This is a genomic window from Prosthecobacter sp. (genome assembly GCF_044222565.1).
Taxonomy (GTDB): domain Bacteria; phylum Verrucomicrobiota; class Verrucomicrobiia; order Verrucomicrobiales; family Verrucomicrobiaceae; genus Prosthecobacter.
On the sequence record NZ_JBGANA010000003.1, the window covers coordinates 113,073 to 343,758 of the forward strand.

Below are 230,686 nucleotides of genomic sequence, written 5' to 3' on the forward strand. Positions count from 1 at the left end.
GGCTTCAGTATTTCGGAGGCAGAGGCGGGGGCAATGGCGGAGGTGAGGCAGGGCCGCTGGGTGCTGAAGTGCTCCTGCCTGAGATAAGCAGCATGACAAAGCCCACAAGCACGCCTCCTCCCAGCATGGCCAGGCTGCCCAGCAGGGTGGGGGCCTCGCCCTCGTTCAATATGACGAAGTCCTTGGCCAGATTCAGGTCCATCTTTTCCAGTTTGAATCGCGTCTTGGAGTCGGCATCCAGGCCAAAGCGAATCAGGCCTGAGATGTCTTTTTGCACGAATACCTTGTCCGCATTCCGGGATACGGCGTTGAGCGCATCCTTCATCGAGGTGTCGGACCTGTTCAGATCTTCCAGCGCTGCAACGATGGCGTCATCCTTGGTTGAAAGCAGAATGTGGACCTTGGCCCCCTTCGCTTCTCCTTTGGGACGGACGGGAATGAATATCTCGGTGATTTTCCCCCGCTTCTCTCGATGAACGGCTTCGAGAAGGTTGAGTTGTGCATCCTTCAGCGTGACCCACTCACCGCTCGGTTTTTTCTCAATGTAATCGGCCACGGCAATCTCCAGCGGGTGTCGATTTTTCAGAGCGGTATAGATGCCTTGGCAGCCCCCCAGCATGAGACCGAGGGCAATGATGTAGCCGAGGCATCCCAGCCTGATGAAGCCGGATGTACGATTCAGTGAGGGGATTTTCATGCGTCCTCCTGCTTACCAAAATATTCTTAGCCGGTGCAAGACGGATTCTTGCCATCCATGAAAAAACCTGCTTCAAGCAAAGCAATTCATTTCTCATGAGCACGCCACCACCCTTGCCCTCCTCCGCAAATACCTATGCTCCTCCGAATACGTATGCACCCCCGAGTGCGGGTGCTCCTCCGAATGTATACGCTCCCCCGACTGCCTATGCCGCTCCTCAAGATAATGTTTTCGTCTTTCCGGACCGACCGCTTCCGGATCAGAGCCTCCCCTTGGCCGGGACGGAAGGCATGTCCATCCAGCAGATCGAAGAGGATGTGCTGCGCGGCGGCCGCTTCAGGATCTTCCGCTACAATTTTTCGGTCATCGTCTTGAGCTTTCAGCGCAGCTCAGAAGTTCGCTACTTTCGCGCGGGGCAGGGGTATGGCGCTCATGCCTGGCCGTGGACGCTCCTCTCCATGGTGGTGGGCTGGTGGGGCTTTCCCTGGGGCATCGTTTTCACCATCCAGACGCTCTTCACCAACTGCATGGGCGGCAAGGATGTGACGCCCGAGTTGCTGGCCGCCGTGCTGGGACAGCAGCGTGCCGCAGCCACCATGGCGCGCGCGGCCAGGCCAAAGGCCGACATTTGGCTCTGGTGCCTGCGTATTTTCATCCTGCTGATTCCGTTGAGCATCTTTGCAGCAATTGCGAGCGTTGAGCACACAACGCGTTAAGATGACCGGACCCAATCTCCCCCATGCCCGCCGAAACCCTCGAACGTGAAGACCTCTTTGACGCCTCCTTTCTGGACCGGCTGCGGGTGCTGGCGTTGCGGCTGCGCAAGCGGCGGCAGCTGATGCGCCGTGGGTCGCAATCCACCTCGGCCACCGGTTTCACGCGTGAGTTCAAAGACTACCGTCATTACACGCCGCGCGAGGACTACCGCGCCATCGACTGGCGTCTCTATGCGCGTCTCGATAAACTCTTTGTGCGTCTCTATGAGGAAACTCAGGAGCTGAATCTGCACATCATGCTGGACACCAGCACCTCCATGGCCCAGCCGTTTCCGGAGAAGCGGCGGCAGGCCCTGCGCTTTGCCGTGGCGCTCGCCTACCTGGCGCTGAGTGCGCAGCAGCGCGTGAGCCTGTACTCCATGAGCAGTGGCGTGCATCAGGAACTGCCGCCCTTGCGTGGGCAGGGGAACATTGAGAAGGTCATCCAGGCGGTGATGAAGCTGAAGTTTGAAGGCCTCACCGACATGAAGCGCTGCTTTGAGGAGTTCCGCCCCAGCAAGCAGCGCTACGGCATCATCTTCATCATCAGCGACTTCTTTGGCCGTGAAATCGGCAGCGCCACCGAGGCCGTGGCCCGCGTCTCCGCCTGGCCGGGAGAGAACCACTTCCTGCAAATTGTGCACCCGGAGGAGCGCCAGCCGGAGATCGAAGGCGAGCTCGAGCTCACCGAAGTCGAAACCGGCGAGCGCCGCCGCTTCTGGCTCACCAAGCGCGATGTGCAGCGCTACGTGGAGACCTTTGACTCCTTCGTCACCAGCCTCGCCAGCGAGTGCGCCAGCCACAGCGTGGACTTCATGCAGGTGACGAGCGACGAAGCCTTTGAAGAGCGCTTCCTGGATCTCCTCGTGCGTGGCTCCGCGCTGGCTGGAGGGGTGTGATTGGAGGATAGGCCTCCGGCCTGTCGATGGATCGAGACGTCCCTCCTTTTTTTCAGATCAGACTGAGGCGACACGCCCCAGGCCCTAGTCAGGCCGGAGGCCTAACCTCCAGTGCTTGGCATCCGCCATTCCTATGCTCTCATGCACCCATGAACTGGCCTGTGATCAAAGCGGTGGGACTCCTGGTGGGGTCGAATATTTTCATGACTTTCGCCTGGTATGCACACCTGAAAGACTTGAAGGCCAAGCCATGGTTCATCGCCGCCCTCATCAGCTGGGGCATCGCGTTTTTTGAATACATGCTGCAGGTGCCGGCCAACCGCATTGGCAGCACCGCACTGACCCTGCCGCAGCTCAAGATCATCCAGGAGGTCATCACACTCACAGTCTTTGTGCCCTTTGTGGTGTTTTACATGAAGGAGTCTTTCAAATGGGACTACGTGTGGGCGGCTCTGTGCATGTGCGGCGCGGTGTACTTCATTTTCCGCAAATAAAGTAGCCCGGTTGCGCCGCAACTGGAGTTCGGAGTCTTGGCTGCGGCGCAACCGAGAAACTTGGCGTGGCCGGCCGCGCTCTCGTGGGCAAAAAACAGCCCTATGGCGGGTCTAAATCAGTGTAACCAGTGTTAAAAAGTTGTGATAATTGCACACATTATTATTCACATATTCACATTTAAATTGTGAAGATCTTTAACAAACGTTAAATAACTCATTATTCCCATGTCCACCGCGAACGTGCGCAGACATCTCCATGAGACCCGCAACCGTCCCGCCGGAATAAGAAACCGGCAGGACGCAAAGCGGGATCGTTTTCTCCTGCGGATGAAGCGCTGGATCGGTGGCGCTGTGCTGGCTCCGGCCTGCCTGGTTACGGCCATCACCCTCAGCATGATGCTCTGGCGCGCGGTGTCCCGGATGGATTTCCTGAAGTCCGAGGAGTTCGTTTTTTTCACCTTCGGCGGCATGGTGTGGGCGCTGGCTTATCTGGCGGGCGTGCGGCCGGTCACGGCCTACGTCTTTGGCCATGAGTTCAGCCACCTCGTCACCGCCCGGTTGTTTGGCGGACGCATCTTTGACTGGAAGGTCAGCGCCGAGGGCGGCTACGTGGAGACGGACAAGTCGAACACCTGGATCACCCTGGCACCGTATCTGGTCCCGTTTTACACGCTGATCATCATGCTGGTCTTTGGCCTCGTGGGCCTGGCGCTGGACATGCAGCAGGCTCATGCGGTGCATCTTTGGAAGTGGACGCTTTATCTGAAGCCCATGCGCTTTCTCTACGCGCTGGTCGGGCTGACGTGGTGCTTCCACGCCACCTACACGGTCAAAACGGTGATCGCAGAGCAGGGAGACCTCAAGCGCAACGGAGAGTTCTTCTCCATGATGCTGATCTTCCTCATCAATGCATTCCTACTCATCGCGCTGTTTCTGGCCTCCTCTCCCGCGCCGGGGTTGGGAGTCATGGAGGTGGCGCGCTGCTGGTGGTCCGTGGCTACCGGAATGATCAGCTGGCTGTGGCACCTCGTGTTCTGAGCTGACCTGAGCTGTGGCTGGACTTTGCCCGCTTTTTCGGTCAAAGAACCGCTGACCATGCCTGAAGATCCAGACGTCCTTTCCGTGACCCAGCTCACGCGCGAAATCCGCGACGTGCTGGAGGGCCACATCGGCAGCGTGTGGGTGGAGGGGGAGATCAGCAACCACCGCCTGCAATCCTCCGGCCACCAGTACTTCACCCTCAAGGACGCCGGGGCCCAGCTCAGCTGCGTTATGTTTCGCGGAGCCGCCGCGCGCAGCAGCGTGCGCATCCAGGACGGCGCGCTCATGCAGGTGCATGGAGAGATCAGTGTGTATGAGCCGCGCGGGCAGTACCAGATGGTCGTCAAACAGGTTCAGGCAAAAGGGAAAGGCTCGCTGCAGGAGCGCTTTGAGGCATTGAAGCGCCGCCTGCATGCCGAAGGTCTCTTCGATGGTGACCGAAAGCGCGCCATCCCGCGCTTTCCGCGCATCGTCGCCCTCGTCACCTCGCCCACCGGTGCCGCCATTCAGGACATGCTCAATATCCTCACGCGTCGCGCGCCCTGGGTGCGCGTCCTCGTCTTTCCCGTGCGCGTGCAGGGGCAGGGGGCCGAGCTCGAAATCGTGCGTGCGCTGCGAGTTCTTGGAGATGCGGAGAGCTTCGGCCTGCCCGTGCCGGACACCATCGTCGTAGGCCGTGGTGGTGGCAGTTTGGAAGATCTGTGGTGCTTCAATGAGGAGGCGCTCGCCCGTGCCATCGCCGCCTGTCCCATTCCCGTCATCTCCGCCGTGGGGCATGAAATCGACTTCACCATCGCCGACTTCGTGGCGGACCTTCGCGCTCCCACACCCAGCGCGGCGGCGGAACTCCTCGCGCCAGACAGCACCGAACTGCAGCGGCATTTTGACAGCATCGCCCGTACGCTGAAAACCCGCGTGGGCACCCTGCTGGACCACCACCAGCACGTCATCGAACTCACCGCCAAAGGCCCGCTGCTCCATGCGCCCGACCGTTTGCTGCAGCAGGCCGAGCAAAACATCGACGATCACGAATCCCGCCTGCGCGACACCCTGCGCGAGCGCCTGCAATCCTGGACCGACGACCTCACGCAAAAACAACACGTCCTCGCCGCGCATCATCCGCGCGTGCAGCTCACTGAGGCCGTGCATCGCGCGGAGACCGGCGCGCGCCGCCTTCAGCAAGGCCTTCAGCATCGCCTCGACCGCCTCGCCGACCGCCTTCAATCCCGCGCCGAACTCCTCAAGCACATCGGCCCCCAGGCGGTGCTGGCGCGCGGCTTCTCCTTCACCACCAATGCAGAGGGGAAGGTGCTCAAGGACGCCGCCGAGGTGAAGGCCGGGGATGAGCTGGTGACTCGGCTGGCGCAGGGGACGCTGCGAAGTGTGGTGAAAGATTAACGAGCCAAAAACTTACACCGCAGAGATCAGAAAAACGCAGAGAAATTCTGGTATCAGATCTTTGCGTTTTTCAAATCTCTGCGGTGTGGAATTCTGGGCCGCTACCAGGGAAGATTTGGCCCCATAGCTGCGTAGGTAAAGGCATGCTCTCACGCCGCTCCATTTTGAACCGCTCCGCCTACGGCATCGGCGGCATCGCTTTGGCTTCATTGCTAAAAGAGCAGAACCTTCTCGCCAGTCCGGAGCAGATCGGGCCGAAGCATTTTGACCTCAAGCCGAAGGTGCCCCATGGATTTGGCCAGGCCAAGGCTATGATTTCCATGTTCATGCAGGGCGGGCCCAGCCACATGGATCTGTTTGATCCGAAGCCCGAGCTCACCAAGTACGACGGCAAGGATTTCCCTGGCGAGGTGAAGTACGACGACGCCGCAGGCGCGAGTCGCGAGTGCATGGGCAGCCCGTGGAAGTTCAAACAGTACGGTCAGTGCGGCATGGATGTCAGCGAGCTGCTGCCGCATTTCTCCAACATCGTCGATGATGTGACGCTCATCCGCTCCATGCACACGGGTGTGAACAATCACGGCCAGTCCATCTATGCCCTGCTCAATGGCCAGGTCACCGGCGGCCGCCCCACGCTGGGCAGCTGGCTCACCTACGGCCTCGGTTCCGAAAATCAGGACCTGCCCGCCTACGTGGCCCTGACCGATCCCCGCGGCCTGCCCGTGCTCGGTGTGGACAACTGGAGCAACGGCTGGCTTCCCTCGCTGTATCAGGGCACCGTCATTCGCCCCAAGGAGCCGCGCATCCCAAATCTCGACGCCCCCCTCAGCCTCAAGGGCGATGCCCAGGCCCGTTACCTCAATTTCGTGCAGCGCCTGAACAAGGAGCACCTCGAAGCCCGCCCCGGGGAGGCCGATCTCGAAGCACGCATTCAGAGCTTCGAACTCGCCGCCCGCATGCAGACCGCCGCCAAGGAAGCGCTCGACATCGACCAGGAAAGCGCCGCCACCAAGAAGCTCTACGGCCTCGACAATCCCGCCGCCGCCGAGTTCGGCACCCGCTGCCTCATCGCCCGCCGCCTCGTCGAGCGTGGCGTCCGCTGCGTCTCCCTCTTCACCGGGAATCAGACCTGGGACAACCATCAAAACATCCGCACCGCACTGCCCGCCGCTTGCACCTATGTCGATCAAGGCGCCGCCGCTCTCGTCATCGACCTCAAGCAGCGCGGTCTGCTGGACACCACAATCGTCCACTGGGGCGGTGAGATGGGCCGCCTGCCCGTCATTCAAAACCGCTCAGGTTCCAAGGATCGCAGCACCGTCGGACGCGACCACAACACCTACGGCTTCAGCATGTGGGTCGCCGGCGGCGGATTCAAGGCCGGCCACATCCATGGTGCCACCGACGACTTCGGCCACCACGCCGTGAAGGACATCGTGAATCACTTCGACTACCACGCCACGCTGCTGCACCTCTTCGGCCTTGATGCCAAAGGCCTCAGCTACCGCCGCAATGGTACCGAGCAGGTGCTCGTGGAGAATCCGCAGGCGCGGGTTGTCACCGAGATTCTGGCATGAGGCGGTACGCCTGGCAGTTGAATCAAGGAAGGTAAGCTGGGGCTCCTCATCTCCCGATCTGTTTCAGCAGAGGCAGCTTTTGCTTCAGTGTCAGCACTGGCGCGAAGAGGTCGCCGAGTTTTTTGACACGGGCCAGTACTTCTCCTGCTTCAAAGCTGAGCTTCTTTTTTCGCCTCACAGCCGCGGCCACTTCGTCCCAGGTCAGAGGGGTTGAGACGGTGGGATGGTCTTTGGCGCGGAGGGAGTAGGCGCATACCGTGGTCTTGTGATCATCATTCTGGCTCCAGTCCACCAGCACCTTCCCTTTGCGGAGCCTTTTGAGCATGTTGGAAACTACCAGGTCCGGGTATTGATTTTCCAGGGCTTGCGCCACCGCGCGGGCAAATGCCTTTGTGCGCTCATAGGTCACCGCGGTGTTCAGCGGCACATACACCTGCAAGCCCTTCGAGCCGGATGTCTTCGGAAAGGACTGCAGGCCGAGTGAATCAAAGCATTCCTTCAGCAGCAGCCCGACCTTGCAGCAGGTGAGGATGTCCGCCGGCTCTCCGGGATCCAGGTCAAAGGCCAGTGCGGCAGGGCGTTTGATGGCTGTCTTGCGGTGGAGAAACGTGTGAAATTCCAGATTGGCCAGATTCGCAGCCCATACAAGCGAGGGCAGATCACCGATGACGCAGTAGTTGATGTGCCCCTCGGACTTGGCCACCTGGGTGGTTTTCACCCATTTCGGCCGGTGCTCCGGACATTCCTTCTCATAGAAGAAAAAGCCCTTCACTCCATCCGGGTAGCGCTTCAAGGTAAGCGCACGGGCCTGAAGATGCGGCAGCAGGCACTCGGCAATGTGGATGTAGTACTGAATGACGTCGCTCTTGGTGAACTTTGCCTCCGGATACATCATTTTGTCCAGATTGCTCACCGGCACCTGCACTCCATTGACTTCGAGCTGGGATTGTTTCTGGCTCATGACTCTTTGAGGCGTTCGCGCACCACCTCACGCGCGGGCTTGTCCTCACGCATGCCCAGAAACACTGGCTGCCGCAGCCGCCCGTCCTGAGTCCATTCGGTAAATTTGACCTGGCAGACCAGACGCGGCTTCAGCCAGGTGCAGTGCTTCATTTCAGACTTCGTGATCCCCTGGCCCCAGCGTCCGCTGCTGTCGGCGGGCAGATTGGCAAAGGGGCATTTCTCCTGGATCAGCGGCTGGAATGTCTCATGCAGGCTGCGGAGCATCTTCGCATCGAATCCCGTACCCACCTTGCCAGTAGACACCAGCTTCCCGTCCGCATGAACTCCGACGATAAGCGCTCCGATGTGCTTGCGGCTGCCTGTCGGCCGGGTGTAGCCGCCGATGACGACCTCCTGCTCATGGTGCAGCTTGAGCTTGATCCAATTTCCACTACGCCCGCCGGCTTCATAAGTGGAGTCCGGCCGTTTGCCGATGATTCCCTCCAGCCCAAGCTTTTGCACATGCTTGAGCAGTTCCTGCACATCTCCTTTGAGTGAGTCGGAGAAGCGGATGACATTCGATTTTTTGATGAGCTTCCGCAGAGCTTCTTTTCGCTTCAGCAAAGGCAGTTCGGTGAGATCACGATTTTTCAATCGCAGCATGTCAAAAACGTAGTAGCACAGCGGCGGTTTTTCACGGCCGAGGTCGTAGGCTTGCAAACGCTGGAAGGATGAGCGGCCTTTTTCGTCGAGCGCGACGATTTCACCATCCAGAATGCAGTCTGGCAGAGAGAGCGCATCCAGAGCCTCCGTGATGGCGGGGAACTTATGCGTCATGTCCTTCTCCGTGCGCGAGATGAGAGACGTGCGTCCTCCTTCGTGGATGGTGAGGGCGCGAAAACCGTCAAACTTCACTTCATAGATCCAGCCATCTTCTTCAGGCGCTGTGGACACCGCCTTGGCCTTCATCGGCTCGACGAACAATGCGGAAGCAGAAGGCGTTGGTTTGGAGCTCCTGGCTGGTTTGGTCTCCCGCCTGGCTTTGGGAAGGGACTTTGGTTCAGACACCGCTTTTTTTCGCGAGCTTGTCCATGGCTTTGCATTGGCCAGCTGCTTCATGTTGCGGCCGGACAATGCAGATGTGTCATCCATGCGCTTGGTCGGAGACTTCATGTCCTCTCCGCCGCGGATGAGCAGCCATTGGTTCTCGTGCCGAAGCCTCACCAGATACCATTCCCCCTTCAGCTTTGTGCCGTTGAGGGTGAAGTGAAGCTTCCCGCCTGCCAGTTCCTTCAAGGGGGCCTTGGATGCGGGGTCATAGGTGCCCGTGTCCCAGACCATCACGGTGCCTCCGCCATACTGCCCCTGGGGAATCGGGCCTTCAAAATGAATGTAGGACAGCGGGTGGTCCTCCACCGCCACCGCCAGCCGCTTTTCACCTTTTGCAAATGGCATGCCCTTGGGGACCGCCCAGGACTTCAGCTGACCGTCCAGCTCAAGCCGGAAATCATAGTGCAGATGGGAGGCGGCATGCTTTTGCACCACAAACCGCCTCATGCCCTGGCGCTTTTCTTTTTTGCCCGGGGGTTCGGCGGTCTTTTTAAAGTCCCGCTTTTTCTGGTATTCGCGGAGGGACATGGAGGTGAATCATGCCGCCTTTTTACGGTTTTTGGAATGCTTTGCCGATGCCGTTTTATGGGCGGATTTGGTGCTGTGCGCGTGACTGCGTTTGGATTTGGTGGCTGCCAGGCTCTCCTGAAGCACCGAAACGAGGTCGATCACATTGGCAGGCTTTTTCGCCTTCGCAGCCTTGGCCGGTTTGCTGTCACCGTGCGCGACTTTGTCCTCGATCATGGCCTCCACGGCTTCGCGGTATTCGTCTTTGTACTCGTCCGGCTTCCATGGTGTGGTCATGCTCTCAATGAGCTTCTCCGCCATGTTGATCTCCGCCTTGCCTGGGGCCTTGCCTTCGGGTGCCTTGAGTTCGGACCTGTCCCGCAGTTCATCCGGGAAATGCATCAGCTCCAGCATGAGGTTTTTGTCCTGGGGCCTGATGGCGGCCAGATGCTGGCGCGTTTTGATGACGACATGGGCAATCGCGATCTTTCCACTGCGATTCAGCGCATCCCGCAGCAGCATGTAGGCCTTGCCACCACCTTTCCCCACTTCCAGGTGATAAGGTTTGTAAAACAGCAGAGGATCGACGTCCGATTCGGAGACGAAGTTCATGATCTCCACGGTCTGCGTGGCCTCCACGTCCACGCGGCGGAAATCTTCTTCCTTGATGACCACAAACTTGCCCTTCTCGTATTCGTAGCCTTTGACGATCTTGTCCCAGGGGACTTCTTTTCCGTCTTTTTCCGCCACGCGTTTGTAGTTCACGGGACTGTGATCCGAGCTTCGCAGGAGACGGAACTGCAGCTCCTCGCGACGAATGGCGGGATAGAGCGAGACGGGGATGGAAACGAGTCCAAAACTGATGGTGCCTTTCCAGATTGCTCTCATAGGATTACCCCAGGTATCGCGGCTCGGAGATGGCACGCGCCGGTTTTTTTTCAGCATGGATACGCGCAGTGGCGCAGTTGAAGGCGAAGAAAGGATGCCATGAAAATCCATCCTGTTTTCGAAGCATTGTCACTGGCTGCCATGCTGGTGGTGTCGTCCTGCATTTCGTTTGATGATCATGATGACAAGCCGACCACCACCACGGTCACGAGAGAGACGGTGGTGCCTGATCCTCTGAGCAGCACCACGGTGACGCAAACCACGGAAACGACCACCACCCGCACACGCTAGCAGGGTGGTGCAAGGTTTTGCAACTTGTGGCAGTGCCACGCATGCAGGTCCTCGGGGGTGTCGAGATCAAGAGCTCCCGCAGGGAACTCCAATGCGGCGACGCGGTCAGGCTTGCTGTGAATGACCGACTTTGCGCCGCGGTCATCGGAAAGGCTTTTCAATTCATCGAAGCAGGGTTGGGCGAACAACGCGGGAATTCCGAGCGTTTGAGCGTAATGGGAGGCAACGACGGGAAGTCCGGTACGCTGGTGATGCTCTATGAGGCTGCGGATGACGGTGGCATCCACCGCGGGCTGGTCGCAGGCGAGGAGGATGACGGCGGAGACAGGAGGGAGGGCGGCGAGGCCCACACGAATCGAACTGCCCATGCCGCGCTGCCATGCTTCGTTATGCACGAATAGGGGATGAAACGTGGCTGCGGCGCTCTCCACGGCAGCGCGCGCATGACCGGTGACGACGCAGACGACATCGCAGCCTCCGGTTTGGGCGGCCTGCACTGCAGCGCAGATCATGGGGATGCCACTTGGCGCAAGGATCTGCTTGGGCGTTCCCATCCGCGTGGAACCGCCGGCGGCGAGGATTATGCCGCCGATGCGGTGCATGGGGCGAGGGCGACGGGGACGGCCTGATGGATGGGAGAGCTGCGGTGGCGCAGATGCTGCGCTGTACCGCCACCAAAGACACTCTGGATCTCGGAAATGATGGACAATGCGATTTCAGCGGGGGTTTCTGCGCCCAAATGCAGGCCGGCGGGGGCAAAGAGGCCGTCGTGCACGGTTATTCCATTGTGGAGGACGTCGAAGAGGATGTCGTCGCGGCGGCGGCGGGAGCCGACGAGGCCGAGGTAAGGTGGGGAAAATGGGAGCAAATCGCGCAAAGCGGTGCAATCGCGGCCAAAATTGTGCGTGGCGATGACGACGGCGGTGCGGTCGTCGAGGAGATCTGAGGGGAAGGGGGTGGAGGGGCTCTGCACCACGTTCCAGCCGAGGAGGGCGGCCTGGGCGCTGAGGGCGGCGGTGTCGGGGCTGTCGCCGACCAGGATGAGGCGCAAAACGGGCTGGATGGTGTGGCGGAAAGTACCGACTTGTGTGTCGGATTCGGCAATACGGGTGCCGCGGGAGGGGCCGTGGATAATGGTTTCGAGATGGCAGGGCTGGCGGTTGGTGAAACATTCGCGGAGGCCGTGCATGACATGGGCGGGGGCGACTTCGACGAGGATCTGGATGGTGCCGGCGCAGCCGAAGCGGAGGCGGGTGTCAAAGGTGAGGAGCTGGGGTTCGCCGTCGCGGAGGACTTTGCGGGAGGAGGCGATGACTTCCTCCTCGATGCAGCCGGCGCTGACGCCGCCGGCGTAGTGGCCGGAGGAGTTGATGAGCATGCGGGCGCCGGGGCGGCGGTAGCTGGAGCCTTGGGCGGAGACGAGGGTGGCGAGGGCGAGGGGCTGGCCCTTCCGGGTGTCCCAGAAGCGGATGAGGTCGCGGATTTCCTTCATGATACGGCGGGGAGGTGGTCGATGAGCTTGTCGAGGGTGATGGGGTAGTCGCGGACGCGGATGCCGGTAGCGTTGTGGATGGCGTTGGCGACGGCGGCGGCGACGCCGCAGATGCCGAGCTCGCCGACGCCTTTGGCTTTCATGGGGGAGGAGCAGGGATCGGTTTCATCGAGGAAGATGACTTCCTGATGGGGGATGTCTGCATGGACGGGGACTTCGTATCCGGCGAGGTCGTGGTTGACGAAGAAGCCCTGGGTGGTGTCTACGACGAGGTCTTCCATGAGGGCGGCGCCGACGCCCATGGTCATGGCGCCGATGACCTGGCTGCGGGCGGTCTTGGGATTGAGGATGCGGCCGCTGGCGCAGACGGCGAGCATTCGGCGGACGCGGGTGACGCCGGTGTAGATATCGACGCCGACTTCGACGAAGTGGGCGCCGAAGGTGGACTGCTGGAACTTTTTGGCGAGGTCGCCATATTCGATGTGGTCTTCGGCGGAGAGGCCTTCGTCTCCGGCGAGTTCGGCAAGGGACCAGCTATTGGCTCCGGCGGTGACGCGGCCGTCTTCGAAGTCGAGGTCTTCGGGTTTGACCTTGGCCTTGGTGGCGATCATCTCGCGGAGCTTGGTGCAGGCGGCGTAAACGCCGGAGGTGGAATTGTTGCCGCCCCACTGGCCGCCGGAGCCGCAGGAGGCGGGGAAGGAGGAGTCGCCGAGGCGGACGATGACGGACTCGGGGAGGACGCCGAGCATTTCGGCGGCGGTCTGGGCGATGATGGTGTAGCTGCCGGTGCCGATGTCGGTCATGTCGGTTTCGACGGTGACGATGCCGCGTTTGTCGATTTTGACGCGGGCGGCGGATTTGGTGAGGAGGTTGTTGCGGAAGGCGGCGGCGACGCCCATGCCGATGAGCCAGCGGCCGTCGTACACTTTGGCGGGGGCGGCTTTGCGCTGGTCCCAGCCGAAGCGTTTGGCGCCGGTGCGGAGGCATTCGGTGAGGTGGCGCTGGGAGAAGGGGCGCTCGGGTTTTTCGGGGTCCACCTGGGTGTCGTTGAGGATGCGGAACTCGATGGGATCGAGGCCGAGTTTTTCGGCCATCTCGTCCATGGCGATTTCGAGGGCCATCATGCCGGTGGCTTCGCCGGGGGCGCGCATGGCGTTGCTTTCGGGGAGATCGAGTGTGGCGAGGCGCATGGCGGTCATGCGATTGGCTCCGGCGTAGAGGAGGCGGGTCTGACCGACGGCGGTGTCGGGCTCGCCTTCGGGGAGATCGCCGGACCAGCTTTCGTGGGCGATGGCGGTGAGTTTGCCGTCTTTGCCTGCGCCGAGGCGGATGCGCTGAATGGTGGCGGGGCGGTGGGTGGTGTTGTTGATCATGAGCGCCCGCTGCAGTGCGATTTTGACAGGGCGTTTGGCGGCGCGGGCGCCGAGGGCGGCGAGGAGGACTTCGGCGCGGAGGAAGAGCTTGCCGCCGAAGCCGCCGCCGATGTAGGGGGTGGAGACGTGGACGTTTTCCTTGGGGATGCCGAGGGTCTGGGCCATGTCTGCGACGGCCCAGCCGACCATCTGATTGGAGGTCCAGAGATTGAGCTTGTCGCCGTCCCAGGCGGCGATGGAGGCGTGGGGCTCCATCATGGCGTGGGAGTGATCGGGCGTGGTGTAGGTCTCGTCGAGCTTGACGGGGGCGGCGGTGAAGGCGCTGTCGAAGTCGCCGACGGCGGTGTCGGGCGGGCCGATGAGGCCGGGCTTGGGTTTGGCGGCGGTGTCCTTGGCCGCGGCGAGGTCGAAGGCGCCTTTGGCGGACTCGTATTTGACTTTGATCAGCTGAGCGGCGGCGCGGGCTTGCTCGAAGGTTTCGGCGATGACGACGGCGATGGCCTGGTGGTAGTGCTCGATCTCGGGACCGCCGAGGAGTTTGGCGGTGTTGTGCTCGCCTTTGGCGAGTTTGCCGGCGTTGTCGGCGGTGACGATGGTGAGGACGCCGGGGGCGGCCTTGGCGGCGGCGAGGTCGATGGAGAGGATGCGGCCTTTGGCGATGCCTGCGCCGAGGATGTGGCCGTAGGCCTGGGTCTGATTGGGGACGACGTCGTGGCGCTCGTAGGCGTAGGGGGCGGTGCCGGTGGTTTTGCGGGGGCCATCGATGCGGTCAACGGGCTTGCCGATGACGGTGAGCTGGTCGATCGGGTTGGTGGTGGCAGGGGTGTCGAACTTCATGGCGAAGCGCGGTGAGGGCGCTTCTCTAATTCGGAGCGGGGGGCGGGAGTGGATGGGGCCGCGATTTATGATTTACGATTTATGATTTATGATTTGGCGGAGAGGTGGCCTGTGGGAGCAGGCGGACAATCGGACAATGAGACATTCGGACAATGAGATGGGGAGCGAGGGAGATGCCGGAGGTGGACCACGGATGGCACGGATTGACACGGATGCCGGAATCGGAGGAGGAGGAGGGTCGGACGTTGAAGGGACGCTTGGTTTTGCCGTAGAGGGAGGAGGGATTTATGATTTACGATTTATGATTTATGATTTGGCGGAGGCTGCCATTTTCGAGGTGGTGAGAGTGGAGACGCTACCATGCTGTTCGGACGTTGAAGGGACGTTCGGTTTTGCCGCAGAGGAGCGGAGGGGCAGAGGGGGCGGAGAAGGGTAGAATGATATGGGGTAAAATGATTTTCTGGAGGGTTGAGATAGGGGTTTTGGCGGTCGATTTAGCGGGGGTGAGGTGGAAGAAGTGGGGCGATGATTTTGCGGGGCTGAAATTGGGGAGAGGCAGAGATGGTTTTGGGTAGTGATGGCTGGGGGATGGCTGGCGGAGAGAGGGTAAAAAGATTCAGGGTAAAAAGATTTTTCCGGAGGGTTGAGGAGTGGGTGCTGGGGGAGGCCGGAGGGGGACCACGGATGGCACGGATTGACACGGATGCCGGAATCGGAGGAGGAGGAGGATGGTCGGACGTTGAAGGGACGCTTGGTTTTGCCGCAGAGGGAGGAGGGATTTATGATTTACGATTGATGATTTATGATTTGGCGGAGGCTGCCATTTTCGAGGTAGTGAGAGTGGAGACGCTACCATGCTGTTCGGACGTTGAAGGGACGTTCGGTTTTGCCGCAGAGGGGGCGGAGAAGGGTCGAATGATATGGGGTAAAATGATTTTCTGGAGGGTTGAGATAGGGGTTTTGGTGGTCGATTTAGCGGGGGTGAGGTGGAAGAAGTGGGGCGATGATTTTGCGGGGCTGAAATTGGGGAGAGGCAGAGATGGTTTTGGGTAGGGATGGCTGGGGGATGGCCGGCGGAGAGAGGGTAAAAAGATTTGGGGTAAAAAGATTTTTCCGGAGGGTTGAGGAGTCGGTGCTGGGGGAGGCCGGAGGGGGACCACGGATGGCACGGATTGACACGGATGTCGGAATCGGAGGAGGATGATGGTCGGACGTTGAAGGGACGTTCGGTTTTGCCGCAGAGGGAGGAGGGATTTATGATTTACGATTTATGATTTATGATTTGGCGGAGAGGTGGCGTGTGGGGGCAGGCGGACAATTGGACAATGAGACAATCTGACAATGAGATGGGGAGCGAGGGAGATGCCGGAGGTGGACCACGGATGGCACGGATTGACACGGATGCCGGATGCCGGATGCTGGATGCTGGATGCTGGATGCTGGATGGCCGATCTGGGGATTGCTGATTTGCACCGCAAGAGATTGGAAAGACGCAGAGATGGTTTTGAGATGAGGGATCTGTGATTTTCTCAACTTCGGAGTGTGTCGAGAGGTTCAGCGTTGCCTTGACGTCCGGTGCCTTATATCCCTCGGCGCAGAGGGGACGTGGGAGAGGACTGGGTTGATGGATGGCGTTGGCATCATCACTGGCAACGAAATAAGTGCGTCCTCGCCGCCGGGGAGATAAGTGTTCTCACCGCCCAAAGTCTTCGTTTACTGATTCATCGTTTCTCAGCTACGTTGTATGGATAAAAAACGTGTCAGTTTCACGAGTTGACTCGGCTGTCGGCTCTTTCTTCCAATGATCCTTGAACCATCTTCGGGATTCCTCGGTGTGAATGGCTAGGACGCGATTTCTTTCGCGAAGAATTGTTTTAAGCCAGCTATTCCGGACGATGAGGCGCATGCCAGCTGAAAGCAAATCACGAGAGTCAGGATTTTCCTCGTAACCCTCCTGCCACTCCTCAAGCCGGGCAATGGAAATCCCATTCATCACCAGCTCCCTGCCATCGAACACTAATTCGTAAGCTTTTAGCCAAGTTGGGTGAAGAAATGCAATCGACCTAAAGCCCAGAAACACTGTGCCGTTGTAATGTGAGCTAACCAACGGAAGTAACTCGTCATTAAAGTCGACAGGTAACGCCTTCTTTAGAAGCCGACGCTGGCTTTCGGCAAGAGTGAGTCGTTCTTCCTCATGTAGTGTTGGAATTTTGTCAGACCAATGTTCGAACGACGGGAGCGAATCAGGCTGAGATGCGAGCGCAGGCGATATGAGGGCGGATCGGACACGCAAGATTGAGACGAACACGGGATGATGGCCGTCGGATTGCGATTGCAGACGTTCCTCATGAACAGTCGTCCATTCTTCGGCGGACATCTCCTCAATTCGCTTTCGGGAAGACGAGTGGGCTTCCTCTACCCACGATGCTCCATTGGTGACATCCAAGGCAGGAATGTCATGCGGCTTAGCGCTAGGTAGCGCACAAATGAACGCCGGATCTCCCGCTCGGAGAACATTCTCCAAAGCTGTGATTGTGTCCACGTTGTAGCGTCCGTTCTCAACAGCTTGATGCACGAACTCCTGTAGTAACTCTGCAACTCTGGTGTGAAAGCGAGGAGCAATCCACACAACTCGGCCGTCCCTCGCATGATACCGCCAATCGTCCTTCAGGCGTTCTGTTTCCTCTTCTTGGCTCCACTGTAATTCATAAAGTTTACGCTCAAAGTAAGCCAGGACGAATCCAGGTGATAGATTGAGCAACTCGCAAGTAGCGATTAGCTGACTGCGAAGGTCGAAAAGCACAGCTCTCTTAAAAAAGAGGACAAACTCAGAAGATGGATTTGAATGAATGAATCTGCGACTCGGATACGCGATCAGCGGCGAATAGGACCGCTTTGCTGCTTCAGCCGCCGCGCTCGCCGCTGCTGTCGCTTGGCCAGCTGCGACGATGACCGATACAATCCGAACCAAGCTCAAAATCAGGCGGAAGTTTTGTTCCTTGAAGAGAGGGATTAGAATATCGAAATGCAATGCGAGTGCCGTTGGGCACATTTCTGCTAAACTCTCAATCAAGACTTCTAATCGCTCGCGAAGCAAAGGTCCGCCTTTCGCCATTCGTTCGCAGGTGATGCGGCATACGAGTTCAGGGAAGAACTTTGCAAGATACGACAAAACTCGTACCAGCCTTTTTGCTTGCTCGATCTCTGGCTCAGCGACTAGGTCTATTAGAAATCCGACTATTTCTGCTTCTTCAACTCGTCCATCCTCACGATAGTCGTGCAGCCACGCATACAGGTCAGCTTTTGGCAAATGAGCAAATAATTCGTCGCAATGCTTCAAATAGTCCTCAAAGACCGTCCGCAGGCGGTGCGTATCTCCCACGGCGGAATAATACCGTGCGATCATGCGCGGCAAATCGAATCCCCCGTATTCAGCGTCAAGCGCTCTTACGCAGCGCTCAGCAAAGAAGGCTTCGACCTTTTCACGATCCCGCTGGCAAAGTTCAACTAGATACTCTTTGCCTTGATACGTGCCGTGGTTGTATTCGCTGATGCGTTGGTAGGCAAGAAGGAGGCACTTAAAACCCTGGTCCGATTCACCGAAATCAAACAGCCTTTGTGCGATAGCGTGCAATGACTTTGCTCCCACGTCATCACCTGTAGCCTGGGCAGCCTCCCAAACACTAAGGATTGATTCTGGTGTCGTGGCTTTAGCTGACTGCGACTCCAAGGCGGTGGCGATCATATCGCGATCGTGAAAATAGGAATTCTCCGCTCGCAATTTTTCGAGCGTTCGGCTGAACGTTTCGAGAGAATGAGAGAGAAGCTCTTCGACTTTCGCTCGACCTGTCGGTGCCCCGTCAATCGTGAACTCCTTTTCGGGTGACAACCGTGTAGGTGAATAAGGATCGCGAGTTTGTGGACGCGTGCGCGATTCTGATGTATTCACATCTTTCCAAATGTCGTCGGGCCACCAGGCGGGGTCGAGGAATGAGCGAATGAAGACACTGTAATTATCTCTCCATGCTTGGGCCTCACCCGGGTTTTGCAGTTGACCAAGATCCCTCAGGGACTTCGCGACGCGCGTAACCTGCTTACTGTGTCGCCCGCTCTCATAAAAGTGTGGAGTAAATGCATCTTTTAGTGTCCACAAAGCCTGAGGATCGCATTTATTTACGGCCAAGCAGTACTGCTCCAAACAGTCAAGTAGCTTCCATCGTCCGGTGTGATGCAGGAAAAAGCGCACCAACTGAAACGCTGCTTCTCGGCTAGTCTGAAGAACGATTCTGAAAACAGACTGTTCAAAATCCTTTGTTCCTCTGTTGTCGGTGGCCGCCTGCATCCACTTTATCATCTCGAGTATCGCTGCCGACCTGGTCAATCCATGTTCCGGTTCATGCACATTCAACATTTCCAATACGTCGACGAGGTGGTCTATTGTTGTATCTTTGTGAGATCCGTATGTGAGAGAACACGCGGCACCTTTCTCCCGCCATCGTTCGGCATCTGTGCGCCAACCACAGTTTCCGGCAATCGCCGCAAGCCGCAGGAAGTGTTCACTTCGCGAGCCCGATTTAAGCGCAGTCGCTTCCTCATATGTCTTTGCGCAGGAGCGCAAGATCGGTAGGAGACGCGAGCGCATCCCCGGAACCACCATTACCCGCTCCCAAATATTTAGTTCGAAAATATAGTCTTCTCTAGTTTCGCTAATACCCCATTGCGAAGTCCACATTTCGCATTCCCGCAACGCCAGCAATCTATCGCACCAAGAGTCAAGTTTATCCGGTTGATGGGTAGCCACATATCTGGTGAGACGAAAGAACTGCTCCGGCAGCATAGGACGACAGGCTCGCAACGTCTCCATCTCGTCTGATTGGTCCTCGTTCCCAGCTTTGACGAGTTCGTCCAAAGCACCGATGGCAGCCAAATATCCCTCGTCCAGTGGAAATGTCCCAGATGCCGCCCGTCCAATGCAGATGCCGGCTTGAAGAAGGAAGCGCAAGAATCCGGCATACATCGTTTCCGCTTTACCAAGGTGGTTAACCACATTCCTAATTTGCATCGGGTCGTTCTCGTACCCCAGCACGAGAGCCGTCCATTCAAAGCGATCAAAATGCCCTTCGATTTCTTCGGTTGGCTGGTCGCGAGGATGTTCCCGAGGTGGGAGGATGACTGTCCCTGCCAACTCACGGACGCGCGTTACCGGAAGTCCGACGAGAGCTGCATAGCCAGCAATTTCCAAATTTGTACCGACTGGCGTATTCGAGAGGAAGTCGTCCACCTCCAGCGCCAATTCGTTATTTGGACGATATTTCGCTACGAGTCGTAGCAAAATGTGACGCACTAGGTTGTTTGGAAATAGTCGGCGGATTCGCTTGAAACGCTTCCAATCGTCGGGTGGGCCATATCGGAACCGACTTGAAAGAAAATCCTTAAGTGGTGGGGAATAACCGGGAAGAAACCTGTCAATCCGCTCCAGCATCTCCCGTGTGGGATTAAGCTCCGATAACCAATGGAGGACCCGCCCAGGTCTCGCAGCATAGATCCCCAATACTTCTGCAGACGGCGCGTTCTCTTGTGTATCTGCAAAAACTCTATAAAGCTGCTCTCCCAATTCTCTGTGATTAGTCTCAGCGCACCAGACCATGACCTGCTCCGCAACACGAGGCTCGACAAGCCAGCGCTGATCCTGTGGACGGCAGCAAAAACCAAGAACATCTCCGACTCGACCTAGTGTCAATTGCACCTTCGCCAACGAATCATAATTAAACTGTGAGAGTCGCTCGTGCGTCCGGAAATGCAGCGAGCCTAGCCGCGCCAATGCAACAAGATCTCGGCGATGCGCAGCAGTTTTGATGGCGGCGTCGATAGCAGTCATGATCTCTACTGCTGGTCGACAGTGTTGGAGCGCATAGTCGACAAACGGGCGGTTTACTTCAGCAAGCAGATAATCCTCATCGGAGGCTTCAAGGGCGTATCTGAATGCATACGCAAACCATCGCGGACTCCCACGCTCAATTTTGAGTCTTTTGAGAATATCGGCAGCAATTGTCTTCCGAGTGGTCGATTCCAACTTTCCATTCACGAAGACGCGAAAGCTATCGTGGAAAATTGACAACTGCCCATTCTCATCGCGAAGGAGGTGGGTAATTGAACGAAGTGCGGCATCTAGTTCAACCTGAGAAATAGCGCTTTGAAATTGCTCCAATTCCTCAGATCTTACCGGAAACCTTATAGCCGCCATTACGCCACATAGATAGCGTCCATACATCATTCCATCTCGTTCGAAATTTGCCCAAAGTCGCTCGTAGTAGTTGCGGATGTCCCCATCTCCCGCCTCGGGCATGGTTTCGAGCGTCTCGGGTTCGCTTTGATGTTCGCGCAGCCATGACGCTACATAACGCAGATATAGAGGCAATCCCCGGCTCTTTCGATGTATCAGATCTATCCGGATTTCTTCAAGGTGCAGACCGTGTTTTTCGACAAGATAGGTTCGGATCTCGCCGACTGTGAATGGCGGGATGGGAACATGCCGTTGTTGGCGCCCGTCGCGCAATGCGAATGGCTGCCAGTGTTTGAGTTCCTGTGTACCAACAACAATAATGACCCCTGCCGGTAAATTTGTCGGCAACGCGCAAAGCGTGGTGTCCCTCACTTGCGCATCTCTTTCTGCGTGATCCAATCCATCGAGCAGAATAATTAGCTTTTTCCCTTGGTCACTGATGACTTTACCGATTGCGGCGAGCGCCTCCACAAAATGGTGCTCGCTGAAATCAAACTTCCGATTGATAAGGGAGTCGAACTCGCGATAAAGTTCTGATAGCAGGTTCACACGCAATGCTTCAGCTTGGATTCGGAGTCGGCTATTGTCGTCATCTGGGGCAACGAAACAGAAATAGCGACAAACCGCAAAACGATTGTCCTTTACTAATCCGTCAAAAAACTCAGACAATGAGGTGGATTTACCGCTGCCGGGCAGCCCGGTTACGACAATATAGCCACCGCTTGAGTTCTCAATTTCCCGGCGAAGTGCATCTTCGAAGGTTTCCACCTTGACAAAGTGGTCGGAATCGACGGGAAATATTTGTGGCAGGAGAAAACGACGTTGCGCCTTTTTGAACACCTCATCCAAGTGTGATCGATTAATGGGCTCGTGTAAGTCTATCGCATGGCGCTCTACCAACTCCTTGAGTTCAAGGAAGACCGTTCTGTCAGATATGCCCAATTTGTGATCTAATACTTCACCTTGCAGGTATCCGCGCAAATCGTCCAATCTTCGCTGACCAAGTCTGAACTGAAAGACTTGAAGAAAATCCTGGAAATGCTTGTCGGCATCAGGGCCCACAAACGCACAAGCTTTCTCAAGTTTATCTCGAAATTCTTTTGGCTTCTTTCGTAGCGTTCCAGCAATAAAACCGGGTGTGAATTTGCCATCTGCTCCGATCACTTTTTCGAGTTCTGAATCTCGACTTCGATTCGATAACAATTCGACCGTAATCTCAAAACCAAGATGATCTACTTTTGCCTGACGCCATCCTTTTGCATACTTTCCGAAATAAGTGGCACTATTTTCGTCAACAAAATCTTCAGGGACGTATACTGCTAACGGATCGATGGCATACTTTGCTTGAACAGCTCTTATGCGATTCCCCGAAAATATGACGATATCGTCGATTGCTTCTGTTTTCTCATACTCGAGGTAAACCTGATACTCTTCGCCACCTGCGTAGAGTTCAAGGACGACAAGAAGTGCAGAGAAATCCTGGAACTCGTCACCTTTGCGACGTGAGCTTCCACGCTTGTTCCGAGAGAGCGATGTGGTGGTTGTATGCATCAGACCGTGAAGCCGATGGTGGCGGATGATTGCGAAGTGCCGGAGCCGGGCTTGCTGATTGCTTTTCGTGCCATGTGGGGATTTTCCTATAAAAGCCGGGGATGATTCGGATGGCAAGGAATGAAGGGAGGCGGTGGGGGGAGAATTTATGATTTATGATTTTGGAGGCGGGACGGAGGGCGTTTGCGGTGGGCTGGGCGTGAAAGAGGTCTTGGGGACGTTCGGCGGCGGCTTGGGGATAAGCCGCCCTATCGGGCGATGGGGTGTTATGGCACGACGATGGCAAATGATTGGGGGAACACGCTGCAGCTGCTGGCTTTCCACGGTTTTAGGACGGCGGACCTTTTTTTGGCGCCTGAGATGATGCAGACCCGGAATTTGGGACCCGACGCAGCGGTTCGGTTCCCTACCGGGCCTGCGGCATGGGTTTCGCGGTGTGATCGGTGGAAAGAGGGCTGTATCGCTGACGCTGCGTTTGGGACGTTCGAGGCGGCGGCTTGGGGGTAAGCGGGCCTAGCGGGGGCTGGGTGCTTTGGGGGGAGCCAGTTGCGGCGCAACTGGACTACTTTGGACTACGGGCGGGGGCCTTTGACGTCTTCGAGGATGGAGGCGAGGGCGCGCTCTACGAGCCGAATTTTGAAGGCGTTTTCGGGGGTGGGTTTGGCGCCGGCGAGGAGGCGGGCGGTGAAGGCTTTGGCGCCCTGGGGGAGGTCGGCTTCGGCGGATTCGACACGCCAGGGCTTGTGGGCGATGCCGCCGATGGCGACGCGGCCGGAGCCGTTTGGCTGGATGATGGCGGCGATGGAGATGAGGGCGAAGGCGTAGGAGGCGCGGTCGCGGATTTTCAAGTATACGTGGCGGCCGCCGATGGGGGGCGGGAGGGTGACGGAGGTGATGAATTCGCCGGGGGCGAGGATGGTATCGAGATGGGGCTCGGTGCCGGGGAGGCGATGGAGGTCGGCGAGGGGGATGTCGCGGGTGCCGCCGTCGGGCTTGATGGTGTGGACGGTGGCGTCGAGGACGCGCATGGCGACGGCCATGTCGCTGGGGTGGGTGGCGATGCAGGAGTCGCTGACGCCGATGATGGCGTGCTGGCGGCTGTAGCCGTGGAGGGCGCCGCAGCCGGTGCCGGGGGTGCGTTTGTTGCAGGGCTGGTCGGAGTCGTAGAAATAGGGGCAGCGGGTGCGCTGGAGGAGATTGCCGGCGGTGGTGGCCATGTTGCGGAGCTGGCCGCTGGCGCCGGCGAGGAGGGCGCGGGTGAGGACGGGGTAGTCGCGGCGGATGGTTTCGTGGGCGGCGAGGTCGGTGTTGCGGACGAGGGCGCCGATGCGGAGGCCGCCGGTGGGGGTGGCTTCGATTTTGTGGAGGTCGAGGTCGTTGACGTCGATGAGGTGGGCGGGGGTCTCGATCTGGAGCTTCATGAGATCGAGGAGATTGGTGCCGCCGGCGATGAATTTGGCGCCGGGGGTGGTGGCGGCTGCGGCGGCGGCCTCTGCGGGGGTGGTGGCGCGCTGGTAGGTGAAGGCTTTCACAGGACGCCCTCCTTTTCGACTTCGGTGATGGCTTCGGCGATGTTTGAGTAGGCGCCGCAGCGGCAGAGATTGCCACTCATGCGCTCGCGGAGTTCGGTGGGGGAGAACTGGGGGAGGGTGGTGAGGTCTGTGGTGACGTGGCTGGGGATGCCGGCTCTGATTTCGCGGAGCATGGCGACGGCGGAGCAGATCTGGCCGGGGGTGCAGTAGCCGCACTGGAAGCCGTCGTGCCTGACGAAGGCGGTCTGCATGGGGTGCATTTTTTCGGGGGTGCCGAGGCCTTCGATGGTGGTGATGTCGCGGTCCTGCTGCATGATGGCGAGGCTGAGGCAGGAGAGGACGCGGCGGCCGCCGACGAGGACGGTGCAGGCGCCGCACTGGCCCTGATCGCAGCCTTTTTTGCTGCCGGTGAGGTGCAGGTGCTCGCGAAGGGCATCGAGCAGGGTGGTGCGGGTGTCGACTTCGAGTGCGTGGGTCTGGCCGTTCACTTTGAGGGACATCTTCATGGTGGCGCCGGGGCCGGTGAAGGGTGGTGGCGGGGGCTGCTGGGCGAGGAGGGAGGGAGAGAGGAACTGGGAGCCCCATATGGAGGCGGCGCAGCCGCTCATGTGGGTGACGAATTCGCGGCGGGTGGGGCCTTCGCTGGCGGCGGGGGCGGTGGTGCCGGGGGCTGGAGGGTGCGGCGTGACTTCTTTTTGCGGCCCACCACTGGGGGATGAGGGGGTATCGGGCGTGTTCATGAGGAGCGACCGTGAGAGGGGTACTCCTCGATTTCGATGCTGGGGATGGGGGCGGATGGGGGGGATTTGAATTATGAAGGATGAATTATGAATTATGAAGGGGGATGGGCGTGAGGGGGGGATGCTTGAAGATATTGGGATGTGGTATGGGAGGCGGCCGGGGTTGAGGGCTGGTGCAGGTGTGAGCCTGGAGATGGGGGTGGCGTGGGGCGGGGGCTTCGTGGGCGAAGTGGGCGGATTTGCGGGCTGAGGTTTGAGGGGGCAGCGGGACCTCGGGGTGGGGCGAGGGCAAAAAAGTGGGCGTGCAGTCTTTTTGCAGACCCACGCCCTTGGATCAGGACGCCGCGCTTTTCGGTGGGGATTTGCGCGAGGTGCTGAACGATAAGGAGATCGGATGAGAGGGGTGGGCCGGATGCCTTGCGTGAGGATTTATTTACGGTATGGTCACGAGGCGCGGGGTTGAGTCGGCGATTGAACAGCTGGGATCTGGCGTTATGATTATAACGACAAACGAAAGGACAGTCATGAATATGAGTGGAGCGAGCATCCCGACGCTGACAGCGCGGTTTCCGACGGTTGCGGAGTGGAAGGTGATCGTGGCGAAGTTTCAACAGCCGTCGCTCTGGCGGGCGGTGGTGCAGCTGGTGAACACACTGGTGCCGTATGTGCTGCTATGGGCGGGCATTTACTGGGCGCTGCAGGTTTCGTGGTGGCTGGTGGTGCCGCTGGCGATGATGGCGGGCGCGCTGGTGGTGCGGGTGTTCATCATTTTTCACGACTGCGGGCATGGGTCGTTTTTTAAATCGAAGCGTGCGAATGACATCGTGGGCTTCATCACGGGGATGCTGACGTTTACGCCGTACTACCAGTGGCGGTGGGAGCATTCGCTGCACCATGCGACGACGGGGAACCTGGACAAGCGGGGGATCGGTGATGTGTGGACGATGACGGTGCAGGAGTACATCGAGTCTTCACGATGGAAGCGGTTTGCGTACAAGCTGGCGCGGAACCCGATCGTGCTGCTGGTGATCGCGCCGTTTGTGCTGTTTGTGATTTTGCAGCGGATTCCAGCCAAGGGCGGGGATGCGCGTGAGAAGAACTCGGTGTGGTATATGAATCTGGCGCTGCTGGCGCTGGCGGTGGTGATGTCGTCGATCTATGGGCTGATGAATTATTTGATCGTGCAGGGGATCATCACGGGTGTTTCAGGTGCGTGCGGGGTGTGGCTGTTTTACATTCAGCACCAGTTTGAGGATGCGTACTGGGAGTCGCATGAGGAGTGGGACTACACGGAGGCGGCGCTGCAGGGCTCGTCGTACTACAAGCTGCCGCGGGTGCTGCAGTGGCTGAGCGGGAACATTGGGTTTCACCACATCCATCATCTGAGCTCGCGCATTCCGAACTATTACCTGGAGCGCTGCCACTATTCGCACCCGGTGTTTCAGCAGGTGAAGCCGATCACCATTCGCGTGAGTTTGAAGTCACTGTGGTTCCGGCTGTGGGATGAGCAGCAGAAGAAGCTGGTGGGATGGCGCAGAATGAGAGAGATCAGGAAGCAAAAGATGAAGGATGAATTATGAATTATGAATGATGAAATCCGGAGGTCATTATTCGGAGTCTTTGCTGTCTTTTCCTTTTTTTGCGTTCTTGGAGATGGTGGTGAGGATGGCTAGGAGCTGCTGGGCTTCGTCGTGGAGTGGGGCGAGCTTGGAGGAGGGGACGATGTCTCCTTCCATGAGGAGTTCGAGCCAGTAGGATGTTTCATCGAGTTCCTTGAGGCAGTCGCCGACTTTGGCGATGAACTCGGCTTTGGAACGTGCGCGGTGAGCTTCGCGGAAATTGGCCCCCACGGAAGTGCCGGCGCGCAGGGCCTGCTTTCCCATGACACGTGCCTCATCTGTCTTTGGCAGGGCGACGAACATCCGCACGACTCTCAATGCGAAGGCTTTGGTGCGCTCTCGTAGATCGAAGGGAGGAGGCATGGAGGGAAAAGATGAAGGATGAATTATGAATGATGAAGTGCATCCTTCGTCATTGTTCTAGAGCGGCTTGGGGGAGGTGCCTTTGGGGCTGAAGGTGATGATGTAGTGTTCGGGGACGACTTCGAAGCCGTAGTCGAGGCCGGCTTCGAGGATGAGTTCTTTGAGGGAGCGGAAGGTGTCGTAGGAGTCTGGGTAGACATTGAGGCTGACGTAGCCGCCCCAGCGCTGGAAGCTGGCGAGGAGGCGCTTGACGGTGGCGGTGTCTGTGAGGGAGATGCCTTCGTTTTTTTGGGGGATGGCCTCGAAGGCTTCGTCGGCTTTTTCGACGCGGGTGATGCCGGAGAATTTTTCGCCGGAGGCGTCCACGAGGGGGTAGATGGCGCCGTATTTGAGGAGGACGTTGATGGGGGTTTTGGTGATCTCGCGCTCTTTGGGGAAGCGGACGTGCTCGGTCTGCTTCGCGTTGTTGTCGGTGATCTTGCTGCGGATGCTCTGGATTTTGGCGGCGAGATCGCGGCCTTTTTCTTTGGCGGCTTCTTTGCGGGCCTTGGCATCGGCGGAGCGCATGTCGAGGGCTTTGACTTCGGCGCGGAGTTCTGTGATTTCGCCGACGGGGTCCTTGGTGGATTCGTCGTTGGAGTTCATCTGGGAGGCCTGCGACTGGCGGAGGCGCTCCTGGGTGGCGCGGAGTTCATCGCGCTCCTGGAGAAGGGCCTGGAGCTTGTCCTGGCCGGTGTCCTTCATTTTCTGGCTGAGGAGCTTGATGCCGGCGAGTTCTCGGTTGGCGGCGTCGAGACGTTCGGCGAGGAGGCGGCCCTGGGTGCCGGTGGTTTCGGTGGGATCTCCCGGGTTGGGCGGGGTGTTATGGGTGAGGAGTGCGAGGAGGCAGGAGATGAGGATGATGCCGCCGAACATGTTGCAGAGGGTGTCTAGCAGGAGGTCGAGGCTTTCACTGGAACTGGGGCGGAGTTTTCTCATGGCGGGTCACTCCTTTGCGGGGGTGGTTTCGAGCTGGATCTCCTCGGGGATGAGGTCGTAGCCGATTTCATAGCCTGCGCCGCGGATGCGCTTGTTGATGTCGTCAAACTGGAGGGAGCCGGAGGGCTTGAAGTAGATGACGGTGTAGTGGGAGGCGGGGGGGAAGGCTGTGAGAGCCTGCATGAGGTCGTCCTGCGAGGAGACCTGGCGTTCTTTGGAGCCGTCGAAAAGGAGGATGCGGTAGTTTGATTTTTCGACGACGACGAGGACGGGGTCCTTGTTGGTGGAGCTTTTCTGGGGGATGAGGCGGAGGACGTTTTTCTGGTCGTAGCTTTTGATGAGGCGGCTTTCGGCTTCCTTGAGCTCGCTTTCGAGGGCGACGAGTTTTGACTCGGCTTCGGCGGCCTCCTTGGTGTTGTCCGGGAGGAGCTTTTTGAGGGATTCGATGGTGGTGAGGAGCTTCTGCTTTTCGATGCGGACCTCGATGTCGAGCTGGGACTGCTCGGTGCGTTCGGTGGGCTTTGGAGAGGAGGCGGAGATGAGGCGCTCGATGGAGAGCTTGAGCTCGGCGATCATGCGCGTGAGGGTTTCGGGAGTCTCGTTGGAGGGAAGCTCTGTGAGGGGGGCGGCACGCTTGGCCTGGGCGATTTCTTCGAGTGTTTTCTTCAGGGCGGAGGCGAGCTCGGCATGGGGGTCCGGGGTGCTGCTGGTGCTGAGGACTTCATCGAGATTGAGGGCGAGGAAGATGGTGATGATGACGAGAAAGCCGGTGGTGCCAGTGATGACGTCCTGGAAGGCGAAAAAGCTTACGGCGCTGCCGTCTGATTTGTTGAACCGGCCTCTCATGCTGGGTGGGGATCAGTTGGACTGCAGGCGGAGCTTGCCGGAGACGTGCTTGCTGCAGACGTCATTGCAGTCGTCGAGGAACTGGGACTCGAGGGCCTGCATGAAGCTGACGAGGAGCTGCAAAATGAAAGCGCAGACGAGGGCGACGAGGGTGGTCTCAAAGGCGGTGGAGAGGCCGCCGGTGACGGTCTTGAGGGAGGCGCGGATGGCGGCGAGATCGCCACCGGCGGTGAGGGTGTCTGTGAAGGCGCCGATGGCCTGGCTGAGACCGAGGACGGTGCCGATGAAGCCGAGGACGGGAATGCCCCACATGAAGCCCTGAACGATGCCGTAGCTGGAGGCGACCTGGGCTTCGTCATTTTCAGCCTGCACTTTCAGGATGGCGGCGACGTCCGCGGTGTGGCCGATGTTGTGGAGATTGGCGAGGGCGAGATCGATGCGATTGAAGAGCACGAAGTGGTGGGGATTGTCCACCATCATGCACATGCGGTCGCGGACTTCGCGGGCGGTTTCTGGAGTGAGAACGAACTCGGGCTCCTGGGGCATGATGTGGAGGCCGAGGGCGCGGCGCTGGAGGATGAATTTGCGCCACTTGATCCAGAGGAGGGCGAGCGCCCAGAAGAAGAGAAGCATGGTGGGGTAGGGGCAGGGGCCGCGCTCGAGAAACATGGCGGCGAACCAGTGGGTGTGAGGCCAGCGCTGCTGGACGATGACGATGGCGGCGTAGAAGGCGGCGGTGAGGAGCACGCCGAGGATCATGGACATGAGCCTGCCGGGATTGGTGAAGCGGCCGCCGTGGAAGCCCCACTTGCGCTCGATGTCTGAGCGGGACCAGTCGAGGGTCTTTTTCGGGTCCTGGTAAGGGCTGCCGGAGATGGGGGCGTGGGTGGAGGGCGGGACCTGGGGAATGCTCATGGAACGAATGATAGGAAAGGAGAGTGAATGGAGGGCTCAGACGTCATTTGTCCCCGGTGTAGGGAATGGGGTCGATGCCGTTCTGGCGTTCATCTTCGATGGAAATGAGCCGGTATTTGGGCGTGCCCTGGCCTTCGAGATTGCGAGCGCAGGCCTGGATCCTGCTGCTTCCGATCTCCATCGCGGTGACGAAGGTCTTGGCGGAGGCCATGTTTTCCTTGGACTGCTGCTCGGAGGAGAGGAACTCCATCTTTTTGACATCGGTGATGTCGTCATGGCCGAGCATGGTGGTTTCCAGGCCAGTGGGCAGGGCGGCGCTGTCCGGTATCTCGTCGAAGGCGAGGAAGCAATGATTGGGGACGAGAACGAGGTAGGATTGAATGCCAATTTTATGGAGCACCGAGGCCATGAGGACGGTGCCGTCCACGCAGTTTGCCTGGTGGTTGTCTATCGACTCCTGCAGGAAGCGGACGCTCTGACTGACAACCCTGTCGCCTGGGCGGGTGGTGACGACGTTGCTGTATTTGATGCCGCGGCGCTGCAGGGCGTTCCAGATGGAAAACACCTGAAGCCTGACCTGCTTGGCGATCTTTGCCGGATCATCGCCCTGATAGCCGTTAAATTTTTTCACCAGACCGGACTCAAGGGCCTCTTTGAGGATTTGCTGAACCTGGGGGTGGTCCTCATTGACGTAGGCGGCAAAGAGGAACGAGAGGTTGGTGCCGCCATCGCCTTCCTTGTTCAAGAGCAGCAGGGGGCAGTCATTGATGGACCGCATGGTGTAGGTTTCGGTGACCTGCCGAAGCTCCTTGCCGTTTACGGAAGCAGAGAAGATGACATTGATGGGACGCTGCTGCCGGACTCTGGTGAGGGACTCGAAGTTCCAGACGATCTTGGGCATGATCATGGCAGTTCCGTCCCCGCCCAGGTTGTTGACGACCACCTCTTCCTTGGAGGGTTGCATGAAGCCTTCGGCAGAAATTTGAATGCTGACCTTGTCGCCTTTTTTGAGACCTGAGAAGTCCATGCCCAGCCAGCTGTTTTCGTCGCCGTAGAGCGGACGTTCGTTCTTGCGCAGAAGGGGATCGTCCTCGGTCTTCTTGTCCTCGGCCGCCTGTGCATCGCCATTCCAGTCCACCTTTGCGGTTGAAACGAGGGCGCTGGGGTAGAACTCCTTTCCGGTGAGGGAGTAGGGCTGGAACTTGACCTGCGCCGGCGTGGAATCCGGCTTTTCCTTCGGGGTTCCGGAGGTGCTGGCACTGGCGGTGCCACTGCCACTGCTGCCAAACTTATGCGTGGCGAAGAAATAGACAGCCACGATGCCGAGAAGGATGAACAGGGTGGCGGAGCCGATGATGAGGGGCCACAGCCAGGCGGGCTTGTGCGCTGCAGGTTTGGCCGCATGCGGACTGTGGGGCATTGGCACCGCCTGTTTGCCCTTCACCAAAGGCGGCGGTGGCGCGGCGGCATAGGCCTGCTGCGGTGGATAGTGGGTTGGTGCGCCCGGGTGAGGATAGTGCTGCTGATACTGTGGCTGGTAAGGAGCGGTCTGCGGCGGGTAGTGGGCCTGCGGAGCATAGGCGGCCTGCTGCCTCTGCTGCGCCTCCGCCGCGGCTGCTGCCGCTGACGCGCTGCGCTTTTCAGCCTCGGCGGCGGCGCGGTGCTGCTCCAGGAAGTCGCGGAGGACGATCCATCTGCCGTCCACCTGGATTTTGTAGAGGGAGTGGATGTCACCGGCGGAGAGGCCGGCTTCGATGGCGCTGTAGGTGAAGCCAGATTTCTTGGTTCCACGCCATTCCAGGGTGTAGGTGGTGTCACTCATATCAGGGAACTGTTAGGAAGACGGATTCGTTGAGCACGGGCTTGGACTCGACTCCGGGAGAGGAGAGAGCGTCCTGGTACTGCTTTGCGAGGGCTTTGCGATCCGCGCTGACGACAAACACGGGACTGAGGGGAAGGGATGCGGAGGCGATGATGGGTGTGGTGGAGCCGGAGGCGGCGGCACCCGCGTGGGGATTGGTGACGAGGAGGGGCTTGCCACCGTCCTTGCCGACGACCCAGAGCTCTGCGGAGGAACGGCCCTGGGTATTGAGGACGAGGGACAGGTCTGTCTCGACGTATCCGGCAAATTTGAGGCCGGCATTGGCGACGGCGCGCAGGTAGGTGCGGCGGGCGGAGGCCTCCGTCATGTAGGAGTGGTCTTTGCAGGATTTGAAAAAGGAGGCGAGAGGGGCGTTCCACTTTTCACGCATGGATGGAATGAGCCAGTCCTCGCTACGCAAAGAGGTGGAGGCGAGAATGCGGCGGAGCTCGCGGATATCCTGCTGGAGGGAAGGGCAGAGGTGGTCTCCCCAGGCATAGGGGCGGAGCTTCACGATGTCGTAAAGCTTGAGCATGACGTAGGCTTTTGCGACGGGGCTGCCGTTGGTGTCCCGGAGCAGCTTGTCGAAGGCTTCCAGAAGGGGGCGCTGGACGCGCTCTCCTTTTTCATCGGTGATGCGGCCGAAGTCCATGAAGTTCATGAACTGGCTGGTCTGGCTGAGGCGGGTGGACTGCACGGCGTCTCCCTGGTAGCTGCCTGCGGTGCCAGCGCGGGTGAAGCTCTGCTGGACAAACATGACGGTATTGACGGCGGGGTCCGGCATGTAGAACTTGGTGCTCCAGCGGGTGGAGCCGCCGATGACGGTCTCCTCGGGCTTGCTGGTGGACCAGATGGTGGAGGAGGGCTTGTTGCTGGAGTAGTGGAGGAGCGTGCTTTCGAAGATGTTGTTCAGGCGCTCGTCATGAAGGAGGCTGAGGATGCCCTTCAGATCGGCCTCCAGCAGGGTGTCCGGGTACATCTGGCGGCCGGACTTGTCATCGAGAATGGCTTGCAGCATGTCCTGGTCCCCGCTGGTATAAAGTGCTGCCTGGAAGGCTTTCTCCGACGGCATGGTGTCGAGCATTTTGGTGGCGGGGGCGGCCTCGGCGAACTTGACGGCCTGCCATTTGGCGACGGCCTTGCGATACTCCTCCAGGGTTTTGGCGGCGGAGGTCTCGGTGCGGAGCGTGGCAAAGGACTGGATGTCATCCTTGTAGGCATTGAGGCGCTGGCGCTGGGCCTTGATGCGGGTTTCGAGATCCGCAGGAAGCGCGAGGGCGGGAACCTCCGGCTTGAGCAGGGCTTCGAGAGGCTGGAGCTGCTGGTCGAGGGCATCCCGGCTGGTGCGGACACTGGCGACGAGTTTTTCGTGTGAGAGCTCTTCGGTGCTGGTTTTTTCAATCTGGCCCAGGGTGGTGGCGGTGCGGGCGGAGAGGTCCTTGAGGACGGTGGCGAGGTGGAGGTCTGCCTTGGTCTTGAGGGCGGTGAGGCGGTTTTTCTGCTTGGAGGCGAGATCGCCCGCGAGCTGCTTTACCAGGGTCTCGGCGTCGGCAAGCTGCCTGACGAGCTGGGAAGGAGGGAGCTTGGTGCTGTCTCCGTCGAAGGCTTTCTCCAAAGCGAGGAGGGCTTCCTGGGCCTGCTGATCGGTGCTCTTGGCCTTGGAAGCCCAGGCGCTGACTTCCTCGATCTTGGCCTGAAGGTAAGGCCAGCGGAGGAGGAGGTCCTCCTCGGTGCGCAGTTTTTTGATGAGGTCCTGCGCGGCGGTGGTGCTCTCCTTTTTCTGATAGGAGGCGAGCTCCTGGGTGAGGGACCAGGCTTTCCAGGCGTGGAGGCAGACAGCGGAGATGCAGCAGAGAAGCACCAAGGCGGCGGCAGCCATGGACATGGTGCGGATGCGCCTGGCGCGCTGCATGCGCTCCAGGCGGGCGCGGAGCTCCTGACCGGCGGTGCGGAGGCGCTGCAGGGCATCGTTGGCGACGGGCAGTGAGTAGGCCTCGAGCTCCTTCCAGCGTTTGACGAAAGTTTCGTCTTTCTCGGCGACTTCGGCAAAGGTGACGCCGGAGCCGGTGAGGAGACGTGTCTCCACCTCCTCCACGAAGACGATGAAGCTTTTGAGGGCGCGGTCAAAGCTGCGCTGCTTTTCGTCGGCGGCCTTTTCCTTCTGGAAATAGCGCGTGAGGTCCGTCATGGCGGACTGCTGCTCGTCATCGGCAGGGACCAGGCCGTGCTCTGCGATCAAGGCGTCCAATGTTTCGAGGAGTTTGCCGACCTGGTGCCACTGGCCTTCGGCTTTGAGGGTGTGCATGGTGGCGAGCATGCCGGGGACGCGGGCCTGGGCCTGCCTGCGGCGGAGGGCCTGGCGGATGTCCTCGCCCTGATGGAAAACGTCCAGGCGCTCGAGCTTGGCCGGAGGGGCGACGGCCTTGATGCCTTCGGTGAGAGAGGCGATGCGCTCTTCGTCGTCGGTCTTGAGAGCGTCGCGGAGGAGGTCGATCTTTTCCTGGAGGCCTTTGTTTTCGAGGCGCTGGAGCTCCTTGCGGGCGTTGTCGTCCTGTGGATTGAGCTTGAGGATGGTGCGGACGATGCGGAGCGATTTCTCGTCATCGCGCGAGAGGACGGCGGAGCGGAAGTCCTTGTAGAGCGGATGATTGGCGGAGATGCCCTTGGCATAGAGATTCTCCAAGTCCTGAATGATACGCGCATTGAGGCGGACGGCGGTCTTGAGGCCGTGGGATTCGCAGTAGGCGTACCAGTTTTTTTCTTCGCCAAAGCTGAGGATGGCTGCGAGGTCGAGGAGCGGTGGTTCTTCCTCGGCGACCTGGAGGGCCTGGTAGTCGCTGCCTTTCTGGAGCATGGCGGAGACGCGGTCCAGGCGGCGCTCCGCATCTGCGCAGGCCTGCGCATAGGTTATGGCAGCGTCCTCGACGGAGGAAGGGGGAGACTCCTCTTTGAGGACGGCGCGGATAACCTCGATGGCATGGAGCAGGGGTTTCACGGGGCGGTAGGCTTGGTGGTAGTGGTGGTGATCTTGGGGGAGGCGGAGACGTTCAGCTTGCAGAGCTCGATCTTGCTTCCTGCGTGCTCGATCAGCAGCGTGTAACGGCCTGGCAGCAGATCAAAATGCACGGCAGGCTGGGCCGCGAGGGCTTTGAGCTGGTCGCGCAGGGCCTGCAGTCGCTCCTGTTTTTCAGTGATGCCCAGGGTGAGGGCCAGTTTCTTTTGCTCCCGCACGAGTGCCAGCATCCTCGGGTCAATATTGGCCAGTTCAGCAGCGTCTTTTTGAATGCCCGCCTCGAGTTCGGCAATCTGGAGCCCGAGTGTCTGAATGCTCTGGCTGTGGGCCGAGTAGCTCGCGGGCGCGATCACCTCAAACGAAGAATCGACGGTGTGTTTGAGCTCGTAGATCTTCTGCTCGGAAGCCGTGCCATCGAGCCGCAAGGCATAGGCAGGACGGGTCAAGCTCAGCAGGTGAAGGCGTGGGATGAAGCCTGCGGGCAGGCGCAGCGTGGCCGTGGCAAAATTGTCCGCAGCAGCGGGGAGTTCCGTCGTGAACAGAGGTCTGGCAACCACGCTGTGGAGAGGGAGCACCCGAAGATCGAACAGCACCTGCATGCCGTCTTTGCTGCGTGCCACGAGCCGGAGGCCATGGGCAGGGCTTCGCAGTTGCTTCGGCAGCGCCACCAGAGCGCCGCTATTGGAAATGCGGACCATCTCATTCAGCGGCGCGAGCCTGGAGGGGCCGAAGTTGATCTCATTGCTGCTTTCGATGCTGACCGAGTGCCAAGGCTTCAATTCACCATCTCTGGGTTCGGCCTTGCCATCTGGGCTGGGGTGCGCATCCCAGGCTTCACCGACATAGAGCTGCATGTCCGCCGCCACTTTCAGTTCGGTGACCATGGCTGAGGGATCTTCGCCGGGCTTGAGCAGAAGCACATGAATGTCATGACTGAGAGGAAGGGCGTCTGCGTCCTCCGCCATCACTTTCGGTTTTGAATTTTCGGTGGGCTGGTTTGCGCTGTCCTTCTTGTTTTTGTCGGCCACCTGGCTGGCGGCGGCCATGTCCTTGTCATGCTGCTTCTGCGCCTTTTCGTGCAGCCACTCGGGCAGCGAGGCATCGGCGAAGTTCATTTCCGCTGCGGCGCTTGGGGAGGGGCCGTCGAGGTCTTCCCACAGTTTCAGCCAGCGCTGAAACTCGGCATCCATGGGGCAATTTTGACGCTCCAGCAGTTCAGCCAAGTCCGCCCATTGCGACCGGCTGTAGTGGTCAGGCTCCGCGCGGCTGAGCAACTCCTTGGCCCGGGAGTTCAGGGGTTGCAGCAGTGCGATGGAAGGCGCGGGCGGGGCGCTCAGTTTGACGTACGCAGCCAGCTTCTTCCACAGGGCATTGCGTGCCAGCTCCCATCTGCGGAAGGCGGTGTAAAGGCTCGCTGCGGTGGCGGTGCCTTTCTCGACTTTGGCCCAGGGACTGGCGTGCAGAGCGGCCCACTCATCCAGCCGTACCTTGAACTCACCCATGTCATTCTGGTTGCCGTCAGGCATGGACAGCGCTGCCTGCGCCTCCGGTTTTTCCAGCACCTGCTTCATGCTGCGGAAAAAGGCTTCGTGTGATTTCAGCAGCTTCTTTCCTTCAGCCAGGTCCGGCTGCTCTTCGAGAAACCTCCGCGAGTCTTCGAGGATGATTCCGTTCTGTTTCCAAAGCTTCTCGATGGCTCCGGCATACGCATCGCGTTCCTTGATCTCTTGCTGCTGTTGCTGGAACTTCCAGAGCAATCCTCCGCCCACCGTGAAGATCAGCAGTGCCGAGATGGCGAGAGAGATGCCGATGTAACTCCTCGTGCCTTCTGGCTGCGCCACGGCATCCTGGCTGCCCACGGAACCACCACCCACATCTTCCCTGGAAGAAGCAGGCACCTCCTTTCGGAGAGCGGGTTGGAAAGCCGCGGTGTCTTGGAGCAAGGGGTTCAAGGGGCAGGAGGCTTTTTGGATTGCGGCAAAATCTGCACTCTGCAGATGTCCAAGACGACACTGGAATCAGTCAGTGCAATGAGGGTGTATTCTCCCGCGACGGGCGCCTTGGGTTTCGGAAGCTCCCTGGGCCTTTCCAGTTCAGCAAGTTTGCTTTCTGCTGCTGCCAATTCGTCCCGTTTGACTGCAATGGCGGTTTCGTACTGCTTGAGCTTCGTCTCGTAATCTGAAAGGCTGCTCTTGAGATTTGCCTTGAGCGATTCCTGGCTTTTGATCCCATCCTTGATGGCTTGAATAAGCTGTTTCTGACTCGCTATAGCCAGGTTGTCTGTCGTGGCGGCCATTTGCGGGACACTGAGCGTGCATTTTTCGCCCTGAAGGCTGATGTCCCAAAGCTCCCCTATGTTCCCCGGGGGGCGCAGCTTGTATTGAGTTTTGACATTGATGAAACGAAGGCGGGCAATCAGCTGACCGAGTTCAGCCGATTCCAAATTCTCGGAAGAATGAGTCAGGGCGGTGCTGACGGCATATGACAGCAAAGGCTGCGAAGTTGCTTTTGCAGGAAGGATTCGCAGATCGAACAGAACGCTGATCCCATCTTTGCTGCGGCCCACGAGACGGAGGCCGTTGGCGGCGTTGCGATGAATCTCCGCCATGGCCGTCAGGTTGCCGTCATGGGACAAGCTTATCGTGTCAGAGAGATTTGGCCCGAACGTTGTGCCATTTGGATTATCCAAGGGAATTACCCTCCACAGCTTCAGTTCGCCATCTTTGGCTTCTGTTTTGTCATTGGGGGTGGGATGCTTGTCCAAGGCGCCGCCAACATAGAGCTGCATGTCTTTGGCCACATTGAGCCCTGAGACTTTGCCTACGGGATCTTCACCAGATTTGAGCAGGAGAACATGGATCTGATGCTTCCCTGGAAAGGCGTCCGCGTCTTCAAACAACACCTTGGGCTTTTGAGTTTCATTGGTCTGGTCGGGCTTCTCCTGCTTGCCTTTGTCGGCCATCTGGCTGGTGCCGGCCTTGTCCAGCTTTTCCTTCACGGCCTTGGCCTTGGCAAGCAGCCAGGGGGGGAGGGTGGTGTCGTCGAGCACCTTCTCCACTGCGGCGCCGGCGCTGGAGTGAGGGCCATCCAGTTCCTTGCACAGTTTCAGCCATTGGCTCTCGGCTGTCATGGGACTCTTTAGACGATCCAACGAGGCAAACAGATCCTCCCAGGTCTGGTAGTTTTCTCGTGTGGGTTCCACACGGGTCAGCACCTCTTTGGCAATGGTCTTTAAAGGCTCCAGGAATGCGGCGGACGGTGTGGGGAGATCGTTCAGGTCGATGTACTTGGTGAGCTCTTTCTTCCAAAGGGTCTTGCGCGACTGTTCCCACTTGCTCAAGGCTCCTGCGACACTCACGACTGTTCCGGTGTCCTTGTCTCCGCGCAGTTTTTCCCAGGGACTGGCGTGCAGGGCGGCCCACTCCTCCAGCCGCGTCTTGAGTTCTCCCACGTCATCCTGGTTGTTGTCAGGGAGGCCGAGATCATTGGCTTTCTCAGGCTGGTGAAGCATCTGCTTGACCCTGCCGAAAAAAGACTCATGTGATTTCAGCAGCTTGTTTCCTTCGGCTATGTCCGTCTGCCCTTCGAGGTACTTCCGAGTGTCGTCGAGCAGGAGATGGTTTTCCTTCCAGGCCTTATCGATGGCGGCCTCGTAGGCGTTGCGCTCCTGTGTTTGCTTCTGCTGTTTATTGAACTGCCACATCAGTCCGCCGCCGACGCCGCCGATCAAGAGGACGGCGAGGACGAGGGAGATGGCGATGTAGCTGCGGGCTTTTTTGGGGGCCTTCTGGCGTGTGTCCGGAGACCAGCCGCCCATGGTGGAGATGGGGGCGGAGCCTGCGCTGGGGAGCGGTGTGCTGGCAGCTGACATGCCCTGGAACTGAGGCTTGGGCAGCGCCGGCACCTGCGGGGTGGCTGGGGCTTCGGTGGTAGAGGGTTCGCCCAGTTCCGGCAGCGGTGGAAGGGAGGCGGGGTGGGTGAGGTCCAGGACGAGGCGGCTGGAGTTTTCCACCTGGGACCGCATGGGGGAGTTGGAGGCCAGGGCGACCCAGCGGAAGTCCGAGAGGTCGTCATTCGGCTCCAGGCAGGTGGTGAAGCGGGTCTGCCATGCCTCCGCCGGAGAGGCGTGGAGGGATTCACGGAAGAGATCCAGGACAGGGGCGCCGGGAGGGGTGATGAGGTAGCAGCCTTTGAGGGCTTCGCGTGACCAGAGGAGGCTGGCGGAGGCTGCATTTCCGGTGATGGCGGCCCATGCGTGAGAGGGGCGGGAGGCGAAGGATGCGAGATCGATTTCCTCCGCGGAGTCGAGGAAGCGGGGGCCTTCGCTCCAACTGGTGCGCCATGACATGCCGAGGAGCACGTCCGCCGGGGTGATGCCAGCGGCGGCGAGGGCGCGGACCTCACGCGGCTCGGCGATGAGATGGTGCGCGATGTGATTGGTACGGCCAGTGTAGTCTGAGCCGGCGTCCTGCAGGCAACTGAGGACGTGATAGGTGCTGGAGCCAACGGTGAGGACGCGGGAGGTGTGGACGATGCGGCGGGGATCGTGTCCGGGAAGGCGGGCGAACTGGCTGAAGCGCTCCACTGCGGAGGCGAGCATGCCGGTGACGGCGCGATGGCGGGCGACGGTGCCGAAGCCGGTGCGGCCCGCCTCAAGGAGGCGGGGGGCGCTAGTGTAGATGAGCTGCCAGGCCATGAGATCAGTGCGCGGAGGTTGAAGATGGGATCATATCTGGAGTGGCCTGGGCGAGAACCCAGAGCGTGGGAGCCTCCACGTGGCGGGGATTGAGCTGCTTGGGGTCAGGCCCGATGCGGGGCGTGCCTTCGCGATCGAGGAACTCGACAGGGGAGCAGCCGAGAGGGCTGACGGCGAAGTAGCAGACATTGGAGGAGATGGCCTCGGCATTGGCGACGATGGAGGGGCAGGTGCGGACCATGAGGGCACGCACGCGTGCGGAGTTTGCCTTGATGTTGTCGAGACGGACCACGCCATCCTGAATGGCGGGAAGCAGGGGAGCCTCTCCGAGCAGGGTGGACCAGGTGTCATATTTGCCGACCATGACGGCGAAGGGAGTGGCGACGCGCTGGCGGGAGTCGAGTCCGAGGAGGCTCTTGATGCGGACTTCGGTCTCCGCGAGAATGACGTCCTGCTGATCGGTGCGGTGCTGCTTGATCTGGGGATCGGTGACGCCGCGCATCATGGAGCGGAACTCGGTATTGTGCAGGGGATCGAAGAGGAAGAAGATGCCTGAGGCGACGGCGATGTGCTGGGCACCGGGGGAGTCGGCGCTGTTGCGGGTGGGTTCGAAATGCTCGCCCGCATTGTCATAAAAGACCACGGAGAAGCCGTTCTCTGGAGTGTCGGGGTGGGAGAGCTTGAAGATGAAGGGCTTGGGAAGGCGGACTTTGCGACCCTGGCGCGGGAGGGTTTCGTAGAGCGCGCCTTCGAGGTCGGTCTTGGCGAGAAAGGCATCCTCCGGAGACGAGGAGGAGAAGAGCTGGGTCTTCATCTGCGTCAGGATGACGTTTTCAGAAGGGTCGGCATCGCGGAAGGTGATGCCGAAATTTTGAAAGAGGGTGGACTGGAGCAGCTTGACCAGGACGCTGAGGTAGTAGGACTTTCCGGAGGAAGGCGCGCCGACGACGGAGAAGATGTGGTGGGGGAGATCGAGGAAGCCCGGGGGGAGCTTTCTGCGGCAGTGGGGGCAGGCAAGCTCGGAGGTGGCGAGGCCCATGGCATCCAGGGCCTGGCCGCGGTCATTGAAGCGGGTGGCGTGGAAGCGCTGCATGGCTTCATCGCCGAGCATGGGATCGCCGCGGAGGCTGTTGTGAACGGCGATGTTCATGACATCCCCGCGGTCAAATTTGAACCAGCAGATGGGACAGGTGAACTCGCCGTATTCGCTGTTGAGCTCCATGCCGACGGGGGCTGGCTCGGGCACGGGTGCGTCAGCGCTTTGGCGGTCCATCCATCCTTGTTTTTCTTCTGGCGGCGGGATCATGAGGATGTCTTTGGCGTCATCGACAAAGAACCCCATTTGCTCCAAACCGTTCGGGACTAAAATCATCTGCTTGCGGGAGGAGGCCGAAAATGGCACGAGCCAGGAGCGCAGGTATTCGAGGCCAAAGGGGCCGCTCCAGTCGTGGGTCTCGCTGCTGTACACGAACCAGGACTGGTCCCTGCCGAGGGCCATCCAGGGATTCGGGCTGGTGTATTTGAAAGCCAGCAGGTGGCCGCCGCCGACCACGGTGTGCTCGTCTCCTGGCATGGATCTGAGGAATGCAGCGAGGGTGCCATTGATGAGCACGGGGGTGCTGAAATGCAGCTCCATGGCATCGCCACGTCTGTCGATTTTGCAGAAGACCTGCGGGCACTTGGGGGAGCTGAGATGGAGGTGGGAGTTAGGCGCTCCACCGATCACAAAGCTGGCATCGCCAACCGCAGCGCGATCTCCATTGTTACAGTTTAAAATGCAAAGTGAACCGTGATTGCTGTGCATTCTTGCCTGCTGGGTCATGTGGAGAGTTGAAGTAAACGTGAAGCCTGAGGTAAGTTTTTTGCCTAAAAGGCACTGGTCTATCTTCGGCGATTAGACCACTGACGATTCGCTGCTGCAATCAGATTCCCAAGGAAGCTTACGGATATCGATGCATCCGCTCCGCTGAGTGATGAAGAGGCGGGGTGTCCCAGCTTTGACAGACGATTGATGACAAATGAGCGCAAGAAGTGGGACGGGGGCGTATTTATGACTTTCACGAACCTCCCCCCTCACGCACGCCATGCTCCGCACCTTTCTTGTTTTTGCTGCCTTCAGCCTGCTGCCACTGGCGGCCTCCGCGCACTCGCTATGGATTGAGGAACTGCCGGAACATGCGGGACTCGGGGTGCGTTTCGCGCAGTGGGGGGATGAGTATGAGGTGTCCCCGGGGCATCTTGATTCTTTCTGGCAGGTGGCTGGCTGGACGGTGGATGGCAAAGGGGAGCCGCAGGTGCTGGACGTGGTGAAGAAGAAGGATCATTTCTTTCTGGGCAAAACGGATGGCACGAAGCCGGTGTTCGCTCAGGCGCAGTTCACGGTGCGCAAGCTGCATGAAGACAAGCCGGCGCGTGCGCCGATTTTTTACTGCCGCTGGCAGCCGGAGGGTGGTGGAGCGGGAACCCCGATGATGACGATGGATGTGGTGCCCACCGGCAAGCCCGGCGAAGCGCGGGTGTATTTCCGAGGCAAGCCGCTGCCGAATGTGGAGCTGCTGTTTTTCTCGCCAAAAGTGACGGACCAAAAACTGCAGGCGGATTCGGAGGGCTATGTGCGTGCGCCAGACATTTCCAAGCCGGGGCAGTATCTGCTGGCGGTGGCGCGGTATAGCGAAGACCTGGCGGGGTATTTCCAAGGGGTGCCGTATGGCATCACGAGCCACAGCGCGTCGCTGTACTGGACGGTGAAGTGAGGCCGCGGGAGGAGATCAGGAGCGTTTTTCCTCAGGCAGCGGGGCGGAGCCGGGAGCGGGAAGGGGAATGACTTCCGGGGGAGCTTTGCCTCCCTCGCGACTTTCGCCGCCGATGGCGACGAGTGTGCCTGAGCTGCCAACGAGGAGGCGGTGGAAGTAGCGGGGATGGGCGAGTTTGGCGACGGGCACCCATTTACCCTCGCGGAGTTCGAGGAGCCGGCCGGTCAAACCGCTGGAGAAGAGGCGGCCTTCGTGGGCGACAGCGGCAAAGCCAAAGCCGCCGATCTTGTCCGAGGGAAGAGAGGGGCCTTCGCTCCACTGGCCGGTGGTGGTGTCGAGGACGGAGACGGCGCTGGTGGTTTTGTCCTCATCAGTCATGCCGCCGATGGCGTAGATGCGAGAGCCGATGGTCTGCACGGCGAGGGCGCGGCGCTTGAAGGGCTGCGAGTGGATCTGCCATTGGGCATCCGGTTTGGAGAGATCGAGCGTGAGGTAGGTGTCGTGCCAGACGGAATCGGCATCTCCGGCCATGCTCCAGCCACCGATGACGTAGAGGACGTTTCCGGAGATGATGCTGTCATGACTGGAGCGGCGGTGGGGGAGCTTTGGCAGGGGGATCCACTTGCTGCTGGCGATGTCGAAGCGGGCGGCGGTCTCGCTGGACCAAAGGTCTTGTTTTTCGCCGGGAGCATTGCGTGCGGCCATGCCGCCGATGCGAATGACTGCGTTCTGGCTGGCGACGAGGGATGCGCCTTGAGCGGGTTCGTCCTTTGGCAGGGCCTCCCATTTTTCCGCGCCTGGTTTCCAGCGGAAGAGATCGCCGTGGACTTCATCGCGGTTGTATTTGTGGCGCCTGCCGCTGTGGCCGCCGTAGAAATAGAGGGAGCCGTCCGGCATGGAGGCGGCTCCAAAGCTGGCGACGGCCAGCGGCATTTCGGGCGGGGTGCTGTCCGCGCTGCGTGCGGAGGTGAGAACGAACAGAAAGAGGAAGATGAGGGGGAGAGCTTTCATGGAAATGCCGGCGACACAGCAGCTACGCACGAAGGTCGGGAGTTGGTTGGGGAAATGCGGAGGACGAAATGGCATGAACGGCAAACGATCGAAGTGCAGGGAATCATGGTCAAAAAAAGACCGGCGGAGCTTTTTACCCCACATCCGGCTTGAGGAAGAAATGCGAAGTGATGAAGTCTGCCGCCATGAAAACGATTTCATTTTGCTTCTTTCTGCTCACGGGTGCGGCGATGGCTCAAACGAAGCAGGAGGTGCAGGGGGCGATCAGCCGCGGGGTGGAGTTTTTGAAAGGGCAGCAGAACGCGGAGAGCGGACATTGGGTGACGAAGGAAGATCCGGCGCTCAGCGCGCTGGTGCTGTCCGCGATGATCCAGAATCCAGCAGGACCGGGCAACAAGGAGGAGCTCAAGCGTGGCTATGATTTCCTGCTGCGAAATGTGCAGCCGGACGGAGGCATCTACACCAAGGCGCGGTCCAACTACAACACGGCGATCTGCCTGATGGCGCTGGTGCTGCGAGCGAGCCATGACGATGAAGAGGTGATCCGCCGTGCGCGGAACTTTGTGGCGCACCAGCAGAACGATGCGGACACACCGGGCAAGACGGACAATCCATTCGACGGCGGCATCGGCTATGGCGGCGGGCAGCAGGGCGGGGCGCATGCGGACATGTCCAACACCTCCTTTGCGCTGGAGGCGTTGTATTACTCGAAGAAGATGTTTCAGGACACGGGCAAGCCGGTGGAGAAGAAGGAAGATCTGAACTGGGATGCCGCGATCCAGTTTGTCTCGCGCTGCCAGAACTTTAAAGCCACCAACGACCAGCCCTGGGCGGGTGTGGACAAGGAGAACATTGGAGCGTTTGGCTACACGCCGGTGCCGCAGGCTCCGCGCGGTGGGAAGAAGGATGGAGGCCCGGTGCCGATGCGCTACTATGGGAGCATCAGCTACGCGGGCATGCTGAGCTTTATTTATGCAGGACTGACGCCGGAAGATCCGCGGATGAAGGCGGCGCTGGAATGGCTGGGCAGCAATTACACGGTGGATGAGAATCCAGGCATGGGAGCTGAAGGGCTGTACTATTACTACCACACGATGGCCAAAGCACTGGCGACGGCCGGGATCACGCAACTGAAGACGAAGTCTGGGGCTGCTGACTGGACGGCGGATCTTTCTCGCAAACTGATCAGCCTGCAGAACAGCGACGGTTCCTGGGCCAACAAGGAGTCCGGCCGCTGGATGGAGAGTGACCCCGTGCTGGTGACGGCTTACACGGTGCTGGCCTTGGAGCAGGTGCATCGTGCGATGAAATAGAGCCGAGGAAGACGGGGGAGAAGCGGGGCGGAGAACTTTCTGGCAACCTTTTTGGGAGTGTCGTGTTGAACACGACAACTTGCTTCACTCCTCCCATGAAGAACCTGACCTTTTCACTCCTGCTTCTGGCTCCTGCCTCTCTGATGGCTGCGGATGCCGCTGAGACAGCGCATGCGGGCATCTCCCCGGATCAACTGCAGTTCTTTGAAAAGAACATCCGGCCTGTTCTGGTGCAGTCGTGCTACAAGTGCCACTCCGCCGAGTCGTCCAAGGTGAAGGGCGGGCTGACGCTGGATACGAAGCAGGCGACACTGCTGGGGGGCGAGTCGGGACATCCGGGCGTCACTCCGGGCAGCATCGCGGAGAGCAGCATTTACGAGGCATTGACCTGGAAGAATCCGGACAACCAGATGCCGCCGAAACAGAAGCTGCCTGACGAAGTCATTGCCAATTTCAGGAAGTGGATCGAGATGGGAGCGCCGGACCCGCGTGAAAACAAGGTGGCGAATGCGAGCGGTGGGAAACGGGTGATCGACATGGACGAAGGACGCAAGCACTGGGCCTTTCAAAAGCCGGTGAAGCACACGCCGCCCGCAGTGAAGACGGAAGGCTGGGCCAAAACGGACATCGACCAGTTTGTGCTGGCGGGCATTGAGGCCAACGGGCTGCACCCCACGCGGGACGCCGACCGGCCGACGCTGATCCGGCGCATCGCGTTTGACCTCACGGGGCTGCCCCCTACGCCGGATGAAGTGAAGACTTTCGTGGCGGATCAATCGCCGGATGCGGTGAAGCGGGTGATCGACATGTACCTTGATTCGGAACGCTATGGCGAGCGCTGGGCGCGGCACTGGCTGGACGTGGCGCGCTATGGTGAGAGCAGCGGCAAAGAAGTGAACGTGCTCTACCCGCATGCATGGCGCTACCGCGACTATGTGATCGAGTCCTTCAAGAAGGACAAGCCCTATGACCAGTTCCTCAAGGAGCAGATTGCGGGCGATTTGCTGAAGTTTGATGGCAAGCGCGACCAGGCGAACAAGATCGTGGCGACGGGATTTCTGGCGATCGGTTCCAAGGGGCACAACAACCGTGACCGCCGGCAGTTTGCGATGGACATGGTGGATGAGCAGATCGACGCCGTGTCTCAGTCCATGCTCGGACTCACGCTGGCCTGCGCGCGCTGCCATGATCACAAGTTTGATCCCGTGACGCAGCGTGACTACTATGCGCTGGCGGGCATCTTCCTGAGCAGCGAGACTTTGTACGGCACCTACGACCAGCTGCAGAACAACAACGCCTCAGGCTTGATCGAACTGGACCGCAGCGCGGGGCAGACGGCGGCGGTGGCGAAGATTTCAACGGCGGAGGTGGCGGAGCTGAAGGGGAACTACGAGAGGGCAAAAAAGGCGGCTGACGAGGCGCAGAAGGAGGTGTTTGCCATGAGGCAGCAGGACCGCACGAAGGCTGGTGCGGCGAATTTCCTGCGCATCCGCGGTGCACGCGATCGTGCAGAAGAAGTGAAGGCGGATGTGGATCTGTTTTATGACGATGGCACGCCGAGAACGCTGGCCATGGGAGTGCTGGACCGCCCGGCGCCCTTCAACAGTCCGATCCTGGTCCGCGGTGACATCAAACAGCCGGGCGAGGTGGTGCCACGCGGGCTTGTCGAGGTGCTGTGCGCGAAGGGCGAGCCGCTGAACATCTCTCCGCAGAGCGGCAGCGGACGGCTGGATCTGGCGTACTGGATTGCCTCGAAGGACAATCCGCTCACGGCACGCGTGATGGCGAACCGTGTGTGGCTGAAGCTGATGGGCAGCGCGATCGTGGCGACGCCGGACAACTTTGGTGCGATGGGGCAGAAGCCCTCCCACCCGGAGCTGCTGGACTATCTGGCGGTGTCATTCATGGAGAACGGCTGGTCGGTGAAAAAGCTGATCCGTGAAATCATGATGAGCCGCGCCTACCAGATGGGCTCGGGGTATGATGCGGGGAACTATGCGGTGGATCCCGACAACAAATACCACTGGCGCATGAACCAGCGCCGTCTGGAGGCGGAGGCGATCCGCGATGCGATGCTGGCGGTGAGCGGCACACTGAACCTCTACCCGGTGGACGGCTCGCCTGTGGCACGCGCAGGAGAGGGGCGCCAGGGGCTGATCTCGATCTTCCGTGGTGAGATGACCAGCAAGGCCTACACCTACCGCTCGATCTACATCCCGATCGTGCGCGATCAGATCCCTGAAATGCTTTCCGTCTTTGACTATCCTGACGCGAGTCTGGTGAACGGAGACCGGGACACGACGAATGTGCCGTCTCAAAGCCTTTACCTGATGAACAACCCGCAGGCGCAGAATGCGGCGGATGCGTTTGCAGCACGCATCGCCAAACACCAGGGCAGCTCCGCCGAGCGTCTGAGCTATGCCTATGAGCTGGCCTTTGGACGTGAACCGACGGCGCAGGAAAAGACGGCGATCAGCAACTTCTGGATGCGCTTTCCGCAGCAGATCGCGAAGGGGAACGGCAGCAGCAAGGAGGCGAAGGAGAGGGCTGAGTTTGCCGCGCTATCCGCCTTCTGCCAGAGCCTGATCGCCAGTGCCGAATTCCGTTATCTCAATTAAAGAACCGCCAGTATTCCCAACGTCATGAACAAGCAACCCTACTCACGCCGCGAGTTTTTGAAGAGCACGTCCAACGGCTTTGGCTACCTGGCCTTTGCCGCGATGGCGCAGCAGCAGGCGCTGCGCGCCAATCCAGGAGCCGCAAGCGGACCGCTGGCACCGAAGGCACCGCACTTTCCGGCGCGTGCGAAGCATGTGATCTTTCTCTGCATGCAGGGCGCGCCCTCGCATGTGGACACGTTTGACTACAAGCCGAAGCTGATCGCGGACTCTGGCAAAGGGGCACCCTCAGCGGCGGGACGCTATGGCACGGCAAAGCTGATGGCCTCTCCCTGGAAGTTCAACAGGCAGGGCAAGAGCGGGCTGTGGATCTCCGAGCTGTTTCCGAACCTGGGGAAGCACGCGGATGAGATGTGCATCCTCAACTCCATGGCGACGGACCTGCCGGCTCATCCGCAGGCGTTTTCCCAGCTGCACACGGGGACGACGCAGTTTGTGCGGCCCTCGCTGGGGTCCTGGGCCTTGTACGGGCTGGGGACGATGAATGAAAACCTGCCGGGATTCATCACGGTAAATCCGCCGGGGAACGCGACACGCACGTATGGCAGCGCCTTCCTGCCGGCGATTTATCAAGGCACCAAGATCGGCGGGAACGGTTTGCCCGGCGGCGGCGGTGGTGGCCGGCGCTTCGGCGGCATGGGGGAGGCCACGGTGGCCAACATCAAGAACGACCGCTACACGTCCGATGAGCAGCGGACGCAGCTGGATCTGGTGCAGGCGCTGAACAAGGCGCGCATGCAGCAGGACGGGGGCGTGAGCGCGGAAGTGGAAGGGGTGATCGAGTCCTATGAGCTGGCGTTTCGCATGCAGGCGGAAGTGCCGAAGGTGATGGACCTGAGCAAGGAGACGGCGGCGACGAAAGCGCTGTATGGGATCGACGAGCAGGAGACGGACGCCTTTGGCAAGCAGTGCCTGATGGCGCGGAAGTTTGTGGAAGCAGGGGTGCGCTTCATTGAGCTGACGAACGGCAACTGGGACCAGCATTTCAATCTCAAGGCGCAGCTGGAACGCAACACGGGGGCGATCGACAAACCCATCGCCGGACTGCTGACGGATCTGAAGCAACGCGGGCTGCTGAATGACACGCTGATCATCTGGGGCGGAGAGTTTGGCCGGACGCCGCACAGCCAGGGCGATGACGGACGCGACCACAACAACAAAGGCTTCAGCATGTGGATGGCCGGCGGCGGGGTGAAGGGCGGCATGAACTACGGCATGACGGATGACTACGGGTATGAGGCGGTGCAGAACAAAATGCATGTGCACGACTGGCACGCCACGGTGCTGGCTCTGCTGGGCCTTGATCACGAACGGCTTACGTACCGCTATGCGGGCCGCGACTTCCGCCTGACGGATGTGTACGGCACGGTCGCGAAGGAGATCATGGCCTGATAGATTTGCATCTGAATGACGCATGCGTTGCATCTGACGTGATCCGTCTTATCAATGGCGCTGAAAATGGGAAACCGCGCCTCAGTCTCATCCGCTAAAATGTCCTCCAGCCTTGGACTGGAGTTCGCGTCTGGCGGTGAGAGCGAGGCGCCTCCCAGCGAGGAGACCTTGAAGATCGAGGCATGGATCGGGACGGAACTGCCGGAAGAACTGCGCGGGAGCGCGAAGGCGCTGCTGAAGGCGGTGGCCAGCAAAGTGGCGGTGCCCGGACACTTTGATGCGTTCTGCTGCCAGGCCTTTTCCAAACCGGAGTGGGCGGCAGCGGGCAGCATGCTAATCGCGGAGATTTTTGAACAAGATGAGGACCAACTGGCGGAACTCGCGCGCATTCCGGATCTGATCATCGAGATGGGCAGCGGCGAGGTGAACGTGACGTGCATGGTGGCCTCCCGCTGGGCTGCACGCGGGGAGACGCACAGGCTCTCTAGGCTGGCGGATGCGATCGTGGCGTCCTACGCGTCCAAGAGCGTCTGCGCGGTGGATGTGATGCTGGCGCTGGCTGCGACGCTGGCGATCACGCGTTTTTCGCGTGCGGAGCAGCTTTATAATGCGGCGCTGCCGCTGTCTGGTGAAGACCACCAGGAGGCGCTGACGGATGCCCGGCGCTGGCTGGCTGCGGGACGGATCGTGTGCAGTGCGGTGCAGGAGGAGCGTGATTTCTGGGACGTGCGGCTGAGGAAGCCCAAGGTGGCCTGGACCTGGACGAGCAAGGCGGAGCGGGATGCGCTGGATCATCTGTCCGAGTGCCTGACCAGCGAAACCGAGGGCACGGAGTTCTTCCGTGCGGTGCTGCCTGAATGCTGGTGGGAGCTGGCGATGAAGTTTGTGAAGCAGCAGGAAAAGCTGGCGGCTGCAACCACGAAGCTGGAAGCCGCGAAGCAGGACCACGGAGCACCCTCCAGGGTGGCGCCGGAGCCCGCGCCGGCCGCGGACAGAATGGCGCGGGAGATCCCGCCCCACCCGAAGCCGGGACCGCTGGCCCGGTTTGGCCTGTTCTGGCTGTGCGGCTGCATCGCGACGCTGATCACGCTGGTGATCATTCCGCGGGAGTATGTCGTGCGGGTGCTGGATGCTCTGAAACCGGTGGATGTGCGCGCCACGCCTGCTGAGCTGGATGCCTGGCGGAAGGAAACGCTCAAGAAAAAGGCCGCCGAGATGGAAAAGCATGAGAAGCAGTACCTGCTGGCCAGGATCGGAACGTGGAAGGAGAACGAGGAGTTGCTGAGCGGGAAAGACCCGGAGCTTCCGTTCGACAGCACGCAGTACATGAACCTGCTGATCTGCCTGCACCTGGACCCGCCGAAGGACGAGGAAGTGAGAGCCCACCTGGGCAAGCTGCTGCTGGACCGGGTGAAGGGAAATGCGCTTTCTTTGTGGGAATACCTGATCTATCCCGGGTCTGTGAATGCGGCGGACGTGAAAAAAGCGGCGAAGAACGCGCTCTCAGACAGCTCATTCCAATGGAGTGTGGAGGAAAAGAAGCGTCTCGGCATGATCGCTGCGGGGCAGATGGGTGACATCGTGCTGCCTAAAGAAGCGGCCAAGAAGTAGAAACAGGAAGAAACAGGACTGAAGCTGCGGTTTCAGGATTGAGATGCGAGAGCGCAAAGAGGAGCGAATCTGAGTTGGTTTCCCAGAGTAATTTCTTAAGATTGATCCATTAAAGACGCGGGTTTTTATAGCAGTATCTTCAAAAAGCAGCTAGTTAAGGGTGTAAAATTACCAGATTTTTCAGAATTGACGTTGCAAAATTGAGCCACAACCCTTAGAATTAAGAATATGAAAGTGAGGCCTTAAACCGAAAACTCCGCTCGGCTTAGCCCTGAATGTATGGTTCATTTATTTTGCTATGATTGAAGAGCTACAGCAATTTGGAAGCCTGTCCGTGGCGCACCGAACCGGTGGAGCACCGGTGGAGTTGGTGCGTTCCAAGGATGAAGTGGTCTTTCTAGCCTTCGACAACCGCATTCACCGGCTGGTGGAACTGCACGTGCTGCGGGGTGGCAATACGCTGGATGCAGCGATGAAAAGGTCTGCGTTTGAGCGTGCGCGGCAGGCGTCAGAGATCCGCGGGCATGCGTTCATGCGCATCCTGGAAGTGGGGGAAGACCAGGGGCTGGTGTATTACACCAGCAATCTGAATGACGGAGAGTTTGTGGAGGACTACACCAAGAGGCGGGGAGCGGTGGCGCCTGCCACGGCGCTGGCGCTGGTGTACCAGCTGCTGGATGACCTGCTGCAGCTGCAAGGTTTTCAGCGACTTGTCTCGCGCATGCACCTGGACCGGGTGCTGGTGACCACACTGGAGGACACTTTCCTGCAGCTGCGCGTGTTTGACTATGGACTGTCCCAGATGGATGCGGGCAGCGAAGGGCAGAGCGGCGCACGGCTGGTGGTGGAGGCCTGCCGGTTGATTTTCCTGCTGCTGACCGGGCAGGCCTATGCGGGTGAAAATCCGGACCGATTTCCGGCGCTGACGCAGCTGCCGATGGGGCTGCGCACAGCGGTGCGCGCGGCGCTCACGGATCCGGCGAACTCTCCAGCGTCGATCGAAAAACTGCGTGATGATGTGAGGGAGGCGTTCAGCGCGCTCTCGAGCAACATCAAGGCGCGCAACTTCCGCAAGCATCTGGTGGTGAACTCCTCGCTGCAGCCGCAGTCCCAGCTGCAGGAGCTGCTGCTGGAGAACGTGCCGGTGGAGACCATCCTGGGAACGCGGTTCCGGGTGGAAGATGCGGACCACGCACGGCGCTATCCTTTTTCGATTCCAGCGATCAACACGAAGCTGTCCCAGGAAGTGACGGTGCACCTGCTGCCGCCCTCACGCATTGTGGACAAGGCGCGGTATGAGGCGGTGCCGCTGCAGATGTGGCGGTTCAATCCGGAGCGGCATCCGAACATCCTGCGCTCGCTGAGCCTGTGGGAGAGCCCTGACTGGACCTTTCTGACGGAGGAGCGGGAGCCGGGCTTCGCGCTGAGCCGGCTGATGGCGGAGCGGATCACGCTGAATCCCGCGGAAGTGATGGTGCTCATGAAGCAGATCCGCTCGGGTCTGGACCAGGCGGTGGAATGCGGTGTGCAGCGCGTGGATTTGCACCCTTCGAACATTTTGCTGCGGGTGGGGAAAAACGGACCGCTGCTGGCACGCGAGCTGGAGAGGCTGATGCAGAAGCGGCTGGATGCGTGGCCCCAGTTTGTGGTGAAGCTGCGGCCACACATGACGATGCGGAGCCTGTATGAGCCACTGCTGGTGGACATGGACCTGGCCGAGGGGCAGGTACAGGAAGAGCACCTGCAGAACCGGGATTTCCGCCATCGCTCGTTTGTGGCGCTGGCGGGCTACCTGCTGACCGGAGAGCGGCAGAGCGGCGGCGTGCCGCAATTCCCTGAATCCATTCCTGAAACGGCAGCTGCGTATGTACGCGAGAGCCTGGAGCTGACGCGCCGCGCGGGCAAGGCACCGAGTCCGGGAGATTTCCTGGAGAAATTTGAGAGCCTGCTTTCGGCGCCCACGGTGGATCTGGCCACGCGCCTGCGTGGCAACAGCACGGTGGCTTTGGAAGAGATGGAGAGCGTGGGCTCGGTCTCCGACTTTGAGGACGACTGGAACGCGAATGAAGCGGAGGGCGGCACATTTGATGATGCGCCGGTTTCCCCGATCAAGCGCGGGATCAAGACGCATGACTTCAACCCGCTGCATGTGCAGAAGCGCAGCCTGCCGTGGGGGCCGATTGCAGCAGCAGCCGCAGTGGTGCTCGGCATTGGGTCGTGGATTTTCCTGGGCGGCAAAGAGCCTGCCAAGCAGCAGACGCCAGTAGCTGCGTCCTCCTCAGAATCCGAGGGGCCGGAAGTGGCTGAGAAGAGCGCGCCTGAACCCGTGAAAACAGTGACGCAAAGCGCGCCGGCGCCTGTGAAAACAGCTGAGGCCAGCCCGCAGGCTCCCGTGGCGGCAGCGGGGCCGGCCCCAGTGACCCCTCCGAAGCCTGTGATGGCTGTGGCGGTGCCAAACCCTGCCGTGCAGGAGAGCGCAGCGCCGGAGAAGACTGTCGCCGCCACTCAGACTGCCGCAGTGCAGCCGAGCGAAGCAAAGCCAACGGCCAAACCTGCGGATGAAAAGCCTGCGGAGAAGGGACCAGTCACGCCGCCCGCCAGCAGTACACCGCCGGTGACTGCGAGCAAACCAGCCGACAAGGATCCCGTGACCATTCGGCGTGCCATCGTTCCTTCGAAGGAGGAGATCGACCGCATGAAACAGGGGCAGGTGGAAAACAGAACGGGGCAGATCCCGGTGATGTCCACCGCGTCTCCACTGCCGCCGAAACGCACTGAAACACCGTGATCCAACCACTCGAACGCATCACCATATTGCAGCGCATTTGGCGTGGGATTCCTCACGAAAGAACGGAATTTGCTTGGACTCCCGGCGCACTCACAGGTAAAAGTTCTTTCGTGGAGATGAGTGCCGCAAACAACGCCACTTTGATTGAGAAATCCGGAACAAGCCGGATGAGAGATCACTGGCTTGATGCGGCGGGTTGCTTCACTCCCGATCAAATGCAGGCAGTACACATCACATTAGAAACCGCGAAAATTAGGAGAGACTGATGAAGGTCAACAATACAATCGTCATTTCAATCGGTCAGGCAGGCAATCAGATTGCCGCGTCTTTCTGGAAAACCATCTGCCAGGAGCACGGAATTGATCCCCTCACAGGTCAGACGGCGCAGGGACAGGCGCCGCGCGGCAACTGGAGCGCTTTTTTCTCCAAGCTGGGTGAATCCACTTCGGGCAGCTATGTGCCGCGTGCTGTGATGGTGGACCTGGAGCCGAGCGTCATTGACAACGTCAAGGCCAACTCCGGGTCGTTGTTCAATCCTGGCAACCTCATCAGCCGCACTGAAGGTGCCGGTGGCAATTTTGCCGTGGGTTATCTGGGAGCGGGCCGTGAAGTCCTGCCTGAAGTCATGGGTCGTCTGGATGCCGAGATCGACAAGTGTGACAACGTCGGCGGCATCATCGTGCTGCATGCGACGGGTGGTGGCTCCGGTTCCGGCTTTGGGGCGCTGCTGATCGAATCCATCAAGGAGAAGTATCCCGAGTTTCCGGTGCTGAGCTGCGCAGTGCTGCCATCTCCGCAGGTTTCCTCGGTGGTGACCGAGCCGTACAACACGGTCTTCACGCTGAACACGCTGCGCCGCTCCGCGGATGCGTGCCTGATCTTTGACAACGAGGCGCTGTTTGAACTTGCGCACCGCAAGTGGAACATCGAGAGCCCGACGGTGGATGACCTGAACCTGCTGATCACTGAAGCTCTGGCAGGCCTCACCGCCTCGATGCGCTTCAGCGGATTCCTGACGGTGGAAATCAGCCTGCGCGAGCTGCTGACCAACCTGGTGCCACAGCCGTCCCTGCACTTCCTGATGTGCGCCTTTGCGCCGCTGACGCCGCCGGACCGCAGCAAGTTCGAAGAAATGGGTGTGGAAGACATGATCCGCAGCCTGTTTGACAACGGCTCCGTGTTTGCCGCCTGCTCGCCGATGGAAGGCCGCTTCCTGAGCACCGCCGTGCTGTATCGCGGCATCATGGAAGACAAGCCGCTGGCAGACGCCGCGCTGGCCGCCATGCGCGAGCAACTGCCGCTGACCTACTGGATTCCGACTGCGTTCAAGATCGGCTACGTGGAGCAGCCCGGCATCTCCCACCGCAAGAGCATGGTGCTGCTGGCGAACAACACGGAGATCGCCCGTGTGCTGGACAGGATCTGCCACAACTTTGACAAGCTCTGGCAGCGCAAGGCCTTCGCCAACTGGTACCTCAACGAAGGCATGTCCGAAGAGCAGATCAACGCGCTCCGTGCCTCAGCCCAGGAACTCATCCAGAGCTACCAGGTGGCCGAGGAAAGCGGCGCGAAGGCGAAGGTGCAGGACACGGCGTCCGACTATCCGCGTGGTGGCGGCAGCAGCGCGGATGACAGCCGCAGCGGCATGAGCCTGCGTGATCTCGTGGATCGTCGTCGCGCATAACAACAGCAAATCAGGCAATCGTAGATCAACAAAAGTTTGGAGGAGAACACCCGTGAGAGAGATTCTGAGCATTCATGTCGGACAATGTGGCAATCAAATCGCCGACCGTTACTGGCGGCTGGTACTTCGTGAGCATGGACTGACCGAGTCCGGCACACCGAAGGATGGGAACACGACGGCCGCGACCAATGCCAACCTGGAAGTTTTCTTCCACAAGGTGCGTGATGGGAAATACATCCCACGTGCAGTCCTCATCGACCTCGAACCCGGCGTGATCGCCCGAATTGAAGGCGGAGACATGGCGCAGCTGTTTGATGAGAGCTGCATCATCCGCAAGATCCCCGGTGCTGCCAACAACTGGGCCCGTGGTTACAATGTAGAAGGGGAGCGCATCATCGACCAGATCATGAACGTGATCGACGCAGCGGTGGAAAAGACCAAGTCGCTGCAGGGATTTCTTATCACCCACTCCATCGGCGGTGGTTCCGGCTCCGGCCTGGGTTCCCTCATTCTGGAGCGTCTGCGCCAGGCCTATCCAAAGAAGCGCATCTTCACCTTCTCGGTGGTTCCTTCTCCGCTGATCTCCGACTCCGCCGTCGAGCCGTACAACGCCATCCTCACGCTGCAGCGCATTTTGGACAATGCGGATGCCGCCGTGCTGCTGGACAACGAAGCGCTTTTCCGCATCGCCAAGTCCAAGCTGCACCGCAGCCCGAACTACATGGACCTCAACCACATCATCGCGCTGATCATGAGCTCGGTGACGGCGTCCCTGCGCTTCCCCGGAAAGCTGAACACGGACCTGAGCGAATACGTGACCAATCTGGTGCCGTTCCCCGGCAACCATTTCCTCACGGCTTCGTTTGCGCCAATGCGCGCTCCTGGCCAGGAAGGGCAGGTACGGATCAACTTCCCGGATGTCGCCCGTGAGACCTTCTCGCAGGACAATTTTACCGCGGCCATCGACTGGACGAACGGTGTGTATCTCTCCGCCTGCGCCCTGTTCCGCGGGGATGTGAAGGCCAAGGAAGTCGAGGAAAACATGGCTGCGATCCGCAAGAGCCTGAACTTCGCCAGCTATGTGCCCACGGGTGTGAAGCTCGGTGTGGCAGAAACCGCTCCGGAAGGTTTTGCCTCCAGCGGACTCGCGCTGGTCAATCACACTGGCATCGCGGCCGTGTTTGAACGTCTGATCACGAATTTCGACATCATGTTCGACAACCACGCCTACACGCACTGGTATGAGAACAACGGTGTGTCGCGTGAGATGATGGCCCATGCGCGCAACACCATCGTGAACCTCGCCCAATCGTATCGCGACGCCAGCTAGGGCGGAAACGGCCTGACTGAGTGTGTGCGGCCCATGTGACCCAGCCTTTTAACCCAACGTGGAAACTGCCTTGGAGCGACAAATTGCCTCCGCCTCTCGCAGCGTCGAAGAGGCGAGGCGGCTCGCATACCATGATCCGGTGCGGGTGGGAGCCTTGGTGGAGCAGATCAGCGTGCTGGCGGACCTGAGGCAGAAGGAGGGGGACTTCCGCAAGGCGGAGTCGCTCTACCGTGAGGCCCTGTTCCGTGCGCAGGAACTGCGCAAACAAGATCCGGACCTGCTGACGGGGATCTACTCGCTACTCGCCCATCTTTATGACCGCTGGGGCCGGATGGACAAGGCGGCCGAGTTTTACGAACTGGCGCTGAACATCAGCGCGAAGAACGGACTGGAAGACAGCGACAAGGTGGCCACGATCAAAAACAACCTGGCCATGATCTTCAAACAGCTGCGCAAGTTTGAAAAGGCCGAGGGGTACTACTGCGAGGCGCTGGAGACTTTTCAACGCCTTGACGGGGAGCAGAGCTCACGCGTGGCCTCCGTTTACAACAATCTCGGCGTCCTCTACTACAGCAGCATGGATGTGGACCGCGCGCAGACCATGCATGAGCGGGCGCTGGCGATCCGGCAGAATTTGAACGAAGGGCAGATGGATCCGGCGGACCTGTCCCAGACTTTCATCAATCTAGGGGCGGTGTACAAGGCGTCCGGAGATTTCCAGAAAGCCGAGGCATGCGTGGACCGCGCCAAGCGCATCCGTGCGGCGATGAACGGGTATCACCCGAACCCGCGGCGTTCGGCGTCGTTGTTGATAGATAAGAGTTTGTGAGGGGGGAGGGCGGGAAGCGCGCGGCAGCGTTTTGGAGTGCGGTCGCGAAGTGAAGAATGAACGCAGCTACCGCTTTCGCAGGCCGGACGGGGGGCAAACGGCGGATACTCTCCAAGCACAACGCTACTTTGCGCGTGCGTCGGCTACATGGTTATTGTGAACCTGGAGCACACGAAAGCGGTAGCTCCGATGCAGGCTTGCGCCTTGCATCTGCGCGACCGCACTCCATATCCTGCGTTCGGCACGGCTTGATTTGGAACCCAGAGCCTCAATACAACTCCACAGGCGACCTCTTCCCATCCTCGACGCTGAGGTTTTTGGCGGCTTCTTCGCCGAGGGTGTCCACACGGAGCTGCCAGATGTCGCGGTTGATGGCGGCGAAGCGGTCGAGGTCAAACTTGTCGGGACTGACCAGGCGCTTTTTGGTTTTTTCAATGCGCACCAGAGCATCATGCAGGGCAGGGGCCTCGACACCTTCGAGGTGCTGGCGGGCGAGCTCCACCATCTCGACACGGTGGCAGATCATGACAAGATCATTGCCGGCGCGCACGGCTTCCTGAATGGCCTGCTCAAAGGTCACCTCATTGAGGATGGCGCCCATGTCGAGGTCGTCGGTCATGGCCAGGCCGTCGAAGGCATACTGATGGCGCAGGAGCTTGGTCACGATGTTGTGGCTCAGACTGGCAGGCCAGCGGCCGCGGTCGGGATCGTAGGCGGTGTAGTTGCTATGGCAGGTCATCACGCTGTCCAGTTCGGGGAGCAGCGCGGAGTAGGGGAGGAGTTCGCTGCGCTCCATCTCCTCGCGGCTCTTGGTGATGACGGGAAGGAACTCATGCGGATCGCACTCAGCGGGGCCGTAGCCGGGGAAGTGCTTGCCGCAGCTGAGGATGCCTTCTTTACGCATGGCGCGATTGAAGACGCCGGCGTTGTCGATGACCTGCTGCGGGTTACGGCCATACGTGCGGCCTTTGAGCGAGTTGTCGGCGGCATCGTCATAGGAGATGTCGAGCACGGGGCAGAGATCGAGATTGAAACCGAAGAGACGAAGGATCTGGCCGGTGAGCTTGCCGTGGCGTTTGATCAGCTCGGGGTCGCCTTTGTCGCGCAGTGCTTGAGCGTTGGGAGGCTCTTCGCCGATGAGGCGGAGGCGCGAGACGCGGCCGCCTTCCTGATCGATGGTGATGAAGGGTTCGATGTCCGAGAGATCGCGCAGGTCATCGATGAGTTTGCGCAGCTGCTGGGGAGTCTGGATGTTGCGACCGAACAAAATGAAGCCGCCGGGCTGGAGTTTTTTGAGGCGGGCCGCGGTTTCAGGGGTGAGTTCAGCGCCGGGGACGCCCATGAGGAGAAGCTGGCCGAGGTCGTTAGAATTGGACATGGCGGGTAGTGTTCGGGTGAGTAGTGAAAGGGCCTAAGTTACAAAGGAGGTGTCAAGGCACGTTTTGCTAAATTTTTGAGAACAAAGGGGTGATTTGGGCTCTCAAATCTGAGACTCAGCGGTTTCTTTTTGCAAAAGAAGGGTGGGCAGGTTGACGGGAGGGACAAAACTTTTTAACATGTGAGCGTCTTCGAGGCAACTCGTGGGCCACGTTTGCAAGCTTCCTCAGCTAAAGCATTTCGTGCCAATCGGTCCTCCATCGTTGTTGGTTGCTGGATCGCCAAACAGAACCCTCCGGCTCCGCATGCCGGGGGGTTCTCTGTTTGTGAGTGATGGCATGCGCGCATTGTGAGCAACTGTGTGATCAGTCTGTGATTAGAATGTGAGCAACTCCATGAGCTCACGATGCGCTCAACTGACGCGCCCATTGAATCGCGCGCAGCATGCCGGTGGCTTTGTTGACCGTCTCCTGATACTCGGAGGCAGGAACGGAGTCTGCGACAACTCCCGCACCCGCCTGCACATAGGCTTTGCCATCCTTCACCACGCAGGTGCGCAGAGCGATGCAGGAGTCGAGGTTGCCATCAAAGCCGAAGTAGCCGACGGCGCCGGCATAAGCGTTGCGCTTGCTCTTCTCGCACTCGTTGATGATCTCCATGGCGCGAACCTTGGGCGAGCCGCTGACAGTGCCGGCGGGGAAGGTGGCGCGCATGACGTCGTAGGCGGTCTTGTCATCGCGCAGGTGACCGTCCACGTTTGAGACGATGTGCATCACGTGAGAGTAGCGCTCGATGATCATGAGATCGCTGACACGCACGGTGCCGTAGTCGGCCACACGTCCGACGTCATTGCGTGCGAGATCGACGAGCATGATGTGCTCGGCGCGTTCCTTGGGGTCATTGAGCAGTTCCTGGGCCAGCGCATCATCTTCGGCGGGAGTCTTGCCCCTCCAGCGTGTGCCGGCGATGGGGCGGATGTCGATGCGGCCGTTCATGCACTTCACATGCACCTCCGGCGAACTTCCGACGAGTGCAAAGCCCTGCGGGAAGTCGAGGCAGAACATGTAGGGGCTGGGATTGACGTGACGGAGAGCGCGGAAGAGATCCAGCGTGCTGCCGGTGTACTCGGTCTCGAAGCGCTGGGAAGGGACGCCCTGGAAGATGTCTCCGGCGCCGATGTATTCCTTCATCTTCAGCACCATCGCCTCATACTCTTCGCGGGTGGTGTTGCTGACGGGGGGCGGGAGATCGCCCACGGGAGCGAAGGTTTGCAGCGGCTTTGCGGTGAGCGGCTTTTCCAGTTTGCCAATCACATCCGCGATCTGCTGACGCGCCCACTCGTAGGCGGCTTCAAGCGTGGCATGCTCATCTGTGTGCACATTGGCCACGATGGACATGCGGCGGGTGCGGTGATCGAAGACGAGGACGGTGTCCGTGACCATGAAGACCATGTCCGGCAGGCCGAGTTCATCTTTGGGCGGTGGTGAAAGCGAGGGCTCGAAGAAGCGCACCATGTCATAGGCCAGGTAACCGACAGCGCCGCCGTGGAAGACTGGCAGGGGCTGGGCTTCGAGCGGGGTGAAGGGGCGCATGAGATCCTGCAGCTCCGTCAGAGGATCGCCAGCGGTGGTGTAGCTGCGTTTTTTGCCGCGTTCCTCGATTTCGATTTCACGGCCACGGGCGGTGAAGATGATGCGCGGCGAACTGCCGAGAAGGGAGTAACGCCCCGAATGCTGAGTGAGCTCCGCGGACTCCAGCAGGAAGGCGCAGCGGCCATCATGGATCTTTTGGAAAGCGGAGAGCGGCGTTTCGTAATCGGCGGCGAGTTCGGCCATTACGGGCACGAGATTGCCCTGCTGCGCGAGCGATTGAAAAGTGGCGAAGTCGGGCTGGAGATGAAGCTGAGGCATGAGCGGGCGTGAAACGAGCCCGCATTCTGGACGCGAAATCGACTCGTGGCAACGAAGCTTCAAAGCACCGCCTTCATCGCAGCCAGCAGATCGTTATAATCATCGAACGGTTTGAACTGCGGGAACTGCGCCTGGATGCTGGCGGGGGAGTGGAAGAAGAAACCCACGTCGGCCTCACCCAGCATGGTGGTGTCATTGAAGGAATCTCCGGCGGCGATGACGCGGTAGTTCAGGCCTTTCAATGCGGCCACGGAGAGCTGCTTCTGGTTCGGCTGGCGCAGCTTGTAGTCCACGATGCGGCCGTCCGCGGCGACTTCGAGCTGATGGCAGAAAATGGTGGGCCAGCCGAGCTGACGCATGAGGGGCTGGGCAAACTCTGCGAAGGTGTCGCTGAGAATGATGACCTGGGTGAAGGAGCGGAGCTCGTCGAGAAACTCCCTGGCACCGGCGAGGGGCGAGAGGGTGCCGATGACTTCCTGGATGTCCGCCAGCTTGAGGTTATGCTCGTCGAGGATCTTGAGGCGGCCCTTCATGAGCACGTCATAGTCCGGCTCGTCGCGGGTGGTGCGGCGGAGTTCCTGGATGCCGGTCTTTTCGGCAAAGGCGATCCAGATTTCGGGGACGAGAACGCCTTCGAGATCAAGGGTGACGATGGTCTGCTGCTTCATGCGGCAGATGTCATGCACGGGCGGCAGGATGAGTAAAGCGGTGATCTGCAAAAAAGGCGTGCACATGGGCAAGCGGTGCGGAGACAGAAGCGCGCGGGCGGTGTTTGTTTGAACGTGAAAATAGAAAATGAAATCTCACGCGATGCCGCGCAGCTGGTGATGAAAAGCCGCACGGCGGTGCTGGCCACCTCAGACACGGAAGGGCTGCCGCATTCGGCATGGATGACGACGCAGGTGACGCCGGATCTGGAGGAGATCATCTCGATCACTGCACCGACGTCGCAGAAGGTGGAATTTCTGCGCCTCAATCCGCAGGCGGAGTGGATGTTTGCGTGCCCGTCTCTGGAAACCATCGTCTATCTATCAGGGCGCACACGTGTGCTGGAAGGTGATGCGGCAAAGCGTTACTGGGACCAGATGCCGGGGAAGTCGAAGGCCTATTACCGCAAATACTGCGAGACGGAAGACTACCACAAGTTTGCGGTGATCCGCACGGAGGTGAACAAGGTGGTGCTGTGCAAGCCCTACAGCTACAAAAAGCTGGTGCTGTGGGAGAAGCCGGTGTCCGGGCTGTCCTGACGGGCGCGGCTAATGCGGTGTGGAGTAAAAGCGGAACAGGGGATGCTTGAGCTTTGAACCGGAGTCCGAATCATGATGGCCCGCGGATGAGGAGCTGCCGGAGGATTTGGAAGATGACCCGGGCGCGCGAGGCACGATGTTTTCGTCGGGGTATTTTTTGGTGCTGGGCCAGATGAGGCGCCACGGCTGGTGTTTGAGAGTGTCGCTGCCTTCCTTGAGATTCTCAGCAGTGTCGCTGAGTTTGCCGGTGACCTGCTTGAACTGGCGGTCGAGATTCGCAGTCGCGATGCGGAGATTGTGCAGGGTGGCATCGATGTCCTCATTTTGTTCGAGCTTGCCGGTGAATTTTTCCGCGTGAGCGAGAGTCTTGGCGAGATCGCTGTCAGGGCCGGTGAGGTTCTTGAACTGCTCCAGGGCGAGGCCGAGCTTGCCATCGTCGGCAGTGAGGCGGCGGATGTTTTCCAGCGAGCCGCGCAAAGCTCCGTCCGGGCCGATGACTTCATTGAGATGAGTGGTGAACTTTTTGAACTCAGCGAGAGCCTTGGGCAGATCTGAGTTTTCCTTTGTCAGCTGGTTGAGATTGTCCGCTGTCTTTTGAAGGCCGTCGAAGGTGTCGGTGGCTTTTTTGAGGGCGGGATCCAGTTTCTCCAGCAGGGTGGGGACTGCATCCGCAAGGCCTGGCTGGCGCTCGCCGACAAACGCTGTGTTTTCGGGGGCGAGACCGCTGGACTCTTCACCGGTGGTGAAATCGATGACCGGTTTGCCGAGAAGGCTGGGGAGGGTCATGCGGGCTTTGACCTTGTTGTAGATTTTGGCGGAGCTGTTCACCTCGATCTCCACCAGGGTTTCCATGCCCGGGGAGGGGCGCTCCTTTTCAGGCACGGGGGAGTAAAGCTCCACCACGCGGCCGATCCTGCGGCCGGCGAGGAGCACGGGGGCGCCGGGGGTGAGGCTGGAGGCATTGTCCAGATAGATGCGAAACTTCTTCTGGGAAACGAAGACGCCGGGCGCGCCGAGGTAGAGGAGCAGGCAGACGAGCGCCACGAGTGTCACGATGACGAGGATGCCTGTGCGGATTTCATTGCGGAAGATGGTCATGACTGTGAGGACTGGAGGATGGGACCCTGGGTGTCTCCCGCGATGAACTGGGCGACCACCGGGTCTGTGGATGCTTTGAAGGCCTCAGGGGTGTCGTCCGCGATGATCCTGCCCTTGTAGAGCATGGCCATGTGCGTGGCGACTTTGAAGGCGCTGCCCATCTCGTGAGTGACGACGATGGAGGTGGCGCCGATCTTTTCACTGAGGCTGATGATGAGCTCGTCGATGACCGCGCTGATGACGGGATCCAGCCCGGCGGTGGGCTCGTCATAGAGGATCAACTCGGGATCCATGATGATGCCGCGGGCGAGGCCGATGCGCTTGCGCATGCCGCCGCTGAGCTCGGCAGGCATTTTGTCGCGTGCGTCCGACATGCCGACGAGGGCCAGCTTTTCGTCCACGAGCCGGTCGATCTCCGAACGGGACTTTGTCGTGAGCTCCTCCAGGGGAAGAGCGAGATTGTCCCGCACGTTGAGGGAGCTGATCAAGGCGCTGTACTGGTAAACCATGCCGATCTTCCGGCGCATGCGGTTGAGGCGCAGGCGGCCCATGCGGCTGACCTTGAGATTGTTGAACGTGACCTCTCCGCCGCTGGGCTTGAGCAGGCCCATGATGAGGCGCAGCAGCGTGCTCTTGCCGCTGCCGGACTGACCCAGCACGACGAGACGTGCCTGGGGAGGGACGGAGAGAGTCACGCCTTCGAGCACCTCTTTGGAGTCGAAACGCAGGCGCACGTCGCGCAGTTCCACGACAGGTTTGGAGGTCTCGTTCATGAGTTGAAAAGAGAGACGAGCACGATGTTGCTCAGGGTGTCGAACGCGATCACGATGGTGATGGAGATGACGACGCTGTTGGTGGTGGAGGCGCCCACGCCCGCGGCGCCACCGCGAACGCAGAGGCCTTTGTAGCAGGCGACGAGGCCGATGATGAGACCAAACAGGCAGCTCTTGACCACACCGGCGACGATGTCCCGGATGAGCATGCTCTCCAGGGCGGAGTCAAAGAAGTGGCGGATGGGGATGTCAAAAGCCCAGCGTGAGATGAGTGCGGCACCGACCATGGCGGTGAAGTCTGAAACCACGACGAGACAGGGGAGCAGAAGAAGAACAGCGAGCACACGCGGGCCCACCAGAAAGCGCAGCGGCCCGATGCCCATGGCCTCGATGGCCTCCACCTCCTCTGAAACCGTCATGGTGCCGAGTTCCGCGGTGTAGGCCGCGCCGATGCGTGCCGCGACCATGATGCCGGTCATCAGCGGGCCGAGCTCGCGCGTGAACGAGATGCCGACGAGGCCGGGGACGAGGCGCTCCTGGCCGAAAGTCTGAAGCTGGTAGCCGGTGAGCAGGGCCATGGTGAGGCCGATGAAAAACGAGACCAGCGAAACCAGGCCAATGGAGCCGACGCCTGCGCGGTCTGTCTGCTCAAAGAAGATGGCGAGACGGAAAGGCATGCGCCCACGCACAACGCGGTCCGCCATCTCCTGCACGGTGTCTGCGAGCAGCCAGACAACACTGCTGAGATGCTGGAGGGCGGTGCGAATGACTGACCAGGGACCAAACATATCGCTAAAGCATCGTCCAGGAGGGGGGCTCCGGATGCTTCGGATTGCGGGGGCCGGGGAGGCGTCAGGCCCCGGCGGGGCGGGGAGCCTCGATGGCTTCACATTGCTCGCGCCAGCCGGGGAAGTTCCAGGTATTGGGGAACCCTTCGCATTGCAGGGGCTTCACGGGCTGGATGCGGCAGATGTTCACGCCTTCCAGGAACAGGCACTCTCCATTGGGCTTGTCGATGATGCTGAGGCCGGTGCGGTTGGCATTGAGGCGGGTGCACTGCTCGACGAAGTCGATGCGAGGCATGTCCAAAAAGGCGGCGATGCGGGTGATCTCATCGTCAGTGACACGGACATCTCCGGGCCAGCGGCAGCAGTTGCCGCAGCGCTGGCAGGCATACCAGGGAGTGGAGGTGTCAAGTGTGGAGGCCTGGCTCATGAAAAGTATTCTGTTCGCGCAATGCGGCGGGAGAGGCATAGTTCGTGCGATGATTGACCTCATGCAACGAAGGAATGAACAGCGCAGCGCGGAGCAGTGGAGAGAGTTCCTGTGAAGATGAAACTGCACATGCTGCCAACCATCACGCTGCTGCCTGCGCCGCATGACAAGGCGGATGATCAGCAGATTATCGAAGACTGGTCCCGCGGCCTGGACTGGGTGAAATGGATGCTGGGCAGCGTGCGCGCCCGGCTGGAGACGCTGCTGGCCGGTGAGGCCGCTGAATGGAACGAGTTTGCGGAAGGCTGCCTGCGCGAGGCGCTCGGCCCGGCGCTGAAGTCTGCCTGGCGGAGCGCCCATGCAAATGATCTGGCGGGGCTGATGGCGGCCGATGCCAGGCTCTCGTCCCAGCTGCCGCATGAAGCCTGCCAGCGAAGTCTGCTGGCGGGTGCGGTGCTGCTCAAATCGACCAAACATGCGCGCTACCAGGGGGTGCTGGGGAGGCTGCGCGAGGCGGTGGAGCAGGGAAAGTGTGACGGGCACATCGCCATCGTGTGGGCGGCAGTGGGGCATTTTTTCCAGCTGAGCCTGACGAATGTGATCGCGGAATATGTGCGGCTGGAGTGGGACATCGCCGCGCGAGATGCGGCGGTGCAGACACCGCCGGCTGGAAAGTTCAGCATTGCGGGGCTGACGAGCCAGGTGATGCGGGACGCGTCCGCGGAGTCAGCGCTGCGGGTGGTGGATGCGTGAAGCACCGCAGCGGATGGCTGCGGCGCGCCAAAGAGGAGAAGAGGCAGGGCTAGAATTTTACCGTCACGCCAAGATTGGCGCCGAAGCCGGGTTCGTTGGAGCCGGAACCATGATAGCGGTAAGTCTGATTCAAGAGGTTGTCCAAGGAGGCGGTGAGGATGAGGTTCTGGTTCACTGAGTAGCCTCCGCGCAGGGTGAGAAGGAGGAACGATGAAGTGCCATTGGGCGGAATGCGCTGGGTGTCGAGCTGGTCGGAAGTATTCATGCGCCCGGCCTCGCCGTAAGTGAGGCCGACAAACTCGGTCCAAAAGCGGCTGTCTGCGGTCTGCCAGCGCACGCCTGCGTAGCCGACGAGAGGCGCGATCTTGCCCAATGGCTCGCGGCGTTTCTGGGTGGTGGTGCCGATGAACTGATCCGCCTCGCCTTCCACCCAGGCCACATGGCCAAAGAGGCTCCAATGTTTGTCGAGCCGCCAGCGTGTGGAAAACTCGATGCCCTGCATGAAGCCATCGCCGCCGTTGGCCTTGGTATCCTGCAGAGGGACGGCGGTGGAACGGCGGATGATGAGATTGTCCAGCTGGGTGTAAAAGTACGCGAGCGAGGCGCTGACGTTTTCCGTGTTTGCCTTGAGACCGATCTCATAGGTCAGGTATTTTTCTGGCGAGAGATCGGTGGCGGGAGTTTCCTTGCGTCCGGAGAGGGCGACATCGAAACGGGAGAGGTCTGAAAGATTGGGGGCGCGGAAGGCCTGCGAGACGCCGCCAAAGAGTGAGAAGCGGTCCTTTTGGTCGAGATCAATGACGAAGCGGAGGCTGCCGGAGAAGTTGTTCCAGCTTTCGGCAAAGGACCGCTGCGCGAGGGTGAAGGGGTCCTGGAAGCTGCCGAGTCTGGCGGTGGCATGGGTGAAGCGCTCGCCGATGAAGATGTGGACGCGTTCGCCGAGATCGATGGCGTCCTGAATATGAACGCCGAGCAGGCTGTAGGTGGAGTTGTCCGCCACGGCTCCCTGGAAGGGATTGTCCGAGGCGTGGGACTGCACGAAGTCCTCATAGAAATCGACACCGTAAACCCAGGTGCCGACGGGGGAGTCGCTGGTGAATTCAAGGTCAGCGCCGAGGGTGCTGAGGTCCACCACATTGTAGGAGCGCACACCGGGTCCGGTGACGCGGAACTGGTTTTCATTGGCCGTCTGCAGGGAAATCGTAAGGCTGGCGGTGTCAACGAAGCTGTTCAGGTCCCTGCCGGCGAGGCGGACGTAGGAAAGGCTGCGCTGCTGGTCAAAAAGACGCACGCGGTCGGTGCCCACGGCAGTGCCTTCAAATGAAACACCCGAGGTGGTGGAATGCGTGCGCCAGACATCGTTCTGGCGGAGCTGCTGGTGCGCGGCGGTGAAGGTCCACTGATCATCCAGCGCCACATCCAGGCGGACATTGAAAGCCCATTGATCGTAGCCGGTATTGCGCTGGAGGCGGCCGCTGCCGTCCACGACGTTGCCAAACTGGCTGAGGGTGACACCGGCATGCAGCCCCCACTTCTGCCCCTGTCCGATGCTGGACTCGAGGTGCTCCACGTTGCTGTGCTCCGCCGTGGAGTAGCGGTAGTCGGCGCGGCCATGGGAGAAGAAGCCGCCTTCGGCCTCGCTCAGATAGCCGGAGCCTTTGGTGAAGGCATTGACGGTGCCGCCTACGGCGTCGCTGCCGTAGAGCACGGAGCCTTGCGAGGGAAGGACTTCGACGTGATCAAGCGCATACTGGTCGATGGTGTTCCAGTACTGGTTCGGGCCGTCACGAAAGGTGGAATTGTTGAAACGGATGCCGTCAATCATCATGAGATTGCGAAAGCCGGTGAATCCGCGGATGAAAGGAGAACCCTGGCCGTTGGAGGTTTTCTGGATGGACACGCCGGGTGTTTCCCGCAAGGCTTCCGGGAACGTGCGCGTGAGCCGTTCCTCCATCTGCTTTTTGTCCAAGGTCTTAACCGCAGCGGGCACCTGGGAGAGTGGGGTGGCGCTTCGGGTCGCGGTGATCACGACTTCAGGGAGGGCAGCCGGGGCCTGAGGTTTCTTTTTCGGCGTTTCCGCAGCTTCGATGAAGAAACCGGGGGTGGCAGTGAGGAACAGAACGATCGGGTGCAGAAGGCGGCGCATGGCTTTGATAGGCTGAGAGCCTTTTAAAGGTAAGCCTCATCTTTATTCAAAAGCAGAATGGTGAGTTCTGCAGGTTCGGATAAAAACTGTCCGTGATTCCTCTGCGATGTTTCAAAGGTGTCCCATGCGGACCTGCTTTCGAAATCCCCGCCTTTTTCCTGTGAGTCTTTTTGACCGCTTCTTCTTCAGCCTTCGGTGAACTGGCCGAGGGCGCGGAACTTCTGGTAGCGCTGCTCCAGAAGCTGGGCGGTGGGGACGGCGTTGAGTTCCTTGATGGTGGCGAGAAGAGCTTCCTTGAGGGCGCTGGCCGCTGCGAAGTGGTCATTGTGCGCGCCGCCGAGTGGCTCGGGGACGATGCCGTCGATGATGCCGAGCTTGGAAAGGTCCTGGGCGCTGAGCTTGAGGGCGGAGGCGGCTTCAGGAGCGTGCTCGCGGTGCTTCCAAAGAATGGCGGCGCAGCCTTCGGGGCTGATGACGGAGTAGTAGGCGTTTTCCATCATGAGCACCTTGTCCGCAATGCCGATGCCGAGAGCGCCGCCGCTGCCGCCTTCACCAATGACGGTGGCGATGACGGGGGTGCGCAGGGTCATCATCTCGCGCAGGTTGAAGGCGATGGCTTCGGCGATGTTGCGCTCTTCCGCGCCGATGCCTGGGAAGGCTCCGGGGGTGTCGATCAGGGTGATGATGGGAAGGCTGAACTTCTCCGCCATGCGCATGAGGCGGAGGGCTTTGCGGTAGCCTTCAGGGTGGGCGCTGCCGAAGTTGCGAAGCAGGTTTTCCTTGGTGTCACGGCCTTTCTGGTGGCCGAGGATGGCCACGCGCTGTCCGCCGATGGTGGCAAAGCCGGCGGGCATGGCGTTGTCATCGCCGATGTGGCGGTCTCCGTGCAGCTCCACGAACTCATCGCAGATGTGCTTCACGTAGTCGAGCATGAAGGGGCGGCCGATGTGGCGGGAGATCTGCACACGCTGCCAGGGGGAGAGATTGGCATGGATATCGCGCTGAAGGTTTTCGGCCTTGGCTTCCATGTCGGCGATCTGCTGGGCGAGCTTGTCGCTGGGCTTGGCGGCGAGCTTCTTTTTGGCCTCCTCGATTTCTTCGCGGATTTTGACGATGGGCTTTTCGAATTCCAAAACTTGTTTCATGGCGGTCGGTTGGGGGAAAGGGGTGGGAGAGTCTATCTCACGAGGCTCAACTTTGACCCTCTTCGGACGAGAGCAAAGAGTTCTTCAATGTCTTCACGGGCAAGGAAAATGCCGGTCTCCAGCACGGGGGCAGGGGCGGGGACGGCCGCAGGAGCCGAGGCAGAAGCGGGGGCTGGCGCTGGCACTGGCGTTGATGCGGCCACAGGAGCGTTTGATTTTTTAGAAGCGGAACCTTTGGCAGGCGCCTTGGCCGGCTCTTCGACGGGGGTGGCACGTGCGACCGGGGGAGTGCGGATGTTGACGCCTGGCTTGGTGCCGGCGATCCACTTTTCCGCTTCCAGGTAGTTGGCCTCCGTGGAGGTGACCGGCTTGCCATCAAAGACGGAGTTTTTGGCCGCGATGGTCATTTCCACTGGCAGGCGTGTGCCGGGCGGGAGGCGGATGTCCTTGGCCTCATACACTTTGAAGGGGTACTCCACGTCTCCGACTTTGCGCAGGAGGATGACCTGCTTTTTGGCGACGTAAACGCCGAGATGGAAATCCATCGGGATGATGGTGAGGTGGTCGCCGGGCTGAAGATTGAAACTCATGAGCCCGCTGCTGCGGATGATGGAGTCCACGGTGGTGCCCTGCTTGCCGGCGATGAGATTGAGCGAGTCTCCCGGCTGGACGATGTAGTCCTTTTTGCCCGCCTTGGAATTGGGGGAGAAAAGCTGGTCCATGTTGATCTCCCCGATGATGCGCATGGCCTCAGGGCAGGTGGCGGAGTCCGGGAACTGCTTGCGGAGCTTGTAGAGCGCATCCAGGCCTTCCTCGGTCTTGCCATGCTGGATGAGATCGACGGCGGCCTCGAAGCGGCGCAGGCCGGGATCAATGCGCGGGCGGTCCACGGCCTTCATGGAGGCGATGTCCTGCTCGACCTGGCTTTCTTTCAGCAGGATGTTGGTGTAAACCCAGTAGCCCATGCCGAGGGTGCCAGCCACCAGGCCCACGGTGATGAGGAAAATCAGCAGTTTGATCTGGGTCTTGGCCATTGCGTGAAATCAAGAAACGATGCTCAGCCCAGCAGGCCGCGGCGTTTGAAATCGAAAAGGTTGATGTTCTGGGACTTTTCGATCATTTCAACGGTGAACTTGAGGAGGCAGATTTCCCAGGTGTCGTCCACGCCCTGAATGACCGCGCGCATGGGGTTGCCGGAGGCGCGGATGTTGTCAAGCAGCTTGCCGGTGACCTCCTCCATGGACTCATGGATGATCTGCTCGCTGATCTCGCCTTTGCGGAATTTGAAGCCGTATTTGAGGATGGCGAGCTTGTGAAGATTGTCCCGCAGGAAGTCGCCGAAGCCGGCCACTTCAGGGCCGAAGCCTTCGAAGTCAAACTGGCCGGGCATTTCAGGGCGCAGGATGAGGGGCTTCTCGGCCTCGATGCGGCCTTCGCGCACGCGCACGGCGCCGACGGAGTCCATGAGTTCCGTGACGATCTGGAACTCGAAATGGGTGCTGCCGAAGGTGTCGATGCGGCGGTCCGGCTCATGGAGCACCTGGGTGTTTTCCAGGGCGTATTGAATATCGAACTCTGTGGGCATGTCTGGGGGTGGCTGAGAGTAATCTGGTTCCACGCAGGGGCCAGTGATTTCTTGGCGGTGGCAGTTGTGCAGGGGATACGACTGCGCCATGTCTCTTGTCCCATGAAACTCCCTCCCCATCTGCTCGACGAAATCATTCTCTCACTGGGAGAGGTGTTTGTGGGCAAAAGATATGCGGACAAGGTGATCGAATTCACCTTCAAGCGGCACCGCAAGTGGGGCAGCCGTGACCGGCGCATTTTTGCGGAGTCCATTTATGAATGCGTGCGCTGGTGGCGCTGGTTCTGGTTTCTGGCCGGACTGCCGGACGAGGAGCACACGCAGCCGGAGAACATCACCCCGGAGAGGCTGTGGCGTGTGTGGGCGGCCTACTGGATCACCAACGGGCGTGACCTGCCGAAAGATGAAAACGCGCCGGAGGTGAAGCCGGGGGATGTTTTGAAGCGTGCCAAGGATGGCGCTCCGCCAGCCATCCGTGCCGCGATCCCGGACTGGCTGGAGGCGCGGGGCAGCAAGGAGCTGGGGGCGAACTGGCCTGCGCTGCGCGAGGCGCTGAACGTGCCCGCGGATGTCTTCATGCGGGTGAACACGCTCAAAAACGACCGCCGTTCTCTGCGGGAGAAACTGGGCCAGGAAGGCTATGAGACCGAGGCGGTGGAGCAGGTGCCGAGTGCGCTGCGGCTGAAGCAGCGGGCGAATCTGTTTGGCACGGCGTCCTACAAGGCCGGGCTGTTTGAAGTGCAGGACGCGGCGTCCCAGCTCATCGCGCCGTTTTTGCAGCCGGAGCCTGGCATGCGGGTGATCGATGCCTGCGCGGGTGGTGGTGGCAAGGCGCTGCACATCGCGGCGATCATGCGCAACAAGGGCAAGCTGCTCGCGATGGATGTGCATGCGTGGAAGCTGGCGGAACTGCGCAAGCGCGCCTCGCGTGCCGGGGTGGACATCATCGAAGCGCGGGAGATCGAAGGCTCAAAGACGGTGAAGCGTCTGGCGCAGAAGGCTGACCGTGTGCTGCTGGATGTGCCGTGCTCAGGCCTCGGCGTGCTGCGCCGGAATCCGGACGCGAAGTGGAAGCTGAGCGATGCGGAGATCGACCGCCTGATCGCGCTGCAGGCTGAGATTCTGGAGAGCTACAGCCGCATGGTGGTGCCCGGTGGCAAGCTGGTGTATGCCACGTGCAGCATCCTGCCGAGCGAGAATGAGCAGCAGGTGAAGGCCTTTTTGGCGAAGCACAGTGAGGAGTGGACGCTGGAGGAGGAACTGCACCGCACACCGGAGACCGGTGCGTTTGACGGGTTTTATGCGGCGCGGCTGGGGAGGAAGGGGGCGGTAGCTGCCGCGAACGAAGAAGCGGATTCCAAGCAGTCAGTGCCTGAGGAAGAGAAAGACAGCGAGGGCGGCTGATAGTGGTCCGCACAATCCTTTGTGCGGTTCGAGTGGGCCAGCGTTCTCTTTTCACCCCAATTTCCGCGTGAGGGGCTGGATACTGGGATTCTGCACATGCCGGTGTGGCTCGCCCATCCTGGGCCTTCCGTGCCGCTCAGAGGACTGAGCGGACCACTATGGGGACTTCGCGTCCTTCATTCGCGCCGCCAGTAGAGGAACTCACCTTTGTTCAAATCTGCTCTTTGTGGGTTCTCAGCGATGTAACTCCGCAGCTTGTCGAATGAAGCCTGATGCCGCACCAAGTGATCAAAGCTCTCGTCCTGCCAGAACCTGCCGCTTCGCCCCAAAGCTTCGTTGATCTTCAAAGCCGACCACTTTTTCCAAGAGGCCACTTGTTTAAGCATCGACTGCCGCGCCAGACCGCCGACGAGCAGGTGCACATGGTTGGGCATGATGACGAAGTCCCCCAGCCTGTAGCGTGAGCCATCAAAAAAGCGAAGTGTGTCTGACACATGCTGTGCGAGTGCGGGCCGCCGCAGAAGGCATTCGCCGTGGCAGGCGTCCATCTCATGCTCCAGCCTGCGGGAGAATTGGCGGAAGTCGTTCCTCTCGTCCTCAGCAAGGTCTTCAACCTGCCTGCGCCAGTCTTTGGCTAGGGGCGAGATGCCATGCACCAGCAGCCAGCCATCGCGCTCATGCCTCCATTTAAGCCAGACATCCTGGGGCATGGAATCTGCCGTGCGCCAGGTGATGAAATAGGTGGCTTCCGCTTGATCCCAATGTGGCAGATGGCCGTGGGTGATCGTCGTGCGCTCTGCCGGATTGAAAAAGCGGAATGGCATGGTGCTTTTGTGGCGCATTGCAAAATCCACAGGCCGTGGAATGTCGCCTCATAGTGGTCCGCTCAGTCCTCTGAGCGGATCGAGTGAGCCAGTGTTATCTTTTTATCCAAATTTCCGCATCAGGGGCTGGGAACTGGATTCTGCGCAGGCCGGTGTGGCTCGCGCATCCTGGGGCTGGCGTTCCGCTCAGAGGACTGAGCGGACCACTATCAATGGCAGCCACACCCACTGCCGCACGATCCACCACCGCCTGAGGCCTGGGAGCCACCACCGCTGCTGCCACCCATGATGCCTGTGCCACCAATGGGCACGCGGCGGATGGGCTGCCCGCTGTCCGGGTGCTGGGTGAGGGCGGCGTCTTTCATGCTCTGGCGGACTTCGAAGCGCTTGGTGGGCTCGCCTTCAAACTGGGGGATGGTTTCGTATACGTAGGTGGGCATGGGTGTCAGAGTTTGAAGTTTAAGGTTCGAAGTTTCAAGTTTCTTGCACCCGTCGGGAAATAAAAACGGCGTCCCGGTGAAGGGACGCCGCGTGGGGAGAGATGGAATCAGAATCAGGCTTTCGCGGCCGCTTCTTCTTCGTCGATGGTCAGAGGCTTGTAGCCGCCGATGGACTTGAAGTAGAGCAGCAGCAGGAGGTAGATCACCGCCATGGTGCCTGGGATATAGGAGTCGAACTTCAGGGTCTTACGGTCACCTTGCTGGTCGGCTGCCACCACGGCGAGCTGATCGGCGGTCTTCTCCTTGGCGTCTTTGGCTTCGGAGAGCTTCTTGCCGTCAAGACCGATAGCGGCAGTGGCGTCGAGATTGAGGAACTTGCTCGGAGCAGCAGCCTTATAGGTTTCATAGAGGGCAGGATTGGAGGCTTTCAGGGACTCACCAGCGAAGCGGTCCTTCGTGTAGCCGAGGCCTGGGCCACCAATGATGCCAGCGGAAAGCATGCCGATGCCACCCATGATGGAGATGGCGACGGCACCCGTGCGCGGGAAGCGGTCAGAGGCGACTGCCAGCATCGTGGGCCAGAAGAAGGTCTTGCCGAAGGCATAAACGCCCAGAGCGATGAGGGCGGTGGTGAAGGTGTTCATGCCGGAGGCCATGGTCAGGCCGCCGCAGGCGAGGGCTGCGCAGACGCAAAGCAGGCCGACGGGGGAAAGCTTGAGCGTTTTCTCAATCCAATGGGCGCAGAAGCGCAGGCCGAACATGATGGCGGAAGTCCAGAGGAAGAGGGCTTTGCCCTGCTCGGGGGTGAAGAGATTGCCGGTGATGTTCTGGATCCAGCCGTCCGTGCCGAGTTCCACAGCGCCGACGAGGGCGTGGGTGACGAAGAGGACGAAGAGCACCAGGGAACCCAGCGAGAACTTGGTGAGCACGCCCACGGCGATCAGCACGACACCACCAGTGGCGTAGCCGAGGTTCTTGGCCAGACCAGGCTCCACGCTGAGCACGTCCTTAAAGAAGCCTTCCGCAAAGAAGGAAAGGAGGAAACAGGCCACGGCACCGCCGAGGATGCCCACGTCTTTGAGCATGTCGCCAAAGCTGACACCCTTGGCAGCAGCGGCGGATTGGGGGAATTTCTGGCCCATGAACATGAGGCCGTAGATCACGGTCGGGATGAGGTAGAGCGCGAGCTGGATGCGCCAGTTGATCTCCATCTTGTCGTCCAAGAACCAGCCGATGATCACGCCGATCACCATGCCGGCAGGCCAGGAGGCGTGCAGGATGTTGAGGTAATGCGTGCGGTTTTCAGGGAACAGGGTGGCCACCAGCGGGTTGGCCACGGCTTCCAGAGTGCCGTTCGCAAAAGCAAAGATGAACATGCCGAGGGAGAGCACCATGAAGGCGCTGCTGCCGCTGGCGGTGAAAGTGACGAGCGCCGAGATGATGTGCAGGAGGAAGGCCACCACGACGAGCTTGCCGTAGCCGATCTTGTCAACAACGACACCGCCGAGGATGATGCCGAAGCAGAAGCCGTTGAAGCCCATGCCGCCAATGGCGCCGAGCTGTGCCCCTGTGAATCCAAACTCCTTCGCCCAGTTGTCAAAGATACCGCCGCGGATGGCGAAGCCGACGCCGGCCGCGAGAATGGCCATGAAGCCGGCCCAGAGTAGTCTCATTCGATTGTTTTCGCTGCTCATAGAGGAGTGGAGTGTGTGTTGATAGGTTGGGTGGGATGGTTTCGGAGGCGGGCGAGTTTTAGGTGCCACACCTTCTTGCGACAAGGAAAAAGTGTTCTCAAGGTTGAGAAGCCGCCAGAATGCTCTGCGAACAGGAACCGCAGAGTGCATCCGTGGAACCGACCCTCCTGCCGTGAACGCTTTTCAAGTGTGCGCTGCCTTATCGCTGCGCGATCACACAATCTTACAGTGAATCCAGGCGTCTTCGTCAAAGTTGTAAATGGCGCAGAGACGGTGGTAGCCGTCCGCGATGATGACCTTCCCGTGGAGCGGATCGCGAACGAGGAGCAAAGGGGAGAGCGCCTTGCCGTCCCGGATTTTCTTGCTGTCCTTTTCCACGTGGGAATTGCTGACGCCGAGCAGCGAGAGGCCGGAGGCGCGGAAGATGTCCCTGGATTTGAACTGGGTGACCTCCGCCACCTTCAGCTGGCTGATGATTTTTTTGACCTGCTTCTTGTCATACAGCAGCAGGAGGTAGGACTGGGCCGCAGGGTAGTCGTGCTCCTCGATTTTTTTGAGCCAATGGATTCCGGCAGACTTGGATTTCTTGCTCACGGCAGGGCGGTAAATCAATGGTCTTCAGAAATGGCGACGGGCTGGTAGCCGCCGCGCGATTTGAACCAGAGGAACATGCCGAGATAGCAGATCAGCATGAAAGTGGGAAGGATGGCGATGGTGGTGAAGACGCTGCGCTTGCTGGCGGCCTGCACGGTTTCCAGTTCCTGAACCTGAGGCGCAGGGAGGGCCTTGATCTTTTCCTGATCGAGGGTGGGGGCCTTGCCGAAGATGCCGTCCTTGGGCTGGCCTTTGATTTGGGAATACAGGGTGCTGTGCTCCGCGGCTGCTAGGCGGTGATCCATGTCGAGGTCCTGCTTGTGACCGATGTACGGGCTGCCGAGGACGCCGAGGAAAAGCACGCCGACGGCGGAGACGCCATTGAGGGTGAGGGCGCCGCCTTTGGGGAACTGCTCGGCGGTGAGGCCCAGCGTGGTGCTCCACAGGAAGGTCTTGCCCAAGCCATACACGGTGGCGGCGCCGAGGATAGCCCAGCCCGTGGCGTTTGAGAGGAACAGCAGGCCGGTGATGGCGATGGCCGCGCTGATGACCATGAGGCCGATGGGCGAGAATCGGTGAACGATCGGCCCGGCGTAAAAGCGCAGCACCGTCATGATGACGGAGACGTACACAAAGATCCAGGTGGCGAAGTTCGGGAAGTCAGGGCCGCTGAGCTTGAGCAGCTCCGGCATCCAGCCATCGGTGCCCAGCTCCGTGGTGGCCAGCGGTCCGATGGTGATGAGAACGACGATGAAGAGCCAGTTGCCAAGGGAGCGGGTGTAGAATCCCGTGGCCGCGCCCAGCACCAGACCGGCGATGAGGGTCTCGCGCAGAGCCACCTCTTTTCCCATCATCTGCACGACGGCGCAGTAAACGAGAGAGCCGATCATGAAACTGCCCACGGCACCGACTTCCTTCAGCATGTCGCGGTAGCTCACACCGGCAGCCACGCGCTCGTTCACCGGGAATGTGCGCGGCAGGATGAGCAGGGTGTAGAGCACCACGGGGATGAAGCACAGAGCGAAGCGGAACTGCCATACTGCACCGAAGAACAGTTTTGTTTCTGGCAGCAGAGCGCAGAAAAGAGCACCCAGTGCCAGACCCGCAGGCCAGCCGGCGTGCAGGATGTTCAGCCATTTCGATTTGTTTTTGCTGAAGACCGTGGCGACGACCGGATTGATGAAGGACTCCACCGTGCCATTGGCCACCGCGACGAGCAGCGAGCTCCAATAGAAGTCTTCATAACCTGAGGCGCGCAGGGTGAGCACTAGCGAGACGACATGGCAGATGGCGGCAAACATCGCGACCGTCTTGTAGCCGATACGGTCGATGATGAGGCTGAAGAAGATGATGCTCAGTGCAAAGGGCCACATGCCCGCGCCATTGATGGCTCCCTTCTGCGCTTCGGAGAGATTGAAGCTGTTTTGCAGCTCGCCGATCGTGTTGGCGCGCACCCCAAAGACAAAAGAGGTGGCGACCAGGGCGATGAAGCAGGCCCAGAAGAGTTTCATGTCGGCTTTGCCGGAGGTGGTCTCAGTCATGGCGGGAGAGGTGTGGAGTGGGAGAAAAGCGATTCCAGCAAATGCAGGCGGACAGCGCAATGCCTTTTTAAAGTAGTTGAGAGCTTCAGCTCGGTCTGGAGGAGCGCGATGCTTCCCAGACCGAGCTAAAGCTCTGAACTACTTTCCCAGACCTCGCGCCACCGTTCTCACAGCCTCCGCAGCCCGTCCTCCGTCATCGCGCAGGGGATCTCGGCATCGATCGCATTGATGCGGGCGAGGGTTTCGGCGCTAAGGACGAGATCAGCGGCGGCGAGGCTTTCGTTCAATTGGGCGACGGTGGTGGCGCCGACGATGGTGGAGGCGACGAAGTCGTGCTGCTTGCTCCAGGCGAGGGCGAGTGCGGTGACGCTGACGCCGAGGTCCCGGGCGATGACTTGCAGGCGCGCGGTGGTCTCGAGGCTGCGCTCGTTCACGAAGCGGGCCGCCATGAGCTTCTGGCGTGGGCCGCCGTTTTGGATGTAGTCGGTGAAGCGCGCGCCTTTGGGCAGGGCGCCGCCGTTGTACTTGCCGCAGAGTACGCCGCCACCCAGCGGCGAGTAGGGCAGGAGGCTCACGCCTTCTTTGCGGCAGACCTGGGCCAGCTCGCTTTCGCAGCGGCGGTTGATGAGGGAGAAATTGTTCTGCACGGTGGCCATGCGGGCCAGCCCGTGCTTCTCGGCTTCCCAGAGGTTTTTCATCACGCCCCAGCAGGTCTCATTGCTGCCGCCCCAGGCGCGGATTTTCCCTTGGTCGATGAGATCGGTCAGTGCGCCCAGCGTCTCCTCCTGTTGCATACCGTGGTCTGGCCAATGCGTCTGATACAGGTCGATGTAATCGGTCTGCAGGCGGCGCAGGCTGTCCTCGCAGGCCTGGAAGATCTGGCGACGGTCCAGCGCCGTGAAGCCGCCGCGTACCGGCGGGCGGAACCAGCCGTGCCCCGGGCCGGTGACTTTCGAAGCGATGATGATCTCGCCGCGCTTCTGCCCTTTGAGCCATTTGCCAACGATCTGCTCGGTGACACCGAACAGCTCCGCGCTTGGGGGCACTGGATAGAGCTCCGCAGTGTCGAAGAAATCGATGCCCGCCTCCAGCGCGCGGTCCATGATTTCAAAGGACGTCTCCTCATCGGCCTGCAGACCAAAGGTCATGGTTCCCATGCAGATGTCAGTGACAACGATTCCCGTGCGGCCAAGGCGTTTGCGATTCATAAGTTAAGGCGCGGATGCTAGCAGCGAAGTGCGGTGTGCCAAGGTTAAAGCAAATCCGAGTTGTCTGAGGCCAGCAGCGCACGTTCAATGTCGCCCGCTTCATTTGGAAAATGATTGTAACCATGAGCACCGTTTCCGGCAGGTATAGGCATATGAAAACAATATCCGCAGTCATCCTCGCCTCGCTCTCCCTGGCCTTCAGTTCTGTCCGTGCTGCTTCGCCGCCGAAGGATGTCTCATCACTCCTCGGGCCCATCATTCAGAAAAATGACCTGCCGGGGATGGCTGCCGTCGTGGTTCGTAAAGGCGAAATCGTGGCGCTAGGTATTGCTGGTGTGCGCACGCGGGGCAGGGGAGACAAGCTCGCTGCCAATGACCTGTTTCATCTCGGTTCTGACACGAAGGCGATGACCGCCTTTCTCTGCGGCATCCTGGTTGATGAAGGGAAACTGAAGTGGACTCAGACCCTCGGCGAAACGTTTCCCGAGCTGAAAAAGAGCATGCGTCCGGAATATCAGGCCGTCACGCTTGAGCAGCTTCTCACGCACCGCGGTGGTGCGCCTGGTGCCCTCGAAAAGGATGAGCTTTGGGGCAGGCTTCGTCAGCATCAGGGCTCTGCGACGAGCGCACGCCGGCTGCTCCTGAAGGAGGTTACCTCCAAGCCGCCTGAAGCGGCGCCGGGCGGTAAATACATCTACTCTAATGCCGGCTACGCCATGGCCGGACACATGGCCGAGAAGGTCACCGGCAAATCCTGGGAGGACCTCATGCGTGAGAAGATTTTCCGCCCCCTCGGGATGACTTCCGCAGGCTTTGGCGCACCCGGCAGCGCGGCGAAAAATGACCAGCCTCGTGGCCACAAAGCCGATGGCTCGCCCGTTGAGCCCGGTCCCGAAGCCGACAATCCCGCTGCCATCGGTCCTGCCGGCACCGTGCACTGCTCCATCGAAGACTGGGCCAAGTTTGCCGCGGCCCAGCTTCCCTCCGCCAAGATCAAGCTGGTGAAACCTGCCACCCTGGAGAAGCTGCACACGCCCGCCGCTGGCGAGCCGAAATACGCCATGGGCTGGATCATCGCCGACGGCCAGCCGTGGGCCGGTGGCCGTGCTCTGACCCACAACGGCAGCAATACGATGTGGATGGTGACCGCATGGCTCGTTCCGGCCAAAGACTCCGCCATCCTGGTCACCTGCAATCAGGCCAATGCCAAGGCCTGCAACGATGCTGTGCTGACGATGATTGCTGATTGTTTCAACGAATAGAGGCGGCGATGTGGGGAAGCGTCAGCCGTTTGTCACATCCGAATTCGTCTCGACAAAGGGAGTCATGTCGTGGCATATCACAGCAACGGGTCTCCGCCAACCTCCTACGAGAGACATCCAGCCCTGCGCCATCCATCTTTGACGAATGAAAACAACGCTAGCTGTCCTTGCCTCCCTGGTGCTGATCGCTCTTGCGATTGGGGGGCTGACGCCGTTTTTCGGAGACTCTGCGTCCCGGATTCATCGTGAGCATGGCCTCACTCTCCCGGCCTCCGTTTCAGGCATCGAGTGCCGGGGCGATGCGTGGATGCGAATTTGTTCGGACTGTGGGGCGGCTTCGAGCTTTGAGATTCCCGTGAGCGATCTTCCTGTTTTTCTCTCCCAGCTTCGTGTGATTGATACCGACACTACGTCGTTTTCATCGATCTTTCCCCGCAACCCGCAATACCGTGTCAAACGCTCGTGGATGTCCGGGCGGCCCACCGCCACCTATCATTGCAGTTCACCGACGGCCGATGGTTTGTCGGTTCAGACCTGGACTGCGGGCCCTTCGAGCGTCGGCGTCTGTCTCTACACGGACTGGAATTAGCCTTGAGTCGTCACTTCATGAAAATAGCGCTCCTCTTCTTCGCCCTCTTCGTTCCCGCGATATTCGCGCAGTCACCGCTGGCTCCCAATGCGCCCAAGGACAAACCGGTCCACTCAGAAGCCGAGAAATTTGCGGCGCTCGACAGAGCCATTGCTCCTTACGTGGCCAAGGCGCGCGCCACGTATCCGGATGCAAAGAAGCGGTTTCTGGCTGGCCTGCCCCCCAGGCATGTTTTCTTCCTCACCACTCGCCTGCACGACAAGAAAGGAAATGTGGAGCAGGTCTTCATCGAGGTGCGCAGCATTACCCACGACAAGGTCTCGGGTATCATCGCGAGCGACATCCTGGACGTGGAAGGTTTCAAGCGTGGGGATGCCTACACCTTTGCCGAGTCCGAAATGCTCGACTGGCTGATCTCCAAACCCGACGGCACCGAAGAGGGCAATGTGGTCGGCAATTTCCTCGACACCTACCAGCCATGAAATCTGCATCGTTCATTGTCGCAGCGCTGCTGCTGATCTTCGCCTCCATGTGCCTTGCGGCAGATCCGGTGGGCAGCGTCAAACGCACCGAGACGACACCTGAGGAACTGCGCGACCTGAGCATCACCTTTGAGCGACTGTCGTTCACCTTTCCTGAAGCGGTGCTGGGGCGCTTCTGGATCGAGGCGGAGAAGGATGGCAAGCTGGTCAAAAAGCACGACATTCCCAGCGATGCCGTGCCTGCCTCCACAAGCTTTGCCCTTGGCTACGTGCATACCGCCGATCACTCCGTCTTCGTCTCGGTCACCACCACGCATGATGGCCGTGCCGACCGCCGCACGGGCAGCTACGGCGCGGGTGTGAATGGCGGCACACGCAGCGTGACCTACAAACCGGCTTCTGACCAAGTCCCCCTCGGCGTGCCCGTTGAGCTTTTCAGCGCCGAGGTGAAACCGGGCTGGAGGCATGAGAAAGATCCCACGTGGCGCTTTCGCATCATGGCGCAATTCACCGCACCTCAATAACATCTCCTGCCATGGCTTCATCCGACGACCCGCTTGTCATTCGCACGCAGAAGCTGGACCGGCAGACGCATTTCCTGTGGCTGCCGGGCCGCAGAAAGAGGCTGGCGGCTGCAAGCTATGACGTGGGGTATGACTGCCGTCGCGATGGCAACGTTGCCCTGGCAGAAACCAATTTCCGGCGTGTGCAAACGCTGCTGCCAAACGTGCGTCCGTCCAGATTCAAGCGAAGCATGGAGACGTGCAGCCTCATCGCTGCCTCCCACAATCATCTTGGCATGCTGTGTCTGGACACAGGGCGGCCGGCGGAGGCACGGCCTTCGTTTGACCGTGCCATTGCGATCCGGAAAGAGCTGCTCCGCCTCTTCCCGAAGGAGCGTGAAAACAAGATCTACCTCGGCGGTGCGCTGTGCAATCGCGCCCATTCCGTGGCGGACTCAGACGCGGCAGAGGCCCGCGATTTCTACCAGCAGAGCCTGGCCCTGCTGCGCCAGCCAGACAAGCCCTGTGAGTGCGCCTACTGGGACGAGGAGCGGCAGTCCTGGTGGTGTGCGCAGATGGAGGCGATGGCGAATGCCATCGGCATGCCGTGGGTGTTTCTGGCGCCGCAGTTCATCGACAATGCCATGCGCGGCCTTGACTCTCTGACGCCGCCTGCCACGGGTAATCCAGCGTCATAAGATCAAATCGTCAGGTCACCAATTCATACACGCTCATCCTCATGCCCCTCATCAAACTCATCGCCGCCATCGCGCTTCTTGGCACCGCCATCGCCTCCGCAGCTCCGGGAGATCCTATCGATCCGAAAACCTTCAAGGACACCGTGTCACTGCCGCTCGGCACGCAGGGCACCATTCAGTTCAAGATGGAGGGGGCTGCGATCGCCTCCGCTACGCTCGTCGCGGATCCTGACGGAAAGCTCCCGGGCTTCCGGGTGGACTTCAAGCAGCAGCCTGAATTCCTTGGCCTGAAGGTCAAGAACGCCCTGACCAAGGCACTGCGGTATCGGGCCGCCATCCGCCTGAAAGGCAGCAAGGACTTTCAGGAAACGAGCCTGATCAATCCCATCATGGCCGGCCTCTTGGGTTATGAGACCTGGAAGGACCCCATCGAGGAACTGGTGCTGTTTGATTTCAAACTGACCGCTGAAAAGCCCGAGCCGTGAAGTGCCCGGCGCTTGCGGTGGTTGCCGGTTGCCCACCCTAAGCACGGCAACTTGGCAACCGGCAACCACAGACGCCGTCGGCCTTGATTTTGATGAGCATTGAAGCGCAATTGAGCGCACCACGTGGAATCTCGTGGCACTGGAGGGAAGTCTTTTTGCGCCTTCTTTGCCTGCAGTCTTGGCAACTTGAGCACCTCCAGAGTTGCCGTGGATTTGTGAGGGCCGGACGGCCAAATGCACATGCAAGGGGGCATTGTTTGTGTATCCAAGATAGACCTAGTCGATGCATCTCGTTCCCGCGCACAGTACGCCTGCGCGAACTCGCTTAACGTTATCTGTTCTCTCTCTTCTCTTCCCATGAATCCATCCACTCCTCCCGAACTTCCGCCCGTCTTTTCTCAACCGAACCAGGGTGGTACGGCAGGTGCGCCAAAGCCGCAGGATGATTCCGGGAGCGCATATAACATTCTGGCAGACAAAATTGGCGGTGTGCCCAACCTGCGGAAGAAGGACAATGTGTTTCAGGCGCAGATGGTGGGGGTGTTTCTGCTGATCGGCTGCGGCGCGGGCTGGGTCCTCGGCGGCTGGCCCACAGGGGTGGGGATCGGCGCGCTGGGCGGCTTGATCAGCGGTACTCTCATAAGCGGTTTCGTGCTCATGATCCGGGGCCTGAAACGCTGAGGACGCGGAGCCCGGTTGCCGAGTTTCCAGTTGCCGTGCTTAGGGTGGGCAACCGGCAACCACGGTGCTGAAGCGGGGCTTCTCCATGTGCGCAGCAGAGCGCAAACAGAGGAAAGCAAGGGCAGGAGAGCGCGGGAGGAGGAAGTGATTTGAAGCCATTCCGGTGCGAAATCATGGCAACCAGCGGGCCTGCCAAGTTGCCGACGTTTGTGCCGGATGGTAGGGTAGGTGGCAGGCAATTCACCCGGGAATCATTCAGAAGTAAAGATCAGGCCCCATCGAGCACGCTATGAAAACCATGCGCATTCTCTTCTTCAGTTGTTTGCTTTTATCAGGCACCGGTCTGATTTCAAGCTGTGCCACGACGCAGAGCAGTTCTTCCTATGCACAGCAGAGCCAGGGGGCAGAGGAAGAGGAAGTGTCGGGGATGAAAAAAGTGGGCGGTTACTGCCTGGGGTTTCTCAGCGACTCTGTCCAAAGTATTTTTGCGCAGGGCGTTTCGTTTGGCCTTTGAGGCCCCGGGGGGGCTTATGGTGTTTAAATGAGGCAGGTGAGAGTGGGCTTCTTCACCGTCTATCGGCCTCACTTCAATCCAGCCAGTTTTCGATATGAAGATTTGGGATGTTTTGGAAGTCTGAGATGTTTCGCGTTAGGAGTGTGGCGTCGTGGGCCAGGCAAATGGCAGCGATCTTTAGATCCATGGTGCCGATGCGGGGATGTTTCGGGCGCAGTCGCTCGAACGTGGCTGCGGCTTCTAAATCGAACGGCAGGATGGGGAGCTGAAGGAGGGCCTCGATGCTGCTTTGAAGCCTGGCATAGACAGTCATCTGTGCTCGGCCGGGTGGATGGCGTTTCAGAAGGGAGAGCCAGCCCTGAACACTTTCCTCGACGGCAACAATGCAGGTGAAAACGTCCGCTTTTGTCTCGACGAGGCGTTTTTGAAGCCTGCGGCCAGCCTGAGTGTCCTCCCGTAGTTCACGAAAGTGATTGGTGTCGAGGACGACGAACATCGACTTCTATCGCCGTTTGTTTTCACGCTTGCGCCATAGGGAACCCAGCCGGGCGGCTTCACGATCCAGATCGTCGCCCTTGGCGGTGCCGACAATGGCCTGCCAGGCGGGTTTGCTGGCAGAGGAAACCTTGGCTTCAAGGGCGGCAAGTCGCTGCCTTACTGCCGCGAGTTCCTGTGCGATGGCTTTGGTGCTCATGCTGTGCATGAAATGCCATGGATTCCGGGGAAGTGCAAGCGTGACACTGGCGGCAGCTCGCTACTACGGCGCGGAGCGCGTATGCCGCCTACCGCCGGTTCTTGTCATTAAAATTGGCGACGGTCCTTGCGGCTTCGCGCTTCTCGGCCTTGTCTTTGAGGTCCTGGCGCTGGTCGCCGTGGTTTTTGCCTTTGCCGACGCCGACTTCGACTTTGATGTGGGGGCCTTTCCAGTACATGCGCAGGACGGGAAGGGCGAGGCCCTTCTGCTGGGTCTGGGCCAGCAGCTTCATGATTTCGTTTTTATGAAGCAGGAGCCGGCGGGTGCGGCGGGGCTCGTGGGTGGTGTGGCTGGCTTTGTCGTACAGCTGGATGTCACAGCCATACAGCCAGACCTGGCCGCGATCCACGCGGGCGAAGGCGTCGGCGATATTGAGTTTCCCGAGGCGGATGGATTTGACCTCGGTGCCGCGGAGTTCGATGCCTGCCTCGTATTTTTCGAGGATGTGGTAGTCGCGGGGGGCTTTGCGGTTCGTGGCGATCTCGGACATGGGTCGCGCGGGAGGAACCGCTGAATGTTGACGAAAAACGGGCGGTTCTGCCGGGTGGGGCAGGGGGCCTAGTTCTTGTCGTTGGTGGCGATGGTGATCTTGCCCTGGATGATTTCCATGAGGGCGAGGTCGGCTTCACGCAGGCCGGGACGGCGCTCGACGAGCACAGCATGGCCCGCGGCGATCTGACGGACTCTCTTGGAGACCATGTTGATCAGAACGGGGTGATCTTTGACGATTAGCGCGGCTTGTTCGACGAGGTCAGCTCTCATGATGTGGATTTTGGGCCTGGATTGGGGGGATAGAGGATAGAGGGGGCGGCGTGGGGTGCAACTGTTATGTTCCTGCTTTTCCCCTTGCGAAAATGGAGGCGGTACTGTCTGATCGGCCCTCGATTTGACTCATGAAGAAAGCGCTCATCACCGGCATCACAGGACAGGACGGCTCGTATCTCACGGAACTGCTGCTCGAAAAGGGCTATGAGGTCCATGGGATCATCCGCCGTGCCTCGTCCTTCAACACGGGGCGTCTGGAGCACCTCTTTCAGCCGGAGTCCCACCTGCCCTCGAAAAACCTGCACCTGCATTATGGGGACCTGATGGACTCGGTGGCGCTGGTGAAGCTGCTCTATGACCTGAAGCCTGACGAGGTGTACAACCTTGGCGCTCAGAGCCATGTACGGGTGTCGTTTGACGTGCCGGAGAGCACCGGGGACATCGTGGGGCTGGGCACGCAGCGCATTCTGGAGGCCATCCGCGAGACCGGTCTGGTGGGCAAGGTGCGCTTCTACCAGGCATCCTCATCCGAAATGTTTGGCAAGGTGCAGGCGGTGCCGCAGGTGGAGACGACGCCGTTCTGGCCGCGCTCCCCGTATGCCTGCGCGAAGGTGTACGGCCACTGGCTGACGGTGAACTACCGCGAGAGCTACGGGCTGCATGCGAGCAGCGGCATCCTTTTCAACCATGAGTCGCCACGCCGCGGGGAAACCTTTGTGACGCGCAAGATCACCCGTGCCGCCACACGCATCAAGATGGGCCTGCAGGAGAAGCTTTTCCTCGGCAACATGGACGCCAAGCGCGACTGGGGCTACGCGAAGGATTACGTGGAGATGATGTGGATGATGCTCCAGCAGGACGAGCCGGATGATTACGTCATCGCCACGAACGAGACGCACAGCGTGAAGGAATTTGTGCAGGAGACCTTTGGGGCGCTGGACCTGGACTGGGAGAAGCACGTGAGCTACGACGCCCGCTATGAGCGTCCGGCGGAGGTGGACCTCCTGATCGGCGATCCGGCCAAGGCACGCAAGAAGCTGGGCTGGGAGCCGAAGGTGAAGTTCAAGGAACTGGTGAAGATCATGGTGGAGGCGGATCTGAAGCTGGCGAAGCACGAACTTGCCGTGAAGAACGCGGTGCCTGTTTGATCCGGGGCGTCTGCTCCGTTTGAACGACCTATGAAAAAGATCGGGATCGGGATTATCGGCGGCGGCCTGATGGGCCGGGAGATGGCGAGCGCCTTCGCACGGTGGTGCGCGCTGACGGATGTGGAAGTGCAGCCGGAGCTGGTGGCGGTGGCGGACCTCGTCGAGGACGTGCGGAACTGGTTCCGCCGCATCCCCTCCTGCGCCCAGATCACCGGGGGGTATCAGGAGCTGCTGCTCAATCCGGCGGTGGAGGTGGTGTATGTGGCCGTGCCGCACAACCTGCACGAAAAGATCTACTGCGATGTTTTGGCGGCGGGGAAGGACCTGTTTGCGGAAAAGCCGTTTGGGATCGACCTCGCATCCGCGCGGCGAATCGCGGAGGCGGCGCAGGCCTCAGGCCGCTTTGTGCGCTGCAGCTCGGAGTTTCCCTTTCTGCCCGGGGCGCAACGGGTGATGCAGCATGTGAAGGAGGGCAAACTGGGCCGCGTGCTGGAGGTGGTGGCGGGCTTTCACCACAGCAGCGACCTGGATGCGACGAAAGCAGCGAACTGGAAGCGCAAGTCCGCGACCTGCGGAGAGATCGGGGTGCTGGGAGATCTGGGCATGCATGCCTGCCACATCCCCCTGCGTCTGGGCTGGCGCCCGCAGCGTCTTTTTGCACAGCTGCAGAAGGGCTACCCGAAGCGGCCGGATGGCAAGGGTGGGATGGCGGACTGTGACACCTGGGACAACGCCCTCTTGAATTGCTGGACGGAGATCGGCGGAAACGAGGTACCGCTGCGGTTTGAAATGAAACGCATGGCACCCGGGGAGACGAACACGTGGTTTCTCGAGGTGCTCGGGACCGAGGGCGGGGTGAAATTCAGCACCAAGGAGCCGAAAACACTGTGGGTGTTTGAGAACGGCAAGGAGCAGTACTGGAAGAAGACGGACCTGGGCTTTGGCATGCCGTTCAAGACCGTGACCGGCGGCATTTTTGAGCCGGGATTTCCAGACATGATCCAGCAGATGTGGGCGGCCTACCTGATGGAGCGCGAGGGGCTGCTGGCAGGACGCTGCGGTTGCGCCACGGTGGAGGAGGCAGTGGCCACGCAGGAGATTTTCGCCGCGGCGCTGGCCTCCCACCAGCAGGGGACGGTGACGGCGCTGTGACCCCTCACATGGGGCCGGCTGGAGAGAGAATCTGCGGGTAGTCGGCCAGATGCAGGAGCGGGATGCCATAGCGCGCGGCGATGGCATCTGCCTCGGACTCGGGGTAGTCGTCACGAAAATAGACTTCTTTGACGCCATAGGCGCAGAGCATCTGCATGCAGCTGGTGCAGGGCTTGGTGGTGCAGGCCACGAGGCGCACATTGCCCCGGGTGAAAAGGCTGCAGAGGTTCACTTCGGCGTGCAGCATGAATTTGCGCCGGGCATCCCGATCCGCCCAGAAATCCGGGTCGGCATTGTAGCCGGGAGCGAGGCCATTGTAGGCCGTGCCGATCACCCGGTTGTCAAAATCGATGGCCACCGCGCCCACTTTTCGGAAAGGATCTTCGGACCTGAGGCTCGCGACATGAGCCAGGGCCATGGCGTATTGGGGGATGGTGAGTCGCGCAACAGGTGGAAGGTGGCCTTCATTCATAGACATGGCTGCACATGATCTTTGATGGAGAGGACGTCAATGGAGAGAGGTAACGTTGATTTTGAGGTGGTTTGTTAAAAATCATTTGAACATGTGTTATTGAACACATACTGTTCATATGAGTTAGTTAACACAAAGCCGATGCCATGAATTCGTCCAATTCCAAGCGTGTCCCTCTCCTGAAACTTTTCAGCAAATTGCGGCAGTTCATCGCCGTCGTGCCCGAGGCAAACGCGCCCTACCGTTCGTGGGACAAGGCCTCCTCCAGAGAGATTCAGCTAGAGTTTGATTTTGAGCACCGGAGACGAATTGGCCTTAAGAGACTGCAAATCCCCGTGGTGGCCAAGGCGGGCCGGGAGGTGAAAAAATAAGGGATTCCTTGAGGCGGAAATTAAATATTCAAGGTCAAGTGACGATGTGGCGAAATCGGGACAAATTTAGTATGGACAAAGGCTTCCAAAATTGCTTCTATCGCTTTTAATCCCGACCCAACTCTCCCGTCATGCTGATCAAACACTCTCGATCCCTACCCTGCAATGCTCTTTTGATGGCGTTTACTCTTACGGTAGGCTGCTTGCTGCCGCAAACATCAAGCGCGCAGTTTGGTGTTTCGCCGTCACAGACCAGCAACTTTTTCAACGACTTGCGTTCCCGTGCCGGTCAGCTGAAAAAGAGTGCTCAGTCGGCGGCGCGCTCCCAAGATGTGGTCTATGACTATAATAAAGGGGCCTACGTCAGCCAGGAAGATCAGGAAGGATATCAGAGCCTGCAGCAGCTGTTGAAGTCTGACCGCCAGATTTCGCAGCCTTCCGTGCGAAGCGGCAGCTCCGCGTTCGCCGCCCGTGCCGTGGGTGACTACACCACGTATTCAGGCCAGTATTCCCAGTCTCTCAGCTACTTTGCCCCCACCTACACCTCAGATCCGTTTTTGTCGGGAAAACGCAATCTGATGCTCGGGCCGGTCAACATTGGTCTGGGACTGTACCAAGGCTTCGAGTACAACAGCAACATTCGTCGTACTCCCACACCGGTGTCTGACATCATCAGCAGCACCCTGCTTAATATCAGCGCCAATTACCGCATCTCGCAGAACAACGTGCTGAGCATCACCGGCGGCATCGGTGTTGACCACTATTTCAACCACCCTGAACTGGCCGCCTACGGCAACGGCAGCTATCTGATCAACGTGCTGCCTGGTTCCACGATCGCCTTTGATATCAAGGCAGGACCGGTGAACATCACCATCTATGACCGCATGTCCCTGCGCCCTGCGCTCAACAACGCCTTTGTCGGGGCTGCGAACAATTCGAGCTTCGGTGTGTTCCAGAATGACTTCGGTATCGCCGCCAACTGGCAGATCAACTCGGCATGGGCGCTCGCCACGAACTACACGAACACGATTTCTGAAGCTCTGGGCGCCGCCAATCAGCAGTTCAGCCGTACGATGAACTCCTTCCATGCCTCCCTGACCTACAGCCCTACGGCCACGTGGATTCTGGGAACGGAAGGCGGCGTCTCTCTGCTGCGCTACAAGCAGCCTGTGCTCAACGACGGCACCTTGATCAACTGGGGCCTCTTCGTCAGCGTGCCGCTTGGCAAATCGTCCGTGATCAAGGCTTCGGGCGGCTTGCAGAACTTTAACTTCAAGGCTCCGACGGTGCTGCCACCGGTCGGTCCAGGAGACAGTTCCAATCTTCATGGGTATTACTACAATTTGAGCCTCACCAACCAGCTCAATGCGCGCTTCAGCCACACTCTGACTGTCGGTCACGAGTCCTCCATCAACCTTGCTTCGAACTTCATCACGGCTGACTTCGTCAACTACGGCGTCTCGATGGTCGCCTGGAAGGGTGGCCGCTTCTCCATCTCGGGCTACTATGAAAATGCCCGTCCTTCTCTGACCGACCTGTCCCCGGCTCCTCTCTTTGCAGGCACGGGCTACAAGCTGACGCAGTTCGGTGTGGACCTTTACTACACGCATCAGATCACCACCAAGCTGCGCGCTGGCACCGGCTACCACTTTGGCCGTGCCGACTACTATGGCGTGGCTGGCCGCGATGCCGACCAGAACGGTTTCTCCTTCGACCTGAACTACGCGCTGACCCCCAAGGCTGGTGTTAACCTTGGCTACCGCTACTTCGTCACGAACTACAAGCAGTCCAATGCAGATTCGACACAGACGCGCGTGATTTTGGGCCTGAATTACAATTTCTAACGAAACGGACCGATATTGGTCTATGAACTTCGACACCAGCCCGCCGGTTCCAATTTCCGGCGGCTGGAGGCATCCAAATCGATCTTCAACACCATGAAAAAGCTAGCACTGTCGTTCCTTCTGCTGTCCGCCGCCCTGCCTGACCTCTCGGCGCAAGACCCCGGATTCCGCATTCCTGAGCAATCGAGATCGCGACAGGCTGCCGCCGCACCTTCGGGCGCCGTCAATGCTGGTGCCGCGCTTCTGTCGTCCATGGATAACCTGGACAACAATCAGGCCATTTCGTCTGGAGACACCATCAGCATTCGTGTTCTCGAAGACCGTCGTGATGCAGTGCAGCAGAAGGTGGCTGTGACGGGGGAAGTGCAGGCTCCTTATGTGGGATTGGTTTCGGCAAGAGGAAAAACCTGCCGGGACCTTGCTTTCACCATCAAGAAAGAGTTGGAGAAAAACTTCTTCCAGCATGCCACGGTTTTGGTGGCGATCGACCAGTTCGATCCTGACAGCGTCACAAGGACGAAGGAGTATGAGCTCGATTTCTACGTGATGTTTGGCATCGTGGCCAAGCAGGGGAAGTATGACCTGCCTGCCAATGAAGACATCTCCATCAGCCAGGCCATCCTGCGTGCGGGCGGTTTTGCGCAGTTTGCAGACAAGAAGAAGGTAAAAATTATCCGCAAGACCCCGCAGGGCAACAAGACGATCCTGGTGAACGTGGACGGCATCATGCGTCAGGGAGACTTGTCCCGCGACGTGTTCATCCGCAAGGATGACGTCATCATCGTCGAGGAAAAGACCGTCAACTTCTGAGCCGACTGGTGAGCAGACATAGGTTTCTTCGATTTTAATCGAGGTGAAAATTGAGATAAAATCGAACAGTCGGACTGTCGAATAAATCAAATGGCTTAATTGCGATTTTGAGCGAGTCTGCCATCCCGTAAATTCGTCGGGGGGACGGCAGACTCGCCAGGCAGCCTGCTAGAACAAATTTGGATAATCGAAAACATGGAACAAAACCTCACTCTCCCAGGGCAGGCGCAATCGAGCACGCTGAGCCGTATTCACGAGGCTTCAGCTAAATTCCAGCGTTACAAAATCCTGCTGCGCCGCCGGTGGTGGTTCCTGCTTCTGACTGCGAGCATCGGGGTTTGTGTGCAGGCGCTGCGCATCACCGGACGGCCGCAGGAGTTCCGCTCGCTGGCGAAGCTGGTGGCGGGCGGGCAGCTCAGCTTTGACAACAGCGTTACATGGCGTGAGCAGCAGGCGGATTTCTATGGCACGATCATCGAGACGGTGGAAAGCGCCGAAATGAAGCGCCGCGCCTTGGAGCGCGTGCGGGCGTTGAATCCGGACTTGAAGGATTCGGATGTGGAAATCCGGGTGGCGCAGACCAAGGGGTCGGCCATTTTCAACATATTGGCCACGGGTTCGGAGCCCAAGTACACCCGCATCTTTCTGGACGCGCTGCTGGATGAGTTCATTGCAGTCCGGCAGACCGTGCGCGAAACCGCCCAAGGAAAAGTGCTCCAGCAGTTCCTGCAGGAAGTGCTGAACAAGCAGAAGGCGATGGACGAAAGCCTCGAACGTCTGACCAAGTTCAAGGCGGCCAACAACATTCTCACCATTACCAACGGCAACAATCTTGCCGCCCAGTTCCTCGCCAATCTGGAAAACCAGCGGGATACACAGCGCACCTTGCTGGAGGAACTGCGGCTGGAGATCGCCAATGTGAATGCCGCCATGGAGACCCGTGAGCGCATGCTGAACGCTTCCGGTGCCGCCCCGGTGGCCGGGGCCGCCAAGGCACCTGAGAGCGCGCCGACACCAGGGGTCAAGACCGCGGAAACGAGTCCGGGACGCAATGGCATGACCATGGCTGAGCAGGATTATCTGCGCACCAAGTCAAAGATCACCGAGCTGAAAACGAAATTGGATTCGCTCCTCATTCAGTTTAAGCAGCAGCACCCGATGGTGCAGGATGTGACGGAAGAACTGGCGGCGCAGAAGGCGCTGCTGGCTTCCTATGCGGAGCAGATCCAGCAGGAAATGCATACGCAGATGGCCGACATCCAGCGCCGTGTGCAGGTCCTGGATGCGCAGATCATTGAGAAGCAGAAAGAGGCGCTCGATCTGGGCGGCAAGATCGCCGAGCATGACAAGTACGTCAAAGCGGCTGACTCCGCCAAGATGGCCCATGACAAGCTGTTTGAGAAGGTGGAGCAGATCCAAAATATTTTCAACACCCAGGCGGACTATGTGGCTATTCAGGAGAAGGCCACGCCTGCCTCTGAAAACGTGGAAGACTGGGTGATGCCCATCGTGATCGGCCTGATCGCCGGCATGGGTGCAGGCATTGTGATCCTGCTGCTGTTCGACCGTCTGGACGACCGTATGAACTCCTACAGCGAGTTCCAGACATTGTTCCCCGGAGAAGCAGTGCTTGGCCAGGTGCCTGAGCAGAGAAACCGTGGCGATGTGGCGCTGCTGCGTCCGAATGATGACCGCCATCTCTATGCGGAGGCGTTCCGCAATGTGCGTTCGTCCATTCTCTTCAAGAACTGGCAGGGCAAGCCCCCGAAGACCATCCTCATCACCAGTGCGGTGCCGAACGAAGGCAAGACCACTGTGACATCGAATCTGGCTGTGACGATGGCGCTGGCGGGAGCCCGAGTGCTGCTGGCCGACTGTGACTTGCGCCGTGGTGGGGTGAGCGAACTGTTCAAGCTGCCTTCCACCCCCGGTCTGAGCGAAGCCCTGCGTGGCAAGCTGCACTGGCGTGATGCCGTGCAGGAAACCAGCACCCGCAATCTGGATCTGCTGGCCCGTGGCGATGTGTTTGACCAGACCTCCGAAATGCTCCTCTCCAAGACTGCGGAAGAGATGCTGAAGGAGATGAGCGAAGAGTATGACTACGTCATCTTTGACAGCGCCCCGGTGCTGGTGGCTGATGACACAGCCAGCTTCGCGCCGAAGCTTGATTCGGTGCTCTTCGTGGTCCGCATGTCCTCGACGATGGCCCGCCTCTCCGGCAAGGCGCTGGATCTGCTGTATGAGCGTCAGGTGAACATCGGCGGTGTGATCCTCAACCGCTCCAGCTCGAACCTGAAGGAGTACACTTACTACAACTACGCCAGCTATTACTACGCACCTGCCAAGACCGGCCCGCAGCAGCCGGCTGAGCCTGCCGCTGCCAAGTCCTGATCTGCCCGGGCTCCCGGAGGGTGGCTAAACGCTGCCCTTCGCCAGCAGGTCGGTCACCAGTTTTAAGAGGGCGTCTGCCGCTGGAGAGAGGATGCTGTTTTTCTGCCACACGGCGGCGATCTGGCGCTGCATTTTGGGTTCACGGATGGACACGGTGCGGATGGTGTCCGGAAGGTTTCTGGCTGCCAGCTGAGGGACGATGGCAAGACCAAGACCGGAGGCGACCAGCGAGCGCACGGTCCCGAGTTCGCCGCTCTCGCAGACGAGCTGCGGTTCAAACCCGGCTTTGCGGCAGGACTCCGAGGCCATGTCACGCGCGCGGCCTTTGTAGAAGATGAAGGATTCAGCGGCCAGTTCTCCGAGTGACAGCGCTTTTTGCCTGGCCAGAGGATGGGATTTTGCGACCAGCAGGACGAAGGGTTCGGTCAGGATCGTCTGGGTCTTGAACATGGATTTGCTGGCCGGGAGCTGAAGGAAGCCGATGTCTGCCAGCCCGGATTCGACGCAGTCGGCCACGCGCTCGGAGCTCTCTTCGATCAACTGCAGCTTCACCTTCTCATGCTGCTGGCTGAAGCGATGAACCACCTCCAGCAGCAGGCAGGCGCTGACGCTGGGGATGGTGGCGATGACAAGCTTTCCGCCACGCAGCTGGGCCACGTCTGAAACGACCGCCTTGGCCGCCTCTGCCTGCATGAGCAGTCCCTCCGCACGGGGCAGGAGGGCTTTCCCGGCGGCGGTGAGCTGAGTCTCTTTGCGGCCGCGGATGAAAAGCTGGGTGCCGAGTTCCGCCTCGAGATTTTTCATCTGCTGACTCAGCGCGGGCTGTGCCATGTGCAGGCGGTCCGCCGCCCGGGTGAAGCTGCGCTGGCGGGCGATCTCCAGGAAATAGCCGAGTTGGTAGAATTCCATGATGCAGCGGCTAGATTGAAGCATCCTTTCTCGTTTCCAAGCGGGAAACGTTTGGCAACGTCTTAGACAATATCCGCACCCCCATGAGATCTGCATGCTTCTTCGTTTTGGTGCTGTCCCTTTTTCTCGCCAGCTGCCAGGGGCCCAGGGTGGATGTCGTGGTCAATGAATTGAATCCGGCGATGCTGAAGGGCAAGACGGTGGGGATTGACGGGCTGGTGATCACCTCCTCCAACTGGCCGGGAAAAGGAATCGACGCACCGGTTTTGTCCCAGATGGAGAAGGAGTTGCAGAGCGGGTTGAGAGATTCACGAGTCTCCATTCTGCCGGAAGCCATCAGTGAAGATTCGGGAGTGGAGGAATACCAGGCCATGGTGGCCAAAAATGCCCGTGAGGCGCGGCCGGGGCAGCCCGATTATATCTTCAAGATCCTGCTGCGGGCCAACTCGGTGGCCGACGACGTCAGGCTGGGCAGGGATCTGGATTTTCAGCGGCTTAGAAATGTGAGCGGTGCAGGCGGCACCTACGATGTGATGGGCTGGAACAATCCGCGCAGAGGGGCGAGTCCTTTCAGCGGTGGCTACTATACCCGACGAGAAGTGACGAGCAGGACACTGAAAGCCGATTACGTTCTGACAGACAGCAGGACCAGCAAGATCCTATGGCGGGCTGAGGCGACGGCGTCGGCCTCGCATGTGAACCTCAACAACGGGGCCACGAATTACCAAACTCCCGCGGAGCTGGCGGAAAGGATTGCCTTCCAGCCGCTGTGGAATTCGATGAATGCAGCCGCTGTCCAGCGCCTTAAAAAATCAGGTGGCCAAGGCTTTTAGCCCCTTTCAATTCTCCACTTTGCCCTGGCGCCGCTGCGGCTGGGACTCCTGAGACAGTCTTTCGGTGCGCAGCCTCTCCACCCGAAGCTGCACTGCGTTGACCTCGTTGAGGGTCAGCTCAGGTTTGACCTTCTCGGCCTGAGGCGTGGCGTCCGGGTCTCCGCCGTCCGCGGCGAGGAGGAACCACTGCAGGGCCTCGGCGGGATTCTTGGTCACGCCATCCCCCTCCATGTAGCTTCTGCCCAGACGGTACTGCGCCTTGGCATGCCCCTGCTCGGCGGCTTTGCGCAGCCACTGGAGGGATGCGGCCACATCCTTCGCTATGCCCACGCCATCGTGGTAGCATACTCCCAGATGAAACTGGCTTTCCGCATAGTTTTGCGCGGCTGCTTTCTCATACCACTTCACGCCAGAGGGAGGGCTTTTGGCCACCCCGAGACCGACTTGGTAGAAGTTGCCCATCTCATCCTGCGCCTGGGCGTTGCCCTGTTCCGCGGCTCTGCGCGTCCAGCGGACGGCCTCCGCCTCGTTCTGGGGCACACCGTCTCCGGTGAAGTAAATACGACCCATCTCGAGCTGGGCCAGCACCAGGTTTTGCTCTGCTGCTTTGCGGTACCAGTGCGCCGCCTCGGCGGGATTGAGGAGGGTGCCTTCGCCTGCGTTGCACGCTGCCGCGAGGCGGTACTGCGCCTCGGCATTTCCATGACCGGCGGATATGCGGAGCCACCTCACGCCTTCCTTCGCGTTGTACCGCACGCCGTCGCCATCCATGTAGCGCCGGCCAAGGTCGCACTGCGCCTCGACATCTCCGAGCCGGGCTGCGGCGATGTGCCAGTTCATGAACTCCTCCTGCGTATCCGTGCCCGCAGGGCTGTGTTCGATGTATTTGTTGTACCATTTCAGGCCCTCGCCGGGATTTCTGCGCACGCCTTCGCCTTGGAAATAGGCCACTCCCAGTGCGTACTCGGCCTTGGGATCTCCCTGCTCGGCCGCCTTGCGGTACCACTTCACGGCTTCCACGGTGTTCATGGGCATGCCCCTGCCGCGCATGTAGGCGTAAGCCACCTCGCTTTGCGCCAGCGGCACGCCCTGCTCGGCGGCTTTGAGAAACCACTGCACGCCCTGCTCCTCATCCCGCGGCACACCGGCCCCCTGGAAGTAGGCGCGGGCCAGCTCGATCTCGGCATAGACATCGCCGTGTTCGGCCGCTCTGCGGTACCACTTCACGGCCTCGATAGGATTGTTCTGCACCTTTTCGCTCAGGCCGATGGCCTTGCGGTGCCAGAACCACGCGGCCTCCATGTCCTGCTTCACTCCCTGGCCTTTGATGAAAGCGTGGGCCACCGCGTCCTGCGCATCGGTGTCGCCCTGATAAGCGGCCCTGAGGTACCACTCGACCGCGTCCCGGGCGTCTTGCGTGACGCCGGTGCCATGCATCAAGGCGTTTCCCAGCGCGACCTGTGCTTTCACATGGCCCAGCTCCGCAGCCTGCCGATAAAACTTTGCCGCAGCGGCCGCGTTCTGCGGCATGCCCGTGCCACGGGCGGCGCACTGGCCCAGGCTGTAAATCGCATCCACATGGCTTTCATCCGCAGCTTTGGTGAACCACTTCACCGCCTCCTGTGCGTCCTGCTTTGTGCCGGTTCCCTGGAGGCAGGCGCGGCCGAGTGCGTACTGTGCCTTGGCCAGGCCCTGATCGGCGGCCCGCTGCAGCCACTTCACGCCTTCCGCGGCATCTTTTGCTACGCCATCGCCCTGCATGCAGGCGGTGCCCAGGGCCAGCTGGGCGCGGGCAATGCCCTGCTCGGCGGCCATGCGAAACCATTTCATGGCAGCCGCGGTGTCCTGCCGCACACCGTCTCCCCGGGAATAGATGTCCCCCAGAAAAAACTGGGCGGGCGCACTGCCCTGCTCGGCCGCTTTGAGATACCATTTCACCGCCTCCGCCTTGTCCCGGCCTTTGCCGGAACCATTGAGGCAGGCATTTGCCAGGGCCAGCTGTGCTTCGGCGCTGCCTGCTTCCGCCCGGGTGCGCAGTTCGGCCAGCGTTGGCTGCTTCTGGCTCACCTTTGCCGCCTGGCCCAGGGCATCCGGCGGCGCCAGAAGGTGGAGGATGAGGCATGGAAAGAATGCTCTGCCAAGGGTGCCCGTGGCCACCTGCTGCAGGCTGAACTTTGGCCCGGCAGGGACGACAAATCCGAAGATTCGCAAGGATGTGGTGAAATTCATAATAACCCCCGCCGCAATCCAAGCATCAAAACAACGGGTGTCATCCGGGATTTTTTCTTGAGAGAAGGCGGGTGGTCTTACGTTCAGGCCTGCGGAAAACAGCCGCAGGCCCGCGGTTTCCCGTGCTGCTCATGCTATTAAATACCACAAAGTGACACCCGGCCGGGGCGGCGCATGCCATCAGCATTTCCAATCGTGGTGATTGAAAAGAAATCTTTTTCCTCCCCCCGATTGCCGTGCAGTTTCCGCCCATGAGCCGACTTTGCGTCCACACCATCACCACCAAGCCCTTGAGCCTCGAAGAGTGCCTGGTGCAGTTTCCCAAGCGGGGAGTGACCGGCATCACCATCTGGCGTCAGGCCCTGGAAGGACGTGATCTGGGCGCGGTGGCACGGCAGACCCGTGACGCAGGCCTGGAAACAGTCAGCCTTTGCCGCGGCGGTTTTTTCCCAGCAGCGACGGCGGCAGGACGCCAGGCGGCGATCGATGACAATCTGAAGGCCATCGAGCAGGCGCAAGCCATTGGCGCGCCGCTCATCGTGCTGGTGTGCGGTGCCGTGCCGAGGCAGCCTCTGGTGGAGTCCAGAAAGCAGATCGCCGATGGGATCGCCGCCGTGCTGCCTGCGGCGGAGCAGGCGGGCGTGAAGCTGGCCATCGAGCCGCTGCACCCCATGTATGCGGACGACCGCAGCGCGGTGAACACGATGCGCCAGGCGCACGAGATCTGCGACGTGCTCGGCTCGCCCAAGGCGGTCGGCATCGCGGTGGATGTTTACCACGTGTGGTGGGATCCCGAACTGAAGTCGCAGATTGATCTCGCCGGACAAACCGGCCGCCTGCATGCCTTTCACATCTGCGACTGGAAGACGCCCACCACGGACCTGCTCAATGACCGCGGCCTGATGGGCGAAGGCTGCATCAACATCAAGGAAATCAGCGACTGGGTGGACGCCACCGGCTTCACCGGACATCGCGAAGTCGAGATCTTTTCAAACAAGTGGTGGAGCGCGGATCAGAACGAGTTTCTGGACAGGATCGCCGCCAGCTACGGACAGCTCTATGCATGATCCCGGGAATGTGATGCCATGAAATTCCTTCGTTCACTCATTCATCTCGCGCTTGGCGTCTGTCTGACTGCGGCAGCCGCTGAAGCGGTGATGCATCCGCTGCGGCAGCGGGAGCAGTGGCAGTTCGAAGATCCTGCTGTCTGGGAATGGCAGGGCCAGGGGAGCGAGACGGCCCTCGTCCTCAAAAAGCCTTCGCAGTACAAGCCCAAATACCGCAGGCCCTTCAACATGGCCTGGTATGGCGGAGCCGAGTGGGACTCCTTCACGCTGACCTGTGAAGCCAGGCTCGACGCCTTTACCAAAGGCAACAACGATGTTTGCATCGCCTTTGGTGGCGCGGGAGATTCGCAGTTTTACTACGCTCATCTGGGTGAGAAGGCAGACGGCGTGCACCTGCAACTGCACGTGGTGAACAATGCAGACCGCAAAGCCATCACGACGAACCGAGCCGAGACTCTGCCATGGAAGCCCGGCCACTGGCATTCCGTCAAGCTGGTGCGTGATGCTGCATCTGGCAGCATCAAGGTCTGGTTTGATGGCCTGCTTGTGCTTGAAGCCAGCGACAAGACCTTTGGCAAAGGCCGGATTGGTCTCGGATCCTTCGACGACCTCGGTGCCTTTCGGAACGTGAGCGTCATCCCTGGCACCGCTGCTTCGGCGGAGGCTTCATCTTCACAGGCCTCTGGCACCGCTTTTAAACCTGCTGCGGAGAATCAGCGGCGGCCTTGAGTTTTCGTTTCATTCATCTCCTCCATTTCCAACTATGAACACACGCAGAATCGGCATCATCATGAACGGCGTCACCGGACGCATGGGTACGAACCAGCACCTGATCCGCTCGATCAAAGCCATCCGGGATCAAGGCGGCCTCAAGGTGAACGATGACCTCACGCTGATGCCGGACCCGATTCTCACCGGGCGGAATCATGACAAGCTGAAGGCTCTGGCCGCGCGCACCGGCGTGACACGCTTCACCACGGACGTGGATGCCGCGCTGGCCAACAAGGAGGACGAGATCTTCTTTGATGCTTCCGGCACCCTGCAGCGAGCGGGCTTTGTGGAAAAGGCGGTGGCGGCAGGGAAGGCGATCTACTGTGAGAAGCCCACGGCGGTCGAGACCAGCGAAGCTTTGCGCCTGGCCAAGCTTTGCGAAGACGCGGGACTGAAAAACGGCGTGGTGCAGGACAAGCTCTGGCTGAGCGGCATCCGCAAATTCCGCACCCTTAGGGATCAGGGCTACTTCGGGCGCATCCTCAGCGTGCGCGGTGAGTTTGGCTACTGGGTGTTTTCCGGGGAGGATGGCGACCAGCCGGTGCAGCGGCCTTCCTGGAACTACCGCAAGGAAGACGGCGGCGGCATCATCGTCGATATGCTGTGCCACTGGCGCTATGTGGTGGACAATCTGTTTGGCAAGGTGAAGGCGGTGAGCTGCCTCGGGGCCACGCACATTCCGAAACGCATCGACGAACGCGGCAAGCCGTATGACTGCACCAGCGATGACGCCTGCTACGCCACGTTTGAATGCGAGGGCGGGGTGATCTGCCAGTTCAACAGCTCCTGGACCGTGCGTGTGCGGCGCGATGACCTGCTGACCATGCAGGTGGATGGCACTCATGGCAGCGCCATTGTGGGACTGCGCAAATGCTGGGTGCAGAGCCTCGGCACAACGCCGCGTCCCACCTGGAATCCAGACATCGACCAGCCGATCAATTTCTTCGCCGGATGGCAGGAAGTGCCGGATACCACGACCTACGACAACGCCTTCAAGATTCAGTGGGAGGAATTCCTCAAGCACGTCGCACTCGGCACGCCGTTCCCGTGGACCCTGCGTGAGGGTGCCAAAGGAGTGCAGCTCGCCGAACTGGGCCTGCAAAGCTGGGAGCAGCGCAAGTGGCTGCCGGTGGGGGATCTGTGACCCGAAGCCGGCAAGAATAATTGCGGGGGGATGCGCTGTGTGATTGCGCAAGGTCGGTGCGTGGGTGAAGGTACTGCTACCGCATGCTGCGCACCGTAGGACGTTTCACACTTTCCATCGTTCATGATTTAGGGGACTTTGCTCTTTTCACCGGGCAGTCTTTCCGCTCAGCCGTCGGAGCGCGGCGGCTGGGAAAGCGCATCGTGAGAGCGGGGTTTGAGCAGGGAGTGCGCTGCCTGCCGGTGATCTTGATCGTGGGAATGTTCACCGGACTGGTGCTGGGCCTGCAGGGATATTATGTGCTGAATCGTTTTGGGTCTGAGAGTCTGCTGGGCACCCTGGTGTCCCTGAGCCTGGTGCGGGAGCTGGGACCTGCACTGGCCGCGCTGATGCTGGTGGGGCAGGCGGGTTCGGCCTTGGCGGCGGAACTGGGCATCCAGCGCAACTCAGAGCAGATCGCCGCGCTGGAGACCATGGGAGTGAGCAGTCATGCCTATCTGGTGACACCGCGTCTGCTGGCAGCCCTGGTGGTGTATCCGATGCAGACGGCGCTGTTTGTGATGGTGGGTTTGCTGGGCGGCAGCCTGTCAGGCACATTGCTGCTGGGCCTTGAGCCGGGGGTTTACTGGTCGTCCGTGGAGCACGCGGTCAAGGCGCAGGATGTGCACGAATGCTTTACCAAGGCGGTCACGTTCGGGCTGCTGACCATCGCACTGTGCGCGTACCATGGCTTCAATGCACACCGCTGCAAGTCGGCCACCGGAGCGCGGGCCGTCAGCGCCTCCACGACGCGCGCTGTGGTGCAGTCCAGCATCATGGTGCTGGCCGCCGACTACGTCATCACCTCCTTCCTTGTCTGAACATGGGCGCTGATTCCACCCCACTGCTGCGCATCGAAGGCCTGAGCAAGCGCTTCGGCGGAAACGTCGTGCTCGATGGCGCAAGCCTCGATGTGCCGAAGGGAAGCCTCGTCACGGTGCTGGGACGCAGTGGTGCGGGAAAATCCGTGCTGCTGAAGTGCCTGGCGGATGTCGAGTGTCCGGATGAGGGCACGATTCTGTTTGATGGCAGGCCGCTGGAACCGGGGAAGGGGGGCGCCCGCGCCGACTTCCGCCGACGTTGCAGCTTCCTGTTTCAGAGCAATGCGCTTTTTGATTCCCTGACGGCGCTGGAGAACGTGGCGCTGCCGCTGGAGCAGACGACTGACCTGAAGGACCAGGAGATCCGCGAGCGCAGCCTGGAAGCGCTGCGGCAGCTGGAGCTGGAGGCGCATCAGGACCGTTACCCCAGCCAGCTCTCCGGCGGGATGCAGAAGCGTCTGGCGCTGGCGCGGGCCATCGTGACCCGGCCGGAGCTTGTGCTGTTTGACGAGCCCACCGCCGGTCTGGATCCGCTCCGGCGCAATGCGGTGTTTGCCATGATCGCCAAGTATCAGCGGCAGTTCGGATTTACCGCTCTGGTCGTGACCCATGACCTGACGGAGGCGCTGATCGCGAGCGATCGCGTGGCGCTGCTTGACAGGGGGCGGATGTGCTTCGAAGGCACCCCGGCTGAATTTTCCGCTTCCTCTGCCGCCGTGGTGTGTGATTTTCGCGACAGCGCGGCGGCACTTGGCCGTACACTTGCTGCCTTGCGCCGGGGGGAGGCGCTCCAATCTGAAGAATCATGAAACAATCCAAGCTGGAACTCTACGTCGGGCTGTTCGTATTGATGGGGATCGCCGCCATCGTTTATCTGACGGTCAAGCTGGGCGCGGGAGTGATCGTGGGCGGTGACACTTACGTCATGGAGGCGCGTTTCACCAATGCGGGCGGTCTGAACACCGGCAGCAGCGTGCTGGTGGCCGGTGTGCCGGTGGGCCGGGTGGAAAGCATCCGCGTGGACGGCACCGACTACAGCGCGATGGTGACCCTGCGGGTGCAGTCCAGCCTGAAACTGCCGACGGACACCATGGCTTCGATCAAAACAACCGGGCTGATCGGCGATAAATATGTAGCGCTTGCTCCGGGAGCAGACGAAACTTACCTTAGTGCAGGTTCGCGCATCACGATGACTGAGTCTTCCGTGGATCTTGAATCGTTGATAGGAAAGATGGCCTTTGGCAGTGTTGAAAAAGGTAAAGAAGCCCCCCCTCCCGCCCCATGACCCTTCGTTTTTTGATTCCCCTCCTCCTGCTGGCGGCACCGCTGGCCGCGTCCGCACAGGTTGCGGAGGCGCAGGCCCGTCTGCAAACGGCAGTGACGGAAGTGCTGGGCGTGGCGGATCGCTCGACCCGCAGCGCACTGCCAAACACCCTGCGTCCGGTGCTGCAGAAGTACGTGAGCTTTGAAACGATGACCCGCCGCGCCGTGGGGCCAGGCTGGAGGCAGTTCTCCCCCGCCCAGCAGCAGGAGGCCACCCAGCTTTTTACCACGCTGGTCATCCGCAGCTACAGCAGCAAATTCACTCCGGGAGAGCACCCGGCCATCACCTACAAGGCGGCGGTTGCCACGGCGGATCGCGTGGAGGTGCCGACCAGCATGGTTTACAAGGGCAGCAACTACACCGTCGTCTATCGCATGGAGCAGATGCGCATCACGGATGTGGTCATCGAAGGGGTGAGCATGATCGCCAACTACCGCGCCCAGCTGGATGCCCAGTTTAAAAAAGGTGGAGCAACCGCCGTTATCAGCTCTCTTTCTCAATCTGTCTCCCGTCCCCAATGAAATACCACGCACTCACACTCCGCCTGCTGCTGCTCGCAGCCTCTCCGCTGCTGACCGACTGCAGCACCACGGGGCAAACGAACTCCGCGAAGCCCTCTGCTGCAGCCGCGCCCACCGCCGTCACGGCCAAGGGCAAGGCTCTGGACAAAGTGGGGCCGGAGAAGATCGAGGACGAAAAAGATGAGTATGCCGCGGCGGATCTTGCCGACCCCCTGCAGCCGCTCAACCGGGGAACATTCTGGGTGAATGACCAGCTCTACACCTTCATTTTCCGCCCGATCTCAAAAGGCTATCAGTTCATCCTGCCGAGGCCTGTCCGTAAGGGGATCGACAACGCGTTTGAAAACGTGAAGTACCCGGTTCGTGTCGTGAACTGCACCCTGCAGGGCAAATTAAAGCGTGCCGGGCAGGAGACTGGCAAGTTCGTGGTCAACACGGTGGGTGGCGTCGGCGGCATCTTCCGGCCGGCTGAACGCATCCCTGCACTGGCCAATCTGCCGGACGAAGACACGGCGCAGACTTTGGCGAAGTGGGGCTTTCCAAACGGACCCTACCTCGTGCTGCCTCTCCTTGGGCCAAGCACCTTCCGCGACACTGTGGGACTGGCCGGAGACTATGCTCTCAACCCGGTCAACTGGCCCTACTTGTACTGGTATGGCTCCCGATCAAAGCATGACTGGATCGTCGTGCCTCCGTTCTCCAACACCCTGCGTTCCCTGCCCACGCAGCTGGACAAGTATGACACGATCACCAAGGACGCTGTCGATCCGTATCTCTCCGCCCGCAGTGCGTATGCCCAAAACCGGGCTGAAGTTGAGAAGAGGTGAGAAGTTTGAGGGGCTTGTGAGCTGAGTTTGAGCCAGGTGATTTTTATGATCGCCTGGCCATTGCAGTCTCCCGAGTCATTCTCAGCGACTTGTCGTGCACTTCGAACGCGGACCCGCGGGAATGTAGCGCGGTATTCCGATACCGCGACGGTGCCGACACGGTATCGGAATACCGAGGTACATTTCCCAGGCCACACGCTTTGAACTTGTTCCCTGGATGCGCGTAAAGGCAGAGTTGATCTCCACGCCACATTCAAGCCGACTTGAATTCAGGTGTTCTGGAGGCGCAAATGCTCAACAGCAAGCGTCGTCAAAAGAGCGGCGATGAAACCGAAGGCGGCACCGATTCCGCTACGGCGCCGATTCGGTGTCGGTATTGCTTGCGACGGTCTTGCGTAAGCCTTCGAGCCAGATGCTGCGACTACTCAATGCAAGCAAACGAACCCCGGATCCATTTTCTGAGCCTGCCTTATTCCCGCACCGGCACAGCGCGGGGGATGTTCTCCAGCCCGGGGGCGCCGAACTGCATGGACTCGTCGTAGATCTTGCTGCGACCGCTTTCGATGTTGTTGGGAGTATCCAGGGGGTCTTCCGAACGCACGATGTGGGGCTGGATGAAAATGAGCAGTTCGTCACGGGTGGTTTGATTCTGCGTGGTGCCAAAAAACTGGCCCAGAATGGGGATGCGGCTGAGTCCAATGACGCCGTTTTTATTCTTGGTCACACGCTCGGTGATCAGACCACCCAGCACCACCGTGGCACCGTTTTTCACGGCGACTTCCGTGACCAGCTTCTGGGTGCCAATGGTGGGGACGGTGTTGTTTCCAATGGTCTGCGACCCGACGATGTTGTCATTGATCTGGGCGATGTGCAGGGTGACTTCGTTGTCCGAGTTGATCAGCGGGATCACCTCCAGCTTGAGGAGGACATCACGGTAGGTCACGCTGGTCTGTGTGCTGGCGACGCCGGCGGAGAAGCCGCCGTTGGAGAGAATGTTGGCCGGCACGGCGATGCTCTGGCCTGAGGAGATCACCGATTTGGCGGCATTCTTCGCGTAGATGCTTGGCGTGGCCAGCACTTTGAAGTTGTTGTTGGTGTCGATGACTTTGATGTAGTTGCTCAGAGAGCCGAGCTGGCCGTAGAGATTGAGCTGGCCGAACTTGGCGGGGAACTGCACAATGCCTGAGGCCGAGGTGGTCGTGGTGCCTCCGGAGACGGTGGTCGTAGAGCCACTGCCCGTGCGGCTGACGCTGAAATCCGTGAGCAGCTTGAGGAAATCGAAGCCGTAGTTGAAGTTCTTGCCGAGGCTGAGCTGGCCGATGATGGCTGAGATGTAGATCTGCTGCGGGCGCACATCCATTTCCTTCAGCAGCTGGTCGATGCGGGCGATGTGTTCGGGGGATCCTGAAACCACGAGGCTGTTGGACTGAGGATCCGCGATGAGGAGCGTTTTTCCCACCACCATGGATTCCGGCGCGCCCACTTCTTCGGGGTTGTCCAGCATGCTGCGGTCCGAGTTGTTGTTGTTGCCGAAGTTTCCGCTGGAGTTGAAGCCGCCGAAATTGGCGTTCGTGTTGAAAGCCGTGCTGTTGCCCATGTTGCTGGCATTGCCGTTGTCACTGCCGGCGTCTGAAGAGGCATTGGACGACCGGGACCTGCGACGACCACCGCCGCCACCGCTGGCGGCGCCGCTTTCACCGGACTGAATGTCGGTGTCCTTCGCCAGGGCGTCGTAGGCCACGGGCAGAAAATCCTGGACGGCCAGATATCTGAGGCGGCGCTTGAGGAAGTTGGTGCCGTCATCCTGCTTGTCGAGTTTCTGCACCAATCCCTTGATGTAGGCGATGTCCACCGGGCGGCCGATCACCAGCAGTTCGTTCGTGCGGCGGTAGGCGAAGACTTTGACGCGTGCTGCGGCCGGATTGGTTCCGGCGGTGCTGGCATTGTTTGCCTGGCTGACTGCCTGCACTGCGGGAACGCCGGGGCGTGTGGCGGCGTTTGGCAGCGCGGCAGGCGCGGGCGCCGAGGCCGTGCTCTTGGACTTCTCCTGCTGCTCAAAGATCTCGTTGATGATCTCGGACACGAGTTCCACATCGGAGCGCTCCAGCTTGATCATTTCATTGGCCGTCTCCGTGGGAGGAACATCGATGATCTGGGCGATCTCGCAGATGCTGCGGATGGTGGCGCTGTTCTCCGTGATGATGAGGGCCGTGTCGTTGGAGACACCGGTCATGGCTCCATAGGCATGCAGCTTGATGACCTGCTGAAACGCCTTGGAGGCTTCGTCTGCGGAGACGTATTGCAGCGGCAGCACGTAGTGGCAGATTTCCTCGTTCAGCGGGAGGTCGCGCAGGGAATTGTACACCTTCAAGCCATCGGCGGTGGCGTTTTTACCAGTGGATTGATTGATCAGCTTCGCGGTGGTGGCATCGATATGGATGATGACGAAATTGTTCAGCAGCAGGGTGGCTTCGATGAAGGCGATGGCGTCCTTCTTGGTGAGCAGCTGCGGGCAGCTGAGATGCAGCGGCTCGCTGCCCAGGGCGGAGTCGAGGATGAGTTTTTTCCCCGTCAGCTGGGTGTAAACGGGGATGATGGCCTGGATGGGAACCGTGGGGAAATTGAGTTTAACGGTCGCACCCTCACCCACCGGCACGTAGGTGCCTGTGCTCCCCTGCGCCGCAGGAGGAGGGAGGTTGGGGGCCAGGGCGGGTGCCTGAGCCTTGGAGGCCTGCTTGAGGCCGAGAATCAAGAACACCAACAACACGGCAAAACGCAACCGCGTTGGAAGCTGGGAAGGGAATTGCGACATATTATTGAAATTACACTCAGTATATTGAATTTAACCTTAGCGGCAAGGGTTTTAGTTAATATCTATTAAAATTCATGCTTTTTGGCCTGCCGGATTGCCGGCTTGCAAGCTCTCGGACCGCATGGAAGATCCGGGTCATGATCTCCATTCGCGGTCTTACGAAGCTTTTCGGCGCTCAAATTGCCGTCGATCATCTGACCTGGGAGGTGCCGCCGGGTAAGATCGTGGGACTGCTGGGGCCGAACGGGGCAGGGAAGACCACCACCCTCAAAATGATCACTGGCATGCTGCAGCCGGATGCTGGCTCCGCCCAGATCTGCGGGGTGGACATCGCCACCCATCCCATCGAGGCCAAGCGGCTGCTCGGTTTTGTGCCCGACTCGGGCGCGGTCTATGAATCCCTCACCGGACTCGAATTCCTTCTCATGATCGGGGCGCTGTATGGCATTCAAGAGGACGAGGCGCGGCCGCGCATCCGGCAGTTTCTGGATTTCTTTGAGCTGGATGAGCAAACTCTCACGACCAAGCTGCTGGGGGCCTACTCCAAAGGCATGCGGCGCAAGGTCGTGATCACCGCGGCCCTGCTGCACAACCCCAAGGTGGTGCTGCTTGATGAACCGCTCGACGGGCTGGACGCCAATGCCGCCGTGGGCTTCAAGGCACTGCTGGAGACCCTGGCGCGTGAGGGTAAAACGATCGTTTACAGCTCCCATGTGCTCGACGTCGTGGAGCGTGTGTGCGACAGCGTGGCCATCATGGCGCAGGGCAGGCTGCTGGTAGAAGGCTCGCCGGAGGAACTGCAGCAGCAGCACGGGGCCGACACTCTGGAGCAGCTCTTCACCCGGCTCACCGGACTCAGCGGGCTGGAGGCGCGTGCGGAATCCTTTGCCAAAAACATGCTCTCATGAGTGCCGCCGCTCCGCCGCCTGCGAAGGTCCTGCGCAGTCTTTTCTGGAAGCTGCTCTTTCGCGGACGTGCCGCGCAGCAGGCGGGTGAGAGTCAGGCGCGCCGGAAGATGGGGCTGGGTATCACCATGGTGGTGTATTCGCTGTTCGGCCTTGCGCCTGCATTCCTGGCGCAGTTCGCGAACAGCTTTGTGTTTGCCGTGAGCCTGCACAGTCTGACGATGATGTTTGCCTCCCTCACGCTGGCCTCCAGCGCGGGCACGATGCTCTTCATGAAGGAGGAGGCGGAGATCCTGCTGCACCGGCCCGTCACTCCGCAGCAGATGCTCCGTGCCAAGTGCTGGGTGCTGGCGGGCTTTGCATTCCTCCTCGCGCTGTCGCTGAATCTCGCGGGGCTGGTTGCGGGAGCGTGGTGCAAAGGGGCCACGTGGCGCTTTGTCCCGGCGCATCTGCTTTCGACGGCACTGCTCATGCTGTTTTCCGCCGCCAGTATTGTGCTGGTGTACAATGCCTGCCTGAAATGGTTCGGTCGCGAGCGCCTGGACAACCTCCTCGCCACCCTGCAGTCGGTGCTCACTGTGGCGATGGTCATGGGAGGGCAGATCATGCCGCGTCTGATGCAGATGGAGGCGCTCAAGAACCTTGACCATTTCAGCAGCTGGATGCTGGCGCTGCCGCCGGTGTGGTTTGGCGCGCTGGACGCCCTGCTGGGGGGCAGCACGCAGAATGCCGGCACACTTGCGCTGCCCGCGGCGCTCGCGGTGATCGTCACGGTCGTCACCAGCTGGCTGGCGCTGGAGAAACTGGGGGGAGCCTATGGCCAGGGGCTCATGAATCTGAACGAGGCAGCCGGCACCACCAAAGACCGCACCAAACCGCGCGGCGTGTGGCTGGCGGCGTTCGTGAAGCTGCCGCTGCTGCGCTGGTGGCTGCGAGACCCGGTGGAGCGGGAGGCATTCAAGCTCACCACCGCCTATCTGTTTCGTGACCGGGAGGTCAAACTGCGTCTCTACCCCGGCGTGGCGCCCATGCTCATCATGCCGCTGGTGGTGCTTTTCTCCGGCGGCGGAGACCGCGCCGGGATGGCGATGATGGCGCAGGGCTTCGCCACGTGCTTTCTCGGCATGGTCTCTTTGCAGGCCATGATGTTTCTCGGCTGCTCGGAGCAGTGGCGTGCGGCCGCTTTTTTCCATGTGGCGCCCCTTCGGCACTGGACACCGCTGTTTCATGGCTCGCGCAAGGCGGTGCTCTGCTGCCTGAGCTTTCCGGTGCTGATCCTGCAAACCGCGCTCGTCTGCGGCCTGCAGCGCTCCTTCACGCCACTGGTGCTCAGCCTCCCTGCAGTGCTGTTTCTGCCCGCCTTCTCCCTTTTGAGCGGACTCACCGGCCAGTGGCTGCCATTTTCCAAACCCTCCGAAGACATCAGAAACAGCGCTGGCGGCTGCCTGCTGATGGCGGTCTCCATGATCGCCGCAGGCATCGTCGGCGGGCTTTCGAGCTTCATGTGGCACACGGGCCATTTCCCCATTTTTCTGGTCGCCGAAGCCGTTCTGATGATCGGAGCCGGCATCCTGATGAAGCACCTCATGAGCAAGACCCCGTGGGTGGCGCAGCGGGAGTGATGTTTTTTCGTTTCCTTGCGCCGCTTTGCAGCTATGCAAGGCGCCAGCCATGACCCACGCCGAAGCTGCCAGCCGCGCCGCCTTTCTCAGTGCCGAACTTCACCGCCACAACCGCCTCTACTACACGGAGGCGAAGCCTGAAATCAGCGACCAGCAGTTCGATGCGCTGCTGCGTGAGCTGCAGGACATTGAAAAGACATTTCCAGATCTGCTGACCGCGGACTCGCCGACGCAGCGGGTGGGCGGTGCTCCGCTGGAAGGTTTCTCCCAGATCACGCACACCGTGCGCATGATGAGCCTGGACAACACCTACTCCGAGGAGGAGCTCAGCGCGTTCTTTGCCCGTGTGCAGAAAGGCCTGGGACGCGAGAGGATTGACTGCGTCATCGAGCCGAAAGTCGATGGTGTGGCCATCACGATCCGCTACGAAAACGGCATGCTGAAATACGGTGCGACGCGCGGCGATGGACAGACTGGCGACGATGTGACGAACAATCTCAAGACCATCAAGCGCCTGCCACTGCGCCTGCCGAAAGATGGGCAGCAGACCTTTGAGGTGCGTGGTGAAGTTTTCATGACGAAGGCGGGCTTTGCGAAGCTCAATCAGGAGCGTGAAGAAGCAGGCGAGGCGCTGTTTGCCAATCCGCGCAATTCCACCGCCGGCACCCTGAAGCTGCTGGATCCGAAGATCGTGGCCAGGCGCCCGCTCGACATCGTCTTCTACGGTCTGGCGGAGGCCAGCCATGTGGAATCGCAGACGGATGTGTATGCTCTGCTGGATGCCGCTGGTCTGCGCAAGGCGGACCTCATCTGGCATGCGGACAGCGCTGAGGGCCTGCTGCAGGCGATCCGCGAACTGGATGAAAAACGCAAGTCGCTGCCCTATGAAACGGACGGTGCAGTGATCAAGGTGAACAGCTTCGCCGATCAGCGCGAACTCGGCGTGACCAGCAAAGCACCGCGCTGGGCCATCGCCTACAAATACCAGCCGGAGCAGGCGGAAACGAAGATCACCGCCATCGACATCCAGGTGGGCCGCACCGGTGCCCTGACGCCTGTGGCGCGTCTGGAGCCCGTGCTGGTAAGCGGCAGCACAGTGAGCAATGCCACGCTGCACAACTACGAAGAAATCGAGCGCAAGGACATCCGTGTGGGAGATACCGTCATCATCGAAAAAGCCGGCGAGATCATTCCCGCGGTTGTTTCCGTGAAAAAGGAGCTGCGCAAGGGTACTGAGGTCCCAGTGCCAGTCCCCACGCATTGCCCGGTGTGCGGGACGGCTGTTTCGAAGGACGAGGAGCAGGTGGTCATCCGCTGTCCGAATCCGCACTGCCCGGAAGTGGTGAAGCGCCGCATCGAGCATTTTGTCAGCCGTGCCGCCATGGACATCAGCGGGCTGGGAGAATCGGTCATCGCGCAGCTGGTGGAGCTCAAGCTCGTCAAAGACGTCGCCGATCTCTATGATCTCAATGAACTGTCACTGGCACGGCTGGAGCGTGTGGGAACCAAGAGCATCGACAATTACCTCAAAGCAATCGCCGCCAGCAAGCAGCAGGACCCGTGGCGTCTCGTCTTTGGCCTCGGCATTCTGCATGTCGGCGCAGGTGGTGCGCGCAAGCTCATCGAGCATTTCAGCGGCATCGAAGCCATCGCCAAAGCGAGTGTGGAAGAGCTGGTCCAGTGTCCGGACATTGGGGAAATCGTAGCGGTCAGCATCCACGCCTGGTTCCGTGAGGAGCACAACATCGCGTTGCTGGATCGTCTCCGCGCGGCGGGTCTTAACTTCACGCAGAAAGCTGTCACCGCCGCGTCAGACAAGCTCAACGGCACCACCTGGGTCATCACCGGCACCTTGAGCGAGGACCGCGAAACGATTGCTGACACCATTCGCGCCAATGGTGGCAAAGTGAGCGGTAGTGTGAGTGGGAAGACGACCTACCTGCTGGCTGGCGAAGATGCGGGCAGCAAGCTGGACAAGGCGACGAAGCTGGGAGTGAAGATCGTCAGCGAGGCGGAGTTTCGGGCGATGCTCTGAACAGGAGAGGGATCATCTTGATCCCTTCGCCCACCTCATTCGCAGCCCCCTTCACAGACGATGCCTTGAATAGCATCTTGCTGGCGGGTGCCGAGCTGAACGTCACTGAAGTCAATATCGTCGGCGAGCCTCGTTGGGGCAGCTGGAGTCTGGGGTTGTGCAGGTTCCGTCTGGGGTGCTGGTGTGAGTGGTTCTTGGTTCATTTCGTGTGATGATATTAAAAATCGTCGTCTTCACAGGGCTTCAGGTAGCCGCTGCTCGCGCTGAGGGCGGTTGTCTCTTTCAGGTGCATGGGCTCTGGCAGCCAGGGCAGCGGGTTCTTTGTGTCTGGAGTGAGCATGGGCAGGCCACAGCCTCTGAGCCGGCAATTGGCGGTATGGTCGATGAAGCTTTCATAGTCCTCGATCTTCAGGCCCAGTGCTTTCATGGGCAGGCCCTGACGAATCAGGTCTTTTTCCAGAGCTACCGCTTCCAGCATGATGCCGAGGAGTTCTTCCCGGAAAGCGGAGTCGTTGATCGCAGGATTCTCATCCAGCAGGTCCAGGAAGAGCTGGCGGAAGAACTCGGTGTAGTGGGCCTCGTCCTTCAGAAGGTTTGAGAGAATCTGGCGGAAGCCAGGAAACCGGTTGTGAAGCTGGAGGCTCATGATGGAGCCAAACAGGCCGAAGAACTGGAGGCCCTTCATGCACTGACCGAACACGAACAGGCTGCGGGCCATCAGTTTCAGGTTTTCAGGCTGGGTAAGATCCAGGCCACGCTGGAGACCGCTGGTGTGCCTGGTGGCAAAGACCTCCTTCCGGGCGATCAAAGGCGAGGTCAGGCACAGCGCCTCACACTCATGGATGTTCACGCCGAGGGTGTGTGCGGCGTGGACCAGGGCTTCGATGCGGATGTTGTCGTCATGCGTTTCACGCCCGAGGACTAGTTTGAGTTCTGGCGCGGTCACCAGCGTGCGCACCACGTGCTGCAGTTCCCCGCCGGCCATTTTGCGGGACGTTGCCATCCAGCCGATGGCCAGTTGGAGAGTCGAACGTTCGCCTGCACTTAGATCGGCCGCATGCCATTGTTCAATGTCCGTCTGCATCTGGATGTCCGGACTCAGCGGCCCCCAGTGATCGGCTTTCATCTGCTTGTGGAGTTCATAGGCCCAGGGGTATTTGAGCGGCAGCAGATTGAAGGTCATCGTCTCACGACCGTTGACCACGCGCTTGGCTGAAAACGCGAGTTTCGCCTTTGCCTTGTCGAGCAGGAACACACGGTTGCCGATCTGGCAGGTGGTTTTCTCCGAAGTGGTGCGGATGGTCGGCTCACCCTGATACACCGTAGCGGCAGGGTTCTGTTTCACGGGCTCTGGAGCTGGCGTGGTTGGATTCGTGATGGCTGGCCAGAGTTGCTGCAACTCGGCATAGCTCTCGCGTTCAGAGGTCGCATCGGTTTGGAAGATTTCTGAGATGAAGCCGGCGACTTTTTGGTAGTCGGTGACTTTTCCCTCAAAGAAGTTCTGCTCCTTGCGCATGAAGATGACTTCATCCAACCAAGGCAACGGATCTTGAATGCCGGGATGAAGTTCTGGCAGGCCGCAGCCGCGCAGACGGCGGTCGGCAATGAAATCAGTGTAGCGCTCAAACTCCGCCATCGTCAGGCCCACCGCATTGACCGGCAGGCAGTCGCGGATGAACTCTTTTTCCAGTGCCACTCCCTCACGCATGATTTGCACCAGCTCATCCCGGAAGGCGGCGGTGCAGATCTCCGGATTCTCCCGCAGTAAGTCCAGGAAAAGGTGGCGGAAGACTTCGATGTGGTTCGACTCGTCCCGCAGCGTGTAGCGGAACATCTGCCCGATGCCGGGGAACTTGCCCTGACGATAGAGGCTGAGGATCATGCCAAACAGTCCGTAGAACTGCGTGCCCTCCATGCACTGGCCGAAGACAAACATATTTTTGGCCAGCAACTGCTTGCCTGCGATGGAGCTGAGATCGAGGTCGCTGCGCAGGTTGTTCGAATGCCGGGTCACGAACTCGTTCTTATTCACAATCGAGGGGATCTGCTCAAACATCGCCTCGCACTCATGGGGATCGATGCCCAGAGAAGAGATCATGTAGAGTAGGCTGTCGGCATGGATGTTCTCTTCATGCGCATGGCGACCCAGCACGAGCTCCAGTTCGGGCGCTGAAACAAGATCCCGCACCACGTGCTGGATGTTGTCCCCGACGATGCCCTCGGCAGCGCTGAAATAGCCAATGCCCATCATGATGATCCAGCGCTCATTGGGGGTGATCTGCTCGGAGCGCCATTGCTCCACATCCTTTTGCATCTGGATGTCCTCCGGCTCCCAATGATTGGCCATCATGGCGGCGTACTTTTCAAATGCCCACTCATACTTCACCGGAAACAGATCAAAGCCCGCAAACGGGATGCCATTGATGACTCGTTTACCCGCTAGCGCCTCCTCGGCCTTCTGCTGCATGAGGGTGAAATCGTATTTTCTGATGGGGTAGATTTTGTCCATGGAGTCCTTAAGTGGAGAAAGGTGGTTGGATACAATATATGGTATGTGAATAACTATTCTGTCAATATATGGTGTTTTATTGCGGTTCGTAAAGGCGGCCTAAAGACGCAATTCGTTGGAATTGAACGAATTTACGGCGAGCGGCCACGTCAGTGAAAAGGGCTCCGTTCGAGGGCGGGGGGCTTCCTGATTGAGTCGTTCTCGTGGGCTCTACCTCTTCCTCACCAGCCTCGCCACCAGCGCCGTCCAGCCTGTCTGATGAGACGCACCGCAGCCGCGACCGGTGTCGGCGTGGAAGTATTCATGAAACAGCAGCAAGTCTTTCCAATTGGGATGGCTCGCATAGCGCTCATCCCCATTGTGGCACGGCCGGTGGCCGCTGGCATCCGGTTCAAACAGGCGGGTCAGGCGGCGGGAGATTTCATTGGCGACGCCTTGCAGCGTCACGTGGTGGCCGCTGCCGCTGGGCAGCTCGATGGTGAAGTTTTTGCCGTAGAAATGGTGGTAGCGCTCCAGCGCCTCGACGATGAGGTAGGCGATGGGGAACCACACGGGACCGCGCCAGTTGGAGTTGCCGCCGAACATGAGGCTGTCGCTTTCCCCGGGCACATAGCGGACGGTGAGGTCGCCGCCATTGAGGCGCAGCGTGTAGGGGTGCTCTTCGTGGTACTTGGAAAGGGAGCGAATGCCGAACGGCGAGAGGAATTCCTGTTCATCGAGCAGGTAGCCAAGAAGACGCTGCAGGCGCTCGCGGGATGGAATGGCCAGCAGCCGATGCCCATGGGTGCCGCCGCTTTCACAGTAGCTCACATGCTGGGCCAGGTCCGAGCGATGATGCAAGAACCACTCCATGCGTTTCTTGAATCCCGGGAGCATGGCGATGCGATGTTCATCAAGCAGTTCAACGGCGATGAGGGGCAGAAGGCCCACCAGTGAGCGTGTGCGCAACGGCAGAGGCGGCTGGCCTTCGGCATGCAGTTCATCGTAGTAGAAGCCGTCGTCCTCATCCCACAGGCCTTCATCGCCGATGTGGTTGATGGCATCGACGATCTGCACGAAGTGCTCGAAGAACTTGGAGGCCATGTCTTCATACGCGGCATTCACAGTGCCGTCGTTTCGTTGCGCGAGTTCAAGCGCCATGTTCAGCATGGTCAGCGCATAGAAGGCCATCCACGCCGTGCCGTCCGCCTGCTCCAGTCTTTGGCCATCTGGCAGCGGCTGCGAGCGGTCGAAGATGCCGATATTGTCCAGGCCGAGGAAGCCGCCGGAAAAGAGGTTGTGTCCTTCGCTGTCCTTGCGGTTCACCCACCAGGTGAAGTTGAGCAGCAGCTTCTGAAAGCAGCGCTCCAAGAACTCGCGGTCACGCGCGCCGGCAGGAGCCGAAATTTTATACACACGCCAGCAGGCCCAGGCATGCACGGGCGGATTCACGTCGCTGAACTTCCATTCATAGGCGGGGATCTGCCCGTTTGGGTGCATGTACCATTCGCGCAAAAAGAGCAGCAGCTGCTCCTTGGCAAAGTCTGGGTCCAGCTCTGCAAACGGCAGCATGTGAAAGGCCGCATCCCACGCGGCAAACCACGGGTACTCCCACTTGTCCGGCATGGAGAGCACATCTTTGGCATAAACATGCTGCCAGTGGTGATTGCGCCCGCCCTTGCGGCTCTCCGGCGGTGGCGGATAAGCTGGGTCTCCCTGCAGCCATTCAGGCACCACATAATAATAAAACTGCTTCGACCACAGCAGCCCCGCAAACGCCTGCCGCTGGATCTGCGCATGCACTGCATCCGGCGCATAGAGCGTCTGGTAAAACGCGTCCGCCTCCTGAATGCGCTGGGTGAAAACCTCATCAAAATCAGCGCCCGCAGCAAGTGATTGTTCGCGCAGCCGCAGCTTCAGCGTCACACTGCCACCCGCAGGAATGTGCAAACGGTAGTGCGCCGCCGCCTTCGTGCCCGTCTGCGCCGGATTCACCGCTTCCAATTCACCGCCGACCACAAAACGATGAAATGCGTCCTTGGTGTAGGGCGAGGCATTGGGCGAACCGAAGAGCAGCTTCTGATTCGTCTCATTCTCCGTAAACAGCCACTGCGCCTGCGTGCCATCACTCGCCGCCATGGCCTGGAGACAGTGCTTCCCGAGATCGTCCACCATGGCAGCCTTCAGCCCGCTGTGCCTCGCTTCCACCTTTCCATCCACGAGCGTAAGCTGCGGCCGGGCCGCCCCCTCCTCCCACGACCATGTATTCCGATACCAAAGCGTGGGCAGCACATCCAGCGCGGCCTCTTCAGGACCGCGATTGTGCAGCGTGATGCGGATGCAAATGTCCTCCGGCGCAGCCTTGGCGTATTCCGCAAAGACATCAAAGTAACGTTCTTCCGCAAAGGCGCTGGTGTCCGTGATTTCAAACTCCAGGTCGTTCAGGCCGCGGCGTTTGTTCTCCTCTACCAGCTTCTGGTAGGGGAACTCGCAATGCGGGTATTTGTACAACGCCTTCAAGTAGGAATGCGTCGGCGTGGAGTCGAGGTAATAGTAGAGCTCCTTCACGTCCTCGGCGTGGTTTCCCTGCGGACCTGTGAGGCCGTAGAGCCGCTCTTTGAGAAAGGGGTCGCGGTGATTCCACAGCGACAGCGCGAAGCACAGGCGGCACTGCCGGTCCGTAATACCCAGCAGACCGTCCTCGCCCCAGCGATACGCCCGCGAGCGCGCCTGCTCATGCGGAAAAGTGTCCCACGCATCTCCTTCCGCCGAATAGTCTTCCCGCACCGTCGACCACTGCCTCTCCGAAAGATACGGCCCCCAGCGCTTCCAGTTCCCCTGCCGCTCGCGGTCAGCGCGCAGGCGTTCGTGTTCTGGGGTGGAGGAGGTCACAGCAGCTGAGCTTCGGCCTCTGCCTTGAATTCTTCAAGCAGCGCCTTCAACTGATGCGGTGTGTAAGCAGCTTTCACCGCTGCGATGGCCTCATTCGCCAGCTGGTCGCAGCGTTCGTTCTCGGTGTGTCCGGCGTGGCCCTTTACCCAGTGCCACTGAATTTTGTGCCGGGCAGTCGCCGCATCCAGTTCACGCCAAAGATCCGCGTTTTTCACCGGCTGCTTCGTGCTGGTGCGCCAGCCGTTGCGCTTCCATCCGGCGATCCACTGGCTGATGCCTTGGCGCACGTATTGGGAGTCGGTGTGGAAATCGATCTGGCAGGGTTCTTTGAGAATGCGCAGTGCCTCGATGGCCGCCTGTAGTTCCATGCGGTTGTTCGTGGTGGCCGGCACACCGCCTTTAAGTTCGCGCACGTGCTTGCCATAGGCCAGCACCGCGGCCCAGCCACCGGGGCCGGGGTTGCCATGGCAGCCGCCGTCAGAATGAATGAGGACCTTCTTCACGCCGGCGTCTGGGTGGAGTCTTCTGCTGCCCACGCACGCATGCGGCGGTCAATGAAGAAGGGCACGAAAGGCAGCAGCGAGGCGACAAAGAGCAGCACCGCGCGGCTGAAGGGCCACTTCGTGTGCATCAGCACGCGATACAGGGCAAAGCAGAAAGTCACAAACAAAAGACCATGCGCCATGCCCACGATCTTGACCGCCACAGGCATGCCATAGAAGTATTTCAGCGGCATGGCGATGAAGAGCAGGATGAGGAACGATATGGCCTCCAGCAGGGTGATGGTGCGCAGGAACGAGACGGGGTGTTTCATCGCAGGGGCTTTAGCATGGGGTGATGCAGCCGGGAAGGGAATTCGGACCGGATTTTGAAACCACTAATAGGACACTAATGGAACACTAATGCAGGAATCCAGAATGGGATTTTTCCGGTGCATTATTAGTGTGGGATTTGTGTTGGATTAGTGGTTTCAAAATCTGGCTTTTCGGGAAAAAAGAAGGGGGATCAAGATGATCCCCCTCCGGTGAATGCGTTCGGTGACTCGAAGGCTTACTTCTTCTTCAGCTCCTTCTTCTTGAGGTCGTTGTAGAGTTCGAAAGCCTTGTTGGCATTGAGACCGCCGTGCACCACGCCATGGACGGCCTGCATCATGGAGACGGGCGCATCGCTCTGGAAGATGTTGCGGCCCATGTCCACGCCGCTGGCGCCTTGCTTGATGGCGTTGGCGCACATCTTGAGGGCGTCGAGTTCGGGGAGCTTCTTGCCGCCGGCGATCACGATCGGCACGGGGCAGCAGCTGGTCACGGTGTCGAATTCCTTCTCGGTGTAGTAGCACTTCACCACGTTCGCGCCGAGCTCCGCCATGATGCGGGTGGCGAGGCGGAAGTACTGCGGGGTGCGGGCCATGGCACGACCCACAGCAGTCACGCCCATGACGGCGATGCCGTAGCGGCTGGCGGCATCGACGAGGTCGGTGAGGTTCTTGAGGGACTGGCGCTCGTAGGCGCTGCCGATGAAGACCTGGACGGCGAGCACGGAGGCATTGAGGCGGATGGCTTCTTCAATGTTCAGCGCGGTGCTTTCGTTGGAAAGAGGCTCAAAGCCGGGGCGGCCAAACTTGGCCTTCTTGCCGTCGATCTCGCCTTCCCACTCTTCCATGGGGCTGATCATCGAGGTGCCGCCGGAGGCACGCAGGGCGATGGCCTTGGTGGTGGAGGCAGGAATGACGGAGCGCTGGATGCCGCGGGTCAGCATGAGGCAGTCGGCATACGGGGCCAGGGGGAGGATGGTCTGGTCCACGCGTTCCAGGCCGGTGGTCGGACCCTGGAAATAACCGTGGTCAAAGGCGAGCATCACGGTGCGGCCGTCCTTGGGGTTGAAGACCTTGCTGAGGCGGTTTTTGAGGCCCCAGTCATACTGGTGGCAGCCCTTGAGGAAGAAGCCGGGGGCTTCCTGGGGGACGCTGGTGAAGTATTCCTTGTCCTTCTTGTCTGCTGCGCTGGTGGAGATGTCGGCCATGGTATTTCTAGGGTGCGGGTTAAACGGGGGCGCAGGATGGGCGCGAATCGGTCTCGCGCAAGCACATTGCCAGCGCTTGCAAAAGCGTCCTATCTGTGGATTCTACGCCCCCCATGTCCGCAAATCTCCTCATTTACCTTGATGGCAAACTCGTTCCTGAATCCGAGGCGAAGATCTCTGTCTTCGACCACGGCCTGCTTTATGGAGACGGAGTATTTGAGGGCATCCGCATTTACAATGGCCGCGTGTTCCGCCTTACGGAGCATCTGCACCGCCTCTATGACTGTGCCAAGGCCATCTGCCTGACCGTGCCGATCTCCTTTGAGGAAATGGAAAAAGCCACCCTCGACACCGTGGCGGCGAACAATCTCCGCGACGGCTACATCCGCCTCGTCATCACCCGTGGCGTCGGTTCCCTCGGCTTGAACCCCTACCAGTGCCCGAAGGCCAGCGTGTTCATCATCGCCAGCAGCATCACGCTGTATCCGGCAGAGCGTTATGAGAAGGGCTTGGAGCTCATCACCTGCGGGACCCGCCGCCCGAACTCCGCCGCTCTCAGCCCCCAGGTCAAGAGCCTGAACTACCTGAACAACATCATGGCCAAGATCGAGTGTCTTCAGGCCGGCTGCGACGAGGGCATCATGCTCAATGACCAGGGCTTCGTCTCCGAGTGCACTGGCGACAACGTCTTCATCGTGAAAAACGGCAAGGTCACCACGCCGCCGATCTCCTCCGGCGCTCTGGATGGCATCACCCGCCGTGCCGTCATGGAAATCCTCGCCGAAATGGGCATTCCCTGCGACGAGGCCGTCATGACGCGTTTTGACGTTTACACCGCTGACGAGTGCTTCCTGACCGGCACCGCCGCAGAAGTCATTCCTGCCGTGAAGTATGACCGCCGCCCCATTGGCGACGGTACTCCTGGCAAGCTGACGCAGGAGCTGACAAAGCGCTTCAAGGCTCTCGCCAACAGCACAGGCACTCCCGTGACCTATGCCTGATCTGGCTCAGGCGCCGGAGACGGTAGATTTTCGATGGAAAAATGGCATGCTGACTGCAAATTCATCCGGCATGACACCCCAGCGTCCATCTGCCCGCCTTCGGAGAACTCTGCTGGTTCTGGGGTGCGCGTTTGCCGGCGTCAGCTGCTCGTCCAGCCCGGAGGTGGCGGACAGCCCGCTCGACAGTCGTGCGTGGTGGAAAGGCGATGGCGTGTCCGGCAAACCCCGGATCGTCATCAATCTGAGCACCCAGCGCGTGCAGTATTTCAAGGACAAGGAGCTCGTGGGCGTGTCACCCGTATCCTCAGGGCGGGAGGGGCACGGAACCGTCACCGGCTCCTACAGCATTCTGGACAAGGACATCGACCACCGTTCCTCGCTCTTCGGCTCCTACGTGGACAAGGCGGGCAATGTGGTGCAGTCGGACGTGGACACCCGTACCGATCCTGCGCCTCCCGGGACGACCTATCAGGGGGCAAACATGCGCTACTTCATGCGCATTGTCGGCGGCATTGGCATGCATGAGGGTTACCTGCCGGGTTATCCGGCTTCCCACGGCTGCATCCGTCTGCCCACCAAAATGGCCCGCATCTTTTTCAAAGAAACTCCGGAAGGGACACCGGTCCAGATCGTGGGCCAGAGCTCACTCGCTGCCACTGAGTCCGCGATCCCGATCGGTGTGGAAATCATTACGGACGTCGCCGCCGCTCCGAAGAAGGGGAAGGCGAAAGTCGCTGCCGCAGCAGCACCTGCGAAAGTCGCCTCCGCAGCACCCGCGAAACCCGCGAAGGGAAAGCCAAAGGTCACTGTGCGCCGGGCCGTTGTGGACGGTTCCAAATCATCTGGCGGCTTTGGCTCCATGTTCAACTGGGCCAAGAGGCCGCCGCGTGGCAGCACGATCTACCTGGAAGAATAGGAGGCGGTTATGGTGCGCTCTTCACCATCACCCAGCCCACGATGATGAGGATGGGCAGCAGGATGGGAATGGAATAACGGTACATGTAGGCGAGAAAGGAAGGCGCGTTCACTTTCGATTTCTCGGCAATGGCTTTGACCATGAAGTTGGGGCCGTTGCCGATGTAGCTGCCGGCTCCGAAGAACACAGCGCCCAGGGAGATGGCGACGAGGTGCCCTGTGTGCTCCGCGGCAAATCTCAGCACGTCTCCATGAGACTCCACCGAGAGATGCTGCTGGCCCAAGGCTGCGGCGAGAAAGGAAAGATAGGTCGGGGCATTGTCTAGAAAGGCGGAAAGCGCGCCCGTGGTAAAGTAATACTGCAGGGGTGAGCTGATCTCCACCGCCTCTCCGCTCTGCAGAATCTGCAGCGCCGGGATCATGGTAAGGAAGATGCCGATGAAGAGAAATCCCACCTCCTTCACAGGGCCGAAATTGAAATCGTTCGCCTCGTGCACGGCGGGCTTGGTGGTAAAGTAGGAGGCGACCGAGGCCGCGATCATCACCAGGGCAGGAACGGAGAAGACACCGAGCAGCGCCGTTTCCTGAAGGCTCTTCGGCAGAAGCACGGCCGCTATCACCACGCAGAGCCACGCGAGATTCAGCAGGCCGCCGAAATGCCATTCTTCGTTCGCGGTCTCCTTGTCGCGGATGTGTTTGGGGATGCGGTAAAAATTGCGGGCATCGAGGATAAAGAAGGTCGCGAGCAGCAGCGTCAGCGCCAGCAGTCCGGCCGGCCAGCAGTGCTGCAGCACCCAGAAGAAAGGCACGCCGCGCAGGAAACCCAGAAACAGCGGCGGGTCCCCGATGGGTGTGAGGCAGCCCCCGACATTGCTGATGATGAAAATGAAGAAGACGATGTGAAAACCGGTGATGCGAAACCGGTTCATTTTGATCCAGGGGCGGATCAGAAGCATGGACGCCCCGGTGGTGCCGATGAGATTGGCCAGCAGGGCGCCGATCAGGAGGAATAGCGTGTTTACCAGCGGCGTGGCCTCCCCTTTTACACGGATGCTGATGCCTCCTGAGATGATGAAGAGAGAGCCTACCAGAGCCATGAAGCTCACATACTCCTGGGCCGCGTGGTGCAGCGGGTGCCAGTCCTGCTGCACGAAGGCGTAGTAAGCCGCGGTGACCAGTCCCAGAGCCACCGCCACCTTGGGGTAATGCCGCTCCCAGAAGTGAACGGCAATCAGAGGCATCAGGGCGATGCACAGCAGAAGCACGATGAAAGGTGCCAGCATGCCCATGGGGGGCAGGGAGGCATGAGCGGCAGCGGTGGCGAAAAAGAGCATGTTGCAGTCTGGCGAGGAATGAAGATGGGGAAAGGGCCAGGCCCGTTGGCCGCCCCTTCAGTTTAGATCGCATGGATCCACACCGAAGCGCGCATCGATCAGGCGGGCCCCTGTCCTAAAATACGGAGCAGCGCGTCGCGTGCCAGGCTCACTTATTCCGGACGCCGGTCCAGAATGCCCTTGGCCTTTTCGAGTTCGTTGGCCGCCCAGTCTCCCACGCCAGGTTCCTCCGCATCCGTGGAGCCGGTGACGTGAAGGCGGCGGATGTAATGTTTGTCGATAAACGCCACGATTTTTTCGGATACACCCAGAATGCCCCGATGCACATGCAGCACAGGCTTTTTCTGCTTCTTGGCGCCGGTGACTGCCTTCAGTGCGGCGCCGGCAGCCTTGGCAGCCATGGTAAACACCAGGGTGGCCTCCGCATCCCGGACATTGGAACCGACTGAGTCCAGCAAATTCTCAGTTTCGCCCTCTTTGAGCTTGTAACGTGGGTCGAGTGGTTCCGCGGCTCCGAAAAGGCCCTTCGGGCACCAGCCGCCGTGCGGAAATTCGTGTTTGAGCGCCCACTCAAGGGAGGAGCGTTCGACCCCCAGCTGGGAGCCGGTGATGATGATGAGTTTGCAAGGCATGTCCCCCGCAGAAGAAATCAGGACAGCGCCGGCGGCAAGTGCGATCTCGTACTATTCCAGGTGCCGGCCCAGCATGAGGTCGAGATTGCGTTCGACGATTTCGCCCATGGATTTGCAGGACTCAAAGACATGGGTGCTGTGAAACTGGCCGAGTTCGGCGCGGAGCTGCACGACTTTTTCAAACGGCTCGACCGCATTGTTTTTCATGCAGTGCAGCAGGGCGGTGATGCGCTGGTGCTCGGAGAGGTAGCGGCGGGAGATGAGGCTGCGCTCCTCCTCCTGGTACTGCTTCATGGTGGGGAAGTTCAGGCAGGCGGAGCAGAGCTGCACCACGGGGTTGTTTTCCTTGAAGAACTGCGGGAGGTAGAGGCTTTTGCGGCCTTCATAGCTCTGCTGGTCGAAGTCGATGGCACGGACGCGATACTGCACCTCTTCAAAGTCGGGCGTCATGTCCACCACGTAGTTGTAGCTGCGCATGTCCCCGAGCAGGCGGATGAAGCAGCGCTCGCTGAATTTGACGAACTCCTTGGCCAGACGAACGCCGTTGAAATCCGGGCGCTGAAGGTAGTCCCGAATGAAGGCGTCTCCCGGAATGCCCGCGATGTGCTCCTCCACCAGCGTGCCGCCGCGGTGCATGAGGTAGTTGATGCGATTGGGGGACAGCAGGTGCTCCAGCTCCAGGCCGTACACGCGGGAGGCGTCCGCGGTTTTCACATAGAAGTGGTCGTAGTTGTCATTGTACTGGTTCACCACACGCACGCGGAAGGGGCGGGAGTTGCCAAATTCGCAGTAGTCCACCCGCTCCACAAAGAGATGCGGCACCGCGTGGAAATCTCCGGTGCGCAGCTGCGAGTAGATGCTGGTCAGCTTCGGGTAGATCTCCTGCTGCAGTTCGCGCGGGTAGAGCACGCTGCTCCAGTGCGTGGCGTTGCCTTCTTTGTCAAAGAGGGGGTAGCTCTCGGAAAAGTTGCGCAGTTCCTGGTAGGTCGTCGGCAGGGAGTAGCAGCGACCGAACTGATCCAGGTACGAAATCAGCTCATCGGTGACCGGGATGAAATTTTTGCGCCTGGTGATCTCGTTCATGCCGGAGGTGTGTCGCACTTTGCGTTCCAAGTATCAAGCAGGGAAGCCGCGGCTCGTGCAGCTCGGCCTCCCCAGCCATCTACTGCGCTGCATCGGCCGGAGGCAGGAAGCCCGTGCGCACGAAGTGCCCCAGGTAGCGCTGCATGCGGTCGTGATCGACAGGCTGGCACCGGATGCCGGAGCCGTTCAGGTCCCGCAGCGCATTCCCGCAGAACTCGGCGGACTGCTCCTGAACGAAGTGCAAAAGCACATGGCGTGGGATGAACATCTGATAGGCCGCCACGGGGTTTTGCTGCAAGCTGAGGCCACCACCAGAGAGCATGGTCTCCCATTCCTGCTCCGGCACCACACGAATGGGGTAGCCGCAGCCGCGAGCCAGCTCCAGCACGTCGCGGAAGCTGGGCGCGGCGGGGTTGATCAGGTGATAGTTGCGACCGCATTCGGTGAGATCCAGCGAGAGGCGCACCATGGCGGCCGACACAAAATCCACCGGGGTGAGAAGGCTGCTGTAATCAGCGTCAGGCCCCACACCGGCGGCGATGCAGGTCTTGAGGAAGAGCCAGATGACATTGTCAGCGGGGCTGATGCCGGTGCGGTCATCGCCCACGAGGAGGCCGGGGCGGTAAACATTCACCGGCAGGCCGTGGGCGCGGGCCTGAATGAAAAGTTGTTCTGCAACCCAGCGGCTCTGGCTGTAGCCCAGCACGAGCTTTTCATGCGCGGAGAGCGGAGCATCCTCGTGCAGCGGGCTTTCGGCGGTGGCAGAGCTGGCAGCCAGCACCGTCGCGCTGGAGAGGTAGTGCACGGGCTTGAGCCGCGTCTGGGCGGCCAGACGAATGATCTCCACGGAGCCGTTCACATTGACATCCCGCAGCTGTGCGTAGGAGGCGATGTGGTTGATATGGGCGGCAGTATGGAAGATGACATCCACCGTGGATGCAAGCAGGTCAAAGGCGGCGGGTTCGAGTCCGAGCAAAGGCTGGGAAAGGTCCCCCAACACAGGCAGGATGCGATGGCGGAAGGCATCATCCCAGCAGCCGCATTGCGTCAGATGCATTTCGATCTGACGAGTGCCGGCGGCGGCGTCCTCGGCCCTGACAAGGCAGTGAACGGCAGCGCGCGTCTGCTGCAGAAGGTCGCGCAGAAGGAAGGCTCCGTAGAATTCGGTGCCGCCGGTTAGAAAGATGATCTGCGGTTCCTGAATTTGTTCAGCGGGCACCGGATCCGCGGCAAACGGAATGTTCCAGAGGCCGAGGTGCGCATCGTGAACAAAACCATCTTCTTCAGCAGGCGGCGCCGAAACTTCCTGCGTGGGGGCAGGAGCCTGAGATTCAGCTTTGCCGCCCGTCAGATTGCTCAGCAGGATCTCAGAAAGCTTCTGCACGGTGGGAGCGCCGCCCATCAGCTGGCCTGTGGGAATGGCGATGCCTGTGAGGCTTTCGATCTGGTGAATGAGCTCCACTGCCATGAGCGAATCGATGCCGATTTCATTGAGAGGGCGTTTGGAGTCGATTTTGCCGGGAGAGGTGCGGAGGATTTTGGCCACCTGTTCGCGCAGGAAGGTGTCCAGGATGCCCAGCTGCTCCGCCGGCGCAGCCTTGAGCACGGAATCACGCAGCCAGTTGGAATCGTCGGACGGGTGCTGCCTGAGGGCGTCCTCGGTGGTCAGCAGGGCATAGCGCGGCGTGGCGATGATGGCCGGAGTGACGGCGGCCCATTTGGCCCAGTCAATCCGAGAGACCATCATCTGACTGATGTACGGCTGCTGCATGAGCCTGCCCAGGATGGGGAGACTCTCGGCAGGCGTCAGGCCTGACCAGCCAATGCGTGCGAAGTGTTCTTCCAGCTTCTTGTGGCGCGCCACATAGCCGACGCCGGACATGACGCCCCAGTTGACGGTCAGGGCCGGCAGACCCATGGCGTGTCGATGGCTGGACAGCGCATCGAGGAATGCATTGGCCGCGGCGTAGTTTGCCTGACCCGGACTGCCGATAATGGAGGCCACGGATGAGAACATGACGAAGTGATCCAGCGGGAGGCCGCGCGTCTGCTGGTGCAGGTTCCACGCGCCATTGATCTTCGGCGTGGTGACTTTTTGGAAGCGCTCGGCATTCAGCTGGGAAATCAGGCCGTCATCAAGCACCATCGCCACATGGAAGACGCCTCGCAGAGGGGGATGTGCCTGCTCGATCTCCTGAAGAAGCGCGGTCACGCTGGCGGGATCGCTCACATCCGACTGGATGACAGTGATGGAAGCACCGGCGGCCTGCATGGCGGCCACGCCCGCACGTGCCTCGTCTGTGGAGGCGCCGCTGCGGCTGGAGAGCACCAGATGGCGGGCACCCTGTGCCACGAGCCATTGGGACATCGCCAGGCCAAAACCGCCCAGGCCGCCTGCGACGAGATAGGTGGCATCTGGTTTCAGATGCAGTGGCGCATCCGCCGTCTCCGCACTCAAGCTCACGCGAGCGTCTGCCATGGTCAGCACCACTTTGCCGATCTGACGTGCCTGCGTGATGTAGCGGAAGGCCTGCGCAGCGTCCGCGATGGGGAAAGTGCGATAGGGCAGGGCGGGAAGCTTGCGGGAGGCAAACAGCTTTTTCAGGCTGCCCATGATGGCCTTCGAATTGCGCGGGTCCAGAGCGTGGCCGAGATCGATGGCGTGGTAGGAGAGATTTTTGCGGAACGGGAAGAGCCCCACCTTGGTGTTGCCGTAAATGTCACGCTTGCCGATCTCCAGGAAGCGGCCGTACTGCCGCAGCAGCGAGAGGCTTTGATGAATGGCCTCTCCCGCAAGGGAGTTCAGCACCAGATCCACGCCTTCGTTTTGCGTGATGCGCATGATCTCTCCTGCAAAGGCCAGCGTACGTGAGTCGAGCACGTGCTCCACGCCGATCTGTTTCAGAAACGCGCGCTTCTCCGCACTGCCCGCAGTGGCAAAAATCTCCGCGCCCGCGGCTTTGGCAATGCGGACCGCTGCCTGGCCGACGCCACCGGTGGCGGCGTGGATGAGCACGCGCTCTCCTTTGGCCATGCGGCCCTGATGGGAAAGCGCGTAGGAGGCCGTCAGATAGGTGACCATCATGGTCGCGGCCTCTTCCATGGTCAGGTGGGCCGGCTTTGCCAGCACCGCGTATTCAACCGTGGTGACGTGAGTGCCGAAGCATCCTGCGGCCAGCGCCATGACTTCATCTCCCGGTTTGAACTGCGTCACACCCGCTCCCACGCGGACGATGCGGCCCGCACATTCATCGCCCAGCAGCATGGCATCGGCGGCTTCGGCGGGATAGATGCCGAGAGCCTTCATCACATCGCGGAAATTCAAAGCGGCCGCGCAGATTTCGATCTCCACTTCATTCGGACCGGGAGCACGGCGCGGCTTGGCACGGAACACCAGCTGATCCAGCGAGCCGGGCTTGGCGGATTCGAGCCGGAAACATTGCTCGGAGGTGAGTGCGGCTGGAGAGCTTTGAGCAGGCTGATCCAGCGAACGGTGCACGAGGCGGTGCGCATATCGGGCTTCACCACGCCAGGCGATTTCGGATTCTCCATCGGCATGCAGCAGCTCCTTGAGGAGGAGGGTGCTGTCTTCAGCGCTGCCGGAGGCATCAAGATCAATGCTGCGGCAGTGCATGTCCGGCTGCTCGCTCACGATGACGCGGGCCATGCCGTTCAGGGGCGACTGCACGAGATGGAGAGCGGATGAACTTCTGCCGGCAGCTTGGGCGCCTCGTGTAATAAACCAAAGGCCGGGCAAGGTGCTGCGGCCTGCGGCTGCCAGCGCCTGCACCAGATAAAGCGGGCTGTGGCACACGAGTGCCTGAGAACGCGCGAGCTCAGCCGTGGTGAGATCTTCACCCGCAGGGACATCGAGACTCCACATGTGAACGATGCCACGCAGGGGCGTTTCTACAGGCAGTCCGGAGATGAGGCGGGTGTAATCTTCCGCGGCAGAGGCACAGAGCTGCACTTCATCGGCAGAGACGTTCTTGAAGTTGTCCGATTCAGTGACGAGGAGGCAGGTGTCTCCGCGCTCGCGCAAGGATTTCGCGAGTGATTGCGCCTGCCCGTTGCGATCGGCAAACATCAGCCACAGGCCGGGTTCGGCTTGAGGCTCGTCCGTGACGAGCGGCTGCGTCAGCTCGGGGCCATGGGCGAGCAACACGACCTGCGCCGTCTGGCTGTGGTTGCCGGCATCGGTCACGGCTTCGATCTCATGGAAACCTGCGGCGGAGAGCAGTTGAACCCAGTCTGAAGCTGGCAGCAGCGGATGATGCGCGCGCAGGGCGGAGTCTTGGAAGCTCCACCAGCGTGAGTCTGTGCCCAGCACCAGGTCATGCCAGGGGCTGGCACGTTCGCATTCCAGTGCCACCAAGAATCCACCGGATGCCAGCAACTGCTGCACATGGCGGAGCGACTTCTGCACGTCCTGTGTCAGGGACAGGGCGTTGGACACCAGGATCAGGTCGAAGCGCTCGTCGGCAAAGCCTTGCTCCGCGGGCGGCAGATCCAAATCAAGCACGCGGTATTGAATTGAATCATAATCGCCGAATTTCTTTCCTGCCTGATCGAACCAACGATCTGAAACATCCGTGAAACAGTATTCCACACCTGAACGAGGCAGACGGGGCAGCACGCTGGCGGTCACCCCGCCGGAGCCCGCGCCAATTTCCAAGACGCGAACGGTGCGGCCTTCCGGAAGCCCGGCCAGTGCGGCGGCCACAGCCTCTCCCACCGTCTGATTATACGCACGCGTGAAGACAGAGCATGCCTGATACTGCTCCAGCATGTTGGCGGACAGCAGCGCCGAGGCCTCAGCTTTGCCGCGCAGATAATCTGCAAGTCCCGTGGTGCAGCGCTCCAGAAGAATGAGTTCCGGATGGAAGCTGGGGAAGTGAAACACGAGGTCCTGCCACAGCTTGTCTCGCTTCGTCGCAGCAGGTTTCGCGGTGACTTTCCAGGTGGGCTCGGCAGAGGAAGCTTGAGGCTGAAGCCAGCTGTCTGCCTCCAGCAGCGTGAAAAGGCGATGCAGATAGCGCGCATGAGCCACCGGCACTTTGAAGCGCTTCATGAAAGCTTCCACCGTGATGATCTCATCCACTTTGGGACGCCAGCCCAGGTCCTTGAACCCGGCAAGAATGGAGCTGCGGCAGAGCTGATGGAAGCGTGCCTCCCATTCCTCATAACGCGCATTCATTCCGAGAGCTGCGCTAAAGTGAGCGGCATTCTGCCGGAGCTGTGCGGCCAGTGTGGTATTTTCTGGCAGCCAGCCTGCGGGAGAGCGTGAGCTGACGACGGTGGAGAGCGGCTTCAGGTGCCACTCGGACTGATACAGCCAGTCTGCCTGCGCACCCGAGCCGGGGGCGCTGCTCATGGCGGTGTGTTTGCAGAGGAAGTCGGTAATCTCCAGCAGCACGTTTCCTGCGTCATCAAGAATGAACAGGTCGATGACGATGATCTTCTTCGCGAGCGCCTGCGTCCTGCGGACGTAGGCCCACACCTTGTCGCCGGGCTTGGAGTAGCAGCGAACGCGCTCCATTCGCGCGGGCAGGTAGAGACCGTCCGCCGGGATCGCGATGGTGGGGTGAATGCATGCATCCAGCAGTGCGGGATGAACCACATAGCGATCAAGTTCAGCCGCCACGGCGGCGGGAAGCTCGATGCGTCCGAGTGCTTCATCATGCCCGGCCCAGACGTGGGTCAGGCCTTGAAACTGCGGTCCGTAGTGCAGCTCCGCCGCAGCGGCAGCCTGATAGAATGAAGGCCCATCCCGCTCCGAAAGGCAGCGCAGTTTGATTGCCGCCAGATCAAAAGGAGCGGGCTGCGTGCGCTCCGGCTCCGTGCGCATGCGGCCGGTGACGTGCTGGGTCCATGTTGGCGGGTCCAGAACGGGAGTGCTCTGAATGACAAAGGTGTTTTCCTCAGGGCTGCAGGCGATCTGAATGGAGGTGACGTCATCGCCCGCCGGGAGAATGCAGCCGCGAAGGATGTCCAGCTCTTCGATGACCACGGGCTTGTCCGGATGAAGTTCCCGACCGGCGGACAGAGCCATCTCCACATAGCCAGCACCGGGGAAGATGAGATGCTGCCCCACGCGGTGGTCCTTCAGCCAGGTCATGACGCTTTTGTTCAGCGGCGTCTCCCAGGTGGGGTGGACGGTTTGCAGCAAGATGCTGGTAAGAGGATTGAGCTGCGGGTTTTTGCGCAATCGTGCCGAAAAGGCAGGCTCATGCCAGTAGCGATCCTTCTGCCAGGGATATTCTGGAAGACGCACGACGTGGCCGCCCTGCGGATAGAGCGAAGCCCAGTTCACATCGTGACCGTTGACGTGCAGAGCACCCAGCGTTCCGAGCATGGTGGTACGTTCCGGTTTTTGACGCCGCAGGGACGGGAGGACCATTCCAACCGCCTCCGCCTGCGCCAGACTCTCGGTCATCGAGGTGGAAAGAACGGGGTGGGGGCTGATCTCCAAGAACTGCGTGAGGCCTGCGGCAATCAGCGCATCGATCGCAGGAGCAAACAACACACTTTGCCTCACATTGCGCCACCAATACTCAGAATGGTAGTCGGTGCCTTCGGCGATTTTGCCGGTGACGGTGGAGTAGATTTTGACGGTGGAGGGCTGCGGAGAGAGGCCGGCGAGGGATGTGGCGAGGTCGTCGCGCACGGGGTCCATGTGGGCGCTGTGGAAGGCGTATTTTACTGGAACGTAGCGGACAAAAAGCGCACGCTGCTGCAAGGAGTGGAAAATTTCATCCACGGCAGCGCCATCGCCGGAGATGGAAACCATGCGGGGGCCGTTGACGGCGGCGAGGGAGACTTGTGTACCATATCTGGCAATGACCTCCTCCGCCTCGGCCTGAGTGAGGGCGGCGGCGATCATCTTGCCGCGGAGAGGAGTCTGCTCCATGCAGCGGCCGCGGTGGTGGATGACGCGGACGGCTTCCGGGAGGGTGAGGGCACCGCTGACATGGGCGGCGGCGACTTCGCCCATGCTGTGGCCGACCACGGCGAAGGGGCGGACGCCCCAGGACTGCCAGAGCGCGGCGAGAGCGACCTGCAGGGCGAACAGGGCAGTCTGGGCGATGTGGGTTTCGTCCAGGCGGGTTTCTGTCTCATCGCGCCTCAGTTCATCGAGGAGGGAGATGCCGCCGAGTTTGAGCAGCTCATCGTGGCAGGTCTGAATGGTCTGGCGGAAGACGGGCTCCTGTTCGAGGAGTTCGCGGCCCATGGCCCACCATTGGGGGCCCTGTCCGCTGAAAACGAAGACGAGACGGGCATTTTTGAGGGGCTGGCCGACATTGAGGCCGGGGGCGGACTCATTGCTGAGGTAAGCGGCCAGAGAGGCGAGCATTTCGTCGCGGCTGCGGCCGACGGCGGCGAGACGAAACTCGTGATGGGTGCGGCGGCGGCTGGCGGCGGCGCAGATGGCCTTGAGGGAGATCGATTCGTCCGCCGTTTCGAGGTAGGAGTAGAAGGAACGGACGACGGCCTGAAGGGCGGCATCAGTGCCGCGGGCGGAGAGGGGGAGGATGAGTTCCGGAGTGTCGGGGGAGGGGGCTTCCGAGATGGGGAGGGGGAGATCCGGGGCGGCTTCGAGCACGGCGTGGGCATTGGTGCCGCCGAAACCGAAGGAGTTGATGCAGGCGAGGAGGCGGTGATCCGCGTCCTTTTTCAAGGGGGTGGCGACGACGGGGATCTTGAGGCGCAGGCGCTCGAAGTTGAGGGAGGGATTGGGGTTTTTGAAATGGAGGTTGGGCGGGATGAGGCCGTGCTTGAGGCAGAGGGCGACTTTGATGAGGCCGGCGATGCCCGATCCGGCTTCCAGGTGGCCGATGTTGGTCTTGATGGAGCCGACGAGGCAGTCATCGCCGGGCTGGCGGCCGACGCCGAGAATGGTGCCGAGGGCGCTGCCCTCGATGAGATCGCCAATGGTGGTGCCGGTGCCGTGGGCTTCGGCATACTGGATTTCATGCGGGGACACCCCTGCGAGGCGGCAGGCGGTGGCGATGATCTCCTGCTGGGAGCCGCGGCTGGGCACGGTCATGCCGGAGGTGCGGCCGTCCTGATTGACGGCGGTGCTGCGGATGACGGCATAGACGGAGTCTCCATCCGCCAGCGCGGCGGAGAGGGGCTTCAGGCAGACGGCACCCACGCCTTCGCCACGCACAAAGCCGTTGGCACTGGCGTCAAACGCCTTGCAGCGGCCGTCCGGGGAGAGCATGCTCATGCTGGAGAATGCGAGGAAGGGATAGGCGGAGATGATGCAGTTCACCCCGGCGGCAATGGCGGTGTGGCATTCTTTGTTCCAAAGGGCCTGGCAGGCCATGTGGACGGCCACGAGGGAAGAAGAGCAGGCGGTGTCAACGGCGACGCTGGGGCCCTGGAAATTCAGGGCGTAGGAAATGCGGTTGGCGGCGATGCTGGCGGCGACGCCGGTGGCTGAGTAGGGATGAGCCTGGCCACGGCCGACATCGATCTGCTGGATGTCGCTGTAGTCGTGGGTTGAAATTCCCACAAACACGCCGGTGTCCTGGCCTTTGACGATATCGACCTGCTGGCCGGCATCCACAAGAGCCTCCCAGGTGGCTTCGAGCAGGAGGCGCTGCTGGGGATCGACAAAGGCGGCCTCGCGCTGGGTGAGTCCGAAGAAGGCCGGGTCAAAGGTGTCGATTTCGTCGATGAGACCGGCCCACTTGGAGTAGGTCTTGCCGGGCTTGCCGGGTTCGGGATCGTAGTAGTAGCGGTGATCCCAGCGGTCCTGCGGCACCTCACGGACGCCGTCCACCCCGTTCAGCAGCATTTTCCAGAGGGACTCAGGGTTTTTGGCTCCTCCAGGAAGGCGGCATCCGATGCCAACAATGGCAATGGGGTCGAGGGGGGTGGGTTCAGGCATGTAGTTGGAACGGACTTGCTTTCAGTGCATGGAGAAGGTTGTCAAGAAAGCGGCTGTGGAAGAGCGTGTTTCCTGGCCATGAACTTTGTACGAACGGGAGACGGCCGGGGAGATGATAAGACCTTTCTTTATTTGGCGGCGTTGCATCTTTTTTGCACACAGGCATTCATTGAATGCCCGGGATACAAGAACTGCCGTTCATACCGGGCTGTTTTCTGATTAAAAGGGGCTGGAGTGGACGGCTTGCGGCCAAGATCTTGCGCAACTCGGGAGTTTAGCTTTGCCGCATTTGTCGCGGCAGAACGCAATCCACATCAAGACTTCCAAGTGGAAATGAATGACAGGTCGGGACAGATGCGATGACTCCTTTGCCGTTCTCCAATCCTGCAGCAACATCTGTTGACGCCTTCCGCCTGATCCGGCCCGTTGTCGTCGCCTTGGGAATTTGGGCGCTCTTTGCGGGGGGAGTGGTTCGTGCCAGCACTGCCGCCAGGCCCAATGTTCTTTTCATTGCGGTGGACGACCTCAATGACTGGGTCGGCTGTCTCGGTGGACATGCGCAGACGCGCACTCCGAACATTGACCGGCTGGCGAAGAGCGGTGTGCTTTTCACGAACGCGCATTGCTCCGCGCCGTCCTGCAATCCGTCGCGCACGGCGGTCTTCAGCGGCGTGCCGCCGTGGCGTTCCGGGCTGTACAACAACGGCCAAAAACTGCGTGATGTGCTGCCGCAGGCAGAGCTGCTGCCGCGGCATTTTTCGAACAACGGCTACTGGTCCGCGGGCTCCGGCAAGCTGCTGCACTACATCATCGACCCGAAATCGTGGGATGAATACTTTCCGGAGAAGGCCAAGGACAATCCGTTCCCGCGCACGTTTGATCCGCCGAAGCGGCCCATCAGCCTGCCTGTGGGCGGGCCGTGGCAGTACGTCGAAACGGACTGGGGCGAGCTGGACATAAGCGACCAGGAGTTCGGCGGGGACCATCTTGTTGCAAAATGGATCGGGGAGCAGCTTGCGCGTACGCACGAGAAACCGTTCTTCCTCGGGTGTGGCATCTACAAGCCGCATGAGCCGTGGTTTCTGCCGAAGGCCTATTTTGAACCGTTTCCGCTGGAGAGCATTCAGCCGGGACCTGGCTGGAAAGAGGATGACCTCGATGACGTGCCACCCGCAGGCCAGCAGCTGGCGCGCAACCGGTATTTTCCGCACATTCAGAAGGAAGGCCAGTGGAAGAAAGGCATCCAGGCGTATCTCGCGGCGATCCATTATTCCGATGCCATGGTGGGGCGCGTGCTGGATGCGCTGGAGAAGAGTCCCGCGCGTGACAACACCATCGTCGTGCTGTGGAGCGACCACGGCTGGCATCTGGGCGAAAAGGAGCACTGGCAGAAATACACCGGCTGGCGTCTCTGCACGCGCGTGCCGCTCATCATCCGTGTGCCGAAGGGCGCACCCGGCCTGCCCGGGGGCACGAGCCGCGGCAGCGTGTGCGATCGTGCGGTGAGTCTTACGGATTTGTTCCCGACTCTCACGAATTTGTGCGGGCTGCCTGCCTCTCGAAACGAAGGGGGCAGCGAGCGCAGCCTCGTGCCGCTGCTGCGCGATCCGGATGCCACGTGGCCTCACGCCGCCGTCACCCAGATGCAAAGTCCCGGTGCTTATTCGGTGAGCCGCGATCACTGGCGCTACATCCACTATGCAAACGGCGAAGAGGAACTGTACGACATCGCGGCCGATCCCCATGAATGGACGAACCTGCTGCACGGCGAAGCGACGCCCGAGCACCGAAGCCGTGCAGCCGAACTTCGCGCGCTCGCGCCGGCCCATCCTGCGCCCGTTCCGGAAGTGCCGCTGGCGTCGATGACCTCGCTCACCTGGCATCCCGCAAGCGAAGGCCCGACACCGCCATCGAAGCCTGATGGGAATCCTTTCGATGTCACCTTCATCAATGCAGACGAGCAGAACGTGGAGCTGTTCTGGATGAGCCCGGAAGGGGAGTCGCGATCCTATGGACAGATCGAGCCCACGAAGACCCGGCGTCAGCAGACGCGGCCCGGCGCCGTGTGGGAAATCCGTTCAGCGGTTGGCATGCGCCTCGGCCATTTTGTTATCGGTGATCGTGCAGCGAAAGCGGTGATCCCGAAAGGGGAAGCGGCAAGGGTTCGCAACGTGCGAAGGTGATGGGATGGGAGAGCCGCTTGTTGTTGTGTTCAGGCGCTGCGGCCGTAGTCGGCTGTGCTTGGGGTCGAGGGCGTTTCAATGTCCTCAGCCCCCTCCTCCAAACCGACCGGCTGCAAGGCCCGGGCGGCGGAGCGGCCCCATTGGCTGCGTTAGTCGCTTGCCTGTTATTCTTCAATAGCAGGCGGCGCTCCCGCCTTGCCACTGGGGCCGCTGCGCTCGCCGGTTCAATATGACAATCTTTTCGAGAACTGGTCTAGTTTCCTGCTCAATCGTGATGGAACCAGGGGGACCAGACAAACCAGAGCATGTAGGAGAGGGCTAGGGTGAGGAGGGCATTGATGCGTCCGGAATGGGGCTGGCGAAGGTAGGTGGCGATGGAGAATACCAGAGCGCCTGCGTGAAGGAGCATGAGGAGGAAGAACCACCAGGGGCTGGCAAAGAGGGCTGCATGGAGCCCGAGAGCCAACAGGGTGCATGCCATGGCGACGCCAGCGGCGATGCGTCTGCCGCAACGGGCGACGAGGGTTTGCTTGCCGACGGCGGTGTCTGCTTCGAGGTCGGGAAATCCGGCGAGGATGATGGCGGGCAGGATGGCCAGGAACGCCGGGGCTGCGAGGAGCCAGGGGCGAGAGGAGTCGAGCGCGCCGCCCTGAGAGATGTGTCCGAGAAGAATGACGAGGATGCTGTGGGTCAGGGCGACATCGATTTCTCCGCAGGTGCGGTAGGCGAGTTTGAGCGGGGGTGCGGTGTAGCCGACTGCCAGCAGAAGTCCGGCCAGCATGACGATGAGCGCATCGCGGGAATGAACCGTGGGGACGAGGGTGAGCAGCAGCAGGAAAATGGCTCCGATACCGGCTGTGGCGGCTGTCCTTGCGTGCTGAAGCTGCTGGGTGGTGAGGATCTTCTGCACGAGGACACGGGAGCCGCCGGTGAAGGGGCCGCTGTTTTGATTGAGGGTGTCTGTGGGAAGGTCGTTGATCTCGTTGGTAAGCACGGCCACGGCTTCCAGCAGCCAAGCGGCAGCCCAGCAGAGGAGGTAGGGCGCCCAATGCCATGGGGCGCTTCTTTCTGCGGATGCGGTGATGGCTCCGGCGGTGAGGGCGAGCCAGGGGAAGAAGTAGAACTGAGGGCGCAGGGCCTGCAGCCAGACACGCAGGCGAGCGCGCCATCCGGTGCGCAGGATGGAATCGAGCTGAGAGCCGGTCTGTGCTGCCTGAGCGAGCCAGTGCTGCCGCTGTGCGGGTGTGGAGGTGCGGATGGGGGAGAACAGCAGGGTGCGGACGGTGCTGATACCGCAGAAGCGCAGGGTGGCATCGCGCAAAGCGCGGATGCTGCAGGAGTGGAGGATGGCGGAGAAGATCCAGCGCGGGGTGTCCATGGTGGCGATGAGGGTGGCCGAGCGGCCACCGAGCAGGCCCTCCCAACCGCCATCCTCACGCTCTTCAAACGCGAATCCGGGGAGCAGGACGCGATCGAGCCAGCCTTTGAGGAGTGCGGGCATGGTGCCCCACCAGATGGGATAGACGAAGATGAGGTGCTCCGCCCAGAGGAGCTCCTGCCGGGTGTGAACCAAGGAGGACTCGAGGGGCTGGCCTTTGTAGCTGAGGTCAAAGGTCAACTCACGCAGGGCGAGCCAGCGGACTTCATGTGATGCGGAGGAAGCTCCATTGGCCACGGCTGCGACGACGCCGCTGCAAAAGCTGTCCGCGCGCGGGTGGGCGTCGATGACGAGAACGTGGTATCGGCGTGCCTTGGGTGCTGTGGTTTGTGCCGCTTTCATCGATGCAGGATTCCGTGCGCTGGCTTTGTGCAGGGAATGCCTGTTAATCGTTTGCTGCGGGCTGGGTGCGTGTCTGGCTTGTTGGGTGGGGAGCGTTGGAGGGGAAAAGGTGGGCGAGGGGGGGAGTGCATTGGGTGCAGGGGGCCATGGGTGTGCGGCACTTGGTCGCGCATGGCGGGCCGAGGGTTTTCTCCAGGCGCGCACTTCGACGTTTCTGACGCTCTTCAGGATGCTCGTGCTTGCGGCCTGCCAGGGGCATGCGCGGGCTTGGAGGTGTTTGCGACCTTCTGCGGACTGAAGTCCGCGCTCCGCAGACGGCAGGCGGTGCGGTCGGATGTGGCACGCTGCCTCTGAAGAAGTCGGGAATGGACGCTCCGTCCTGCCTTTCGATGCTCAAAGGACGGCGCACCTTTTTGAACGCCTGCGATGCGAAAGACCCGAAATTTCGGCCCCGACGCAGCGGTGCCCTACCAGCCCTGGGCGTGCGCTGCGATGGTGGGTAGGGATGTGCTGTGCGCGCCTACGAACGAAGAGGCTGACGCCGGGGCGGCGCGAGTGGAAAAGTTGAACTTCTGAACTGGAAATGAAGCGCCGTGATCGAGGACGAGTGAGAGGAGCGAGAGGCTGAACGAAGGGAGGAGGAGTAAGAGGAATAGGAGGAGAAGGATTGGCTAGAGGATGTTGATGGCGGCACCTCCGTCGACCACCATGCCCTGGCCGGTGATGTAGGCGCCGGCTTCGCTGGCGAGCATGAGGGCGGGGCCGGCGAGTTCGCGGGGGGCGGCCCAGCGCTTGAGGGCGGTGCGATCGGCGAAGTATTTTTTCTCTTCGTCGTTGAGGAGCTTGCCGGGCATGTCGGTGAGGAAGGGGCCGGGGCAGAGGCAGTTGACGGTGATGCCGTAGGGGCCGAGGTCGAGGGCGCGGGCTGAAGCCCGGACTACGTACACAGAGGCTGATGCAGGAGTGGATGCAACTTATAGCGTGGGGCTTTGTACTTGGCGCGGCGTGCCTTGACCGAGGACGAGTTCGAGTAGGAGGACGAGGACGAGGACGAGGCCGGAAGAGGGAATGCGCTAAGGGCTTTGGCGAGGGCGAGTTACCCCAGACCCCGAATCCAGAACAGGGAGGAAGAGGCGGATTCGAGGGCGCGCTTACAGCGAGGTCAGTGAAGAAAAGCGCTCGTTCCATTCGATGCCAAGCCCAGGCGCTTCGGACACGATGTAATCACCTGCTGCGCGGATGATGGGTGACTTGAGGAATGTGTTCGCGGTGTCCAGGACGTGGGGATTGAACTCGCAGAGTTGGCAGTTTTGTGAGGCAGCGGCCAAATGCAGGGCAGCGGCGATTTGAGGTCCCATGGCAATGCTGAGGTGAGGAACGATTTCGCCGGCGAAGGCTTTCGCGATCTGCATCGAACCCGTGATGCCACAACGGCCTAGGTCGGGCTGCAATACTTGGGCGATGCCGAAGAAGGGGCGAAGCTCACGGACGGTGCGATAGCTTTCGCCAAGCGCGATGGGAGTGCGGACCGCGGCAGCGAGAGCGGCGTGTGCTTCGATCTCTTCGGGATAGAGGGGGCATTCAAGCCAGCGCGCGTTGCGTGTGTCGAGTTCGCGGGCCATATCGATGGCCTGCCCGGGAGGCAGATGCCAGAGGGCATCGACAGCGAAGCGCATGGCGCCCGGCAGCCCATCCGCGATGGCGAGCAGAGCGCTCCAGTCATTCTCATAGTAGAGCTTCACGAGACCGATGCCTTCGTCGGCATAACGCGCAGCGAAATCGGCACGCTCCTGCGTTGTGCTGCCGGAGGTGCCGCTGAGGTAGGCGGGGATGCGTGTCTTTGGATTGTCGCAGAGCAGCGCGGAGACGGGTTTGTCAGCCATCTTGCCCGCGAGATCCCATAGCGCGATGTCCACGCCACTCATGGCATCGAGCATGAAGCCGCCGTTTTGACCGCGCACGCGCATGGTGGCATACATGCGATCCCACAGTGCACCGATGCGCTCTAGAGTGCCGTCGAAGTCCTCGTGCTCCAACGCCGGCCGCAACAAATGCTCGACGATGCTGCACGCGACCTCAGGCGCGAGCGGTGCCTGCGCCTCGCCCCAGCCGACGAGACCGCTGTCCAGTTCGATGCGCACCAGCGCGGTCTCGAAGTTCACCGAGTAGAGGACGGGGTACGCGGTGGACCAGCGGTAGCCGCCTGCGCCGGCGAGCGAAGTCGGTGAGCCGGCGGTGCCACGCGAACTGGCAATGTCGCGCGGGAGCCGGACAGGGATGGCGTGGATGGATTTGATGCGCATGGGGCTTTTCACGGTGAGGTTTCGACGATCTCCCATTCGCACAAGTCCAACGCGACTGACCGACTGGGTTTTTTTGGGTCATAGATCACGCTCAGTTTTCTTCCGTTCGGGAAGACGTTGTAGAGGCTCTCGTCTGTCATCTCTTCTCCGCGGTACCTTTGGCCGAGGGCACGGTATTCATACTCGACCACATACTGAGGACTGCCTTTAGGCCCACGGTCGATCCTGCGCGCCACGACTTTGCCGGTGCCTGCTTCGCCCGTTTTGACCAGCCTTTTGCGTCGCCAAGGCATGATGTACAGCATATTAACAAACGGAGACAGGAGCGCGTTCCAAAACCCAGCGAAGATGATGGCTAGCCAGGTGTTGGGAGGGAGACTCTTGCCTGGTTGAAGGATGTCCGAAATGTACTCAGGGGCCAGGCCAAGATACAAGACCTGGACAGGTGCCCTCTCTGCCAACCCGTCATAGAAGTCCCTGTCGATCTGAGTTTCCCCTCGATGAATCGAGTTGTCTGTGCGGAACGAGTAGTCAACATGGTAGATGCACCGCCCCTTGCTGCCTTTGCTGACAGTTCTCGACTCCACCGTGCCCAGAGTCGCTGTCCCAATCAAGACGAGGAGCAACTTGCTCAGCACCACCAGAGCCATGCCGATGCCACCAATGACATGAGGCAGGATAAAAAGTCGCCCGCAACCCGCCATGATGCGGCCGCTTTTCGAGCGAGGGCGGAGCTGGCGAGGAGGGGGGGCGAGTGGCATTGAGGAAGTTAGCGGGGTCAAGGGTTCCTCATGCCATCACCGGCTGGCGGACGAATTTGCGGGTGATGAGATACGAAACGGGATGCAACAGGCCCATGATGATGAAGATGGCCCCGTAACCGAACCAGTGCACCACGTGACCGGTCATCCAGGTGAAGAGCGTGCCGCCGAGGCCGGTGCCAAAGGCGAGCAGGCCGGAAGTGGCGCCGATGAGGTGCTTCGGGAAGAGATCGTTGGTGAGGGTGTTCTGATTCGTCTTCCAGGCCATGTGCGCGAAGGTCACGACGCAGATCAGCGCGATGGTCATGGTCCGGGATGGCGCGTGATGGATCGCCAACGAGACCGGCATGATGAGGGCACAGGGCATCATGACGCTGAGACGGGAGGACAGCACGGGTTTGCCACCTGCGATGAAACGACCGCTCATCCAGCCACCGAAGAGAGCACCGAGATCGGCCGCGAGGTAAGGAATCCAGGCCAGCATGCCCATCTCGATCATGGTGAAGCCACGCTGTTCCACGAGATATTTTGGCAGCCAGAAGAGATAAAACCACCACACCGGGTCCGAGAGGAAACGCGAGGCCATGAGCCCCCACATCTGCGGATAGCGCGCGAGCTGCCGCCACGAGACATCGCCTGCTTCAGCCGACTGCGTGGGCTCTGCAAGCACGATGGCGCGCTCGGCCTCGGTGATGCGCGGATGCTTGTCCGGCGCATGATACAGCAGCCACCACAGCGCAACCCATACGAGCCCGAGAGATCCCGTGATGACGAAGGCGGGCTGCCAGCCAAAGCGGGCATTGATCCACGTGATGACTGGCGGCGTGATGATGGCACCGATGGCGGCGCCGCCTTGAATGAGGCCATGCACGAGGGCGCGCTCCTTTGCTGGATACCACTCGCTCACCACGCGGAAGGCGGCCATGAAATTGCCCGACTCACCCATCCCGAGCAGGAAGCGCAGCGCACCGAGCGACCACACGCCCATCGCGAACGCGTGGGACATGTTTGCCAGCGACCACCAGATGATGAAGACGGTCAGCGCGATCCTTGCACCCCAGCGATCCACGAGAAAGCCAGAGCCGACATACATCACCGTGTAAGCGGCGAGGAAGGCGGTGAGGATGTTTGAGTATTCCACATCCGTGATGCCCAGCTCCTTCGTGAGCACCGGCGCGAGTACGGACAAGGTCTGCCGGTCGATGTAATTGATGACCGTGGAGAAGAACAGCAGCGCGGCGATCCACCAGCGCAGATGGGGGATGCGCGTGGTCATGCGTTCGCGGGGAACTCAGAGAGCAGATCCGCGAGCATCGTATCCACATCACGCTGCGTAAAGGCATCCATCTCCGGCAAGGCCGCGCGCACATGCAGCGCCTCCGCGATGCCACGCTTCGCCAGCACATGCTTCGTCAGGCGCATGCGGAAAATTGCCTGCGATACCAGCAGTGGCAGACTCAGCCGATACAAGTGGCGTGCCTTCGCGTGATCGCCCGCCGCATGGGCTTTCCACAGCGCCACATGCAGATCGGTCAATTCTACTGCAGGCATGGCACCACACGCACCGCGATCGAGTTCGTCGATGATGTAACGCGCTCCACCGCCGCCAAACACGCCCTTCAGATGAACGATGCCGGCCTCGCGAATGGTGGTGATCGCCGGTCCCGAGGGCAGTGTCTCTTCTTTGACATAGGTGATCGCCGGGATCTGCGCCGCGATCTCGATGATCGCCTGCGCGCTCAAGCCCGCGCCGGTGGGAACCGGTGCGTTTTGCAAAATGATCTCTGCACCGGCCAGCCCCTGGGCGACCTCATCAAAGAACGCGCGATGTGCTGCAACGTCTGCTCCCAAACCCTGTGGTGCCATGATCATGAGGTGTCGAATGCCATGCTTCATGGCGATGCTCCCCGCAGCAATCACGTCCGCTGCTGACGCTGCGCTGGCACCCCCGACGAGCGGCACGCTGCCATCCACTTCCTCCGCCACCAGTTCCATCAACTGCTCGCGCTCTGGCAAAGTGAGATGGCTGTATTCACTCGCCACGCCCGGAAAGACAATACCCTGGGCTCCGGCATCGAGCGCAAATCGAATCACGCGACGCTGGGCCTCGAGATCGATCTGATTGTCGGTGGTGAAGAGAGAGGGGATGACGGGGAAGATTCCGGAGAGCATGCGAGGGAGTTTGCGGTGAGATGCGGGGCGTGTGCTCTCCCACGTATCCTTAGCGCAGCGCCCGGTGCAAGGCCGACATGGTCTGCGGAAGTCAGGGACGGCCGCTGTGCCCCTTCGATTCCTGGAGGCGATCGTCAGCGCAGCGTACGTGCTGCCAAAGGAGCGCCGCTATGAAAGCGCAGTGTGATGACGTGACGTTTGTGAGGACGTATTTAAACGATCTGCTGAGCATTGTGGGTGCTGCTTTGAAGACGCCACTGATCGACGGGGACGGGAGAGAAAGGGAGGACGTGATTTATTCTCTTCTTCGATCTGCGAGGTAAGGAAGGCAGGCTGGGGAAGAGCCGTAGTCGGAGCGGGCTACGATCCGGAACTACGTGCGAAGAACCGGAGCCGGACCTGCTAAAGCCGGTACTACAAAACGAAGAGGCTGGCGCAGGGGCGGAAGTGGGTGGTGGCTTGAGGGGCGTCACTTGGAACGCTGCGCTTTGATCGAGGACGAGTTCGAGTAGGAGGACGAGGACGATGCGGCGAGGGCGCTTGCTCCAGATAATGAGAGCAGAACAGGGAGGGAGAGGAGGATTATTAGAGGACGTTCACGGCAGCGCCGCCGTCGACGACGAGGCCCTGGCCGGTGATGTAGGAGCCGGCTTCGCTGGCGAGGAGGAGGGCGGGGCCGGCGAGTTCGCGGGGGGCGGCCCAGCGTTTGAGGGCGGTGCGGTCGGCGAAGTATTGCTTTTCCTGGTCGTTGAGGAGCTTGCCGGGCATGTCGGTGAGGAAGGGGCCGGGGCAGAGGCAGTTGACGGTGATGCCGTAGGGGCCGAGGTCGAGGGCGCTGGCGCGCGCGAGGCCGATGAGGGCGGCTTTGCAGGCGCAGTAAACATTGCGCTTGAGGCGGCCGCCGACGCCGAGGACGCTGGAGATGTGGATGATGCGGCCCCACTGGCGGGACTTCATGCCGGGAACGACGGCGCGGGTGAGGGACATGACGGCGGTGAGATCCACTTCGACGTTGCGATCCCAGACTTCGTCGGTGATTTCGTCGATGGCCTGGGGATTGTTGATGCCGGCGTTGTTGACGAGGATGTCGATCTTGCCGAGGCGCTGTTCGGCTTCGACGGCGAGGGCTTTGACAGCGGCGCGGTCGGCCATGTCCGCGACCATCCAATGGACCTTGACGCTGAGGCCGGCACCGATTTCGGCGGCAGCGGCGGTGAGCTCTTCGGCATTGCGGCTGGAGATGAAGACGTCCGCGCCTGCTTCAGCGAAGCCGCGGGCCATGGCTTTACCAAGGCCTTTGCTGCCGCCGGTGACTAGTGCTGATTTGCCGGAGAGATTGAAGAGTGGGGAGGACATGGGGGAGCGAATGTGAATTATGAATTATGAATGATGAAGAGGGGCTTCGGAGGACGCGGTGGGGCGGGGCGGCGGCAGGGAGGTTGGCAATCAAAAATCGATGGCTCGGTGATCGTCAATCTTTTTGCCGGGCATGGATATCATGGGGGGCGTGAGTCTCGATTGAGGGACAACCGATTTTTGATTTTAGAGGGGCCGAATGGCAGCCTACTTTACGATTTTACCGCCGAGGGAGAGGATGCGGGCTTTGCCTTTGGCGTCTTCGGCTTCGGCGATCTGCTTGTTGGTGACGTACATCTGGGAAAGGGCGGTCCAGGCGAGAAGGTCGTTGGGCTGGAGGGTGGTGGCCATGAGGCCGGCTCCGATGGCTTCTTTGACTTCCCCATTGCGCAGGAGTGCCATGCCGAGGGCGTGCCAGCTCTCAAAGTGGTCTGGCTGGAGGGCGACGCAACGGCGGTAGAGGGCGATGGCCTCGGGCAGTTCTCCAAGGGCGACGTGGCCGCTGGCTTCGTCGTAGAGGTCCTCGACGGTGGACGGCGTTGCGGTGTCGCTCATGCGAGGAGTTGAGGGGATGTGAGGGTGGGGAACGACCGATACCCCGCAAAAAACGAGAAAACCGCAGAGAGCGCCTTTTGGATCGGAACTCCGCGGTTTTCCATGTTTTGTGGGATGGCGTTATTCTACGCTTTCTTATCAGCTGAACTTGGCCATGACGACGCGTGCGGATTCCTGCTGCTTTTTGAACCAGGCCTGGAAGAGGACCTTGCGCTCGCGGGTGGAGAGGAAGTCCACCTGGTTCTTGCGGACTTCGACGGAGTCGGGGCGTTTGCGGAGTTCCTTGGCGCTGACGTAAACGAGGACGATGGCTTTGCCCTTGTCGATATCGACCGCGTGCGAGATCTCGCCGACGCCGGTCTTTGCGCCTTCGTTGGCGATGTCGAAGCCGTTGGGGACATCCTGGGGAGGATTGGCGATTTCGATGTCCGGGAGGACTTCGAGGGTGAGCTTGTTTTCCTTGGCGAGATCTTCGATTTTTTTGCCGGCTTTCAGGCCTGCGCTGAGTGCGGTGCGGGCGTCATTGACGGCCTTGGTGCGGGCTTCGACGGCTTTCTGGTCGAGGAGGGATTCTTTGACCTTGTCGGTGACTTCGGCCTGGGTCTGCTGCTTGGGCTCCTCGATTTTGGAAACTTCGAAGACGTAGTAGCCGGCGCCGCCTTCAATGGCCTCGCTCGCGTTGGCGGCATCTTTGGAGCGGGAGAAGATGAGGTCGATGAGGCTGCTTTCGGATTTAAGGGCCTCGGGGGGGGCGTCCTGAGTGAAGAGGGGGGTGGTCTCGACTTTTTCCTTGGTCTGGGCGGCGGCTTCGGCAAAGGTTTTGGGCTTGTCCTGGGCTTTGATGAGGGCATTGAAGGCATTGACGCGCTCGACGACTGCGTTCTGGGCCTTGGTGCGTTCTTCAAGGGGCTTCTTGTCGAGATCCTTGGGGTTCTCGAAGAAGATGTAATTCACGGCGCGCTTCTCGGCGGTCATGTAGCGCTCCTTGTTTTCTTCGTAGTACTTTTTGATTTCTTCGTCGGTGACGGTGGCGGCCTTTTTGAAGGTCTCGGTGAGGAAGGTGATCTTGGAGCCTTTGAAGGTCTGGTAGCTGCTGGCGTACTGCTTTTCAGCGGAGAGAGGGGAGGCGGTGTAGTTTTTGGTGATGATGTCCCGCAGCTTCTGAAGACCGATGGTGTCCTTCATGATGGCGAGGAGGTCATCGCCCTCGAAGCCCATGGAGGCGGCACGCTCTTCGAGCATCTGGGCGCGGGCGACGTCGAACTTGCCGTTGTTTTGCAGGCCGGGGAGTTTTTCGAGGGCGGCACGGGCTTCGGCATCGCTGGTGCGAATGCCATACTGCTCCATGAGGTGGCGAGCGACAAAGAGATTGGTGAGGGTCTCGGGGCCGCCATTGGGAGAGAGGTCCGTGAGCATATCGGTGAGCTCAAAGGACTGCATGACGAAGGCAGACAGCTGAAGGGAACGCTCAAGGCGCTGGACATCGCCGATGGAGTACTCCTTGCCGAAAACGGTGACGGCGGTGTCGGTGATCTTGGCGCGCTTCTCGTAATTCTTGGTGGTCTGCGAAACCCCATAGTAGAACATCGAGATGATGATGGCGGCGGTCAGGGTGATGAGAAAGGCACCGCGGTGGCGGCGGAAGAATTCGAGCATGGGAGTCTGGGCGGTTGAAGGGCGCGCAATAAGGCGCACGGCACCCCGGGGGCAACCGGAAAGTGAGGGGCCAACCTTCGCACTTCGTGCCACGGAGGATCCTCTTCTCACAGAAGCCAGATGCCGGATTCCAGAGGCTGGATGGCAGAAGGGAGGGAAACATTCATCCTCATTCCTTGACAATGGAGGGACCCGGCACACTTCATGCGCTCCCTTTTTCCCTGTCGATCGTCTGCCCTCATGCCCCAAGCCCCTACGAAACGCTACTGGACCGTCCGCTCCTCCTCCATCCACAACCGCGGCATATTTGCGCGGTGCGACATTCCCAACGATGTGCCGATCATCGAGTATGTGGGGGAAAAGATCACGAAGGCGGAGTCCACACGGCGGGGTGACGCGCTGATGAACAACTCGAAGAAGACCGGCGGTGCGGCGGTGTATGTGTTTACGCTGAACCAGAAGTATGACATCGACGGTGCGAAGGGGCGGAACCCGGCGCGCTACATCAACCACTCCTGTGCGCCCAACTGCGAGGCCTACATCATTCGGGGGCGCATCTGGATTTATTCACTGCGTGAAATCAAGGCGGGGGAGGAACTGACCTACAACTACGGATTTGATGTGGACACGTGGGACGACCACCCGTGCCGGTGCGGCGCAGAGCGCTGCGTGGGATACATCGTGGAGGAGAAGCAGTGGCCCAAGCTGCTGCGCAAGCTGGAGAAACTGGAGAAGGACGTGAAGAGCGGAAAGCTGAAGCTCAATGGTAACGGCGAGGACAAGACGGTGACGCCGGTGAAGAAGAAGACGGTGACGAAGAAGAAAAAGAAATAGGGGGCGCGTCGCTTGCCTGTTATTTTCAAATAGCAGGCGGCGCTCCCGCCTTGCCACTGGGGCCGCTGCGCTCGCCGGTCAAAATGACAATCTTTTCGAGAACTGGTCTAGACGCGGCGGGTCTCGCGTTCGGTGGCGCGGGCGGCGGCGCTGTTTTGAAAATGGGTGATGGCAGTGGCGAGGGCGTCCGCAGCGTCGGCATCGGGGGTTTCGCGGAGGCGTAGCTGGGCACGGATCATGAAGGCGACCTGGTCTTTTTGCGCGGCACCGCGACCTACGGCGGCCTGTTTGATCTCACGCGGGGCGTATTCGTAGATGGGCAGGCCGTGTTCGGCGGCGGCGATGAGGCAGGCGCCGCGGGCGGTGCCGAGAACGATGGCGGTCTTGTAACTCTGGACGAAGATGGTGGACTCGATGGCGCAGACCGTGGGAGAGTGGCGGCCGATGACGTCGCTCAACCCGGTGCGGATGGAGACAAGGCAGCCGGAGGGGAGGAGAGCGGGCTTGTTGTGAATGACCCCCCACTCGATGGCACGAAGCTGCCCGCCGGCGGACTCGACGATGGCCCAGCCGGTCTTGCGCAACGCGGGGTCGATGGCGAGCACGCGCTCGACGGTGGGTGTTGCCGAAGTTTCGCCAGAACTGCGGACGATGCGGGCCATGGGCTTAGCGGCGTTTTTTCGGACCGCCCTGACCGAGGCGGAAAAGTTGATCGACCGAAACGGTGCCTGAACCGAAGAGCAGGAGGGTGACGGTGATGATGAGGTAGAGCCAGGCGGCCTCGACACGAGGGGAGCCGGCATTTTGCAGCACCACAAGGGTGGTGATGACGACGGGCAGGAAGGCCAGGGCGAAGAGGCGGGTGAGGAAACCGATGATCCAACTCAGGGCGACGACCACGATGACGACGGCGACGATAGGTGCGAGGAGGTGGGCGTAGGGCATGCCGGCCTCATGAAAGGCGGGAACCCAGGCCCAAGGCTTTTCCTGGAAGAAGAAGTGGTAGGCGTTTTGCACGGCATCGATGCCGTAGCGTGTCATGAGGAGGAGACCGGTGCCGATGCGGAGGATGGCTGCGGTTTGAAAGAGGGAGCTAAGGGGGGCTTGGGGCGAGGCGGGGCTGCCGCCGGTGTATTCGAGCATGATGGAGAAAGATCAGATATCGGGAGAAAGGGTGATGATGTCGCCAGCAACGGGCTTCCATTTGTGGTTTGCGGATTCGAGCGAGGTGAAGAAGTGGCGCTGGCCCTGGCGGGAGATGTAAACGCCGCGGGAGGTGGAGCCGGTCTTGCGGCCACCGGTGACGGTGACGGCCTGCTTGACGGACATGTTTTTGAAGACGGGGATGAATTCGGGCTCCTGAACGTCTCCATTGAGGGATACGACCTCCACATTTTCCACGGAGATGATCTGGACGGTGATCTCGCGGGTGTTCCGGCCGGCGAGGCGGAAGACGGTGGCGATGGCCTCGGCGGCCTGGGGCAGGCGCATGCCGCCAACGTGGGCAGTGCCGACGGAACCGAGGGCGAGATTGCCCTCGGTATTGATCATCTCGATGCCACGGAAGATGCGGTCAGGGCTGCGGGTGCCTTCGTAAACTTCGAGGCGAATGGTGTGGCCGTAGCCGAGGGTGCCGCGGGAGGTGAAGGAGATGTCAGGGTCTTCGGCGCTGGCCTTGTCCTTCTCCGACATGCCAGGGACGAGCCTGGCCACGGTGTTTCTGCTGGGAAGGCTGGGGAGGCCGATTTTGGGCAGCTTGGGCATCGAGTGCGGAATGATGCTTTTGATCATGCTACAGGAGCAGAGGATGAGGCTGATGGCGGCAGACAAAAAAACTGAAAAGACACGCGTCATGAGAGGGCGGGAAGCTGGTTGGCGCATGATGGCGGCACGCAGTAGGATGGCAAGGAGCTTTCGCCATGGCGAGGAAGCTTCTTGCGTTCCGGGCGCTAATCGGCCGCCGAAAAGGCTTGCAGGGCTGCGGCGACGCTGGCGGGCCGGTCGGCGGGGTGGCGGCTGGTGAGCCATTCGATCCAGCGAACGGTGCGCTCCGGGAGACCGGGGCGGACTTGAGAGAGGGGAGTGGTGCGATGGTAAAGGTGGGAGACCATGACCTGCGGCTTGGTCTCGCCCGCGAAAGGGGGCTGGTGGGCCCATGCGTAGTAGAAGAGGCAGCCGAGGGAGTAGATGTCTGTCCGGACATCGACGGGGGCGCGCTGGAACTGCTCCGGGGCCATGAAAAAGATGGAGCCCTGCACGGGGGACGGCGTGGGCTCCAGGGCGGTGTTTTCAAGATCACGGGCGAGGCCGAAGTCGAGGATTTTCACGTGGATGCCGCCGTCGGGATGATGGGCGAGCATGAGGTTTTCCGGCTTGAGATCGAGGTGGATGACGCCGGCGGAGTGGGCTGCGTCCAAGGCTGCCAGGGTCTGAAGCACGAGGTCGTGGAACTCGGCCAGGGTCAAGGCGCTGCGGGTCAGGCGGGCTTCGAGGGTCTCGCCATGGACGAGTTCCATGGCGATGAAGGCACCCTGGCTGTCTGTGCCGGCCTCGATGACGGAGACGATGCTGGGGTGGTGGAGGGCGGACTGGCGTCTGGCTTCGTGGAGAAGGGCGTCCAGGGCGGCGGCGGAATTTCCTGCGGTGGCGGGGAGGAGTCGTTTGACGGCCACCTCACGGCCCATCTGCCGATCGAGCGCTCTGAAGACGGTGCCCAGACCGCCCTCGGCGATGGGGGCAAGCAATTCGTAGCGATCGTTCATCAGGAAAGGGATGCTGACACTTTCGAGGTTTCACGCAATGAAACTTTCGCGTGAATGAGCAGGTGTGCTAACATCGGGGCTGCAACCATGACGATGCTCAGTGTGAAAGATCTTAAAATCCACTTCCCCGTGCGGGGAGGCTGGCTGGGGCGTGGCAAGGACGTGATCAAGGCGGTGGACAATGTGAGCTTTGAAGTGGAGGAGGGCAGCACGGTGGGACTGGTGGGAGAGAGCGGCAGCGGCAAGTCCACGTTGGCGCGTGCTCTGCTCAAGCTGCTGCCCGTAACCGCTGGAAGCGTGCGCTACCGCGACCAGGAAATCCTGACGATGCCTGAGGAGCAATTCCGCCCGCTGCGCAAGGACATGCAGATGGTGTTTCAGGACCCGATCGGCTCGCTGAATCCGCGCATGACGGTGGAGTCCATCCTTGGCGAGCCGATGCAGATTCACTTCAAAGAAAAAACGCGTGAGGAACGGCGCGCGGTGTCCGCGGAACTGCTGACGAAGGTGGGACTGCCGGAGGACGCGCTGCAGCGCTATCCGCATGAATTCAGTGGCGGGCAGAGGCAGCGCATCGGCATCGCGCGGGCGCTGGCGGTGAAACCGCGGTTTCTGATCTGCGACGAGCCGGTGAGCGCGCTGGATGTGAGTGTGCAGGCGCAGATTCTGAATCTGCTGAAGGACATCCAGGCGGAGTTTGACCTGACGCTGCTGTTCATCGCGCACGACCTCGCGGTGGTGCGGCACATGAGCGACCGCATTGTGGTGATGCACCATGGCAAGATCGTCGAGCAGGGGGACGCGGAAGAGATCTGCGAGAACCCGCGCCATGACTACACGCAGAAGCTGCTGGATGCGGTGCCGGTGATGTGAATGGCGAATGATGAACAAACTTGGAATGGCTGAAGGCTGAATATTTCTGAATCAATGACACCGCTCTTTAAAAAGTTTCTCGGGATGAACTGGCTGCTGGTGCTGAACGTCACCGCCTTATGCGTCTTTGGGGTGTATGCCATCTTCAACGCCTCGGCCTACAAGGAGTCGGCGGAATTTGCGTTCAAGTGGAAGGACCAGCTGCGTGCGATCTTGATCGGCGTGCCGGTGTTTTTCGTGGCTTCGTTGATCGACTACAAATGGGTGCGCTGGGCCTGCTGGCCGTTGTATCTTGCGGGGATCGGCGGACTGATCGCAGTGCTTCTGTTTGGGGTGGAACGCGGCGGCAACAAGGCGTGGCTCATCATCGCCGGACAGTCGGTGCAGCCGTCGCAGTTTGCCATCATGTCCGGCATTCTGGTGCTGGGTGTTGTGTTTGGAGAACTACCAAGGCTGCTGCCGGTGTTCCGCCGTCCATGGCTGCGCATTCTGATCGCCGGGATGGTGGCGGGAGTGCCGGCGGTGATGGTGATCAAGGAAGACCTTGGGTCTGGCCTGGTGTGGGGACCGGTGTTTCTTTCGATGATGCTGGTGGGCAGCATTCCATTCCGCTACATGATCACCCTGCTGCTGGGCGTGATCAGCATCGTGCCGCTGGTGTATGTGTTTGCGTTGAAGCCGTACCAGCAGGCACGTATCAGCTCGACGTGGTACATGATGACGAACCAAATGGACAAGGTGGATCTGCAAAACGAGGCGTGGGTGGCCAAGTATCTGCTGATCGGTGTGTCCACGGCGGGGCTGGAAGGAAAAGGGCCGGAATCGAAGAAGGTGGAAGATCAGGCGTCCATCCACCGCACCTTTCTGCCGCACGAGACGATCAGTGACTTCATTTTTTGCGTGGTGGCCGAGGAGTTCGGATTCCGCGGCGCGGTGCTTCTGCTTTCAGGCATGGCGCTGCTGCTGCTGCAGTCGGTGTTTGTGGCGTTCTTCGCGAGAGATCAGCTAGGGCGGCTTATTGTCGTGGGCGTGGTGGCGATGTTTTTTGTGCACACGTTTCAAAACGCCGGGATGAACCTCGTGATGCTGCCGGTCATCGGTCTGCCGATGCCGTTAGTCAGCCACGGGGGTACCTTTGTGATCGTCTGCTTGTTCCTGATGGGAATGGTGCAGAGCGTCTGGGTGCACCGCAATATTTCGGCGGTGAAGAAGAAGCGGTCCGTGAACGGACCGCGGGATGACGAGGATGATGAGTGATTCTCCAGTAGCGCAGGCCCGGAAGAGGCGCTTGGCGGACCAAGCGCCCAACCGGAGTTGCGTTACACGATTTCCCAGCCTTTGCGGTAGTCGCGGCGGACCATCTTGTCGGCTTCGGCGTTGTTCGGGATCTTGAGGCCGGGGGCGTCCCAGGTGAGGTTCTCGTTGGGGAAGGCGCTGGCGAGGCAGCCGAGAAGCACGGCTTCGGTGAGGGGGCCGGCGTAGTCGAAATTGGCGGAGGGCTTTTTATCGCCGCCAGCAAGGCAGCAGTCGATGAAGTCGGCCCAGTGGTCGCGGGGTTCGAGCTTTGGATAGGCGCCGAAGCTGGCGTATTTTTCCCGTGGGTAGAGGAGCGGGGTGGAGCCGTGAGGGGAAAGCAGGACGCCTTCGGTACCGAGGTAGATGGTGCCCTGGCCGGGGAATTTGGAGACGTCTCCCACGAGGGCCATCACCTCGGCCGGCGGGCGTGCGTCGCCATCAGTCCAGGTGACTTTGATGGTGTCCCCGGTGGTGTACTGGGTGCCTTTGAAGGTGTATTCCACGACGGCGTTGATGGCCCAGTTGTCCTTGTTGGGCACGGGGCCGGAGGACTTCACGGAGATGGGGGCCGCGAGATCGAGGGAGCGGAACCAGCCGCTGAACATATGGCAGCCCATGTCTCCGAGGGTGCCGGTGCCGAAGTCGCGGCGCCTGCGCCAGTTGCCGGGATGATCGTAGCCCTGAATGTAGCTGCGCTCTGAGGCGACGCCGAGCCACTTGTCCCAGTTGAAGCCTTCGGGGATGGGATCGCTCTTGGCGGGGCGGGGTTCCAGATCACCCCACTTCTTGTTGGAGAAGGTGTGGGCCTCTTTCACTTTGCCAATAGCACCCATCTGGATGAGGGCCACGGCGTGGCGCTCGGTGAAGGCGGAGGAAATCTGGATGCCCATCTGGGACTTGACGCCTTTCGCGCGTGCGCGTTCGACCATCTGGCGGCACTCCCAGAGATTGTGGGCCAGAGGCTTCTGGCCGTAAACGTGCTTGCCTTTGGCGATGGCGGCGAGGCCGATGCTGCCGTGCATGTGGTCGGGCGTGGAGACGTTGACGCTGTCGATATTGTCCGACTCCTTTTCGAGGAGTTCACGCCAGTCCTGATAGACTTTGATGTCGGGCCATTTCTCCTGGGCTTTTTTGAAGTTGCGGGTGTCCACGTCGCAAACGGCTGCGAGCTGCCACATGGGGTGGTTGGACATGGCGCTCATGTCCGCCATGCTCATGCCGGAAGCGCCGAAGGCGGCGTGGCGCAGCTTGCCGTTCGGAGACGCGGCGCGCATGCCGGTGGTGACCCACGGGGCGGCGAAGAGAGTGGCGGCGGACTGGCGGATGAAGTGGCGGCGTGATTGCATGGAGAATGGATGGTGGAGCGCGAAAATACGTTGCGCGGGAGGCGCATCTTCCGTTTCTCTTTGGCACGACATGAACAACCTCTCCGAGCGCCTGCAAGCCATTCGCGACCGCATCACTTCCGCTGCGCAACGATGCGGGCGTGATCCTGCGAAGGTGGAGTTGCTGGCGGTTTCCAAAACGTTTCCGGTGGAGGCGATCCGTGAGGCGGTGGAGGCGGGGCAGCTGCTTTTCGGCGAGAACAAGGTGCAGGAGATTCTGGCGAAAGCACCGCAACTGCCGGCGAATCTGCAATGGCACCTCATCGGGCATCTGCAGTCCAACAAGGTGCGCAAGGTGCTGCCGCATGTGAAGGCCATTCACAGCATCGGCTCGCTGGATCTGGCGCGGGATGTGGACCGCATAGCGGGCGAGCTGGGGATGGTGGCGAAGGTTTATCTGGAGGTGAATCTGGCGGAGGAAGGCAGCAAGCATGGCTTTGGCGTGGAGCAGGTGCGCGCTGAGCTGGAGGCGCTGCAGGGGCTGAAGCGGATGGAGATTCAGGGGCTGATGTGCATTCCGCCGTTTGATGAGGATGTGGAGAAGAGCCGGCCGTATTTTGCGCAGCTGCGCGAGCTGCGTGATGAGCTGGAACAGCGCGGCGGTGTGGCGCTGCCGCTGCTGAGCATGGGGATGAGCCATGATTTTGAGATCGCGATTGAGGAGGGCGCGACGATGGTGCGCGTGGGGAGTGCGATTTTTGGCGGGCGCACTTACAAGACTGCCGCTGCATGAGCCAGCGTGCGGACAAATGGCTGCACCATGTGCGTGTTTTCAAAACACGCTCTCTGGCCACGCAGGCGTGTGGCCGTGGGAATGTGACCATCGACGGGCAGCCGGTGAAGGCGTCGCGGGATCTGAAGCCGGGGGACACGCTGGAAGTGGTGCGTGGAGATCTGCGGCTGCGAGTGCGGGTGATCGGCTTTTCAGCGCAGCGGCTGGGGCCGCCGCGGGTGGCGGAGTTTTGTGAGAACCTGACGCCGTTGGAGTGGATTCAGCGTGCGAGCGAGCTGCGGAGGGAGAGGGAGCTGATCCAGCCGCGGGCGCATGAGGTGGTGGCGAAGCCGGACAAGAAGCAGCTGCGGGAGTTGAGGAAGTTTTGGGAGGAGCAGGGGGAGTGAAGGAAAGCAGTCAGCCCCGGCGGTTGGGACCAGCGCTGTGTTCGACTTCATGTCGGATGTGTCATTTCGTGATTTCGGGTTGGCTGCGTTGCTTTCTGAGTTTGGCAGCGTCCTCGGGCGGCATGACGATGACTGCAGCCCGAGCCTTCAGGTCAGCCACCTCAGTCTCAGTCAGCTTTCGCCCTGCGCGCTGTTCCGACATGGAAATTAAAGCCTCCAGACTCGGCACAAAGACAAGCTCATGCCCTCGGGGATTTGGCAGCTTACTTAGCTCGGCATATGAGCCAACTTGAGTCGCTCGAAGACCGCCATCCTGCGGCTCATTGCTTTCTTGTGGCTTCTGCCTTGGCGAGCTATCGGCCAAAGCTGCAAACTTTAAGATCGTAAGATGCTTAACTGCCTGCTGTGGGTCGGAGACTCCCGCAGACTTGTTAATACCTTCGTCAGCTATCGACACCCCCAGCGCTTCCTCGGTAGCCATTACGATCTCAACGAAATCGAGATCGTCTGCTCCAAGGGCGGCAAATGTAACATCAGGCCTCACGTCCGAGCGCTTCTTTCCAAGCTGCTCTGCAACAATCTGGGTGACTTGATCAAGAGATTGCGGCCCCGCCGACACTTGAGCGGATGGCTTCTTTCCGCAGGCCGTTGCGAAGACGCAGAAGATAAAGAGTAGTAATCGGCAGGTCATAGTGGGAGAAGCGCGTGAAAGTCGTCTACTGCTGGATGGAAAACAATTCTGGCGAGCACATCAACAACATTATGAAAAGTAGTCATAAATGAATGGCGCTTGGTTTAAGGTCGCTCATCGGAGCGCCGTGTAATTACGGTGCGATGCGCGGCGGAGCTTATTGCAGACGCTGCTGGTGATTGCTGGGTGTGGCCAAACTCTGGGTTTGCTTACCCGGAGGTGTGGCAAATGACCCAGGGTCGCCTCGCTGAGGCTCGGCTGACCCTGGGCTGATTCCGCAGCTCCGTTGGAGCTGGTGTGTCGCGGAGCCTCGGGATGGAAGATCGTGTGTAGCTGTGTTTGGCAAAAGGCGGAGGGGCATACGCGTCTCACCTGTTGTTTAGATCGAAGGCGGGACGCCTCGATCCGTTGACAGGCTGGAAGCCTATCCTCCAGGGCTACTTTGCTTTCGCTTTTGCTTTGCCCTTTTTGTTTTTGCCGGGCTGGCCGGTTTTGGTGTCCTGGGTGAAGGGTGGGTTTTCGAAGGGGACGGGGTCGGCGGTGACGCGGGGGTCGCCGACGGCTTTGAGTTTTTCGGTGAGCTCGGCGGCCATTTTGTTTTTGATTTCGGCGTAGGCGGGTTCGTTGGCGACGTTGATGGTGGAATTGGGGTCTTTGGTGATGTCGTAGAGTTCTTCTTCGGGGCGCTTGGAGAAGGCGTAGTCGAAGAACCATTTGTACTGGGAGTCGGCGCGGTGCTGGATGAGCCAGGCTTTGGCGGGGGAGGCGTCCATGTCGGGGAAGGCGACGTAGGTTTCGTTTTCCATGTCTTCCTGAGAAGGGGTGAAGGTGTCGGTGAGGGTTTTGTAGTCGCCCATGGGCATCCGGTCGGGCTTGAAATTGTGGATGTAGAGGAAGCCGTCTTTGCGCAGGGCGCGCTGGGGGTAGGGGAGATTGCCTTCGCGGGCGATGGAGACGTGGCGCTCGCGACCGGTGATGACGTAGTCGCGGTCTTTTTCGATGCGGCCGGATTTGCCGGACTTCAGGAGGCTGACGAGGCTTTTACCGTTCACGCCGGGAGGGATGGTGGCGCCGCCGATTTCCATGAAGGTGGGGGCGAGGTCCATGAGATTGACAAAGTCTTCGATGTAGCGACCGCCGGGCTGGCCGGGCCAGCGGATGGCAAGGGCGACGTTGACGCCGAAGTCGTAGAGGTTGCATTTGCCACCGGGGAAGCCGGGGGCGCCGTGGTCGCCGCTGATGACGATGACGGTGTTGTCGTATTCGCCGGCTTCTTCGAGGCGCTTGATAATGACGCCCACCTGGGCGTCGAAGGCCTGGATCTCGCCGAGGTAGCTGCCGAAGTCTTCGCGGAATTCCGGGACATCGGGCAGGTGTTTGGGGAGCTTGCCTTTCAGATCATCGGGATTGATGCCCCACTGGGCCTGGCCGCTGCCTTTGACCCATTTGCGATGAACGTTGGTGGGGCCGTGCCAGAAGACGAAGGGTGCGCCTTTGGGGCGGGCGGCGAGGAAGCTGTCGAAATTGCCGCGCACTTCGTCGTAGATTTGCTGCTTGGCGGCTTCGACGGCGACGCCCTGCTGCATGAGCTTGTCCACGTTTTGGGAGAACTGATTGCAGCGCGCGCCGGACTTTTGGAAGGCATGTGCCTGGCCGCCATAGGGGGCGTCAGCGGGCTCGCCGGGGCCCCAGACTTTGAAGGATTTGCCAAGGTGGTAGCCTTTGTCCTTTAGCAGGAGAGGATAGCTGGGAATGGCGGGATCCCAGACAGCGCCATTGAGGATGGCGGCGCGGCCGCAGTTGAAGAAATAGCGGCCGGAAAGGAGGGCGCTGCGGCAGGGCGTGCAGGAAGGGGCATTGACGTAGGCGCGCTGGAAGAGGGCGCCTTCGCGGGCAATCCGGTCGATGTTGGGGGTTTTGACGACCTGGTTGGGCGAGGGGAATTTTTCGTGCTCGGCGTAGATGCTGGCGTAGCGGCCCCAGTCGTCGGCAAAGAGGAAGACGATGTTCAGCGGTTTGTCCGCGGCGGTGGCGAGGGTGGTCAGTGCAAGGCAGCAAAGCAGGAGAATGCGCATGGTTGCGTCATAACGCGGGGCAGGCGCGTAAACCTTCGCCAAAAATGAGCGCAAACAACGCAACGACACCCGGTGCCTGCTTCTGAACTTATGGACATGATTCACGCATTGCTCGATTCCACGCAGGTCATCAGCCTCATCCAGCAGGAAGGCGTTCCGTATGAAGTCTGCGCCGAGGCGCTGGCCAGCCATGACCGGGGCAAAAACCTGCTCACCGTAGAACTGCGCGCCTTTCTGCGCTCGGAAAACCATGACCACATCGGAGAGGTGTCCTCGCCCGGCTGGCTGCCGGCCCCGCAGACGGTGACCGAGCATGTGGGCGCGGAGGAGGCGCATGCGCTGGCGGCGGACGTGCTGAAGAACTGGCGGCACAAGGTGGAGAGCTGCCTGCCAAAAGTATGACGGGCAAACCTTCGTCTTTGAGGGTTGCACTGAGGTCGATTCACCCCATGAATGCGCGCACATGAACAATATTAAAATTCTCTGCCTCTCGACTGCATTGACGTGCACTTCCTGCAGCGTCGGACCGGATTTCAAACTGCCGAATGTGCTCATGCCTTCGAAGTGGAAGAACGGCGGCTCGGTGAGCACGGCGGACATTCCGGTGCCCGGCGAATGGTGGAAACTGTTTGGCTCCGCGGAACTGAACCGGCTGGAAGAACGCGCGATGGCGAACAACGAGCAGCTGCGTGGCGCACTGGCGCGAGTGGAGACGGCACGCGCGCTGGTGGGCGTGCAGCAGGCGAGCTGGTTCCCGACTTTGAACATGAGGGATGCGATGCAGTATGAGCGTCTGTCCCAAAGCTCCTTCGGCGCCAACCTGCCTCCCGGCGTGGCCCTGCCCAAAACCCAGCGCCGCCGTTTCCAGAACCTGCTGGAAGAAGGCTGGGAGATCGATGTGTGGGGCCGTGTGCGCCGCGCCGTGGAAGGATCCAAAGCCGCGCAACTGGGAGCGATGGAGACTCTTTCCGCCCGGCGTCTGACGATTGCCTCGGAGGTGGCACGGCTGTATTTCCTGGCGCACTCGCTTGACCGGCAGATCGATGTGGTGATCGGCACGCGGACCTGGCGCGAAGAAGCGCTGAAGCTGCAGGAGTCACGCTTCAGAGGAGGACTGGCGAATGAAATGGATGTGGCGCGTGCGCGGACCGAGCTGGAGATCGCGCATAGTGATCTGGCGGCGCTGCAGCGTCAGCGTGGCAATGCTGAAAACGCGCTGGCTGTCATTTGCGGAGAGATTCCGTCCAACTTCCGCCTGGCTAAAAACTCCCATGCGATGCATCCGCCGAAGGTGCCAGGCGGACTGCCCTCCACGCTGCTGCAGCGCCGGCCGGACATCCGGGCCGCGGAGCAAAGCATGCGCGAGGCGAATGCGAAGATCGGGGTGGCGGCCGCCTCCTTTTATCCTGCCTTCAGCGTCAACGGCACGGGTGGTCTGGAAAGCATCGGCACCAACAATTTCTATGATCAGAAAAGCAAGATCATGACGATTGGGCCGAGCATGACGCTGCCGATTTTTCAAGGCGGAAAGCTGAAGGCGAACTTGAGGTCAGCCAAGGCAGGCTATGACGAGACGCTGGCAAACTACCGGCAGACGATCCTGCTGGCGCTGCAGGAAGTGGAGGACAGCATGCTGGACGCGGGGGCTTATGCCAAACAGGCTGCCTCGCTGAATGCAGCCATCGCTGCTGCGCAGGAGACGCAACGGCTGGCGCAACTGCGCTATGACAAAGGTCTGGCGAGCTACTTTGAAGTGGTGGATGCTAACCGCACGGTGCTGAACACGCAGCTGCTGGCGGCGCAGGTGGAAGGACAGCGGCTGATGGCCAGTGTGGCGATGCTGAAGGCGCTGGGCGGTGGGTGGCAGTAGCTGGATGCTGGATGCTAGATGCTAGATGCTAGATGCTAGATGCTAGATGCTAGGCCGTGTTTGAAAAGCAGGTGTTCGACCGCTTCCCACGCATTCCGTGGAGCGCGGGCCTCCGAGCCCGCAGCCGGTGGCAATCATCACCAGGCCAGAGCATGGCTTCTGGCAGGTCGCAAGCACGAGCATGCTGAGCAGTGGCAGTCGCGTGCAGATGAGAGGCGGGAAGGAACGTGCGGCACTGTTGGCTGCTGCGAAGTGCTGCGGGCTCGGAGGCCCGCGCTCCAACAGCGCTTTCGCCAGTCCCCCCCTTGAAACAGGCTTTCAAACACGGCCTAGATCGTGGGACTTCGATGATCGATGGTTCGTCAATCATGCGTGCTTGCGGTGTTCGTGGGGGCCGGAGGATTGATTGACGATTGAAGAGCAGTCGATTTTTGATTTTAGAGGGACGATCTGGCGCGTGTGAGGCCTGATACGAGGTTTTCGTCAAGGTTTGATTTGGACCCACACAGGGGATGACCAGGCCATGTTGCCGTCGTTTTGCTCGACGCGGAGGTAGTAGCGGTTTTCGCCGGGGAGGGGGGAGTCGTCGGTGTAGGTTTGGGAAAAGGTTTTACCTTCGACTTCCCACTGCTGGTAGTTCTGCTCGTTGCGGACGAGGGTGATGCGGGTGATCTCGGCGGTGCCATCGACGCTGAATTTGAGGACGGGCTTGCCAGTGAGGGCGATCTCGGTGCCGAGGAGGTGATTGTTGCAGGAGAACTCGACGAAGATTTTGTCCGTGGCGGCGATGGTGCGGCGGGCTTTGATGCCTTCGATGATGCCCTCGCGGGTGAAGTCTTTCACATAGACGCCACCGTAGCTGGTGTGGGTGGAGATGTGGTCGCTGTCTGCCCAGACGCCGAGCTTGTGGCCGATCTCGAGGGCATGCTGATAGACGCCATTGTTCTTCTCGGTGAAGCTGCGGATGGGCTGGCCGACGACGGGCTTGCCCACGACGGTGGAGGCGTGGTTGTAGTCCTGGCCGACGCGCATGCCGACGGTGGGCTGGGGGACGTTTTGACCTTCGTAGCTGACGCGGGCACCCTGGTAGATTTCGAGGACGTTTTCAATGCGGTGATCGATCGGCGGGATCTGATCCCAGTCGGTGCCCATGCTGGTGGCGCCGGTGTGGCTGATGGCGGTGACGGGCCTTCCATAGCGGACGAGGACGTCCCAGAGCTCGGTGGGGTGCAGCTCAGGCGTGCCTTCGGTTTTGACGGGGTAAAGCTTCTGCCAGGGGGAGTCGAGGTAGTTTTTCCGCTGGATGTACACGATGGGGCCGCCGCGCTGGGCGAAGATGACATTGCGATGTCCGAGCGGCCATTTCTGCTCGCGCTCGTAGGCGTACATGCTCATGAAGAAGCCGGGTGAGTAGAAGATCTCGGTCATCTTCTGATTGAGCCACCACTCATAGGGATGGTAGATCTTTGCGATGTCAGTGTGGTCGCTGGTGCCGAGGGTGTCGAGCTTGCCCATGTCCCAGGCGTAGCGGTACTGCTCAAGCACGCAGCCGTCATTGGCGGTGACGCAGTTGGAGATGTCGGTGTGGCGGTGGTAATCACCCCAGTAGAGCTTGTAGGTGACGCCGTCGTGGGTCCAGGTGTGGCGCTCGCTGCGGTCGCGCTCGGGAGTGGTGGGATTGATGTAGGCGGCGAAGGGTTCGCGAGGAGGGACGGCTGGGGCGGTGACGAGGGGAAGCTCCACATCCGTGGCGATTTTGGCGAGCTGGATGCCGGTGGTGAGCTGGAGCTTGGAGGTGCGCAGGTCGCTGGACCAGGCCATCCAGAGGCTGCCGTCTTTGCCGAGGACGTGGGCGGTCTGGCGGTCCTGGGTGTACACGCTGTCCGGCACAAGGAAGGGCTGGGTCCATTGTTTGGTAGCAGGCTCGTAGCGGGTAAGTGCGATCTGCCAGCAGAAGTTTTTGAAGAAGCGCACGGTGAGCCACGGACGGCCGGCGGCATCGAGCATGAGGTGGGGGAGATTCACGGCGCCGATCTCATTGGGAGCGGGCTTGCCCTTGGCCTTTGCCTGAGCGGCCTGGGCTTTGGCGCGTTCTTCGGCTTTCGCCTTGGCTTTTGGATTGTTGCCACGCGGTGCGTTGGGGGCAGCAGCGGCTGCGGCTTTGGGTGCGGGCAGGTCTTTGAGGTGGGCGTCAGGACCGGGGAGTTCTTCGACTTTGCCGCTGGCTAGATCCCAATAGGCAATGACGAGATCGCGGCGGCCATTGAGCCCGACCTGGCCGCCGTGGGCGCGCATGTCGAGGCCCCATTGCTCATTGCCGCGCTCGCAGGCGAGCCAGATGCCTTTGCCGTCTTTTGAAGTAATGGCATTCACGCGGCCCTCGTAGCGGCTGGTGGCAATGAGTTGTTTCGTTTCGCCGACGGTGGTGTCTCCGGAGACGTGGGTGGCGTAGATGTTGAATTCATTGCCACGGGAGGAGTCGTAGCAGATCCAGGCGCCGCCTTTGCCATCGAACGCGAGGCAGGGCTCCCAGTCGCCTGCAGGATCGGTGGTGACCTTGATGTCATTGCTCCAGCTGTTTTCCTTCGAGTTGAAGATGCGGCAGAAGACATCGCCCAAAGTGCCATACATGCCCTGCCAGACGACCCAGACATTGCCTGCGGGATCGACCGCAGCCTTGGCGAAGGCGCTGCCTCCCTTGGGAGAGCTGGCGAGCGTCATGGTCTGCTGGATTTTCGCCGGCGTGTTCTCGTAGGGAACCTGTGCGCACCTGAGCTCCATGATGTCGTTCTCATTCACCTGGGACCAGAAGACGTGCAGCATGCCGCTGCCGTCGCGGACGATGGAGGGCTGATGAATGATGCCGGGCGTGCCCACAGTGATGACGTCGCTGAGAGGGCCGTCGGTTTGTTTGGCCACGTGCAAGGAGTCTTCCTTGCCATCCCACTGGATGAAGGCGACCCACGGGCGGCCATCTCCATCCACGCACACGGAAGGATAGTCGCTCTGGTGGCCTTCGGGGCGCAGGGCATTGATCTTTGGCAGCGGGTTTTGCCCCAAAGCAGCAGAGGCAAGGAGGAATGCGAGACAGGTTGGGCGAAGCATGGCTTTTAAACATTCTGTTTGCCGATTCCTTTCATGCAGCGAATGAACAGACCGGTCAGCCAATCCACCTCTCCAGCCATGCACTTGCGCGCTTTTTTTGCTTCCGTCCTGCTTTCCAGCCAGGTTCTTCATGCAGCCGACCACGACATTGTCATCTATGGCGGAACCTGCTCCGCCGTGATCGCTGCGGTGCAGGCGAAGAAGATGGGCAAGAGTGTGATCGTGGTGTCACCGGACAAACATTTGGGCGGCTTGAGCGCCGGCGGGCTGGGCTTTACGGATACGGGCAACAAGGCGGTGATCGGCGGGCTTTCGCGGGATTTTTATCATCGCGTGTGGCTGCACTACGACAAGGACTCCGCCTGGGTGCAGCAGAAGAAGTCTGAATACGGCGGCAAAGGCCAGGGCACGCCTGCGGTGGATGGTGAAAACCGCACGATGTGGATCTTCGAGCCGCATGTGGCAGAGCAGATCTTTGAAGACTATGTGAAGGAGTTCGGGCTGGAAGTGGTGCGCGACGAGTGGCTGGACCGTGCGAAGGGCGTGAAGAAGGATGGAGACAAGATCACCTCCATCACAACGCTGAGTGGCAAGACCTATGCGGGGAAGATGTTCATCGACGCGACTTATGAGGGCGACCTGATGGCTGCGGCAGGAGTGGACTACCACGTGGGCCGCGAGGCGCAGAGCGTGTATGACGAGAAGTGGAATGGCATCCAGGTGGGCGTGCTGCACCATCGCCACCACTTTGGCGCGGTGAAGGAGCCGATCAGCGCCTACAAGGTGCCGGGAGATCCGAAGAGCGGTGTGCTGCCGCGGGTGAGCACAAAGCCTCCGGGAGAGTATGGCGCGGGTGACAAGGGCGTGCAGGCGTACTGCTTCCGCTCCTGCTACACCAATGACCCGAGCAACCGTGTGCCATTTCCGAAGCCGCAAGGTTACGATGCAAACCAGTATGAAATCCTGCTGCGGGTGCTGAACACGGGCTGGGGCGAGTTTTTTGAGAAGTTTGACCCGATCCCGAACCACAAGACGGACACGAACAACCACGGGCCGTTCAGCTTTGACAACATCGGCTACAATCACGACTACCCGGAGGCCAGCTATGAGCGGCGCCGTGAGATCATCGCCGAGCACCGGCAGTACCAGCAGGGGCTGATGTGGTTCGTGGCGAATGATCCGCGCGTGCCGAAGAAGGTGCAGGAGGAACTGCAGACCTGGGGCCTGCCGAAGGATGAGTTCACCGACAACGGCAACTGGAGCCACCAGCTCTACATCCGCGAAGCGCGGCGCATGATCGGCAGCTATGTGATGACGGAGAACGAACTGCTGAAGAAACGCCCTACGCCTGACAGCGTGGGCATGGGCAGCTACGGCATCGATTCCCACAACATTCAGCGCTACATCACGCCCGAGGGCAATGTGCAGAACGAGGGGGACATCGGTGTGAGCACAAAGGGACCGTATGAGATCGCGTATGGCTCGCTGATTCCCAAGAAGGGGCAGGGGAGCAATCTGCTGGTGCCGGTGGCGATGTCCGCCAGCCATATCGCTTACGGCAGCATCCGCATGGAACCGGTGTTCATGATCCTGGGCCAGAGTGCAGCGACGGCAGCGGTGCTGGCGCTGGATGCAGGCAGTGATGTGCAGAGCGTGCCGTATGAAAAGCTGAAGGAGCAGATCCTCAAAGACGGCCAGATTCTCCACTACGACGGCCCGAAGACCATGAAGAGGGTGGATCCGAAAACGCTCAAAGGGATCGTCATGGATGACACTGAAGCCAAGGTGACAGGCGAGTGGCACGAAAGCGGCGCGGCGAAGGCCTTCATCGGCGATGGCTACAGCCACGACGGCAACGCCAAGAACGGCAAATGCAGCCTGCGGTTTGAACCGAAGCTGACCAAGCCAGGCAAATACCGCCTGATGCTCGCCTCCCCGCCGAACAACAACCGCGCCAGCAATGCGCCGGTGGAGGTGCAGTACGCCGGCGGGGTGAAGAAGCTGACGATCAATCTCAAAGCGCCGAAGGAAGGAGAGGGTGTGTACTGGATCGACCTGGGTGAATATGAGTGCGGGAATGACACAGCGATCACGATTTCCAATGAGGGAACGGATGGCTATGTGGTGGTGGATGGAGCGCGGTGGGTGCCGGTGGATCAATAACTCATGAGCAAGGACGCGCTGCTACGCCGCTACCGTGCGGTTTTGGGTTTGTTCATTGTCTGCCTGATCCTGAGCGGGCTGACGGCCTTTCCGCTGCTGCATGAGCTGCGGCTGATGGGGGCTTGGCTGGGGATCGAGGATCACGCGGCCTATGCGAAGCATGACGGGCTGAAGCTTTGGATTGGCTATGTGTGGCATGGGCTGGAGGTGACGCAGGAGCAGTTTCCTTTCGTGGCCTATGGCACGGACTGGCTGGCGTTTGGGCACCTGACGATCGCGGTCTTTTTCATCGCGGGACCGTGGCGTGACCCGGTGGGGAATGCGTGGGTGCTGAAGGTGGGGCTGCTGGCTTGCGCGGCGATTTTTCCTCTTGCGCTGATTTGCGGGGAAGTGCGGGGCATCCCGCTGTCCTGGCGGCTGATCGACTGCTCCTTTGGGTTCTTTGGGGCGATGCCGCTGCTTTATTGCCTGAGGCTGGTCAGGCAGATGGGAACAGGAACTTTACAGAGTTCGTAATTTTCTGGATTTTTGGGGCGTATGCCTATTGACCCCTTACCCCTGTCATGTCCTACATCCGTCATTTGATCCTCATCACCGCAGCCTGTGCCACCAGCGCTTTCGCCGCGTACCCCACATTTACCACAACGGTGCCAAACGGCGGCCAGCGTGGCACGGAGGTGAAGCTCACCGTCACGGGAACCCAGCTGGCCGACTTTGAGAGCCTGATGTTCTTCTCCCCGGGCTTTACCCAGAAAAGCGTGGACAAGGTGGAGCCCAACAAGGTGCAGCTGACGATCGGCATCGCTCCGGATGTACCGCCCGGAAACCACCTGATGCGCATCCGCACACGGACGGGCATCTCGCATGCACGCCAGTTCTTCGTGGGCATCTTTCCAAACGTGGAAGAGAAGGAGCCGAACAGCGACTTTGAGTCCCCTCAGGTGATCCAGCTGAACCAGACGATCGAAGGCATCGTGCAAAACGAAGACGTGGACTACTACCGCGTAAGCCTGAAGAAAGGCCAGCGCCTGTCCGTGGAAGTGGACGGTCTGCGCCTGGGCTATACGGTGTTTGACCCGTTCCTCGCCATCATTGACAAAGATCGCTTCGAAAAGGTGATCTCTGACGACACCATCCTGCACCGTCAGGACGGCTACTGCTCCTACGTGGCCGAGGAAGACGGTGACTACACGGTGATGATCCGCGAATCCTCCTACCGCGGTGGTGGCAACTCCTACTACCGCCTGCACGTCGGCAGCTACCGCCGTCCGGACGTGGTGTATCCTGCAGGTGGGAAGATCGGCTCCAAGACCAAGGTGCGCTTCATCGAGCGGGACAGCTCCTTCGAAGAAGAAGTGCAGGTGCCGGCAGAAATCGATCCGGACTTCATGCTTTTCTCCAAGACTCAGGAACCTGCGCCTTCCGGTAATCCTTTCCGTCTGGTGAACTATGACAACGTGCTGGAAGCGGAGCCGAATGATGAGCAGGCAAAAGCCACTCCTGCGACCGCGGGAGAGCCGATCGCCCTGAACGGGATCATCGAAAAGCCGGGTGACATCGATTTCTTCAAAGTGCCGCTGAAAAAGGGGATGACGCTGGAGGTGCAGGCCTTTGCGCAGAGCATTGGCTCGCCTCTGGACAGCGTGGTGAACATTTACAATGAGAAGGGCGGCTCCCTCAGCGGCAATGATGACGGTGGTGGCCGCCGCCGCCTGGACAGCAAGTTCAAGGTGGCCATTCCCGCGGATGGTGACTATTTCGTGCGTGTAACGGACCATCTGGAACGTGGCGGCCCCAATTATGTCTATCGTCTGGAACTCGTGGCGGCCGAGCCCGAAGTCTTCTTTGCGTCCCCGCAGTACACGGTGAACGACAACAACTACCGTCAGTTCATTGCCGTGCCGAAAGGCGGCCGCTATGCGACGCTGGTGAACATCAGCCGCAACAATGTGGGCGGGGACTTCAAGTTTGAGGCCAAAAATCTGCCGCAGGGTGTGAAGCTGCTCACGGAAGCGGCACCGAAGGATCTGGGCAACGTGCCGTTGCTTTTTGAAGCTGCGCCGGATGCGCCGCTGGGGCATCAGGTGTCCCCCATTTATCTGAATTCGGTCGATCCGAACATCAAGACGCGTGGCAAGCTGCGCCAGGAGTTTGACATCGTGCGCAATGGCAACGTGGTGTATTACACCCAGATCGAGGACCGGCTGCCGGTGGCGGTGGTGGAGGAAGCCCCCTATTCGCTCGAAATCGTGAAGCCGGCCGTGCCGCTGGTGAACAACGGTATTCTGGAACTCAAGGTGGTGTCCAAGCGCAAGGAAGGGTTCAAGGCACCGATCCGCGTGTTTATGATCTGGAAGCCGAGCGGTGTCAGCTCGCTGGGAGAACAGACCATTGCCGAAGGGCAGAACGAGTGCGTGTTCCAGCTGGATGCGAATGCCGGAACGCCTGCTGGTTCCTGGAATTTCACCGTGCTGGGTGAGGCAGATGCCGGCGGCGGCCGGGTGTACAATGCCTCGCCATTCACGGCTGTGGTCACTGCTCCCGCCTACCTCAACGCGCCGGCAATTCCGCTGGTGGCTGTGGAGCAGGGGAAGGAAGGGATCATGGTTGCCAAACTGGAACAGCTGCTGCCATTTGAAGGTGAAGCAACTGCCCAGGTGCTGGGCGTGCCGGACACCATCCCGATCGAGCCTGCCAAGATCACCAAGGACACCAAAGAAGTGGCGTTCAAGGTGAAGACGGATGACAAATCGCCCATCGGCAAGCAGGCCAATCTGTTTGTGCGGGTGGACATTCCCGTGAAGGGCACGAACGCGACGACCATTCACCGCATCGCCTTGGGATCCATCCTTCGCATCGACGCGCCGCGCAAGGTGGTGGCGCCGCCCGCTGCGCCAGTGGTGGCTGCCAACAAGCCGAAAGAGGAACCCAAACCCGCGGCGCCAGCTGCGCCGAAGGTTCTCTCACGTCTGGAGCAGCTGCGCATGGAAGCTGCGGGAGCCAAGAAATAAGCCGGCAGACTTTGAGTTTTAACATGAGATGGGGAGGGCGAAGGCCTTCCCCATTTTGTTTAGGGGGTGGATGAATTTGCCTGTGGGGTGCCGCACCGGAAAACATGGGACGCTGGGTGATTGCGCAGGGTTGAGGGAGCAAGATGATCCCTCTCAGCCGGGGCATGCGCGTGGCGAATCTCTGGCAGGAGTGGGACCCTCCTGGTCCCTCAATTTTCCGCAGGGGCTGCCATTATCATTCATGCCCGGAGCCGGAGGAACTGGCGAACGTCCAGACCCTCCTCAACGGCTTGTGGTCTTACTTTGCGTGGGGCAGGTCCCAGGCCTTCAGCCATTCGACCTTAGTGCGTTTGTAGCCCTGCTTAAGCAGACGGGTTTCCATGTCTCCCAGATGTGCGGCGCCGTAGAAAATGGCGAGACGCTTTTTGCCAGCGGCGATTTGCTTGTCCAGAACCTGCAGGGCGACTTTGTTGCGCTCGCCCACGAGAACGGTGCCGCCGCCGGTTTCCATGCCGGCCATGATGTCTTCCACGCTGTCGAACTCCTGGGCGATCATGCGTTTGAGCTCGGTGCTGCTGTCCTTCATGGTGAGGATCTTGAGCAGCATGACCATGCCGGCGGCATCCGAATTGACGCCACGCTTTTCATTGACCTCTTTCTGGGCCTGCGCGGCTTTGAAATAGAGGGTGAGAAAGTTTTCCTGCTTCTCGGTCTGTGTTTCCGTGAACTGGGACATGTCCATGTCCGCATGCACGAAGTTCTTTGCCTTGTAGTCGATGCCTTCAAGCTGGCCATGAAGCTTGAGGGTGTCCCTCATCATGGTTTGCAGCTGGCCGACCCACGCCAGCTTGGCTGCGTCTTTTTTGACTTCAGGTTTGTCGCGATCTTCAAATGACGGGCCGACGAGTTCGTAAAGAACAGCGTCGTAACCTTTGAAGCGTTCGTTCAAGGCATCAAAATAGGCTTTGTCGGCAATATGGATGGCGCCGACGAGGTCCACTCTGACCTTCTGCGGTGACTCATAAGTGACGATGGCGGTCTGCAGGCTGTCGGTCTCATCCTCCTCCACGAAGCGGATGAAGTTTGTCGGCTTCGGCTCCTCCGCGGCCGACAGCACGGCAAAGGCCAGCGTGACGTGCAGCAGGAGGAGACGTTTCATGGAAAGGAGGGGATGATCAGCCTTCAGTCTTGAAGATGCGGGCAAAGAAGGACTTCATCTCCTCCCAGGACGCCTTGTCAGCGGCTTCATTGTAGGCGGCGCCTTTGCTGTTGTCATTGCCCGCAGCCTTCTGGGTGAAGGAGTGCACGGCACCAGGATAGCTTACGAGCTTGTAGTCCACCTTGGCGTCCTTCATCTCCTGCTCGAAGGCGGCGATGTCCGGGGCCTTGACGAAGGGATCGTCAGCGCCGTGGAGAGCAAGCACCTTGCCCTTGATGTTTTTGCCATCGGCAGGATTCGGAGAGTCGAGGCCCCCGTGGAAGCTGACCACGCCTTTGATGAGAGCGCCGCTGCGGGCCAGCTCGATGACGCCGGTGCCGCCGAAGCAGTAGCCGATGGCGGCGACTTTGGAGACGTCCGTGTGCGGGTCTTTGTTGAGAACCTCCAGCGCAGAGAGCATGCGCTCACGATAGAGCTTGCGGTCGGCTTTGTACTTTCCGGCTTCCTTGCCCGCTTCCGGGGGCTGTGGGCGGATGCCCTTGCCGTAGATGTCCGCAGCGAAGACGTTGTAGCCGAGCTCGGCGAGCATGTGGGCGCGCATCTTTTCGTTGTCGCTCAGGCCGGTCCATTGATGGATGATCAAAATGGAGGGGAGCCTGCCGGTTTTCGCGGTGTCAACGACGTGCAGGCCTTCACACAGGACGTCTCCAGATTTGTATTCGACGACGGTTTCCTTGATTTCGGCGTGCAGCAGGCTGGCGGAAAAAAGCAGAGAGGAAATGAAAAGCAGGGCGCGATTAGTTTTCATGGTTGTAGGGCATAGTAATCGGAGGGAAGCGAGTTTTCCAACTCGTTTCCCGTGAGAACTCGAAAGATGATTCTACTTGAGTTCCTGGATGCGGATGTTTTTCCACATCACTTCCTTGCCCACGGCCTCGGCCTTTTTGCCAATGCCATGAACCTGGAGGGCGATGACACCCTCGGCGGTGACGTCATCCGTAAAGTCTGCGGCGGGAACGCCATTGATGAAGGTCTTGATGCTGCTGCCACGGCATTCGATACGGGCTGTGTTCCACTCTCCCTGCTTGAACGCTTTGCGGGCGGCCTCGTTGTTCTTGAGGTCGAAGAGCCAGCCGCGGCGGCCTTCGTCATACACGCCGCCGGTGAAGGCGCGGGCGCTGGGGTCGATCTCAAACTGGTAGCCAAAGACGCGGTCGGCGGGGAATTTTTTCTTTTTCCCGGCGATCTCCACCTCGGTCTCCTGCGTGTAGTAGTTGCTGCGGAACTGGATGCCGGAGTTCATGGAGGGGTCCACCTTGAACTCGAGCTCAAGGATGAAATTGGAGTATTTCTTGGTGGTGCAGAGGAAGGAGTTTCCGGTGTCTGGCACGGTCTTGCCCACGACGGCGCCGTTTTCCACCCGGTATTCCGCCTTGCCGCTGTGCTGTTCCCAGCCGGTGAGGGTTTTGCCGTCAAAGAGGGGGACGAAAGCGTCCTCGGCATGGAGTGCGGCGGTGAGGGAGATGACGAGTGCGGAGGCGAGGGACAGGAGGCGGTTGGTCATAGAGCGGTGATAAACGGGCTGCTGGGAGAGGTCTTTCTCTTCTAGTGCATCAAGAACCTCGGCTCCCCGGTCGAAAAAATTTTGCGCCCGGACCCGCCCTGCCCGTTCATCTGATTGATGGGTTGGTTTCAGGCCGTTTAGAGGCGGAGACTTAAGCCCGCATTTATTTGATCAAGAGTGTGCATTGTGCCTGAGTTTTAGTGATTTGACGCATAAGGCGAACTCTTTGTGGCGGCCGGTGTTGAGGAAATGCAAACCATGAAACCTGTCCGGATCTCCAATCACTGATGAAAAAGCAGCGTGACACCTCCCTCCAAATTCGAATGGCCACCATTGCCATTCTGGTGCTGCTGGTCGTGCTGGCCGCTGCGGCCTACCTCAGTGGGAGGCAGGTGAAGGATGACAGCAACATGATCGCCGAGGACGCGGTGCCCGGCACCATTGATGCCCATTACATGCGCATGGCCATCTCCCGCAGCATCGGCTGGGTCCTCGTGGCGGCTTCCGCACGGACCCCCGAGTCCCGCGAAACGAGTCTGAAAACCGTGCATGATGCGCGCGCGGCGTTTGCAGATGCTGTCCAGCGGTATGAGACCACCATCCGGCTCAATCCTGGGGCGGACCGTGCCCTGCTGGACCAGGTGAAGGCCAGTTATGCTGCATTTGAAGTTCAGCTTCTGGCCTACGAGGCGCTGATTTTGGCCGGAGACCGGGAGGGTGCAGCAGCCTTTCTGGAGCAAAAGCTGATTCCTGTTTTCATTCCGGCGATCAAATCCGCCGAGGATCTGATCAAATACAACCATGGCAACAGCATCGCTCTCTCAAGCTCCATCCGGCGCAGCGTCAATCTGCTCTACGGGGCCGTGGCCCTCGTGGTCGTGCTGGCTCTCGCCTGTGCGGTGGTGCTGGTGTGCAATCTGACCATCCGCCGCCGCGAGCTGGCGGAACTGCAGGAGAGTGAGGAAAAATTCGCCAAGGCTTTCAGGGCCAACCCGAGCGGCATCGCCATTTCCGAATTTGAGACCGGGCGGTACATCGAGGCCAACGACAGTTTCTGCAAAATCCTGGGTTATCCGGTGCAGGAGATCGTTGGTTTCACGACTCTGGACAAAGGTATTTGGAGCAGCGAGGAAGAGCGCAACCGTTTCATTCAGCCGCTTCTTGGAGGGGGCATCCTGCATGATCAGGAACTCCAGATCCGCACCCGCTACGGTGTGCGCAAAATTCTTTCTCTGAATGCCGAGCTCATCGAGCTCGCCGGCAGGCGCTGCATCGTCACCCTGATTGAGGACATCACGGAACGCCGGCACTTGGAGCACAAGCAGGCGCAGCTGGCCTCCATCGTGGAATGCTCGGAGGATGCGATCATCGGCAAGACGCTGGATGGCATCATCACGAGCTGGAACCGCGGGGCGGAGAAGATCTTTGGCTACACGGCGGAGGAGGCGATCGGGCAGACGCTGCTGATCCTGTTCCCGCCGGAGAGGCGGCAGGAGGAGGTGGAGATCCTGGCCCGGATTTCGCGCGGAGAGACGGTGCAGCATTTTGAGACGGTGAGAGTCCGCAAAGATGGGGGGCGGATTTTCATCTCGGCGACGATTTCTCCGCTAAAGGACGGGGAGGGGAAGGTGACGGGGGCGTCCAAGATAGCGCGAGACATCACGGCGCATAAGCAGGCGGAGGAGGCGCTGAGAGAGAGTGAGACGCAGATCCGCAGCCTGGGAGACAACCTGCCCAGCGGCATGATGTACCAGCTGGACATGGGGCCGGAAGGGAAGGAGAGACGCTTTACGTATGTGAGCGCCGGGGTGGAGAGGCTGCATGAAGTGAAGGCTGAGGAGGTGCTGCGGGACGCGCAGGTGATCTACCAGCAGGTGGCCGAGATGGACCGGGCGCTGGTGGTGGCGCGTGAGGCCGAGGCGCTGGAGGGCATGAAGCCCTTCATGGTGGAGGTGCGGATGCGGCTGCCCTCTGGTGTGGTGCGGTGGAGCCTCTTTACCTCCGCGCCACGCCGCGCGGCCAACGGGCACGTGCTGTGGGACGGGATAGAGCTGGACATCACGGCGCAGAAGGAGGCGGAGGAGATTCTGCGGCACAAGCAGACGCAGCTGGTGCAGGCGATGGAGGTGGCGAAGCTGGCGCACTGGGAGTTTGACGTGGTGAGGAACATCGTGACGGCGGACGAGCATCTTTTCCAGATGATCGGGACGTCTGCCGAGCGGGAAGGCGGACGCTCACTGCCGCCGGAAGAGTACATCCGGAGATTTGTGCATCCTGAGGACGCCGGCATCGTCGCCAGCGAGGTTGCGGGCGGAGTTGCGACGACCGACCCGGACTTTGCCCGGCAGTTTGAGCATCGGATCATCCGTCCGGACGGCGTGGAGCGCATGATGCTGGTGCGCTGCCGGATCCTCTTGGATGAGGGCGGGCGGACGGGCAAGATTCTGGGGACGACGCAGGACATCACCGAGCAGAAGCAGGCGGAGCAGAGGATCCGGCAGCTGAACCGGATCTACGCGGTGCTGAGCGCGATCAACAAGACCATCGTTCATGAGAAAGAACTGAAGGTCATGCTGACCAAGGCCTGCGAGACAGCGGTGGAGACGGGAGGCTTCCGGATGGCATGGGTGGGAATGTACGATGCCGATGCGCACAAGGTGAAGCCGGTGGCCTCCTCAGGCGTTGTGGAGGGATACCTGGATCTGGTGAACATCGACCTGAATGACCAGCAGCGAAGCAGCGGGCCGACAGGACGGTGTTTCCAGTCCGGGGGGCATGATGTGTGCAATGATATCGACCATGATGAACGCATGAGGCCGTGGCGGGAGGAGATGCTGAAGCGCGGCTACCGCTCTTCCGCCAGCTTTCCGCTGAAGTCTGCTGGAAAGGTTCAGGGAGTTTTCACGCTCTACTCGGAAGAGGCCGCTTTTTTCAATGATGAGGAGCTGCGGCTGCTGGACGAACTGGCCATGGACATCGGCTTTGCCCTGGAGGTGGGGGAAGGCGAGGCCCGGCGGCGGCAGGCTGAGCAGGAGCTGCGCTGGCGCACGGCCTTCTTCGAGGCGCAGGTGCATTCGGCCATCGACGGCATCTTGGTGCTGGACAGCACGGGGAGAAAGCTGCTGCAGAACCGGCGCATGAACGAGCTGTGGAAGATCCCGCCGCACATCGCCGATGATCCGGATGACGCGCCGCAGTTTCAGTTTGTGGCGGGCCGTGTGAAGGACAGAGAGTACTTTGTGCAGAAGACGGCGCACCTGAACGCGCACCCGGACGAGTCCAGCAGCGATGTGATCGATCTGGTGGACGGCACCATCCTGGAGCGCTACTCAGCCCCCGTCCGTGGGCATGACGGCACCTATTACGGGCGTGTTTGGACATTCCATGACATCACCGCCCGCAAGAAGCTGGAGCAGCAGTTTCTGCGCGCACAGCGCATGGAAAGCATCGGTACGCTGGCCAGCGGCGTGGCGCATGACCTGAACAACATTCTCACTCCCATCATGATGTCCGTGGCCGTCCTGCGCATGGGAGTGCCCGGAGAGAAGCGTGACAGCCTGTGTGACACCATTGAAACGAGCGCGCAGCGCGGCGCTCAGATCATTAAGCAGGTGCTCACTTTTGGCAGGGGTTACGAAGGGGAAAAACAGCCGCTCATGCTGGGAAGCCTGATCCAGGAGATTGAGCAGATGATCCGCAGCACCTTTCCAAAAAACATCCGGGTCGAAACCGAGATAGAACCCGCATTGCGGCTGGTGCAGGGGGATGCGACTCAGATGCACCAGGTGCTGCTGAATCTCTGCGTGAATGCACGCGATGCCATGCCGAACGGAGGCGGGCTGATGCTGAGCGCTGCCAATCTGGACATCGACCTCAGCTACGCGAGCATGGTGCCGGAGGTCTCCCCCGGGGCCTATGTCCTGCTGACGGTTGGCGACACTGGCAGCGGCATCCCCCCGGAAATAATGGAGCGCATCTTTGATCCGTTTTTCACGACCAAAGGGTTGGGCAAAGGAACGGGCCTCGGTCTTTCGACGGTGCACGGCATTGTCAAAAGCCATGGCGGCATCCTCAAGGTGGACAGCAAGCCCGGTGCGGGGACCAGCTTTCATGTCTATCTGCCGGCTGCTGTGGAGCAGGAGGGGGCTGCCGAGTCCGAGGGTGCCTCTGCGCCGCCTTCCGGGCAGGGGGAACTAGTGCTGGTGGTGGACGACGAGCCTGCAATCACAAGCGCGGCACGCTCTGTGCTGGAGGCAAACGGCTACCGTGTTCTGCTGGCCGGAGATGGGATCGAAGCGATCGAAATGTTCGCAAAAAACATGCGCGAAATAGACGTGGTGCTCACGGACGTGATGATGCCTGTGATGGATGGCGTGCTGTTTGTGCGAACGCTGAGGAAACTGAGCACGGAGGTGCCTGTGATTGGCTCGACTGGAGTGGCGGAAAAGGCGCAGATGGACCAGATGCATGCGCTGCATGTGGAGCATGTGCTGTGCAAGCCGTACAATGCCGCGACGCTCCTGCGAACGATCCATGGGGTGCTGCACCCTCCCGGGTAGAATGGCAGAGGGGAGTCGCAGGGCGGCTAGAAATGGGGCGGGGAATCAAGAAACGTCACGTGGCGGTCACAAACCTTGTCCGGTTTTGGCTCGCACTGCGGGATGAACCCGCTACAAAATCGGCATATAGCTCAAATCCAACCCATGAAGCGCTACTCCCTCGGCATCGACTACGGCACCAACTCGTGCCGCTCTCTTCTCATTGACCTCGACAATGGCGCGGAGGTGGGTTCGACGGTGTTTAGTTATCCGAGCGGTGAAATGGGCATTCTGCTGGATCCTAAAGATCCGCATGTGGCACGGCAGAATCCGCAGGACTATCTGGACGGGCTGGAGGCGGTGACCCGCGGGGCTTTGCAGCAGGCACAGGAAAAGGTGGCGGGCTTTGATGCGGCGCAGGTGGTGGGCATCGGCATCGACACGACGGGGAGCACGCCGATTCCGGTGAATAAAGAGGGAACGCCGCTGGGGCTGCTGCCTGAGTTTAAGAACAATCTCAATGCGATGGTGTGGCTATGGAAGGACCATACGGGGTATGCGGAAGCGGCAGAGATCACGAAGCTGGCGCATGAGATGAGGCCGAACATCATCGCCAAATGCGGCGGCATTTACTCCAGCGAATGGTGGTGGAGCAAAATCCTGCGGCTGCGCCGTGTGGATGCACAGGTGTTTGCTGCTGCGTATAGTTTTGTGGAGCACTGCGACTGGATTCCCGCAGTGCTGACGGGAAATACAGACCCGCTGACGCTGAAGCGCGGCGTGTGCAGCGCCGGGCACAAGGCTATGTACAGCGCCGAGTGGGGCGGCCTGCCGGACAAGGAATTTCTGGCGAAGCTGGACCCGGCGCTGGCGGATCTGCGCGACCGGCTTTATTCCGAGGCACACACGGCGGATGTGAAGGCCGGCGGGCTGTGTGCTGAGTGGGCGAAGAGGCTGGGACTGAAGGAAGGCATCGCGGTGAGCGTGGGTGCCTTTGATGCGCACATGGGCGCGGTGGGAGCGGGTATTAAAGAGGGTACGCTGGTGAAGATTCTCGGCACGAGCACCTGCGACCTCATGATCGCGCCGACGAGCAAGCCGCTGGCGGATGTGCCGGGCGTGTGCGGCATTGTGAATGGATCGGTGCTTCCGGGCTATTATGGCATCGAGGCCGGGCAGAGCGCGGTGGGAGACATCTTCCTGTGGTTTGTGAATCACCTCGTGCCGGACAACTATGGCGCGAGTGTGGGCGAGAAGTTTGTGAACATGGAGAAGGCGATGGCGGGCAAGAAGCCCGGTGCCACGGGCCTGCTGGCGCTGGACTGGAACAACGGCAACCGGACCATCCTGGTGGACGTGCGTCTGACGGGCCTGCTGCTGGGCCAGACTTTGCATACCGAAGCACATGAGATTTATCGCGCCTACATTGAGGCGACGGCCTTCGGTGCGCTGACGATCATCAAGCGCGTGGAGGAGTATGGCGTGAAGGTGGAGGAGGTGATCAACACGGGCGGGCTTTCCATCAAGAACGCGACGCTGATGCAGTGCTACGCGGACATCATCGGCAAGCCGATGAAGGTGAGCCAGAGCGAGCAGACCTGCGCGCTAGGGGCGGCGATCTTTGGCGCTGCTGCAGCCGGGGCAGGGGAGGTGGGTGCGCTGCAGGCGCAAGTGACGGCCACGCGGGAGAAGGTGTATTATCCGATCCCGGAAAACCAGGCGGTGTATGCCGAGCTGTATGCGCTGTATCGCACGCTGCATGACGCCTTTGGGACGGCGGAGTGGAGCGGGAAGGTCAATCATGTGATGAAGGAGCTGCTGGATATTCGGGCGAGGCAGAGCTGAAGTTTGATCACAAGCCATGAATCTGCTCGCCGCCAAAACAGGTTTGACTGCGCCAGTGGCGTTTACCTTGGGCCTTTTGATCGTGATGTATTGTGGCTGGGCTTGCCGCGCTGTCCTGACCGGGTGGGAGAGGTTTCGTAAGCGTCATCCTACGTTGTCGCGCTGGGGCAAGGCTTCGATGGGTTTTCCAGCGAGTCGAATGGGTGTGTTGTATGGCGCGCTTTCAGGAATGTTTATTGGCATCCTGATGATAGGAAGCTCGTTGTCTTTGAAGATAAACCTGCCGTTTGATGGCGATTATCTCGTGATTGGTTTTCTTCTCTGGATTCTCCTCGGATTGTCCATCGCATTGAGAGATTACTTCCTCCATGTGGACAACTCGGATAACGACAACAAAGACGATTGAGGTGTTTCTCCTCAACGAGGGCCTTGTCATACGGTTTCATTTTGAGTAGAGTCTGCCGGTGGAAACAGAAACCCTGGCCCGTAAGCTTGGCACTACGACGCACTATTCTATTCTTCTGAGGAAGGCGCGGCGGCTGGGATTGCGTATTCCCGAGGATCTGCGCATTCTTGCTGTTCAGCGGGGCTGTCGTCATTATTGGCAGGGGGACGAGCCTGTGGAGGAGCTTGTTTCTGTGAAGGCTTTTTCGAATGAAGAACTGGCCCTGGCGTTGCTTTCGGTCGCACAAGTTTATGATCCTTTTTCGATCCGATGTGGGGCCGCCATGCTAGGAGCGGAAGGGAATGATCCGCAGGTGCTGGCGCGGCTTGCGATTTGGGAGCGCAGCGAGGCTGTTGTTTCTTACGTGGCCGCATGCGGCAAGAAATATGAGCCGAACAATCCTTTCTGGACTGAGTTGCTGGCCTTGCTGCCAACCGGGCCTGAACCCAAGTCGGGTGTCATGCCTCATCCCACCCGCTTCGTGGCGATGAATGGCTACGAGCGTCATGTGGGAAAGAAAAACAGCTTCGAGTGGCAGCGTCCACAACGTTCTGCGGCATGACTAATGCTGAGATCATCGCCTCCGCTTTGGACGGTCTGCTCGACCACGAGGTGTCTTTGGTGGTTTATGGTCGTGCCTCGATTGCTCTAGGATTTGACGGTGTGCCGAAAGATGTTGGCCGTTCTTTGGACATGGATGTGATTCTGCGCTTCTCCCAGTCAGCAGCGCTTGATATGGATGACCAATTTTGGGGAGCTCAGGCTGAGGTGAATACTGTTTTGGAAAAACAGGGGCTTTATATGACGCATCTCTTCCAAGAGGATCAGGTTTTTCTCCGCCCAGACTGGGAACTGCACATCGTCCGGGCACTGCGTCCTGATACCCGTTTTCTGAAGCTCTTTCGTCCGCATACCATTGATTTGATCCTTACCAAAATGATGCGTGGTGACGACCCGCAAGACATGCAAGACATAGAGTTCATGATTCGGCACGATGGCATCACCGGCGAACAGATGGAACCGGCGTTTCGTGATGTGCGCATACCGGATATGCAAGAACTACGCGACGCGTTTGAGCGTGCGCTGCCAGTGGTGAGGAAGTTACTTGCCCCGCGTTCGCATGGGTGATGAATCAATTTGAGTGGGGCTCGTCCGCAAGCTCGCCACTTCAGCCACCGTTTGGTTTCACGTTATGACATTCCGCGCGCTTTCATTGTTCCTTGCTCTCACTCCCTCCCTTGTTCTAGCCGAAGACTGGCCGCAGTGGCGCGGACCGAGGCTGGATGGGACGTCGAAGGACACTGGGTTTCCGATTTCGGTGGATGGAAATGTGACATGGAAGGTGGAGCTGCCTGGCAGCGGGCATGCGTCTCCCATCGTGTGGCAGGATCGCGTGTTTGTGGTGGCGGCGCTGCCGGAGAATGAGGCGCGGGTGCTGCTGTGCCTGGACCGGGCCTCGGGCAAGGAGCTGTGGAAGTCCACGGTGCTGAAGGCGCCGACGGAGGGGACGCACAAGCTGAACTCATTGGCCTCCAGCACGCCGGCGACGGATGGGGAGCGGGTATTTACGGCGTTTCTGGACAACACCGAGACGGAGGCCACGCGTGCGGCGAATGCGGGGCGGGAGATCCCCAAGGGCGAGGTGCCGAAGGGGACGGTGGTGGTGTCGGCGCATGATTTTAGCGGCAAGCAGGTGTGGCAGGTGCGGCCGGGGCTTTTTTCCAGCAAGCATGGCTTCTGCTCCAGCCCGATCGTGTTTGAGGACAAGGTGATCGTGAACTGCGATCACGACGGCGACGGCTACATCGTGGCGCTGGCGCGGACGGATGGCAAAGAGCTGTGGCGCATCGCGCGGCCGAACAACACGCGCAGCTACTGCGTGCCGCTGATTCGTGACATCGGCGGACGTACGCAGATGGTGCTCTCCGGCACGATGTGCGTGGCCAGCTATGACCCGCGCACCGGCAAGCAGCTGTGGATCATGGACGGGCCGACGGAGCAGTTTGTGGCGTCGATTGTTTACAGCGAGCAGAGTGGCCTGCTTTACATGACGGGCGGGTTTCCTGAGCACCATCTGCTGGCGATCAAGCCTGACGGCAGCGGCAATGTGACGAACACGCACATCGTGTGGCGCACGAACAAGGGGGTGTCTTATGTGCCGTCTCCGATCATCGAGGGCAGCCACCTGCTGAATGTGTCTGACTCCGGCGTGGCGCACTGCTTTGATGCGAAGTCGGGTGAGATTGAATGGGAGGAGCGCATGCGCGAACATCATGCTTCGCTTAGCAGCGCGGAGGGGCGCGTGTATTTCATCAATGACTTTGGCGTGATGCGCGTGGTGCAACCGGAGAAGAGCTACAAGCTGGTGGCGGAGAGCGAGCTGAAGGAAAAGGTCTTTGCCACGCCGGCGCTGAGCGAAGGGCAGATCTTCATCCGCAGCGACAAGAGCCTGATCTGTCTGGGCAAGCGGAGCGCGAAGACGGCGGCGAGGTAGCTTCCTTGTGTCATGAAATTTTTCATCGTGCTTCTGTTTGCAGTGCTTGGACACAGCGCGTGGGCTGCTGACCCTGTGCCGAGGAAGGAGGTGATTGAGAGGGTGGACCGTCTGATGAGGTCGCTGCCGACACTCACCGGTGAGGCAAGGAAACAAGGTATCTCCGACCTTTATGAAATAGCGAGGTCAAAGGAGCCGGGGGTGTGGGATGCCGTTTTGTATTTCGGTTACAACGTGGCCGTGAGTGCTGACGGCACGAGGACCTTGTCACCTAAACCGGAGCGCAACGATGTTCTCAGCAAGGCGATTCCTGTGCTGATTTCAGCCATCGACGATGCCGAGGGAGTCAACAACAAGGCCTGGTGGATTTTGATATGTTTACAGACCGACTGCCCGGCACCCAAGCGAGCGGTCTGGGAGGTGTGGTGGAAAGAAGGTTCCAAGCGATTTGCTCCGACACCTGCGCGGTGACGGCGGCTCATTTCTTTCCGGACTTGCTGTCGGTCAGCTTTTTGGCCGCTTTTTGGGCGTCGCGCAGGAGGGCTGCATATTCGTCGGCGCTGCCGTAGCCGGTGCGGGCGGCGAGCTGGGTGCCGTCGGGGGCGGTGACGACGACGAAGGGAAGGGTGGTGCCCTGCACTTTGAACTGTTTGCTGAAGAGGGCGCTGGTCTTGGGATCGTCGCAGTTCACGTCGGCATACACGAACTTGCTGGGGGAGAGGCGCACATCGCCTTTGGAGATCATGCCTTTGAGGGCCTGGCAGTTGGAGCAGGCTTCGCGGCCGTATTGCACAAACAGCATTTTGTCCTGGCCTTGGGCGGTCTCCAGAGCGGACTTCAAATCGGTCACTTTGGGAGGGCCGCCGGCAAGTGCGGTGGTGGCAAACAGTATGGCAAGGGAGGCGAGCAGCGTTTTCATGGCAAGGAGGAAGTGTCGATGGCTAACGTATGAAAGTCCGTAATGTTTTCGCCGTCCAATCTCGTTTAGATCAAGTCTTCATCCCAATCCAGCCATGCTTCATCGTTCTCTCTCCCTCCTGCTCGCCACGTCGTTTGCCGCTTTCGCTGCCGAACCTGTCCCGGAATTTCACGGCAGCATTGAGCGCCTGGACCCGGCGCTGGATGCGCTGATCGCACCGGACGCGAAGATCGAAAAGCTGGCGTCGGGTTTTAACTGGTCGGAAGGACCGGTGTGGCGGGATGGCGGTATTGTTTTCTCGGATGTGCCGGAGAACACGGTGTATGGCTGGAAGGAAGGTGACACTGCGGCGAAGGTGGTGCTGAAGCCGAGCGGAAGTCTGAAGGGGGATGGCCAGGGATCGAACGGCCTGCAGGTGGATGCCAAGGGAAACCTGGTCCTGTGTCAGCATGGAGAGCGACGCATCGCGCGCCTGGAAAAGGACGGATGCTTTACCTCGCTGGCGGACAAGTATGAAGGCAAGCGCTTCAACAGCCCGAACGATCTGGTGATCGCGAAAAGCGGCACCATCTTTTTCACCGATCCGCCCTATGGCCTGAAGAAAGGCGAGGCGCCTGAGCTGCCGCAGCATGGGGTTTATTCAGTGACGCCTGCAGGCAAGGTGTCACTGGTGATTGCGGATATTCGTTTTCCGAATGGCATCGGCTTGAGCCCCGATCAGAAGACGCTGTATGTCGCAGTGTCGGACCCGCAGAACACGCGGGTGATGGCGTATGATCTGCAAGAGGACGGCAGCGCAAAGAACGGTCGCATTTTCTTCAATGCGCAGCCGCTCAAAAGCAAGGAGCGCAAGGGCGGCTGCGATGGCATGAAGGTGGACAGCAATGGCAACATTTGGACCACAGGGCCTGGCGGTGTGCTGGTGATCAGCAAAGAGGGCAAGCACCTCGGCAGCATTCTCACGGGGCAGGCGACGGCGAACTGCGCGTTCGGCGGTGAGGATCGCGGCACGCTCTACATCACAGCGGACATGTTTCTGCTGCGCGTGAAGACGCTCACGAAGGGGCTGTGACCAGCTTCAGCAGCGCGAGCGCATTCATCACGGCTTTGGGAACGAACGAGGCAGGCTCCACGTATTCGGGGAGCTTGCTGCCATCGGCAGCGCGCTCTGAGCAGTGCGCGTTGTTTCCGTAGGGGCCGAGGCCGTCGAGAGTGGGGGCGAGCTTCCAGAGGTGGTTGGCATCGCTGAGGCCGCCACGTGGAACGGAGAGGGCGGTGAGGCTCATCTGGGCCGCAGCTTCATGCCATAGGCGGAAGAGCGTTTCAGAGTCGCCGCCGCCGGGCCAGGCATCGGTATGGCCGGTACATTCGGCGGTGAGTTTTGCGCCATTGGAGGCGGTGCCTGAGAGGCTGGCAAAAAACTCATCGGCCTGCTCAAGGGCGGCGGGTGCGGTGGCACGGCATTCCCATTCGGCGACGGCTTCATGGGGGACGCGATTGACGACGGTGCCGCCGTGGATCATGCCGATGTTCACGGTGCGTTCCTCGGCAGCATTGGTCAGCGCGGCGATGTCTGGCAGCACGCGGGCGAGAGCGTCGATGGCATTGATGCCTTCATGGTGCTTGCTGCCGGCGTGGGCGGCCTTGCCTTCAGCGCAGAGTTTCCAGGTGCTGCGGCCTTTGCGTGAGGTGACGATGTGCCAGTTGCGCCCATCCACGGGCCCGCCTTCAAACACCAGCACGGCGCGAGCTTTGCCATTGCACAGGGCCGCGGTGGCCTCGCCAAAATCAGCGCCAACGATTTCCTCAGCGGCGTTGGCGGCGACGAGCCAGTGAGTGCGTTCGAAGACGTCTGGGGCGGCATCGCGGAGGACTTGGAGGATGAGCCAGATCAGGGCGGTGCCGCCTTTGTTGTCCACGGTGCCCGGGCCGTAGATGCGGCCTTCTTCAGGACGTTCGTCCCACTTGAAATCATTCTGCTGCTCTTCCTCGGGAGGGAAAACGGTGTCGGAATGAGTGACGAGCACGATGGGAGCGCCCCCACTGCCACGATGCGTGAGGAAGAGATGGTGGCCGGTGCCCGGTGTGGTGCAGGGAGTGAGGGATGCTTCAAAACCCAGCGGTGCAAAAGCGGCGGCGGTGACGGCTGCGACTTCATCGACGCCCGCGGCATTGGCGGTGAAACTGTTGATGGCGACTAGGCGGCGCAGAAAATCAAGGGCGGTCGGCAAATGTCTCGTGGCAGAATCGAAGAGTGAAGTGCTCATGAGAATGATGAATGAGCTTTAAATAGCGTCAGTGCCAAAAGCGCTGGATACTTTCAACATGGCTCTCGTACAAGCATCAGTGCAGGTGTTGCAGCAAATGAGCCAATGATAATGATCCTTGTATTCTTTCCAGCTTTTGGGCGGTGGGAAACGCGTCAGTGGAGTTCCGCACACGCCACATTCTCCGACTCCACAGCTGCGGTCTTCATCTGTTTGCACGGAAGCGAGGTCTGTAATCGCGGATTTATATTCACTGATGGCAACAAAACACCTCAGTTTCTTTGAGGCAAATTCTCGGGAGGCCAGGTTTCGGAGTTCGCCAAATATGGCCTGGCATTCATGAAGTAATTCGATGCGCTTTTTCGTTGGGGACACTGACATTTTTTGCTCGCGCCCCATGATTTGACCGATCAGACCGGATGCCTTGAAGATATGCTGAGACAGAGGATGTCGAAGATCGAGCATGGAGGTTGATGGGTTAGGAGCCGTAACTGTATTAACCTGTGAAGCAGACAACTGTTCATCGTAAGACGGCACCAATGCCGGGGCGGGCGGGCATGATGAGATTGCCCTGGGAGTCGTAGTCGATGCCATTGTAGTCATCGTTTGCGACATAGAAATGGCCGTCGAGATCGATCCAGTCTGCCCAAGGCGCGAGATGGGCGGCGGCGGTGGTGCCGAGGCTGGTTTCGATCATGCAGCCGAGGAGAATTTGCAGAGTCTGCTCGCGGGCCGCGGCAATCATGGCCACGGCGGCATCGAAGCTGCCACACTTGAGGAGCTTGATGTTCACGCCATCGACGAAGTCGGAGAGTGCCACGATGTCCTCGGCGGTTTGAATGCTTTCGTCGGCGTAGATTGGCAGGGCATTGCCGGGCAGCAGGGCACGCAACTCCTCCCAGCCTTCGACACCGAGGCGATGATGGATGGGCTGCTCGATGAGGACGGGACTGTATTCCGCGAGCTTTTCGATCATGAGCGGAGCTTCGGCGAGATCCCAGCCGCCGTTGACGTCGAGCAGCAGTTTCGCGTCCGGTGCCGCCATTCGTGCCACGGAGACGGTGGCGATGTCTAGACCTAGATCGCCCGAGCCGAGCTTGAGTTTGAGGACGGGAAACTGCTGGGATATGGCGCCGACTTTTTCAGCGAAGGCATCGAGGTCAGTAGGGATGCTGAAGGAGCGGCAGCCGGGTGGTGTGGCATGCGCAGGAGTGCCCAGCTTTGACCGGACATAGCCAGACAGGGGCTGGCCGGTCTGGTGGCCGACGATGTCGTGACGCAGGAGGTTGAGCGCAAGGCTGGCCGTGCGTGGCAGATGGGCCGGCAGCACGGCCTGATTCAGCAACTCCAGCGTCTGTACCGGGTCTTCGCCGTAGTAGGGCACAAAGGGCGCCTCGGTGACACGATCTCCATTCGTCGCACGAAGCACCTGACGGGTGGCGGAGGTGCCGTGGGCGATGCGAAACGGCTCAATGAGGTGAAGGGTTTTGATCTCGAAGTGCAATGGCACAGTGAACGATCAAGAACCCCTCTGGTCAAGACCAGCAATCTTTAGAGTGGCGACAGAGACGCAAGCATCACTGCGGCTTGGGATCGCGGCTGAACATGCGCTGGAAGAAGTTTTTCTTCTTGGCAGGCACGACGACCGGGGCGGGCTGCGGCGGAGGCGGAACCTGGGGGAAGCGCTGCGCGGCCTCGGCACCCGAGCTGGTGCGATAGTCTTCACTGAGAGAGGTGTTGCGGACATCTTCATTGTCATTGACGACCTGCGGCTGGATGAAGACGATGAGCTCCTTGCGGGTGACGCTGTTGTTGTCGGTGCGGAAGAGCTTTCCGAGGCCGGGGATCTGACCAAGCAAAGGGATGCCGGACTTGTTGAGGTTTTTTTCCTCGGAGATCAAGCCGCCGAGCACGATGGTGTTGCGGTCAGGAATCGTGACGGAGGTGACGAGCTGCTCGGTGCCGATGATGGGCACAAGATTGGGCTGAATGAGCTGGGTGCCGATGAGGGTGTCGTTGATCTGGGAAATGGTGAGGGTGACTTCTCCTTCGACGTTGATCAAGGGCACGACTTCAAGCTTGAGCACCACATCCAGGTAGCTGGTGGTGGAGGTGACCGTGCCGTTCAGGTTGGCGGCGTTTGTGACGGTGCTGGCGGGGTAGGGGACCTTGCGGCCGGAGGAGATGACGGCCTTCTTGTTGTTCAGCGCGAAGATGGAGGGACGGGAGAGCACCTTGAAATTGCTGTTGGTCTGCAGCGCATTGAGGTACACGCCGAGGCCGCTGCCGGCAGCACCATAAAGGTTCAGCCCTGTGGTGGGGCCAAAGGGGGTGGTGACGGCATTGGTGCGCAGGTCATTGATGGCGCGGCCGACACCGCCGGTGCCACCGAGGAAGTCGGTGCGGTTGGTGATGCTGCTGGCGGTGAAGTTTTTGTTGGTCAGGGACGAGATGTAGTCGACTCCGGTCAGCATCGTGTCGGTGAGGGTAAGCTCGCCGATGACGGTGGCCAGATAGACCTGAGCAGGCTTGCGGTCGAGCTTGTCCAGGAGTGCGTCCACTTTGGCGATCTCCTCCTGACGACCCATGACGATGATGGTGTTGGACATGGGATCTGCGACGATGCGGGACTTGCCGACGAGAACGGAGACAGGCGCGTTGTTTTCGGTGGGGCCGGAGACGACGTCCGCGCGGGAGCCTGTGGTGCCACCGGCAGTGGCGCCAGTGGTTCCTGTGGTGCCGGAGGCGGCGCTCGCGGTGTCAGAGCCAGAGGCGGCAGCGGCGGTGTTGCCGATCACGCCGCCACGGGTGCCCTGGGTGGTTCTGCCGCCGAGCAGCTGGGTGCTGTTCGTGGCGAGCACCTGCTGGCGCTGCTGCTGGATGCTGCCGCCGCCGGGGAGCTGGGTGGTGCCGGCATTGACCTCCTGCAGGCGGTCCACCAGGGAGCTCAGGACATCCAGAGCGGCCGCGTAGCGGAGCTTGCGCTCATAGGGAGCGGTGTTTTCCAGAGGCTTGTCAAACTCAGCGATGAGGCTGGCGACGTAGGTGTAGTCGAGCGGGGAGGCGACGACGAGGATCTGGTTCAAACGCGTGTCCGCCACCACCTGGGTGCTGGGCTGGGGTGTCTGCTGGTTTTGTGAAATCTGAGTGTTGACCTGAATACTGGAGGGTTTTGGTGGTTCCTTGTTGTCACCCTTTTCACGGCCGTCGCTGGCAGCGGTGCCACGAATGGTTTTCACGCCCTTGCTTTCCTTTTCCTGGGCCTGGGCGTTCAAAGTGGCCTGAATGATCTGGGCGATCACGGCGGCGTCAGCGAACTTGATGGGGATGAATTTGGTGACGAGGGAGGAACCGGTGTCCCCCAGGTCAATGGCTTCACGAATGCCGATGAGCTGCTTGACGACCGTGGCGCTTTCTGTGATGAGCAATCCAGGAGGCGAGGTGACCGGAGTGATGCGGCCGTAGGCGCCAAGACCGACGTGTCCGGAAAGCATGGTGGCGGCGTCCTCGGGGTCGAGGAAGTCCAGCTTCATGAAGTAGGAGACGATGCTCTCGTTCGGCGGAATGTCCTTGGCGCTGGTGTAAAACTGCACGCCGTGGGAGAACTGCACCGCATTGGCGCTCTGATTGCGCGCAGGAAGGATTTTGGCGCTGGTGCCGCCGGGCTCTGTGACGATGGCGTATCCATTGGCCAGCAATGAGGCTTCGATGAGCTTGATGGCCTCGGCCTTGGGAACCTGCTTTGGCGTGACCAGGCTGATGGTGGCGCCTTCGAAAATGTTGCTGTCCTTGATCAGGGTGTAGCCGGTGAGTTTTTCATAGATGGCCAGCAGGTCCGCCACGGGATTGTTGGCAAACTGCATCATCACGTTGTCTCCCGTGATCTGGAAGGCCTCAGATTCTCCTCCCGCACCGGCTCCGTCGCCCATGCCACCACCGAAGCCACCGGGACCACGACGACCAAATCCGCTGCGGCCGCCGCTGGGGAAGCCGCCGCCGCCAAATCCGCCGCCCGGGGGGCGTGCCCCATCCGCAGGGGGGGCGCCCGGGGCGGTAGCCGCCGGTGCGGGTGCCGGGGGCAAGGTAGGTGTGCCCGGAGGCGCGGCTGCCCCGGGAGCGGCTGGGGCGGCCGGCGCCGCCGCAGCAGCGTTTGCATCAGGTGCGGCAGGGGCGGTCGTCGTCGTGACAGTGGTCGTCGTCGTGGCCGCCGGAGCCGCGGGGGTCGGAGGCGGTGCGGGTGGAACAATGCTTTGGCCGCGGAGAGTGGCGGTGATGGCGAACAGGAACGTGGTGAGAGCAGGAAGACAACGATGCATGAAAAAGGGAATGAGCGTGATTGGCGGTAAAGAGAGGGGGGAGGGGACGGTTACTTGCCCCCGCCATCCTCTTTTTGGATTTTTTCAAAGATGGTGCGGATGGCGTTGCGACGCTCCTCCTCCGGGGCGCTGCGGAATTTTTCGTCTCTGAATTTTTCGCTCATGGCTTCACGGAATTTGTCCTTGGCCTTGTCGGAAAGGCTTTCGTATTTCTTGCGGTCTTCTTCGCTGGGGCCTCGGCTGCTGCGGTTGAAGCGGTCGCCGCCTTGGGAGTCACGAGATCCCCCCTTGTCGCTTTTGCCCTTGGTCAGGTCGTTCTTGTCGAGGGTGCTGTGACGGATGCTGAAGGTCTCGCCACCGATGGCGATCTTTGCCTGAGCGCGCTCAATGTTGGTGGTCGGCAGAGCCTCCATGAGCTTCCAGCCTTTGAGGTTCGGCTCCTCGGAGACGACGAGAGACTGCTTCTCGTTTTTGTCAAAAATGGTCACGACTGGTTTCCCATTCACGTAGGCCATGCCGGTGAGCACGAGGGAGTCTGAAATGCTGACGATGCGGGTGAAGGGAGAGTTTTGAATGACGGCGCTCAGAGATGTGGCGTCGAAGGGCTGCGGGAGGTCGGGGTCCACGGGGCCGGCGGGAGCAGGCGGCGGGGCCGATGCAGCCGGCGGCGGGGCCAGCGTGGGATCAAATTCGTCTCCCGGGAGAGGAAGGAGATCCGCGGTGGTCAGGGGAGCCTCCATCGGAGCGGCTGCAGCTGCGGGAGCATCCGGAGCTGCCGCGGGAACGAGGGACTGGGAACGCAGGCCGGCAGCCGTGCTCAGAACAAGGATGGCGGTGAGAAAAGTTTTCATGGTTGGAATCCGTTTTCCGGTTTGAACCAGCGCGCCAGTACGAGGTTGCACAAAGCCTGCGGAGTCTTTTCCTTGGCCCTGGAGTCAATCTCGAGCTCAAGCTGTTTGATGGCCTGAAATTTTTCTGGTGACTGCAGGGTGGCCAGCCAGCCCAGCAGGGTGGTCTGGTCCCCCCGCAGACGCACTTCGACAGCCACCTCACGATAGACGGCTGCATTGGCCTTGCTGTCCGCGGAGTCCGGCAGGAGCTGCTGCTTCTGCACCTGAAGCTGGTAGTCGAGGGCGACGTTCTGAATTTCTTCGAGCAGCTTGGCCTGGGCGGTGCCGAGACTCTCGGTGGTGGGCATGTTCTGCTCCATCCAGGCGGAGCGCTTGTCCCAGAACTCGCGGTCAGCCATCCATTGCCTGTTCTCCTCCTTCTCAGCCTGCAAGGTGCTGATGCGCGAGAGCGCGGCGGTGCGGCGGTCGAGGAACTGCTTGAGGCCGATGAATGTGGCCATCAGCAGAAGGGAGCCGATGCAGGCGCCGAGCAGTTTCTTTTCACGTTGGGTGAGGGCGAGAGCCATGGTGGGAAGTGAGGATCAGCGGATTTTGTCGGCATCAATGAATTCGCGCACGGCTTTGGCGTACATTCCCAAATCCTGGTAGCGCAGGCTGATGTATCCATAGCAGTTGCGTTTGCTCTCCAAAGCATCCAATTCCACCCTTTTAAGGGCATTGCGTAAATTGAGCACGATGGTTTCCACCTTGGCAGTTACCTCGGCTGGCGACACGCGGGGTTTGTTGACCAGTTCGCCCAAGCTGCTCATGTACGAATTGGTCGAGGGGTGCTTTTTCCAGCCGCTGGTGTCGCGCTTGATTATCGCGTGAACGGCGGTTACCAAGGCGTCCGCGTCTTCCAGTTTTTTGGACTGCTGGGCAAAACGAGTCCATTCGATGGCCTCCCACTGAGCCACACTGTCCAGACGGTATCCAAAGAGCCTCACCGTGGACTTGATCTGGGAACCGGCATTGCGTGCGGACGCGGAGTCCGATTTGTCAGAAAGACTGACCGTGATGCTTTCAGTGTCCACTCCCAGAACCTTCCAGGTCCGGGTGCTCAGGATGGGACTGCCGCTGTTCCCGTGGAAAGTAGGCGCGTCGTGCTCGATCTTTGCGGGTCCGATGCCGACGATTTTTCCTTCAGTTTGCAGGATGGTGCCGCCGCCAAGGCTGTTGCCAGGGACAAGGATGAAGTCGCCCGTTTTATGGGCGGTGTTGACGCTTTGCTCCGTTTCGAAAAAGGCCGAAGGCACGGAGTTGAGCTTCAGCAGGGCGATGTCCGCATTTTGCGCGCCGAAGATTCCCGCGATCTGGACGTCGGTTCCGTCCATCGTGGTGGCCCTTATGGAGCTTTGCCCGCTGATCACGTGCATGTTAGTCACCAGGAACACATTGTCTTTAACGCTCGCAAAAAAACCGGTGCCGGTGCTTCTGTCTCCGGTGATGACCACCATGGCACTCTTTTTGTCAGCGGGGAGCTTGTCCACGTAGTCGCTGCTGGTCGCCTTCCTATGGTTGCCGAGGACTTGGCCCTGAGCGAGATCACAGCTCCAGGCAAAATGCACTGCGAACAGGGCGGTTTTGATCAGAGGAAAGGATGATCTGAGGTGCGTGCTCATACAGGTTGAGGGTTATGGCAGCTTGCCCTGGGCACGGAAACTTGCGGTGGTGCCTTTGACTTCCGGCCGCGGATTGGTCCATTCGTAACGGCTGAGAATGCGGTTCTTTTTGAAGTCTTCGATGAACTGAAAAGCCAGCTGAGCGTCCCGTGCTTCACCACGGATGTCGATCTCCTTGCCCTTCACTTCAAATTTGCGGATGACGATGCCGCTGGCAGGCATGATGCGGTTGATCTCCCCGAGCAGGAAAAGCGGGTAACGCTGCGGCTCGATGGCGGGGGCCAGGACCTTCCAGCGTTCGTTGGCCTTGCGCACGGCGGCCGCGGGCTCGCTGGTGAGCTCCACCTCTTCGGCGAGTTCCTTGGCGCGCTTTTCCTGGAGATGAAGGTAGGCAAAAGCCATGAAGGCCAGGGAGGCGTAGAGCAGCCCGCCCAAGGTGAGCGCGCGGATGAGCTTGGCGCGACGGTTGAGATCGCTGATGGCTGTGCGTACCCCCCCGGGAAGGAGCTTGGTCCAGGTGGCGGTTTCGAGGGCGCTGTTGGGAGGAAGATCAGCCAGCGCGCGGACCGGAAGGTCCAGAATGGAACTCAGGCGCGTGGTCAGATCACGATCAAAATTTGCCCCGACGAGGGCCACGCCATTGATGGAATCGGGGCCGAGTTCGGCTTCAAGGGTGAGCCGCGCCAGGGTGATCTCCAAGGTCAGCGTCTCTTCTGAGACCGGAGTTTTGGCAAAAATGTGGCTGTGATAAAGCTTGCCCTGGTGACTGGCTGCGAGAACGAGGTCTCCCTGCTCTTCGGCAATGACGATATGCCCGACTGGCAGCTGGGCCAGCCTGAGAGCGGCCGTATAGTCGCTGGCATGCGAGGCTGCGAGCGACTCCGGGAAGGGCTCTGCAAGAATGTCAACGCTGACGATGACCAGTGCGCCGCTCTGGCCCAGGAGGTGCCAGCGGTAGTTTCTGCCCACAGCGTCCTGCTCCAGCTTGAAGCCCCGGCGTTCCAGCTGGGTGACGATGATCTGCTCCAGCAGCTCGGAATCCGTCTGCGGCAGGATGAGGCCGATGGTGCGGCAGGCGGATGCAGGAAGCCCGATGAGCAGGGGCTTGCTCACATGTCTGGCTTCCGCCGGGCTTTCGACGGTTTCTGCACTGGAGGTCGCCCGGGGTTTCCACACGCGCCAGGAGGCATCAGGGGCGGGAAGAAGCAGGGTGGTGGCGGCGAGTGACATGTGTGAGGGGCCTTGTAGAACGTGCGCTAGGGTGGGAAGTTGCGGCGTTGAAAAACTAATCTGGAATGACGGATGCCAAAGCGGTTGTCGAGTCGAATTTACTCCTCGATCCGCCCGAGATAGGTCACCGCATTGGTCGTCTGGTCACGCCGGGTGACGAGAATGATCTTGGCGCGTTTGTCACCCACCCAGCCGATGCTGGTGATGCGGCGCAGAGAGGTGTCGCTGTCGTTGACGATGCCGCTGACGGCGTTCAGCCGGTCTCCATTCAGACCGAGGATCTGGTAGGCCTCCGGGGCACGGATGCGGCGGTCATCCTCCGTGCCGGGGATGCCGTCCCCTCCATCACGCTCGCTGATGAAGCGCTGGACGTCGTTTTCAGACGCGCCGGTGACGGCGAGGAGCACATCGGCAAAGACTGTGCGGAGGTCGATCTGGCCTTCCCCGTAGATGCTGAAGTAGTTGCGCCAGTCCGGCTTCTTGCGGTCCACGGCATCCATGCCGCGCACGAGGAGCATTTCCTCCACCCGGATGAAGCCCTGATTGCGCGGAGCATCGTAAATGCCCAGGCTCTTGTAGTATTCGGCCTCGGCGCCGTTGGCGCGCTGAGTGCTGTCATTGTCCACCCAGTCCGCGAGGGAATCGGCGGCGATGCCTGCGTCCTCGGCATTGAGCTGCCAGAAAATGAAGAGCTTGTACACGGCCTCGCGCAGGCGCTCGTCCGTGATGTAATTGATGGGGATGCGGGCGCCTTCGTAGTTAATGACGACGTCGAAGCCGCTGTCCGGCCCCACTTTCTGCTTCATGACGATGTCGCCGCGCCGGGTGTTGGGATGAAGGCCCACGGCCAGGCCGCTCTCTGCCAGATGGAGGGCACGAAAGTCGTAGGACGCCTGATTGGATTCATCCGCGCTAAACTTGATGTACTGCACCACCCCCATGACGGTGATGGACATGAGCATGATGGCCCAGATCATGAGCATAAGGGCGGAAGCACGCCTGCGCCTGGAGGCATGGGGCAGGGGCGTTGCTTGCAAAGGAACTGGCAGGCAGGTCTTCATGGTCCGGGAGGTGCTCCTCCACCAGCTGGGCCGCCACCACCAGGGGCACCGCCGCCCGGAAAGCCGCCGCCGGGCGGACCGCCGCCAGGACCTCCAGGGCCGCCACCGCGACCTCCAAAGCCACCTGGTCCTCCACCGGGGCCGCCGGGGCCGCCAGGACCTCCGCGTCCGCCACCGGGACCACCAGGGCCTCCGGGACCTCCCGGACCACCGCGACCACCGCCCTGGTTGTTGTTATTGCCGCCCGCGTTTTGGTTGTTGTTATTGTTGTTCCCGTTGTTGTTCCCGCCTGTGTTCGTCGGCGCCCTGCCGGCCACAATCGTCAGAACCGGTACGCTGAAGACCATGCGAATGGGAAGTTTCCGGTTTTTCATGATCAGCTGGGCTTCGATCAAGTCCGGCCATTTTGACTTGCTCCACTCTTCGTACCAGGTCTCCTCCTTCTCGACGTAGAAGCGCCATTTGAAGGAGACGACGTCTGGCAGCAGCGGCATCCAGTAGCGGCCTTCGGAGTCCGGAGCGTAGATGCCGGTCGTAGTCTGACGGGTGCCGGATTTCATGTCGCCAGTCTGCGGGATGAGATCTTCACGCGAAAGGCTGACGTAGTTCAGCGGCTTTTGATTGTCGTCCACGACGACCTCCGGGTAGGGGCGCAGGCTGAGGATGGTGTCCTTGAGGGTGATGGGATTGTTGCCGAAGGGGAAGCAGTCCGGAGAGCCTGAAATCGTGAGCTCCTGGATCACCGGGTCGGTGCCCTGGATGAGTTTCAGGGACAGGGTGGCGGTGCTGGGAAGGGTGGCAAAGGTGCGGCGGCAAAGCTCGATGAAGCGGTTCACCGAGTCGCTCTCGCGCTGGGTGTGCTCGATCTCCGACGCTCCGCGCACGGAGCCGCGGATGATGCCAAAGAGCGCGGCCGTGATCATGGAGAGGATCGTGATTCCGATCACGATCTCGATCAGGGTGAAGGCGGAACGCCGTCTACTGCTGGGCGGGCTTGTAAACATAGACGTCGAGTTTGTCCTCCTGCTCCACACCCTCAAAGGAAGAGGTGGCCAGGATGGAAAGCTTGTACATGTCGCTCAACACACCGCCGCTGGTGGTCTTCAGGGAGAGCGCCTCCGTGGTGCTGGTGTAGGTGATCCCGTAAGTGGGGTCCGTGTAGGTGGTGGACATTTTGGCGAGGGGCTTGTTGCGAAGCTCCTCGAAAAAATTGCGCATGCCGATGCGGATGATCTGGTCCCGCCGCAGCAGGTTGGCGGTCTCCAGCGCCTGGTCGAGGCACTTTGCCAGACCGAGCACGGCGATGGAAAAAATGGTGAGGGCCAGAACAAGCTCCAGCAGGATGTAGCCTCCCGCACTCCGCGAACGAGAAAAATGGAGAAAAGGCTTCATTTCAGCTCGATGCTTTCTTTCACGATGTCTGCCGTGAGTGCGGCGAACTCCACATCAAAGGTGGAGGACGGGCCCTCGACATGGATTTTCAAAGGCTGGCAGACGCCACTGGGCTGGAAAACCCAGAGCTTGACGATCTCTCCCTCGATGACCGTGGGCTCGGCGTCGTACCAGTGCTGGATGGCATACTTCACCTCCTTGGGAAGCTCGTACTTTTCGGACCAGTGTTCGTCGTATTTGGGGGGCGGAGGCGCCAGGGGAAGGTCGGAGGTCTTGGTGGCTCCGGAGCCGCTGTCGATGTCGGACTTGTCTCCCTCCTCCACGGAGCTGATCACCGCCGGCTCCTCCTCTCCGGCCAGGAGGAATTCATTCAGTTCGGCGAGCTGGAGGTACGGATTGAAGTATCGGGATGCCGTGAAGCCGGTGGCATGAAACGCCACCTGGTAGGGGCGTTTTTCTCGCATGGCCCGCATGCGGGCCTCGCGCGCCAGGCCCACGAGGGCCGTTACCGGTTCGCGGGCCATGCTCTCCTCCTTGTAACCCGTCAGCATCGGCACGGTGGCCGCCGCCAGCACGGCGACGATGGTCAGAGAAATGACGATCTCGACCAGCGTAAACGCCCGGGTGAGCCGGGCGGGCACATGCCGCAAGAAGGCAGCCTGACGAAGCGCGTAAGGAGCGCTCGCGTCATGGCAGGTCTTCGAGATCCGGCATGTGAATTTCATGAATTACTTGGTGGCCGCAGGCTTTTTCCAGTTGCCGATGTCGTCGTCAGTGCCGTCAGCTCCATCAGGGCCGACGGTCCAGAGATCATAGCCCTTCTTGGATTTTTGCGGAGGGGTGCGGTACTTGTAAGGCTGGCCCCACGGGTCTTTGGGCAGCTCCTCCATGAAAGGACGATAGTTGTCCGGAACGGGTTCGATGGTGGGCTTGTCCACCAGAGCCTGCAGTCCCTGCTCGGTGGTGGGCACGCGAAGCGCACGGCCCTCGTAGGACTGGAGCGCGAGGGAGATCTTCTCCATGTCAGAGCTGACGCGGGAGTCTTTGGCGGTGTCGATCAAACTGGAGTACATCATCATGGAGCCACCGGCGAGAATGGCGATGATGGTCAGGGTGATGACGATTTCGATGAGCGTGAAGGCTGCGGAAGCGCGTGTGCGAGAGTTCGGTGTTTGGATCTTCATGACGGGGGGATTGAACAAGATTTATGAGGTTTTGAACAGGAAGAAATGCGGTTGGTTGCGCTGTGCTAGCTGCTGCCGCGAATGCCGGTGACGCTCTGGGCAATGGCGGCGACGATGGAGTAGGCCACGGTGCCGACCATGACCGCCATGACGATGAGGATGATCGGGGTGATCATCGATGTCATGCGTTTGATACGCTTGTCGAGCTCCTTGTCGTAGCGAATGGCGCATTTTTCCATCGATTTGCCCAGCTGGCCGGTCTGCTCTCCCACTGCGATCATGTCTGCCAGCAGGAGGGGGAAGCTGCCGACCTTGCGCAGGGCATTGGAAAGCGGGGCGCCTTCTGAAACGAGGGTGGTGACCTTTCCCAGGAGGTCTTGGATGAAGACGTTGGCGGAGATTTTGGACACCAGGCGGATGCTGTTGAGCAGCGGGACACCATTGGTGATGAGGCTGCCCAGAGAATGCGCAAACTGGGCGTAGAAGCGCATGCTCATGATGGGGCCGAAGAGAGGGAGGGTGAGCTTGGTCCCGTCCCACCACATGCGGCCGGCGGGGCTGGAGATGTAGCCGCGGAAGGTCAGCACCGCAGCAGTCAGCACGATGCCGATGGCCCACCACCACTGGCCCATGAAGTGATTGAAGCTGATGAGAAGCTGAGTGGCGGCCGGCAGTTTCTGGCCGTTTTTGCCCATGAGGTCCATGATCTGCGGCACCATGAAGGTCATGAACACCACCATGAGCACAATACACGCTCCAATGAGGAAGGCGGGGTAGATCATGGCCTGCGTCACCTTGGCCTGAAGATCTGCCATGACCGCGAGGTTGTTGGCCAGACGGCGCAGGATGCTGGGAAGGGAGCCGCTGACCTCGCCGGCGGCGGCGAGGTTGCAGTAAAGATCGTCAAAACTGGGAGAGGCTTTCCGCAGCGCCTTGGCCACGGAGGAGCCTTCCCGCAGCTCATTGCGCATGGTGGAGGCGATCTGGCGCAGAGCACCCGACTCCTGGCGCTCCTGCATGACGCGGAAAGCCTGGTCAATCTGCAGGCCTCCATCGAGCAGGTCGGCGAGTTCTTCGGTAAACAAGACAAGCTGGGCGCGCTTGAGTTTCACCGGCCCTTGTTCCGCTGCCGCAATCTTCGCTTTCGCCGCGTCCGACTTCTCGTCCTGGGTCACCTTGACCGGCGTGAGCGCCTGGGACTCGATCTTGCGAAACGCCTCGGCTCGGGAACCGACCGTGAGGGAGCCTGTGACGGTCTGGCCGGTGGCGGTGAGGGCGGTGTAGGTGAAGGCGGGCATTTTCCGGTGGGCGGTGGCCGGTTGGCAGTGGGCTGTGATCAGTGGCAGAAGGACTGGTGCGTGGCGATCATTTTGCCTAGCATGCTGCCAATTGAGGCGAGGTCGTGCAACAAGCGGCTGTGTTGCTCATTCGTTATGTACTCGCAGGCAAAAGCGCTGTCAATCCAGTGCGCCGTTTCCTGCAGTTCCCCATCTGAGTCTGTCAGCTTGCTGAGGAAATGCGCCTCATAACGTCGTTTTGCCCACGCTTCGGCCAGAGTGGCTCCGACGGCTCGTGAACTGCGGCGCATCTGGTCCGTCATGGAATACATTTCCTCACGGGGAAAGGTTCGCGAAATTTTAAAAATCTCCTGCTGCAGTCTGAATGCAGATTTATATACCTCCAGATCTCGGTAGGTGCGCACAATGGGATTGCGATTCAACGAATTCATGAAGCTAATATGAGTCAGCGTTTTGGAGCTGGAACGAATGCGTAGGAGGGAAGTTGCATTTCAACGGGACAAATATCGAGCCTGGACGGATTAAATGGCGCTTGAGCAATGGTGGCTGAAAAGGTCTGTTATATTCGCGGAACACCGCCCTCTGACTACCGTTCACCGCTCACCGGATTACTCCGTCGCTGCGGTCACGGTCATCACCTCCTCAATCGTCGTCACACCTTCCGATGCTTTGCGGAAGCCATACTGGCGCATGGGGATCATGCCGTCCTTGATGGCCTGGGCCTTGAGCTCGATGTTGTTGGCGCGGTTGTTGATCTTTTCCTGCAGCGCCTCGCTCATGAGGCAGATCTCCATGATGGCGAGACGGCCGGTGAAGCCGGTGTTGCGACAGGCGCGGCAGCCGGCGGGCTTGAAGAGCTTGTTCTTCCATTCCAGCGGGAATGCGATGGAGCGCAAATGGCTGTCTTCGTAATGCGCGGGCTGCTTGCACAGGCCGCATAGCGTGCGCACGAGGCGCTGGGCCTGGAAGGCGCGCACGGAGGAGGAGATCATGAAGGGCTCGATGCCCATGTCGATCAGACGGGAGATGCCGCTCACGGCGTCATTGGTGTGCAGCGTGGAGAACACCAAGTGACCGGTGAGGGCGCCGCGGATGGCGATCTCAACCGTCTCCTGGTCGCGCATTTCCCCCACCATGATCACATTCGGGTCGCCACGCAGAATGCTGCGCAGGCCGGCCGCGAAGGTGAGATCGATCTCCGGCTTCACTGCGATCTGGATGATGCCGTCGAGCTTGTTTTCCACCGGGTCTTCGATCGTGACGATGCGGCGCTCCTTGGTGTTCAGCTCCTTGAGGAAGGTGTAGAGCGTGGAGGATTTGCCGGAACCGGTGGGACCGGTGACGAGAATGATGCCGTTCGGCGCAGCGAGCAGTTTGCGGATGGTGGCCTCGGTGGCTGGATCCAATCCAATGGCGTTCAGGTCGAACTTTTTGCGGGTGAGCAGACGGAGCGCCACGGACTCTCCATTCACGCTGGGAATGGTGGCCACGCGCACGTCGATGGGCTCGCCGTCGAGTTCGAGATTGATACGTCCGTCCTGCGGCATGCGGCGCTCCGCGATGTCGAGGTGAGCCATGATTTTGAGACGGGAAATGAGGGAGGCCTGGAGCAGGCGCATGTTTGGCGGCACGGGGACTTCGAGCAGCTTGCCGTCCACGCGATAGCGGATGCGCAGGTCGCGCTCCAGCGGTTCAACGTGAATGTCCGTGGCGCGTTCCTTGAGCGCTTCGCGGAAGATCTGGTTCACGAAGTTGAGCACCGTGGCTTCTTCGTCGGCCTCATCCAGCACGGTGGTCTCCTGCTTCATGTCGTCGTGCTCATCGCCAGCGTCACGGCCTTCGAGGAGCTCTTCGAAATTCTCCGCGCCCACGCCGTAGCCCTGATGCAGGGCCTCCAGGATGCGGTGGCGGGGGGCGATCTGCCACTGGACCCGTTTGCGCAACTCCTGGCCCACAGCCTGGCGGGCGCTGAGGTCAAAAGGATTGTAAGTGAGGATGGTCGCCTCGCTCCCGGTGACATGAACGGGACAGATGCGGTGGCGCAGCGCGAGTTTGGCGGGGAAGTTGGTGCGCAGACCATCGGCAGCATCGCCGGCGCCTTCCTCGGCATAGGGCATTCCCAGGCCGGTGGCCAGCTGGGCAAAAAAGCGGTCTTCATCGACCATGGTGCTGTCAACCACGGCGTCCAGGAGCGGCTGGCGGTTGTCGGCGGCGATTTCGAGGGCGTGGCGCAGGCGGGTGGGTTCCTCGCATCCGGCGCTGGCGGCAGTGCGGACGAGAACATCAATCAGGGAAGGGGCAGGCATGTGGGGCAGTAGAACGCCTCAACGAGGACAAAGTTTCTCACTGTCTGCAAGCACATCATCCGCAAAGAAAAACGGTGGAGCGGGAGGAAACGTGTGCTACATGCCCAGCCTCTATGAATTCGCATTCCACCATCCTCCGCGGTTCGTTGAAGGCCCTCGCCTTTGCCGGACTTGCCCTCGCTCTCAGCAACTGCGCCACCGCGAAGAAATCGGGCAACTATTCCCTCAATTTTGATCCCCCCGCCAAGGCGGTGAAAAACCCTGCCAACGTGCGGGTGAAGCTGAGCACCGGCGCGCAGCGCGTCTATGTGATGGAAGGCAACGAAGTGCTGCTGGCCACGCCATGCTCCGTCGGCACCGCCAGCACCCCGACTCCGCACGGCAATTTCACCATTTACCACAAGGAGGCCCACCGCCGCCGCGCCAGCTCCCCAGGAGCCGGCTACCCCATGACCTTCTGGATGGAGTTCAAGTCCGCCTACGGCATGCACTGGGGCTGGGTGAAGCCCGTCCCCTGCACCCACGGCTGCGTGCGTCTGCCGATCAAGTCCGCGCAGAAGATCTTCAGCATGGTCCGCACCGGCACCCCGCTCAACATCGCCGCCTCCCAGCCTGAGGACGCCACCATCGGCAAGACCCTCCCAGTGCTGAATGACAGCAGTCTCGCCGACCCCCCAGATTCGTACATGAACAGCCCCAAGGTCTTTGAAGACGCCGCCAAAGGCAAAATGTACTACTGATTCGTATCGTATTGATCCCCTCTCTTATGTCTGCCCCCGCTCCAGCCGCCCGTCGTGTGAATGTTCGCACCCCGGAGGTGATGGAGCGTGTGCAGGCAGAGGTGGAAACCCACTACCGCAGTCTGATTGTCGAGCAAATCCGTGCCAAGGGCAGTGTGATCCAGATCGGCAATACGACGGTTCGCCTGGCGCGGGATTTCGGCTTTTGCTATGGCGTGGAGCGCGCCATCGATTTGGCCTATGCGGCTCGCAAAGTCTTCGCTGACCGCCGCGTTTTCCTGCTTGGCGAAATCATTCACAATCAGGAGGTGAACCGCCAGCTCACCGAGATGGGGGTGGTCAGCATTCCCAATGCCGAGCACGAAGCCATGGTCGCCACGATGACCCCCGAAGATGTGGTCATTGTACCCGCATTCGGTGCGGAAACCCGGCTCATGAAATTGATCGCCGCCCGCGGCTGCATGGTGGTGGACACCACCTGTGGCGACGTGATGAGCGTGTGGAAGCGCGTCCGCCAGTACGCCAAGACCGGCTACACCTCCATCATTCACGGCAAGGCCAGCCATGAAGAAACCCGCGCCACCTCCTCCCGTGCCATGGGCGATGACGGCATGGGCAATTACCTCGTCGTTCTGACCCTGGCGGATGTCGATTACGTCTGCGACTACATCCGCAACGGCGGTGACAAAGAGGCATTTTTGAAACGCTTTCCGGCAGGATCGCATTCCGACGGCTTCGATCCCGACCTGCACCTGACCCGCATCGGTGTGGCCAATCAGACGACCATGCTCAAATCGGAGACGGAAGAGGTGCAGCGCCGTCTGCGCCAGGCCGTGCTGGACCGCCATGGCCCCGAGGCAGGCGTCACCAATTTCCAAGTCTTTGACACCATCTGTGGCGCCACCCAGGAACGCCAGGATTCGCTCTTTGGCCTGCTGCAGCAGCCGCTGGATGTGCTTCTCGTCGTCGGCGGCTACAACAGTTCCAACACGACGCATCTCGTCGAAATTGGCGAGCAGCAGCTCCCGACCTTCTTCATTCGCACGGCCGACTGCCTCAAGTCCCTGGAGCAGATCGTCCACTTTGATCTTCACCTTAAGGCGGAGAAAGAAAGCTACTCCACCAAGCTGGCCGGCGACGGACCGGTGACTGTGGGCATCACCGCCGGTGCCTCCTGCCCGAACAATCTCATCGAAGACACCGTGCTGCGCGTCTTCGGTCTGCGCGGCGTGGATGCCGATGCCGTGCGCGCTGCTTTGAACTGACATGCAGTACACGCCAACCATCGAAACCCGCGAAGAAGTCATGTTCTTCGACACCGACTGCGGCGGCGTGGTGCACAACATCGCCTACTTGCGAATGATCGAGACCGCGCGCACCCGCCTGGCCGCGCTCATGGGCATGAAGCTGCGCGAGATGTCTCAGACCCACCTTTTCCCCGTCGTGGTGCGCACCGAGATCGACTACAAAAAGCCGGCACGACTGGGCGATGAACTCGTCATCCACGGCAAGCTCGAAACCGTCGAGCGCGTGCGCTTCTGGTGCTCGTTTGAAATGCGCCGCGCCGAAGACAACGCACTTCTCATCACCTGCCGCCAGTCACTGGCTCTGGTGCAGATGCCCGAGGGCAGGCCAGTGCGCCTGCCGGACGAGTGGAAGGAAAAGTACAAGCACCTGGCGAAAAGCTGACGTGATGCGGGCACTCTTGCCCGCACCGCATGTCCATAGGATGTTCGTCTGCGGGCAGGAGTGCCCGCATCACTTGGCTGGCTTACCGCCCGCTCACACCCGCCGGCTTCTTCGGCTTCTTCTCGGCCTTCGGCTTCGCTTCACGCGGCGGGAACTCCCAGCTCATGATGCGTTTTTCGCCAGGGGTGCAGACGAGGAAGGTACTGAAGGGGCGGCCGCGCTTGGAGATCATGCCGGTGATCAGCGAGGTCTTGCCGTTCTCAAAGAACTCGCGCGCATTCTCAGGCGTGATGTCCTTCTGGCACAGCTTCTTCGGCAGGCGCGCGTTGCACTTGGAGGTTTCGGTGGCGTTGATCTTGCACTGATAGGCATCTGCCGTCTCGTAAATCTTCTCGCCCTTGCGGCCCTTCTTGGCGCAGACCGGGCAGTCGGCGATCACAGGACATTCGTCCCAGTTGATGCTGTCGGGATCGCTGCCATCGCCAAAGACAAAGGCGACCTTCATGTCGTCCTTGATCTGCAGCGCGGCGCTGAATTCCTTGCCCTTCTTGCTGCGGAAGCCTTCGAGTGGCCCGACGAAGCGTTTTTCGATGAGCGTGCGGATCTCCTCGTCGCTCAGGGCGCGGCTGGCCACGGTCTTGAAGACGCGGACTTTGCACTTCGGATTTTTGCAGCCGTAGAACTCTTCGGTCTGCTTGTAGCCTTCCTTGCTGCCGCATGTGCCGCAGGTCGCCGGGAAGTCAGGGAACACCTTGTCCTTGGCCGCCTTGGAGTAGGCCTTGGTCTTCTCCACGACCTGCTTGGTCAGGTGGCGGATGTCACGCATGAAGCTCTCGCGGTCCAGTTCACGATGTTCCATCTGGCGCAGCTTGTACTCCCACTGGCCGGTCATTTCCGGTGAACTCAACGCATCAATGCCGATGGCGCTGATCTGGTCGATCAATGCAAGGCCTTTGGCCGTGACGTGGAAGTCACGTTGCACGCGCTCGATGTAGCGGTCCATGATCAGGCCTTCGATGATGGCCGCACGCGTCGCCGGCGTTCCGAGGCCTCGCTCGCTCATCGCTTCGGCGAGTTCTTCGTCCTCCACCAGTTTGCCGGCGCCTTCCATCATGGAAAGAATCGTCGCTTCCGTATAGCGGGGCGGTGGCTTGGTCTGGTGCTCGTTCACTTCGACGTCCAGCGTCTCAGCTTTGTCGCCGGTATTCGCGGCCACGAGCAGCTTGGCGGCGTCTTCGCCTCCTTCGGCGGCTTCCTCGGCCGCTTTCTTGCCGTACACCGCCAGCCAGCCCGCTTCCTTGAGCACCTTGCCGTTGCTTTGAAACGCATCCTGGCCCACGCGGGTGATGCGCGTCGTCACTTCAAACTCGGCTGCTGGGAAAAACACAGCCACAAAGCGGCGTGCCACCATGTCAAAAAGCTTCTGCTCAGCCTCGGGCAGCTCCTTCGGCGGGATCTGTCCGGTGGGGATGATGGCAAAGTGGTCGCTGACTTTGCTGCTGTCAAAGATGCGCTTGTTTGGCCGCACCCATTTGTTGTCCAGTGCTGTGGCCGCGTGCGTGCCCAGTTCATGCGGCAGCGCATCCTGCTTGCGGCTGTCATGGCTCGCGAAGGTCTTGAGCGTGTCCGTCACTGTGCCAAGATAATCTTCCGGCAGGTGGCGGGAATCGGTACGAGGATAGGTCAGCACCTTGAACTTCTCATACAGCGCCTGCGCAATTTGCAGCGTGCGCCGCGCGGAGAATCCAAAGCGGTTGCTCGCCTCGCGCTGCAGGCTCGTTAGATCATAGAGCAGGGGAGGGGCCTGGCGCGTCGGCTTGGTCGTCTGTTCAATGACACCCGGCTTGCCCTTGCAGCGGTCGGCGATGGCCTGCGCGGTGCCTTCGTTCCAAATGCGCTCGGCCTTTTTGTGCTCGTCGTTTTCGTCCTTCTTGAAGCTCTCATCAATCCAGCGGCCCGAATACTGGCCGGCGGATACTTCAAACAATGCGATCGCTTCAAAATACGTGCGCGGCACAAACGCCGCGATGTCACGCTCGCGCTGCGCCAGCACCGACAGCGTCGGCGTTTGCACGCGTCCCACAGGTGTGAGGCGGAAGCCGCCATGCCGCGAATTCAGCGCGGTAAGAGCACGTGTGCCGTTGATGCCCACCAGCCAGTCGCTCTCGCTGCGGCACTTGGCGGCGTCTGCCAGCGGCAGCATCTGCTCATTGGTGCGCAGGTGCTTGTAGGCATCCAGGATGGACCCCTGGGTCATGGACTGCATCCACAGCCGCTGCACGGGCTTTTTGCAGCCGCTCGCATCCATGATGTAGCGGAAAATCAGCTCTCCCTCACGCCCGGCGTCGCAGGCATTGATCACGCTGTCGATGTCCTTGCGCTTGAGCAGCTTGGTCAGCAGCTTGTATCGGTCCGCGCTGCTTTCGATCGGGTTGAGCTCAAACTGCTCCGGCATGATCGGCAGGCTGGTGAAGCCCCACCCTATCTTTTTGCCGTCCACCATGGGCATTCCGAGCTCCAGCAGGTGGCCCACGGCGGAGGAGATCACGTGGGTTTCGTTCTCATACCAGTCCTTTTCTTTGGCGAAGGGCTTCATGCCGGGGGCTTTGGCAAGTGCGCGGGCAAGATCGGCTGCGACGCTGGGCTTTTCGGCAATGATCAGGGCTTTGGGCATGTGCGTATGAACAGGTGATGACGGGAAAAAGGGCCTACTTAGGGCATGCTTTCACCCCGGATGTCAAGGTTCGGGCACTTTTAGACCCCAAATGGCTTACGCCGTTCAGCCCTGCTCAGACTGCTGACAGGCGGCAAAATTAAACTCCGCTTCTCTGGCGAGAAGTGCCGCAGCGCGTGCTTGTGTGCGCCTTGTGCTCGCCTATCGAACCACCTGGGTTGCATTCCCACCCGTGCTCATATGAGCGAGGGCCGCGGTGCGATGTTCGGACGCAAGATCATTCATTCCCAGCCGCTCATACAGGTCCGCCAGTTTGGTGTGGGAGGAGTTCTTGTCACGGGCGTTTGGCAGGGAGCGCTCAAAGTCGCGCACCGCTTCTTTGAACTCGCCCATCTTCGCATGCACGTGGCCGCGGGTGTCCAGGAAGAAAGGGTTCTCCGGCTCCTGCTCGATGAGTTCATTGATCAGGGCGAGCGCCTTTTCCAGCTCACCGTGGTCTGTGGACACCGAGGCAATGGCCATGGCCAGATTGTTGCCGATCACCTTAAATCCGGGATTGAGTGAACTGGCGAGCTCAAAATGAGACCTCGCGGATTCCCGGTTGCCCTGCTTCCAATCCTGAACGCCAAGGTAATAATGAAGGAAGGAGGTCGCGGTGCCGCCGTTTCCGAGAATGCGCTCCACATAGCGTTGTCGATCCGACGGCGTGCTGGTGAGCTCTTCACAATCGCTGAGGAATGCCATGATGAGATCCTGGCTCTCCGGGCTGACCTGGATGCCCTGCTCCAGCAAATGCAGTACTTCCATGCGGTCTGCTGTCAGCTGTGTTTTGAGATACCGGCTCCAGGAAAGGTAGATGCCGCCGATGAGCTGGCGCTCGGCAGGAGTGGGCGTGCCTTGGATGCTTCCCAGCATCCATTGCACGGCTTCGTCAAACTTGCGCTGCAGGCTGAGGCTGACGGCGATGGAGAAACGCACTTCACTGCCGTTTTCGGTGGCGGTTTTCTTCATGGCACGCAGGGCGCTTTCAGCCTTCCCGGCAAACTTGATCGCCTCATCCTCCTGGCCGGTGAACTGCAGGGCGGTGGCCTTCATCAGCATGAGGTCCGCACGCTTGTCTGTGTCCATTTTGCGCAAGTATTTCAGCGCCGTATTCCAGTCGCGCCGCCCGGCTGAAAAGCGTGCGGCAAGCTCCAGCGCGTTTACATCGGAGGGATCGCTGTGCAGGGCGTTGCTGATGTGCTTCTGCACCGCATTCATATCGCCGTCCTTCTGGGAGAGCAAAATGGCGGCCTGAATGACGTGGGCCGGTGCGTGGCCAGGACGGTCCACCGGGGCGATGCGGGACAGCAGTCGCAGGGCATCAATCTCACGGCCCATGCCGCGCAGCGCCTTGGCTTCGAGCAGGATGGCCTTCGAGTTTTGCGCTCCCTCCTGCATCAGGCGCATGGCGGCGATGCGCGCTTCCACGAAATGTCCTTTGTCCAGCTCGCTTTGCGCCTCGCGCTCCAGTTTGCTCAGATGTTCGCTGCTGGAGTCGCTGCGAGAGTTGACGGCCATGAAGGCCAGCAGAAACAGGGCAAAGAATGCAGGCAGTCCCAGCACGAAGTACATGGTTTTGCGCTGATCCAGCATGGAACTCATCCGGTAACGCATGTGATCAATGAAATTCGCGGTCATTCGCTTTCCTTTCCTGTTTGTGGGCTTTGGTTTGAGATGGCTTCGGCAAGTCGGCTGCGCGCTCCGGCCAGCAATGCGGTGAGGGCGTCTTTTGAGCCGGGGTCGTTTTCCGGCTCCACGCTCATGATCTGGAGCACGTAGGAGGTCGTGACTGGCTCCGGGGTCGTCCAGCGCGAGAGCAGACGGCCGGTCAGGTGGTCCATGGGTTTTTCAGATTTAAAGGACTGTGCGGTGCCGTGCTCGTCCAGCACGCTCAGCCAGAGATGCGCCCGCGCCATTTCGGTGGGCTGCGTCATCTCCAGAAAGCGCACCGTGTTCTCGCCGTCTCCTGGCAGGGAGCCGTCCACCTGCTTCTGAAACTGCCAGCCCTGCCCGGTGTAGCAGAGGCGTGTGTCATGAAAGCCGAGGAAGGGGAAATTCACCGCCACATAAGCTTCCAGGCTGCCTTTGCGGTAGCGCCACACCTGGTTGCGCACACCGAGATTGCCGATCATCGAGTTCTCCACCGGCTTGTCGCCGTCGAGAGTCCAGCCGGACAGTTCTCCCGGCATCTGGAATTCTCCCGGCGTTGCCTGCCGGGTGCTGGCCAGTGCCGCAGGGGCAGGACGGAAAAGCGCGAGAACTTCAGGGCCGAGGAGCAGCGTGGTGCCGATGACTGCCACGCACAGGCTCAGGCTGCCTAGCAGGCGTGGAGCTGCCATGGGAGAGAATGCGTCCGCACGCCCCTCGGCGGCCGACCTGTCGGAGGTGCTGTTGAAAATGAAATGGCAGCCGCAGTCCGCGCTGTAGATCAGCAGCAGGTCCAGAATAAAGAAGGCCACGCCCACCGCCTCATGCACCAGACCGCGGTCGAGGTCCCATCCCCAGAAGTGGGAGCTGCCGATCACCAGGCAGATGCGCAGGACGTTGGAAGCCACGGAGATCAGGCCCGCAGTCACCAGCAGGGCCAGTGCGTGGAGCCAGGAGCGTTTGTTGAGGCAGCTGATGATCAGCGCCATGCAGACCGCCGCGAGCAGGGAGTTCGTGCCGCTGCAGGCGTCATCCACGAAGAATCGCTTTGCTGGCGTGGCCACGATGGTGCCCTGCACCACATGCAGCACATGCATGGCGTCCAGCCAGCCCTGGCTGAGGCGCGCGGCCAGTCCGGCAAGCATCTGGTGCAGCTGCTGGTCCATCATCAGCGGCGGGGGAATAAAGAAGAGCGAGAGCACAGGAAGCGACCACACGGGTGCTTCGTTCCTTCCTGGAGTGCCCTTTGCCACAGCCAGAGCAGCGGAGGCCAGCACAAAGGCCAGTCCGGCCAGGACGGGAGAGATCAGAACGAATGAGACGAGCGCCACTAGCAGATGCCCAATGACCAGCCACCTGAAGGCGGATGGGTTCTCAGGGCAAAGCACCGCCCGGGACATGCCATCCCGCGCCGCCAGCCAAATCCAAGTTACCAGCGGAAGCGGGAAAAATTGGCAGGCTGGGTGACGCACCCAGATCTCCTGCAGGGCAAAAAACAAGCAGACGAGCGAAGTCGCGGGCAGCAACCACAGGGAGATGTTTTTTGATGGAGAGCGGGTGTTCAATGGCGCGAGTGGGTGGGAGGTGAATGGTGGGCCGCGGCTCGGACCGAAATCAGACGATTTCAGCCGTGGCGGTTTTCTTCTGGCGCTTGAAGGCCACGCAGGCCAGGCCCAGGAGACCGCCAAAGCCAAGGATCATGGCTGGAGGCTCGGGAACCGGAGCGATGGGGGCTGGAGCGGCCGTGTAGGTGTAGGTCACTTGCAGGTTGCCGGTGCTGGTGCCCGTGATGCTGGTGAGCCAGGAGGTGGTGACGCCGGATCCGGAGGCCGTGACAGTGGCGCCGAACGTGTTCGTCATGTACAGGGGAACAGAGCCGGTGCCTTTGAACGAATCGAAATCCGTGTCTCCGGGCAGGTAGCTCGAAGAAGCCGTGAGAGTACCAAGCGCGATGTCGTTCAGGGTGTAGGACTGGCCATTGGTCAAGGTTCTGCTGGCTGTCGATCCGGTGAGGTTCACCGTTTTGGTTTTGGTGTCCTCCTCAGCCAGCGTGCCGGTGTCTCCAACGGAGGGCAGATAGCCGTCCACCGTGTTGGTGAATACGATCTTGTTCACCGTCACCGTACCGGAGTTCATGTTCGTGACGGAAGCGGTGGCGATGCTGGAGTTGACCGTCCAGTCAAGCGTGACGCCTGTCAGCGTGCCTAGAGCGGTGTTGAACTGGTTGAAGTAGAACTGGCTGCCACTGGAGATGGTGCCAAAATCAACCGTCTGTGTGATCACGTCAGCCCGGGTTGTGAGAGCTGTTGCGAATAAGAATGTAGCTAGTGTGATGATTATTTTCATAACAGCCATACAATCGACATGAAAGGAAACGACACAAATCCCGAATGGTAAGTGATGCCTTATGAATAAAGAGTTTTAGATTCAGAAGGCAGAGGCTTCAAAACAGGCACGCGGAGACTGCGGCGAAAGCTCCGTTTTTCCCAGTGAAGCCCGAACTTTCGAGGCTTCAATTCCGCGGAATTTTGCAAGGTGATTAACACCTTTGGGTCGCGACGAATGGTCCCGGAAATTTATTACCATCCTTCACTCAAAACTAAAGGATCGGGAATCTTCATGCCGGTAAACAATACTATGCCAGGGGCCGCGAAAGGCTGCGGCTATTAATCATGACGCGGCAAACCCTTGCTGCATCTTGCGATGCTCTTGGAAGGGGCCTGAATCCGGACAGGGTGAAGAAGAAACCCTGTGCGTGGATAGGAATGAGTCGCTGCGCACTCAGGCTTTGCGCGTGCCCATTGTTCGACGGATGCGAATCGGTGCGGCACTGCCGCAGTTCCGCGGGCATTCACTGCGGCGGGGGGGCGCACGCAGCGAATGTTTGGGAAGAAGTCAGATCCAGATCCGGACCGCTTCAAGGATGCTGGACACACCCAGTTTGCCCAGCGCATTGCGCTTGTGGCTTGAAATGGTTTTCATGCTGAGCCCCAGGCGGCTGGCCACCTGGCTGGGCCGCAAACCCGAGACCAGCAGTTCCAGCACCTCCTCCTCTCTCATCGAAAGGGCATATTGGGAGCCGTCTTCCTCATCGGGCATTCCGCCAGACGGCGCCACGGAGCGTGCCAGGACGGAGGCGAGCTCGCTCGACATGTAGGGCACGCCTTCCCATGCAGCGTGCAGTGCACGCTTCAGTTCTTCCACGGACTCGTTGCAGCCTAGAAAGACGGTGGCGCCGGCCTGCATTGCCGTACGCGTGGTTACCGGAGCAGGGGGGCCGCAGATGAGCATGATGTGCTTGCCGCCGGTGAGAGTGATCACGGATTTCAGTGAGTCGATGCCATGATCCATGTCCCGAGGATGAAACTCCATCATCAGCACATCCACCAGGTTGGATTGCACAGTGTTCTTTACTTCTTCCAAATTGGAAGCCTCGGTCGTCTTGCATCCCGGCAGAATCTTTTTCAGCAGTAGCTTCCAACTGGAGCGGGTAAACTCACTCGGATGGAACAGCAGACAGTTCGGCGTGTTCATGGTTTGCGTATCCGATGGCTGCTGTTTAGAAACGATCATAGTCCGCAGCAAGGTAGGGGTTTTTAAAATTAACAATTTTCATAAACAGTGAATTGGTTGGTGGAGATTCGACTGGCAGGTTGCTGGGGAAATACGAAGGTTATCTGGGATCGAGAAGGGCTGTGGTTTATCGTCGTTCGATTTCATTTCGCTGAATGCAAAACCGGATCGACAGGGTTGAAAATTAGAGAGGTAAAGAGACCTCATAATATGGAATGACCCTGTTTAAGGTCATTAAATCCAACTCTTGGAATGGGCTAAGCAGGCGCTTATGGTTCGACAGCCTAAAATGGCTGAGAGCCGTTTTCAAAATTAGAGAAATCAGAGTCCCTCTGGTGAAAAAGGCCGAGATCGAAGGAGCGATCAGGGTTCGATAAAGCTTCGTCTCAGCCGCTCAGAGTGTCCGCTTAAAGTTCCACTTATCTAGAAAAGCGAAGAGGACTAAATAAATAAAACTAAATTTAGCCGCTTTCTAAGATTTTCCATATAACTGTATATTGTCATAGCAGCCACACCGGCTGTTCTTACTCCACATACAAAAGCGCCCACGGCTCTAACACCCTCAAATACAATGACTCCCGCAACAAAAAAAATCATGCTCGTCGATGATCATGCGATGTTCGCCGAGACTCTGGGGCAATACCTGCGCCTGATGTTCAAAGACTATGAAATTATGGTGGTTACAAGTGCTGAAAAAGCCCGTGAACTCTCCTCCCGCCAGAGCATCGATGTCGTTCTGATTGATCTGGAAATGGCGGACTGTTCCGGTCTGACGCTCCTCGCAGACTTCGCCTCTGCGATGCCCTCGCCAGCCTGCATCGTCGTCAGCATGCACATTCAGGCCCTGTGGATCGAGCGTGCCTTGAAGGCCGGCGCATGCGGATACGTCGCCAAGGATTCTCCTCCCGGAGAAATCGTGACGGCCATCAACTACGCCCTGCGTGGAAAAAAATACCTCTCGCGCAGTGTGGCGCAGTCCTTTGCTGAAAACGCCGTGAGGCTGCCAGCAGGCGGAAAAGAACTGCACAAAGTGCTGAGCAGCCGCGAATTTGAGATCTTCCTGCAGCTGGCCCACGGCAAGAGCCTGAAGGCCATCTCTCTGGATCTGAGCCTGTCTGCCAAGACTGTTTCGGTGCACAAGCACAACATCTGGAAAAAGACCGGCATCGATTCGGGAGCCAAAATCGCCCGCTACTGTGTCGAGCACGGTTTGCTCGCAGGTGGCAGCCCCGCCTTCCAAGCGGCCTGATATTTTCAGCGCTATCTTACACCGCTCACGGAAGCCACAGGGAACGCTCGTGCTGTTCCCTGTTCAAGCGCTGTTCCGCCGACGGTGTTTTCTTCCAAGTAACTCAAAGCAGAATCATCGAAGCGACATTCGGCACTTCGAGCGGAGAACATGCGGGGTGTGGCGCGGTGTTCCGATACCGCGACGGGTGCCACTCGGAACCGGAACTTCGAGCAACATCCTCGTCTGCCACGCTATCAGCAAATTTCAGCGGGCGTGGAACATCAGAGCTGTTCGAATTCGCGATTCAATGTCCTTGATTCATGGCAGGGCTTCACGTGCCGGATCGCTGATGGGAGCGCCCGTCCACACTCAGATATAACATCAGAGCTTCCTGCGGACCATGCTTCCGAGGGGTTCCTCCCATGACCAACAAAAAACCGTGGGCACAGACGATGCTGTGCCCACGGTTTTAAAAGATGCGCCGATCGAAGGTCTTGCGGGGGCCGCCTGTCAACCCATGTGGTTGGGGGAATGCAAGGCCCGTGACGCAGGGCGAAGCGGTGCGGTTTCGTCCGTTTCGGACCCTTTGTAGTAGGATCTGTGGTAGTAGTAGTCGTGGCTGCGTGTGCGCTGGGCCAGACGGTTCAGAACGAGGCCCGTCAGAGGGATGCCTGTCTGGTGCAGTTTGCGGATCGCCTCCTGAATGATGTCCGCTGGAGTGCGGTTGCAGCGGACCACCAGGAAAGTGCTGTCTGCCAGCGCGCCGAGCTCCAGAGTGTCATTCACCGGGATCAGAGGAGCGGTGTCGATGACGATGCGGTCAAAGCCCGCCGAGAATGCCATCTCCTTGAGGCGTTCGACGCCGCAGGTGGAGAGGAGTTCCGCGGGATTGGCCACACGTTTGCCGGCCGGCATGATGGCCAGATGCGCGATGCCGCCGCTCAGGCAGACTTCGGCAAAGGATGCCTCTTCAAGCAGCAGATCGATGACGCCCTTGCGGCTGCTGGGGATGCCGAACACCTGGGCCAGCTGGGAGCGGCGGAGATCCATGTCGATGAGCAGCGTGCGGAAGCCCTGGCTGGCCAGGCTGACGGCCAGATGGGTGGAAACAAAGGTCTTCCCTTCATCTGGAACGGCGCTGACAACCATGTGGCACGTATGCTGGCTTCTGGCCATGCGTGCGATGATGGCGCGGAACTCTCGGAAGCTTTCAGCCACAGCTTTGTGGGCTATCAGCGCCGGCGTCAGTCCCTGCGTTTCATGGCCTTTGGCGTGGGACTCCATGGATTCCGGAGGCTGGCGCAGATTGGCGATCATGCCCAGCACGGGAACGCGAAGCTTCTGCCGGGCGTCATCCACAGAGCGGATGGAGCGGTCCTGAATGACGATGAGACCGATGATGGCCAGGCCGAGCATGAAACCGCCTGCCGTGGAACTGCCCACCACTTTTTTGGCGTTCGGAGAAACGGGCTCTCCTGGCACCATGGCCAGCTGGTGCACCCAGATGGGCGGTGTTTCCATGCCTTTCGAAACGTCCACCTGCTTGATGCGGGTGAGGACGGACTCATAGACAGCCTGGTCCGACTCCATTTCACGCTTGAGCACGTTATACTGAACGGCGAGCTGTTCGAGGTCGAGTGCTTCTGACTCCTGCTTTTTAAGCTGCTCCTGGAGGCGGCGCTCCAGTTCACGCGCGTGGTCGCAGCTGGATTCCAGCATGTGCACCGCATCCGCCAGAATGGTGGTCAGCTGCTGTTCCTGATTGTTGATGACCGCCTGCACCGCTTCGTATTTGGGATGCTTGGGCTTGTAGCGTTCCGCCAGCAAAGCGAGGGAGGATTTTTGATTGCTGATCTGGGTGAGAATGCCCGAGACCTTGGGATGGCTGGCAATGGTGGGCAGGCTGAGCAGCTCATCCCGCGGCAGCTTTTCCTCCTTGCAGGCCTGCAGCTGGGTTTCCAGCGTCAGGCGCTCCTTGGACTGCTGGTTGAGCTCTGAGCCAAGCTCCTTCAGCTTGGAAAGGACGAGGTCCTTGCGCTCGTCCAGGGAGATGGCCTGGTTGGAGCGCTTGTAGTCATGCATGGCGATCTCCGACTTCTTCAGCTTGTCCTGCAGGCGCTGCCCCTCGGACACCAGGTTTTGAATGGCGCCCTGCATGGTCTTGCTCTTCTGGCTCTCCAGCTCCGCCACAAGGCTCAGCACTGCCTGGTTGGAAAGGGAGGCCACCTGCTCCGGGTCTGCGCCGGTCACATTGAAGTCAATCAGACGGGTGTCTTTGCGCAAAGAAATGCGGATCATGGAGCTCACGGTGGAGATCGCATTGTCGCGTGCTTCTTTGGAATTGGCGGGATGTCCTCCCGCAAAGGCGGGCAGCTGAGTGAGGTTCATTTCTGAAACCACACGGCCGACGACTTCGCGGCTTTTGGCAGCCTGGATGAGGGTGTTGACGGCTTTTTCGTCTCCAAGGGAAGGAGTGCCCACGCCGTTGAGACCCAGCAGGGAGTGCTGTTCTGAACCAAACTGAGCGACGCTGACGGCCTCATAGACCGGCTTCTGGCGCTTAAAATACGCGTACCCCAGGACAAGTCCGAACAGGGACAAAGTGATGGGGATCCAGCTATGGCGGCGCATGCCGTCCACCAGCTGTGCAGGATTCAGCATGGATGGAGCGGACTCAGGGTCTGCTTCCAAACGGTGCTGCATCCCGACGGGGGTTTGATGCAGAGATAGGGAGGCGGTTTGCATGTTATTAAAAAAAGCTTTCGGGAACGGTGATGACGTCGTCCTCGCGGACATAAAACATCATTGTCTGACTGCCGGACGCCATGCTGTTGACATCCACCTTGAAAATCTTTTCGGTGCCATCCACGACGCGCTTCACGAGCACCCGCTTGAGATTGGCGATGCGTGTGGGTCCGCCTGCCAGACCCAGCACCTGCAGGATGGTGAGATCCTTCTCCGAAGGAAGGTCATGCGCGCCGGGGCGTTGCACCTGGCCGAGGATGGTGATCCGCTGCACGGAGAACTGGGAGACGAACAGATTCACCTCCGGATGCACCAGGTAATCTTTCCGATAGGCATCCGCGATGACCCTTGCAGCGGCGGTCTGGCTCAGTCCCTGGATTTTGATGGAACCGATCAACGGGCATTGAATGGTGCCGTCCTTGCGCACCCGGCCACCGGCGGTGAGTTCCGGTTCGTTGAACACCGAAACCTGGATCATGTCTCCGGTGCGGATCTGATAGTCGGAGGGGACCATGCTTTTTTGAAAAGCTTCGGCAGAGGTGGCCCCCGAAGGCATGGCGGAGACATCCTGGGCATTGAGCGTCGAACCAGGCCAGATGCAGCATAGTTCCAGGCAGATGCCGGCCATGAAAGTGAGATGCTTGTAGGAGTTCATAAGATGAGGTTCTGAAGTTGATCGGCGGCTTTACCAGGAGCTCGTGAGGCCGGCTCCGACCAGATCACGCACGAATGGCTGCGCTCCGCGGCCGGAGGAGTCGTTGGTGGTGTGCTGGTAAAACACTTCCAGCGAGAGATGGCGGTGCAGCGTGTATTTCATCCAGGGACGCATGAACCTGACGTGGTCCTGGCGTGAACTGGCCACCCCGGCGAGATAGGTGTGATACTGGGAGAAATCATAACCAAAGTCCGCGCCGACGCTGAGCTTCGTTCCCAGCTGCTGCTGGATGCCAAACAGGACTCCTTCCGACTGAAAGTACTGGCCGCTTAGAGATGGAGAGTTTTGCGCCCGTGCATACACATTGGCGTAGAGCGAAGTCTTGGGACCCACCGCATACTTCACCCCCACCATGCCGACGGGAAGCGTGGCATCCCCTGCGGAAAGCGTGTGCAGAAAGTGGACACCGCCGGAACCCGTGATCGCGAGCTTCTTTGACGCTTCGTACTCCAGCCGCACGAGGTAATCCTGGCCGGTCTGCGTACCGCTCTGCTGGATTTCCTGCACCATTTCATTGAACTGCACGCCCAGCCGGAACCTTGGCGAGAATGCATAGTCTGCGAAGAGGCCGAACCTCCACGTTGTTGAAGAGATCAGCGCATTGTAGTGCGTCTGCTGGAGCTGTCCAGTCAGGCCGACGCGCACTTTTTCCGAGACCTCGTACATCACCTGAAGCTGGGGAGTGAAGTTGATGCGCTGCGCCTGCCCGCCCACATCGAGATCGCCACCGGTGACCTGGTTGAAGATGCCCGTCAGTTTGAACGAGGTCTTCTGCATGCGGTAGTTGAACGTCATGCTCAGGTATTGGTTGAGCGAGTTCTGCTGGCTGAACTTGTCGTAGAAGTTGAACTGGGCGTTGTAGTCGGCGAGCAGCTGCATTTTGGCCTTTTCATCCCCGTAGGAGTATTGGAAGCCTGGGCGCAGGCTCCACATGTCGTCGCTCTGAACATTGGTGTTTCTGAGAAACACATTGGAGTCATAGCGCCAGGTGCCGGAGGCGAAGACGCGAAGCTTCCAGTTTTTCAGAAGATTCATCTGATACTTCATGTACTCGTCGAGGAAGAGATCCTCTGAGTCTTTCTGCTCGGCGGCGGACTCGTCTGCGGGCGCAGCCAGAGACGCCTTGGTGCCTGCGGCTGCATCTCGAAGCGTATCCTGTCCTTCTGCTGCAACTGCGTGCAGAACTGCGCAACACACCAGCAGTGCCGCGGATAGACGAAAAGGGGGGAATCTTTTGGAAGTCATCGTCAGATTTAGGGGGTGTCAGCTGAAACGACCGGGAGTGGCTTCTGCGGGGTTGAAAGGTCGGGATTGGAAGAGGGGTTGTTTGGCAGGGTGCCGGGTGTGCCGGGAGTCGAGCCAGGAGTGGAGGTGGTACCGCCGGATGATGGGCTCACGAGCTGGTTCTTAGACTGCTCCACGAGGCTGTTGCCGCTGGACGGGCCTCCGGTAAGGTTGGTGACCTTTCCGGTGTTCGTGTCCACGAGCTCGGCGGAGATTTTGCCGTCGCGATTGAAGAGCCAGATGACGGAACCCTGCGGCACCTTGACCTGGCCGCCCACTTCACCACTGCCTGCGGCGGCTCCTTTGCCGATGCTGACATTGCTGAGACCTTCGCTTACGGCCACGACGGTTCTTCCTTCATCATGCTGCACGGTCCAGGTGGCGGCGGTGATCTGGCGGGAACCTGCCTTGTCATCGGGCGTGCCTGCCTCGCTTTGCCCGGGCTTGCCACCCACGTTGTTGACGATCACACCTTCATCCGTCACGACGGTGACTTTGATGACCGGAACGGCTGGTTTGCTGTCTCCAGGACCCTGAGGGGGCTGATCGATGTGAAACAGCGCTTTTCCTGCAATGATGGTGCACATCACGCTGCCACCGCCATCGCCATTCACGTCTGCACCATCAAACCGCACTTTGGTGTCTGGATAGACAATGATGTGAAGAGTTGGGAGGGGCTTGAGGGAGGCACCGGCTCCGGCGCCGCACTCGATGATGGTTCCGGAGCGAACAGTATCGCCTTTATGAACTTCCTTGGTGCCACCGCCAGGTGTGGAAATCATCACCACGCCTTTGATGGAGGCAAACCTGGCGGAGACTGCGGTGCCTTGCTGGGCATGAAGTGGCGCTGAGGCAACGAAAGGCAGCAGGAGGCAGAGAAAGGCGCGGCGAAGCAAAGTCAGAGTAGAACTGATAGATGCAGGCGCACTCGCTATGAAAACCCGATTGTTTAAAATCATCATGAATTATAAATCACGGGAATATCCATAGAGATGTTTGCGTGGCTTAAATCAGGTTAAGGCTATGCTTATTGACAGCTGTGTGGGCGAGGTGCTGATGGCATGAAAAACACCGTAATTAGTGTGGGTGCCTAGAACACGGAACGGATTCATTCTCCTACGAGTAGAAGGATGCGAGTGCGCTGTGCCGCATGATGAAAGGTGCTGCACATTGCGACATAGCGCTGCCATCGGTGGCGGAAATCGCTACGCCTGTGCGCAAGATCATCCGACTGGCGCGGCGAATTTGCAGCGTGGTGCCGCATCGTGCGGCCTGTAACGAAAAAGACCGCTGCCCCGGCGAGGGACAGCGGTCTCAAGGTAACGTTCGAGATGTGCGGCAGATCAGATGGGCAGCAGCTGCTGGCGCCTGTTTCCACGAACGGTTTCTTCCGTCAGCATCTCTTCCGCAGGAGGCATGCTTTGCCGCCAATCGCGCTGAAATTCCATGTCGTGCGCGGATGAGGTGGATGTTTCGTTGAAACGTTCCCATTCGGTTTCGACGAAGTGATGGAAGCGATCGCGGAAAAGTTTGGCGCTGAAGCGTTCCGCGTTCTTCCGGCATGCGTGCGGATCCCACACTTGTGTGTCGAATTCGGCAATGGCGGCCTGAACGGAGGCGGTGCTTTGCTCGCCGAAAAAGAGGCCGGTTTTGTTTTCGACAACGGTTTCAAGAGCTCCGCCGCGGCCATAGGCGATGACGGGAGTGCCACAGGCCTGGGCTTCAAGGAGGATGATGCCGAAGTCTTCTTCGCCACCAAAGACAAAACCTTTGGCGCGCATGAGGTGGCTCTTCAAAACTTCCTGGGGCTGCCAGCCGAGGACTTTCACGTTGGGTCCGGCGAGGCGGCGGAGCTTGGGGAGTTCGGGGCCATCGCCAATGACGACGAGCTGGCGGTCGGGCATGCCATTGAAGGCCTGGATGAGAAGGTCCATGCGCTTGTAAGGGACGAGACGGGAGGCGGTGACGTAGAAGTCCTCCTTTTCGGTGCAGACATCGAAGCGCTCAATGTTGACGGGGGGATAGACGACGGTGGCATCGCGGCGATATACTTTTTCAATGCGGCGGGCGATGAAGCGGGAGTTGGCCATGAAGGCGTCCACGCCGGCGGCGGTGCGGCTGTCCCACATGCGAATGAAGTGGAGCATGCTGCGGACGAACCAGGACTTGATACCACGATCCATCCTGGATTCCTTCAGATACTGGGTCTGCAGATCCCAGGCGTAGCGGATGGGGGAGTGGCAGTAGCAGAGATGCAGCTGACGCGGGCCGGTGATGATGCCTTTGGCGAACGCATAGCTGCTGGTGATGACCATGTCGTAGCCGCTGAAGTCAAACTGCTCGATGGCGAGCGGCATGAGAGGGAAGCAATGGCGGTAGTATTTTTTTCCGCCAGGGAGCTTCTGCACGAAGGAGGTTTTGACGGGCTTGCCTTTGAGGAACTTGCGGTTCTCATCATCGAGGGCGTCGATGAGGCTGAAGACATCGGCGTCAGGATAGACCTGGAGCATCTGCTCAAGGACGCGCTCAGCTCCTCCGTAAACAGGAAGCCAGTCATGGACGATGGCGATACGACGAGTGGATTTCATGCGGCACATGGAGGGGGTTTTGGGAGTGGGATTGCGGGGGAAAGCAGCTGTGATTTATTTGATCCGGCGATGTGACGGATGACGGATTCGATTTTTTCCTGCACGGCGTCCAGGGCGTAGGTGTCCTGCGCGGCCTGCCGGGCCTGGCGGGCGAGGGTGGAAGAGAATGCTGTGTCGGTTTGCAAACGGAGGAGAGCGGCGGCGAGCTCATCTGCGTTGCCGGGATCGACAAGGAGGCCGGTCTGTTCGTGCTGGATGATCTCCGCCGCGCCACCGGCACGTGAGGCGATGACGGGTTTGCCAGCGAGCATGCCCTCCACGATGACGCGGCCGAAGGGTTCGGGGAAAACGGAGGCGTGGACCACAGCATCTGCCATGTCGAAATAGGGCATGGTATCGGACTGAAATCCTGCGAAGTGGATGCGGCCTTTGAGCTCGGGTTCTTCCGCCTGCGTATGCAGGCGCTGGGCGTAGAGGCGGTCTTCGTCGGTGAAGAGGGCGTCTCCGAGGAGGATGGCGTGGGCCGTGGGCACGGACTTGAGCGCCTCAAGCAGGACGTGCTGGCCTTTCCAGTGGGAGAGCCTGCCGGCCATGAGGACGGTCCATGCGGCGGGCTGAATGCCGAGGCTGGAGCGAAGGGCGGAGGTCTTTGCGGTGGAAGTGCGCTCTTCGGGAATTTGGAAGCCATTGGGAACAACGACGCAGAGATCTGCGCGGCCGCCGCTGGCGATGAAGGCGGCCTTGGTGGCCTCAGAGTTGGCGATCACTTTGCGGGCGCAATAGTTGGCGCAGAAGATCAGAGCTTTTTGATTGAGAGAGCTGAAGTGGCCGTCTGCGATGATGTCGTGAAGATGGAAGATCAAGCGGCGTCCGGCGAGGCGAGCGGCGGGGCCGCCGATGATGAGGGACTTGGCGGTGTTGGCATAGACGACATCGAATGCGCGGGCGGCGCGGGCGATCTGCAAGACCAGATCCAAGATGGCAGGGATGGAGGCGAGGGCGCTGGCAACGCCGGCCTGCTTGTCCACTGCGGAGGCTTCCTCGCCCAGCTTGAAGACATGGGTTTTTACGTGGGCATTTTCGAGGGCGGTGCGGAATTCACCGTCCTGAAACAACGCGACTTCGCTGTCAGCTGCGCGGGCGGCTGCGATGTCCAGCAGCATGAGCTCCGCGCCGCCGAGGCGTCCGGTCTGATCGAGAAACAAAACCTGCGGAGAGGTGGTGCGGGATTTTTTCCGCACAGCGAAGAGCTGGAACGCGAGGCCGGTGGCGATGCCGAGGATGCAGCCGAGCAGACCGGCCCAGATATCGGCGCGATCCATGGCACGGCCGGGGATGGAAGACTGCATGGCTTCCAGAAAGAGATTCATCAGAGTGATGGAACCGATCATCAGGCAAAGGCGCTGCAGCACTTTTTCGAGCGCGCCGAGAGCGAACCAGACGGTGAGACCGAGGATGGCAAATGCGCCGAGATTGAGCCAGAAGTCCATGTAGTCGAGGTATTCGGACCAGTGCTGCGGGAGGAAGGTGAGGCGACGGTTTCCCAAGGTGGGCTTGAGGGCGAGCCAGAGGCCGGCGACGAGAAGGAGCAGCAGTATGACGCGTGCGATTCGTTTCATGAGGTTAGGGCGACCCTGATTTAGCAACGCAAGAGATTAGAAGGCCGCAGAGAAATCCTTTTGAATCGGAACTGTGTGATGTTTTCATTTTGCCTTCGGCTGTGTGCGTTTCGCTTCAGAGCTGCGGTGTAGGTTTATTCAACGCCACCTTAGGCTTGAGGACGCCATCCGGCCTGGCGGTAAACCTCGCAGACCTGAGCGGCGATGTTGTCCCAGGTGAAGCTGCGCATGACGTGCTCGCGGCAGTCTTCGCGTGAAGGAAGTTTCAAACTACCATCGAGCCAGCCGTTCAAGCCGGCGGCGATGTGCTCGGTGCTGGTGCCTTTCAGAACGAGATCTTCGCCGAGGCCATTGACGGTGTCTGGCAGGCCGCCAACAGGAGTAACGAGAACAGGAGTGCCGCAGGCGAGGGATTCGAGTGAGATCAAACCGAAGCCTTCTAGAGCGGAACTGGGCACAATGGAAAGATCCGCAGCGGCGTAAACGGACGGAAGCGTGTTGTCTGGAATGAAGCCGAGGAATTCGACGCTTTTGGACAAGCCTGCACGCATGACTTGTTCTTCCAATTCTGCACGGAGAGGACCCTGGCCGCCGATCATGAGCTTGGCGTCAGGATGCTGGGCGGTGACCTGGCCGAAGGCTTCGATGAGTGTTTCGAGCCCCATGCGGCGTGCGAGCCTGCGTACGCAGACGACGATCTTTTGCTTCTGCGGCCAGACGAGGCGCTGGCGAGCCTCGACGACATCCATGGGTTTAAATTGGTCGACTTCTACACCGCCGGGGATGATGTGAACGCGATCCTCGGGAATGCCGTAGCCCTGGCAGAGCTGATCGCGAAAGGCCTTGGAGAGAACGATGAAGCGATCCGCACGGTGATAGACCGCGCGCTCGAGCATGCGCTTGCACATGACCACGTAGCTTTTTCCGCCTTCGCGCTGGGATTCGCTGGCCCACGGGCCGTGGAAGTGGACCACGTGACTGTCCCAGCGCCGGCCGAGCAAGGCGGGCAGGGCGTAGAGAGCGAAGTGGGAGGCGAGCAAGCGGCCACGCTTTGGCACCACGGCCTCGCGCACGGCTTTCCAGCGGTGCATGAGGGGTTTGCTGGCAGGACCGAGGCAGGTGACTTTCTCAGAGTCACCAAAGCCGTAGGTGGTGACGCGGACGCCCTGGCGCTTGAGGGTGGTGTTCAAACCGCTGAAATAGCGGTCCACTCCGCCAGCGGAGGCTTTCAAATTCATGCCGAGTTGAGCAATCATGATGGTTTCGAAACGTCGCCGATTTTGCGTGCCGGATTGCCGGCCCAGATTTCAAAGGGAGGAATGCTTTTCGTCAGCACCGAGCCGGCGCCGAGGGTGGACTTTTGCCCGATGGTGAGAGGAGTGTTGGGGCGGGCCACAACGATGCTGTGAGCGCCGATGGTGACATCATCCTCGAGGGTGATGAAGTGCGGGGAGCCGATCCATGTTTCTGCCGCCAGGGTGACATGATGATAAATGCGGCAGCGTTTGCCAATGCGCACCTGGGGATGCATGACGATGCCCAGCGCGTAGTGCTCAAGGATGAGGTCCTCGCCCACTGCCGCCTCGGCGGGCAGGAGGCATTTGTGCAGCGCGAAGTTCAAGGTCTTCACGATGCGGGCGGGAAGCTTCCAACCGCGATGCAGGAGATCTCGGCTCCACTTCCAGAGAAGCTCAGGGCTGTGCAAACGCATGGCTGGATTTGTATGATGAAGGGTTTTCAGCGCGGCCGTGCTTCGGGTTTGCCGCGGCAGCGGAGAAGGTCTCTATCATCTTCTGCGCGACGGCGGGGATGGAGATGTCACGCTCGACCCAATGACGGCCATTTTCAGCTAGTTGACGGCGAAGCTTGGGACCGCTGATGAGCTGACGCAGCATGACGGCGAGCTCATCTGGCTGGCGCTGGGTGAAGACGAGGCCGCCTTCGCTCTGACGGATGAGGTAAGGGATCTCACCTGAGTCGGAACCGATGACTGCGGCACCGCAGGCCATGGCTTCGGGAATGACGCGGCCGAACTGTTCCTCCCAATTTGGCTGGGTTTCGGAAGGGAGCACGAGCATGTCCATGGAGGCTAGCCAGCGCGGCGTCTCATGATGGGGAACGTAGCCAGCGAAGAAGATGCGGTCGCGCACGCCCTGTGCGGTGAGGAGTTGTTCGAACTCGGGCTGGAATTCGCCGGTGCCGACCAGAACCATGCGCCAGTCGAGATCGCGGACTTTTCCGAGTGCGGTGGCGAGGGTGCGGAGGCCTTTGGGTTCGACCAAGCGGCCGACGTAGCCGATGACGGGAAGACTGGTTGTGGGGAAGCGCTCGGGGGGCTCGGCTTTCAGGCGTGGATGATAGCGCTCGGGATCGAGGGGCAGTGCGCAGATGGTTTGTCTGCCACGGAAGCCTTTGGCGCGGAGGACATCCGCCACGCGATCGGTGATGGGCAGTGCGAAGCTGGAGGAGCGATAGACCATGGACTCCAGCCAGGAGAAGGGGACGGGGTATTTTTTGTTGATGTTCTGGCAGGAGTAGAAGCCGAAGGGGACCTGGATGGAGCGGTTGTTGGCATGGCAGACCTGCGCCGTGGCGAGCGCATAGGGCTCGTGATTCATGTAGATGACGTCGGGCTTCAGCTCGCGAAGGAACTTCTGCCAGCGCATGCGATAGACGTGGAAAATGATGCTGCCATTTTTCCAGACGGCGCAGCGGATGACGGAGTCTTCCATGCCTTTGCAAGGCTCCTGGCGCAGGGCGTTGCCAAATTCATCGTGCCACTGGTCTGGAACGACGAGGGTGATCTTCCAGCCCGTTTCGCGCTGGACGCGGGCGTAAATTTCCTGATTGATGGCGGTGGCACTGGAGTGGCTGACGATGAGGATGTGCATGACGAATGATTAGGCGGAGGTTTGGCAGTGCAGGGGGGCGGCAGCGACGGCGAGTTTTTTGGTTTCGAAAAAGCGCCTTTCCACGGAGCGGTGGAAGAGGGAGCCGGCGATGACCGCAACGACGATCTGGGCTGCATAGGTGACCAGATAGAGAGAACCCTGAAGGCCGGCGCGACGCAGCAGAGCATCGACCATGGGGATGGGCAGCATGTGGATGAGATACAGGCTGTAGGAGATGGTGCCGAGCCAGCGCAGGCGAACCATGAGCCAGCCACCGGCAAGGGCGCGGTCAAAGCGAGCCAAGGCGGTGATGAGGAGGACAAAGCCAATGACGCAGAATACCTGGGTGCGGTCCGAATGATAGAGATGGGCCGCAGGCTCAGGAGACAAATTCAAGGCGTGCACGAAAACGGCGAGGAGGACCACGACGGCCTGTGCCTGCAAAAAGCGGGCCAGCTGCATCTCCTTTCGGTTTACCAGGATGAAGAGAGCGATGCCTAGGCCGAACTGAAACCAGCGGTCCAAGGGAAAGGGACACGTGGCTTTGGACAGGGAGACCCAGAGGACGGAGACGAGGGTGCAGATATTGAGCAGGGTGACGAGCAGAACGGGGCGGGCGGTGTGTCTGCCGCCGAGGGAAGAGAAGGCCCAGAGAACGCCCGCCACAGCATAAAATGCTATTTCATAGCACAGGCTCCAGGAGACGAAGAGGAAGCAGGCATGACCGGCGGGAAGCTGGACGAGGGTGAGATTGGCCAGCCAGTAGCTGATGCCGTGGTCAAAGGGAGACTCGGGAGGCCGGGCGCCCGCCATGATGCCTTTTGACATCAGGAAGAGGATGGCAAGGTGGGTGAGGACAACGCAACCCAGCGCGACGAGGTAGGGCGGATAGATGCGCCGGCAGCGTGCGACCATGTATTCGCGAAGGGTGCCGCTACGACGCATGCCATTGAAGATGGTGGCGAGGATGCAGTAACCGGAGATGGCGAAGAAGAAGCCGACGCCGATCTGGCCGCGAACGCTGAAGGCGTAGAGGGGATTGGAAAGAAGCTCTTCGTGGCCGAGGGCGATGTAAGCGAGGCAGGCATGGGCCATGACGACCCAGAGGGCAGCGCCACCGCGGCAGGCATCCAGGAGAGAAAGCTGCAGCGGTTTGGCGATGACGGATGGTGATGGGGCTGGCATGACTGTTTTAAATGAGGCCGGCAGGGAGGCGAAAGACCCAGCTGCGGCGCAACTGGGCAACCTGGCTAGCTGAGCATGGATTCCTTGTAGGCTTCCTCGGTCATCTGGGCGATGCGGTCCCAGGTGTAGTTTTTCTCCACGTTCTTGCGGGCATTGTCGCCCATGACCTTGAGGTGCTGGGGATCTGCGCAGAGACGACGGAGCACGGAGGCGACCTGAAGGGCGTCGTGCTCGATGAAGTCACCGTTTTCTCCCGGGGTGATGAAGTCTTCGGTGCCATTGATGCGGGTGGCGACGACAGGAAGCGCGCAGGCGGCGGCTTCGATGGTGGCTAGGCTGAAGGCTTCATACCAGCTGGGGAAGAGGAAGAAGTCGGCGGCGCCGAGGGCCTCGGGGATGTCTTTGCGGAAACCGCCGAAGATGATGTTGTCCGCATTGCCGGTATCGCGTGCCATCTGAGTAAAGCGGGAACGATCTGGATCGTCACCGGCGACGAAGAGGGTGAGAGGGACATCCTTCAAATGGCCCATGGACTGGATGGCGAAGTCGAGACCTTTGCGGGCCCATTCACCACCGGCGAAGATGGCCATGATGCGATCCTGCGGGACGTTGTTCTTGGCGCGCCATGCGTGGCGGGCTTCGGCAGCAAGGGGCTTGAAGCGGACGGTGTCGGCGGCATTGGGGATGATGCGGACTTTGGCGGGGCCGATGTTGTAATGCTTCTGAAGTTCCGCGGCGACGCCGCGTGACACAGGGAGGAACATGGGGGCCTTGTGCCCATCGCGGTGCTGATACAGACGCTTCTCCGCGGCGCAGGTGGCGTTCAGATACATCCAGCGGGTGAGGCGGCGAGCGGGCGAGACTTTCTCGGAGCGGCCGAGGCGATCGAGGATGATCTTTTTGGCGGGCTGGATGTTCTGGATGGTGATGACATTGCCGCGCTGGGTGTTGCAACCGATGCTGTGGACGACGTCAAACTGACCGGGACGCACGCGGCGATTCACTTCGAGGTAGTAGCTGCCGAAGTCGATGACCTCGGCCCAGTTCACGCCGGGAACGCGATGCCAGGCAATTTGTGAGAGATCGAGGTCTTCGGCTTTGCGTGCGTAGAGGTGCACCTCGTGTTTTTTGGCAAGGCGTTCGGCGACTTCATTGACTGCGCGCGCGCTGCCGTCGCGGCGGTTGCAGTTGATCATGGCGTAGGCGATTTTCATTGGGGACTCAGTGTGGGGTTTGAGGGATTCAACTGAAGGCGGAGGTGGGCGGGACGTCCCATGGCATGGCGGGAGCAGCGGGTTGTGCTTCGTATCTAGGACGTGGGGCGGGAAGGGTGAAGCGATTGAGAGAGATGCCGAGGAAGACCCAGAAGAGGGAGAAGCCGCCAAAGACATTGCCGACATACAAGAAGACGAGGCAGCCGAGAAGAACGGCGCGTGCGGTGAAGACGAAGGGATCTTTGCCGCCAAGCTTGATGCGGCGCGTGAGCTCGCCCCAGATCTGAGCCATGGCGGCGAAGAAGGCGATGCCACCGATCCAGCCGAACTGGCTGAAGACTTCAATGTAACCGCTGTCGCACCAGCCCTCTTTGGCACCACCGCCGATGCGGCCTGCGCCGATGCCGGAGCTGCCGAGACCGAGGCCGAGCGGATGCTGAGCGATCCACGGAATGCCGTGGGTGAAGATTTCCATGCGGCCCTGGAAGGAGCCGTCGTTTTGGATGTCAGCGACGGTTTCGAGGCGCTTTTGAATGCGCTCCGAGCCGGGCATGTGTTCAAGGCCGTAGCTGCCACCAATGGCCATGAGTGCGGCAAAGAAGAGCACACGGCCCATGCCACGACCTTTTGACAGAGCGGGCTGCAGGATGACCACGAGTCCCACAATGATGAACATGCTGCGGCTCATGGTGAGGAGCACGACGGAGAAGAGAAGAGCGACGGTGAACATGCCGCCGATGATGCGCCAACGGGGATGAAGGATCATGGGGATGGCGGCCCAGGCGAGGAAGCCGGCGCAGGGGCCGCGCTCGTGCATGGTGGAGAAGACGGACATCTCGGTGGGGCGCAGCTGGCCGAGATAGCCGACAAAATTCACGGCGGTGACCCAGAAGGCATCCCATGGAGGAATGGTGAGGTATTGATACCAACCGTAGATGGCGACGATGAGCGCGGCATAGCCGGAAGACTTCAGCCAGCGGTCGGCGGTGCGTGAAGAAACAGGAGCGGTGGCTGCGAAGAGAAAGGCGCCGAAGCCGGCCATCCACTCGCCAAGCGAATACACGGCGCCGACGCCTGAATTCATAAAGCCAATGACCATGCCGTGGGCGAGAGCGAGCATGATGAGATTGGCTATCTTGCGGCTGCGGGGAGTGAGGAGATGGAAATTGGAGAAGGCAGGGAGGAGAAGCAGGGCACTGACGACCAGCGGTGTGAGGCTGATGGTGGAAAGGGGATTGAAGGCACCATTGAAGTAATAGTCCACCAAGCGACGGATGCCGCGATTCAACGCGACGACGAAGAACACATAATCCAGCAGATAACTCGAACGCGATGCCGCGAGGAAGAACGCGGGCAGGACGATCAAGATGGCAATGATGTATTCCATGATCAGTGAGAGGCCAGTCCAGGAGAGGGCAGGGGAGTGGAGTCTTCCGCGGTGGGCTGTGCGTCTGGTTTCAGGCTGCCGATTGAGGGATTGCGGCCGACCCAGGCCATCACGGGTGCGAACCAGGAGGAAGGGACATAAGCGAAGCGCTCAATGTTGCGTGTGCCGATTTCTTTGGCGGGATTGCCGCCGACGACAGCGAAGGGGCGGACGTCTTTGACGACGACGGCACCTGCGGCGACAACAGCGCCGCGACCGATGGTGACGCCTTTCAGGATCATGGCGTCGGTGGCGATCCAGGCGTGATCTTCAATGACGATGGGCGTGAAGATGTGATCGTAGGTGGGGGAGTGGATGTCATGCGAACCGGTGATGATGCGGACGCCGTCATTGATGACGACGTAGTCGCCGATCCGAATGCTGGCGTGGGCCTGCATGCGGGCGACGCCGATGCAGCAGCATTCGCCGACGGAGAGATTGGAGGCGTCTCCATGCACAGTGAGTTTTGCCAGCACGGTGGAGGGCGGGATGTGCGCGCCACGGAGACGGAGGCGCAGGGTTTGCAGGCAGTAGCCAAGCAAGCCGGGGAGAGTGCAGACGCGCTTGAGCCAGGTTTTGACCCATGCGGGGCTGAAGAGACGTGGCTTTAAGCGATGACGATAGAGAAAGGTGATCATCTGTTTTTAAGTTTCAACTTTGCTCTGAGGCGGGCCATAGAGGCCGCTAGCATTTGATTTCGCTGACGTGAGCGGCCGGCTCTGCGAGGATGGTTTTGGGATGGCCACTGAAGCATTGGCGGATGGCAGCCAGGCGACCGGAGAAGGTGGCGGCGAAGCGCCGCATGGGCTGTGACTTTGGACGCAGGAGGATGTCCGTGGCGCGAGCGAGGCCGGGGCAGACGTGGCTGCCGATGAGGGCCTGCCAGAGGAACATGGTGAGGCGGGTGAGGCCGCGGCCGTGTTTGAGGATGACGAAGGTTTCGTTGTAAGCGATGTCGCTGGTGCCTTCGAAATTGAAGATGCCGCGATGGACGGTGTCGCCATCGTGACGAGGGGCGACGTTATGGATGACGCCGACGGTGGGATCGAAGATCATGCGCAGTTTCTTTGCGCGGGCTTGAAGACCGAGGGCGAGCTCCCAATTGACCTGGGCGCCTTTGCCGCGAAGGCCGCGCTCGAAGCCGCAGCTGTGCAGGAAGTCGGCATTGTAGAGGCAGTTTGATCCGCGCAGGACCTGCACCGGGCGGGCGGTACCACCGCCGCGATGATGACCACCGGTGATGCGGCCGAACCAGTGGATCTGACCCACGTCCTGGATGAGCGGCTCGGTGCGGCGCATCTCGGGGTAGTCCATGAGGAGATCTTTGCCGCCTGCGGCTATGACGTCTGAGCGAGAGTGAAGATGGCCGAGCATGGTGCTGAGCCAGTGTGATGGGATTTCCACATCGTCATCGAGAAGGGCGATCCATTCGGAGCGGCACATGGCGAGGCAGGAATTCATGGAGCCGACGACACCGACGCCGCGTGCTTCGACGGCATGCACGGGAAGGGTGCTTTCGAATTCGTGAAGGAGGGTGCGGCTGAGATCGTCATCGGCGCGGATGCCCACGTAGATTTGAGTGGGGGAAGTTTCTTGTTTGCTGAGAGCGACGAGGCATTTGCGAAGGTCATCGGGGCGCTTCAGCGTGGGGATGATGACGTCGATGGTGGGTTGCTTCATCTTGATGTGGGAATGTCTGGCATGAGGCTGAGCGCCGGTGGAAGAGTGGAGGATGGTGATAAGCTCCGCGGTAATCTCCTTGAGAGCGAAGCAGGTCTCCGCGAGTTCGCGTGATGCGCGGGCATCCATGACGGGAAGGCGTGCCATGCGGGAGAAAGCCTTGGCGAGTGTTTGAGGGCGGTCGTCTTCGAGATGGATGTCGCGGGAGCAGAGGAAGTCGGCATTGCCATTGGTGTGGCCGACGATGACGGGGAGGCCGCAGGCCTGGGCTTCGGAGACTGAGGAGCCGAAGTTTTCTTCGTCGCTGGGCTGAACGAGGACATCGTGCTGATGGAGCAGCGCGGGGACTTCGGTGCGAGGTAGGGATTTGATCCAGCGCAGACGATCAGGGAAGGGGAAGGACTCGATGAGTTTTTCGTAACCGGGAACGAAGCCGGTGCCGCCGACGATGGTGGCGCGGATGCGCAGGCCCTGGCGGATGGCGAGCTCAAGGCCCTGGAGGAAGAGATCGAGGCGCTTGCGCGGGATGATGCGCCCGAGCCAGACGACACGGAGTTCGTCATGATGCGTCTTGGTTTCGCTGGAGGGCTGGAAGAGGCTGAGATCGATGGGATAGGGAAGCGCGGACGTTTGCGAGGGCTTTACGCCGTAGAGTTCATGCAGCGTTTTTTGCGACTGGGTGCTGCCGACGATGATGTGGTCTGAATAGCGCAGGGGTGGCAGGCCGAGAGAGGAGAGGCGGAGCTTGGCGAGGAGGAACCACTGCAGGGCTTTGCGAAAGCCGGCGAGTCTGCGGATTTCGCTGAAACGTGAGACGATGGAGCGTGCGTCGGTGCCGGGAGGGCCCTGCGCGAAGCTGATCATCGGCAGATTTTTCACACGGCCTGGGACGTAGTCGCCGAGCCAGAGGCAGATGTCGTAGCTGCGCGATTCATGCTCCTGACGGATTTTTTTGAGAAGCAGACTGGTGTAGGTGGCGCAGTCGAAGCGGCAGGCGAGGAAGCCGAGAAGAGGGATGCGCTGGACCTTTGCGCGGAAGCGATCGGGGCGGACGTTGTCGGTTTCGATGAAGCGAAAGCTGGCGTGTTCGCCGACACAGGGGCGGGGATCGACGAAGGAGGACTTTGAGAAGAAGTCCACCTCGTGGCCGGCATCGAGCAATGAGCGGAGGAGCAGCGCATTGGCGGAGGCGACACTGCCGGCCTGTTCGGAGACGTATCCTGTTGCGGCGATTTTCATGGGACCAGTGGGAGATGATTAAAGACCGTAGCGACGGGGGACATTGCCGAGGGTCTGCTGCAGCTCCCAGAAGGGGCTGCGCGAGGAGCGTGAGTGCTTCCAGAGCCAGGAGGGGAGCAGCCAGAGATACCAGGCGAACTCATGGGCGAAGAGCAGCGCGGCGCGGAGGGTATCGAGCGAAGGGCGCTGACCGCGGAAGCGCGAGAGAATGACGAGTGCGACGTGCTTGGTGAGGAGGAAGGAGAGCGGGATGGGATCGGCACCGAGATCGAGACTGGAGATAACGCGCGGCTCCCAGCGGCGGGCGAGGGCGAGGGCTTTGGGGAGAGGCCTGCGTGGGTGATGGACGAGTGCGTCTTTAACGAAACCGCATTGCTCGCCCTGGGCCTGAAGGCGGGAGCAGTACTCCATGTCTTCGAAGGAGGGGAAGTAGCGGCCGTCGAAGCCTTCGGTTTTTTCATACAGCGCGCGACGAATGGCGAAGTTGCATGAGGGGAAGATTTGAAGGGGGCCGAGGACTTCGGGGGCTTCGAGGAGGATGGTGGTCTGTTCCGGGGTGGCGACGGTGAGGCCGTGGAAGAAGGTTTTGTCTGCTGCGGTTTCGAAGGCGGAGAGGTAGGCCGCGAGGAAACCAGGAGATGGTATGACATCATCGTCGATGAAGATGAGCCATTCGGCGGAGGCGAGACGAGCGCCGGCATTGCGATTGGCACCGGGGCCGCAGCGAGGGCCGAAGGCGATTTTTACTGCGGGGAATTCGGCGGCGAGGAGTTTCTGCGTGCGATCATCGCGGCTGTCATCTGACACGATCACTTCGCAGGGATGCTGCTGGAGCTGCGGCTGCAAGGCGCGAAGGCAGCGCTCGAGATCGGCGGGGCGATTGCAGGTGGGGATGATGATGGTGGCGTGGATCATTGGGGATCAGTTTGGGGAGGCGATGTTCCAGGCCTTGAGATGGCAGGCGACCGTCTGCGCGGTGGTGTAGTGGCGCTGCTGGTGTGCGAAGCCAGCCTGGCCCATGGCGAGGCGCCCGGTGGGGTGCATCAACAGCCGCAGCAGGCTTGCGGCCAACTGCTGCGGCTGCTGATCAGCCCACACACCTGTGACGCCGTTCTCCACAAGCTCACGGCTTGCTGGAGCGGTGCCGCAAATGACTGGTTTGCCGTAGGACCATGCCTCGACGTAAACGATGCCGAAGGATTCATGGGCCGAGGGGAGGGCGAAGATGTCGCAGGCGGCATAAGCGTCGGCTTTTTCCTGCTCAGATGGGCAGCCGAGATCGCGGATGTTTTTGGAGGGAATCTGAGCGAGGCGGGCCTGATCGGCATCGCCGGGGCCGGCGAGGAGGAGGACTGCGTCGGGGCATTGCTGAAGAACGAGAGGCCAAGCTTCGAGCAAGGCGGGGTAGCCTTTGCCGACATCGCGGCGGCCGAGAAAGAGGACGGTGGGGCGGTCGGCGAGATTGAGCTTGGCGCGAAGGCGTGGGCCGTCGCCGTCGGTTCGGCACATGGGAGGGAGGCCGCAGCGAATGAGTTTGGATTCGGGGACGCCGAGTTTGGCGAGGTGATTGCGCTCGTAGTCGCTCTGGCAGAAGACGGCGTCGGCCTGACGATAGAAGCGCACGTCGATGCGGTCATCGCCCCAGTCGCCGGGATGGACAGCGGGCCAGATGGTGAAGCGCATGCCTTTCTTTTTGGCGAGACGAGCGGCGGCGAGGCCCATGAAATCCCAGCCGGTGCCGACGAAGTGAAGCTGGCCGGTGCCGGAGATGGCACCCTGGAATGAGGACTCGGACCAGGCATTGCCAGCGAGGCTCTCCAAGGCACCGTGAAGGGCAGGGCGTGGAGCGAGCTTGTAGAAGATGCGGCGAAGGATGTGCCAGGGGAGCTTGGAGGAGAGCTTGGTTTTTTTCCAGGAGACGTCGTGAGTTGGGCCGCAGGCGTTGGTCTGCACGAAGCCGAACCAGCCGGGAAGGCCGAGTGCGGAGAGGGCATCGGCAAGCTGACGCTGGTAGCTGGCGAGGCCGCCAGTCTGGCTGGGATCGTTGATGGAAAGGATGCCGGTCATGAAAGTGAGGGCAAAATTTTTTAGGCGGTGACGGGGCGCCATTGGACCCAGAAGCGTTTGTCGATGAGGCGAAGGGCCTGATTGAGGAGGCGCACGGGGAGAGGCCAATGGCCGCGCTTGGCGGCGGCGGCGCGGCGAGCGGCGAGCTGCTGATCCCATTCCTGGCGTTCGGCACGGGTGAGGAACTGGAAGAAGAGATCGTTGATGGGCTTTGGCTCATCGAGCAGGCCGCCTGCATAGTGCATGAGGTAGGGCTTGCTGCCGGGAGCTTTCCAGAGGTGCTCGTAGCTGTCGGGATAATCACCTGCCCAGGTGGACTCCATGTGGTGAGGGGGGAGGGTGAGATTGACCATCGGCACATCGGTGCTGAGCACGAAGAGATTGGTGCCGGGCTGATCGTGCAGGGAGAAGTCGAGGCAGGCGGCGCGGTTGGCGGGGCGCTCGGCGAATTCGATGAGGCTCTCTTGCGTGTAGAGTGCGCGGTCACAGGCGTATTGACCGGCGCAAAAGATGTTTTTCTGCCAGGTGGAGTGTTTCCTGGCGAGGAAGGCTTTGGATTCTTCGCAGACGGTCCACTGGGGTTTGTTCCATTCGGTGCAGGCGACGACGAATCCGGTGTGGTTCTCCAGCGCTTTTGTGGGATCACTGAGGAAGACGAGGTCGCTGTCACAGTATTGATAGTTGGACATCGTCAGCGGCAGATACTTGCGCATCATGGGATGAGCGCAGCGGCGGGCGATCCATGCGTAGAACTCGGGGTTCTCGAGCCAGGTGCTGTTCTTCGGCAGGTCGAAGCGTTCGTCGTTATAGGGGATAACTTCGAGGGGGAGATCGCAGCCGGTGGCGCGGAGGGAGCGCTCCATGGCGAGGAAATCGAGGCGGACCTTTGAACTGGCGAGGGTGATGATGCGTTCGAGGATCATGAGAGTGCGAGGTTTGAAAAATCTCAGGCGCCGGCGAGCAGGCCGCGGAGCTGGGAGATCACGCGCTGCTTGAAAGCACCGAGGCGGACGCGGCGCTGTGAATGGCGGAGGCGGTCGATGGGGCCGTGGCGGACGTCATGCTGACGGAGGGAAGAAGGGCAGGGCGGAAGGGAGCATTTGCGCCGCGCCGCTTTGAAGGCGTCGAAACGGGCGTGTTGCGCGACCTTGTTTAAGAGATCGATCCAGAGGGAAGTGGTGTGCTCGACAGAGAAGTCCGCAGCAATACGAGCGCGAGCGGCGGAGGAGAGTTTTTCCCAGAGAGCGGTGTCGGTGCTCAGGGTGGCGATAGCGTCATCGAAGCTTGCAGCTCTGTCGCTGACGATGAGGCCGGTCTGGTGGTCTTTGACGAGTTCGCCGATGCCGCTTTGCATTTTCAAACAGACGGGGACGACACCCGCGGCCATCGCCTCCATGACGCAGACGGGAAGACCTTCGTAGTCGGAGAGCAATACCAGAGAATGACTTTGGGCGAGCACCTCGAAGACTTCGCTGCTGGAGATGGGGGCGAGGAGCTTTACGCGGCCTTCGGGCGATCTGGCGTGAAGGATCTCGGCGACTTGTTCGCGCTCGGCGCCATCGCCAATGATCCAGGCCTGCACCTGAGGGTGGAGAGAAGCGACGCGGCAGAGAGAATCGGCAACGGCGCAGATTTGTTTTTGCTCGTTCACGAGGCGGCCGAGATAGACGATGCGGAAGACATCGGCGGGCTTGGATGCGGTGCGTGAGGGCAGGGGGACGCCGCAGGGAATGATCTGGCGCAGGGGGCTGGAGACAACGAGTGAGTCGAGAAATTTTGAGACGGAGACGACCCCGGAAAGGCGCCATTCCTCGGGGCCATTGACGAACTGGTCGAGGATGCCGTGATACATGCTGTCGTCGGAATGCAGGACGCCGAGAGTGGCGCCGCCGCAGGCCTTCACATGTGCGGCGGTGTAGTAGGCAGGGACGATGGCGTTCGGAATGTAGATGGCGGGCTGATCCAACTGCGCCCATTTCCAGAGGAGCTGGGCGGCGGTGTCGGTGGAGATAGGCCATTCTGCGGAGCGGCAGGTGATGCCCTGCGCGCGCAAGGCTTTTTCATTGGCACCTGTCTCGCTGCCATGACGGAGCAGGTGGACGACGACTTCAAATCCGGCGGCCTGCCAAAGAGGTGCGATGCGCTGCACCCAGGTGGAGACGCCACCGACATCCTTGGGTGAATCGTTATGGCAGATGACAATCTTCATGAGAGTGAATTCAGGCGCAAGCGGTCTGTGCGGCTGCGACGACGGAAGAAGCGGGGGCCTGATCCGGGCATTGGGCGACGTGGCGAAGATTGCGCCAGAGGTCCTTGGCGATCTGCTGCCAGTCGAGATGGGTGGTGGCGTGCTCGCGGCAGTGAAGGCGTGCGGCTGCTAGGGCGGCGGGAGTGTCGATCAGCTTGCGCACGGCATCGGCGTGGGATCTGGCGCAGTGCGGGCTGGCGAGGAGACCGCATTCTGCGGGGAGGTAATCCTGCAGGCCGCCCGCATTGGAAGAGACGATGGGAAGGCCCGCGGAGAGGGCTTCGATGACTGCGTTATTGGCGGTGGCATCGACTATGGGGAGGAAGAGGAGGGTGGCCTGCTGATACAGGCCCCGGAGGGTTTCGGCGCTGATGCCGGCATGCCAGCGCACGCGCTGATCGCGCGCGAGACGCATGTGGGAGTCGCTGTTGCGCGCGCCGCGAGGCACGACGCAGTCGAGCGTGACATCGGGACGCCACTGCCAGATGAGCTCCATGCTGTCGGCGAGCGTTTGGAAATCGCGCAGCCACTGGCCGACGAAGAGGAGGCGAGGGGAAACGGAAGGTGCGACGGAACCGGGAGTGAAGAAGCCGAGATCCACGCCGTGATGGATCTTGAGCACGGGCCT

At 60.3% G+C, this 230,686-nt stretch carries 188 protein-coding genes (1 of these 188 running past the window's edge); 73 read left to right on the forward strand and 115 right to left on the reverse strand.

The annotated features are described in order from the left end of the window. Positions 1-4: 4 nt before the first annotated feature. The gene (locus tag ACILSR_RS04990; protein ID WP_395748628.1) at positions 5-697 is read right to left on the reverse strand and encodes a hypothetical protein; all 693 of its coding nucleotides are present in this window, start codon (positions 695-697) and stop codon (positions 5-7) included. 290 nt (positions 698-987) lie between these two features. On the opposite strand from ACILSR_RS04990, the gene ACILSR_RS04995 reads away from it, so the two are divergent. The 6 genes from ACILSR_RS04995 to ACILSR_RS05020 all read left to right on the forward strand — a co-directional run bounded on the left by ACILSR_RS04995 (position 988) and on the right by ACILSR_RS05020 (position 6,861). Then, complete coding sequence (locus tag ACILSR_RS04995) at positions 988-1,413, forward strand: hypothetical protein (protein ID WP_395748629.1); 426 nt, start codon at positions 988-990, stop codon at positions 1,411-1,413. Positions 1,414-1,436: 23 nt separating this feature from the next. Then, on the forward strand, positions 1,437-2,351 hold the full coding sequence (locus ACILSR_RS05000; protein WP_395748630.1) for a DUF58 domain-containing protein: 915 nt from the start codon (positions 1,437-1,439) through the stop codon (positions 2,349-2,351). A 149-nt stretch (positions 2,352-2,500) separates the two neighbouring features. Continuing rightward, positions 2,501-2,845: a DMT family protein gene (locus ACILSR_RS05005; protein ID WP_395739209.1), complete on the forward strand. Its 345-nt coding sequence runs from the start codon at positions 2,501-2,503 to the stop codon at positions 2,843-2,845. 225 nt (positions 2,846-3,070) lie between these two features. After that, positions 3,071-3,883 (forward strand): hypothetical protein, encoded by an 813-nt coding sequence (locus ACILSR_RS05010; protein ID WP_395748631.1) that lies wholly within the window; start codon positions 3,071-3,073, stop codon positions 3,881-3,883. Between the two features lie 57 nt (positions 3,884-3,940). Next, complete coding sequence (xseA, locus tag ACILSR_RS05015) at positions 3,941-5,284, forward strand: exodeoxyribonuclease VII large subunit (protein WP_395748632.1); 1,344 nt, start codon at positions 3,941-3,943, stop codon at positions 5,282-5,284. Positions 5,285-5,427: 143 nt separating this feature from the next. Continuing rightward, positions 5,428-6,861, forward strand: coding sequence for a DUF1501 domain-containing protein (locus ACILSR_RS05020; RefSeq protein ID WP_395748633.1), 1,434 nt, complete (start codon positions 5,428-5,430; stop codon positions 6,859-6,861). 46 nt (positions 6,862-6,907) lie between these two features. Here ACILSR_RS05020 and ligD (ACILSR_RS05025) read toward each other — a convergent pair whose 3' ends face one another. From ligD (ACILSR_RS05025) to ACILSR_RS05035, 3 genes are read right to left on the reverse strand one after another with little or no spacing between them, the layout of a single operon-like run. Beyond that, positions 6,908-7,822, reverse strand: a complete 915-nt coding sequence (gene ligD, locus ACILSR_RS05025; protein WP_395748634.1) for a non-homologous end-joining DNA ligase — start codon at positions 7,820-7,822, stop codon at positions 6,908-6,910. Continuing rightward, entirely contained in the window at positions 7,819-9,441 is a 1,623-nt protein-coding gene (gene ligD, locus ACILSR_RS05030; RefSeq protein ID WP_395748635.1) for a non-homologous end-joining DNA ligase, read from the reverse strand. Before ligD (ACILSR_RS05030) ends, ligD (ACILSR_RS05025) begins: the two co-directional genes overlap by 4 nt. A gap of 9 nt (positions 9,442-9,450) precedes the next feature. Further along, positions 9,451-10,308, reverse strand: coding sequence for a Ku protein (locus ACILSR_RS05035; protein WP_395748636.1), 858 nt, complete (start codon positions 10,306-10,308; stop codon positions 9,451-9,453). Positions 10,309-10,407: 99 nt separating this feature from the next. Between ACILSR_RS05035 and ACILSR_RS05040 the strand changes: the two genes are divergently transcribed. After that, positions 10,408-10,599: a hypothetical protein gene (locus ACILSR_RS05040; protein WP_395748637.1), complete on the forward strand. Its 192-nt coding sequence runs from the start codon at positions 10,408-10,410 to the stop codon at positions 10,597-10,599. Here the strand turns inward: ACILSR_RS05040 and ACILSR_RS05045 are convergent. Genes ACILSR_RS05045 through paoC form a run of 3 tightly spaced genes read right to left on the reverse strand, consistent with a single transcriptional unit; the run spans position 10,596 to position 14,301 of the window. Then, the gene (locus ACILSR_RS05045) at positions 10,596-11,201 is read right to left on the reverse strand and encodes an NTP transferase domain-containing protein (protein WP_395748638.1); all 606 of its coding nucleotides are present in this window, start codon (positions 11,199-11,201) and stop codon (positions 10,596-10,598) included. The two genes, ACILSR_RS05040 and ACILSR_RS05045, sit on opposite strands and share 4 nt — an antisense overlap. After that, a complete protein-coding gene (locus ACILSR_RS05050) occupies positions 11,180-12,091 on the reverse strand; it encodes an XdhC family protein (protein WP_395748639.1) in 912 nt (303 codons plus the stop codon). The genes ACILSR_RS05045 and ACILSR_RS05050 overlap by 22 nt, the downstream gene beginning before the upstream one ends. After that, positions 12,088-14,301, reverse strand: a complete 2,214-nt coding sequence (gene paoC / locus ACILSR_RS05055) for an aldehyde oxidoreductase molybdenum-binding subunit PaoC (protein ID WP_395748640.1) — start codon at positions 14,299-14,301, stop codon at positions 12,088-12,090. Before paoC ends, ACILSR_RS05050 begins: the two co-directional genes overlap by 4 nt. Before the next feature lie 588 nt (positions 14,302-14,889). Here paoC and ACILSR_RS05060 point away from each other — a divergent pair. Continuing rightward, positions 14,890-15,354 carry a hypothetical protein gene (locus ACILSR_RS05060; RefSeq protein ID WP_395748641.1) on the forward strand — a complete coding sequence of 155 codons (465 nt, stop codon included), beginning with the start codon at positions 14,890-14,892 and terminating at the stop codon, positions 15,352-15,354. 682 nt (positions 15,355-16,036) lie between these two features. On the opposite strand, the gene ACILSR_RS05065 is transcribed toward ACILSR_RS05060, so the two are convergent. From ACILSR_RS05065 to paoA, 3 genes are all read right to left on the reverse strand, one after another. Beyond that, the gene (locus ACILSR_RS05065) at positions 16,037-22,252 is read right to left on the reverse strand and encodes an AAA family ATPase (protein ID WP_395748642.1); all 6,216 of its coding nucleotides are present in this window, start codon (positions 22,250-22,252) and stop codon (positions 16,037-16,039) included. Positions 22,253-22,707: 455 nt separating this feature from the next. After that, positions 22,708-23,667 carry an FAD binding domain-containing protein gene (locus tag ACILSR_RS05070; RefSeq protein ID WP_395748643.1) on the reverse strand — a complete coding sequence of 320 codons (960 nt, stop codon included), beginning with the start codon at positions 23,665-23,667 and terminating at the stop codon, positions 22,708-22,710. Beyond that, positions 23,664-24,275, reverse strand: coding sequence for an aldehyde dehydrogenase iron-sulfur subunit PaoA (gene paoA / locus ACILSR_RS05075; RefSeq protein ID WP_395748962.1), 612 nt, complete (start codon positions 24,273-24,275; stop codon positions 23,664-23,666). Before paoA ends, ACILSR_RS05070 begins: the two co-directional genes overlap by 4 nt. A 656-nt stretch (positions 24,276-24,931) precedes the next feature. On the opposite strand from paoA, the gene ACILSR_RS05080 reads away from it, so the two are divergent. After that, on the forward strand, positions 24,932-25,987 hold the full coding sequence (locus ACILSR_RS05080) for a fatty acid desaturase (protein WP_395748644.1): 1,056 nt from the start codon (positions 24,932-24,934) through the stop codon (positions 25,985-25,987). 27 nt (positions 25,988-26,014) lie between these two features. Here ACILSR_RS05080 and ACILSR_RS05085 read toward each other — a convergent pair whose 3' ends face one another. From ACILSR_RS05085 to ACILSR_RS05125, 9 genes are read right to left on the reverse strand one after another with little or no spacing between them, the layout of a single operon-like run. Further along, positions 26,015-26,389: a four helix bundle protein gene (locus ACILSR_RS05085; RefSeq protein ID WP_395748645.1), complete on the reverse strand. Its 375-nt coding sequence runs from the start codon at positions 26,387-26,389 to the stop codon at positions 26,015-26,017. Between the two features lie 57 nt (positions 26,390-26,446). After that, positions 26,447-27,367 (reverse strand): hypothetical protein, encoded by a 921-nt coding sequence (locus tag ACILSR_RS05090; RefSeq protein WP_395748646.1) that lies wholly within the window; start codon positions 27,365-27,367, stop codon positions 26,447-26,449. A 6-nt stretch (positions 27,368-27,373) separates the two neighbouring features. Next, complete coding sequence (locus ACILSR_RS05095; protein ID WP_395748647.1) at positions 27,374-28,213, reverse strand: hypothetical protein; 840 nt, start codon at positions 28,211-28,213, stop codon at positions 27,374-27,376. A gap of 12 nt (positions 28,214-28,225) precedes the next feature. Continuing rightward, positions 28,226-29,128, reverse strand: coding sequence for a MotA/TolQ/ExbB proton channel family protein (locus ACILSR_RS05100; protein ID WP_395748648.1), 903 nt, complete (start codon positions 29,126-29,128; stop codon positions 28,226-28,228). A 43-nt stretch (positions 29,129-29,171) separates the two neighbouring features. After that, positions 29,172-30,950 carry a hypothetical protein gene (locus ACILSR_RS05105; protein ID WP_395748649.1) on the reverse strand — a complete coding sequence of 593 codons (1,779 nt, stop codon included), beginning with the start codon at positions 30,948-30,950 and terminating at the stop codon, positions 29,172-29,174. 1 nt (position 30,951) lies between these two features. Next, positions 30,952-33,984: a hypothetical protein gene (locus ACILSR_RS05110; protein WP_395748650.1), complete on the reverse strand. Its 3,033-nt coding sequence runs from the start codon at positions 33,982-33,984 to the stop codon at positions 30,952-30,954. Beyond that, the gene (locus tag ACILSR_RS05115) at positions 33,981-35,945 is read right to left on the reverse strand and encodes a hypothetical protein (RefSeq protein ID WP_395748651.1); all 1,965 of its coding nucleotides are present in this window, start codon (positions 35,943-35,945) and stop codon (positions 33,981-33,983) included. The genes ACILSR_RS05110 and ACILSR_RS05115 overlap by 4 nt, the downstream gene beginning before the upstream one ends. Positions 35,946-35,950: 5 nt before the next feature. Further along, a complete protein-coding gene (locus tag ACILSR_RS05120; protein WP_395748652.1) occupies positions 35,951-38,698 on the reverse strand; it encodes a hypothetical protein in 2,748 nt (915 codons plus the stop codon). A 4-nt stretch (positions 38,699-38,702) separates the two neighbouring features. Beyond that, positions 38,703-40,520, reverse strand: coding sequence for a hypothetical protein (locus ACILSR_RS05125; protein ID WP_395748653.1), 1,818 nt, complete (start codon positions 40,518-40,520; stop codon positions 38,703-38,705). A gap of 262 nt (positions 40,521-40,782) precedes the next feature. Here ACILSR_RS05125 and ACILSR_RS05130 point away from each other — a divergent pair, with 262 nt between their 5' ends. Continuing rightward, positions 40,783-41,451, forward strand: a complete 669-nt coding sequence (locus ACILSR_RS05130) for a hypothetical protein (protein WP_395748654.1) — start codon at positions 40,783-40,785, stop codon at positions 41,449-41,451. A gap of 15 nt (positions 41,452-41,466) precedes the next feature. Here ACILSR_RS05130 and ACILSR_RS05135 read toward each other — a convergent pair whose 3' ends face one another. Beyond that, positions 41,467-42,462 (reverse strand): Kelch repeat-containing protein, encoded by a 996-nt coding sequence (locus ACILSR_RS05135; protein WP_395748655.1) that lies wholly within the window; start codon positions 42,460-42,462, stop codon positions 41,467-41,469. A 185-nt stretch (positions 42,463-42,647) separates the two neighbouring features. Here ACILSR_RS05135 and ACILSR_RS05140 point away from each other — a divergent pair, with 185 nt between their 5' ends. From ACILSR_RS05140 to ACILSR_RS05180, 9 genes are all read left to right on the forward strand, one after another. After that, the gene (locus ACILSR_RS05140) at positions 42,648-43,775 is read left to right on the forward strand and encodes a prenyltransferase/squalene oxidase repeat-containing protein (protein WP_395748656.1); all 1,128 of its coding nucleotides are present in this window, start codon (positions 42,648-42,650) and stop codon (positions 43,773-43,775) included. 95 nt (positions 43,776-43,870) lie between these two features. Beyond that, complete coding sequence (locus ACILSR_RS05145; protein ID WP_395748657.1) at positions 43,871-46,393, forward strand: PSD1 and planctomycete cytochrome C domain-containing protein; 2,523 nt, start codon at positions 43,871-43,873, stop codon at positions 46,391-46,393. 24 nt (positions 46,394-46,417) lie between these two features. Beyond that, the gene (locus ACILSR_RS05150) at positions 46,418-47,845 is read left to right on the forward strand and encodes a DUF1501 domain-containing protein (RefSeq protein ID WP_395748658.1); all 1,428 of its coding nucleotides are present in this window, start codon (positions 46,418-46,420) and stop codon (positions 47,843-47,845) included. Between the two features lie 99 nt (positions 47,846-47,944). Further along, positions 47,945-49,456: a hypothetical protein gene (locus ACILSR_RS05155; protein ID WP_395748659.1), complete on the forward strand. Its 1,512-nt coding sequence runs from the start codon at positions 47,945-47,947 to the stop codon at positions 49,454-49,456. 334 nt (positions 49,457-49,790) lie between these two features. Continuing rightward, entirely contained in the window at positions 49,791-52,244 is a 2,454-nt protein-coding gene (locus ACILSR_RS05160) for a hypothetical protein (protein WP_395748660.1), read from the forward strand. Continuing rightward, positions 52,241-52,510: a hypothetical protein gene (locus ACILSR_RS05165; protein ID WP_395748661.1), complete on the forward strand. Its 270-nt coding sequence runs from the start codon at positions 52,241-52,243 to the stop codon at positions 52,508-52,510. The genes ACILSR_RS05160 and ACILSR_RS05165 overlap by 4 nt, the downstream gene beginning before the upstream one ends. Then, positions 52,510-53,928, forward strand: a complete 1,419-nt coding sequence (locus ACILSR_RS05170) for a tubulin beta chain (RefSeq protein WP_395748662.1) — start codon at positions 52,510-52,512, stop codon at positions 53,926-53,928. Before ACILSR_RS05165 ends, ACILSR_RS05170 begins: the two co-directional genes overlap by 1 nt. A 52-nt stretch (positions 53,929-53,980) precedes the next feature. Further along, positions 53,981-55,258 carry a tubulin beta chain gene (locus tag ACILSR_RS05175; protein ID WP_395748663.1) on the forward strand — a complete coding sequence of 426 codons (1,278 nt, stop codon included), beginning with the start codon at positions 53,981-53,983 and terminating at the stop codon, positions 55,256-55,258. A 58-nt stretch (positions 55,259-55,316) separates the two neighbouring features. Further along, positions 55,317-56,087: a tetratricopeptide repeat protein gene (locus tag ACILSR_RS05180; RefSeq protein WP_395748664.1), complete on the forward strand. Its 771-nt coding sequence runs from the start codon at positions 55,317-55,319 to the stop codon at positions 56,085-56,087. A 268-nt stretch (positions 56,088-56,355) separates the two neighbouring features. Here the strand turns inward: ACILSR_RS05180 and ACILSR_RS05185 are convergent, their stop codons facing one another. From ACILSR_RS05185 to thrH, 3 genes are all read right to left on the reverse strand, one after another. After that, a complete protein-coding gene (locus tag ACILSR_RS05185; RefSeq protein WP_395748665.1) occupies positions 56,356-57,465 on the reverse strand; it encodes a glycoside hydrolase family 3 N-terminal domain-containing protein in 1,110 nt (369 codons plus the stop codon). 400 nt (positions 57,466-57,865) lie between these two features. Beyond that, positions 57,866-59,374: an anthranilate synthase component I gene (trpE, locus tag ACILSR_RS05190; protein WP_395748666.1), complete on the reverse strand. Its 1,509-nt coding sequence runs from the start codon at positions 59,372-59,374 to the stop codon at positions 57,866-57,868. Between the two features lie 59 nt (positions 59,375-59,433). Continuing rightward, the gene (thrH, locus tag ACILSR_RS05195; protein WP_395748963.1) at positions 59,434-60,042 is read right to left on the reverse strand and encodes a bifunctional phosphoserine phosphatase/homoserine phosphotransferase ThrH; all 609 of its coding nucleotides are present in this window, start codon (positions 60,040-60,042) and stop codon (positions 59,434-59,436) included. Between the two features lie 114 nt (positions 60,043-60,156). Here thrH and ACILSR_RS05200 point away from each other — a divergent pair, with 114 nt between their 5' ends. Further along, positions 60,157-60,621: a pyridoxamine 5'-phosphate oxidase family protein gene (locus ACILSR_RS05200; RefSeq protein ID WP_395748667.1), complete on the forward strand. Its 465-nt coding sequence runs from the start codon at positions 60,157-60,159 to the stop codon at positions 60,619-60,621. A 9-nt stretch (positions 60,622-60,630) separates the two neighbouring features. On the opposite strand, the gene ACILSR_RS05205 is transcribed toward ACILSR_RS05200, so the two are convergent. The 4 genes from ACILSR_RS05205 to ACILSR_RS05220 form a co-directional block, all read right to left on the reverse strand. Continuing rightward, complete coding sequence (locus tag ACILSR_RS05205; RefSeq protein WP_395748668.1) at positions 60,631-61,719, reverse strand: MlaD family protein; 1,089 nt, start codon at positions 61,717-61,719, stop codon at positions 60,631-60,633. Further along, the gene (locus tag ACILSR_RS05210) at positions 61,716-62,492 is read right to left on the reverse strand and encodes an ABC transporter ATP-binding protein (RefSeq protein ID WP_395748669.1); all 777 of its coding nucleotides are present in this window, start codon (positions 62,490-62,492) and stop codon (positions 61,716-61,718) included. The genes ACILSR_RS05205 and ACILSR_RS05210 overlap by 4 nt, the downstream gene beginning before the upstream one ends. Beyond that, on the reverse strand, positions 62,489-63,280 hold the full coding sequence (locus tag ACILSR_RS05215) for an MlaE family ABC transporter permease (protein ID WP_395748670.1): 792 nt from the start codon (positions 63,278-63,280) through the stop codon (positions 62,489-62,491). Before ACILSR_RS05215 ends, ACILSR_RS05210 begins: the two co-directional genes overlap by 4 nt. 64 nt (positions 63,281-63,344) lie before the next feature. After that, positions 63,345-63,707 carry a YkgJ family cysteine cluster protein gene (locus ACILSR_RS05220; RefSeq protein ID WP_395748671.1) on the reverse strand — a complete coding sequence of 121 codons (363 nt, stop codon included), beginning with the start codon at positions 63,705-63,707 and terminating at the stop codon, positions 63,345-63,347. A gap of 117 nt (positions 63,708-63,824) precedes the next feature. Here ACILSR_RS05220 and ACILSR_RS05225 point away from each other — a divergent pair, with 117 nt between their 5' ends. Next, positions 63,825-64,460 carry an urease accessory UreF family protein gene (locus ACILSR_RS05225; RefSeq protein WP_395748672.1) on the forward strand — a complete coding sequence of 212 codons (636 nt, stop codon included), beginning with the start codon at positions 63,825-63,827 and terminating at the stop codon, positions 64,458-64,460. 49 nt (positions 64,461-64,509) lie between these two features. Here the strand turns inward: ACILSR_RS05225 and ACILSR_RS05230 are convergent, their stop codons facing one another. The 4 genes from ACILSR_RS05230 to ACILSR_RS05245 form a co-directional block, all read right to left on the reverse strand. Then, complete coding sequence (locus tag ACILSR_RS05230) at positions 64,510-66,606, reverse strand: TonB-dependent receptor plug domain-containing protein (RefSeq protein ID WP_395748673.1); 2,097 nt, start codon at positions 66,604-66,606, stop codon at positions 64,510-64,512. Between the two features lie 185 nt (positions 66,607-66,791). Beyond that, on the reverse strand, positions 66,792-67,751 hold the full coding sequence (locus ACILSR_RS05235; protein ID WP_395748674.1) for an acetyl-CoA carboxylase carboxyltransferase subunit alpha: 960 nt from the start codon (positions 67,749-67,751) through the stop codon (positions 66,792-66,794). Positions 67,752-67,783: 32 nt separating this feature from the next. Beyond that, positions 67,784-68,785 (reverse strand): LysM peptidoglycan-binding domain-containing protein, encoded by a 1,002-nt coding sequence (locus tag ACILSR_RS05240; protein WP_395748675.1) that lies wholly within the window; start codon positions 68,783-68,785, stop codon positions 67,784-67,786. A 23-nt stretch (positions 68,786-68,808) separates the two neighbouring features. Then, positions 68,809-69,336 carry a hypothetical protein gene (locus ACILSR_RS05245; protein ID WP_395748676.1) on the reverse strand — a complete coding sequence of 176 codons (528 nt, stop codon included), beginning with the start codon at positions 69,334-69,336 and terminating at the stop codon, positions 68,809-68,811. A gap of 102 nt (positions 69,337-69,438) precedes the next feature. On the opposite strand from ACILSR_RS05245, the gene ACILSR_RS05250 reads away from it, so the two are divergent. Next, positions 69,439-70,740, forward strand: coding sequence for an RsmB/NOP family class I SAM-dependent RNA methyltransferase (locus ACILSR_RS05250; protein ID WP_395748677.1), 1,302 nt, complete (start codon positions 69,439-69,441; stop codon positions 70,738-70,740). A 176-nt stretch (positions 70,741-70,916) separates the two neighbouring features. Here ACILSR_RS05250 and ACILSR_RS05255 read toward each other — a convergent pair whose 3' ends face one another. The 6 genes from ACILSR_RS05255 to ACILSR_RS05280 all read right to left on the reverse strand — a co-directional run bounded on the left by ACILSR_RS05255 (position 70,917) and on the right by ACILSR_RS05280 (position 77,041). Beyond that, positions 70,917-71,564, reverse strand: a complete 648-nt coding sequence (locus ACILSR_RS05255) for a transposase (RefSeq protein WP_395748678.1) — start codon at positions 71,562-71,564, stop codon at positions 70,917-70,919. A gap of 209 nt (positions 71,565-71,773) precedes the next feature. Beyond that, positions 71,774-72,004, reverse strand: a complete 231-nt coding sequence (locus ACILSR_RS05260; protein ID WP_395748679.1) for a zinc ribbon domain-containing protein — start codon at positions 72,002-72,004, stop codon at positions 71,774-71,776. A gap of 113 nt (positions 72,005-72,117) precedes the next feature. Then, a complete protein-coding gene (locus ACILSR_RS05265) occupies positions 72,118-73,677 on the reverse strand; it encodes an MFS transporter (RefSeq protein ID WP_395748680.1) in 1,560 nt (519 codons plus the stop codon). Positions 73,678-73,911: 234 nt separating this feature from the next. Beyond that, positions 73,912-74,292, reverse strand: a complete 381-nt coding sequence (locus tag ACILSR_RS05270) for a hypothetical protein (protein ID WP_395748681.1) — start codon at positions 74,290-74,292, stop codon at positions 73,912-73,914. Between the two features lie 14 nt (positions 74,293-74,306). After that, entirely contained in the window at positions 74,307-75,833 is a 1,527-nt protein-coding gene (locus ACILSR_RS05275) for an MFS transporter (protein WP_395748682.1), read from the reverse strand. Positions 75,834-76,000: 167 nt separating this feature from the next. Next, positions 76,001-77,041: an aldo/keto reductase gene (locus ACILSR_RS05280; RefSeq protein WP_395748683.1), complete on the reverse strand. Its 1,041-nt coding sequence runs from the start codon at positions 77,039-77,041 to the stop codon at positions 76,001-76,003. A gap of 152 nt (positions 77,042-77,193) precedes the next feature. Here ACILSR_RS05280 and ACILSR_RS05285 point away from each other — a divergent pair, with 152 nt between their 5' ends. The 8 genes from ACILSR_RS05285 to ACILSR_RS05320 all read left to right on the forward strand — a co-directional run bounded on the left by ACILSR_RS05285 (position 77,194) and on the right by ACILSR_RS05320 (position 82,255). Continuing rightward, entirely contained in the window at positions 77,194-78,303 is a 1,110-nt protein-coding gene (locus tag ACILSR_RS05285; protein ID WP_395748684.1) for a serine hydrolase domain-containing protein, read from the forward strand. A gap of 145 nt (positions 78,304-78,448) precedes the next feature. Continuing rightward, positions 78,449-78,892: a hypothetical protein gene (locus tag ACILSR_RS05290; protein WP_395748685.1), complete on the forward strand. Its 444-nt coding sequence runs from the start codon at positions 78,449-78,451 to the stop codon at positions 78,890-78,892. A 17-nt stretch (positions 78,893-78,909) separates the two neighbouring features. Then, on the forward strand, positions 78,910-79,374 hold the full coding sequence (locus tag ACILSR_RS05295; protein ID WP_395748686.1) for a DUF2314 domain-containing protein: 465 nt from the start codon (positions 78,910-78,912) through the stop codon (positions 79,372-79,374). Beyond that, on the forward strand, positions 79,371-79,898 hold the full coding sequence (locus tag ACILSR_RS05300) for a hypothetical protein (protein ID WP_395748687.1): 528 nt from the start codon (positions 79,371-79,373) through the stop codon (positions 79,896-79,898). Before ACILSR_RS05295 ends, ACILSR_RS05300 begins: the two co-directional genes overlap by 4 nt. Positions 79,899-79,909: 11 nt before the next feature. Then, positions 79,910-80,575, forward strand: coding sequence for a tetratricopeptide repeat protein (locus ACILSR_RS05305; protein ID WP_395748688.1), 666 nt, complete (start codon positions 79,910-79,912; stop codon positions 80,573-80,575). Between the two features lie 41 nt (positions 80,576-80,616). After that, positions 80,617-81,060 carry a hypothetical protein gene (locus ACILSR_RS05310; protein ID WP_395748689.1) on the forward strand — a complete coding sequence of 148 codons (444 nt, stop codon included), beginning with the start codon at positions 80,617-80,619 and terminating at the stop codon, positions 81,058-81,060. Between the two features lie 357 nt (positions 81,061-81,417). Then, entirely contained in the window at positions 81,418-81,741 is a 324-nt protein-coding gene (locus tag ACILSR_RS05315) for a hypothetical protein (protein ID WP_395748690.1), read from the forward strand. A 298-nt stretch (positions 81,742-82,039) separates the two neighbouring features. Next, positions 82,040-82,255, forward strand: a complete 216-nt coding sequence (locus ACILSR_RS05320) for a hypothetical protein (RefSeq protein WP_395748691.1) — start codon at positions 82,040-82,042, stop codon at positions 82,253-82,255. Positions 82,256-82,328: 73 nt separating this feature from the next. Here ACILSR_RS05320 and ACILSR_RS05325 read toward each other — a convergent pair whose 3' ends face one another. From ACILSR_RS05325 to ACILSR_RS05340, 4 genes are all read right to left on the reverse strand, one after another. After that, positions 82,329-82,751 carry a type II toxin-antitoxin system VapC family toxin gene (locus ACILSR_RS05325; protein ID WP_395748692.1) on the reverse strand — a complete coding sequence of 141 codons (423 nt, stop codon included), beginning with the start codon at positions 82,749-82,751 and terminating at the stop codon, positions 82,329-82,331. Positions 82,752-82,757: 6 nt separating this feature from the next. Then, positions 82,758-82,949 carry a hypothetical protein gene (locus tag ACILSR_RS05330; RefSeq protein ID WP_395748693.1) on the reverse strand — a complete coding sequence of 64 codons (192 nt, stop codon included), beginning with the start codon at positions 82,947-82,949 and terminating at the stop codon, positions 82,758-82,760. Between the two features lie 88 nt (positions 82,950-83,037). After that, positions 83,038-83,499, reverse strand: a complete 462-nt coding sequence (gene smpB / locus ACILSR_RS05335; protein ID WP_395748694.1) for an SsrA-binding protein SmpB — start codon at positions 83,497-83,499, stop codon at positions 83,038-83,040. Positions 83,500-83,567: 68 nt separating this feature from the next. Further along, complete coding sequence (locus ACILSR_RS05340) at positions 83,568-83,771, reverse strand: DNA-directed RNA polymerase subunit omega (protein WP_395748695.1); 204 nt, start codon at positions 83,769-83,771, stop codon at positions 83,568-83,570. 131 nt (positions 83,772-83,902) lie between these two features. Here ACILSR_RS05340 and gmd point away from each other — a divergent pair, with 131 nt between their 5' ends. Together gmd and ACILSR_RS05350 are read left to right on the forward strand one after the other, a co-directional pair. Continuing rightward, positions 83,903-84,922 (forward strand): GDP-mannose 4,6-dehydratase, encoded by a 1,020-nt coding sequence (gene gmd / locus ACILSR_RS05345; protein WP_395748696.1) that lies wholly within the window; start codon positions 83,903-83,905, stop codon positions 84,920-84,922. 30 nt (positions 84,923-84,952) lie between these two features. Beyond that, on the forward strand, positions 84,953-86,074 hold the full coding sequence (locus ACILSR_RS05350; protein ID WP_395748697.1) for a Gfo/Idh/MocA family protein: 1,122 nt from the start codon (positions 84,953-84,955) through the stop codon (positions 86,072-86,074). Positions 86,075-86,078: 4 nt separating this feature from the next. Here ACILSR_RS05350 and ACILSR_RS05355 read toward each other — a convergent pair whose 3' ends face one another. Continuing rightward, positions 86,079-86,552, reverse strand: coding sequence for a deoxycytidylate deaminase (locus ACILSR_RS05355; protein ID WP_395748698.1), 474 nt, complete (start codon positions 86,550-86,552; stop codon positions 86,079-86,081). 140 nt (positions 86,553-86,692) lie between these two features. Between ACILSR_RS05355 and ACILSR_RS05360 the strand changes: the two genes are divergently transcribed. The 4 genes from ACILSR_RS05360 (at position 86,693) to ACILSR_RS05375 (ending at position 91,962) form a co-directional block, all read left to right on the forward strand. Beyond that, positions 86,693-86,917 carry a hypothetical protein gene (locus ACILSR_RS05360; protein ID WP_395748699.1) on the forward strand — a complete coding sequence of 75 codons (225 nt, stop codon included), beginning with the start codon at positions 86,693-86,695 and terminating at the stop codon, positions 86,915-86,917. Between the two features lie 272 nt (positions 86,918-87,189). Next, on the forward strand, positions 87,190-88,761 hold the full coding sequence (locus ACILSR_RS05365; protein WP_395748700.1) for an outer membrane beta-barrel protein: 1,572 nt from the start codon (positions 87,190-87,192) through the stop codon (positions 88,759-88,761). 93 nt (positions 88,762-88,854) lie between these two features. Next, entirely contained in the window at positions 88,855-89,571 is a 717-nt protein-coding gene (locus tag ACILSR_RS05370) for a polysaccharide biosynthesis/export family protein (protein ID WP_395748701.1), read from the forward strand. Positions 89,572-89,766: 195 nt separating this feature from the next. Next, the gene (locus ACILSR_RS05375) at positions 89,767-91,962 is read left to right on the forward strand and encodes a polysaccharide biosynthesis tyrosine autokinase (RefSeq protein ID WP_395748702.1); all 2,196 of its coding nucleotides are present in this window, start codon (positions 89,767-89,769) and stop codon (positions 91,960-91,962) included. Between the two features lie 24 nt (positions 91,963-91,986). Here the strand turns inward: ACILSR_RS05375 and ACILSR_RS05380 are convergent, their stop codons facing one another. Further along, complete coding sequence (locus tag ACILSR_RS05380; protein ID WP_395748703.1) at positions 91,987-92,871, reverse strand: LysR family transcriptional regulator; 885 nt, start codon at positions 92,869-92,871, stop codon at positions 91,987-91,989. Positions 92,872-92,954: 83 nt separating this feature from the next. On the opposite strand from ACILSR_RS05380, the gene ACILSR_RS05385 reads away from it, so the two are divergent. Continuing rightward, on the forward strand, positions 92,955-93,704 hold the full coding sequence (locus ACILSR_RS05385; RefSeq protein WP_395748704.1) for a hypothetical protein: 750 nt from the start codon (positions 92,955-92,957) through the stop codon (positions 93,702-93,704). A gap of 6 nt (positions 93,705-93,710) precedes the next feature. Here the strand turns inward: ACILSR_RS05385 and ACILSR_RS05390 are convergent, their stop codons facing one another. Continuing rightward, the gene (locus ACILSR_RS05390) at positions 93,711-95,933 is read right to left on the reverse strand and encodes a tetratricopeptide repeat protein (RefSeq protein ID WP_395748705.1); all 2,223 of its coding nucleotides are present in this window, start codon (positions 95,931-95,933) and stop codon (positions 93,711-93,713) included. A gap of 251 nt (positions 95,934-96,184) precedes the next feature. On the opposite strand from ACILSR_RS05390, the gene ACILSR_RS05395 reads away from it, so the two are divergent. The 8 genes from ACILSR_RS05395 to ACILSR_RS05430 all read left to right on the forward strand — a co-directional run bounded on the left by ACILSR_RS05395 (position 96,185) and on the right by ACILSR_RS05430 (position 102,447). Next, positions 96,185-97,000 (forward strand): sugar phosphate isomerase/epimerase family protein, encoded by an 816-nt coding sequence (locus ACILSR_RS05395; protein WP_395748706.1) that lies wholly within the window; start codon positions 96,185-96,187, stop codon positions 96,998-97,000. Positions 97,001-97,018: 18 nt separating this feature from the next. Beyond that, positions 97,019-97,729 (forward strand): hypothetical protein, encoded by a 711-nt coding sequence (locus tag ACILSR_RS05400; RefSeq protein ID WP_395748707.1) that lies wholly within the window; start codon positions 97,019-97,021, stop codon positions 97,727-97,729. Between the two features lie 34 nt (positions 97,730-97,763). After that, the gene (locus tag ACILSR_RS05405) at positions 97,764-98,915 is read left to right on the forward strand and encodes a Gfo/Idh/MocA family protein (RefSeq protein ID WP_395748708.1); all 1,152 of its coding nucleotides are present in this window, start codon (positions 97,764-97,766) and stop codon (positions 98,913-98,915) included. Between the two features lie 83 nt (positions 98,916-98,998). Continuing rightward, positions 98,999-99,775, forward strand: a complete 777-nt coding sequence (locus ACILSR_RS05410; protein ID WP_395748709.1) for an MlaE family ABC transporter permease — start codon at positions 98,999-99,001, stop codon at positions 99,773-99,775. A gap of 2 nt (positions 99,776-99,777) precedes the next feature. Continuing rightward, the gene (locus ACILSR_RS05415) at positions 99,778-100,584 is read left to right on the forward strand and encodes an ABC transporter ATP-binding protein (protein WP_395748710.1); all 807 of its coding nucleotides are present in this window, start codon (positions 99,778-99,780) and stop codon (positions 100,582-100,584) included. Continuing rightward, positions 100,581-101,060, forward strand: a complete 480-nt coding sequence (gene mlaD / locus ACILSR_RS05420; RefSeq protein WP_395748711.1) for an outer membrane lipid asymmetry maintenance protein MlaD — start codon at positions 100,581-100,583, stop codon at positions 101,058-101,060. The genes ACILSR_RS05415 and mlaD overlap by 4 nt, the downstream gene beginning before the upstream one ends. Next, on the forward strand, positions 101,057-101,620 hold the full coding sequence (locus ACILSR_RS05425; protein ID WP_395748712.1) for a phospholipid-binding protein MlaC: 564 nt from the start codon (positions 101,057-101,059) through the stop codon (positions 101,618-101,620). The genes mlaD and ACILSR_RS05425 overlap by 4 nt, the downstream gene beginning before the upstream one ends. Beyond that, complete coding sequence (locus ACILSR_RS05430; protein ID WP_395748713.1) at positions 101,617-102,447, forward strand: VacJ family lipoprotein; 831 nt, start codon at positions 101,617-101,619, stop codon at positions 102,445-102,447. Before ACILSR_RS05425 ends, ACILSR_RS05430 begins: the two co-directional genes overlap by 4 nt. Before the next feature lie 469 nt (positions 102,448-102,916). Here the strand turns inward: ACILSR_RS05430 and ACILSR_RS05435 are convergent, their stop codons facing one another. Beyond that, positions 102,917-105,259, reverse strand: coding sequence for a secretin N-terminal domain-containing protein (locus ACILSR_RS05435; protein WP_395748714.1), 2,343 nt, complete (start codon positions 105,257-105,259; stop codon positions 102,917-102,919). Between the two features lie 137 nt (positions 105,260-105,396). Here ACILSR_RS05435 and ACILSR_RS05440 point away from each other — a divergent pair, with 137 nt between their 5' ends. Genes ACILSR_RS05440 through ligA form a run of 3 tightly spaced genes read left to right on the forward strand, consistent with a single transcriptional unit; the run spans position 105,397 to position 109,821 of the window. Continuing rightward, positions 105,397-106,167, forward strand: coding sequence for an ABC transporter ATP-binding protein (locus tag ACILSR_RS05440; protein ID WP_395748715.1), 771 nt, complete (start codon positions 105,397-105,399; stop codon positions 106,165-106,167). Continuing rightward, positions 106,164-107,786, forward strand: a complete 1,623-nt coding sequence (locus ACILSR_RS05445; protein ID WP_395748716.1) for a hypothetical protein — start codon at positions 106,164-106,166, stop codon at positions 107,784-107,786. Before ACILSR_RS05440 ends, ACILSR_RS05445 begins: the two co-directional genes overlap by 4 nt. A gap of 49 nt (positions 107,787-107,835) precedes the next feature. Continuing rightward, the gene (gene ligA / locus ACILSR_RS05450; RefSeq protein ID WP_395748717.1) at positions 107,836-109,821 is read left to right on the forward strand and encodes an NAD-dependent DNA ligase LigA; all 1,986 of its coding nucleotides are present in this window, start codon (positions 107,836-107,838) and stop codon (positions 109,819-109,821) included. A gap of 217 nt (positions 109,822-110,038) precedes the next feature. Here ligA and ACILSR_RS05455 read toward each other — a convergent pair whose 3' ends face one another. From ACILSR_RS05455 to ACILSR_RS05475, 5 genes are all read right to left on the reverse strand, one after another. After that, positions 110,039-112,330, reverse strand: a complete 2,292-nt coding sequence (locus tag ACILSR_RS05455; protein WP_395748718.1) for a ribonucleotide-diphosphate reductase subunit beta — start codon at positions 112,328-112,330, stop codon at positions 110,039-110,041. A 210-nt stretch (positions 112,331-112,540) separates the two neighbouring features. Further along, positions 112,541-115,201 carry an MGH1-like glycoside hydrolase domain-containing protein gene (locus ACILSR_RS05460; protein WP_395748719.1) on the reverse strand — a complete coding sequence of 887 codons (2,661 nt, stop codon included), beginning with the start codon at positions 115,199-115,201 and terminating at the stop codon, positions 112,541-112,543. Then, positions 115,198-115,704 (reverse strand): ribonuclease HI, encoded by a 507-nt coding sequence (gene rnhA, locus ACILSR_RS05465; RefSeq protein WP_395748720.1) that lies wholly within the window; start codon positions 115,702-115,704, stop codon positions 115,198-115,200. The genes ACILSR_RS05460 and rnhA overlap by 4 nt, the downstream gene beginning before the upstream one ends. Further along, entirely contained in the window at positions 115,701-116,015 is a 315-nt protein-coding gene (locus ACILSR_RS05470; RefSeq protein WP_395748721.1) for a DUF3817 domain-containing protein, read from the reverse strand. The genes rnhA and ACILSR_RS05470 overlap by 4 nt, the downstream gene beginning before the upstream one ends. Before the next feature lie 236 nt (positions 116,016-116,251). Next, positions 116,252-117,220, reverse strand: a complete 969-nt coding sequence (locus tag ACILSR_RS05475) for a 3-hydroxy-5-phosphonooxypentane-2,4-dione thiolase (RefSeq protein ID WP_395748722.1) — start codon at positions 117,218-117,220, stop codon at positions 116,252-116,254. 113 nt (positions 117,221-117,333) lie between these two features. Between ACILSR_RS05475 and ilvE the strand changes: the two genes are divergently transcribed. Both ilvE and ACILSR_RS05485 read left to right on the forward strand, forming a co-directional pair. Next, positions 117,334-118,221 (forward strand): branched-chain-amino-acid transaminase, encoded by an 888-nt coding sequence (gene ilvE / locus ACILSR_RS05480; protein WP_395748723.1) that lies wholly within the window; start codon positions 117,334-117,336, stop codon positions 118,219-118,221. A gap of 70 nt (positions 118,222-118,291) precedes the next feature. After that, positions 118,292-119,137 carry a L,D-transpeptidase family protein gene (locus ACILSR_RS05485; protein WP_395748724.1) on the forward strand — a complete coding sequence of 282 codons (846 nt, stop codon included), beginning with the start codon at positions 118,292-118,294 and terminating at the stop codon, positions 119,135-119,137. A 7-nt stretch (positions 119,138-119,144) separates the two neighbouring features. On the opposite strand, the gene ACILSR_RS05490 is transcribed toward ACILSR_RS05485, so the two are convergent. From ACILSR_RS05490 to ACILSR_RS05505, 4 genes are all read right to left on the reverse strand, one after another. Then, positions 119,145-120,470 carry a sodium:proton antiporter gene (locus ACILSR_RS05490; RefSeq protein ID WP_395748725.1) on the reverse strand — a complete coding sequence of 442 codons (1,326 nt, stop codon included), beginning with the start codon at positions 120,468-120,470 and terminating at the stop codon, positions 119,145-119,147. Positions 120,471-120,622: 152 nt separating this feature from the next. Continuing rightward, positions 120,623-121,102 (reverse strand): YpsA SLOG family protein, encoded by a 480-nt coding sequence (locus tag ACILSR_RS05495; protein ID WP_395748726.1) that lies wholly within the window; start codon positions 121,100-121,102, stop codon positions 120,623-120,625. A 51-nt stretch (positions 121,103-121,153) separates the two neighbouring features. Continuing rightward, positions 121,154-122,185: a hypothetical protein gene (locus tag ACILSR_RS05500; RefSeq protein ID WP_395748727.1), complete on the reverse strand. Its 1,032-nt coding sequence runs from the start codon at positions 122,183-122,185 to the stop codon at positions 121,154-121,156. 79 nt (positions 122,186-122,264) lie between these two features. Then, positions 122,265-131,081 (reverse strand): thioester reductase domain-containing protein, encoded by an 8,817-nt coding sequence (locus ACILSR_RS05505; RefSeq protein ID WP_395748728.1) that lies wholly within the window; start codon positions 131,079-131,081, stop codon positions 122,265-122,267. A 359-nt stretch (positions 131,082-131,440) separates the two neighbouring features. Between ACILSR_RS05505 and ACILSR_RS05510 the strand changes: the two genes are divergently transcribed. Then, positions 131,441-133,264 (forward strand): sulfatase-like hydrolase/transferase, encoded by a 1,824-nt coding sequence (locus ACILSR_RS05510; RefSeq protein ID WP_395748729.1) that lies wholly within the window; start codon positions 131,441-131,443, stop codon positions 133,262-133,264. 265 nt (positions 133,265-133,529) lie between these two features. Here the strand turns inward: ACILSR_RS05510 and ACILSR_RS05515 are convergent, their stop codons facing one another. The 9 genes from ACILSR_RS05515 to ACILSR_RS05555 all read right to left on the reverse strand — a co-directional run bounded on the left by ACILSR_RS05515 (position 133,530) and on the right by ACILSR_RS05555 (position 143,847). Further along, positions 133,530-135,044, reverse strand: coding sequence for an NAD(P)H-dependent oxidoreductase (locus ACILSR_RS05515; RefSeq protein ID WP_395748730.1), 1,515 nt, complete (start codon positions 135,042-135,044; stop codon positions 133,530-133,532). A 671-nt stretch (positions 135,045-135,715) separates the two neighbouring features. Next, complete coding sequence (locus tag ACILSR_RS05520; protein ID WP_395748731.1) at positions 135,716-135,991, reverse strand: SDR family NAD(P)-dependent oxidoreductase; 276 nt, start codon at positions 135,989-135,991, stop codon at positions 135,716-135,718. A gap of 204 nt (positions 135,992-136,195) precedes the next feature. Then, the gene (locus ACILSR_RS05525) at positions 136,196-137,347 is read right to left on the reverse strand and encodes a mandelate racemase/muconate lactonizing enzyme family protein (RefSeq protein ID WP_395748732.1); all 1,152 of its coding nucleotides are present in this window, start codon (positions 137,345-137,347) and stop codon (positions 136,196-136,198) included. Between the two features lie 8 nt (positions 137,348-137,355). Then, on the reverse strand, positions 137,356-138,108 hold the full coding sequence (locus ACILSR_RS05530; RefSeq protein ID WP_395748733.1) for a DUF3592 domain-containing protein: 753 nt from the start codon (positions 138,106-138,108) through the stop codon (positions 137,356-137,358). Between the two features lie 28 nt (positions 138,109-138,136). Next, positions 138,137-139,384, reverse strand: coding sequence for an MFS transporter (locus tag ACILSR_RS05535; RefSeq protein ID WP_395748734.1), 1,248 nt, complete (start codon positions 139,382-139,384; stop codon positions 138,137-138,139). Next, positions 139,381-140,280, reverse strand: coding sequence for a dihydrodipicolinate synthase family protein (locus ACILSR_RS05540; protein WP_395748735.1), 900 nt, complete (start codon positions 140,278-140,280; stop codon positions 139,381-139,383). The genes ACILSR_RS05535 and ACILSR_RS05540 overlap by 4 nt, the downstream gene beginning before the upstream one ends. A gap of 585 nt (positions 140,281-140,865) precedes the next feature. Continuing rightward, positions 140,866-141,636 (reverse strand): SDR family NAD(P)-dependent oxidoreductase, encoded by a 771-nt coding sequence (locus ACILSR_RS05545; protein WP_395748736.1) that lies wholly within the window; start codon positions 141,634-141,636, stop codon positions 140,866-140,868. Positions 141,637-141,843: 207 nt separating this feature from the next. Then, entirely contained in the window at positions 141,844-142,191 is a 348-nt protein-coding gene (locus tag ACILSR_RS05550) for a tetratricopeptide repeat protein (RefSeq protein ID WP_395748737.1), read from the reverse strand. A 138-nt stretch (positions 142,192-142,329) separates the two neighbouring features. Further along, positions 142,330-143,847, reverse strand: a complete 1,518-nt coding sequence (locus ACILSR_RS05555; protein ID WP_395748738.1) for a peptidyl-prolyl cis-trans isomerase — start codon at positions 143,845-143,847, stop codon at positions 142,330-142,332. A gap of 240 nt (positions 143,848-144,087) precedes the next feature. On the opposite strand from ACILSR_RS05555, the gene ACILSR_RS05560 reads away from it, so the two are divergent. Further along, complete coding sequence (locus ACILSR_RS05560; protein ID WP_395748739.1) at positions 144,088-144,681, forward strand: SET domain-containing protein; 594 nt, start codon at positions 144,088-144,090, stop codon at positions 144,679-144,681. A gap of 107 nt (positions 144,682-144,788) precedes the next feature. On the opposite strand, the gene ruvC is transcribed toward ACILSR_RS05560, so the two are convergent. The 4 genes from ruvC to ACILSR_RS05580 all read right to left on the reverse strand — a co-directional run bounded on the left by ruvC (position 144,789) and on the right by ACILSR_RS05580 (position 147,443). Further along, positions 144,789-145,343 carry a crossover junction endodeoxyribonuclease RuvC gene (gene ruvC, locus ACILSR_RS05565; RefSeq protein WP_395748740.1) on the reverse strand — a complete coding sequence of 185 codons (555 nt, stop codon included), beginning with the start codon at positions 145,341-145,343 and terminating at the stop codon, positions 144,789-144,791. Between the two features lie 4 nt (positions 145,344-145,347). Then, positions 145,348-145,824, reverse strand: coding sequence for a hypothetical protein (locus ACILSR_RS05570; RefSeq protein ID WP_395748741.1), 477 nt, complete (start codon positions 145,822-145,824; stop codon positions 145,348-145,350). Positions 145,825-145,836: 12 nt separating this feature from the next. After that, the gene (locus ACILSR_RS05575) at positions 145,837-146,562 is read right to left on the reverse strand and encodes a hypothetical protein (RefSeq protein WP_395748742.1); all 726 of its coding nucleotides are present in this window, start codon (positions 146,560-146,562) and stop codon (positions 145,837-145,839) included. Positions 146,563-146,630: 68 nt separating this feature from the next. After that, complete coding sequence (locus ACILSR_RS05580) at positions 146,631-147,443, reverse strand: serine/threonine-protein kinase (RefSeq protein ID WP_395748743.1); 813 nt, start codon at positions 147,441-147,443, stop codon at positions 146,631-146,633. A 54-nt stretch (positions 147,444-147,497) separates the two neighbouring features. Here ACILSR_RS05580 and ACILSR_RS05585 point away from each other — a divergent pair, with 54 nt between their 5' ends. Both ACILSR_RS05585 and ACILSR_RS05590 read left to right on the forward strand, forming a co-directional pair. Beyond that, positions 147,498-148,316, forward strand: a complete 819-nt coding sequence (locus ACILSR_RS05585) for an ABC transporter ATP-binding protein (protein ID WP_395748744.1) — start codon at positions 147,498-147,500, stop codon at positions 148,314-148,316. A 54-nt stretch (positions 148,317-148,370) separates the two neighbouring features. Further along, positions 148,371-149,573: an FtsW/RodA/SpoVE family cell cycle protein gene (locus ACILSR_RS05590; protein ID WP_395748745.1), complete on the forward strand. Its 1,203-nt coding sequence runs from the start codon at positions 148,371-148,373 to the stop codon at positions 149,571-149,573. Positions 149,574-149,635: 62 nt separating this feature from the next. On the opposite strand, the gene ACILSR_RS05595 is transcribed toward ACILSR_RS05590, so the two are convergent. Then, on the reverse strand, positions 149,636-150,958 hold the full coding sequence (locus ACILSR_RS05595) for a Gfo/Idh/MocA family protein (RefSeq protein ID WP_395748746.1): 1,323 nt from the start codon (positions 150,956-150,958) through the stop codon (positions 149,636-149,638). 70 nt (positions 150,959-151,028) lie between these two features. Here ACILSR_RS05595 and ACILSR_RS05600 point away from each other — a divergent pair, with 70 nt between their 5' ends. Both ACILSR_RS05600 and ACILSR_RS05605 read left to right on the forward strand, forming a co-directional pair. Then, positions 151,029-151,730 (forward strand): YggS family pyridoxal phosphate-dependent enzyme, encoded by a 702-nt coding sequence (locus ACILSR_RS05600; RefSeq protein ID WP_395748747.1) that lies wholly within the window; start codon positions 151,029-151,031, stop codon positions 151,728-151,730. Continuing rightward, the gene (locus ACILSR_RS05605) at positions 151,727-152,116 is read left to right on the forward strand and encodes an RNA-binding S4 domain-containing protein (protein WP_395748748.1); all 390 of its coding nucleotides are present in this window, start codon (positions 151,727-151,729) and stop codon (positions 152,114-152,116) included. Before ACILSR_RS05600 ends, ACILSR_RS05605 begins: the two co-directional genes overlap by 4 nt. 61 nt (positions 152,117-152,177) lie before the next feature. On the opposite strand, the gene ACILSR_RS05610 is transcribed toward ACILSR_RS05605, so the two are convergent. Both ACILSR_RS05610 and ACILSR_RS05615 read right to left on the reverse strand, forming a co-directional pair. Next, a complete protein-coding gene (locus ACILSR_RS05610) occupies positions 152,178-152,807 on the reverse strand; it encodes an acyl carrier protein (protein WP_395748749.1) in 630 nt (209 codons plus the stop codon). Positions 152,808-153,244: 437 nt separating this feature from the next. Further along, positions 153,245-154,882, reverse strand: coding sequence for a sulfatase (locus ACILSR_RS05615; protein WP_395748750.1), 1,638 nt, complete (start codon positions 154,880-154,882; stop codon positions 153,245-153,247). A 96-nt stretch (positions 154,883-154,978) separates the two neighbouring features. On the opposite strand from ACILSR_RS05615, the gene ACILSR_RS05620 reads away from it, so the two are divergent. Together ACILSR_RS05620 and ACILSR_RS05625 are read left to right on the forward strand one after the other, a co-directional pair. Then, the gene (locus ACILSR_RS05620; RefSeq protein WP_395748751.1) at positions 154,979-155,284 is read left to right on the forward strand and encodes a hypothetical protein; all 306 of its coding nucleotides are present in this window, start codon (positions 154,979-154,981) and stop codon (positions 155,282-155,284) included. A 61-nt stretch (positions 155,285-155,345) separates the two neighbouring features. Further along, entirely contained in the window at positions 155,346-156,752 is a 1,407-nt protein-coding gene (locus ACILSR_RS05625) for an efflux transporter outer membrane subunit (RefSeq protein ID WP_395748752.1), read from the forward strand. A gap of 483 nt (positions 156,753-157,235) precedes the next feature. Here ACILSR_RS05625 and ACILSR_RS05630 read toward each other — a convergent pair whose 3' ends face one another. Further along, positions 157,236-159,857: a hypothetical protein gene (locus ACILSR_RS05630; protein ID WP_395748753.1), complete on the reverse strand. Its 2,622-nt coding sequence runs from the start codon at positions 159,855-159,857 to the stop codon at positions 157,236-157,238. A 78-nt stretch (positions 159,858-159,935) separates the two neighbouring features. Here ACILSR_RS05630 and ACILSR_RS05635 point away from each other — a divergent pair, with 78 nt between their 5' ends. Genes ACILSR_RS05635 through ACILSR_RS05645 form a run of 3 tightly spaced genes read left to right on the forward strand, consistent with a single transcriptional unit; the run spans position 159,936 to position 165,031 of the window. Beyond that, positions 159,936-162,020, forward strand: a complete 2,085-nt coding sequence (locus ACILSR_RS05635; RefSeq protein WP_395748754.1) for an FAD-dependent oxidoreductase — start codon at positions 159,936-159,938, stop codon at positions 162,018-162,020. A 3-nt stretch (positions 162,021-162,023) separates the two neighbouring features. Then, positions 162,024-162,536 (forward strand): hypothetical protein, encoded by a 513-nt coding sequence (locus ACILSR_RS05640; RefSeq protein WP_395748755.1) that lies wholly within the window; start codon positions 162,024-162,026, stop codon positions 162,534-162,536. Positions 162,537-162,583: 47 nt separating this feature from the next. Then, positions 162,584-165,031: a PPC domain-containing protein gene (locus ACILSR_RS05645; RefSeq protein ID WP_395748756.1), complete on the forward strand. Its 2,448-nt coding sequence runs from the start codon at positions 162,584-162,586 to the stop codon at positions 165,029-165,031. A 298-nt stretch (positions 165,032-165,329) separates the two neighbouring features. On the opposite strand, the gene ACILSR_RS05650 is transcribed toward ACILSR_RS05645, so the two are convergent. The 3 genes from ACILSR_RS05650 to ACILSR_RS05660 form a co-directional block, all read right to left on the reverse strand. Further along, positions 165,330-166,190 carry a hypothetical protein gene (locus ACILSR_RS05650; protein ID WP_395748757.1) on the reverse strand — a complete coding sequence of 287 codons (861 nt, stop codon included), beginning with the start codon at positions 166,188-166,190 and terminating at the stop codon, positions 165,330-165,332. A gap of 16 nt (positions 166,191-166,206) precedes the next feature. Next, positions 166,207-166,998 (reverse strand): dienelactone hydrolase family protein, encoded by a 792-nt coding sequence (locus tag ACILSR_RS05655; protein WP_395748758.1) that lies wholly within the window; start codon positions 166,996-166,998, stop codon positions 166,207-166,209. Between the two features lie 72 nt (positions 166,999-167,070). Further along, positions 167,071-167,754: a DUF1080 domain-containing protein gene (locus ACILSR_RS05660; RefSeq protein WP_395748759.1), complete on the reverse strand. Its 684-nt coding sequence runs from the start codon at positions 167,752-167,754 to the stop codon at positions 167,071-167,073. Between the two features lie 323 nt (positions 167,755-168,077). On the opposite strand from ACILSR_RS05660, the gene ACILSR_RS05665 reads away from it, so the two are divergent. From ACILSR_RS05665 to ACILSR_RS05695, 7 genes are all read left to right on the forward strand, one after another. After that, a complete protein-coding gene (locus tag ACILSR_RS05665; protein ID WP_395748760.1) occupies positions 168,078-172,313 on the forward strand; it encodes a PAS domain S-box protein in 4,236 nt (1,411 codons plus the stop codon). Positions 172,314-172,457: 144 nt separating this feature from the next. Continuing rightward, positions 172,458-174,137 (forward strand): ribulokinase, encoded by a 1,680-nt coding sequence (locus tag ACILSR_RS05670; RefSeq protein ID WP_395748761.1) that lies wholly within the window; start codon positions 172,458-172,460, stop codon positions 174,135-174,137. A gap of 16 nt (positions 174,138-174,153) precedes the next feature. Then, positions 174,154-174,543 (forward strand): hypothetical protein, encoded by a 390-nt coding sequence (locus tag ACILSR_RS05675; RefSeq protein ID WP_395748762.1) that lies wholly within the window; start codon positions 174,154-174,156, stop codon positions 174,541-174,543. A gap of 58 nt (positions 174,544-174,601) precedes the next feature. Further along, positions 174,602-175,144, forward strand: a complete 543-nt coding sequence (locus ACILSR_RS05680; protein WP_395748763.1) for a hypothetical protein — start codon at positions 174,602-174,604, stop codon at positions 175,142-175,144. Then, on the forward strand, positions 175,141-175,710 hold the full coding sequence (locus ACILSR_RS05685) for a hypothetical protein (protein WP_395748764.1): 570 nt from the start codon (positions 175,141-175,143) through the stop codon (positions 175,708-175,710). The genes ACILSR_RS05680 and ACILSR_RS05685 overlap by 4 nt, the downstream gene beginning before the upstream one ends. Before the next feature lie 64 nt (positions 175,711-175,774). Further along, positions 175,775-177,076, forward strand: coding sequence for a PQQ-binding-like beta-propeller repeat protein (locus ACILSR_RS05690; protein ID WP_395748765.1), 1,302 nt, complete (start codon positions 175,775-175,777; stop codon positions 177,074-177,076). Positions 177,077-177,088: 12 nt separating this feature from the next. Continuing rightward, the gene (locus tag ACILSR_RS05695) at positions 177,089-177,547 is read left to right on the forward strand and encodes a hypothetical protein (protein ID WP_395748766.1); all 459 of its coding nucleotides are present in this window, start codon (positions 177,089-177,091) and stop codon (positions 177,545-177,547) included. A 7-nt stretch (positions 177,548-177,554) separates the two neighbouring features. Here the strand turns inward: ACILSR_RS05695 and ACILSR_RS05700 are convergent, their stop codons facing one another. Then, on the reverse strand, positions 177,555-177,995 hold the full coding sequence (locus ACILSR_RS05700; RefSeq protein ID WP_395748767.1) for a hypothetical protein: 441 nt from the start codon (positions 177,993-177,995) through the stop codon (positions 177,555-177,557). Between the two features lie 94 nt (positions 177,996-178,089). Between ACILSR_RS05700 and ACILSR_RS05705 the strand changes: the two genes are divergently transcribed. Then, on the forward strand, positions 178,090-179,067 hold the full coding sequence (locus ACILSR_RS05705; protein WP_395748768.1) for an SMP-30/gluconolactonase/LRE family protein: 978 nt from the start codon (positions 178,090-178,092) through the stop codon (positions 179,065-179,067). Here ACILSR_RS05705 and ACILSR_RS05710 read toward each other — a convergent pair. From ACILSR_RS05710 to ACILSR_RS05785, 16 genes are all read right to left on the reverse strand, one after another. Next, complete coding sequence (locus ACILSR_RS05710) at positions 179,051-180,262, reverse strand: M20/M25/M40 family metallo-hydrolase (RefSeq protein WP_395748769.1); 1,212 nt, start codon at positions 180,260-180,262, stop codon at positions 179,051-179,053. The genes ACILSR_RS05705 and ACILSR_RS05710 overlap by 17 nt on opposite strands. Before the next feature lie 18 nt (positions 180,263-180,280). After that, entirely contained in the window at positions 180,281-180,727 is a 447-nt protein-coding gene (locus ACILSR_RS05715) for a hypothetical protein (RefSeq protein ID WP_395748770.1), read from the reverse strand. Positions 180,728-180,782: 55 nt separating this feature from the next. Beyond that, the gene (locus ACILSR_RS05720; protein ID WP_395748771.1) at positions 180,783-181,772 is read right to left on the reverse strand and encodes an enolase C-terminal domain-like protein; all 990 of its coding nucleotides are present in this window, start codon (positions 181,770-181,772) and stop codon (positions 180,783-180,785) included. Between the two features lie 67 nt (positions 181,773-181,839). Next, a complete protein-coding gene (locus ACILSR_RS05725) occupies positions 181,840-184,578 on the reverse strand; it encodes a secretin N-terminal domain-containing protein (protein ID WP_395748772.1) in 2,739 nt (912 codons plus the stop codon). Positions 184,579-184,628: 50 nt separating this feature from the next. Further along, entirely contained in the window at positions 184,629-185,429 is an 801-nt protein-coding gene (locus ACILSR_RS05730; RefSeq protein ID WP_395748773.1) for a hypothetical protein, read from the reverse strand. Continuing rightward, positions 185,426-185,995 (reverse strand): GspMb/PilO family protein, encoded by a 570-nt coding sequence (locus ACILSR_RS05735; protein WP_395748774.1) that lies wholly within the window; start codon positions 185,993-185,995, stop codon positions 185,426-185,428. The genes ACILSR_RS05730 and ACILSR_RS05735 overlap by 4 nt, the downstream gene beginning before the upstream one ends. Before the next feature lie 15 nt (positions 185,996-186,010). Further along, a complete protein-coding gene (locus ACILSR_RS05740) occupies positions 186,011-187,090 on the reverse strand; it encodes a serine protease (RefSeq protein WP_395748775.1) in 1,080 nt (359 codons plus the stop codon). A 12-nt stretch (positions 187,091-187,102) separates the two neighbouring features. Next, a complete protein-coding gene (locus ACILSR_RS05745) occupies positions 187,103-188,320 on the reverse strand; it encodes a hypothetical protein (RefSeq protein WP_395748776.1) in 1,218 nt (405 codons plus the stop codon). 98 nt (positions 188,321-188,418) lie between these two features. Next, the gene (locus ACILSR_RS05750; RefSeq protein ID WP_395748777.1) at positions 188,419-189,297 is read right to left on the reverse strand and encodes a general secretion pathway protein GspK; all 879 of its coding nucleotides are present in this window, start codon (positions 189,295-189,297) and stop codon (positions 188,419-188,421) included. Positions 189,298-189,377: 80 nt separating this feature from the next. After that, positions 189,378-190,385: a type II secretion system protein J gene (locus ACILSR_RS05755; RefSeq protein ID WP_395748778.1), complete on the reverse strand. Its 1,008-nt coding sequence runs from the start codon at positions 190,383-190,385 to the stop codon at positions 189,378-189,380. After that, a complete protein-coding gene (locus tag ACILSR_RS05760; RefSeq protein WP_395748779.1) occupies positions 190,360-190,773 on the reverse strand; it encodes a hypothetical protein in 414 nt (137 codons plus the stop codon). Before ACILSR_RS05760 ends, ACILSR_RS05755 begins: the two co-directional genes overlap by 26 nt. Then, on the reverse strand, positions 190,770-191,498 hold the full coding sequence (locus tag ACILSR_RS05765; protein WP_395748780.1) for a Tfp pilus assembly protein FimT/FimU: 729 nt from the start codon (positions 191,496-191,498) through the stop codon (positions 190,770-190,772). The genes ACILSR_RS05760 and ACILSR_RS05765 overlap by 4 nt, the downstream gene beginning before the upstream one ends. A gap of 3 nt (positions 191,499-191,501) precedes the next feature. Continuing rightward, positions 191,502-191,957, reverse strand: coding sequence for a type II secretion system major pseudopilin GspG (gene gspG, locus ACILSR_RS05770; RefSeq protein ID WP_395748781.1), 456 nt, complete (start codon positions 191,955-191,957; stop codon positions 191,502-191,504). A 65-nt stretch (positions 191,958-192,022) separates the two neighbouring features. After that, the gene (locus ACILSR_RS05775; protein ID WP_395748782.1) at positions 192,023-193,255 is read right to left on the reverse strand and encodes a type II secretion system F family protein; all 1,233 of its coding nucleotides are present in this window, start codon (positions 193,253-193,255) and stop codon (positions 192,023-192,025) included. A 38-nt stretch (positions 193,256-193,293) separates the two neighbouring features. Beyond that, the gene (locus ACILSR_RS05780; RefSeq protein ID WP_395748783.1) at positions 193,294-193,686 is read right to left on the reverse strand and encodes a four helix bundle protein; all 393 of its coding nucleotides are present in this window, start codon (positions 193,684-193,686) and stop codon (positions 193,294-193,296) included. A 177-nt stretch (positions 193,687-193,863) separates the two neighbouring features. After that, a complete protein-coding gene (locus tag ACILSR_RS05785) occupies positions 193,864-195,561 on the reverse strand; it encodes a GspE/PulE family protein (protein ID WP_395748784.1) in 1,698 nt (565 codons plus the stop codon). A 113-nt stretch (positions 195,562-195,674) separates the two neighbouring features. Between ACILSR_RS05785 and ACILSR_RS05790 the strand changes: the two genes are divergently transcribed. The 3 genes from ACILSR_RS05790 to ACILSR_RS05800 are packed head-to-tail and all read left to right on the forward strand — an operon-like array spanning position 195,675 to position 197,990. Continuing rightward, positions 195,675-196,301, forward strand: a complete 627-nt coding sequence (locus ACILSR_RS05790; RefSeq protein WP_395748785.1) for a L,D-transpeptidase — start codon at positions 195,675-195,677, stop codon at positions 196,299-196,301. Between the two features lie 26 nt (positions 196,302-196,327). Continuing rightward, positions 196,328-197,566 carry a 4-hydroxy-3-methylbut-2-enyl diphosphate reductase gene (locus tag ACILSR_RS05795; protein WP_395748786.1) on the forward strand — a complete coding sequence of 413 codons (1,239 nt, stop codon included), beginning with the start codon at positions 196,328-196,330 and terminating at the stop codon, positions 197,564-197,566. Between the two features lies 1 nt (position 197,567). Beyond that, on the forward strand, positions 197,568-197,990 hold the full coding sequence (locus ACILSR_RS05800) for an acyl-CoA thioesterase (RefSeq protein ID WP_395748787.1): 423 nt from the start codon (positions 197,568-197,570) through the stop codon (positions 197,988-197,990). A gap of 82 nt (positions 197,991-198,072) precedes the next feature. Here the strand turns inward: ACILSR_RS05800 and ACILSR_RS05805 are convergent, their stop codons facing one another. From ACILSR_RS05805 to ACILSR_RS05825, 5 genes are all read right to left on the reverse strand, one after another. Then, a complete protein-coding gene (locus tag ACILSR_RS05805; protein WP_395748788.1) occupies positions 198,073-200,664 on the reverse strand; it encodes a DNA topoisomerase III in 2,592 nt (863 codons plus the stop codon). A 201-nt stretch (positions 200,665-200,865) separates the two neighbouring features. Beyond that, complete coding sequence (locus tag ACILSR_RS05810) at positions 200,866-202,344, reverse strand: tetratricopeptide repeat protein (protein WP_395748789.1); 1,479 nt, start codon at positions 202,342-202,344, stop codon at positions 200,866-200,868. Then, complete coding sequence (xrtU, locus tag ACILSR_RS05815; protein ID WP_395748790.1) at positions 202,341-204,047, reverse strand: exosortase U; 1,707 nt, start codon at positions 204,045-204,047, stop codon at positions 202,341-202,343. The genes ACILSR_RS05810 and xrtU overlap by 4 nt, the downstream gene beginning before the upstream one ends. Further along, entirely contained in the window at positions 203,968-204,636 is a 669-nt protein-coding gene (locus ACILSR_RS05820) for a choice-of-anchor E domain-containing protein (protein WP_395748791.1), read from the reverse strand. The genes xrtU and ACILSR_RS05820 overlap by 80 nt, the downstream gene beginning before the upstream one ends. Positions 204,637-205,248: 612 nt before the next feature. Then, positions 205,249-205,887 carry a DNA-binding response regulator gene (locus ACILSR_RS05825; protein WP_395748792.1) on the reverse strand — a complete coding sequence of 213 codons (639 nt, stop codon included), beginning with the start codon at positions 205,885-205,887 and terminating at the stop codon, positions 205,249-205,251. Positions 205,888-206,521: 634 nt separating this feature from the next. Between ACILSR_RS05825 and ACILSR_RS05830 the strand changes: the two genes are divergently transcribed. Further along, positions 206,522-207,175, forward strand: a complete 654-nt coding sequence (locus ACILSR_RS05830; RefSeq protein ID WP_395748793.1) for a response regulator — start codon at positions 206,522-206,524, stop codon at positions 207,173-207,175. A 492-nt stretch (positions 207,176-207,667) separates the two neighbouring features. Here the strand turns inward: ACILSR_RS05830 and ACILSR_RS05835 are convergent, their stop codons facing one another. The 19 genes from ACILSR_RS05835 to ACILSR_RS05925 all read right to left on the reverse strand — a co-directional run. Next, on the reverse strand, positions 207,668-209,818 hold the full coding sequence (locus ACILSR_RS05835; protein WP_395748794.1) for a GumC family protein: 2,151 nt from the start codon (positions 209,816-209,818) through the stop codon (positions 207,668-207,670). 88 nt (positions 209,819-209,906) lie between these two features. Continuing rightward, entirely contained in the window at positions 209,907-210,557 is a 651-nt protein-coding gene (locus tag ACILSR_RS05840; protein WP_395748795.1) for a polysaccharide biosynthesis/export family protein, read from the reverse strand. A 30-nt stretch (positions 210,558-210,587) separates the two neighbouring features. Continuing rightward, positions 210,588-211,862: a hypothetical protein gene (locus ACILSR_RS05845; RefSeq protein ID WP_395748796.1), complete on the reverse strand. Its 1,275-nt coding sequence runs from the start codon at positions 211,860-211,862 to the stop codon at positions 210,588-210,590. An 8-nt stretch (positions 211,863-211,870) separates the two neighbouring features. After that, positions 211,871-212,797: a hypothetical protein gene (locus tag ACILSR_RS05850; protein WP_395748797.1), complete on the reverse strand. Its 927-nt coding sequence runs from the start codon at positions 212,795-212,797 to the stop codon at positions 211,871-211,873. Between the two features lie 447 nt (positions 212,798-213,244). Then, positions 213,245-214,489, reverse strand: a complete 1,245-nt coding sequence (locus ACILSR_RS05855) for a glycosyltransferase family 4 protein (RefSeq protein ID WP_395748798.1) — start codon at positions 214,487-214,489, stop codon at positions 213,245-213,247. Further along, positions 214,486-216,108, reverse strand: coding sequence for a glycosyltransferase family 4 protein (locus ACILSR_RS05860; RefSeq protein WP_395748799.1), 1,623 nt, complete (start codon positions 216,106-216,108; stop codon positions 214,486-214,488). The genes ACILSR_RS05855 and ACILSR_RS05860 overlap by 4 nt, the downstream gene beginning before the upstream one ends. Before the next feature lie 149 nt (positions 216,109-216,257). Beyond that, the gene (locus ACILSR_RS05865) at positions 216,258-217,364 is read right to left on the reverse strand and encodes a glycosyltransferase family 4 protein (protein ID WP_395748800.1); all 1,107 of its coding nucleotides are present in this window, start codon (positions 217,362-217,364) and stop codon (positions 216,258-216,260) included. Then, positions 217,361-217,819: a DapH/DapD/GlmU-related protein gene (locus tag ACILSR_RS05870; RefSeq protein WP_395748801.1), complete on the reverse strand. Its 459-nt coding sequence runs from the start codon at positions 217,817-217,819 to the stop codon at positions 217,361-217,363. The genes ACILSR_RS05865 and ACILSR_RS05870 overlap by 4 nt, the downstream gene beginning before the upstream one ends. Continuing rightward, complete coding sequence (locus ACILSR_RS05875) at positions 217,800-218,999, reverse strand: glycosyltransferase family 4 protein (protein WP_395748802.1); 1,200 nt, start codon at positions 218,997-218,999, stop codon at positions 217,800-217,802. Before ACILSR_RS05875 ends, ACILSR_RS05870 begins: the two co-directional genes overlap by 20 nt. Before the next feature lie 9 nt (positions 219,000-219,008). Continuing rightward, entirely contained in the window at positions 219,009-220,184 is a 1,176-nt protein-coding gene (locus ACILSR_RS05880) for an acyltransferase family protein (protein ID WP_395748803.1), read from the reverse strand. A gap of 65 nt (positions 220,185-220,249) precedes the next feature. After that, the gene (locus tag ACILSR_RS05885; protein ID WP_395748804.1) at positions 220,250-221,398 is read right to left on the reverse strand and encodes a glycosyltransferase family 4 protein; all 1,149 of its coding nucleotides are present in this window, start codon (positions 221,396-221,398) and stop codon (positions 220,250-220,252) included. A 28-nt stretch (positions 221,399-221,426) separates the two neighbouring features. Continuing rightward, the gene (locus ACILSR_RS05890) at positions 221,427-222,785 is read right to left on the reverse strand and encodes an O-antigen ligase family protein (RefSeq protein WP_395748805.1); all 1,359 of its coding nucleotides are present in this window, start codon (positions 222,783-222,785) and stop codon (positions 221,427-221,429) included. Positions 222,786-222,787: 2 nt separating this feature from the next. After that, positions 222,788-223,462, reverse strand: coding sequence for an acyltransferase (locus tag ACILSR_RS05895; RefSeq protein ID WP_395748806.1), 675 nt, complete (start codon positions 223,460-223,462; stop codon positions 222,788-222,790). Positions 223,463-223,508: 46 nt separating this feature from the next. Beyond that, on the reverse strand, positions 223,509-225,743 hold the full coding sequence (locus ACILSR_RS05900) for a glycosyltransferase (protein ID WP_395748807.1): 2,235 nt from the start codon (positions 225,741-225,743) through the stop codon (positions 223,509-223,511). 18 nt (positions 225,744-225,761) lie between these two features. After that, complete coding sequence (locus tag ACILSR_RS05905) at positions 225,762-226,658, reverse strand: glycosyltransferase family 2 protein (protein WP_395748808.1); 897 nt, start codon at positions 226,656-226,658, stop codon at positions 225,762-225,764. Between the two features lie 6 nt (positions 226,659-226,664). After that, positions 226,665-227,810, reverse strand: coding sequence for a glycosyltransferase family 4 protein (locus ACILSR_RS05910; protein ID WP_395748809.1), 1,146 nt, complete (start codon positions 227,808-227,810; stop codon positions 226,665-226,667). A 20-nt stretch (positions 227,811-227,830) separates the two neighbouring features. Then, on the reverse strand, positions 227,831-228,733 hold the full coding sequence (locus ACILSR_RS05915) for a hypothetical protein (protein WP_395748810.1): 903 nt from the start codon (positions 228,731-228,733) through the stop codon (positions 227,831-227,833). A gap of 23 nt (positions 228,734-228,756) precedes the next feature. After that, the gene (locus ACILSR_RS05920) at positions 228,757-230,019 is read right to left on the reverse strand and encodes a glycosyltransferase family 4 protein (RefSeq protein ID WP_395748811.1); all 1,263 of its coding nucleotides are present in this window, start codon (positions 230,017-230,019) and stop codon (positions 228,757-228,759) included. Between the two features lie 10 nt (positions 230,020-230,029). Continuing rightward, a protein-coding gene (locus ACILSR_RS05925) for a glycosyltransferase family 4 protein (protein ID WP_395748812.1) crosses the window boundary here: on the reverse strand, positions 230,030-230,686 show its 3' portion. It continues 507 nt past the right edge of the window; the window shows 657 of its 1,164 coding nt (coding positions 508-1,164); its start codon lies off the right edge, out of view — the gene reads right to left on this strand; its stop codon occupies positions 230,030-230,032.

Excerpts from the sequence above, each read along its gene's own strand:
- ACILSR_RS05755 (WP_395748778.1), bottom strand. The coding sequence starts at position 190,385 with ATGTTTACAAGCCCGCCCAGCAGTAGACGGCGTTCCGCCTTCACCCTG.
- ACILSR_RS05865 (WP_395748800.1), bottom strand. The coding sequence starts at position 217,364 with ATGATTGCTCAACTCGGCATGAATTTGAAAGCCTCCGCTGGCGGAGTG.
- ACILSR_RS05495 (WP_395748726.1), bottom strand. The coding sequence starts at position 121,102 with ATGCCTTGCAAACTCATCATCATCACCGGCTCCCAGCTGGGGGTCGAA.
- ACILSR_RS05150 (WP_395748658.1), top strand. The coding sequence starts at position 46,418 with ATGAACAAGCAACCCTACTCACGCCGCGAGTTTTTGAAGAGCACGTCC.
- ACILSR_RS05810 (WP_395748789.1), bottom strand. The coding sequence starts at position 202,344 with ATGACCGCGAATTTCATTGATCACATGCGTTACCGGATGAGTTCCATG.
- ACILSR_RS05575 (WP_395748742.1), bottom strand. The coding sequence starts at position 146,562 with ATGCGCCAACCAGCTTCCCGCCCTCTCATGACGCGTGTCTTTTCAGTT.
- ACILSR_RS05130 (WP_395748654.1), top strand. The coding sequence starts at position 40,783 with ATGCTCCGCACCTTTCTTGTTTTTGCTGCCTTCAGCCTGCTGCCACTG.
- ACILSR_RS05425 (WP_395748712.1), top strand. The coding sequence starts at position 101,057 with ATGACCCTTCGTTTTTTGATTCCCCTCCTCCTGCTGGCGGCACCGCTG.
- ACILSR_RS05225 (WP_395748672.1), top strand. The coding sequence starts at position 63,825 with ATGAAACTGCACATGCTGCCAACCATCACGCTGCTGCCTGCGCCGCAT.
- ACILSR_RS05860 (WP_395748799.1), bottom strand. The coding sequence starts at position 216,108 with ATGAAACGAATCGCACGCGTCATACTGCTGCTCCTTCTCGTCGCCGGC.
- ACILSR_RS05320 (WP_395748691.1), top strand. The coding sequence starts at position 82,040 with ATGCGCATTCTCTTCTTCAGTTGTTTGCTTTTATCAGGCACCGGTCTG.
- ACILSR_RS05300 (WP_395748687.1), top strand. The coding sequence starts at position 79,371 with ATGAAATCTGCATCGTTCATTGTCGCAGCGCTGCTGCTGATCTTCGCC.
- ACILSR_RS05440 (WP_395748715.1), top strand. The coding sequence starts at position 105,397 with ATGATCTCCATTCGCGGTCTTACGAAGCTTTTCGGCGCTCAAATTGCC.
- ACILSR_RS05505 (WP_395748728.1), bottom strand. The coding sequence starts at position 131,081 with ATGCCTGAACCCACCCCCCTCGACCCCATTGCCATTGTTGGCATCGGA.
- ACILSR_RS05155 (WP_395748659.1), top strand. The coding sequence starts at position 47,945 with ATGTCCTCCAGCCTTGGACTGGAGTTCGCGTCTGGCGGTGAGAGCGAG.
- ACILSR_RS05260 (WP_395748679.1), bottom strand. The coding sequence starts at position 72,004 with ATGCCCACCTACGTATACGAAACCATCCCCCAGTTTGAAGGCGAGCCC.
- ilvE (WP_395748723.1), top strand. The coding sequence starts at position 117,334 with ATGTCCGCAAATCTCCTCATTTACCTTGATGGCAAACTCGTTCCTGAA.
- ACILSR_RS05140 (WP_395748656.1), top strand. The coding sequence starts at position 42,648 with ATGAAAACGATTTCATTTTGCTTCTTTCTGCTCACGGGTGCGGCGATG.
- ACILSR_RS05795 (WP_395748786.1), top strand. The coding sequence starts at position 196,328 with ATGTCTGCCCCCGCTCCAGCCGCCCGTCGTGTGAATGTTCGCACCCCG.
- ACILSR_RS05315 (WP_395748690.1), top strand. The coding sequence starts at position 81,418 with ATGAATCCATCCACTCCTCCCGAACTTCCGCCCGTCTTTTCTCAACCG.
- ACILSR_RS05050 (WP_395748639.1), bottom strand. The coding sequence starts at position 12,091 with ATGAAGGAAATCCGCGACCTCATCCGCTTCTGGGACACCCGGAAGGGC.
- ACILSR_RS05685 (WP_395748764.1), top strand. The coding sequence starts at position 175,141 with ATGACTAATGCTGAGATCATCGCCTCCGCTTTGGACGGTCTGCTCGAC.
- ACILSR_RS05870 (WP_395748801.1), bottom strand. The coding sequence starts at position 217,819 with ATGCGTTTGCACAGCCCTGAGCTTCTCTGGAAGTGGAGCCGAGATCTC.
- ACILSR_RS05905 (WP_395748808.1), bottom strand. The coding sequence starts at position 226,658 with ATGATCCACGCCACCATCATCATCCCCACCTGCAATCGCCCCGCCGAT.
- ACILSR_RS05515 (WP_395748730.1), bottom strand. The coding sequence starts at position 135,044 with ATGAAAGCGGCACAAACCACAGCACCCAAGGCACGCCGATACCACGTT.
- gmd (WP_395748696.1), top strand. The coding sequence starts at position 83,903 with ATGAAGAAAGCGCTCATCACCGGCATCACAGGACAGGACGGCTCGTAT.
- ACILSR_RS05215 (WP_395748670.1), bottom strand. The coding sequence starts at position 63,280 with ATGTTTGGTCCCTGGTCAGTCATTCGCACCGCCCTCCAGCATCTCAGC.
- gspG (WP_395748781.1), bottom strand. The coding sequence starts at position 191,957 with ATGAAGATCCAAACACCGAACTCTCGCACACGCGCTTCCGCAGCCTTC.
- ACILSR_RS05580 (WP_395748743.1), bottom strand. The coding sequence starts at position 147,443 with ATGAACGATCGCTACGAATTGCTTGCCCCCATCGCCGAGGGCGGTCTG.
- ACILSR_RS05830 (WP_395748793.1), top strand. The coding sequence starts at position 206,522 with ATGCTCGTCGATGATCATGCGATGTTCGCCGAGACTCTGGGGCAATAC.
- smpB (WP_395748694.1), bottom strand. The coding sequence starts at position 83,499 with ATGTCCGAGATCGCCACGAACCGCAAAGCCCCCCGCGACTACCACATC.
- ACILSR_RS05785 (WP_395748784.1), bottom strand. The coding sequence starts at position 195,561 with ATGCCTGCCCCTTCCCTGATTGATGTTCTCGTCCGCACTGCCGCCAGC.
- ACILSR_RS05245 (WP_395748676.1), bottom strand. The coding sequence starts at position 69,336 with ATGCCCACAGAGTTCGATATTCAATACGCCCTGGAAAACACCCAGGTG.
- ACILSR_RS05080 (WP_395748644.1), top strand. The coding sequence starts at position 24,932 with ATGAATATGAGTGGAGCGAGCATCCCGACGCTGACAGCGCGGTTTCCG.
- thrH (WP_395748963.1), bottom strand. The coding sequence starts at position 60,042 with ATGAAGCAGCAGACCATCGTCACCCTTGATCTCGAAGGCGTTCTCGTC.
- ACILSR_RS05705 (WP_395748768.1), top strand. The coding sequence starts at position 178,090 with ATGCTTCATCGTTCTCTCTCCCTCCTGCTCGCCACGTCGTTTGCCGCT.
- ACILSR_RS05325 (WP_395748692.1), bottom strand. The coding sequence starts at position 82,751 with ATGTTCGTCGTCCTCGACACCAATCACTTTCGTGAACTACGGGAGGAC.
- ACILSR_RS05240 (WP_395748675.1), bottom strand. The coding sequence starts at position 68,785 with ATGGCCAAGACCCAGATCAAACTGCTGATTTTCCTCATCACCGTGGGC.
- ACILSR_RS05665 (WP_395748760.1), top strand. The coding sequence starts at position 168,078 with ATGGCCACCATTGCCATTCTGGTGCTGCTGGTCGTGCTGGCCGCTGCG.
- ACILSR_RS05895 (WP_395748806.1), bottom strand. The coding sequence starts at position 223,462 with ATGATCACCTTTCTCTATCGTCATCGCTTAAAGCCACGTCTCTTCAGC.
- ACILSR_RS05915 (WP_395748810.1), bottom strand. The coding sequence starts at position 228,733 with ATGATCCTCGAACGCATCATCACCCTCGCCAGTTCAAAGGTCCGCCTC.
- ACILSR_RS05730 (WP_395748773.1), bottom strand. The coding sequence starts at position 185,429 with ATGAAAACTTTTCTCACCGCCATCCTTGTTCTGAGCACGGCTGCCGGC.
- ACILSR_RS05675 (WP_395748762.1), top strand. The coding sequence starts at position 174,154 with ATGAATCTGCTCGCCGCCAAAACAGGTTTGACTGCGCCAGTGGCGTTT.
- ACILSR_RS05550 (WP_395748737.1), bottom strand. The coding sequence starts at position 142,191 with ATGAGCGACACCGCAACGCCGTCCACCGTCGAGGACCTCTACGACGAA.
- ACILSR_RS05360 (WP_395748699.1), top strand. The coding sequence starts at position 86,693 with ATGAATTCGTCCAATTCCAAGCGTGTCCCTCTCCTGAAACTTTTCAGC.
- ACILSR_RS05380 (WP_395748703.1), bottom strand. The coding sequence starts at position 92,871 with ATGGAATTCTACCAACTCGGCTATTTCCTGGAGATCGCCCGCCAGCGC.
- ACILSR_RS05235 (WP_395748674.1), bottom strand. The coding sequence starts at position 67,751 with ATGAAACAAGTTTTGGAATTCGAAAAGCCCATCGTCAAAATCCGCGAA.
- ACILSR_RS05545 (WP_395748736.1), bottom strand. The coding sequence starts at position 141,636 with ATGTCCTCCCCACTCTTCAATCTCTCCGGCAAATCAGCACTAGTCACC.
- ACILSR_RS05170 (WP_395748662.1), top strand. The coding sequence starts at position 52,510 with ATGAAGGTCAACAATACAATCGTCATTTCAATCGGTCAGGCAGGCAAT.
- ACILSR_RS05035 (WP_395748636.1), bottom strand. The coding sequence starts at position 10,308 with ATGAGAGCAATCTGGAAAGGCACCATCAGTTTTGGACTCGTTTCCATC.
- ACILSR_RS05745 (WP_395748776.1), bottom strand. The coding sequence starts at position 188,320 with ATGTCACTCGCCGCCACCACCCTGCTTCTTCCCGCCCCTGATGCCTCC.
- ACILSR_RS05490 (WP_395748725.1), bottom strand. The coding sequence starts at position 120,470 with ATGCTCTTTTTCGCCACCGCTGCCGCTCATGCCTCCCTGCCCCCCATG.
- mlaD (WP_395748711.1), top strand. The coding sequence starts at position 100,581 with ATGAAACAATCCAAGCTGGAACTCTACGTCGGGCTGTTCGTATTGATG.
- ACILSR_RS05635 (WP_395748754.1), top strand. The coding sequence starts at position 159,936 with ATGCACTTGCGCGCTTTTTTTGCTTCCGTCCTGCTTTCCAGCCAGGTT.
- ACILSR_RS05620 (WP_395748751.1), top strand. The coding sequence starts at position 154,979 with ATGATTCACGCATTGCTCGATTCCACGCAGGTCATCAGCCTCATCCAG.
- ACILSR_RS05760 (WP_395748779.1), bottom strand. The coding sequence starts at position 190,773 with ATGAAGCCTTTTCTCCATTTTTCTCGTTCGCGGAGTGCGGGAGGCTAC.
- ACILSR_RS05350 (WP_395748697.1), top strand. The coding sequence starts at position 84,953 with ATGAAAAAGATCGGGATCGGGATTATCGGCGGCGGCCTGATGGGCCGG.
- ACILSR_RS05005 (WP_395739209.1), top strand. The coding sequence starts at position 2,501 with ATGAACTGGCCTGTGATCAAAGCGGTGGGACTCCTGGTGGGGTCGAAT.
- ACILSR_RS05355 (WP_395748698.1), bottom strand. The coding sequence starts at position 86,552 with ATGTCTATGAATGAAGGCCACCTTCCACCTGTTGCGCGACTCACCATC.
- ACILSR_RS05910 (WP_395748809.1), bottom strand. The coding sequence starts at position 227,810 with ATGACCGGCATCCTTTCCATCAACGATCCCAGCCAGACTGGCGGCCTC.
- ACILSR_RS05855 (WP_395748798.1), bottom strand. The coding sequence starts at position 214,489 with ATGAAATCCACTCGTCGTATCGCCATCGTCCATGACTGGCTTCCTGTT.
- ACILSR_RS05715 (WP_395748770.1), bottom strand. The coding sequence starts at position 180,727 with ATGCTCGATCTTCGACATCCTCTGTCTCAGCATATCTTCAAGGCATCC.
- ACILSR_RS05660 (WP_395748759.1), bottom strand. The coding sequence starts at position 167,754 with ATGACCAACCGCCTCCTGTCCCTCGCCTCCGCACTCGTCATCTCCCTC.
- ACILSR_RS05145 (WP_395748657.1), top strand. The coding sequence starts at position 43,871 with ATGAAGAACCTGACCTTTTCACTCCTGCTTCTGGCTCCTGCCTCTCTG.
- ACILSR_RS05310 (WP_395748689.1), top strand. The coding sequence starts at position 80,617 with ATGCCCCTCATCAAACTCATCGCCGCCATCGCGCTTCTTGGCACCGCC.
- ACILSR_RS05395 (WP_395748706.1), top strand. The coding sequence starts at position 96,185 with ATGAGCCGACTTTGCGTCCACACCATCACCACCAAGCCCTTGAGCCTC.
- ACILSR_RS05670 (WP_395748761.1), top strand. The coding sequence starts at position 172,458 with ATGAAGCGCTACTCCCTCGGCATCGACTACGGCACCAACTCGTGCCGC.
- ACILSR_RS05595 (WP_395748746.1), bottom strand. The coding sequence starts at position 150,958 with ATGCAATCACGCCGCCACTTCATCCGCCAGTCCGCCGCCACTCTCTTC.
- ACILSR_RS05725 (WP_395748772.1), bottom strand. The coding sequence starts at position 184,578 with ATGCATCGTTGTCTTCCTGCTCTCACCACGTTCCTGTTCGCCATCACC.
- ACILSR_RS05125 (WP_395748653.1), bottom strand. The coding sequence starts at position 40,520 with ATGACCCAGCAGGCAAGAATGCACAGCAATCACGGTTCACTTTGCATT.
- ACILSR_RS05805 (WP_395748788.1), bottom strand. The coding sequence starts at position 200,664 with ATGCCCAAAGCCCTGATCATTGCCGAAAAGCCCAGCGTCGCAGCCGAT.
- ACILSR_RS05445 (WP_395748716.1), top strand. The coding sequence starts at position 106,164 with ATGAGTGCCGCCGCTCCGCCGCCTGCGAAGGTCCTGCGCAGTCTTTTC.
- ACILSR_RS05640 (WP_395748755.1), top strand. The coding sequence starts at position 162,024 with ATGAGCAAGGACGCGCTGCTACGCCGCTACCGTGCGGTTTTGGGTTTG.
- ACILSR_RS05455 (WP_395748718.1), bottom strand. The coding sequence starts at position 112,330 with ATGGACAAAATCTACCCCATCAGAAAATACGATTTCACCCTCATGCAG.
- ACILSR_RS05305 (WP_395748688.1), top strand. The coding sequence starts at position 79,910 with ATGGCTTCATCCGACGACCCGCTTGTCATTCGCACGCAGAAGCTGGAC.
- ACILSR_RS05085 (WP_395748645.1), bottom strand. The coding sequence starts at position 26,389 with ATGCCTCCTCCCTTCGATCTACGAGAGCGCACCAAAGCCTTCGCATTG.
- ACILSR_RS05880 (WP_395748803.1), bottom strand. The coding sequence starts at position 220,184 with ATGCCAGCCCCATCACCATCCGTCATCGCCAAACCGCTGCAGCTTTCT.
- ruvC (WP_395748740.1), bottom strand. The coding sequence starts at position 145,343 with ATGGCCCGCATCGTCCGCAGTTCTGGCGAAACTTCGGCAACACCCACC.
- ACILSR_RS05250 (WP_395748677.1), top strand. The coding sequence starts at position 69,439 with ATGAAACTCCCTCCCCATCTGCTCGACGAAATCATTCTCTCACTGGGA.
- ACILSR_RS05390 (WP_395748705.1), bottom strand. The coding sequence starts at position 95,933 with ATGAATTTCACCACATCCTTGCGAATCTTCGGATTTGTCGTCCCTGCC.
- ACILSR_RS05020 (WP_395748633.1), top strand. The coding sequence starts at position 5,428 with ATGCTCTCACGCCGCTCCATTTTGAACCGCTCCGCCTACGGCATCGGC.
- ACILSR_RS05650 (WP_395748757.1), bottom strand. The coding sequence starts at position 166,190 with ATGAAACGTCTCCTCCTGCTGCACGTCACGCTGGCCTTTGCCGTGCTG.
- ACILSR_RS05100 (WP_395748648.1), bottom strand. The coding sequence starts at position 29,128 with ATGAGCATTCCCCAGGTCCCGCCCTCCACCCACGCCCCCATCTCCGGC.
- ACILSR_RS05615 (WP_395748750.1), bottom strand. The coding sequence starts at position 154,882 with ATGCGCATTCTCCTGCTTTGCTGCCTTGCACTGACCACCCTCGCCACC.
- ACILSR_RS05710 (WP_395748769.1), bottom strand. The coding sequence starts at position 180,262 with ATGAGCACTTCACTCTTCGATTCTGCCACGAGACATTTGCCGACCGCC.
- ACILSR_RS05410 (WP_395748709.1), top strand. The coding sequence starts at position 98,999 with ATGCTGCGCACCGTAGGACGTTTCACACTTTCCATCGTTCATGATTTA.
- ACILSR_RS05010 (WP_395748631.1), top strand. The coding sequence starts at position 3,071 with ATGTCCACCGCGAACGTGCGCAGACATCTCCATGAGACCCGCAACCGT.
- ACILSR_RS05540 (WP_395748735.1), bottom strand. The coding sequence starts at position 140,280 with ATGCTCTCCGGAATCTTCCCCGTCATCCCCTCTCTCTTCACCACCGAC.
- ACILSR_RS05135 (WP_395748655.1), bottom strand. The coding sequence starts at position 42,462 with ATGAAAGCTCTCCCCCTCATCTTCCTCTTTCTGTTCGTTCTCACCTCC.
- paoC (WP_395748640.1), bottom strand. The coding sequence starts at position 14,301 with ATGAAGTTCGACACCCCTGCCACCACCAACCCGATCGACCAGCTCACC.
- ACILSR_RS05415 (WP_395748710.1), top strand. The coding sequence starts at position 99,778 with ATGGGCGCTGATTCCACCCCACTGCTGCGCATCGAAGGCCTGAGCAAG.
- ACILSR_RS05530 (WP_395748733.1), bottom strand. The coding sequence starts at position 138,108 with ATGCCACTCGCCCCCCCTCCTCGCCAGCTCCGCCCTCGCTCGAAAAGC.
- ACILSR_RS05700 (WP_395748767.1), bottom strand. The coding sequence starts at position 177,995 with ATGAAAACGCTGCTCGCCTCCCTTGCCATACTGTTTGCCACCACCGCA.
- ACILSR_RS05290 (WP_395748685.1), top strand. The coding sequence starts at position 78,449 with ATGAAAACAACGCTAGCTGTCCTTGCCTCCCTGGTGCTGATCGCTCTT.
- paoA (WP_395748962.1), bottom strand. The coding sequence starts at position 24,275 with ATGAGCGGCTGCGCCGCCTCCATATGGGGCTCCCAGTTCCTCTCTCCC.
- ACILSR_RS05900 (WP_395748807.1), bottom strand. The coding sequence starts at position 225,743 with ATGAAAATCGCCGCAACAGGATACGTCTCCGAACAGGCCGGCAGTGTC.
- ACILSR_RS05835 (WP_395748794.1), bottom strand. The coding sequence starts at position 209,818 with ATGCTGAATCCTGCACAGCTGGTGGACGGCATGCGCCGCCATAGCTGG.
- ACILSR_RS05405 (WP_395748708.1), top strand. The coding sequence starts at position 97,764 with ATGAACACACGCAGAATCGGCATCATCATGAACGGCGTCACCGGACGC.
- ACILSR_RS05525 (WP_395748732.1), bottom strand. The coding sequence starts at position 137,347 with ATGCGCATCAAATCCATCCACGCCATCCCTGTCCGGCTCCCGCGCGAC.
- ACILSR_RS05825 (WP_395748792.1), bottom strand. The coding sequence starts at position 205,887 with ATGAACACGCCGAACTGTCTGCTGTTCCATCCGAGTGAGTTTACCCGC.
- ACILSR_RS05485 (WP_395748724.1), top strand. The coding sequence starts at position 118,292 with ATGACACCCCAGCGTCCATCTGCCCGCCTTCGGAGAACTCTGCTGGTT.
- ACILSR_RS05370 (WP_395748701.1), top strand. The coding sequence starts at position 88,855 with ATGAAAAAGCTAGCACTGTCGTTCCTTCTGCTGTCCGCCGCCCTGCCT.
- ACILSR_RS04990 (WP_395748628.1), bottom strand. The coding sequence starts at position 697 with ATGAAAATCCCCTCACTGAATCGTACATCCGGCTTCATCAGGCTGGGA.
- ligD (WP_395748634.1), bottom strand. The coding sequence starts at position 7,822 with ATGAGCCAGAAACAATCCCAGCTCGAAGTCAATGGAGTGCAGGTGCCG.
- ACILSR_RS05275 (WP_395748682.1), bottom strand. The coding sequence starts at position 75,833 with ATGACTGAGACCACCTCCGGCAAAGCCGACATGAAACTCTTCTGGGCC.
- ACILSR_RS05435 (WP_395748714.1), bottom strand. The coding sequence starts at position 105,259 with ATGTCGCAATTCCCTTCCCAGCTTCCAACGCGGTTGCGTTTTGCCGTG.
- ACILSR_RS05740 (WP_395748775.1), bottom strand. The coding sequence starts at position 187,090 with ATGAGCACGCACCTCAGATCATCCTTTCCTCTGATCAAAACCGCCCTG.
- ACILSR_RS05280 (WP_395748683.1), bottom strand. The coding sequence starts at position 77,041 with ATGAATCGCAAACGCCTTGGCCGCACGGGAATCGTTGTCACTGACATC.
- ACILSR_RS05570 (WP_395748741.1), bottom strand. The coding sequence starts at position 145,824 with ATGCTCGAATACACCGGCGGCAGCCCCGCCTCGCCCCAAGCCCCCCTT.
- ACILSR_RS05695 (WP_395748766.1), top strand. The coding sequence starts at position 177,089 with ATGAAATTTTTCATCGTGCTTCTGTTTGCAGTGCTTGGACACAGCGCG.
- ACILSR_RS05790 (WP_395748785.1), top strand. The coding sequence starts at position 195,675 with ATGAATTCGCATTCCACCATCCTCCGCGGTTCGTTGAAGGCCCTCGCC.
- ACILSR_RS05330 (WP_395748693.1), bottom strand. The coding sequence starts at position 82,949 with ATGAGCACCAAAGCCATCGCACAGGAACTCGCGGCAGTAAGGCAGCGA.
- ACILSR_RS05500 (WP_395748727.1), bottom strand. The coding sequence starts at position 122,185 with ATGAACGAGATCACCAGGCGCAAAAATTTCATCCCGGTCACCGATGAG.
- ACILSR_RS05840 (WP_395748795.1), bottom strand. The coding sequence starts at position 210,557 with ATGAACTCCTACAAGCATCTCACTTTCATGGCCGGCATCTGCCTGGAA.
- ACILSR_RS05095 (WP_395748647.1), bottom strand. The coding sequence starts at position 28,213 with ATGAGAGGCCGGTTCAACAAATCAGACGGCAGCGCCGTAAGCTTTTTC.
- ligD (WP_395748635.1), bottom strand. The coding sequence starts at position 9,441 with ATGTCCCTCCGCGAATACCAGAAAAAGCGGGACTTTAAAAAGACCGCC.
- ACILSR_RS05090 (WP_395748646.1), bottom strand. The coding sequence starts at position 27,367 with ATGAGAAAACTCCGCCCCAGTTCCAGTGAAAGCCTCGACCTCCTGCTA.
- trpE (WP_395748666.1), bottom strand. The coding sequence starts at position 59,374 with ATGCCTCAGCTTCATCTCCAGCCCGACTTCGCCACTTTTCAATCGCTC.
- ACILSR_RS05775 (WP_395748782.1), bottom strand. The coding sequence starts at position 193,255 with ATGCCCGCCTTCACCTACACCGCCCTCACCGCCACCGGCCAGACCGTC.
- ACILSR_RS05220 (WP_395748671.1), bottom strand. The coding sequence starts at position 63,707 with ATGAGCCAGGCCTCCACACTTGACACCTCCACTCCCTGGTATGCCTGC.
- ACILSR_RS05655 (WP_395748758.1), bottom strand. The coding sequence starts at position 166,998 with ATGAAAACTAATCGCGCCCTGCTTTTCATTTCCTCTCTGCTTTTTTCC.
- ACILSR_RS05295 (WP_395748686.1), top strand. The coding sequence starts at position 78,910 with ATGAAAATAGCGCTCCTCTTCTTCGCCCTCTTCGTTCCCGCGATATTC.
- ACILSR_RS05625 (WP_395748752.1), top strand. The coding sequence starts at position 155,346 with ATGAACAATATTAAAATTCTCTGCCTCTCGACTGCATTGACGTGCACT.
- ACILSR_RS05470 (WP_395748721.1), bottom strand. The coding sequence starts at position 116,015 with ATGAAACACCCCGTCTCGTTCCTGCGCACCATCACCCTGCTGGAGGCC.
- ACILSR_RS05000 (WP_395748630.1), top strand. The coding sequence starts at position 1,437 with ATGCCCGCCGAAACCCTCGAACGTGAAGACCTCTTTGACGCCTCCTTT.
- ACILSR_RS05185 (WP_395748665.1), bottom strand. The coding sequence starts at position 57,465 with ATGTCCAATTCTAACGACCTCGGCCAGCTTCTCCTCATGGGCGTCCCC.
- ACILSR_RS05560 (WP_395748739.1), top strand. The coding sequence starts at position 144,088 with ATGCCCCAAGCCCCTACGAAACGCTACTGGACCGTCCGCTCCTCCTCC.
- ACILSR_RS05600 (WP_395748747.1), top strand. The coding sequence starts at position 151,029 with ATGAACAACCTCTCCGAGCGCCTGCAAGCCATTCGCGACCGCATCACT.
- ACILSR_RS05605 (WP_395748748.1), top strand. The coding sequence starts at position 151,727 with ATGAGCCAGCGTGCGGACAAATGGCTGCACCATGTGCGTGTTTTCAAA.
- ACILSR_RS05375 (WP_395748702.1), top strand. The coding sequence starts at position 89,767 with ATGGAACAAAACCTCACTCTCCCAGGGCAGGCGCAATCGAGCACGCTG.
- ACILSR_RS05060 (WP_395748641.1), top strand. The coding sequence starts at position 14,890 with ATGGCTGGCGGAGAGAGGGTAAAAAGATTCAGGGTAAAAAGATTTTTC.
- ACILSR_RS05780 (WP_395748783.1), bottom strand. The coding sequence starts at position 193,686 with ATGAATTCGTTGAATCGCAATCCCATTGTGCGCACCTACCGAGATCTG.
- ACILSR_RS05630 (WP_395748753.1), bottom strand. The coding sequence starts at position 159,857 with ATGCTTCGCCCAACCTGTCTCGCATTCCTCCTTGCCTCTGCTGCTTTG.
- ACILSR_RS05385 (WP_395748704.1), top strand. The coding sequence starts at position 92,955 with ATGAGATCTGCATGCTTCTTCGTTTTGGTGCTGTCCCTTTTTCTCGCC.
- ACILSR_RS05585 (WP_395748744.1), top strand. The coding sequence starts at position 147,498 with ATGAGCAGGTGTGCTAACATCGGGGCTGCAACCATGACGATGCTCAGT.
- ACILSR_RS05340 (WP_395748695.1), bottom strand. The coding sequence starts at position 83,771 with ATGAGAGCTGACCTCGTCGAACAAGCCGCGCTAATCGTCAAAGATCAC.
- ACILSR_RS05735 (WP_395748774.1), bottom strand. The coding sequence starts at position 185,995 with ATGGCTCTCGCCCTCACCCAACGTGAAAAGAAACTGCTCGGCGCCTGC.
- ACILSR_RS05045 (WP_395748638.1), bottom strand. The coding sequence starts at position 11,201 with ATGCACCGCATCGGCGGCATAATCCTCGCCGCCGGCGGTTCCACGCGG.
- ACILSR_RS05590 (WP_395748745.1), top strand. The coding sequence starts at position 148,371 with ATGACACCGCTCTTTAAAAAGTTTCTCGGGATGAACTGGCTGCTGGTG.
- ACILSR_RS05920 (WP_395748811.1), bottom strand. The coding sequence starts at position 230,019 with ATGAAGATTGTCATCTGCCATAACGATTCACCCAAGGATGTCGGTGGC.
- ACILSR_RS05040 (WP_395748637.1), top strand. The coding sequence starts at position 10,408 with ATGAAAATCCATCCTGTTTTCGAAGCATTGTCACTGGCTGCCATGCTG.
- ACILSR_RS05400 (WP_395748707.1), top strand. The coding sequence starts at position 97,019 with ATGAAATTCCTTCGTTCACTCATTCATCTCGCGCTTGGCGTCTGTCTG.
- ACILSR_RS05885 (WP_395748804.1), bottom strand. The coding sequence starts at position 221,398 with ATGAAAATCGCCTACGCCATGATCAACTGCAACCGCCGCGACGGCAGC.
- ACILSR_RS05690 (WP_395748765.1), top strand. The coding sequence starts at position 175,775 with ATGACATTCCGCGCGCTTTCATTGTTCCTTGCTCTCACTCCCTCCCTT.
- ligA (WP_395748717.1), top strand. The coding sequence starts at position 107,836 with ATGACCCACGCCGAAGCTGCCAGCCGCGCCGCCTTTCTCAGTGCCGAA.
- ACILSR_RS05285 (WP_395748684.1), top strand. The coding sequence starts at position 77,194 with ATGAAAACAATATCCGCAGTCATCCTCGCCTCGCTCTCCCTGGCCTTC.
- ACILSR_RS05105 (WP_395748649.1), bottom strand. The coding sequence starts at position 30,950 with ATGAGTGACACCACCTACACCCTGGAATGGCGTGGAACCAAGAAATCT.
- ACILSR_RS05475 (WP_395748722.1), bottom strand. The coding sequence starts at position 117,220 with ATGGCCGACATCTCCACCAGCGCAGCAGACAAGAAGGACAAGGAATAC.
- ACILSR_RS05210 (WP_395748669.1), bottom strand. The coding sequence starts at position 62,492 with ATGAACGAGACCTCCAAACCTGTCGTGGAACTGCGCGACGTGCGCCTG.
- xseA (WP_395748632.1), top strand. The coding sequence starts at position 3,941 with ATGCCTGAAGATCCAGACGTCCTTTCCGTGACCCAGCTCACGCGCGAA.
- ACILSR_RS05120 (WP_395748652.1), bottom strand. The coding sequence starts at position 38,698 with ATGGCCTGGCAGCTCATCTACACTAGCGCCCCCCGCCTCCTTGAGGCG.
- ACILSR_RS05255 (WP_395748678.1), bottom strand. The coding sequence starts at position 71,564 with ATGCCATTCCGCTTTTTCAATCCGGCAGAGCGCACGACGATCACCCAC.
- ACILSR_RS05535 (WP_395748734.1), bottom strand. The coding sequence starts at position 139,384 with ATGACCACGCGCATCCCCCATCTGCGCTGGTGGATCGCCGCGCTGCTG.
- ACILSR_RS05265 (WP_395748680.1), bottom strand. The coding sequence starts at position 73,677 with ATGAGACTACTCTGGGCCGGCTTCATGGCCATTCTCGCGGCCGGCGTC.
- ACILSR_RS05645 (WP_395748756.1), top strand. The coding sequence starts at position 162,584 with ATGTCCTACATCCGTCATTTGATCCTCATCACCGCAGCCTGTGCCACC.
- ACILSR_RS05555 (WP_395748738.1), bottom strand. The coding sequence starts at position 143,847 with ATGCTCGAATTCTTCCGCCGCCACCGCGGTGCCTTTCTCATCACCCTG.
- ACILSR_RS05765 (WP_395748780.1), bottom strand. The coding sequence starts at position 191,498 with ATGAAATTCACATGCCGGATCTCGAAGACCTGCCATGACGCGAGCGCT.
- ACILSR_RS05205 (WP_395748668.1), bottom strand. The coding sequence starts at position 61,719 with ATGACCATCTTCCGCAATGAAATCCGCACAGGCATCCTCGTCATCGTG.
- ACILSR_RS05750 (WP_395748777.1), bottom strand. The coding sequence starts at position 189,297 with ATGATCTGGGCCATCATGCTCATGTCCATCACCGTCATGGGGGTGGTG.
- ACILSR_RS05430 (WP_395748713.1), top strand. The coding sequence starts at position 101,617 with ATGAAATACCACGCACTCACACTCCGCCTGCTGCTGCTCGCAGCCTCT.
- ACILSR_RS05875 (WP_395748802.1), bottom strand. The coding sequence starts at position 218,999 with ATGCACATCCTCATCGTCAGCCACTCCAGTGCCACCGCCATCAATCAG.
- ACILSR_RS05890 (WP_395748805.1), bottom strand. The coding sequence starts at position 222,785 with ATGGAATACATCATTGCCATCTTGATCGTCCTGCCCGCGTTCTTCCTC.
- ACILSR_RS05845 (WP_395748796.1), bottom strand. The coding sequence starts at position 211,862 with ATGACTTCCAAAAGATTCCCCCCTTTTCGTCTATCCGCGGCACTGCTG.
- ACILSR_RS05800 (WP_395748787.1), top strand. The coding sequence starts at position 197,568 with ATGCAGTACACGCCAACCATCGAAACCCGCGAAGAAGTCATGTTCTTC.
- ACILSR_RS05510 (WP_395748729.1), top strand. The coding sequence starts at position 131,441 with ATGACTCCTTTGCCGTTCTCCAATCCTGCAGCAACATCTGTTGACGCC.
- ACILSR_RS04995 (WP_395748629.1), top strand. The coding sequence starts at position 988 with ATGTCCATCCAGCAGATCGAAGAGGATGTGCTGCGCGGCGGCCGCTTC.
- ACILSR_RS05610 (WP_395748749.1), bottom strand. The coding sequence starts at position 152,807 with ATGACCTGCCGATTACTACTCTTTATCTTCTGCGTCTTCGCAACGGCC.
- ACILSR_RS05230 (WP_395748673.1), bottom strand. The coding sequence starts at position 66,606 with ATGCGCCGCCTTCTGCACCCGATCGTTCTGTTCCTCACTGCCACCCCC.